The sequence below is a fragment of the Arthrobacter sp. B055-34 genome, assembly GCF_059090425.1.
Genome location: NZ_JBNHFQ010000006.1, coordinates 115,343 through 310,788, shown reverse-complemented (window position 1 = coordinate 310,788; position 195,446 = coordinate 115,343). Strand labels below are relative to the sequence as shown.

171 protein-coding genes, 7 tRNA genes, 1 pseudogene and 1 riboswitch (1 of these 180 cut by a window edge) are annotated in these 195,446 nt (G+C 64.9%); of the genes and pseudogenes, 69 read left to right on the top strand and 110 right to left on the bottom strand.

Annotation, left to right across the window (positions count from 1 at the left end):
- Positions 1–192: 192 nt before the first annotated feature.
- From AC5RWO_RS13885 to AC5RWO_RS13870, 4 genes are all read right to left on the bottom strand, one after another.
- Entirely contained in the window at positions 193–447 is a 255-nt protein-coding gene (locus tag AC5RWO_RS13885) for a type B 50S ribosomal protein L31 (protein ID WP_074702428.1), read from the bottom strand.
- 176 nt (positions 448–623) lie between these two features.
- On the bottom strand, positions 624–1,430 hold the full coding sequence (locus AC5RWO_RS13880) for a TrmH family RNA methyltransferase (RefSeq protein ID WP_498731995.1): 807 nt from the start codon (positions 1,428–1,430) through the stop codon (positions 624–626).
- Entirely contained in the window at positions 1,427–2,203 is a 777-nt protein-coding gene (locus tag AC5RWO_RS13875) for a sulfite exporter TauE/SafE family protein (RefSeq protein WP_498731993.1), read from the bottom strand. Before AC5RWO_RS13875 ends, AC5RWO_RS13880 begins: the two co-directional genes overlap by 4 nt.
- A gap of 13 nt (positions 2,204–2,216) precedes the next feature.
- Positions 2,217–3,005: an ABC transporter ATP-binding protein gene (locus tag AC5RWO_RS13870; protein WP_498731992.1), complete on the bottom strand. Its 789-nt coding sequence runs from the start codon at positions 3,003–3,005 to the stop codon at positions 2,217–2,219.
- 131 nt (positions 3,006–3,136) lie between these two features.
- On the opposite strand from AC5RWO_RS13870, the gene serB reads away from it, so the two are divergent.
- Positions 3,137–4,030 carry a phosphoserine phosphatase SerB gene (gene serB, locus AC5RWO_RS13865; protein ID WP_498731990.1) on the top strand — a complete coding sequence of 298 codons (894 nt, stop codon included), beginning with the start codon at positions 3,137–3,139 and terminating at the stop codon, positions 4,028–4,030.
- A gap of 118 nt (positions 4,031–4,148) precedes the next feature.
- On the opposite strand, the gene AC5RWO_RS13860 is transcribed toward serB, so the two are convergent.
- Both AC5RWO_RS13860 and AC5RWO_RS13855 read right to left on the bottom strand, forming a co-directional pair.
- Complete coding sequence (locus tag AC5RWO_RS13860; RefSeq protein ID WP_498731989.1) at positions 4,149–4,901, bottom strand: SDR family oxidoreductase; 753 nt, start codon at positions 4,899–4,901, stop codon at positions 4,149–4,151.
- A 153-nt stretch (positions 4,902–5,054) separates the two neighbouring features.
- A complete protein-coding gene (locus tag AC5RWO_RS13855) occupies positions 5,055–5,777 on the bottom strand; it encodes a beta-ketoacyl-ACP reductase (RefSeq protein ID WP_498731988.1) in 723 nt (240 codons plus the stop codon).
- Positions 5,778–5,931: 154 nt separating this feature from the next.
- Here AC5RWO_RS13855 and AC5RWO_RS13850 point away from each other — a divergent pair, with 154 nt between their 5' ends.
- The 3 genes from AC5RWO_RS13850 to AC5RWO_RS13840 are packed head-to-tail and all read left to right on the top strand — an operon-like array spanning position 5,932 to position 7,610.
- Complete coding sequence (locus AC5RWO_RS13850) at positions 5,932–6,468, top strand: DUF3099 domain-containing protein (RefSeq protein WP_498731987.1); 537 nt, start codon at positions 5,932–5,934, stop codon at positions 6,466–6,468.
- On the top strand, positions 6,465–6,713 hold the full coding sequence (locus tag AC5RWO_RS13845) for a hypothetical protein (RefSeq protein ID WP_498635335.1): 249 nt from the start codon (positions 6,465–6,467) through the stop codon (positions 6,711–6,713). The genes AC5RWO_RS13850 and AC5RWO_RS13845 overlap by 4 nt, the downstream gene beginning before the upstream one ends.
- 3 nt (positions 6,714–6,716) lie before the next feature.
- On the top strand, positions 6,717–7,610 hold the full coding sequence (locus tag AC5RWO_RS13840) for an SURF1 family cytochrome oxidase biogenesis protein (protein ID WP_498731986.1): 894 nt from the start codon (positions 6,717–6,719) through the stop codon (positions 7,608–7,610).
- Between the two features lie 26 nt (positions 7,611–7,636).
- On the opposite strand, the gene AC5RWO_RS13835 is transcribed toward AC5RWO_RS13840, so the two are convergent.
- The gene (locus AC5RWO_RS13835; protein ID WP_074702438.1) at positions 7,637–9,235 is read right to left on the bottom strand and encodes an ABC-F family ATP-binding cassette domain-containing protein; all 1,599 of its coding nucleotides are present in this window, start codon (positions 9,233–9,235) and stop codon (positions 7,637–7,639) included.
- Between the two features lie 184 nt (positions 9,236–9,419).
- On the opposite strand from AC5RWO_RS13835, the gene AC5RWO_RS13830 reads away from it, so the two are divergent.
- Genes AC5RWO_RS13830 through ypfJ form a run of 4 tightly spaced genes read left to right on the top strand, consistent with a single transcriptional unit; the run spans position 9,420 to position 12,354 of the window.
- Complete coding sequence (locus AC5RWO_RS13830) at positions 9,420–10,082, top strand: biotin transporter BioY (RefSeq protein ID WP_498731985.1); 663 nt, start codon at positions 9,420–9,422, stop codon at positions 10,080–10,082.
- Position 10,083: 1 nt separating this feature from the next.
- Entirely contained in the window at positions 10,084–10,791 is a 708-nt protein-coding gene (locus AC5RWO_RS13825; protein WP_498731984.1) for an energy-coupling factor ABC transporter ATP-binding protein, read from the top strand.
- Positions 10,788–11,411 carry an energy-coupling factor transporter transmembrane component T family protein gene (locus tag AC5RWO_RS13820; RefSeq protein WP_498731983.1) on the top strand — a complete coding sequence of 208 codons (624 nt, stop codon included), beginning with the start codon at positions 10,788–10,790 and terminating at the stop codon, positions 11,409–11,411. The genes AC5RWO_RS13825 and AC5RWO_RS13820 overlap by 4 nt, the downstream gene beginning before the upstream one ends.
- Before the next feature lie 37 nt (positions 11,412–11,448).
- Positions 11,449–12,354 carry a KPN_02809 family neutral zinc metallopeptidase gene (ypfJ, locus tag AC5RWO_RS13815; RefSeq protein WP_498731982.1) on the top strand — a complete coding sequence of 302 codons (906 nt, stop codon included), beginning with the start codon at positions 11,449–11,451 and terminating at the stop codon, positions 12,352–12,354.
- 5 nt (positions 12,355–12,359) lie between these two features.
- Here the strand turns inward: ypfJ and AC5RWO_RS13810 are convergent, their stop codons facing one another.
- From AC5RWO_RS13810 to AC5RWO_RS13780, 7 genes are all read right to left on the bottom strand, one after another.
- Entirely contained in the window at positions 12,360–13,148 is a 789-nt protein-coding gene (locus tag AC5RWO_RS13810) for a Pr6Pr family membrane protein (protein ID WP_498731981.1), read from the bottom strand.
- 133 nt (positions 13,149–13,281) lie between these two features.
- Positions 13,282–13,611 (bottom strand): metal-sulfur cluster assembly factor, encoded by a 330-nt coding sequence (locus AC5RWO_RS13805; RefSeq protein ID WP_074702443.1) that lies wholly within the window; start codon positions 13,609–13,611, stop codon positions 13,282–13,284.
- A 2-nt stretch (positions 13,612–13,613) separates the two neighbouring features.
- Positions 13,614–14,378 carry a Fe-S cluster assembly ATPase SufC gene (sufC, locus tag AC5RWO_RS13800; RefSeq protein WP_139003598.1) on the bottom strand — a complete coding sequence of 255 codons (765 nt, stop codon included), beginning with the start codon at positions 14,376–14,378 and terminating at the stop codon, positions 13,614–13,616.
- 60 nt (positions 14,379–14,438) lie between these two features.
- Positions 14,439–14,798, bottom strand: coding sequence for a non-heme iron oxygenase ferredoxin subunit (locus AC5RWO_RS13795; RefSeq protein ID WP_208574393.1), 360 nt, complete (start codon positions 14,796–14,798; stop codon positions 14,439–14,441).
- Positions 14,798–16,081 (bottom strand): Fe-S cluster assembly protein SufD, encoded by a 1,284-nt coding sequence (sufD, locus tag AC5RWO_RS13790; protein ID WP_498731980.1) that lies wholly within the window; start codon positions 16,079–16,081, stop codon positions 14,798–14,800. The genes AC5RWO_RS13795 and sufD overlap by 1 nt, the downstream gene beginning before the upstream one ends.
- The gene (gene sufB / locus AC5RWO_RS13785) at positions 16,081–17,565 is read right to left on the bottom strand and encodes a Fe-S cluster assembly protein SufB (RefSeq protein WP_498732008.1); all 1,485 of its coding nucleotides are present in this window, start codon (positions 17,563–17,565) and stop codon (positions 16,081–16,083) included. Before sufB ends, sufD begins: the two co-directional genes overlap by 1 nt.
- Positions 17,565–18,335 carry a helix-turn-helix transcriptional regulator gene (locus AC5RWO_RS13780; RefSeq protein WP_498731979.1) on the bottom strand — a complete coding sequence of 257 codons (771 nt, stop codon included), beginning with the start codon at positions 18,333–18,335 and terminating at the stop codon, positions 17,565–17,567. Before AC5RWO_RS13780 ends, sufB begins: the two co-directional genes overlap by 1 nt.
- A 131-nt stretch (positions 18,336–18,466) precedes the next feature.
- Here AC5RWO_RS13780 and AC5RWO_RS13775 point away from each other — a divergent pair, with 131 nt between their 5' ends.
- The 3 genes from AC5RWO_RS13775 to AC5RWO_RS13765 are packed head-to-tail and all read left to right on the top strand — an operon-like array spanning position 18,467 to position 21,131.
- Complete coding sequence (locus AC5RWO_RS13775; RefSeq protein WP_498731978.1) at positions 18,467–19,417, top strand: ABC transporter ATP-binding protein; 951 nt, start codon at positions 18,467–18,469, stop codon at positions 19,415–19,417.
- Positions 19,414–20,157 (top strand): ABC transporter permease, encoded by a 744-nt coding sequence (locus tag AC5RWO_RS13770; RefSeq protein ID WP_074702450.1) that lies wholly within the window; start codon positions 19,414–19,416, stop codon positions 20,155–20,157. The genes AC5RWO_RS13775 and AC5RWO_RS13770 overlap by 4 nt, the downstream gene beginning before the upstream one ends.
- A 5-nt stretch (positions 20,158–20,162) precedes the next feature.
- Entirely contained in the window at positions 20,163–21,131 is a 969-nt protein-coding gene (locus AC5RWO_RS13765) for a COX15/CtaA family protein (RefSeq protein ID WP_498731977.1), read from the top strand.
- Here AC5RWO_RS13765 and AC5RWO_RS13760 read toward each other — a convergent pair.
- Together AC5RWO_RS13760 and AC5RWO_RS13755 are read right to left on the bottom strand one after the other, a co-directional pair.
- Positions 21,128–22,036, bottom strand: coding sequence for a dihydrodipicolinate synthase family protein (locus tag AC5RWO_RS13760; protein ID WP_498731976.1), 909 nt, complete (start codon positions 22,034–22,036; stop codon positions 21,128–21,130). The genes AC5RWO_RS13765 and AC5RWO_RS13760 overlap by 4 nt on opposite strands.
- Positions 22,037–22,074: 38 nt before the next feature.
- A complete protein-coding gene (locus tag AC5RWO_RS13755) occupies positions 22,075–23,040 on the bottom strand; it encodes a heme o synthase (protein WP_498731974.1) in 966 nt (321 codons plus the stop codon).
- A gap of 419 nt (positions 23,041–23,459) precedes the next feature.
- Here AC5RWO_RS13755 and tkt point away from each other — a divergent pair, with 419 nt between their 5' ends.
- Genes tkt through pgl form a run of 6 tightly spaced genes read left to right on the top strand, consistent with a single transcriptional unit; the run spans position 23,460 to position 31,585 of the window.
- Positions 23,460–25,568, top strand: coding sequence for a transketolase (gene tkt, locus AC5RWO_RS13750; RefSeq protein ID WP_498731973.1), 2,109 nt, complete (start codon positions 23,460–23,462; stop codon positions 25,566–25,568).
- A gap of 11 nt (positions 25,569–25,579) precedes the next feature.
- Positions 25,580–26,695, top strand: a complete 1,116-nt coding sequence (gene tal / locus AC5RWO_RS13745; RefSeq protein WP_498731972.1) for a transaldolase — start codon at positions 25,580–25,582, stop codon at positions 26,693–26,695.
- Between the two features lie 4 nt (positions 26,696–26,699).
- The gene (locus AC5RWO_RS13740) at positions 26,700–28,322 is read left to right on the top strand and encodes a phosphoglucose isomerase-related protein (RefSeq protein ID WP_498731971.1); all 1,623 of its coding nucleotides are present in this window, start codon (positions 26,700–26,702) and stop codon (positions 28,320–28,322) included.
- Positions 28,322–29,866 carry a glucose-6-phosphate dehydrogenase gene (gene zwf, locus AC5RWO_RS13735; RefSeq protein WP_498731970.1) on the top strand — a complete coding sequence of 515 codons (1,545 nt, stop codon included), beginning with the start codon at positions 28,322–28,324 and terminating at the stop codon, positions 29,864–29,866. The genes AC5RWO_RS13740 and zwf overlap by 1 nt, the downstream gene beginning before the upstream one ends.
- Complete coding sequence (locus tag AC5RWO_RS13730) at positions 29,863–30,804, top strand: glucose-6-phosphate dehydrogenase assembly protein OpcA (protein WP_498731969.1); 942 nt, start codon at positions 29,863–29,865, stop codon at positions 30,802–30,804. Before zwf ends, AC5RWO_RS13730 begins: the two co-directional genes overlap by 4 nt.
- The gene (gene pgl / locus AC5RWO_RS13725; protein WP_498731968.1) at positions 30,794–31,585 is read left to right on the top strand and encodes a 6-phosphogluconolactonase; all 792 of its coding nucleotides are present in this window, start codon (positions 30,794–30,796) and stop codon (positions 31,583–31,585) included. The genes AC5RWO_RS13730 and pgl overlap by 11 nt, the downstream gene beginning before the upstream one ends.
- Positions 31,586–31,634: 49 nt before the next feature.
- Here the strand turns inward: pgl and AC5RWO_RS13720 are convergent, their stop codons facing one another.
- From AC5RWO_RS13720 to AC5RWO_RS13655, 14 genes are all read right to left on the bottom strand, one after another.
- On the bottom strand, positions 31,635–32,012 hold the full coding sequence (locus tag AC5RWO_RS13720; protein ID WP_498731967.1) for an RNA polymerase-binding protein RbpA: 378 nt from the start codon (positions 32,010–32,012) through the stop codon (positions 31,635–31,637).
- 76 nt (positions 32,013–32,088) lie between these two features.
- A complete protein-coding gene (gene secG, locus AC5RWO_RS13715; protein WP_074702459.1) occupies positions 32,089–32,340 on the bottom strand; it encodes a preprotein translocase subunit SecG in 252 nt (83 codons plus the stop codon).
- A gap of 14 nt (positions 32,341–32,354) precedes the next feature.
- A complete protein-coding gene (tpiA, locus tag AC5RWO_RS13710; protein ID WP_498731966.1) occupies positions 32,355–33,170 on the bottom strand; it encodes a triose-phosphate isomerase in 816 nt (271 codons plus the stop codon).
- Between the two features lie 90 nt (positions 33,171–33,260).
- Entirely contained in the window at positions 33,261–34,499 is a 1,239-nt protein-coding gene (locus AC5RWO_RS13705) for a phosphoglycerate kinase (RefSeq protein ID WP_498731965.1), read from the bottom strand.
- Between the two features lie 24 nt (positions 34,500–34,523).
- Positions 34,524–35,534, bottom strand: coding sequence for a type I glyceraldehyde-3-phosphate dehydrogenase (gene gap, locus AC5RWO_RS13700; protein WP_498635362.1), 1,011 nt, complete (start codon positions 35,532–35,534; stop codon positions 34,524–34,526).
- 205 nt (positions 35,535–35,739) lie between these two features.
- The gene (locus AC5RWO_RS13695; RefSeq protein ID WP_498731964.1) at positions 35,740–36,369 is read right to left on the bottom strand and encodes a superoxide dismutase; all 630 of its coding nucleotides are present in this window, start codon (positions 36,367–36,369) and stop codon (positions 35,740–35,742) included.
- Positions 36,370–36,511: 142 nt separating this feature from the next.
- Positions 36,512–37,492, bottom strand: coding sequence for a DNA-binding protein WhiA (gene whiA, locus AC5RWO_RS13690; RefSeq protein WP_074702464.1), 981 nt, complete (start codon positions 37,490–37,492; stop codon positions 36,512–36,514).
- A 22-nt stretch (positions 37,493–37,514) separates the two neighbouring features.
- Entirely contained in the window at positions 37,515–38,549 is a 1,035-nt protein-coding gene (locus tag AC5RWO_RS13685) for a gluconeogenesis factor YvcK family protein (RefSeq protein ID WP_498731963.1), read from the bottom strand.
- Positions 38,549–39,448: an RNase adapter RapZ gene (rapZ, locus tag AC5RWO_RS13680; RefSeq protein ID WP_074702466.1), complete on the bottom strand. Its 900-nt coding sequence runs from the start codon at positions 39,446–39,448 to the stop codon at positions 38,549–38,551. Before rapZ ends, AC5RWO_RS13685 begins: the two co-directional genes overlap by 1 nt.
- Before the next feature lie 56 nt (positions 39,449–39,504).
- The gene (gene uvrC / locus AC5RWO_RS13675) at positions 39,505–41,547 is read right to left on the bottom strand and encodes an excinuclease ABC subunit UvrC (RefSeq protein ID WP_498731962.1); all 2,043 of its coding nucleotides are present in this window, start codon (positions 41,545–41,547) and stop codon (positions 39,505–39,507) included.
- Complete coding sequence (locus tag AC5RWO_RS13670; protein ID WP_498731961.1) at positions 41,547–42,215, bottom strand: lysophospholipid acyltransferase family protein; 669 nt, start codon at positions 42,213–42,215, stop codon at positions 41,547–41,549. Before AC5RWO_RS13670 ends, uvrC begins: the two co-directional genes overlap by 1 nt.
- A gap of 4 nt (positions 42,216–42,219) precedes the next feature.
- Positions 42,220–42,924, bottom strand: a complete 705-nt coding sequence (locus AC5RWO_RS13665; protein ID WP_498731960.1) for an HAD hydrolase-like protein — start codon at positions 42,922–42,924, stop codon at positions 42,220–42,222.
- 72 nt (positions 42,925–42,996) lie between these two features.
- The gene (uvrA, locus tag AC5RWO_RS13660) at positions 42,997–45,900 is read right to left on the bottom strand and encodes an excinuclease ABC subunit UvrA (RefSeq protein ID WP_498731959.1); all 2,904 of its coding nucleotides are present in this window, start codon (positions 45,898–45,900) and stop codon (positions 42,997–42,999) included.
- 133 nt (positions 45,901–46,033) lie between these two features.
- Positions 46,034–46,405 carry a GntR family transcriptional regulator gene (locus AC5RWO_RS13655; protein ID WP_498731958.1) on the bottom strand — a complete coding sequence of 124 codons (372 nt, stop codon included), beginning with the start codon at positions 46,403–46,405 and terminating at the stop codon, positions 46,034–46,036.
- A gap of 139 nt (positions 46,406–46,544) precedes the next feature.
- On the opposite strand from AC5RWO_RS13655, the gene AC5RWO_RS13650 reads away from it, so the two are divergent.
- Complete coding sequence (locus AC5RWO_RS13650; protein ID WP_498731957.1) at positions 46,545–47,183, top strand: MBL fold metallo-hydrolase; 639 nt, start codon at positions 46,545–46,547, stop codon at positions 47,181–47,183.
- Here the strand turns inward: AC5RWO_RS13650 and AC5RWO_RS13645 are convergent, their stop codons facing one another.
- Entirely contained in the window at positions 47,184–47,957 is a 774-nt protein-coding gene (locus tag AC5RWO_RS13645; protein WP_498731956.1) for a trans-aconitate 2-methyltransferase, read from the bottom strand.
- 68 nt (positions 47,958–48,025) lie between these two features.
- Between AC5RWO_RS13645 and AC5RWO_RS13640 the strand changes: the two genes are divergently transcribed.
- The 3 genes from AC5RWO_RS13640 to AC5RWO_RS13630 are packed head-to-tail and all read left to right on the top strand — an operon-like array spanning position 48,026 to position 52,400.
- Entirely contained in the window at positions 48,026–50,566 is a 2,541-nt protein-coding gene (locus AC5RWO_RS13640) for a DEAD/DEAH box helicase (protein ID WP_498731955.1), read from the top strand.
- 14 nt (positions 50,567–50,580) lie between these two features.
- Positions 50,581–51,075 (top strand): GNAT family N-acetyltransferase, encoded by a 495-nt coding sequence (locus AC5RWO_RS13635; protein ID WP_498731954.1) that lies wholly within the window; start codon positions 50,581–50,583, stop codon positions 51,073–51,075.
- Positions 51,075–52,400, top strand: coding sequence for an alpha/beta fold hydrolase (locus AC5RWO_RS13630; protein WP_498731952.1), 1,326 nt, complete (start codon positions 51,075–51,077; stop codon positions 52,398–52,400). Before AC5RWO_RS13635 ends, AC5RWO_RS13630 begins: the two co-directional genes overlap by 1 nt.
- A 43-nt stretch (positions 52,401–52,443) precedes the next feature.
- Here the strand turns inward: AC5RWO_RS13630 and AC5RWO_RS13625 are convergent, their stop codons facing one another.
- From AC5RWO_RS13625 to uvrB, 3 genes are all read right to left on the bottom strand, one after another.
- Positions 52,444–53,823: an MFS transporter gene (locus AC5RWO_RS13625; RefSeq protein WP_498731951.1), complete on the bottom strand. Its 1,380-nt coding sequence runs from the start codon at positions 53,821–53,823 to the stop codon at positions 52,444–52,446.
- Between the two features lie 51 nt (positions 53,824–53,874).
- Positions 53,875–54,930, bottom strand: a complete 1,056-nt coding sequence (locus AC5RWO_RS13620) for a TerC family protein (RefSeq protein WP_498731950.1) — start codon at positions 54,928–54,930, stop codon at positions 53,875–53,877.
- A 167-nt stretch (positions 54,931–55,097) separates the two neighbouring features.
- The gene (gene uvrB, locus AC5RWO_RS13615) at positions 55,098–57,194 is read right to left on the bottom strand and encodes an excinuclease ABC subunit UvrB (protein WP_498731949.1); all 2,097 of its coding nucleotides are present in this window, start codon (positions 57,192–57,194) and stop codon (positions 55,098–55,100) included.
- 323 nt (positions 57,195–57,517) lie between these two features.
- Here uvrB and AC5RWO_RS13610 point away from each other — a divergent pair, with 323 nt between their 5' ends.
- Positions 57,518–58,876, top strand: coding sequence for an MFS transporter (locus AC5RWO_RS13610; protein WP_498732007.1), 1,359 nt, complete (start codon positions 57,518–57,520; stop codon positions 58,874–58,876).
- Between the two features lie 32 nt (positions 58,877–58,908).
- Here the strand turns inward: AC5RWO_RS13610 and coaE are convergent, their stop codons facing one another.
- Entirely contained in the window at positions 58,909–60,120 is a 1,212-nt protein-coding gene (gene coaE / locus AC5RWO_RS13605; protein WP_498731947.1) for a dephospho-CoA kinase, read from the bottom strand.
- Positions 60,121–60,196: 76 nt separating this feature from the next.
- Entirely contained in the window at positions 60,197–62,530 is a 2,334-nt protein-coding gene (locus AC5RWO_RS13600; protein ID WP_498731946.1) for a hypothetical protein, read from the bottom strand.
- Positions 62,531–62,649: 119 nt separating this feature from the next.
- Here AC5RWO_RS13600 and AC5RWO_RS13595 point away from each other — a divergent pair, with 119 nt between their 5' ends.
- Complete coding sequence (locus AC5RWO_RS13595) at positions 62,650–63,330, top strand: YigZ family protein (RefSeq protein WP_498731945.1); 681 nt, start codon at positions 62,650–62,652, stop codon at positions 63,328–63,330.
- Positions 63,323–64,450: a class I SAM-dependent methyltransferase gene (locus AC5RWO_RS13590; protein ID WP_498731944.1), complete on the top strand. Its 1,128-nt coding sequence runs from the start codon at positions 63,323–63,325 to the stop codon at positions 64,448–64,450. The genes AC5RWO_RS13595 and AC5RWO_RS13590 overlap by 8 nt, the downstream gene beginning before the upstream one ends.
- Positions 64,451–64,530: 80 nt before the next feature.
- Here the strand turns inward: AC5RWO_RS13590 and rpsA are convergent, their stop codons facing one another.
- The 4 genes from rpsA to polA all read right to left on the bottom strand — a co-directional run bounded on the left by rpsA (position 64,531) and on the right by polA (position 71,177).
- Positions 64,531–66,012 carry a 30S ribosomal protein S1 gene (gene rpsA / locus AC5RWO_RS13585; RefSeq protein ID WP_498731943.1) on the bottom strand — a complete coding sequence of 494 codons (1,482 nt, stop codon included), beginning with the start codon at positions 66,010–66,012 and terminating at the stop codon, positions 64,531–64,533.
- Positions 66,013–66,254: 242 nt separating this feature from the next.
- Positions 66,255–67,565 (bottom strand): GNAT family N-acetyltransferase, encoded by a 1,311-nt coding sequence (locus AC5RWO_RS13580; protein ID WP_498731942.1) that lies wholly within the window; start codon positions 67,563–67,565, stop codon positions 66,255–66,257.
- Positions 67,566–67,576: 11 nt separating this feature from the next.
- Positions 67,577–68,257, bottom strand: coding sequence for a DUF8692 domain-containing protein (locus AC5RWO_RS13575; protein ID WP_498731941.1), 681 nt, complete (start codon positions 68,255–68,257; stop codon positions 67,577–67,579).
- 148 nt (positions 68,258–68,405) lie between these two features.
- A complete protein-coding gene (polA, locus tag AC5RWO_RS13570) occupies positions 68,406–71,177 on the bottom strand; it encodes a DNA polymerase I (RefSeq protein WP_498731939.1) in 2,772 nt (923 codons plus the stop codon).
- Here polA and AC5RWO_RS13565 point away from each other — a divergent pair.
- Positions 71,176–71,658: a hotdog fold thioesterase gene (locus tag AC5RWO_RS13565; protein WP_498731937.1), complete on the top strand. Its 483-nt coding sequence runs from the start codon at positions 71,176–71,178 to the stop codon at positions 71,656–71,658. The two genes, polA and AC5RWO_RS13565, sit on opposite strands and share 2 nt — an antisense overlap.
- A 26-nt stretch (positions 71,659–71,684) precedes the next feature.
- Here AC5RWO_RS13565 and AC5RWO_RS13560 read toward each other — a convergent pair whose 3' ends face one another.
- The 3 genes and pseudogenes from AC5RWO_RS13560 to AC5RWO_RS13550 form a co-directional block, all read right to left on the bottom strand.
- Positions 71,685–72,257, bottom strand: a complete 573-nt coding sequence (locus AC5RWO_RS13560) for a dihydrofolate reductase family protein (protein ID WP_498731936.1) — start codon at positions 72,255–72,257, stop codon at positions 71,685–71,687.
- 22 nt (positions 72,258–72,279) lie between these two features.
- A complete protein-coding gene (locus AC5RWO_RS13555; protein WP_498731934.1) occupies positions 72,280–72,504 on the bottom strand; it encodes a hypothetical protein in 225 nt (74 codons plus the stop codon).
- Positions 72,501–73,276 (bottom strand): annotated as a pseudogene (locus AC5RWO_RS13550) (inorganic phosphate transporter); the annotation flags it as partial. The pseudogene AC5RWO_RS13550 and the gene AC5RWO_RS13555, both read right to left, overlap by 4 nt.
- A 144-nt stretch (positions 73,277–73,420) precedes the next feature.
- Here AC5RWO_RS13550 and AC5RWO_RS13545 point away from each other — a divergent pair.
- Positions 73,421–73,780, top strand: a complete 360-nt coding sequence (locus AC5RWO_RS13545; protein WP_498731933.1) for a nuclear transport factor 2 family protein — start codon at positions 73,421–73,423, stop codon at positions 73,778–73,780.
- A 30-nt stretch (positions 73,781–73,810) separates the two neighbouring features.
- On the opposite strand, the gene AC5RWO_RS13540 is transcribed toward AC5RWO_RS13545, so the two are convergent.
- Genes AC5RWO_RS13540 through ligD (AC5RWO_RS13530) form a run of 3 tightly spaced genes read right to left on the bottom strand, consistent with a single transcriptional unit; the run spans position 73,811 to position 77,299 of the window.
- Positions 73,811–74,971: an amidohydrolase family protein gene (locus AC5RWO_RS13540; RefSeq protein ID WP_498731931.1), complete on the bottom strand. Its 1,161-nt coding sequence runs from the start codon at positions 74,969–74,971 to the stop codon at positions 73,811–73,813.
- A complete protein-coding gene (locus AC5RWO_RS13535; protein WP_498731930.1) occupies positions 74,961–76,268 on the bottom strand; it encodes a type I glutamate--ammonia ligase in 1,308 nt (435 codons plus the stop codon). The genes AC5RWO_RS13540 and AC5RWO_RS13535 overlap by 11 nt, the downstream gene beginning before the upstream one ends.
- An 11-nt stretch (positions 76,269–76,279) precedes the next feature.
- Positions 76,280–77,299 carry a non-homologous end-joining DNA ligase gene (gene ligD / locus AC5RWO_RS13530; protein ID WP_498731929.1) on the bottom strand — a complete coding sequence of 340 codons (1,020 nt, stop codon included), beginning with the start codon at positions 77,297–77,299 and terminating at the stop codon, positions 76,280–76,282.
- 83 nt (positions 77,300–77,382) lie between these two features.
- Between ligD (AC5RWO_RS13530) and AC5RWO_RS13525 the strand changes: the two genes are divergently transcribed.
- Complete coding sequence (locus tag AC5RWO_RS13525; protein WP_498731928.1) at positions 77,383–78,003, top strand: L-threonylcarbamoyladenylate synthase; 621 nt, start codon at positions 77,383–77,385, stop codon at positions 78,001–78,003.
- Between the two features lie 5 nt (positions 78,004–78,008).
- Here the strand turns inward: AC5RWO_RS13525 and AC5RWO_RS13520 are convergent, their stop codons facing one another.
- Entirely contained in the window at positions 78,009–80,189 is a 2,181-nt protein-coding gene (locus AC5RWO_RS13520) for an elongation factor G-like protein EF-G2 (RefSeq protein WP_498731926.1), read from the bottom strand.
- Positions 80,190–80,310: 121 nt separating this feature from the next.
- On the opposite strand from AC5RWO_RS13520, the gene AC5RWO_RS13515 reads away from it, so the two are divergent.
- Positions 80,311–80,976: an alpha/beta hydrolase family protein gene (locus AC5RWO_RS13515; RefSeq protein ID WP_498731925.1), complete on the top strand. Its 666-nt coding sequence runs from the start codon at positions 80,311–80,313 to the stop codon at positions 80,974–80,976.
- Between the two features lie 80 nt (positions 80,977–81,056).
- Here the strand turns inward: AC5RWO_RS13515 and AC5RWO_RS13510 are convergent, their stop codons facing one another.
- Positions 81,057–81,182 carry a hypothetical protein gene (locus AC5RWO_RS13510; protein WP_498731924.1) on the bottom strand — a complete coding sequence of 42 codons (126 nt, stop codon included), beginning with the start codon at positions 81,180–81,182 and terminating at the stop codon, positions 81,057–81,059.
- Between the two features lie 26 nt (positions 81,183–81,208).
- Positions 81,209–81,799, bottom strand: coding sequence for a DnaJ family domain-containing protein (locus tag AC5RWO_RS13505; RefSeq protein ID WP_498731923.1), 591 nt, complete (start codon positions 81,797–81,799; stop codon positions 81,209–81,211).
- 138 nt (positions 81,800–81,937) lie between these two features.
- Between AC5RWO_RS13505 and AC5RWO_RS13500 the strand changes: the two genes are divergently transcribed.
- Entirely contained in the window at positions 81,938–82,675 is a 738-nt protein-coding gene (locus AC5RWO_RS13500; protein WP_498731922.1) for a VOC family protein, read from the top strand.
- Between the two features lie 25 nt (positions 82,676–82,700).
- Here AC5RWO_RS13500 and hrpB read toward each other — a convergent pair whose 3' ends face one another.
- A complete protein-coding gene (gene hrpB / locus AC5RWO_RS13495) occupies positions 82,701–85,397 on the bottom strand; it encodes an ATP-dependent helicase HrpB (protein WP_498731921.1) in 2,697 nt (898 codons plus the stop codon).
- 67 nt (positions 85,398–85,464) lie between these two features.
- Here hrpB and AC5RWO_RS13490 point away from each other — a divergent pair, with 67 nt between their 5' ends.
- Positions 85,465–86,937 (top strand): MFS transporter, encoded by a 1,473-nt coding sequence (locus tag AC5RWO_RS13490; protein WP_498731920.1) that lies wholly within the window; start codon positions 85,465–85,467, stop codon positions 86,935–86,937.
- Positions 86,938–87,010: 73 nt separating this feature from the next.
- Here the strand turns inward: AC5RWO_RS13490 and AC5RWO_RS13485 are convergent, their stop codons facing one another.
- Entirely contained in the window at positions 87,011–87,838 is an 828-nt protein-coding gene (locus AC5RWO_RS13485) for a VOC family protein (RefSeq protein ID WP_498731919.1), read from the bottom strand.
- Between the two features lie 162 nt (positions 87,839–88,000).
- Between AC5RWO_RS13485 and arfB the strand changes: the two genes are divergently transcribed.
- Positions 88,001–88,423, top strand: a complete 423-nt coding sequence (gene arfB, locus AC5RWO_RS13480; protein ID WP_498731918.1) for an alternative ribosome rescue aminoacyl-tRNA hydrolase ArfB — start codon at positions 88,001–88,003, stop codon at positions 88,421–88,423.
- 62 nt (positions 88,424–88,485) lie between these two features.
- Positions 88,486–89,724, top strand: coding sequence for a non-homologous end-joining DNA ligase (gene ligD / locus AC5RWO_RS13475; RefSeq protein ID WP_498731917.1), 1,239 nt, complete (start codon positions 88,486–88,488; stop codon positions 89,722–89,724).
- Here ligD (AC5RWO_RS13475) and AC5RWO_RS13470 read toward each other — a convergent pair.
- Positions 89,719–91,722 (bottom strand): vWA domain-containing protein, encoded by a 2,004-nt coding sequence (locus tag AC5RWO_RS13470; protein ID WP_498731916.1) that lies wholly within the window; start codon positions 91,720–91,722, stop codon positions 89,719–89,721. The genes ligD (AC5RWO_RS13475) and AC5RWO_RS13470 overlap by 6 nt on opposite strands.
- Before the next feature lie 27 nt (positions 91,723–91,749).
- Positions 91,750–93,138: a magnesium chelatase ATPase subunit I gene (locus tag AC5RWO_RS13465; protein ID WP_498731914.1), complete on the bottom strand. Its 1,389-nt coding sequence runs from the start codon at positions 93,136–93,138 to the stop codon at positions 91,750–91,752.
- 96 nt (positions 93,139–93,234) lie between these two features.
- On the opposite strand from AC5RWO_RS13465, the gene AC5RWO_RS13460 reads away from it, so the two are divergent.
- Both AC5RWO_RS13460 and AC5RWO_RS13455 read left to right on the top strand, forming a co-directional pair.
- The gene (locus tag AC5RWO_RS13460; protein ID WP_498731913.1) at positions 93,235–93,894 is read left to right on the top strand and encodes an MSMEG_4193 family putative phosphomutase; all 660 of its coding nucleotides are present in this window, start codon (positions 93,235–93,237) and stop codon (positions 93,892–93,894) included.
- 13 nt (positions 93,895–93,907) lie between these two features.
- Positions 93,908–94,609, top strand: coding sequence for an SCO1664 family protein (locus tag AC5RWO_RS13455; protein ID WP_498731912.1), 702 nt, complete (start codon positions 93,908–93,910; stop codon positions 94,607–94,609).
- Positions 94,610–94,682: 73 nt separating this feature from the next.
- Here AC5RWO_RS13455 and AC5RWO_RS13450 read toward each other — a convergent pair whose 3' ends face one another.
- A complete protein-coding gene (locus AC5RWO_RS13450; RefSeq protein WP_498731910.1) occupies positions 94,683–95,042 on the bottom strand; it encodes a hypothetical protein in 360 nt (119 codons plus the stop codon).
- Between the two features lie 546 nt (positions 95,043–95,588).
- Between AC5RWO_RS13450 and AC5RWO_RS13445 the strand changes: the two genes are divergently transcribed.
- The 6 genes from AC5RWO_RS13445 (at position 95,589) to AC5RWO_RS13420 (ending at position 106,547) form a co-directional block, all read left to right on the top strand.
- Positions 95,589–95,729 (top strand): hypothetical protein, encoded by a 141-nt coding sequence (locus tag AC5RWO_RS13445; RefSeq protein WP_498731909.1) that lies wholly within the window; start codon positions 95,589–95,591, stop codon positions 95,727–95,729.
- 1,014 nt (positions 95,730–96,743) lie between these two features.
- Positions 96,744–97,091 (top strand): hypothetical protein, encoded by a 348-nt coding sequence (locus tag AC5RWO_RS13440; RefSeq protein ID WP_498731908.1) that lies wholly within the window; start codon positions 96,744–96,746, stop codon positions 97,089–97,091.
- A 601-nt stretch (positions 97,092–97,692) separates the two neighbouring features.
- Complete coding sequence (locus AC5RWO_RS13435; protein ID WP_498731906.1) at positions 97,693–99,318, top strand: DUF2397 domain-containing protein; 1,626 nt, start codon at positions 97,693–97,695, stop codon at positions 99,316–99,318.
- Positions 99,315–100,739, top strand: coding sequence for a DUF2398 family protein (locus AC5RWO_RS13430; RefSeq protein ID WP_498731905.1), 1,425 nt, complete (start codon positions 99,315–99,317; stop codon positions 100,737–100,739). Before AC5RWO_RS13435 ends, AC5RWO_RS13430 begins: the two co-directional genes overlap by 4 nt.
- A complete protein-coding gene (locus tag AC5RWO_RS13425) occupies positions 100,729–105,219 on the top strand; it encodes an SbcC/MukB-like Walker B domain-containing protein (RefSeq protein ID WP_498731903.1) in 4,491 nt (1,496 codons plus the stop codon). Before AC5RWO_RS13430 ends, AC5RWO_RS13425 begins: the two co-directional genes overlap by 11 nt.
- Positions 105,210–106,547, top strand: a complete 1,338-nt coding sequence (locus AC5RWO_RS13420) for a TIGR02679 domain-containing protein (protein ID WP_498731901.1) — start codon at positions 105,210–105,212, stop codon at positions 106,545–106,547. Before AC5RWO_RS13425 ends, AC5RWO_RS13420 begins: the two co-directional genes overlap by 10 nt.
- 20 nt (positions 106,548–106,567) lie before the next feature.
- Here AC5RWO_RS13420 and AC5RWO_RS13415 read toward each other — a convergent pair whose 3' ends face one another.
- The 4 genes from AC5RWO_RS13415 to AC5RWO_RS13400 form a co-directional block, all read right to left on the bottom strand.
- Positions 106,568–107,704 (bottom strand): ATP-dependent nuclease, encoded by a 1,137-nt coding sequence (locus AC5RWO_RS13415; RefSeq protein ID WP_498731900.1) that lies wholly within the window; start codon positions 107,702–107,704, stop codon positions 106,568–106,570.
- 79 nt (positions 107,705–107,783) lie between these two features.
- The gene (locus AC5RWO_RS13410; protein WP_498732006.1) at positions 107,784–107,966 is read right to left on the bottom strand and encodes a GmrSD restriction endonuclease domain-containing protein; all 183 of its coding nucleotides are present in this window, start codon (positions 107,964–107,966) and stop codon (positions 107,784–107,786) included.
- A 662-nt stretch (positions 107,967–108,628) separates the two neighbouring features.
- Positions 108,629–108,952 carry a tyrosine-type recombinase/integrase gene (locus tag AC5RWO_RS13405; protein ID WP_498732005.1) on the bottom strand — a complete coding sequence of 108 codons (324 nt, stop codon included), beginning with the start codon at positions 108,950–108,952 and terminating at the stop codon, positions 108,629–108,631.
- Positions 108,909–108,990, bottom strand: a tRNA-Leu gene (locus AC5RWO_RS13400). The genes AC5RWO_RS13405 and AC5RWO_RS13400 overlap by 44 nt, the downstream gene beginning before the upstream one ends.
- Positions 108,991–109,140: 150 nt before the next feature.
- Here AC5RWO_RS13400 and AC5RWO_RS13395 point away from each other — a divergent pair.
- Positions 109,141–109,734, top strand: a complete 594-nt coding sequence (locus AC5RWO_RS13395) for an ANTAR domain-containing response regulator (protein ID WP_498731898.1) — start codon at positions 109,141–109,143, stop codon at positions 109,732–109,734.
- Positions 109,735–109,802: 68 nt separating this feature from the next.
- Here the strand turns inward: AC5RWO_RS13395 and pyk are convergent, their stop codons facing one another.
- The 11 genes from pyk to hisI form a co-directional block, all read right to left on the bottom strand.
- Positions 109,803–111,281 (bottom strand): pyruvate kinase, encoded by a 1,479-nt coding sequence (pyk, locus tag AC5RWO_RS13390; RefSeq protein WP_498731897.1) that lies wholly within the window; start codon positions 111,279–111,281, stop codon positions 109,803–109,805.
- 60 nt (positions 111,282–111,341) lie between these two features.
- Complete coding sequence (locus AC5RWO_RS13385) at positions 111,342–112,808, bottom strand: glutamate synthase subunit beta (RefSeq protein ID WP_498731896.1); 1,467 nt, start codon at positions 112,806–112,808, stop codon at positions 111,342–111,344.
- Complete coding sequence (gene gltB / locus AC5RWO_RS13380; protein ID WP_498731895.1) at positions 112,801–117,429, bottom strand: glutamate synthase large subunit; 4,629 nt, start codon at positions 117,427–117,429, stop codon at positions 112,801–112,803. The genes AC5RWO_RS13385 and gltB overlap by 8 nt, the downstream gene beginning before the upstream one ends.
- A 284-nt stretch (positions 117,430–117,713) precedes the next feature.
- The gene (gene lgt, locus AC5RWO_RS13375) at positions 117,714–118,814 is read right to left on the bottom strand and encodes a prolipoprotein diacylglyceryl transferase (RefSeq protein ID WP_498731894.1); all 1,101 of its coding nucleotides are present in this window, start codon (positions 118,812–118,814) and stop codon (positions 117,714–117,716) included.
- Positions 118,815–118,854: 40 nt separating this feature from the next.
- The gene (gene trpA / locus AC5RWO_RS13370; RefSeq protein WP_498731892.1) at positions 118,855–119,658 is read right to left on the bottom strand and encodes a tryptophan synthase subunit alpha; all 804 of its coding nucleotides are present in this window, start codon (positions 119,656–119,658) and stop codon (positions 118,855–118,857) included.
- A complete protein-coding gene (trpB, locus tag AC5RWO_RS13365; protein ID WP_498731891.1) occupies positions 119,655–120,980 on the bottom strand; it encodes a tryptophan synthase subunit beta in 1,326 nt (441 codons plus the stop codon). The genes trpA and trpB overlap by 4 nt, the downstream gene beginning before the upstream one ends.
- A 91-nt stretch (positions 120,981–121,071) precedes the next feature.
- Positions 121,072–121,899 carry an indole-3-glycerol phosphate synthase TrpC gene (gene trpC / locus AC5RWO_RS13360; protein ID WP_498731890.1) on the bottom strand — a complete coding sequence of 276 codons (828 nt, stop codon included), beginning with the start codon at positions 121,897–121,899 and terminating at the stop codon, positions 121,072–121,074.
- Between the two features lie 2 nt (positions 121,900–121,901).
- Positions 121,902–122,183, bottom strand: a complete 282-nt coding sequence (locus AC5RWO_RS13355) for an HGxxPAAW family protein (RefSeq protein WP_498731889.1) — start codon at positions 122,181–122,183, stop codon at positions 121,902–121,904.
- A gap of 90 nt (positions 122,184–122,273) precedes the next feature.
- The gene (locus AC5RWO_RS13350) at positions 122,274–122,888 is read right to left on the bottom strand and encodes a Trp biosynthesis-associated membrane protein (RefSeq protein ID WP_498731888.1); all 615 of its coding nucleotides are present in this window, start codon (positions 122,886–122,888) and stop codon (positions 122,274–122,276) included.
- Positions 122,888–124,459 (bottom strand): anthranilate synthase component I, encoded by a 1,572-nt coding sequence (locus AC5RWO_RS13345; protein ID WP_498731887.1) that lies wholly within the window; start codon positions 124,457–124,459, stop codon positions 122,888–122,890. Before AC5RWO_RS13345 ends, AC5RWO_RS13350 begins: the two co-directional genes overlap by 1 nt.
- Positions 124,459–124,896, bottom strand: a complete 438-nt coding sequence (gene hisI / locus AC5RWO_RS13340; protein ID WP_498731886.1) for a phosphoribosyl-AMP cyclohydrolase — start codon at positions 124,894–124,896, stop codon at positions 124,459–124,461. Before hisI ends, AC5RWO_RS13345 begins: the two co-directional genes overlap by 1 nt.
- 108 nt (positions 124,897–125,004) lie before the next feature.
- Here hisI and AC5RWO_RS13335 point away from each other — a divergent pair, with 108 nt between their 5' ends.
- On the top strand, positions 125,005–125,649 hold the full coding sequence (locus AC5RWO_RS13335; RefSeq protein WP_498731885.1) for a TIGR03085 family metal-binding protein: 645 nt from the start codon (positions 125,005–125,007) through the stop codon (positions 125,647–125,649).
- An 18-nt stretch (positions 125,650–125,667) separates the two neighbouring features.
- On the opposite strand, the gene hisF is transcribed toward AC5RWO_RS13335, so the two are convergent.
- From hisF to AC5RWO_RS13260, 15 genes are all read right to left on the bottom strand, one after another.
- Positions 125,668–126,438, bottom strand: a complete 771-nt coding sequence (hisF, locus tag AC5RWO_RS13330; RefSeq protein ID WP_498731883.1) for an imidazole glycerol phosphate synthase subunit HisF — start codon at positions 126,436–126,438, stop codon at positions 125,668–125,670.
- A gap of 14 nt (positions 126,439–126,452) precedes the next feature.
- Complete coding sequence (hisG, locus tag AC5RWO_RS13325; RefSeq protein WP_498635442.1) at positions 126,453–127,295, bottom strand: ATP phosphoribosyltransferase; 843 nt, start codon at positions 127,293–127,295, stop codon at positions 126,453–126,455.
- 99 nt (positions 127,296–127,394) lie between these two features.
- Positions 127,395–127,658, bottom strand: a complete 264-nt coding sequence (locus tag AC5RWO_RS13320) for a phosphoribosyl-ATP diphosphatase (RefSeq protein WP_074702518.1) — start codon at positions 127,656–127,658, stop codon at positions 127,395–127,397.
- Positions 127,659–127,738: 80 nt separating this feature from the next.
- The gene (ribH, locus tag AC5RWO_RS13315) at positions 127,739–128,224 is read right to left on the bottom strand and encodes a 6,7-dimethyl-8-ribityllumazine synthase (RefSeq protein ID WP_139003677.1); all 486 of its coding nucleotides are present in this window, start codon (positions 128,222–128,224) and stop codon (positions 127,739–127,741) included.
- Positions 128,225–128,311: 87 nt separating this feature from the next.
- The gene (gene ribA, locus AC5RWO_RS13310; RefSeq protein ID WP_498732004.1) at positions 128,312–128,950 is read right to left on the bottom strand and encodes a GTP cyclohydrolase II; all 639 of its coding nucleotides are present in this window, start codon (positions 128,948–128,950) and stop codon (positions 128,312–128,314) included.
- A gap of 29 nt (positions 128,951–128,979) precedes the next feature.
- Positions 128,980–129,678 carry a 3,4-dihydroxy-2-butanone-4-phosphate synthase gene (ribB, locus tag AC5RWO_RS13305; RefSeq protein WP_498731881.1) on the bottom strand — a complete coding sequence of 233 codons (699 nt, stop codon included), beginning with the start codon at positions 129,676–129,678 and terminating at the stop codon, positions 128,980–128,982.
- Positions 129,675–130,331, bottom strand: a complete 657-nt coding sequence (locus AC5RWO_RS13300) for a riboflavin synthase (RefSeq protein ID WP_498731879.1) — start codon at positions 130,329–130,331, stop codon at positions 129,675–129,677. Before AC5RWO_RS13300 ends, ribB begins: the two co-directional genes overlap by 4 nt.
- Positions 130,331–131,416 carry a bifunctional diaminohydroxyphosphoribosylaminopyrimidine deaminase/5-amino-6-(5-phosphoribosylamino)uracil reductase RibD gene (gene ribD, locus AC5RWO_RS13295; protein WP_498731877.1) on the bottom strand — a complete coding sequence of 362 codons (1,086 nt, stop codon included), beginning with the start codon at positions 131,414–131,416 and terminating at the stop codon, positions 130,331–130,333. The genes AC5RWO_RS13300 and ribD overlap by 1 nt, the downstream gene beginning before the upstream one ends.
- Complete coding sequence (gene pnuC / locus AC5RWO_RS13290) at positions 131,413–132,114, bottom strand: nicotinamide riboside transporter PnuC (protein ID WP_498731875.1); 702 nt, start codon at positions 132,112–132,114, stop codon at positions 131,413–131,415. Before pnuC ends, ribD begins: the two co-directional genes overlap by 4 nt.
- A gap of 113 nt (positions 132,115–132,227) precedes the next feature.
- A riboswitch (FMN riboswitch) is annotated at positions 132,228–132,372 on the bottom strand.
- A 75-nt stretch (positions 132,373–132,447) separates the two neighbouring features.
- On the bottom strand, positions 132,448–133,107 hold the full coding sequence (gene rpe, locus AC5RWO_RS13285; protein ID WP_498731873.1) for a ribulose-phosphate 3-epimerase: 660 nt from the start codon (positions 133,105–133,107) through the stop codon (positions 132,448–132,450).
- 8 nt (positions 133,108–133,115) lie between these two features.
- Positions 133,116–134,666 carry an RsmB/NOP family class I SAM-dependent RNA methyltransferase gene (locus AC5RWO_RS13280; protein WP_498731871.1) on the bottom strand — a complete coding sequence of 517 codons (1,551 nt, stop codon included), beginning with the start codon at positions 134,664–134,666 and terminating at the stop codon, positions 133,116–133,118.
- Positions 134,663–135,613, bottom strand: coding sequence for a methionyl-tRNA formyltransferase (gene fmt / locus AC5RWO_RS13275; RefSeq protein WP_498731869.1), 951 nt, complete (start codon positions 135,611–135,613; stop codon positions 134,663–134,665). Before fmt ends, AC5RWO_RS13280 begins: the two co-directional genes overlap by 4 nt.
- Positions 135,610–136,185, bottom strand: a complete 576-nt coding sequence (gene def / locus AC5RWO_RS13270) for a peptide deformylase (protein ID WP_498731868.1) — start codon at positions 136,183–136,185, stop codon at positions 135,610–135,612. Before def ends, fmt begins: the two co-directional genes overlap by 4 nt.
- Before the next feature lie 55 nt (positions 136,186–136,240).
- On the bottom strand, positions 136,241–137,101 hold the full coding sequence (locus tag AC5RWO_RS13265; RefSeq protein WP_498731867.1) for a cytochrome: 861 nt from the start codon (positions 137,099–137,101) through the stop codon (positions 136,241–136,243).
- 92 nt (positions 137,102–137,193) lie between these two features.
- Positions 137,194–137,265 (bottom strand) — tRNA-Val (locus AC5RWO_RS13260).
- Positions 137,266–137,568: 303 nt separating this feature from the next.
- Between AC5RWO_RS13260 and AC5RWO_RS13255 the strand changes: the two genes are divergently transcribed.
- From AC5RWO_RS13255 to AC5RWO_RS13225, 7 genes are all read left to right on the top strand, one after another.
- Positions 137,569–137,642: transfer RNA gene (locus AC5RWO_RS13255), tRNA-Gly, on the top strand.
- 54 nt (positions 137,643–137,696) lie between these two features.
- A tRNA-Cys gene (locus tag AC5RWO_RS13250) sits at positions 137,697–137,767 on the top strand.
- A gap of 61 nt (positions 137,768–137,828) precedes the next feature.
- Positions 137,829–137,900 (top strand) — tRNA-Val (locus AC5RWO_RS13245).
- A gap of 33 nt (positions 137,901–137,933) precedes the next feature.
- Positions 137,934–138,010: transfer RNA gene (locus AC5RWO_RS13240), tRNA-Gly, on the top strand.
- Between the two features lie 41 nt (positions 138,011–138,051).
- Positions 138,052–138,123: transfer RNA gene (locus AC5RWO_RS13235), tRNA-Val, on the top strand.
- A gap of 300 nt (positions 138,124–138,423) precedes the next feature.
- Positions 138,424–140,235, top strand: a complete 1,812-nt coding sequence (locus AC5RWO_RS13230; protein WP_498731865.1) for a DUF222 domain-containing protein — start codon at positions 138,424–138,426, stop codon at positions 140,233–140,235.
- 207 nt (positions 140,236–140,442) lie between these two features.
- Positions 140,443–140,694: an Rv0909 family putative TA system antitoxin gene (locus AC5RWO_RS13225; protein WP_169994687.1), complete on the top strand. Its 252-nt coding sequence runs from the start codon at positions 140,443–140,445 to the stop codon at positions 140,692–140,694.
- An 88-nt stretch (positions 140,695–140,782) separates the two neighbouring features.
- Here the strand turns inward: AC5RWO_RS13225 and zapE are convergent, their stop codons facing one another.
- Positions 140,783–141,820 carry a cell division protein ZapE gene (gene zapE, locus AC5RWO_RS13220; protein WP_498731863.1) on the bottom strand — a complete coding sequence of 346 codons (1,038 nt, stop codon included), beginning with the start codon at positions 141,818–141,820 and terminating at the stop codon, positions 140,783–140,785.
- A 245-nt stretch (positions 141,821–142,065) separates the two neighbouring features.
- Between zapE and AC5RWO_RS13215 the strand changes: the two genes are divergently transcribed.
- From AC5RWO_RS13215 to ybaK, 3 genes are read left to right on the top strand one after another with little or no spacing between them, the layout of a single operon-like run.
- Entirely contained in the window at positions 142,066–142,974 is a 909-nt protein-coding gene (locus AC5RWO_RS13215) for a sulfurtransferase (protein ID WP_498731861.1), read from the top strand.
- A gap of 30 nt (positions 142,975–143,004) precedes the next feature.
- Positions 143,005–143,454 (top strand): SufE family protein, encoded by a 450-nt coding sequence (locus AC5RWO_RS13210; protein WP_498731859.1) that lies wholly within the window; start codon positions 143,005–143,007, stop codon positions 143,452–143,454.
- Between the two features lie 17 nt (positions 143,455–143,471).
- On the top strand, positions 143,472–143,963 hold the full coding sequence (gene ybaK / locus AC5RWO_RS13205) for a Cys-tRNA(Pro) deacylase (protein ID WP_498731858.1): 492 nt from the start codon (positions 143,472–143,474) through the stop codon (positions 143,961–143,963).
- Here the strand turns inward: ybaK and AC5RWO_RS13200 are convergent, their stop codons facing one another.
- The gene (locus AC5RWO_RS13200) at positions 143,964–145,259 is read right to left on the bottom strand and encodes an alpha/beta hydrolase family protein (protein WP_498731856.1); all 1,296 of its coding nucleotides are present in this window, start codon (positions 145,257–145,259) and stop codon (positions 143,964–143,966) included. It lies immediately after the preceding gene.
- A 148-nt stretch (positions 145,260–145,407) separates the two neighbouring features.
- On the opposite strand from AC5RWO_RS13200, the gene AC5RWO_RS13195 reads away from it, so the two are divergent.
- From AC5RWO_RS13195 to AC5RWO_RS13155, 9 genes are all read left to right on the top strand, one after another.
- Positions 145,408–145,896 (top strand): hypothetical protein, encoded by a 489-nt coding sequence (locus AC5RWO_RS13195; protein ID WP_498731854.1) that lies wholly within the window; start codon positions 145,408–145,410, stop codon positions 145,894–145,896.
- 23 nt (positions 145,897–145,919) lie between these two features.
- Positions 145,920–146,351 carry a peptide-methionine (R)-S-oxide reductase MsrB gene (gene msrB / locus AC5RWO_RS13190; RefSeq protein WP_431188528.1) on the top strand — a complete coding sequence of 144 codons (432 nt, stop codon included), beginning with the start codon at positions 145,920–145,922 and terminating at the stop codon, positions 146,349–146,351.
- Positions 146,352–146,586: 235 nt separating this feature from the next.
- Positions 146,587–147,936 (top strand): DUF6421 family protein, encoded by a 1,350-nt coding sequence (locus AC5RWO_RS13185; RefSeq protein ID WP_498732003.1) that lies wholly within the window; start codon positions 146,587–146,589, stop codon positions 147,934–147,936.
- Positions 147,933–148,694, top strand: a complete 762-nt coding sequence (locus AC5RWO_RS13180) for an SDR family NAD(P)-dependent oxidoreductase (protein ID WP_498731853.1) — start codon at positions 147,933–147,935, stop codon at positions 148,692–148,694. The genes AC5RWO_RS13185 and AC5RWO_RS13180 overlap by 4 nt, the downstream gene beginning before the upstream one ends.
- 48 nt (positions 148,695–148,742) lie before the next feature.
- Positions 148,743–149,813 carry a threonine aldolase family protein gene (locus AC5RWO_RS13175; protein ID WP_498731851.1) on the top strand — a complete coding sequence of 357 codons (1,071 nt, stop codon included), beginning with the start codon at positions 148,743–148,745 and terminating at the stop codon, positions 149,811–149,813.
- A 62-nt stretch (positions 149,814–149,875) separates the two neighbouring features.
- A complete protein-coding gene (locus AC5RWO_RS13170; RefSeq protein WP_498731849.1) occupies positions 149,876–150,514 on the top strand; it encodes a DUF3000 domain-containing protein in 639 nt (212 codons plus the stop codon).
- A 23-nt stretch (positions 150,515–150,537) separates the two neighbouring features.
- Entirely contained in the window at positions 150,538–151,884 is a 1,347-nt protein-coding gene (locus AC5RWO_RS13165; protein WP_498731848.1) for an HRDC domain-containing protein, read from the top strand.
- A 121-nt stretch (positions 151,885–152,005) separates the two neighbouring features.
- On the top strand, positions 152,006–153,277 hold the full coding sequence (locus AC5RWO_RS13160) for a thiolase family protein (protein ID WP_498731847.1): 1,272 nt from the start codon (positions 152,006–152,008) through the stop codon (positions 153,275–153,277).
- Positions 153,274–155,403 (top strand): 3-hydroxyacyl-CoA dehydrogenase NAD-binding domain-containing protein, encoded by a 2,130-nt coding sequence (locus tag AC5RWO_RS13155; protein WP_498731846.1) that lies wholly within the window; start codon positions 153,274–153,276, stop codon positions 155,401–155,403. Before AC5RWO_RS13160 ends, AC5RWO_RS13155 begins: the two co-directional genes overlap by 4 nt.
- On the opposite strand, the gene AC5RWO_RS13150 is transcribed toward AC5RWO_RS13155, so the two are convergent.
- From AC5RWO_RS13150 to AC5RWO_RS13130, 5 genes are all read right to left on the bottom strand, one after another.
- Positions 155,372–157,003, bottom strand: a complete 1,632-nt coding sequence (locus AC5RWO_RS13150) for an ABC transporter ATP-binding protein (protein ID WP_498731845.1) — start codon at positions 157,001–157,003, stop codon at positions 155,372–155,374. The genes AC5RWO_RS13155 and AC5RWO_RS13150 overlap by 32 nt on opposite strands.
- Positions 157,003–157,740 carry an energy-coupling factor transporter transmembrane component T family protein gene (locus tag AC5RWO_RS13145; RefSeq protein ID WP_498731844.1) on the bottom strand — a complete coding sequence of 246 codons (738 nt, stop codon included), beginning with the start codon at positions 157,738–157,740 and terminating at the stop codon, positions 157,003–157,005. The genes AC5RWO_RS13150 and AC5RWO_RS13145 overlap by 1 nt, the downstream gene beginning before the upstream one ends.
- A 9-nt stretch (positions 157,741–157,749) precedes the next feature.
- On the bottom strand, positions 157,750–158,547 hold the full coding sequence (locus AC5RWO_RS13140) for an ECF transporter S component (protein ID WP_498731843.1): 798 nt from the start codon (positions 158,545–158,547) through the stop codon (positions 157,750–157,752).
- Between the two features lie 88 nt (positions 158,548–158,635).
- A complete protein-coding gene (locus tag AC5RWO_RS13135; protein ID WP_498731842.1) occupies positions 158,636–159,691 on the bottom strand; it encodes a nucleoside hydrolase in 1,056 nt (351 codons plus the stop codon).
- Positions 159,692–159,697: 6 nt separating this feature from the next.
- Entirely contained in the window at positions 159,698–160,675 is a 978-nt protein-coding gene (locus tag AC5RWO_RS13130) for an aldo/keto reductase (RefSeq protein WP_498731841.1), read from the bottom strand.
- Positions 160,676–160,829: 154 nt separating this feature from the next.
- On the opposite strand from AC5RWO_RS13130, the gene argG reads away from it, so the two are divergent.
- A complete protein-coding gene (argG, locus tag AC5RWO_RS13125; protein WP_498731839.1) occupies positions 160,830–162,257 on the top strand; it encodes an argininosuccinate synthase in 1,428 nt (475 codons plus the stop codon).
- A gap of 110 nt (positions 162,258–162,367) precedes the next feature.
- Complete coding sequence (locus AC5RWO_RS13120) at positions 162,368–162,952, top strand: mismatch-specific DNA-glycosylase (RefSeq protein WP_498731838.1); 585 nt, start codon at positions 162,368–162,370, stop codon at positions 162,950–162,952.
- A 15-nt stretch (positions 162,953–162,967) separates the two neighbouring features.
- Here AC5RWO_RS13120 and AC5RWO_RS13115 read toward each other — a convergent pair whose 3' ends face one another.
- The 6 genes from AC5RWO_RS13115 to AC5RWO_RS13090 form a co-directional block, all read right to left on the bottom strand.
- Positions 162,968–163,528 (bottom strand): hypothetical protein, encoded by a 561-nt coding sequence (locus tag AC5RWO_RS13115; RefSeq protein WP_498731837.1) that lies wholly within the window; start codon positions 163,526–163,528, stop codon positions 162,968–162,970.
- A complete protein-coding gene (locus tag AC5RWO_RS13110) occupies positions 163,525–164,034 on the bottom strand; it encodes a DUF402 domain-containing protein (protein ID WP_498731836.1) in 510 nt (169 codons plus the stop codon). The genes AC5RWO_RS13115 and AC5RWO_RS13110 overlap by 4 nt, the downstream gene beginning before the upstream one ends.
- An 86-nt stretch (positions 164,035–164,120) precedes the next feature.
- A complete protein-coding gene (gene dxs, locus AC5RWO_RS13105) occupies positions 164,121–166,094 on the bottom strand; it encodes a 1-deoxy-D-xylulose-5-phosphate synthase (RefSeq protein ID WP_498731834.1) in 1,974 nt (657 codons plus the stop codon).
- Positions 166,095–166,236: 142 nt separating this feature from the next.
- On the bottom strand, positions 166,237–169,026 hold the full coding sequence (gene acnA, locus AC5RWO_RS13100; RefSeq protein WP_498731833.1) for an aconitate hydratase AcnA: 2,790 nt from the start codon (positions 169,024–169,026) through the stop codon (positions 166,237–166,239).
- Between the two features lie 251 nt (positions 169,027–169,277).
- Positions 169,278–170,603 carry a class I SAM-dependent RNA methyltransferase gene (locus tag AC5RWO_RS13095; protein WP_498731831.1) on the bottom strand — a complete coding sequence of 442 codons (1,326 nt, stop codon included), beginning with the start codon at positions 170,601–170,603 and terminating at the stop codon, positions 169,278–169,280.
- Positions 170,603–172,576, bottom strand: coding sequence for an APC family permease (locus tag AC5RWO_RS13090; protein ID WP_498731830.1), 1,974 nt, complete (start codon positions 172,574–172,576; stop codon positions 170,603–170,605). The genes AC5RWO_RS13095 and AC5RWO_RS13090 overlap by 1 nt, the downstream gene beginning before the upstream one ends.
- 141 nt (positions 172,577–172,717) lie before the next feature.
- Between AC5RWO_RS13090 and AC5RWO_RS13085 the strand changes: the two genes are divergently transcribed.
- Both AC5RWO_RS13085 and AC5RWO_RS13080 read left to right on the top strand, forming a co-directional pair.
- Positions 172,718–173,392 (top strand): potassium channel family protein, encoded by a 675-nt coding sequence (locus AC5RWO_RS13085; RefSeq protein ID WP_498731828.1) that lies wholly within the window; start codon positions 172,718–172,720, stop codon positions 173,390–173,392.
- Positions 173,389–174,087, top strand: a complete 699-nt coding sequence (locus tag AC5RWO_RS13080; protein WP_139003710.1) for a potassium channel family protein — start codon at positions 173,389–173,391, stop codon at positions 174,085–174,087. The genes AC5RWO_RS13085 and AC5RWO_RS13080 overlap by 4 nt, the downstream gene beginning before the upstream one ends.
- Here AC5RWO_RS13080 and AC5RWO_RS13075 read toward each other — a convergent pair.
- From AC5RWO_RS13075 to dut, 4 genes are read right to left on the bottom strand one after another with little or no spacing between them, the layout of a single operon-like run.
- Positions 174,028–174,756: a DUF3159 domain-containing protein gene (locus AC5RWO_RS13075; protein ID WP_498731827.1), complete on the bottom strand. Its 729-nt coding sequence runs from the start codon at positions 174,754–174,756 to the stop codon at positions 174,028–174,030. The two genes, AC5RWO_RS13080 and AC5RWO_RS13075, sit on opposite strands and share 60 nt — an antisense overlap.
- A gap of 3 nt (positions 174,757–174,759) precedes the next feature.
- Positions 174,760–175,116, bottom strand: coding sequence for a hypothetical protein (locus AC5RWO_RS13070; protein ID WP_498731826.1), 357 nt, complete (start codon positions 175,114–175,116; stop codon positions 174,760–174,762).
- Positions 175,109–175,906, bottom strand: a complete 798-nt coding sequence (locus AC5RWO_RS13065; protein ID WP_498731825.1) for a DUF3710 domain-containing protein — start codon at positions 175,904–175,906, stop codon at positions 175,109–175,111. Before AC5RWO_RS13065 ends, AC5RWO_RS13070 begins: the two co-directional genes overlap by 8 nt.
- Positions 175,907–175,964: 58 nt before the next feature.
- Complete coding sequence (gene dut / locus AC5RWO_RS13060) at positions 175,965–176,432, bottom strand: dUTP diphosphatase (RefSeq protein WP_498731824.1); 468 nt, start codon at positions 176,430–176,432, stop codon at positions 175,965–175,967.
- A gap of 161 nt (positions 176,433–176,593) precedes the next feature.
- Between dut and AC5RWO_RS13055 the strand changes: the two genes are divergently transcribed.
- Complete coding sequence (locus AC5RWO_RS13055) at positions 176,594–177,094, top strand: DUF3093 domain-containing protein (protein ID WP_498731823.1); 501 nt, start codon at positions 176,594–176,596, stop codon at positions 177,092–177,094.
- Between the two features lie 115 nt (positions 177,095–177,209).
- On the opposite strand, the gene AC5RWO_RS13050 is transcribed toward AC5RWO_RS13055, so the two are convergent.
- Positions 177,210–177,509, bottom strand: a complete 300-nt coding sequence (locus AC5RWO_RS13050) for a DUF4193 domain-containing protein (protein WP_139003716.1) — start codon at positions 177,507–177,509, stop codon at positions 177,210–177,212.
- A gap of 301 nt (positions 177,510–177,810) precedes the next feature.
- Here AC5RWO_RS13050 and sepH point away from each other — a divergent pair, with 301 nt between their 5' ends.
- Entirely contained in the window at positions 177,811–179,061 is a 1,251-nt protein-coding gene (gene sepH / locus AC5RWO_RS13045; protein ID WP_498731822.1) for a septation protein SepH, read from the top strand.
- A gap of 68 nt (positions 179,062–179,129) precedes the next feature.
- Here the strand turns inward: sepH and AC5RWO_RS13040 are convergent, their stop codons facing one another.
- The 3 genes from AC5RWO_RS13040 to AC5RWO_RS13030 are packed head-to-tail and all read right to left on the bottom strand — an operon-like array spanning position 179,130 to position 183,747.
- The gene (locus tag AC5RWO_RS13040; RefSeq protein WP_498731821.1) at positions 179,130–180,323 is read right to left on the bottom strand and encodes an alkaline phosphatase family protein; all 1,194 of its coding nucleotides are present in this window, start codon (positions 180,321–180,323) and stop codon (positions 179,130–179,132) included.
- 1 nt (position 180,324) lies between these two features.
- Complete coding sequence (locus AC5RWO_RS13035; protein ID WP_498731820.1) at positions 180,325–180,990, bottom strand: DUF5998 family protein; 666 nt, start codon at positions 180,988–180,990, stop codon at positions 180,325–180,327.
- Positions 180,991–181,038: 48 nt separating this feature from the next.
- On the bottom strand, positions 181,039–183,747 hold the full coding sequence (locus AC5RWO_RS13030) for a bifunctional acetate--CoA ligase family protein/GNAT family N-acetyltransferase (protein WP_498731819.1): 2,709 nt from the start codon (positions 183,745–183,747) through the stop codon (positions 181,039–181,041).
- A 47-nt stretch (positions 183,748–183,794) separates the two neighbouring features.
- Here AC5RWO_RS13030 and AC5RWO_RS13025 point away from each other — a divergent pair, with 47 nt between their 5' ends.
- Positions 183,795–186,275, top strand: a complete 2,481-nt coding sequence (locus tag AC5RWO_RS13025; RefSeq protein ID WP_498731818.1) for a DNA gyrase/topoisomerase IV subunit A — start codon at positions 183,795–183,797, stop codon at positions 186,273–186,275.
- A 23-nt stretch (positions 186,276–186,298) separates the two neighbouring features.
- On the opposite strand, the gene AC5RWO_RS13020 is transcribed toward AC5RWO_RS13025, so the two are convergent.
- Entirely contained in the window at positions 186,299–188,041 is a 1,743-nt protein-coding gene (locus tag AC5RWO_RS13020; protein ID WP_498731817.1) for an HNH endonuclease, read from the bottom strand.
- Positions 188,042–188,231: 190 nt separating this feature from the next.
- Between AC5RWO_RS13020 and AC5RWO_RS13015 the strand changes: the two genes are divergently transcribed.
- The gene (locus AC5RWO_RS13015; RefSeq protein WP_498731816.1) at positions 188,232–188,750 is read left to right on the top strand and encodes a DinB family protein; all 519 of its coding nucleotides are present in this window, start codon (positions 188,232–188,234) and stop codon (positions 188,748–188,750) included.
- 68 nt (positions 188,751–188,818) lie between these two features.
- Here the strand turns inward: AC5RWO_RS13015 and AC5RWO_RS13010 are convergent, their stop codons facing one another.
- The 4 genes in view from AC5RWO_RS13010 to AC5RWO_RS12995 are tightly spaced (at most 58 nt apart) and all read right to left on the bottom strand, a layout consistent with a single transcriptional unit that may run on beyond the window.
- Entirely contained in the window at positions 188,819–189,751 is a 933-nt protein-coding gene (locus AC5RWO_RS13010) for a GNAT family N-acetyltransferase (protein ID WP_498731814.1), read from the bottom strand.
- A gap of 58 nt (positions 189,752–189,809) precedes the next feature.
- The gene (gene cydD, locus AC5RWO_RS13005) at positions 189,810–193,151 is read right to left on the bottom strand and encodes a thiol reductant ABC exporter subunit CydD (protein WP_498731813.1); all 3,342 of its coding nucleotides are present in this window, start codon (positions 193,149–193,151) and stop codon (positions 189,810–189,812) included.
- Positions 193,148–194,167, bottom strand: coding sequence for a cytochrome d ubiquinol oxidase subunit II (gene cydB, locus AC5RWO_RS13000; protein ID WP_498731812.1), 1,020 nt, complete (start codon positions 194,165–194,167; stop codon positions 193,148–193,150). The genes cydD and cydB overlap by 4 nt, the downstream gene beginning before the upstream one ends.
- A 46-nt stretch (positions 194,168–194,213) precedes the next feature.
- A protein-coding gene (locus AC5RWO_RS12995) for a cytochrome ubiquinol oxidase subunit I (protein ID WP_498731811.1) crosses the window boundary here: on the bottom strand, positions 194,214–195,446 show its 3' portion. The gene runs 354 nt beyond the window's last position; only the last 1,233 of its 1,587 coding nucleotides appear in the window; the start codon falls outside the window, past its right edge — the gene reads right to left on this strand; it ends in the stop codon at positions 194,214–194,216.

The window sequence follows — 195,446 nt, the reverse complement described above, 5'->3', positions numbered from 1 at the left end:
CGCCCTAGTCGCCGAAGAAGGACTCTGGATCCGCTCCGGATGGGCAGGCAGGCCATGAAACACGCCCGGGTCATACACACTTTTTTGCCTATAAGCCCGCATCCTAACCTCCCGAGGGCGTGAGGTTCCGTTAAAGCACGAATGCCCGCACCAGAACGGTACGGGCATTCGCGGAAAGCTGTGGGCGAAGAATTACTTCTTGCCGAAGCCCTTGAAGCGTGCGTTGAAGCGCTCCACACGGCCGGCGCTGTCCATGATGCGCTGCTTGCCGGTGTAGAACGGGTGCGACTCGGAGGAGATTTCAACCTCGATCAGCGGGTAGGTGTTGCCGTCTTCCCACTCAACAGTCTTGTTGGAACCAACAGTGGACTTGGTCAGGAAGGAAACGCCGGACGCCAGATCGCGGAAAACAACCGGGGCGTACTTCGGGTGAATATCAGACTTCATTGTGTAACCTTTGATCGCGCCCCTGGATTTTGCCAGCGGCTTTAAGGATTGGAAAGAGAGCAGTCCACACAGGACCAGCAATAAACACTACCGTATCCAAGCCCCCACGTCGAAACCGGAAGGCAACCCGGCTTGGCAGCGGGCCCGTCACGGCGCGCACCCATGCTCCGGACATTTCAGTCCGGGCGACAGGCCCAGAAAGCCACCGCGCTGGCGGCTGCCACGTTGAGGGAATCCACGCCCGCGCGCATGGGGATCATGACTTTCAGGTCGACGCCGGCCAGGGTCTCCGGCAGCATACCTGCTCCCTCGGTGCCCAAGACCAGGGCGAGCTTGTCGAAATCGCGTGACTCGAGTTCATCGAGGGTGATGGCGTCCTCGGTAAGTTCCAGCGCCGCCGTCGTAAATCCTTCTTGGCTCAACAGGGCGAGTTCACCCGGCCAGTCGTCCAGCCGTGCCCACGGGATCTGGAAGACCGTCCCCATACTCACCCGGATGCTTCGGCGGTAGAGCGGGTCCGCGCAGCGGGGGCTGATCAGCACCGCGTCCATGCCCATGGCGGCAGCGGAACGGAAAATGGCGCCGACATTGGTGTGGTCCACGATGTCTTCCAGCACGGCCACCCGGCGGGCGCCGGAGAGAACCGCGGCGACCGGCAGCGGGGCAGGGCGGTTCATCGCGGCCATGGCACCGCGGTGCAGGTGGAAGCCGGTGATTGCTTCGAGGACCTCGGGTGCGCCGACGAACACCGGGACATCCGGGAACTGCGTGATCACATCCTCCAGGTCCGCCAGCCATTTCTCGGCCAGGAAGAAGGACCGCGGGGTGTGGCCGGCGGCGACGGCCCGGCGCAGCACCTTGGAACTCTCCGCAATGTACATGCCTTCGGCCGGTTCGCGGCGCCGGCGCAGCGCCGTGTCGGTCAGCTGGGTGTAGTCGGCCACGCGGGGATCCTGGGCCGAGGACAGATACTGCAGGTTCATGCGATGAGGTTCGAAATCATCACGTAGAGCGCCACGAGGCCGAGGACAACGATGATGCCGCGCAGGACAATAGGCTTGAGCCGCCGGCCCACGGCGGAGCCTGCCAGGGCGCCGATGAGGGAACTGACCGCGATGATGAGCACCACCCACCAGTCGATCCGGTCGAACGCGAAAATCATGTAGGAGATGGCGGCAATGATGTTGACGCCCAGCACCAGCACGTTCTTTATGGCGTTGGCCTGCTGGATGGTGCCGTGCAGGAACACACCAAGGATCCCGACCAGCAGGACGCCCTGGGCGGCGACAAAGTAGCCGCCGTAGACCCCGGCGAAGTAGACCAGGAACAGCAGCACCCAGGGGTGGCTCTTCTCCCGGGCCTGGGCGGCCTCGCGTTCACGCACCCACTTCTGCAGCCGGGGCTGGAAGACCACGAACAGCAGGGCGATCACGATCAGGAATGGGGCGGCGTATTCAAAAACTGCTTCGGGCAGGTTCAACAGCAGGGCCGCTCCGGAGATGCCACCGAGCAACGAGGCAGGCAACAGGACCTTGAGGGTGCTGCGGAGCCCGGAAAGTTCACGACGGTAGCCGTAGACTCCCCCGACGTTCCCGGCGATCAGCCCCATGGCGTTGGAGATGGTCGCCGTCACCGGGGCGAAGCCAAGCGCCACCAAGACGGGGAAGGTGACCAGTGTTCCGGAACCGACAATGCTGTTGATCGTTCCGGCCCATAGCCCGGCCAGGGCAATGATTCCAGCCTGCAGTAAATCCATCGAGGGGCAGGGCTTAGCTGCGCCGTGCAACGGCGGTGTAGCGGCCGCCGTCTTCCCTGAGCTCAAGCGGCATATCGAAGGCCGAGCTGAGATTCTCTTCGGTCAGGACTTCGGTTATGGGGCCCTGCGCCACCACGCCGCCTTCACGCAGGAGCATGGCATGGGTGAACCCCGGCGGCACTTCTTCGAGGTGGTGGGTGACCAGGACCAGGGCCGGAGCGTCCTCGTCGGCGGCCAGTTCGCTCAGGCGCTGCACCAGGTCCTCGCGGCCGGCCAGATCCAGTCCGGCGCCCGGCTCATCCAGCAGCAGCAGTTCCGGATCCGCCATCAGCGCACGGGCGATCTGCACGCGCTTGCGTTCGCCTTCGCTCAGGGTGGCGAACGGGCGGTTCAGGAAGGTGGACATGCCCCACTGGTTCAACAGTCGGAAAGCGCGGCGTTCGTCCATCTTTTCGTACTGCTCGCGCCAGCGCCCGGTGACACCGTAGGAGGCCGTCACCACGACATTGAGGACCGTTTCATGCTCGGGTATCTGACTGGCCAGCGCCGCGGACGCCAGACCGATCCGGGGCCGCAGCTCAAAAACATCGACCGCGCCCATAGTCTCTTCCAGGATCCCGGCTTCGCCCTTGGTGGGATGGAGCCGGGCACCGGCTATCTGCAGCAGCGTCGTCTTGCCGGCACCGTTCGGACCGAGAATAACCCAGCGCTCACCATCCTTGACCTGCCAGTCGACGCTGTCAAGCAGGGTCTTGCGCCCGCGGACAACACTGACTCCGGCAAATTCAAGAACATCGCTCATAGCAGTAGACATTAGGCTAAAAGCCGTAGCATTCGCCAAACGCTACGCCGGTTACCGATAATGGTATCCGGCACATTTCCCCGTTGTTTTCGCCGTCCGGCCCCACTGTGAAGAATAAGGATCAACCGCGCATGCTCTCGCTTTTCCGCGTTGTCTCATACGGCGTCGAGCTCCCCGACGACTACCTTGCCGCCGTCCAGCAGGCCGTATCGGAAGCCGGCGGGGACATAGTGGAACTGGAAAACTTCAAGAACGACCGCTTCCAGGCCACCGTACTGACCGTGGGGTACGACGGCGATTCCGCCGGCGGCCTCTCGGCGTTTCGGGCGGCGGTCAAACCGCTGATCACCGATACGTTGGGAACGGCGGTGATGCCCGCTGAACTGGCGGGACGACACCGCAAGCTGCTGATCATGGACGTGGACTCCACGCTGATCAAGCAGGAAGTGATCGAACTGCTGGCCGAGCATGCCGGCAAGGCTGCAGAGGTCGCTGCCGTGACCGAGGCGGCAATGCGCGGCGAACTGGACTTTGCCGAGAGCCTCCATGCGCGGGTGGAGACGCTGCGGGACCTGCCCTTGGACGTAACCGACCGGGTCCGGGAGACGGTTGAGCTCTCTGACGGTGCGGCCGATCTTGTGGAGGCATTCCTGGATGCGGGCCATGTGGTCGCGGTGGTATCCGGCGGCTTCAGCCAAATCCTCGATCCGCTGGCCTCGGAGCTTAAACTCACCTACTGGCGGGCCAACCTGCTGGGCTCCGCGGAGGGTGCGCTGACCGGGCTGGTTGATGGCGCCGTCGTCGACCGGGCGGCCAAAGAAGCCTCGCTGCGCGAGTGGGCCCAGGTCGAGGACATCGACCTGGCGCACACCATCGCGATCGGTGACGGTGCCAACGACCTCGACATGCTGGCCGCTGCCGGCCTTGGCGTGGCCTTTAACGCGAAACCGGCCGTGCGTGAGGCCGCCGACGCCGCGATCGACATCCCTTATCTGGACGTCGTCAGGCTCTTCGCCGGTGTCTGACCCGCTTCGGTAGCCTTTGAGCTTCCCCGGCGGCGCTTTCTGCCCTACAGGTTAACCACCGGCGGCTGCCGCGGAAGTACTCCGCTGCAGCCGCCGGCTCGGGTCCCGGTTGAGGGGCTCAGGCCTGGGCGTTCTGGAACCAGTCGGCTCCGCCGACCAGCTCGGTGTGTCCCGAAGGAACGTCCGCCGTCGCCATCTTGGCAATCTCCACGGCAAACTCCTCGACCGAATACAGCTTTCCTGCCGCCTCACGGCGGGCCTCGATGGCCCCGGGTGCCGCGCGGTCCAGCAGGGTGGCGGTCACGGTGCCTTCGATCATGTCGCCGGAGACCACCACCAGCGAGATGCCCTTCTCTTGCAGCGCCGGCAGCTCGGCCCGCAAGGCGTCCTCGCCGGCCCGCTTGCTCCGGGCCACCGGCTCATACTCCGGCATAGTGGGGACGGTATCGATGAAGTGCGCCTGGTGGCTGGTGACGAAGACGACGCGCGAACCCGAGGGCATGACGTCCACCGCGGCCTTGAGCATGTTCACCTGGGCGTCACGGTTCAGGCGCATGGCGTAGTCCTCGCCCAGCCCGGTCTCCATGCCGCCGGACGCATTGAGGACCAGCAGGTCCAGTCCGCCGAAGTTTTCCTTGGCCGCGTCGACCAGCGCCTGAGCGCCTTCCGGTACGGTGAGGTCCGCGCCGACCGCCACCGCACGGCCGCCGGCTTCTTCGATCTGCGTCACTACCTTGTTGGCACGGGGCGCCTTCTGGCGGTAGTTGATGACCACGGACGCGCCTTCAGCGGCGAGGTTCTTCGCTACGTCTGCGCCGATCCCGCGGGATGAACCCGTCACGATGGCCGATTTGCCTTCCAGTGCGCCCATGGCTGCTCCTCAATTCTTGCGGGGGAAATTCCCCTGCGCCTCCTTGTAGGAAACGCTTAACGGTAATGGTTGTCTGCTTCCATACTGCCAGTCCGCGAAGCCGGACCTGTTGTAGGAAACCGACAAAGCGCAGCCGAGGCGGCCGGATCGGCGCTAGTGCCCCATGCCGAGGCCGCCGTCAACGGGGATGACGGCGCCGGAGATGTAGGCGGCCTCGTCGCTGGCGATCCAGCGGACCACATTGGCCACCTCCTCCGGTTCGGCGAAGCGGCCGGCGGGAATGCTGGCCAGGTAGCTCTTCTGAGTATCCTCGGGCAGCTCGGCCGTCATGTCCGTATTGACGAACCCCGGCGCCACCACATTGGCGGTGATGCCGCGCGAACCGAGCTCGCGGGTCAGCGACCGTGCCATGCCGATCAGGCCGGACTTTGACGCGGCGTAGTTGATCTGGCCGGGGGAACCATAGAGGCCGACAACGGAGGAGATCAGGACAACGCGGCCCTTGCGGAGCCGGATCATGCCCTTGGAGGCCCGCTTGATGACGCGGAAGGCGCCGCCAAGGTTCGTGTCCACGACGTCGGTGAAATCGTCTTCGCTCATCCGCAGCAGCAGCGTGTCGCGGGTGATGCCGGCATTTGCCACGACTACTTCCACCGGACCGTGGGCGGCCTCGACCTCGGTGAAGGCTGCGTCAAGGGAAGTGGCATCGGTGACGTCGGCCTTGACGCCCAGCAGACCCTCGGGAACGTCACCGCTGCGGTAGGTGATGGCTACCTTATCGCCGTTGGCCAGAAAGGACTTGGCGATGGCCAGTCCGATCCCGCGGTTGCCGCCCGTGACCAGGACGCTTCGCCCGGTCTGCTGTTCGTTGCTCACTTTTACCTCCGTTGAACGCGGTTTATTTCTAAAGAATCCTAGCCTTCTGCAGGCTGCGGACCCGCATGTGACCATGGCGATCCCGGCGATCCCGGCCACGGACTTCGTCTGGGTTCCGGCACGTGGGAGAATTGAGGTGGGTCTTTGGAGCGTGATGAATAAGCAGCCAGATGATGATCGGGAAGTCCTCAGCATTACGGATGTCCCCGAAAGCCACACGGACGAGATGCACCGTCGGATGGTCAAGTATTCCCTTGCGATGGGAATCCGCTTGGCCTGCCTTCTGCTGTTCTTTTTCATCGACGGCTGGGCCAGGTGGCTCTTTGTTGCCGGAGCAGTCTTCCTGCCCTGGATCGCGGTCGTGATTGCCAATGGCGGCAGCGACCAGAGCAATCTCAAGCACAGCGATGCGTTGCTGGACCGCGTACCCGCCGGCGAACTGGAATCTGCGGAAGCCGCTGCGAAGGCCGCTGAACCCGTGGTGGTGCCCGGCGAGATCGTGGACGAGGAACAGGAAACCGGCACGGCGGCAGGCCCGGCCGCACCCGGCGAAGACGCGGAACGGGCAACCGGCTCGGAAACAGTTCACCGGCGCGCAGGACCTGCCGCACCGGTTCATGACAGCTATGAGGTCTTCGAGGGCAATCTGAGCCCGGTGACGAAGCGCCGGAAGGACGAAAGCGCCGCGTGAGTATTTTTGACCAGCTGTCCGGAGGCGGGCAGCCAATGCCGGCTGAGACGGTGTGTTCCAGAAAGGGCTGCCGCGCTGCCGCGGCTTGGCAGGTGCGGTGGAACAACCCGAAAATCCACACGCCCGAACGGCGGAAGATCTGGCTGGCCTGTGAGGACCACCGCGGTTGGCTGGAAGACTATCTCAAGCTGCGCGGGCTGTGGCGCGATACCCAGCCGCTGGACACTCCGGTAGAGGGAAGCTAGCCGATGTACCGTTTTCTGTTCAGCGCGAAGTGGCTGGGCTGGCTCCTTCTGGTGGCGTTGCTCGCCTCTGTGTGCGTGCTGCTGGGCAACTGGCAGATGGACCGCAGGGACCAGGCCCACAACGTTATTGCGGCGATTGAATCCAATTACGACGCCGACCCTGTCGATTTTGAAACCGTGCCGGATATCTTCGCCGAAGCCGACGACGCCGATGAATGGACGCCGGTGGTGCTGCGCGGCGAGTATGACGAAGCGGGCCAGCGGGTGGTGCGCAACCGCCCGCTCAACGGCCGTCCGGGATACGAGGTCCTGGTCCCGTTGAGGCTGGACTCAGGCCCGGCGGTCGTTATCAACCGCGGTTGGCTGCCGATTGGCAATGACGTGGCCGGCCACCCGGACACGGTTCCGGCAGCCCCGGAGGGTGACGTCACCGTCGTCGCACGTGTTAAGCCCGGTGAGTCATCAGTGGACCGCGGCGCTCCGGAGGGACAGCTGGCATCGATCCAGCTCGACGAGTATGCAGCCGAGCTGGACTACCCGGTCTTCACAGGCGGCTACGGCTTGATGGCGGCCGAAAATCCCGCCCCGGCTGAGCGTCCCACCCTCATGCCCAAGCCGGCGATCGATGAAGGCCCGCACCTGTCCTACTCCATGCAGTGGTACGCCTTCGGTGTGCTGTTCTTCGTCGGCTATGGCTATGCCGCCCGGCAGCAGGCAAGAATGGACCGGCTGCAGGAGGAAGATGAAGAAGCCGGCTACCACGAGGCCAATCCCGCTCCACGGCCGGCCGCGCAGAAGCGTTCCCGCAAGCGCCCCAGCGCAGAGGAAGAAGAAGACGCTGTGCTGGACGCCCAGGGCTTCCGCACGGATGGCTCGCTGCTGAGCGAGCGGGACTAAGCCCGCCGCCAGCAGCAGCCGCAGCGCTACGCGAGCGTGACCAGGTCCAGATAGCTCTCGTTCCAGAGGTCCTCCACGCCGTCGGGCAGCAGGACAACGCGCTCCGGGTTCAGCGCTTCCACTGCCCCCTCGTCGTGGCTGACCATGACGACCGCGCCGCTGTAGTTGCGCAGCGCCCCCAGAATCTCGGCACGGCTGGCGGGATCGAGGTTGTTGGTGGGCTCGTCGAGCAGCAGTACGTTGGCCGAGGAAGCAACAATGGTGGCCAGCGCTAGACGGGTCTTCTCACCGCCGGAGAGTACGCCGGCAGGCTTGTTGACGTCGTCGCCGGAGAACAGGAACGAGCCCAGGATGTTGCGTACTTCGGCGTCCTGCAGATCCGGGGCGGCCGTGCGCATGTTTTCGAGCACGCTGCGTTCGGTATCGAGCGTTTCATGCTCCTGCGCGTAGTAGCCGATCTTCAGCCCGTGCCCGGGAATGACCTCGCCGGTGTCCGGCGAGTCCACGCCGGCGAGCATCCGCAGCAGCGTGGTCTTGCCCGCACCGTTCAATCCCAGAATCACTACCCTGGAACCGCGGTCAATGGCCAGATCCACGTCGGTGAAGATTTCCAATGAGCCGTAGGACTTGCTCAGCCCCTCGGCCGTCATCGGGGTCTTGCCGCAGGGAGATGGATCCGGGAAACGCAGCGCTGCGACCTTGTCGCTGGCACGTACGGCATCCAGTCCGCTGAGCAGCCGCTCGGCCCGCTTGGCCATGTTCTGCGCTGCCACGGCCTTGGTGGCCTTGGCGCGCATCTTGTTGGCCTGGTCCATCAGGACGCCGGCCTTCTTCTCCGCATTCGCGCGCTCACGCTTGCGGGCGCGCTCATCGGTTTCGCGCTGGAGCTGGTAGCGCTTCCAGTTCATGTTGTAGATGTCGATGGTGGCGCGGTTGGCATCGAGCAGGAAGACCTTGTTGACGGTGGCTTCGAGCAGCTCGGTGTCGTGGCTGATCACGATCAGCCCGCCGTGATGGTTCTTCAGGAACTCGCGAAGCCAGCTGATGGAATCGGCGTCCAGGTGGTTGGTGGGCTCATCCAGCAGCATGGTGTCGGCTCCCGAGTACAGGATCCGGGCCAGTTCAACACGGCGGCGCTGGCCGCCGGAAAGAGTTTTGAGCGGCTGGTTCAGGATCCGCTCCGGCAGCGCCAGGTTGGAGGAAATCGCGGCCGCTTCCGCTTCCGCAGCATAGCCGCCGCCAGCAAGGAACTCGGCTTCGAGCCGGTCGTAGCTGCGCATGGCCTTGGCCTGGACGTCCGCATTCTCGCTGGCCATGTCGGCCTGCGCGGCCCGGAGTTTGCCGGAGACGATATCCAGCCCGCGGGCGGAAAGAATCCGGTCGCGTGCCAGCTGGTCCATGTTCGGCGTCCGCGGGTCCTGCGGCAGGTAGCCAATGTCTCCGCTGCGGGTGACCTGGCCTGCGGCCGGAATGCCCTCGCCGGCGAGAACCCGGGTCAGGGTTGTTTTGCCGGCACCGTTACGGCCCACCAGCCCGATCTTGTCGCCCTTGTCCACACGGAATGACACCGCGTCCATGAGCAGACGGGCTCCAGCGCGCAGCTCAAGATCATTAACGGTAATCACAGGTGGGACCTCTCCAAAGGGAATATAAGGGAATGTGCAGTACACGATGCTGCAGAAATCAGCCTTTCCAGTCTACCGGCCCGTATGACTTCGAAGGAAACCTACAAACGATCCTTGCCGCGCAGGCGCTATTCTCGGTAGTTGGGGTAGACACGTTGTCCCCATGCCATAGAAGGAGCTTTCGATGCCGAAGCAGTCCGCCCACAATCGGAACCTTGCAGCCTCCGACGTCGTCGGCGGCTCCCCTGCCGCCGGAAACGCACCTCGCCGCCGCTCCTGGAACGGCACCGATCTGGCCCTCATCGGCGTCTTCGCCGCCCTGACCGCCGCATCGATCGCTGTTCCCCCGATCCCGGCCGGCAATATCCTCGGTGTGCCCATAACGCTCCAGACCATGGTGGTTGCCTTGGCCGGACTGGTTCTCGGCGGCGCCCGAGCGTTTGCCGCGGTGGGACTGTATGTGCTCCTTGGCCTGGTCGGCCTGCCCATTTTCGCCGGCTACCAAGGCGGTTTGGGCGTGCTGGCGATGGGTTCGGCCGGCTATCTGCTTTCCTTCCCCTTCGCGGCGGCTCTCATCGGGGTGCTGGCGCGGCCGGCGCTTCGGCGGGCCCGCAAACTGACGACGCTGACCACGCTGTGGCTGTTCGCGGCGGCCACCGCAGGCACCGTCCTGACGCATCTGTGCGGCATCGCCGGCATGATGCTCAACGGCCAGCTGGCCTTCGGTGCTGCGCTGGTTGCCGACCTGCCGTTCGTCCCCGGGGATCTGGTCAAGAACGCCGCGGCTGCTGCAATCGCCGTCGGCATCCACAAAGCCTTCCCTGATCTGCTTCGCCGGCCCCGCTGAAATGATCAAATTCCGCGACGTCCTGGTCCGTCCCGACTTCGCCGAAGACGCAGCACCGATCCTGTCCGTGCCGCATTTGGCGCTCGGGGAGCAGCGCATCAGCATCATCGGCGCCAACGGCTCCGGTAAATCCACCCTGCTTAAACTGATCAACGGCTTGGTCCTCCCCGACGTCGGTACCGTGGATGTTGACGGCCGTGATACGGCCAAGCACGGAGCCGCGGTACGGCGGAAGGTCGCATTCGTCTTCACCGACCCTCTGTCCCAGCTGGTCATGCCCACGCCGCTCGAAGACGTCGAGCTGTCGTTGCGGCGGATCCACCGAAACCGTACCGACCGCCGGAACGCGGCAATGGAAATCCTTTCCGGTTTCGGCCTCGCCGCCCTGGCCGACCAGAGCATCTACCAGCTCTCCGGCGGGGAGCGTCAGCTCGCTGCCCTGGCCAGCGTGCTGGCAGTGGATCCGGATGTGCTGGTGCTGGACGAACCCTCCACCCTGCTTGATTTGAAAAACACGCTGCTGCTGCGGGACCGGCTGGCCTCGCTGCCGCAGCAGGTCATTCTGGCTACCCATGACCTGGAACTGGCCCGGGACAGTGGACGCACGCTCGTCGTGGACTCAGGCAGAGTGGTTTACGACGGCGATCCGCCCGCCGCCGTGGACTTTTACCGCAGGCTTTGCGCCGGCATCTGGGAGTCGACGCCGTGAGAGGCCGGGCCCACCTGATCAGCGCCTACGTACCCGGGCGGAGCTGGCTGCACCGGGCGCCACTGCTGCTGAAGTTCCTGCTGCTTGCCGCAGCCGGCATCACGGTGCTGGCCCTCCCCGGCGCCCTCCCCCGCACGGCGGTTCTGGCCGTCGTCGTTGTCCTTCATGTAGCCGCGGGCCTTCCGCTCCGGAAGCTCGTGACTCCGCTGCGCGCCATGTGGCTTTTCCTGCTGGTAGTGGTCGCCTACCGCTGGTGGGTCGACTCGCCGACCGGGGCACTGGCGGTGGTGGCGGCCCTGCTGACCTGCATCTATGCGGCCAATCTGCTGACCTCCACCACCGAGACCCAGCGACTGCTTGACGGGCTCGTTGCGGCCGTGGCTCCCTTGCGGCGGTTCGGCGCCGATCCCGAGCGTTTCGCCCTGACTATCTCCTTGATGCTGCGCAGCATCCCGTACCTGCTCGGGTCCCTGCACGATGTCCGGGATGCGGCCAAGGCCCGCGGGCTTGGCTCGTCCCCGCGCGCCATCGTGCAGCCCGTCATCATCGGCGCGGTGGCCTATGCCCGGCAGACCGGGGACGCCCTGGCCGCACGCGGACTCGGGGAAAAGGAGCAATAGCGCCTCCACCGGCGGCCGGCGGCGCTATTCTAAGCCCATGAGTTTCAACCAGGGCTCCCGGCTGGACACGTCCCAGGTCCAGGACCGGCGCGGTGGCATGGGCGGCAAGATCGCCATCGGCGGCGGCGGATTGGTGGTGCTCATCGCCTCGCTGCTGGGGATTCCACCGGAGCTGCTGCAGGGGCTCGGACTCGGCTCCGGAACTTCAGTGCAGCAGGAGGCCACGGGGCCGGACAGCATTTCGGCCCAGTGCGAGACCGGCCAGGACGCCAACACGCGCCGCGACTGCCGGGTAGTGGGCACGGTCAATAGTCTCAACCGGTTCTGGGGCGAGGAACTCCCCCGCTTCAACATGACGTACCCGCGGCCGTCCGTGGTGCTTTTTGACGGCCAGGTCAGTACCGGCTGCGGCACGGCTTCCAGCGCCGTCGGACCGTTTTACTGCCCAGCCGATACCACTGCGTATTTCGACACCGGCTTCTTCGACCAGCTGACCGACCAGCTGGGTGCCGCCGAGGGCCCGCTGGCCGAAGAATATGTGGTGGCTCACGAGTTCGGACACCACATCCAGAACCTGACCGGAGCCATCAATTACTCGCAGCAGGATCCCCAAGGAGCCGCTTCCGGCGCCGTCAGGGTCGAGCTGCAGGCAGACTGCTATGCGGGTGTCTGGGCCGGCAACGCCACCGAGCAGATCGACGAGAGGACCGGCCGCCCGTTCATGCAGCCCATCGGCCGGGACGACCTGCGGGACGCGCTTTCGGCGGCAGCCGCCGTCGGCGATGACCGGATCCAGCAGGCCAGTACCGGCCAGGTCAACCCCCACACCTTTACGCACGGTTCGAGCGAGCAGCGGCAGGCGTGGTTTGTCCAGGGCTACGAGACCGGCGATCCGGCACAGTGCGATACCTTCAGCGCCACCGATCTGGACAACCCCTCGTAGCAGCTTCAGCCGGCCGACGGCCTGTCCGGCTGGATCTTCGTACTGGCGGCAACGCCGTCCACATCGGTATCGGTGCCGGAACCGTCGTCGGGACCAAAACCAGGGAGGTAGCCGTCGGGCTCCCGTCCCATCCGGGCGTCCAGGAGCAGAAAGAGGAACCCGGCTCCCAGCCAGATCAGCAGCAGCAAAAGGCCGTTAACAACGACGGCGGCAAGCGGGTTGGCCCCGGCGTCGAGCGGAGGGTAGGGGTACCAGCCGGTGGCGGCGCCGCGGACGAGACTACCGATGAGCCAAATGGCGGGATACAGCAATGACCAGACTATGGTCTGCAGGCTGATCCGTGGGCGGGGCCCGAAGATGAGCCAGCCGGTCACGGCCAGCACCGGGACGGCATAGTTCAACATCCGGTCGGACATTACCGCCGTGCCGCTGAGCGCGGTGAAGTCCGGCAGTCCCCGGAACGCCGTGAACTGGAACAGGAAAACGAGCAGGACGGCTATCAGCGAGACCGCACGCACGGCCCGCCAGACCGGACCCGCCACGCGGGCAGAGTCCATCAGCAGGCTCAGGGAGACCATGAAGACCAGCACATTTGCCTGGACACTGAAGTAGCCCAGATAGTTCCACCACAGGTGCGCCGGTTCAAGGGCATAGGCTGGCGATTCGAGCATAGCGATTACCTGAAGCACCAAGCCGAGGACGGCGGCCAGCGCCACCACCCCGTGGTACATGCGTGCCACGAAAACTTCGTCGTAGCGTCCGCTGGCGGACCTGGTCACGGCGACTTCACCCATAACCTTGATGCTAGCGCCGAAGCTTCGCCGGCGGGGGTTTAACCGACCAGAGGGCCGGGTCCCGTTTCCGGTCCCCGGCCCTCTGTCGGGGCGCACTTCTGCAGGGAAGTCCGCCCATCAGCAATAAGGCTGATTAGATATTGAAGCCGAGCGCCCGCATCTGGTCGCGGCCGTCGTCGGTAATCTTCTCCGGACCCCACGGCGGCATCCATACCCAGTTAAGCCGCCAGTCATCGACAACGCCGTCCAGCGCCTGGGCAGTCTGCTCCTCGATGACATCCGTCAGCGGGCAGGCAGCCGTGGTCAGGGTCATATCGATCAGCAGCGCGCCGTCCTCGGCGTACTTCAGTCCGTAGAGCAGGCCCAGGTCGACGATATTGACGCCGAGTTCCGGGTCAATGACGTCTTTCAGGGCCTCTTCAACATCCTCGAGAGAGGTCTGCGAAATGTTGGCTTCGGTCATGATCAGGCCTTTGCTGCAGTCGGCAGGAAACGGTCGTAGCCTTCTTCTTCCAGACGGTCGGCCAGCTCGGGGCCGCCCTCTTCGGCGATGCGTCCGTCGACGAACACGTGGACGAAGTCAGGCTTGATGTAGCGCAGGATGCGCGTGTAGTGGGTGATGAGCAGGGTGCCCATCGCTCCGGTTTCGTGGACACGGTTGTGGCCTTCGGAGACAACCTTCAGCGCGTCGACGTCCAGGCCCGAGTCGGTCTCGTCCATGATGGCGAACTTCGGCTTGAAGAGTTCGAGCTGCAGGATCTCCACGCGCTTCTTCTCGCCGCCGGAGAAGCCTTCGTTGACGTTGCGCTGGGCAAAGTCCGCGTCGATGCGCAGCTGGCTCATGGCTTCCTTGACATCCTTGGTCCAGGTGCGCAGCTTCGGAGCTTCGCCGTCCAGGGCAGTCTTGGCCGTGCGCAAGAAGTTGGTCATGGTCACGCCGGGCACCTCGACCGGGTACTGCATGGCCAAGAAGAGACCGGCGCGGGCGCGCTCGTCCACGCTCATCTCCAGCACGTCTTCGCCGTCCAGGGTGATAGAACCGGAGTCCACGGTGTAGCGCGGGTGGCCGGCGATGGTGGAGGCCAGCGTGGACTTGCCCGAACCGTTGGGGCCCATGATGGCATGGATCTCGCCGGTCTTGATCGTCAGGGACACGCCCTTGAGGATTTCCTTCTTGCCCTGCTCAGTCTCAATGCTGACGTGCAGGTCCTTGATTTCCAGAGTAGACATCTGTCTGCTTTCTCCTCTGCAGCCGTTCTGCCCGGCCGCGGTGTGAAGTTCGTAAAGTTTTTAGTGCAAATCCGGAGCGGGAGCTCCATTGGTGACCGTGGTGACGTCGACGTACACGTCGTCGCCATCCAGCTCCAACGCGAAGACCGGGACCGGCTCGAAGGCCGGCAGGCTCAGCGGTTGGCCGCTGCGCAGGTCGAACTGCGAGCCGTGGCCCCAGCATTCGATGGTGCCGTCTTCGACATCGCCCTCCGACAGGGAATAGTCCTCATGCGAACAGGTGTCACCCAGCGCATGGAGGCCGCCCTCGGAGTCCCGGACGATGGCGACCGGATAGTCGTCGACCAGGATGCGCAGCGCCGCCTTCACCTGAATGTCGGAGGCCCTGCACACCAGCTTGCCGCGTGGAGCTTCGGACATCAGAAGTTCCCTGCCGCCAGTTCCCGCTCAACAGCCTCGGTCAGGCGCTCTTCGAGCGCCGGAACCTTGATCTGCTGGATGATCTCGTTCAGGAAGCCTCGTACCACCAGGCGGCGGGCGGTCTTCTCGTCGATGCCGCGGGCCATCAGGTAGAACAGGTGCTCGTCGTCGAAGCGGCCGGTGGTGCTGGCATGGCCGGCGCCATCGATCAGGCCCGTCTCGATCTCGAGGTTCGGCACGGAGTCCGCCCGGGCGCCGTCGCTGAGGACCAGGTTGCGGTTGGCCTCGTAGCTGTCGGTTCCTTCGGCTTCCTTGCGGATCAGGACATCGCCCACCCACACGGTGTGCGCGTTCTCGCCTTGCAGGGCACCCTTGTACAGCACGCGCGACTTGCAGTTCGGCACTGCGTGGTCGACGAACAGGCGCTGTTCCAGGTGCTGGCCGGCGTCGGCGAAGTACAGGCCGAACATCTCGACGTCGGAACCGGTCTGCTTCAGCCGTGCGGACGGCGTGACCCGGATCAGGTCGCCGCCAAGGCTGACCACGACGTGCTTGAACTTCGCGTCACGGCCGACCTTGGCCTGCTGCGAGGAAGCGTGTACAGCGTCGTCGTCCCATTCCTGGACGGAAACCACGGTCAGTTCCGCGCCGTCCTGCACGTCGATCTCGACGTTCTGGGAGACGGTGGCGCTGCCCTTGTGGTCCAGCACGACAACAGCTTTGGAGAATTTCTCCGCGACGATCACGATGTGCTGCGCGGACGGGTCCTTGCTGCTGCCGGTCACCGAGATGCCTACGGCGGTCTCGATGCTGGCCTCGGCCGGGATGGTCACCACGGTGGCTTCGCTGAAGGCTTCCCAGGCCGCCGCGGAAACGCGGTCCTCCGGGATGCCGGCGCTGCCGATGCGCGCGTCGTCGCGGCCCACGGTTTCCACCGTGATGCCGGCCGGACGCTCGGCGCCTTCGGGACCGGTGACGGCAACGGAGGGCGCGGCGCCGGTCAGCGCCTGGGTGTGCAGTCCACGCAGCCGCTTGAGCGGGGTGAAGCGCCAGTCTTCTTCGCGTCCGGTCAGGACAGGAAAATCCTCGACCTTGTACGAAGTCAGCCGGCCGGCGCGCGAACTGTCCGGAACGCCTACGCCGCCGCCGTGGCTGTGGCTCTTGGCGCTGGCGCCTGCCAGTGGGGAGTTGTCCGGGTTCGCCGGCGAGAGGTTTTCGCCCTCTTCGGTGAAGCCGTCAATGGCCGGAGCACCGATCCTTGCTTTTTCAGTGATCTCAGTCATTAACCTACGGATCCTTCCATTTGCAGTTCGATCAAGCGGTTCAGCTCAAGCGCGTATTCCATCGGCAGTTCGCGGGCGATCGGCTCGATGAAGCCGCGCACGATCATGGCCATGGCTTCGTCTTCGGCCAGGCCGCGTGACATCAGGTAGAACAGCTGCTCTTCGCTGACGCGGGAAACGGTTGCCTCGTGGCCCATGGTCACGTCGTCCTCACGGACGTCGATGTACGGGTACGTATCCGAGCGCGAGATGGTGTCCACCAGCAGCGCATCGCAGACGACGCTGTTCTTCGAGTTCTTGGCACCTTCGCGGACCTGGACCAGGCCGCGGTAAGCCGAGCGGCCGCCGCCGCGGGCCACGGACTTGGCCACGATCGCGCTGGAGGTGTTCGGCGCGAGGTGGACCATCTTGGAACCGGTGTCCTGGTGCTGGCCCTCGCCGGCGAAGGCGATGGACAGAGTCTCGCCCTTGGCGTGTTCGCCGACCATGTACACGGCCGGGTACTTCATAGTGACCTTGGAGCCGATGTTGCCGTCGATCCATTCCATCGTGGCGCCCTCGTGTGCAATGGCACGCTTGGTGACCAGGTTGTACACGTTGTTGGACCAGTTCTGGATGGTCGTGTAGCGGACGCGTGCGCCCTTCTTCACGATGATTTCGACGACGGCGGAGTGCAGCGAGTCCGACGTGTAGATCGGGGCGGTGCAGCCTTCGATGTAGTGGACGTAGGAGTCCTCGTCGGCGATGATCAGCGTGCGCTCGAACTGGCCCATGTTTTCCGTGTTGATGCGGAAGTAGGCCTGCAGCGGGATTTCGACGTGGACGCCCTTGGGGACGTAGACGAAGGATCCGCCGGACCAGACGGCGGTGTTCAGCGACGCGAATTTGTTGTCGCCCACCGGGATGACGGAGCCGAAGTATTCTTCGAAAATCTCCGGGTGTTCCTTCAGACCGGTGTCAGTGTCCAGGAAGATGACGCCCTGGGCTTCCAGGTCCTCGCGGAGCTGGTGGTAGACAACCTCGGACTCGTACTGGGCGGCGACGCCGGAGACCAGGCGCTCACGCTCGGCCTCGGGAATGCCGAGCTTTTCGTACGTGTTGCGGATGTCCTCGGGAAGGTCTTCCCAGGTCTTGGCCTGCTTTTCGGTGGACCGGACAAAGTACTTGATGTTGTCGAAGTCGATGCCGGAAAGATCCGCGCCCCAGGTCGGCATGGGCTTGCGGTCGAAGTACTTCAGGCCCTTCAGTCGCAGATCGAGCATCCACTGCGGCTCGCTCTTCTTGGACGAGATGTCGCGGACAACCTCTTCATTCAGTCCGCGACGTGCGTTGGCGCCGGCGTCGTTCTTATCTGCCCAGCCATATTCATAGTTGCCGATGCCGTGCAGCTCGGGGTTCTTCTCAAGAATTTCGGAAATGGTGGTGTCCGGCACGTCGGTGCTACCGACGGCGTCCTGGACTCGCTGATCCACTTGGTCCGTCATCACGGCCTCTCTTGCAGATTGATGGATACTCTTCTGGTGCCTGCCGTCGGTCCGGAATCCCGGACCGCAGACTTTGTTCGGCCCACTGGTATATGGGTCGTACAAACATGTCCCCCGCTGGCCAGCGTGGACAGACGCCTGACGTCTACCCCCAGCAGGCGGGAGAAAACTTCGGTTTCACTGTCGCAAAAGACAGGGAAATCAGCAGCCAGCTGCTGGACGGGGCAGTGCCCCTGGCAGAGCTGGACCGCGAGCATGGTGCTGTGTGCGGCCTTGGCGCCCACCACCGTGGTGGACCCGACAAAGCCGTCCTCGTTCAGGGCCTTCGCCAAGGCCTCGGCCCGCGCCTCTACGGACTCCCCGGCGGCTTCGACCACGGGACGGTACCGCCGCTCCATGTCTTCGTAACGCTGGCGCGCAAACTCCGCTACGGCGTCGGGGCCGGCAATGCTGCCCAACGTACTGAGGGCTCCGCGTGCTATGTCAAGATAGTCATTGCCCAGTTTCGACTGGCCCTGCCGGCTGAGGACGTATTTGCGGGCCGGCCGCCCGGCGCCGGTGGCGGAATTGGCCACCATTTTGACCTCGATGAGGCCGCCGCGGGACAGGGCATCGAGGTGGCGGCGGACCGCAGCCGGCGTGAAGCCGAGGCGATCGCCGAGCTCGGCGGCACTAACGGGACCGTGTTCCAGGACTGCGCTCAGCACCCGGTCCCGGGTACGCTCCTCGGATTCCGCGGCCTGGGCGCGCGGAACAGCAGAGTTGTTCATGGAATACACAACACAATCATGACTTATTATCTTCCCGCCCTCCAGTAAGGCTGGCCTTAGCCTCCAAGCCGGAGCGCAAAGCGGCTGACGGCACCGCCCGCGGCCATCTCTACATCACGTAGAATGATCTGGTGCCTAACACCGAACCGTGCCTCGATATCCAGGGGCTCGTTAAAGATCTTGGGCCGGTATCAGCTCTAGACGGCAAGATGGTCAGGGTTATCGACGGCGTGCATCTGCGCGCCTTTCCCGGCCAGGTAACGGCCCTGCTCGGCGCCAACGGAGCCGGCAAGACCACCACCCTTGAATGCGCCCAGGGCCTGACCCGGCCGAACGGCGGAACTGTGCGCCTGCTCGGGCAGGACCCCCATGAAGCCGGCGCCCAACTGCGCAGCCGTGTGGGGGTAATGCTCCAGGAAGGCGGCCTGCCCCAGGCCATTCGCCCCATCCCGCTGCTCAGGCACGTCGCGGGCATGTACCGCAGCCCCCGCGATGTGGATGCGCTGGTCAAGCGCCTGGGCATCGACAATTTCGGGAACACACCCGTGCGGCGGCTCTCGGGTGGCCAGAAACAGCGCGTTGCCCTCGCCGCGGCACTGGTCGGAGACCCCGAAGTCCTCTTCCTCGACGAGCCCAGCGCCGGACTCGATCCGCAGTCCCGGGCGGTCGTTTTCGATCTCATCCAGGAACTGCGGACAGAGGGCCTGGGTATTATCCTCACAACCCACCTGATGGACGATGCCCAGCGGCTCGCGGACTACGTTTTCATTATCGACGCCGGCAAGACAGTTGCGCACGGCACCGTCGCCGAACTGACGAAGGCAACCGACGAAAGCAGCGGCGTCGAACGGCTGCTGACCTTCGACTCCCGCCCCGGGCTGGATCTCACCGGCCTCGCAGGCCTGTCCGTCCATGAGACGGTACCTGGCCGGTACACCGTAGCGGGCAATCTGATCCCGGCCGATCTTGCCGCGCTGGCAAGGTTCTGGGAAGAACAGGACATCATGCCTACTGCCATCCACATGGCTCCGCGATCACTCGAGGACGTGTTTCTGGACATTTCCGGGAAGGGGCTGCGGTGAACGCGCCTGCCTCCCTGGCCCGCCGGGTCCTCCTGCAGGGCCGTTACGAAACCATGACGATGCTGCGCAACGGCGAACAGTTGCTGATCGCCGTCATCCTGCCGCTCATGGCCCTGATCGGCCTGACGATCACGCCGTTGCTCGACGAGTTCACCGATAGCCGGGTCGATATGGCCGCTCCGGGTGTGCTGGCCCTGTGCGCTGTATCGACCGGGCTGACCGGCCAAGGCATCGCGACCGGTTTCGACCGGCGGTACGGGGTGCTGCGGTTCCTCTCCACTACACCGCTGGGGCAAAGCGGACTGATCCTGGGCAAGGTCATAGCCGTCCTGTCTGTGCTCGCCATCCAGGTGGTCGTCATCGGAACGGCCGCCCTGCTGCTTGGCTGGAGCCCGGAACCGGGCGGGATCCTGCCCGCGGCCGTACAGCTCATCCTAGGTGCCGGGGCCTTCACCTCGCTGGGACTTCTGATCGCCGGCACGGCCCGGCCGGAAGCAACGTTGGCCATCACGAACCTGCTCTGGGTCCTGTTGGCCGCTGCCGGCGGACTCCTGTTTCCCGCGGCAAGCTGGCCCGATGTCTACGAACCCGCCGCCCAGCTGCTGCCCTCGAGTGCTTTGGGAGATGCCCTGCGCAGTGCCCTGATGGACGCCGAGTTCAACCTCACGGCATCGATTGTCCTGCTGGCCTGGACGGTGCTCGCCGGCCTCGCCGCTATCCGCTGGTTTAAATGGAGCTGACCTAAGTGACTATTGAGCAACTGACGCGCCGACTGCCGGGCTCCCCCAACAAGACCGTCCGCGGTCTGGCCGTCGCCTCGCTCGCCTCCGAAATCCTCATCATCGTGACCGGAGGCGCGGTCCGGCTGACCTCTTCCGGCCTGGGCTGCCCCACCTGGCCGAAATGCACGCCGGAATCCCTGGTCGCCACGCCCGAGATGGGCATCAACGGCGCCATCGAATTCGGCAACCGGCTGCTGACCTTCCTGCTGGCGGCCGTCGCCTTCGCAATGCTGGTCTCCGTGTGGAAAATGGCGCAGCGTCGCAAAGACCTGTTTTACCTTTCCGTCGCACTGCTGGCCGGTATCCCGGCCCAGGCCATCATCGGCGGCATCACGGTCTGGACGCAGCTCAATCCCTGGGTGGTCGGGTGCCACTTCGTCGTGTCCATCACGATGGTTGCCGCAGCCACAGTCCTCGTCCACCGGGCCTGGCTGGACAATGACCAGGCGGGCACGGTCCAGCAACAGCGCTCGACGGCGACTGTACGCCAGCTGCTTTGGGCCAGCGCGGTCCTGACCTTGGTAGCAATCGTGCTGGGAGTCATCGTGACCGGCTCCGGCCCGCATGCGGGCGACGCAGAGGCCCCGCGGAACAACCTGGATCCTGACCTGATGACGCGCGTTCATGTGGCGCCTGTCTACCTGCTGGTTGCCACCGCCGTCGTACTTCTGGTCATGGTGCACCGGTACGCGCAGCTGGCCGAACTGCGCCGGCCGATGGTGCTTTTCGCCGTCGTTATTCTGCTGCAGGGTGCCATTGGCTACGTCCAGCACTTCACCGGGCTGCCCATCGTGCTGGTAGGCCTGCACATGCTTGGCGCCGCGCTGCTCGCCGCCGCCTGTACACATGTTGTGTACGTGGGCGTCACCCGGCAGCCGCTCTCCGCGCAAGGCTCGCACTCAACCGGTCAGAAGCAGGTTCACAGCAGCTAGACGGAGGCGGGGTCCGGCAGGGCGTCGAGCAGCCGGGCCAGCTCACGCTGGCTGCTGCCGGGCAGCGGGAGCAAAGGCCGCCGCGGATCGCCGGCGTCCACCCCCGCGGCGCGGGCCAGAGCATAGAGATTGCTCAGTTTCCGCAGACTGTTGAAGTAGTTCAGCAGCGGCGCCAGGACCTGCCGGGCCTCGACCAGTTGGTCCGTATCCGCGTTGACCACCGCATCGCGCAGGAGGCGGTAGTGATGCGGCAGCACCGAGGCCGGCCCGCTGTGCCAGGCATCCGCAGCTGCACCGGCTTCGCCGATGAGGACATCACCGCTCATCCCGTGGCTGAAGCCCTCCGGAACCATCCTCCGCAGTTGTTCATCCCGGTGCAGGAAGGTCTCGGCATCGGCAGCGGATTCCTTCACAGCCACGATATTGCGCACCCGGGCCAGCTCCGCGATGAGTTCCAGGCTGAACGTGAACTGCGTTGTCACGGGATTGCTGTAGAGACAGATGGGCAAGGCGGTGGACGCTGCCGCCGCCAGGGATTGGGTGTGCACCTCATCCTCATTGAGCGGCACGTAGGACACCGTGGAGACCAGGAGCCCGTCCACACCGGCGGCTTGCGCGTCCTCGATGTTCAGCAACAGCTCACGCGTTCCCACGGCGCTGACCCCGCCAATCACCGCAAGGTCAGGATTTGATGTCTTAATTGCTTTGACGCCGACCTCCAGGACCTGCCGCCGTTCAGCACGGTCCAGGTAGGCGAAGCTGCCGGAGCTGCCCAGGATGGCGATTGAATCAACTCCGGAGACAGCCAGCTCCGCCAAGTGGCGTTCGAGTTCGTCGAAGTTGATCGCTCCGTCCGGCCGAAACGGAGTGACGGGATACGCAATGAGGCCGCGGAAGACTGTCATTGGGCCATCCTAGAACACGGATGGCCCAATCGAGCGGGCTAGAGCGCGGCGAAGACCGGGCCGCCCACAAACGGATCCACGGCCAGGGCCAGGAACAGTACCGTCAGGTAGCTGATGGAGCCGTGGAAGACCCGCATGGCGGACTTGTTGGTGGTTTCCACCGTCTCGGTCCCGCGCTTGGCCAGGCTGTAAAGCCGGTGGGATTCGTAGACAAACCAACCGCCACCGAGCAGCGCGGCGATGGTGTATACCCAACCGGCGCCGCCCACCGGGGCAAGCAGCAGCGAGCAGGCCAGTGTGGCCCAGGCGTAGAGAACCACCTGGACGGATACCTGGCGTGCGCTGGCGATGGCGCCGAGCATCGGGACGTTGGCAGCGTTGTAGTCGTCGCTGTACTTCATCGACAGCGGCCAGTAGTGCGGCGGAGTCCAGAGGAAGATCACCATGAACAGGATCACAGCAGGCCAGGCAACGGTATTGGTCACCGCGGCCCAAGCGATTAGTACCGGGAAGCAGCCGGCCGCGCCGCCCCAGACAATGTTCTGCGCAGTGCGGCGCTTGAGGATCAGCGTGTAGATGACCACGTAGAAGAAGATGGCGCCGACCCCGAGCATGCCTGCCAGCGGATTGGCTCCGAACCACAGCAGTACCACTGCCACGATGCCAAGAATCCAGGAGAATACCAGCGCCTCGCGCGGAGTCACCTCGCCGGTCACCAGCGGCCTGTTCTCGGTCCGCTGCATGAGCTTGTCCATGTCCCGGTCGATATAGCAATTGAATGATCCGGCCGATCCGGCTGCCAGGGCTCCGCCGATCATGGTGGCCGCCATCAGCCAAATATCCGGAAAGCCGCCTTGCGCGAAGATCATCGTGGGCAGCGTCGTGACGAGCAACAGCTCCATGACACGAGGCTTGGTGAGCGATACATAGGCCTTGGCCTTGCGTCCGAAACCGGTCTTTACGGGTGCGTCAGCTACCTGTTCCGGAGCGCTCTGGATCTTCAAGGAAAAAACCACTCAGTTCTGCTGGAGATGATCTGGGTATCAGCGTAGCCAGCGCGGCCACGGCACGCGGCGCCGCCCATCCGGGCAGGCAAGGGCCAAAGTGCATCTTCATTATACGCTCTATCGCTTGTAGAAATCTCCCGGCATCCAGAACGGCCGCTGAACCGGATGCTCGCGGGCCGTGCTGTGTGTCCGACTGTTACTCATCCCACCCATGCACATCCTCTGTACGCGACCCGCTGAGACGCTAAGGTGGGACTTGATGGCCATGCGGACTGTGGCGGGCGCCATACCGGGCAAACCCCGGTGAAGCGCACGACGTCCGATGTAATGGCCACGTAGCAGTCTCATGACTGGAACTGCATGGGACCTTCATCCGGGTTCCTGCTGGCCGAACGATTAGAGAGGGGCCCGCAACGGTGCCACATACGGAAGAACTGTCCTGGACAGACCTGGACCAGCGCGCGGTAGATACCGTACGCGTACTGGCGGCAGACGCCGTGGAAAAGGTCGGCAACGGCCACCCCGGTACCGCAATGAGTCTGGCCCCGGCCGCGTATCTGATCTTCCAGAAGATGATGCGCCACGATCCGGCCGATCCGGCCTGGGTTGGCCGCGACCGCTTCATCCTCTCCCCCGGGCACACGTCGCTGACGCTCTACATCCAGCTTTTCCTCTCCGGCTACGGCCTGGAAATCGAGGACCTGCGCCGGCTCCGGACCTGGGACTCGCTGACTCCGGGACACCCCGAGTACGGCCATACTGCCGGCGTCGAAATCACCACCGGTCCGCTGGGCCAGGGCCTGGCGTCCGCGGTGGGCTTCGCGTACGCGCAGCGCCGCACCCGCGGTCTTTACGACGCAGACGCTGCCGTCGGCGAAAGCCCGTTCGACCACACCATCTGGGTCATCGCCTCCGATGGCGACCTGCAGGAAGGTGTGACGTCAGAAGCTTCTTCGCTGGCGGGGCACCAGGAACTGGGCAACCTCGTGGTGCTCTACGACGAGAACCACATCTCCATCGAGGACGACACCGACATTTCGTTCACGGAAGACGTGCTCAAGCGCTACGAGGCCTATGGCTGGCACACCCAGCGTGTGGACTGGACGAAGACGGGCGATTACAAAGAAGACATCGAGGAGCTGTACAACGCCCTCAAGGCCGCGAAGGCCGAAACCACCAAGCCTTCCATCATTTCGCTGCGGACCATCATCGGCTGGCCGGCACCGAAGAAGCAGAACACCGGCAAGATCCACGGCTCGGCCCTCGGCGCTGAAGAAGTTGCCGCGGTGAAGGAAGTCCTCGGCTTCGACCCGGAGCAGCGCTTCGAGATCGCTTCCGACGTGCTGGACCACGCGCGGCAGGTTGCTGCCCGCGGCAAGGAAGCCCGCGCCGAATGGGAGAAGAGCTACCAAGACTGGCGCCAGGCGAACGCTGACGCTGCCGCCCTTCTGGACCGGGTCCAGAAGTACGAACTTCCGCAGGGCTGGGAAGAAGCCCTGCCGGAGTTCGAGGCGGGCAAGGACGTCTCCACCCGGGCCGCCTCGGGCAAGGTGCTCAACGCCATCGGTCCGGTGCTGCCGGAACTGTGGGGAGGCTCGGCCGACCTGGCGGAGTCAAACAACACCACCATCGAGGGCTCCCCGTCATTTGTGCCGACCGGAAAGCAGACCGATGCCTGGTCCGGCAATCCGTATGGCCGGGTCCTGCACTTCGGAATCCGCGAACACGCGGCGGCGGCCATCGTCAACGGCATCGTGCTCAGTTCCAAGACGCGCGCCTTCTCCGGAACCTTCCTGATCTTCAGCGACTACCAGCGTCCGGCTATCCGGCTTGGCGCGCTGATGGGTGTGCCCTCGATCTATGTCTGGACCCACGACTCGATCGGTCTGGGTGAGGATGGCCCCACGCACCAGCCGGTGGAGCAGTTGGCGAGCCTTCGCGCGATCCCGGGTCTCGACGTCGTCCGCCCTGCTGACGCCAACGAGGTAGCGCAGGCCTGGAAGACGATTCTGGAAAACCATGAGCACCCGGCCGGCATCGTGCTGACCCGCCAGAACCTGCCGGTCTTCGACCGCGGCGAGGGCGGATTCGCTACTGCCGACAATGTTGCCAAGGGCGCCTACGTCCTGGCTGAAGCCCAGGCCGAAGGATCCGACGTGCAGCCGCAGGTCATCCTGCTGGCTACCGGTTCCGAGGTCCAGCTAGCGGTCGAGGCGCGCGAGGCGCTGCAGGCCGACGGCGTTGCCACCCGGGTAGTCTCCGTTCCCTGTGTGGAATGGTTCGACAGGCAGGACCAGGCATACCGCGAGTCCGTGCTGCCTGCCGAGGTCAAGGCACGCGTTTCCGTCGAGGCGGGAATCGCCCAGAGCTGGCACCGCCTGGTGGGCGACGCCGGACGTTCGGTCAGCCTTGAACACTACGGCGCTTCTGCCGACTACAAGACGCTGTTCCGCGAATTCGGCATCACGGCCGAGGCTGTTGTAGCCGCTGCCCGTGAGTCGCTCGCCCAAGCCACTGCCTCTTAAGGAGATCCCCCATGTCAAACAAGAACACCCAGGCCCTCTCCGACGCCGGAGTCTCTATCTGGCTTGATGACCTGTCCCGCGAACTGATCACCTCGGGCTCGCTCAAGGCTCTGATCGCGGAGAAGAACGTTGTCGGCGTGACGACCAATCCGTCCATCTTCGCCGCCGCGCTTAAGGACGGCGAGTCCTATGCTTCGCAGGTAGAGGAACTCGCTATCGAGGGTGCGGACGTCGACTCGGCGGTCTTCGCCATCACGACGGACGACGTTTCGGAAGCCTGCGATGTCTTCTCTGGGCTCTCGCGGGCCACCGGCGGCGTTGACGGCCGTGTGTCCATCGAAGTGGATCCCCGCCTTTCCCGCGATACCGCAGGAACGATTGCTGAGGCCAAGAAGCTCCATGCCAAGGTCAACCGCAGCAACGTGCACATCAAGATTCCCGCTACGGTGGAAGGTCTTGAAGCCATCACCGCCACGCTCGCGGAAGGCATCAGCGTCAACGTCACGCTGATCTTCTCCCTGGAGCGCTACCGCGAAGTCATCAACGCGTTCATGCTCGGGCTGGAGCAGGCCAAGGAAAACGGCCACAAGCTCTCGCACATCCACTCGGTTGCTTCCTTCTTCGTGTCCCGCGTGGACGCCGAGATCGACAAGCGCCTGAATGCGGTCGGCACGGACGAGGCGAAGGCACTCAAGGGCAAGGCCGGCATCGCGAATGCGCGGCTGGCCTACCAGATCTACGAAGAGCAGTTCAGCAGCGAGCGCTGGCAGGTCCTGGCCGAGGCCGGAGCAAAGCCGCAACGTCCCCTCTGGGCGTCCACTGGTGTCAAGGACCCGTCCTACCCGGACACGATGTACGTGACCGAACTCGTAGCCAAGGGCGTTGTCAACACCATGCCGGAGAAGACACTCGAAGCCATGGTTGACCACGGCGAAGTCACTGGAGACACCGTTTCCGCCACCTACGCCGATGCCAACAAGGTCCTCGATGCAGTGGATGCCCAGGGCATCTCCTATAAGGAAGTTGTTGAGCAGCTCGAGGAAGAGGGACTGGATAAGTTCGTAGTCAGCTGGAATGAGCTGCTGGGAACCGTCCGCACCGCCCTGGACGACGCGGGACAGGACTAAGCGGATGGGGTCGTTGTCATTCCAGGCATCGGGCGCCGCGCTGGCAGCCGTTGACCAGCACGTGCCCAAACTGGCCGAGAATAAAGTGGCCTCGCGGATAGCTGCCAAGGACCATACGCTTTGGGGTCCCGACGCCGAACCGGAGGCATCAATCCGTCTGGGGTGGGTCGAGGCCGTAGAGGTTTCCCGGCCGTTGATCCCTCGGATTCTGAAGCTGCGTGACGAACTGCGCACCGAGGGCGTGACGCGTATTGTGCTCGCAGGCATGGGCGGTTCCTCGCTCGCGCCCGAGGTCATCAGCAACACGGCCGGCGTCGAACTGACCGTCCTGGACAGCACCGATCCCCAGCAGGTCGCCGCCGCGTTGGCCGAACGTTTGAGCGAAACCGCGATCGTGGTGTCTTCCAAGTCCGGTTCCACCGTGGAAACGGATTCGCAGCGGCGCGTTTTTGAAAACGCGTTCAAGCAAGCAGGCATTAATGCGGCCGAGCGGATCATCGTCGTGACGGATCCCGGCTCCCCCATGGACTCCGCGTCCAGGGAAGCCGGGTACCGTGCCGTCTTCAACGCGGACCCGAACGTCGGCGGACGCTACTCTGCGCTCACCGCCTTTGGCCTGGTTCCGTCGGGTCTTGCCGGCGTGGATATCGACGCACTGCTCGCCGACGCGGAAGAGGCAGCCGAGATACTGTCCGACGACGCGGCGGAAAACATGGCGTTGGCCTTGGGCGCTGCCCTCGGTGGTACCGAGCCTCTCCGCAACAAGATCGTCATTACGGATGAAGGCTCCGGCATCGTTGGCTTCGCCGACTGGGCGGAGCAGCTGATAGCCGAATCGACGGGTAAGCAAGGAACCGGAATCCTGCCGGTAGTCGTGGAGCCCGAAGCGCCGGAGCTGTCGATGGATACGGCAGATGTGCTGGTCATCCGGCTGGTAGACACCGAGGCGGACATCGAACTGGGCGCCAACGAAGTAGCGGTTGCGGGCAGCCTCGGCAGCCAGCTCCTGCTGTGGGAGTACGCCACCGTGGTCGCCGGGCTGCTGCTGGGCATCAACCCCTTCGACCAACCGGATGTGGAAGCGGCCAAGACTGCTGCCCGAGGAATGCTGGACGAACGTCCGGAAACACCGGAACCTGCGGCCGTGGACCGTGCCGTGGAAATCCGTGCCAACGGCACATGGCTCAAGGGCGCCGGCACGGTGGCCGAAGCCCTCGAGGCGCTGCTGGCAACCCTCGACACGGACAGCTACCTCAGCGTGCAGGCGTATCTGGACCGGTTTGGCCAGGCAGAGCTGGCGCAGCTGAGGCCGCGTCTGGCGGTGCTGGCCCAACGCCCGGTCACCTTTGGCTGGGGTCCTCGTTTCCTGCATTCCACCGGGCAATTCCACAAGGGTGGCCCGGCCGTGGGCGTGTACCTGCAGATCACCGGGGCCAGCGATGAAGATGTCCGGATTCCGGACCGTCCGTTCACTTTCGGGGAGCTGATTTCCGCACAGGCAGCAGGCGATGCACAGGTCCTTATTGACCATGGCCGGCCGGTCCTTAGGCTCCATTTCACGGACCGCGAGGCAGGAACGAAACAGCTGCAGGAGGCCGTGGCCTCCCTCTCCGACGGAAAGCCCTAATGCCAGGAACTGAAAGTGCGCGGCGCGTCAATCCTCTTCGGGACCCGCGGGACAGACGGCTGAACCGGATCGCGGGTCCCTCCTCGCTGGTACTCTTCGGCGTGACCGGGGACCTGTCGCGGAAGAAGCTCATGCCCGCGGTGTATGACCTTGCGAACCGGGGGCTGCTGCCGCCGAGCTTTGCACTGGTCGGTTTCGCCCGGCGTCCCTGGACGGACGAGGACTTCGCCGCGGAGGTCAAGGCCTCCGTGCAGCAATATGCACGCACCCCCTTCAACGAGGACGTGTGGACCCAGCTGTCCGGGGGCATCCGTTTCGTCCAGGGCGAGTTCGGGGATGCCGAAGCCTTCGCCCAGTTGAAGCAGACCGTGGCGGACCTGGATGAGCAGCGAGGGACTCAGGGCAACCATGCCTTCTACCTGTCCATCCCGCCCAAGGACTTCGAGCAGGTGTGCCAGCAGTTGTCTGCCAACGGGCTGGCGCAAGCGGAGCCGGGGACCTGGCGTCGCGTCGTGATCGAAAAGCCGTTCGGCCACGACCTCGAGTCCGCACGCGAGCTGAACAATATTGTCGAGTCGGTCTTCCCGCCGGACTCGGTCTTCCGCATCGACCATTATCTGGGCAAAGAGACGGTCCAGAATATCCTGGCATTGCGCTTTGCCAACCAGATGTTCGAGCCGCTGTGGAATGCCAACTTCGTGGACCATGTCCAGATCACCATGGCCGAGGACATCGGAATCGGCGGCCGCGCGGGTTATTACGACGGCGTGGGCGCCGCCCGCGATGTCATCCAGAACCACCTGCTTCAGTTGCTGGCCCTGACCGCCATGGAAGAGCCGATCTCCTTCAACGCCGAGGACCTGCGGACCGAGAAGGAAAAGGTCCTGGCCGCGGTAAGGCTGCCCGAGGACCTGTCCACGCACTCGGCTCGGGGACAGTACACCGGCGGCTGGCAGGGCGGCGAAAAGGTCAAGGGATATCTGGAGGAGGAGGGGTTCAATCCGGATTCCACTACTGAGACGTATGCTGCCCTGCGACTGGATATCCATACCCGTCGCTGGGCCGGGGTGCCGTTCTACCTCCGGGCGGGTAAGCGCCTCGGACGTCGGGTGACGGAAATCGCCGTCGTGCTCAAACGCGCGCCTAACCTACTCTTTCGAGACCACAACGACGACGATTTCGGCCAGAATGCCGTGGTTATCCGGGTCCAGCCGGACGAAGGGGCAACCATCCGATTCGGTTCCAAAGTACCCGGGACACAGATGGAAGTCCGCGACGTCACGATGGATTTCGGCTATGGACACGCCTTTACCGAATCCAGCCCCGAGGCCTATGAACGCCTGATCCTGGACGTGCTGCTGGGAGAACCGCCGCTGTTCCCCCGGCATCAGGAGGTGGAGCTCTCCTGGAAGATTCTCGATCCATTCGAGGAATATTGGGCACGCAGCGGCACCAAGCCCGAGACCTACTCACCCGGAAGCTGGGGACCGGCCTCGGCCGATGAACTCCTCGCCCGCGACGGACGCACCTGGAGAAGGCCGTGATTGTTGACCTGCTTGATACGACCTCGTCCAAGGTCTCCAAGGAAATCGTCGCCATGCGCGAACGCGGTGGCGTTGTTGCGCTCGGCCGCGTTCTGACCTTGGTGGTGCTGACTAGTGCCGGCCACGAGGAAACCGCCATTCAGGCCGCCAACGTGGCCAGTCGTGAACACCCCTGCCGGATCATCGTCCTGGTCGATGCCGGAGCGGCCGAAGCGACGAGGCTTGACGCACAAATCCGGGTAGGCGGCGATGCGGGCGCCTCCGAGGTCGTCGTCCTGTATGGGCACGGCCAGCTGGCCACAGAGAGCGAATCCCTGGTGTCGGCCCTGCTGCTACCCGATGCCCCCATCGTCGCCTGGTGGCCGCACGGCATGCCCGAGGCTGCGTCCGCCACCTCGATCGGCAGGATTGCCCACCGCCGGATCACGGACTCGGCGAACGAGCCGGATCCCAAGACAGCGCTGGACTCGCTGCGGCGCACCTATGCAGCCGGTGATACGGACTTGGCTTGGACGCGTCTGACGAACTGGCGCATCCAACTGGCAGCGGTACTCGATCAGGTGGATCACTCCCCCGTGACCTCCGTTGCTGTGGAAGGCGCATCCGACTCCCCCAGCACGGTGCTGCTGGCAGCCTGGCTGACGCTGGCCTTAGAGGCTCCGGTGACCATCATCGAAGACCCCGCCGGCACCGGTATCCGGGGCGTGCGTCTATGTCGGCCCAAGGGCGACATCCGGATCCTCCGGCCAGGCCTTAGCGTCGCGGAGCTGATCCAACCGGGCCAGCCCGTTCAGCGCATTACCCTCCCCCGCCGATCCGTGGAAGAGTGTCTGGCAGAGGAACTGCGCAGACTCGACCCGGACGAAGTCTTCGGGGAGGTCATTACCGAAGGTCTGCCCCGCACGAATCTAAGGAGTGTACGCCGCAGTGAACGCTGAACCAGTTCTCCACGTCCATCCCGATCAGGAAATCCTTGCCGCTGCAGCAGCGCGCAGATTGGTCGGCCGGCTGGCGATTGCCCAGCGCGAACGCGGTGAAGCCACCGTGGTCCTCACGGGCGGTACCTTGGGCATTAATACGCTCAAGGCGGTCGCGGCCGAACCGTCCCGTACGGACGTGGATTGGAGCCGGGTGAACTTCTGGTGGGGCGATGAACGTTTTGTGGCCAAGAACAGCCCGGACCGCAACGAACTGCAGGCACGGCAGGCACTGCTGGATCTGATCGAGGTAGATGAGTCGCGGGTTCACCCGTTCGGCTCCGCCGACGAGCACGCCACGCCCTTCGACGCTGCCGCTGCCTACGCTGACGAGCTCCGCGAAGCCGCCCGGTTGGAAGGCGGCGACGGCGCGGCGCAAGTCCCGACGTTCGACGTTCTGTTGCTGGGCGTGGGCCCCGATGCCCACATTGCATCGCTGTTTCCCGAAATGGCGGGCATTCGCGAGGAAGAGCTCACTGTTGTCGGCGTGGAGAACTCGCCCAAACCGCCGCCGGAGCGTGTATCCCTGACCCTGCCCGCCATTAACTCCGCAACGGAAGTCTGGCTAGTAGTCGCAGGCGACGACAAGGCCGGAGCCGTCGGACTGGCACTTGCCGGAGCCGGTCCGGTGCAGGTTCCCGCGGCCGGACCAAAGGGCCGCCAAGAGACGTTGTGGATGCTGGACCAGGCCGCCGCGAGCCAGCTCCCGGAATCGCTGCTGGCTGGCGGGGAGACGTTCTAGCCGTTGTGGTGATCGCGGCGACCGCCGGACCGTACTTCGGCAAGCATGGCTAGCTTGGTGCGGTCCGGTGTCGTCGCAGTTCCGCCAAAGCGCGGTCCAAGGCCTCAGCCGCCTCCGCCGGTGTGCGGCGCTCCTTGACATACTCCAGGTGGCTTTTGAAAGGTTCATCGCCGCTGCGTTGAACCAACAGTCCGCGTTCGCGCCCTGCTGTCTGCCCACATTTGGGACAGTCCCAGGACTGGGGAATCTCTGCTTCCGTCAGGTCAGCAAAAACGGGGACGGTCTCGTGGCCCTGGGGACACCAGTAGCGGACGGGTACCTTGCGGACGAGATTGTGCGAGCGTCCGGAGTTGGCCTGCCATCCGGCGAGCCCTGCGCCTGTGACTGAGCCGACCCGGACTGCGCGCAGCCCATGCGAGGGGTGCATGACGTTCATCTCCGGTCGATTGAGTAGATCTGGAACCAGTCTACGACCGGCCGGAGACAAACGGGAGAAAACTTCCTTATGCCTCGGCGCCGAAACGCATAATGAGCCCAAGGGCAACAATGACCGCACCCCATGTCAGGCCGAGAATAACGGTGAACCGGTTGAGGTTCTTCTCGGCGACACCAGAAGAACCCAGGGAAGTGGTCATTCCGCCACCAAACATGTCGGACATGCCGCCGCCACGGCCTTTATGCAGCAGAATCAGCAAGGTTAGCAACAGACTGGTGATGCCCAGCAGGATTTGCAACGTGATCTTAAGAGCGTCCACAGTCGCCTTTCGAGTTAGTCCGTCACCAAGTGGTGTTCGAACCTGACAATATTAGCAAATTCGGCGGCGTCCAAGCTGGCGCCACCCACGAGCAGGCCGTCGACGTCCCGTTCCTTCAGGATCGAGGCGGCGTTGGCAGCCTTGACCGAGCCACCGTACAGCAACCGAACGCCGGCGGCCGTGGCGTCGTCGTACAACTTGGCGATTTCGGCGCGGATCGCGGCGCACATTTCCTGGGCGTCCTGCGGGCCGGCAACCTCGCCGGTCCCGATTGCCCACACCGGCTCATAGGCAATGACAAGTCTGGCCGCATCGTCCGCGCCAAGCCCGGCGAGATCCGCGCGTACCTGCTCCAAGGTGTGGGCAACGTGGTTGCCGGCCTGACGCACCTCGAGGCCCTCGCCGACACAGAGCACGGGCACCAGCGAGTGGCGGTAGGCGGCCTTCACCTTGGCATTGAGCAGCTCGTCGGACTCGCCATGGATGGTCCGCCGCTCGGAGTGACCCACCAGCACATAACGGCAGCCCAGCTTGGCGAGGAACTGTCCGGAAATGTCCCCGGTGTAGGCGCCAGAGTCGAACTGGGAAAGATCCTGGCCACCGTAAACGATCTTGAGGTCGTCGCCCCGGACCAGGGTCTGGGTGCCGCGCAGGTCGGTGAAGGGAGGGAAGACCGCCACTTCCGTCCGGCTGTAGTCGTGCCGGGCGTCGCTGAGCGTCCACGCCAGTTTCTGCAGCAGGGTGATGCCCTGGACATGGTCCATGTTCATCTTCCAGTTGCCGGCGATCAGCGGTGTGCGGTCAAACTTGCCGTTGGTCGAGGTGGTCACAAAGGTCTCCAGTCATGTCGGTGCATGCAGCGCGGGTTCCGCAAGCGGTTCCCACGCTGCACGGGTGCAGGTGGTTGGCGCGGTGCGCGCCTAGCGGTCCAGGGCGGTGAGTCCGGGCAGCGCCTTGCCCTCGAGGTACTCCAGGCTGGCCCCGCCGCCGGTGGAGATATGGCCGAAAGCGTTGTCGTCGAAGCCCAGGCTCCGCACTGCCGACGCCGAGTCCCCGCCGCCGACAACGGTGAATCCGTCGCTGCCTGTCAGCGCCTTGGCCACGGTCCGGGTGCCGTGGGCGAAGGCGTCGAATTCGAAGACACCCATCGGCCCGTTCCAGAACACGGTGTTGGCCGAGTGGATCTGCTGGGCGAATGCCTCGGCCGAATCGGGGCCGATGTCCAGGCCAATGCCGCTGGCACCGAACCGCGAACCTTCCATCTCGTCGGCCCGGACCACTTCGTGCGCCGCGTCGGCAGCGAACTTCTCGGCCACGACGATATCCGTCGGCAGGATGAAGTTGCAGCCGCTCTCCTTGGCCTTGGCCAGGTAGCCGCGCACGGTGTCCAGCTGGTCTTCCTCCAGCAGGCTCGCGCCGACCTTGTACCCCTGCGCCGCAAGGAAGGTGAACACCATTCCGCCGCCTACCAGGATGTAGTCCGCCCGGCCCAACAGATTGTCGATCACGGCGAGCTTGTCCGAGACCTTGGAACCGCCCAGGACGACCACGTAGGGCCGCTGCGGCGCGTCGGTCAGACGTGTGAGGACCTCGAGCTCGGTCCGGACCAGATCGCCTTGGAAGGCGGGCAGCTTGGCCGCGATGTCGAATACGCTCGCATGCTTGCGGTGCACGGCGCCGAAGGCATCGTCAACGTAGGCGCCGTTACCGTCCGTCAGAGCAGCGAGCTCTTCGGCAAACGCCTGCCGCTGCGCGTCGTCCTTGCTGGTTTCCCGCGCATCGAAACGGAGGTTCTGCAACACCAGCACCTCTCCGTCCTGCAGGTCCGCCGCCAGTGACTTCGCATTGTCGCCCACGGTATCTTCGGCAAACTTGACGGTGAACGGGGCAAGATCTTTCAGCCGTACGACGGCGGGGCGCAGCGAGTACCGCTCCTCCGGCTCACCCTTGGGGCGGCCCAGGTGGGCCATCACGATGACACGCGCCCCTGCTTCGGCCAGCTTCTGCAGGACGGGCAGGGATGCGCGGATCCGTCCGTCGTCGGCGACAGCGAGGGAATCCCCTTCGCCTTCCAGCGGAACGTTCAGATCCGAGCGGACCAGGACGTGGCGTCCGCGGACGCCTTCGGCGAGCAATTCATCAAGAGCGCGTGCAGTCATACCTACCCTTAGCGGTTAGCGAAGTCAGCTGAGTTTGGAAGAGACCAGTTCGGTCAAATCCACCAGGCGGTTGGAGTAGCCCCATTCATTGTCGTACCACGCGACTACTTTGACCTGGTTACCAATAACCTTAGTCAGTCCGGAGTCGAAGATCGAAGATGCCGGGTCTGTGACGATATCGGACGACACCAGGGGATCCTCCGAGTAGGTCAGGATGCCGGCCAGCCGTTCCTCGCCTGCGGCCGCCTTGTAAGCCGCATTGACCTCTTCGGCGGTGACTTCCCTGGACACGGTGGCGGTCAGGTCCGTCGCCGAGCCGGTAGGTACCGGAACGCGGATTGCGTAACCGTCCAGTTTGCCCTTGAGCTCGGGCAGGACCAGGCCGATGGCCTTCGCGGCTCCGGTGGAGGTGGGAACAACGTTGATTGCCGCGGCGCGGGCACGGCGGAGATCGCGGTGCGGGCCGTCCTGGAGATTCTGGTCCGCCGTATACGCGTGGATGGTGGTCATCAGGCCACGCTCGATGCCGAACTTTTCGTGCAGGACCATAGCGAGCGGACCAAGGCAATTGGTTGTACAGGAGGCGTTGGAGATGATGTGGTGCGATCCGGCGTCGTAATCCTTCTCGTTGACACCCATCACTACGGTGAAGTCCGCGCCGGAGGCCGGGGCGGAAACGATGACCTTCTTGGCGCCGGCGTCGATGTGCTTCTTGGCGTCCTCCGCTTTGGTGAAGAACCCGGTGGACTCGATCACGATATCCACGCCGAGGTCCTTCCACGGCAGCTGGGCGGGGTCCTTCTCCCCCAGCACCTTGACGATTTGTCCGGCCACGACCAGGTCGCCGTTTTTGAGTTCGATGCTTTCGGACAGGCGTCCCATGACGCTGTCGTACTTGAGCAAATGGGCCAGGGTCTTGGCGTCCGTCAGATCATTGACTGCCGCTATTTCCAGATCGGCGCCCTGAGCCAGCGCTGCCCGGAAAAAATTGCGGCCGATACGTCCGAAACCGTTGATTCCAACACGAGTTGTCACAGTTCTAGCTCCTTGATAGGCGGTAGCCGGATTTGTGCGCCGGCCCTTCCTCGGGACCCTTTGCTGGTCCTTGACGTGCCGCTGGCCTCCTTTTCCTCCCAGAGTACGGAAAAGTCCGGAAGGCAGCCGTCCCGATGCATAGCATCGTGACGGGCCTCCCGGACTTCATCTTACGCAGTTCGGACCGCGTGAGAAGCGTTCCTTGCTACTTTCCGAGGGTCACCAGGGACGAAGCACCCTTGCGTGCAGCTCCGAGGCGTTCTGCTACGTCCGCCCAGTTCACGATGTTCCAGAAGGCCTTGACATAGTCGGCCTTGACGTTGACGTAGTCCAGGTAGAACGCGTGCTCCCACATGTCCAGCATCAGCAGCGGAATGGTGCCGACCGGGACGTTGCCCTGCTGATCGTAGAGCTGCTCGATGATGATGTTGCCGCCCAGCGGCTCGTACGCCAGTACGGCCCAGCCCGATCCCTGCAGGCTCAGTGCGGCGGCATTGAAGTGTCCACGGAACGCGTCAAAGGAGCCGAAGGCGTCGTCCAGCGCTGCGGCCAGCTCGCCCTCGGGCTTGTCGCCGCCTTCCGGAGACAGGTTGTTCCAGAAGATGGAGTGGTTGGTGTGGCCGCCCAGGTGGAAGGCGAGATCCTTGGAGAGCTTCGGGATGTTGCCGAACTCACCCTTGTCACGGGCCTCGGCCAACTGCTCCAGCGCGGTGTTGGCGCCGGCAACATAGGTCGCGTGGTGCTTGCTGTGGTGCAGCTCCATGATCCGGGCGGAGATATGCGGCTCCAGCGCTGCGTAGTCGTAGTTGAGTTCGGGCAGTACGTACTTGCTCACGAATATCCTCCGTTTAGTTCGGCGGCCGGCATGCGGCCGTGATCGGATTGATCATCCGGGCAGCGGACCCGCCCGGAAAATTATCTTGTTCCCAAAGCCTCCCCGGGCCAACGCCCGGACATCCCCATCCTAAGCACACGTCCTACTCATCGAACATCTCCGGAGTCACATTCGCGTCCGTCCCCGGAATGCCCATGTCCGAAGCGCGCTTGTCCGCCATCGCCAGCAGGCGCCGGATCCGCCCGGCGATGGCATCCTTGGTCATGGGCGGGTCGGCCAGGCGACCCAGCTCATCCAGGCTGGCCTGCTTGTGCGCCACGCGCAGTTCACCGGCATACCTGAGGTGCTCGGGAACATCATCACCAAGAATCTCCAGCGCGCGGTCCACCCGTGCCCCAGCGGCGACAGCAGCCTGGGCCGAACGGCGAAGGTTCGCATCATCGAAATTCGCCAGCCGGTTGGCCGTGGCCCGAACCTCTTTGCGCATCCGCCGTTCTTCCCAGACCATGAGTGCATCGTGGGCCCCCATGCGGGTCAGCAGCGCGGCGATGGTGTCGCCGTCCCGGATAACCACGCGGTCCACACCCCTGACCTCCCGCGCCTTGGCGGTGATGTCAATGCGGCGGGCGGCGCCGACCAAGGCCAATGCGGCCTCGGGACCGGGACAGGTCACTTCGAGGGAGGATGAACGGCCCGGTTCGGTCAGTGACCCGTGCGCCAGGAACGCTCCGCGCCAAACCGCCTCGGCGTCGGCTGCGGAGCCATTTACGACTACCGAAGGCAGCCCGCGGACCGGACGTCCGCGGGCATCGAGCAGCCCCGTCTGGCGGGCCAGCGATTCCCCGTCGCGGACGACACGGACCACGTAGCGGTTGCCGCGGCGCAACCCGCCGCCGGAGACGACGATGATTTCACTGCCGTGGCCGTAGACCTCGGCAATGGCAGCACGTAGGCGCCGTGCCGTGGAGGCAAGATCAACTTCGGCCTCGATGACTATCCGGCCTGAGATGATGTGAAGCCCGCCGGCAAAGCGAAGCATCGTCGAGACTTCGGCCTTCCGCACCTGGGACTTCTTGATGTCAAGGCGTGAAAGTTCATCCTTGACTGCTGCAGTCAGCGCCATGCACCCTGTCCTAACTTATGTCTTACTGTCCCGCGAAAATGTCATGGTAGGCCGTTGCGAGCCTTAACGGGTCATGTACGGCATGACCGCCGGGAGTTCCCACTCTACCCAAGACAACGCGCGCTCCGAGCCCGGCGGCCGCGGCTTCGAACCGTGCACGGTCCCCAATGGTGTCCGGATCTGCGAGCACGACGTCAAACTTCAGCTCCGGGGCATACCGCTGCACCACGGACAGATGGTCCGCTGCGGTCATCCCGGACGTTTCCTTGGTATCCATGGCAAGATTCATGGTCAGGATCCTCCGTGCGCTGGTCCGGCACAGGGCGTCCCGCAGCTGCGGGAGCATCAAATGCGGCAGCACCGAGGTGTACCAGGAGCCCGGCCCGAGGATCACCCAGTCGGCGGTCTCAATGGCCTGGAGGGCCTCGGTACAGGCCGGCGCATCGTCCGGTATCAGCCGCACATCGTTGACATGCGTATTCCGACCGGCTTCCGCAAGCCTGGACTGGCCGGAAATCGTCACGTTGCGCAGCCGCCCGCCGGGTTCCTCCGTCAGCACGTCGCCTTCGATGGTCAGCGGGACGGTCGCCATCGGCAGCACCTGGCCGCGTGCCCCCAACAGTGCTCCGGCCCATTGCAGACCGGCAACCGGGTCCCCCAGCAGTTCCCACAAGGTGACGATCAGCAGGTTGCCGACCGCGTGGTTGTCCAGGCTGCCTTCAACGTTGTCCAGGGACTTGAACCGGTGCTGCATCACGTCCCGCCACGTCTGCCCCCATTCGGTGTCGTCGCACAACGAGGCAAGCGCCATCCGCAGGTCGCCCGGCGGGAGGACACCAAGCTCGCGGCGAAGACGGCCGGAGGACCCGCCGTCGTCCGCCACGGTCACCACTGCCGTCAGTTCCGTGGTCAGCAGCCGCAGGGCAGCCAGCGACGCCGACAGTCCATGGCCGCCGCCCAGGGCCACGACGGACGGCGGATTCTGTCCGCGGACGCTTCCCGGCCGGTCCGTCTGCGGCAGCGGTACGCGCGGAAGCGGGCCCGTCAAAAGGGCCACTATTCGCGCCCCAGATCCCGATGCTGCACCGCAACTTTCACGCGCGGCAGCTGGGCAAGCCGTTTGGCCAGCTCTACAGCCACGGCGACGGAGCGGTGTTTGCCTCCGGTGCAGCCGACGGCGATCGTCGCGTAGTGCTTGTTCTCGCGGCGGTACCCTTCGAGCACCGGTTCGAGTGCATCAACGTAGCGCTTGATGAATTCCTCCGCCCCGGATTCCTGCAGGACGAATTCACTGACCTGCCGTTCCAGCCCTGTGTGCGGGCGGAGCTCGGGAATCCAGTGCGGATTGGGGATGAAGCGCGCGTCGGCCACAAAGTTCGCGTCCACCGGAAGGCCGTACTTGAAGCCGAAGCTCATTACGTTCAACCGCAGCACGATCGGGCCGGAGTCGGAAAAGAGCTCGGTGATGTTGGTCGCAAGGGCGTGGACATTCATGTCGGTCGTGTCCAGGACCAGGTCGGAGGCGTCCTTGAGCCTGGCCAGGAGCTCGCGTTCCGCCGTGATACCGTCCGAAATCCGGCCGTCACCCTGCAGCGGATGCGGCCGCCGGCCTTGTTCGAAACGGCGGACCAGCACGTTGTCCGCGGCATCCAGGAAGATGACCCGGTAGTTGATGCCGCTGGATTTCAGCCCGTTCAGCGACTCGCGGATATCGCGGAACAGGTTTTGGCTGCGCACATCAACAACGACGGCGAGCCGCGGCATCGATTCGGGCATGCGCGAGACAAGCTCGGCCAGCGTGCCGAGCATTTGCGGCGGGAGGTTGTCCACGACATACCAGCCGTGGTCTTCGAGCGCGTGCGCGGCGGTGGTACGGCCTGCGCCCGACATACCCGTGACCACCAGCAGTTCGGATTCCACCGGTTTGATCGGCGTGAAATCCTCTTCGTCTGACATTGAGCCGTCCTGTTCTTAGATTCGTCCCGCGGCCTTGCACGGGTTTCCTAGCCTAGCTAAGATTCGATGATTTCGCCGGTCGCCATGTTGACCGCCGGTGCCTCAGCGGCAGGTTCCGCCGCCGGATGGAGCTGCCGTTTGATGGAGGCGGCCAGGGCAGGACCGACGCCGGGTACCGCCTGGAGTTCCTCGGTGCTGGCGGCCTTGAGTTTCTTGGCCGAGCCGAAGTGCTTGAGCAGCGCCTGGCGCTTGGCCGGCCCCAGCCCCTGGATCCCGTCCAGTACCGACACGGTCATCGACTTTCCGCGCTTCTGGCGGTGGTAGTTAATCGCGAAGCGGTGAGCTTCGTCCCGGATCCGCTGGAGCAGATACAGGCCGTGCGATGCACGGGGCAGGATGACGGGGAAGTCGTCGTCCGGAAGCCAGACTTCTTCCAGCCTTTTGGCCAGTCCGACCACGTAGACATCGGTGATCCCCAGATCGGCCAAGGCGCGGGAGGCGGCCGAAACCTGCGGCGGCCCGCCGTCCACCACGACCAGATTCGGTGGATAGGCGAACTTGGTGCGCGGCGCCGGCGTCGTCGTATCCGTCAATACACCGTCCCCGGCGGGAACGCCGTTGGAGTCGATGACATCGGCAGCCAAGGGTGCTTTCGTGCCTCCCGGCGCCGTGGCTGCCTCGGGTTCGGGGACCGCCGTCTTGTCCGCCAGATAGTTCCGGAACCGGCGGCTGATGACGTCGTACATCGCGGAGGTGTCGTCCCGCGCGGCATCGCCGGTAATGGAAAACCGCCGGTAGTCAGACTTCTTGGGCAAGCCGTCCTCAACGACCACCATGGAGGCCACAACGTTGGTTCCCTGGACATGCGAAATGTCGTAGCACTCGATGCGCAGCAGGGCCACGGGCAAGTCGAGCGCCTCCTGCAGCTCCTGCAGCGCGGCGGAGCGGGTGGTCAGATCTCCGGCGCGGCGGCTCTTGTGCAGTGCCAGCGCCTGGGTGGCGTTCTCCTGCACGGTGCCGAGCAGCGCGGCCTTGTCGCCGCGCTGGGGCACCCGCAGTTCGACCTTGCTGCCGCGCAGGCCGCGCAGCCACTCCTCCAGCTCGGGCCGGTTCTCCGGCTCGACGGGCAGCAGCACCTGCTTGGGGATCCTGTCCGGTCCCTCGCCGTCGCCGTAGACCTGCTGCAGCAAGTGCTCGGTCAGGTCGGCCGGGGACGCGTCCTCGACCTTTTCGACAACCCAGCCGCGCTGGCCCCGGATCCGCCCGCCGCGGACGTGGAAAACCTGGACCGCGGCCTCCAGCTCGTCTTCGGCCAGCGCGAAAATGTCCGCGTCCGTGTCCTCGCTGAGCACCACTGCATTGCGTTCGAAGACGCGCTTGAGGGCAGCAATGTCGTCGCGGTACCGTGCCGCCGATTCGTAGTCGAGCTCGGCAACGGCGGCGTTCATCTTCTGTTCCAGTGCACGGATGAAACGGTCGGCTTCACCGCCCATGAAAGCGCAGAACTCGGCGGCGAGGGCCTTGTGGTCTTCAGGGGAAATCCGCCCGACACACGGTGCGGAGCACTTGTCGATGTAGCCTAGCAGGCATGGCCGGCCGGTCCGCTGGGCACGGTTGAAGACGCCAACGCTGCAGGTGCGGACCGGGAACACGCGCAGCAGCGTGTCGACGGTTTCCCTGATCGCCTTGGCCGGATAGAACGGGCCGAAGTACTTTGTGCCCTTCCGCCGGTCCCCGCGCATGACCTGCACGCGCGGGAACTTCTCGGACATGGTGACAGCGAGGTAGGGGTAGGACTTATCGTCCCGGAACATGATGTTGAACCGGGGCGTAAACTCCTTGATCCAGGTGTACTCGAGCTGGATGGCCTCCAATTCGCTGCCGACCACGGTCCATTCGACGGACGCCGCGGTATGCACCATTGCCCGGGTGCGCGGCATGAGTCCGTCGGGATTTGCGAAGTAGCTGTTGAGGCGGGACCGGAGGTTCTTGGCCTTACCCACGTAGATGACGCGCTTGTTGTCATCCCGGAACCTGTACACCCCGGGCTGGGTAGGGATCTCCCCCGGCTTCGGCCGGTAAGACGAGGGCAGTGCCATTACTGTGCCTGTTTGGATTGGTTGTAGGTGCCGGCCCGTTCCTGCCCGCTCAGTTTGGCAATGGCGTCCATGATCTTATCTGTGGCGGCACGGCGGGCAGGCAGGGAATGCCCCGGGCCCGTCTTGTCGAAATACAGCGGCGCGCCGACCTTCAAAGTGAAATGCTGCGGCTTAATCATCTTCTTGTCCGCTGGCTGGAGCCTGTCGGTTCCGATCAGTCCCACCGGCACCACGGGAGCACCGGTGGTCAGGGCAAGCCAGCCAACCCCTGTTCTTCCACGGTACAACAGACCGTCGCGGGAGCGGGTGCCTTCGGGATAGATGCCGAACGCCTCCTTCCGCTCAAGAATTTCCACAGCTGTCTGCAGCGCCGCAACGCTGGCGGCCTGTTCCCCGCGTTCCACCGGAACGGAGCCAACGCTGTTGAAGAACCAGCGCATCGCGGAGCCCTTCGGCCCCTTCGCGGTGAAGTACTCGGCCTTCGCAAAGAACGCCACCTTGCGCGGCATCAGGGCCTGGACGATGATGCTGTCGAAAAACGACTGGTGATTCGGGGCGACGATGACCGGGCCCTCCGGCGGGAAGTTTTCCAGCCCCTCGACCGTGGGCCGGCAGGTTCCGGAGATCACGGAACGGAACGCAGCACGAGTGCCTTCGAAAAATTCCATTCCCTTACCTCTCCGTTCCTTGTGTGGCGGCCGCTTGCTGTAGTGCCAGTTCCTCCGCTAGTTCCCGGGTATTGACGACGACGGCGGCAGCACCGGCGGCTTCCAGCTCACCGTCGGCCGCAAATCCCCAGCCAACTCCAATAGCCGGGATCCCGTGGTGGACCGCGGCAATGATGTCGTAGTGCCGGTCCCCCACCATCACCACGCTGCCATAGGCCCCGGCGTACTGTCGCAAAGCCTCTGCCAGAATCGGGATTTTGCCTGCATCGGCTGCGGCACTGCTGCCCGGATCGTCAAAGCCTGCGCCATGGATGCTGTCGAAATAGGGGGTCAATCCCTGTACACGCAGTAGTTCGTCCGCGATCGGAGTGGGCTTCTGCGTAGCAACTGCCAGGATGGTGCCTTCGGTCTTCAACTGCCGCAGCAGCCCTTCCACTCCGGGATAAACATGGCTGGCTGCCATCCCGGAGAGGCGGTACTCGGTCCGGTAGAGCCTAATGACTTCAGCCAGGTCGCTCTCCGGAACACCCGCCTTCTCCCGCAGGGACTGTCCCAACGGCGGACCGACCATGGAATCGAGGACGTCCTGCTGCGGGACCGGCAGGCCGGCGAGCTGCAGGGCTCGGCTGATACCCCCGGTGATGGCCCCCGCGGGATCCACCAGAGTCCCGTCAAGGTCAAAGAGAACCAGCGCCGGCAAAGAAGTCACCTAGGCATTTTTCCATACCTTGAACGTTATGCGTTACACGCATTCCCTTCGACGTATATACCGCAGTGCCAATCAGGCCGTTTCGAGCACCTCCGCGAGGAACCGTCCGGTATGGCTGACCTCCGCCTTCGCCACCTGTTCAGGAGTGCCGGCTGCAATAATCCGGCCGCCGCCGGAACCTCCGTCCGGCCCAAGATCCACTACCCAGTCGGCACTCTTGATGACATCCAGGTTGTGTTCGATGGTGATGACGGTGTTGCCCTTGTCCACCAATGACTGGAGTACCAGCAACAGCTTGCGGATGTCCTCGAAGTGCAGCCCGGTGGTGGGTTCGTCCAATACGTAGATACTCCGGCCGTTGCTTCGCTTCTGCAGCTCGCTCGCGAGCTTCACCCGCTGCGCTTCGCCGCCGGAGAGGGTGGTAGCGGGCTGGCCGAGCCGGACGTACCCCAAACCGACGTCCACCAGGGTATTCAAGTGGCGGGCAATCGGGGTGAAAGCCGCGAAGAATTCCGCACCTTCCTCGATCGGCATGTCCAGCACATCCGCAATGGTCTTGCCCTTGTAATGGACTTCAAGGGTTTCGCGGTTGTACCGGGCGCCGTGGCAGACCTCGCAGGGCACATAGACGTCCGGCAGGAAGTTCATCTCGATCTTCAGTGTGCCGTCACCGCTGCAGGCTTCACAGCGTCCGCCCTTGACGTTGAACGAGAACCGTCCGGGTTGGTAGCCGCGCACCTTGGCCTCGTTGGTTTCGGCGAAGAGCTTACGGATATTGTCGAAGACACCGGTGTAGGTGGCCGCGTTGGACCGCGGCGTGCGGCCGATCGGACTCTGGTCGACGTGGATGACCTTGTCCAGGTGCTCGAGTCCCTCGACCCGCGTATGCCGGCCGGCGACCTGCTTGGCCCGGTTGAGCTTGTTGGCCAGTACCTTGTACAGGATGTCATTGACGAGGGTGGACTTTCCGGAGCCACTCACCCCGGTGACCGCGGTGAAGACGCCAAGCGGGAAGACCGCGTCGATGCCCTGCAGGTTGTTTTCCCGGGCAGCAACCACCTTGAGCTGCCGCTTCTTATCGATCTTGCGGCGCTTGGCGGGGATGTCGATACGGCGCCGGCCGGCCAGGTAATCACCGGTAATGGACTGCTCATTATCCAGCAGTTCCTTGAGCGAACCGGAATGGACTATCTGGCCTCCGTGCTCGCCCGCGCCCGGACCGACGTCGACAATCCAGTCGGCTTCGCTGATGGTGTCCTCGTCGTGCTCGACCACGATCAGTGTGTTGCCAAGGTCGCGCAGGCGGGTCAGGGTTTCGATCAGCCGGCGGTTGTCGCGCTGGTGCAGGCCGATGGATGGCTCGTCCAGAACGTAGAGCACGCCGACGAGGCCGGAACCGATCTGTGTGGCCAACCGGATGCGCTGCGCTTCACCACCCGACAGGGTGCCGGCAGCGCGTTCGAGGTTCAGGTATGAGAGGCCTACGTCCAGCAGGAAGCGAAGCCGGGCCTGGATCTCGATGAGCACCTGCTGGGCAATTTGTGCCTCGCGCGGCGTCAGCTCCAGTGAATCCAGGAAGTCGCGGCATTCCTGCAGCGGCATCGCAGACACTTCGGCAATGGACCTGCCGTTGATGAGCACCGACAGGGACGCCGGGTTCAGGCGCGCGCCCTTGCACTCGGGACAGGGAACCTCCCGCATGTACTGCTCGTAACGGTCCCGCGCATTGTCGGACTCGGTTTCCAGGTGCTTGCGGTGGATGTACTGCACCGCACCTTCGAAACCGGTGCTGTACTTGCGTTCGCGGCCAAACCGGTTGCGGTACTGAACCACCACCTTATGGTCCTTGCCGTAGAGCACCGCCTTGCGCGCTTCCTTGGACAGCTCATTGAAGGGAACGTCCATGGAGAATCCGAGTTCATGGGACAGACCTTCAAGCAGCCGGTTCCAGTACTGCTGCGTTGCCGTGCCCAAGGCCCAGGGCGCGATCGCGCCGTCGCCGAGGCTGAGCTCCGGGTCCGGAACGACCAAGTCTTCGTCCACCTCGAGCTTGCTGCCGATGCCGGTGCAGACCGGGCAGGCACCGAACGGATTGTTGAACGAGAAGGACCGCGGCTCGACTTCATCAATGGCCAGCGGGTGCTCATTGGGACAGGCAAGGTGCTCCGAAAAGGCCCGGGTACGTCCCGGATCACTTTCGTCCAGGTCCACAAAGTCTGCCAGCACACGGCCCTCGGCCAGGCCCAGCCCGGTCTCTATCGAGTCGGTCAGCCGCTGCTGGATGCCGTCCTTGACCACCAGCCGGTCGATGACCACTTCGATGGTGTGCTTGAACTGTTTGCCGAGCTTGGGCGGCTCCGACAGCTGGATCAGTTTGCCGTCCACCTTGGCGCGGGAGTAGCCCTTGGCGGAAAGTTCCTTGAACAGGTCCACGAACTCGCCCTTGCGCCCGCGGACTACCGGGGCGAGGATCTGGAAACGGGTACCGCTCTCAAGCTCCAGCAACTGATCCACAATCTGCTGCGGAGTCTGCCGTGTCACCGGCTGGCCGCACACCGGGCAGTGCGGGCGGCCTACACGCGCCCAAAGCAGGCGCATGTAGTCGTAGATCTCGGTGATCGTGCCCACCGTGGAACGGGGGTTCTTGCTCGTCGATTTCTGGTCGATGGAAACTGCCGGGGAAAGGCCTTCAATGAAGTCGACATCCGGTTTGTCCACCTGGCCCAGGAACATGCGTGCATAGGCCGACAGCGATTCGACATAGCGGCGCTGCCCCTCCGCGAAGATCGTATCGAAGGCCAGGGAGGACTTGCCGGAACCGGACAGCCCGGTGAATACGATCATGGAATCCCTGGGCAGGTCCAGGTCGACATTGCGCAGGTTGTGCTCCCGCGCGCCCTTCACGACCAGCCGGGATAGGTCCGTCCGGGCATCCTCGTGGGATCCGGGTCCAGTTGATTCAGTCGCTTTTAGCACGGTTTCCACTCTAATCGAAAGTCCGTTCGAAAATGTATTGCGTTCAGCACATCGGTGCGCACGCGGACGATAGTTGTCCGCGTTGCCTCAACGCTGACTGGGCTTCTTTCTCTGGCTCGGCCGGTCCGCTGGATCAGCGTTCCAGGGCTGCCTTGACCGCGGCCAAGGCAGTCTTCACCGTGGCACCCTGTGCCCGGGCCGTCTCGGCGAACGTGGCGGCGGCCTCGGCCAGCAGCCGCGAGGACTCGTCCCCGCCGGCACTGATCACGGTGCCGGCCCGGCCGCCGGTCGTCACCCGGCCGGCCGTCTCCAGTTCCCGGTAGGCGCGGGCTACGGTGTTAGGCACAATGCCGAGATGGTCCGCCAGCCGCCGCACCGGCGGCAGCTTGGTTCCGATAGCCAACTCCCCGCCGTCGGACGCCTCGATAATGCGCAGGCGCAGTTGCTCGAACAGCGGCACCGAGCTCTGCTTGTCCAGCCGCCAGTCGAATTGGTCAGCTTCCATGTACCGCTGCCTGCCCTTCTGCAATTGTCCGTTCCCGGACCCATCGAATTTACGCCAGTTTCCCCACGGTGGACAAGGACTTTCACTCTGGGCGCAGACCCGGCCCGGGCAACCGCGGGCCTGTGATTAGACTGGGCGCATGTGGGAACTCGATGACATCACCATCCGCTCGGCGTCCGTCAGCGAGATGGACAACAACGTCTATGTGATCACGGCCAAGGGCACCGGCACACAGGTGCTTATCGACGCCGCGGACGATCTGCCCGCCATCGAAAAGCTGCTGGCCGAAGGGGCGCAGGACAGCCCGGCTCCCGCCAAAGTGGCAATGATCATCACCACTCACAGCCACTGGGACCATGTGCGCGCCCTTGCCGGGACGGTGAAACTCACCGGCGCCCGCACCGCGGCCGGATCCGAAGACATCGCGCAGATCGAGGTTCCCACCGACGTCGCACTCGATCACGGCGACGTCGCGGAATTCGACGGGTTCTCGCTGGAGGCCATCAAACTGCGCGGCCACACGCCCGGCTCGGTTGCCCTCCTGTACCGCAACGCGCACGGGCCCTCGCACCTGTTCACCGGGGACTCGCTGTTCCCGGGAGGCGTTGGCAACACCCAGCAGGACCCGCAGCGCTTCGCCTCGCTGATTGACGACGTCGAACGCCGCCTTTTCGGCTACCTGCCGGACGACACGGTGGTCCACCCGGGCCACGGCAAAGGCACCACGCTCGGCGCCGAACGGCCGCATCTGGCCGAATGGCGCGAGCGGGGCTGGTAGTCAGCGCTTGCGCGCAACGCAGAAGATCCGCCTGAAGGGGAAGACCGTTCCGTGCGGCCCGGCCGGATAGGCATGGCGCAGCGCCTCGGCATATTCCGTCTCGAATTCGGAGGCCTCCTGGGGTTCCAAGGCGGCGAGCACCGGGCGTAAGCCCGTCCCCCGGACCCACTCCAGCACCGGATCCGTCCCCTGCAAGACGTGGAAGTAGGTGGTCTCCCAGGCATCGGCTTCGAATCCTGCCTCCAGCAGCAGCGCGAGGTAATCCGCGGGCTCGCTGACGGCATCTTCGTGCCGGAGTACGCCGTCGAGCCGGGAATGCCACTTGCCGGAGGCCGCCTGTCGGCGCATCAGCACGTGCGACGGCGCCGAAAAGTTGCCGGGAACTTGGAACGCCAGCCACCCGCCGGAGCCCAGCGCTGACGCCCACTCACGCAGCAGGTCCTGGTGCCTCGGAAGCCACTGGAGGGCCGCGTTGGAGACGAGCACATCCAGATCCTCCGGCGGAGTCCAGGCTGCGATGTCGCCGACCTCGAAATCCAGGTTCTGCGGTTGTGAAGCGGCACTGGCTGCGGCGATCATGACCGCGGACGAATCCAGTCCCGTCACCCGCGTCCTGGGCCAGCGGTCCGCAAGCGCCGCGGTCAGGCTGCCCGGACCGCAGCCCAGGTCCACCACCCGGCGCGGCTCCTCGGCGGCGATCCTGCCGGTCAGGTCGAAGAAGGGGCGGCTGCGGTAATCCGCAAACTCGGCGTACTTGGACGGATCCCATTTCATGTCCCCAGCCTACGGCTGCCGCTGCCCCAGTCCCCCGGCGGCGCACCGACCGATAGGCTGGAGGGGACATGAACCTACTTGAACAGCTCCCCGCAGCCGCCACCGCCAGCCCGGACGAAATCTACACCGCCTTCATCGACTGGGTAGAGGGCCGTGGCATGGCGCTGTATCCGGCCCAGGACGAGGCGGTGATGGAGCTGGTCACGGGCAACAACGTGATTCTGGCTACGCCGACCGGCTCGGGTAAGTCCATGGTGGCCATCGCCTCGCATTTCCACGCGATGGCCCACGGTAGGCGCAGTTACTACACAGCCCCGATCAAGGCCCTCGTCTCGGAAAAGTTCTTCGCCTTGTGCGATATCTTCGGTCCGGACAACGTCGGCATGGTTACCGGCGACTCGTCGGTGAACCAGGACGCTCCCATCATCTGCTGCACCGCGGAAATCCTCGCCAACATCGCCCTGCGCGAGGGCCCGGAGGCTCAGCTGGGAACCGTGGTCATGGACGAATTCCACTACTACTCGGATCCGCAGCGCGGCTGGGCATGGCAGGTGCCGCTGCTGGAGCTGCCGCAGGCGCAGTTCCTGCTGATGTCCGCCACCCTGGGCGACGTGACCCGGTTCGAGAAGGAGCTGACCCAGCGCACCGGGCGGCAGACCACCACCGTGAGCTCTGCCGAGCGCCCCATCCCGCTGCACTACTACTACGTCCAGACGCCCGTGCAGGAGTCGCTGGAGGAGCTCCTGAGCACCCGCCAGGTGCCGGTGTACGTGGTGCACTTCAGCCAGCTGGAGGCGATCGAACGCGCCCAGAACCTCATGAGCATCAACGTCTGCACCCGCGAGGAGAAGGACCGGATCGGCGAACTGATCGCCGGCTTCCGGTTCGCCCCGGGCTTCGGCAAGACCTTGAACCGGCTGGTCCGCCACGGCATCGGCGTCCACCATGCCGGCATGCTGCCCAAGTACCGGCGGCTGGTCGAACAGCTGGCCCAGGCCGGCCTGCTGAAGGTCATCTGCGGTACGGACACGCTCGGCGTGGGCATCAACGTCCCCATCCGTACCGTCCTGATGACTGCCTTAAGCAAGTACGACGGCGTCCGGACCCGGCTGCTCAACGCGCGGGAATTCCACCAGATCGCCGGCCGCGCAGGACGGGCCGGGTATGACACGGCCGGCACCGTCGTCGTCCAGGCGCCGGAGCACGTGGTGGAAAACACCAAGGCGATGGCCAAGGCGGTGGCGAAGTTCGGTGATGACCAGAAGAAGCTGCGTCAGGTGGTCAAGAAGAAGCCGCCGACCGGCTTTGTCAGCTGGGGCGAGCCGACCTACCAGAAACTGGTGGACGGCCAACCGGAGCCGCTGACGTCCAGCTTCACGGTGAGCCACTCGATGCTGCTGAACCTGCTGGAGCGGCCCGGGGATCCCTTTGCCGCCGCGAAACGGTTGCTGACCGAGAACCACGAGACCCGTGCCTCGCAGCTCAAGCTGATCAAGCGCGCGCTGGGCATCTATCGTGAACTGGTCGCCTCCGGCCTGGTGGAGCGCCTGCCGGAGCCGGACGAAGACGGCCGCCTGGTGCGGCTGAAAATCCATCTGCAGGCGAACTTCGCGCTGAACCAGCCGCTGTCCCCGTTCGCGGTTGCCAGTCTGGAACTGCTGGATCCGGAGAGCGGCAGCTACGCCCTCGACGTCGTTTCGGCCATCGAAGCGATCCTGGAGCAGCCCCGGCAGGTGCTCTCCGCACAGGAGAAGAAGGCCCGTGGGGAAGCTGTTGCCGCCATGAAGGCGGACGGCATCGAGTACGACCAGCGCATGGCCATGCTGGAGGAGGTCAAGTATCCCCAGCCGCTGGCCGAGCTGTTGTTCCAGTCCTTCGATGTGTACCGGAAGAGCGCCCCTTGGCTAGGCGACTTCGAGCTCGCGCCGAAGTCAGTAATCCGGGACATGTACGAACGGGCAATGAACTTCAGCGAGTACGTGCAGTTCTACTCGCTGGCACGCTCCGAAGGCATCCTGCTGCGCTACCTCACCGACGGATACAAGGCGTTGCGCCAGACGGTGCCGACCGAGGCGCTGCGCGAAGACCTGGAAGACATCATCGCCTGGCTCGGCGAACTGGTGCGCCAGGTGGACTCAAGCCTGCTGGACGAATGGGAAGAGCTGACCTCCGGCGCCGGAGCCGCGGATCTGGCAGCGGAACATGCCGCCGAGTCCGTCCTGACCAAGGCGCCGCCGAAGCTCACGGACAACGTCCGTGCGTTCCGGGTCATGGTCCGCAACGAGCTCTTCCGCCGGGTGGAGCTCTTCGAAGCCGAAAACGAAGAGGCCCTCGGCGAACTGGACGCGGACAACGGCTGGGATACGGACCGGTGGGCAGAGGCCATGGACGCCTACTTCGACGCACATGATGACCTCGGCATCGGGCCGGACGCCCGTGGCCCCAAGTACCTGATCATCGAAGAGGACCCCGCGGAGTGGAAGGTCCGGCAGATCTTCGACGACCCGGCCGGGGACCATGACTGGGGCATTAGCGCTGTCGTTAATCTTGCCGAATCGGACGAGCTGGGCACGGCCGCGGTGCGGATTACCGCAGTGGGCCCGCTCTGATTAGGATGCCAGTTATGACCAGTATCAGGCGTGCCCGCGAATCCGACGTTCCCGTCATCCTTGAGCTCATCCGTGAGCTTGCCGTCTACGAAAAGGAACCGGACGCGGTCAAGACCACCGAGCAGCAGCTGAGGCACGCCCTCTTCGGCGACAACCCGTCCGTGTTCGCCCACCTCGCCGAGGACGACGGCGGCGTGCAGGGTTTTGCGCTGTGGTTCCGTAATTTCTCCACCTGGGAGGGCGTCCATGGCATCTACCTGGAGGACCTGTACGTGCGCCCGGAGTCGCGCGGCGCTGGACACGGCAAGGCACTGCTGCGCACCTTGGCACAGCACGCCGTCGAGAACGGTTATGCCCGGGTGGAGTGGGCGGTGCTGAACTGGAACGAGCCGTCCATCAACTTCTACCGCAGCCTGGGCGCGCTGCCGCAGGATGAGTGGTCCACCTTCCGCCTGACCGGCACCGCGCTGCACGAATTCGGCTCAACCGTTCCTGCCCGGACGGCATAATGCACGACGGCGCAGCCCACCGGATCGCCGCCTCGCACGTCATGCACGGGGCCAGGACCGTGGAACACTGGTTCACCGTTCCGCTGGTCCACGGGGACGCGGACGGCGGCAGCATCGAGGTCTTCGCCCGGGAATACACGTCCCTGGAACACAGCGACGAGGCAGTGGAATCCCTGCCCTGGCTGCTGTTCCTGCAAGGCGGTCCCGGCGGCCGCGGCAACCGGGTGACGTCCCTGGGCAGCTGGATGAAGGAAGCCGCGCGGCACTTCCGCATCCTGATGCTGGACCAGCGGGGAACCGGGCTGTCCGCTCCCCTCTCACGCCAGAGCCTTCCGCTGAAGGGTGACGCGGCGGCGCAGGCGGCCTATCTGGCCCACTTCCGGGCGGACTCCATTGTGGCGGATGCCGAGCTCATCCGGCAGGAGCTGGCCGGCGCGCCCTGGAGCATCTTTGGCCAGAGCTACGGCGGTTTCTGCGCCCTGAGCTACCTTTCCTTTGCACCGGAAGGACTGCGCGAGGTCCTGATCACCGGCGGCTTGCCGCCGCTGGCCGGCCACCCGGACCGGGTGTATCAGGCCACCTTCAAGCGGGTCGAGGCACGCAACGCCGAATACTTCGCCCGCTACCCGGAGGACCGCCTGCGAGTCACCCAGATAGCGCGGCACCTGGAACAGGTGCCGGAATTCCTGCCCACCGGCGAGAGACTGAGCGTGCGCCGCTTCCAGATGCTCGGCTCCTTCCTGGGCGGCAATACGCGGGTGGACGCCCTGCACTACCTGCTGGAAGACGCGTTCACCGACACGCTGGACGGCCCGCGGCTGACCGATAGCTTCCTCGAACAGGTAGGCCATCAAGTCAGCCGGGCCGCGAATCCGCTCTACGCGCTCCTGCACGAATCCATCTACGCCCAGCACGAAGCCACCGCTTGGTCCGCCTGGCGCGTCCTTGAGCAGTATCCGCAGTTCAGTCCGGAAGCGGAGCCCCCTTTGCTCACCGGCGAAATGGTCTACCCGTGGTACTTCGAGGAGGACCCGGCGCTGGTGCCGCTGCAGGAGGTGGCCGGGCTGCTGGCTGCCAAGGACGACTGGCCCGCGCTCTACGACCTCGAACAGCTGGCCGCCAACACCGTGCCCGCCGCAGCTGAGGTGTATGCCGAGGACATCTACGTGGACCGCGACCTGTCGCTGGAAACTGCCGACCGGGTCAAGCGACTGCAAGTCTGGGAGACGGCCGATTTCCATCATGACGGTATTTCGGACGACGGCGAGTCTATTTTCCGCCGCCTGCTCACCCTGTGCCGCAGCCAGGGTGGCGCCGTCGAATAATCCGGGTGCCGGGCGCCCTGCAGGAAAACAGCGGGTGCGCGCCCTACGTCTGCCGTTGGCTCCCGCGGTTCCGGGCGGCCTCCACGACAGCGAAGACCAGGACGACGGCAGCCGCCAGCGCCGCTGCCAGGTTCAGCCCGGCGAAGCCAAAGAACGCAAGCGCCACGCCGGAGAGCGCGGCACCCAACGCGCCGGCGGCGCCCATGCAGGTATCGGAGACGCCCTGCACCAGAACCCGGTCCGCGTCGGAGACCGATTCCGACAGCAAGGTGGAGCCGGCGATCGTCGCAGCCGACCAGCCGACGCCGAGGACCGCCAGTCCGGCGCCTACCGACAACTGGTTCCCGTGCCCGATCCCGGCCAGCCCGACGGCGGCCAGCAGCACCAGCTGGGCAGCCATGATCATCCGAGGCCTGCCCAGCCTGTCGGTGAGCAGGCCGATCACTGGCGACAGCGCGTACATGCCGGCGATGTGCAGGGAGATGGTGAATCCGATGAACGCGAGTGTGTCGGCCTCGCTGTGGTGCAGGCCGGACGCATGATCGAGCGCCTGCAGATGGACGGGTGTCATGGACATTACGGCAACCATGACCAAGTGGGCCCCGACAATCGTGACCAGGCCCAATTGGGCCATCGGCGACCGGCGGACCGCAGCCAGGCCGGCGGCCAGTGAACCGCCGCGCAGCTTTCGCGGCAAGGCGGAGTCCGGTGCGGCCGCAGTCGCCGGTGCGGCACGGTGAGCGGCCGGAGGTGCAGGGACCGAGACCGGGCCGGCGGCCACGCTCCGGGCCACGAGCAGCGGATCCGGACGCAGCCCAACGAACAGCAGAATCGCTCCAATCGCCAGCCCTGCCATGGAAAACAGGAACGGGCCGGACGTCTCCGGCAGGGACAGCGCTAAGGCCAGTTCGGCCCCAGGCTTGATCAGGTTTGGTCCTGCTACCGCTCCGATGGTGATGGACCAGACCACGAAGGACAGGTCGCGCCCACGGTGCTCCGGGCGCGCCAGATCGACGGCTGCGAACCGGGCCTGAAGGTTGACTGCAGCGCCGACGCCGAGCAAGGCGGATCCAGCCAGCACCAGCAGGTAGGAACGCAGAATCGGCGCCAACACCATGAGTGCGGCGCCCAGCAGCGCCAGCAGCAGGCCGGAGATCAGCGCCTGCCGCCGGCCTCGCCGAGCCGCCAGACCGGCCAGCGGCAGGGCGACCAGGGCGCCGGCCAGAGACAGAGCCATGGTGGATGTGCCGGCTAGTTCTTCGTTGCCGGAAAGCTCCACGGCAAGAAGCGAACCGATCGCCAGCGCGGCACCGTTGCCCACGCCGCTGAACAGTTGGGCGAGGGCGAGGGTTAAAACAGTACGGCGCTGGATGCGTCCAAGCCGTGCTTGGGCATCCAGCGCCGCGTCGACAGGAAAACTCACACTGCGAGCATAACGCCGCTGCGCGTCGCGCGCTTCCTGTTGTTCAGCTGGTTACTGCTCGTTGAGCTTGTCTTCCTCGCGCTCCTCGCGGCGGCTGGCCTCCAGGTCCGCAGCGAGTTCGGCGTCGAGCTTTGCGGCCTTGGCAGCAGGGCTCAGCAGGCTCGCCACGGTGGCGACGACAATCGTTCCAACGATGACCGCCAGGGAGACGAAGGTCGGAATCTCGGGTGCCCATTCGATGGGCTGGCCGCCGTTGAGGAAGGGCAGTTCATTCACGTGCATGGCGTGGAAGATCAGCTTGACGCCAATGAAGACGAGAATGAAGGCCAGGCCGTGCTTGAGGTAGACCAGGCGCGTCATGAGACCGCCCAGCAGGAAGTACAGCTGGCGAAGGCCCATCAGCGCGAAGATGTTGGCGGTGAAAACAATGAAGGCGCTCTGCGTCAGACCGAAGATTGCCGGGATGGAGTCGACGGCGAAGAGCAGGTCGGTCAGGCCGATGGTCACGAACACGATGAGCATCGGGGTGAAGACCTTTTTCCCGTTCACCACGGTGCGGAGCTTGTTGCCGTCGTACTTGTCGCTCATCGGCACCACGGTGCGCAGCTTGGCGATCAGCGGGTTCTCTGCGCCCTCTTCTTCGTCTTCGCCGTCGTCCTTGGCCTGCTTGTAGCCGGTCCAGAGCAGGAAGGCACCGAAGATGTAGAAGATCCAGCTGAAGTTCTCCACCAACTCTGCGCCCAGCAGGATGAAGATTCCGCGCAGGACCAGCGCGATGATGATGCCCACCATCAGCACTTCCTGCTGGTACTTACGCGGCACGGAGAAGCGCGCCATGATGATGATGAAGACGAACAAGTTGTCGATGCTGAGGCTGTATTCCGTCACCCAACCGGCCAGGAACTGCCCGCCGAACTCAGGCCCGGTGAACGCGAACATCATGGCGCCGAAGATCAGGGCAAGCGTCACGTAGAACGCAACCCAGAGCCCGGCTTCCTTCATGGAGGGCTCATGCGGGCGTTTTACCACATAGAGAAGGTCGAACAACAGGACAAGTCCGAGCACCACAAAGGTGCCGACTTCAAACCAAACGGGTAATTCGAGCACGAAAAAGGCCTTTCGAGGGTACGAGTGGTTGCCGCAAGTCTCTCCGCCGGCAACCAGAGGCCGGCCGCTGTGCCCGGCCCGGCTACTTCGCCGGGCGTGTTGACGTTCACAGCACTTGGGATACTCCCCTACGCCTCAACGAGTGTACCCGATTGGCCGCTGTGGGGTCAGGCGTGACCGGCTGCACGCATCTGCCGGAGGTCCTTCTTTAGATCTGCTATTTCGTCCCGCAACCGGCCGGCCAACTCGAACTGCAGTTCCGCCGCTGCCGCATGCATCTGTGCGGTCATCTCTTCGATCAGGGAGGTAAGGTCTTCGGCTGGTACCGCAGCAAGACCGTCCTTACGGATCTTTTCCTTCGGCTTAGCGGCCGAGTATCCGCGCTTGCCCTTGCCGTAATCAAACTCACCTAGCAGCTCGGCGGTATCGGCGTCCTCGCGGGCCAACTGGTCGGTAATGTCCGCAATCCGTTTGCGCAGCGGCTGCGGGTCCACCCCGTGTTTCTTGTTGTAGGCCTGCTGGATTTCGCGGCGCCGGTTGGTCTCTTCGATGGCGTTCGCCATGGAATCGGTGATCCGGTCCGCATACATGTGGACCTCGCCCGACACGTTACGTGCCGCGCGGCCAATGGTCTGGATCAGCGACGTGCTGCTGCGCAGGAACCCTTCCTTGTCTGCATCGAGGATGCTGACCAGGGAGACTTCGGGCAGGTCCAGGCCTTCACGCAGCAGGTTGATCCCGACCAGTACGTCGAAGATGCCCATCCGCAGTTCCCGCAGGAGCTCCACCCGGCGCAGGGTATCGACGTCCGAGTGCAGGTATTGGACTTTGACGCCGTGGTCCATGAGGTATTCGGTCAGGTCCTCGGCCATCCGTTTGGTCAGCGTGGTGACCAGGACGCGCTCGTTCTTCTCCACCCGGGTGTTGATCTCGCCCAGCAGGTCATCGATCTGGCCCTTGGTCGGCTTCACCACGACTTCCGGGTCGATCAGGCCGGTGGGCCGGATGATCTGCTGCACGTACCCGTCGGCCTTGCCCAGTTCGTATTTGCCGGGCGTGGCCGAGAGGTACACGGTCTGGCCGATCCGCTCGAGGAATTCATCCCATTTCAGCGGCCGGTTGTCCATTGCCGAGGGCAGCCGGAAACCGTGGTCCACGAGCGTGCGCTTGCGTGACATATCGCCTTCGTACATGGCGCCGATCTGGGGAACCGTCACGTGCGATTCGTCGATTACCAGCAGGAAATCGTCGGGAAAGTAGTCCAACAGGCAGTGCGGTGCGGTGCCGGAACCGCGGCCGTCGATGTGCCGGGAGTAGTTCTCAATGCCATTGCAGAAGCCCATCTGCTGCATCATTTCGAGGTCATAGGTGGTGCGCATGCGCAGCCGCTGGGCCTCCACGAGTTTGTTCTGGGATTCCAGGACCTGCAGCCGGGCCGCCAGCTCATCCTCGATCTCCTTGATCGCCCGGCTCATCCGTTCCGGCCCGGCCACGTAGTGCGAGGCAGGAAAAACATACATCTCGGTTTCCTCGCGGATAACCTCGCCGGTCAGGGGATGCAGGGTAAAGATGTTCTCTATTTCGTCCCCGAAAAATTCGATGCGCAGGGCCTGTTCCTCATACATCGGAATGATTTCCACCGTATCTCCGCGAACCCGGAAGGTCCCCCGGTGGAAGTCCATGTCATTACGCGCGTACTGCATCGACACGAATCTGCGCAGCAGCTCATCACGGTTCATCTCCTCGCCCTGGCGAAGCGTGACCATGCCTGCCACGTATTCCTCGGGCGTACCCAGACCATAGATACAGGAGACCGTAGCAACTACGACGACGTCGCGCCGGGTCAGCAAGGCGTTCGTCGCCGAATGCCGGAGCCGTTCGACCTCCTCGTTGACGGAGGAGTCCTTTTCGATGAAGGTGTCCGTCTGGGGCACGTACGCTTCCGGCTGGTAATAGTCGTAGTACGAGACGAAGTACTCCACTGCATTGTTCGGCAGCAGTTCCCGGAACTCGTTCGCCAGCTGGGCTGCCAGCGTCTTGTTCTGGACCATAACCAGCGTGGGCCGCTGCACCTGTTCGATCAGCCATGCCGTCGTGGCGCTCTTACCTGTACCCGTAGCACCCAGTAGGACGATGTCCTTCTCCCCCGCCTGGATCCGCTCGGTGAGTTCCTTAATGGCTCCCGGCTGGTCACCCGCTGGTTTGTAATCACTGATTACTTCGAAAGGAGCTACAACCCTGTTGATGTCCTGCGCAAGACTCATGGCATTAACGGTAGCCCCAATTGCGGCCAGCGCGCGTCCGCGATTGCTCCCGGCTGAACATCAGGGCAGAACTGGTGTTGTCCGCCGCCGGCGCTGATCCAGCAAGGAGAATTTGCCAAAGTGGTTGGCCTCGGCGCTCTGCCGGTGGATACTGTGAGCTAATAGCGACGTCAATCGACCCGAACAGAAGATGAGGATCTGCAAAGATCACTGATCTGGATGGAGAGACAGTGCCAACCGATGAACGATCGCCTGAGCCGGAGCCGGGTCAGAGGCCCGGCCAGGACGACGCAAACCCCCAGCAGAACGCTGAGTCTAAGCCCGTGGAGGAAAAATACGCGGCGCCCACAACTGATACCCCTGAGGGCAGGAAAACCATCCGGAAAGCCATCGGAGCGTCGGCGATGGGTAACGCCACGGAGTGGTTCGACTATGGCATCTATGCCGTTGCGATCACGTACATCACCGCCAACTTCTTCCCCACGGAGGGCGGCCTTGGCACCGCCCTCGCGCTGGCCACGTTCGCCATCTCATTCCTGGTCCGTCCGTTGGGCGGGCTGGTATGGGGACCGCTCGGCGACCGGCTGGGCCGCAAGGCCATTCTCGCTCTGACCATTATTTTGATGGCCGGTGCCACCTTTGCCATCGGCCTGCTGCCTAATTATGAAACGATCGGCGTCTGGGCCCCGATCCTGCTGATCCTTCTCCGCATGGTGCAAGGGTTTTCCACCGGCGGCGAATACGGCGGTGCAGCCACCTTCATGGCCGAATATTCGCCGGATAAGAAGCGCGGTTTCTTCGGAAGCTTCCTGGAATTCGGCACCTTGTTCGGCTTCATCCTCGGCACGGCCCTGGTGTTGTTCTTCCAGATAGTGCTGGGCGAGCAGGCGATGACCGATTGGGGCTGGCGTCTGCCCTTCCTGGTGGCGGGTCCCATGGGGCTGATCGGCCTCTATCTGCGTACCAAGCTCGAAGATACGCCGGTCTTCCGTGATCTGGAGGACCATCATCTGGAAGAGCCGGATGCGAAGACCGAGCTGCGCGACCTGGTCGTGAAGTATTGGAAGCCGCTGCTGACCATGGGCGGGCTGGTCGTAGCGCTGAACGTCACGAACTACACCCTGCTGAGCTACATGCCCACCTACCTGCAGACTGAAATCAATCTGCCCGCCAACAACGCCCTGACGCTGCTGCTGCTGGGCCAGCTGGCCATGATGATTGTCATCCCCTTTGCCGGGAAGCTCTCCGACAGGATCGGCCGAAAACCCATGTGGTGGGCCTCGCTGCTGGGCCTGTTTGTGGCCGCCATACCGATGTACCTGCTCATGCGGATCAACTTCGGCACGGCCCTGATCGGCTTTGCCGTGCTGGGTCTGTTGTACGTACTTCAGCTGGCAACTATTTCCGCAACATTCCCGGCCATGTTCCCCACGCAGGTGCGGTATGCCGGTTTCGCCATTACCTACAACGTGTCAACGGCGCTCTTCGGCGGCACGGCGCCGCTGGTGAACGATCTGCTGATTCAAGCTACCGGCGACACGCTGGTTCCCGCCTACTACATGATGGTGGCCTGCGTCGTCGGCGCCGTTGCGCTGAAGTTCATCCCGGAAACAGCGGGTTGCTCCATCCGTGGGACGGAAATTCCCAGCGTCGAACGGGACCGGGCAGAAGCGGCCCGCTGACGGATCACGGTTGGGTAGCGCGCCGGGCGGCGCTACCCAACCGCGCTCTCCGGCTGCCAGTGGACACGGCGCATCCAGTCCTGCATCCCTGGTTCCGCTACCTCCGTGAACCACCGTTCCTTATCTTTCGCGTAGCGGCCGGTTGAGCTGTCCTTTGCATGCAGGTCGGCCAGCCGTTCCTTTTCCGCCAAGTACTCCTGCGCCATCCGCGGGTTGTCGCGCAGCCAGTCACGGAAACCGAGGGCGAACCGCCAGCCAGGGGATCCTGTCACCCGGACATGGACGTTTGCGCTCCGCCCCGGGTCGGCATTGCCGTGCAGCCGCTTCTCCCAGTCGGCGGGGTCCGGGTGCGACGGCTTGGGGATGTCCCGCCACAGCCCCCGACGACGGGGGAAGCCAGCCGACGCCAAGCTGCCTGCAACGGCGTCGGCTTCAGCCAACGAACGCACGCTGACCTGCAGATCGATGACGTCCTTCGCCGGCAACCCCGGAACAGCGGTGGAACCGATGTGGTCCACCGCCAGAATCCGTTCATCCGCCGACCTGATCCGGCCCGCCAGCCGGTTCGCCTGCTGCGGCCAGTCCAGGCGGGGTTCGGCCAGGACGGGCCCGCCACGGGGGGTGGCCACCCGGGCCGCCGCAAGATTCGCCGCGAAGGGTTTCAGGCGCTCCTCCCACAGGCGGTCTACCCGCGCAAGGATGGCTTCCTGCGATTCCACGTTTTCCAGTACGACGTCGGCCGCGGCCAGCCGTTCGGCATGCGTCGCCTGCGCGGCAATGCGTGCCCGGGCATCGGCCTCAGCCATGCCGCGGTCAGTGACCATGCGCCGGATCCGGACATCCTCGGGCGCGTCCACCACAAGGACCAGGTGGAACCGCGACCCCTGCCCGGTTTCCACCAGCAGCGGGATGTCCTGAACGACGATTCGTTCCGGCTCGGCCTGTGCAACCAGCTGCGCCGAACGTGCACGGACCAGCGGGTGGATGATGGCGTTGAGCTGTTCGCGTTTCGCATGATCACCGAAAACCGCAGCGCCGAGCGCCGGACGGTCCAGTCCGCCGTCGTCGGTCAGAATCTCCTTCCCGAACGCCGCCACCACGGCCTGCAGTCCGGGAGTCCCCGGTTCGACGACTTCGCGAGCGAGCACGTCGGCATCGATGAGCAGCGCGCCACGTTCACGCAGCCGCCGCGCCACCAGAGATTTACCCGCGGCAATGCCGCCTGTGAGACCGACCTTAAGCACAGCATCAGTCTAGCCAGACGGCAGCCCGCCCCGGACGTCTGGCTAAACGCCGCCAGGCTGAATGCACTGCCACAGATCAGTCCGCTTGCTCCCCCAAGTAGCGCAGCAGTTCCGGTCTCCTAACGATGGCGGTTGGCCCTGCAGGGTTGAAGCAAACAGATGTGATGTCCGGACATGCCAAGATATGCTGCCAGATCGAGGCAGCCGGACGGCACTCGGACCGTAGGATGGGCGCCGCTGCCGCGATTTCGAACCGGGAGGTAAACAGGAGCAACTGCCGGGGGTCGGCGACCGCCGTCAGCGGAGCCTGCGCTTCCGCCTCGAAGGCAAGCCACAGGTAGGTCTCCCCCTGGTCGCCGCGCGGATCCGGTGCAAGGCAGAGCGCTTCGAACAGCAGCTGATCCGTCGCGCTGCCTGTACTGCCACCGGCCAGCGCGGTCTTGATCTCCACAGCCTCATAGCCCGCCTCTGCCAAGGCAATATCAGCGGCGTCGACCATACAACCCAACTCCGCCGGATCGACCTGGATCCAGCGGCAGTCCTGCCAGCGCCCGTCGATAAGGCGCCCTTGCCTGCTGCGGGCGGCGGTGGTTGCGGGATGCAGCCAGGCGTCCCGGTCCCCCAGAACGCGTTGTTCCGTTCGGAAATGTCGTTCGAGTTCGTCCACGCCGGTATAGACAGCGATGGATAGCCCGTAGCCGGGAACATCGTAGTAACGGAATTCCAGCGACCCACCATGGCCCCGGTCCAGAGTAGACGGGGAGCTGTCCTGCCAAACCCAACCGCCGCGCAGCTGGCGGAGTAGGTTCGTATAGGACGCAGCGGTTCCTTCCCGCCGATGCAGTTGCGCCGCTTCCCGCAGGTCCGCATTGACGTAGCCGGATTTCCCCTGGAGGCCCCAGTCCGGGCGCAGCTGGTCCACTTCGGTGCCGCGGTACCGCAGCCGGACCACGCCGTCCTCATCCCGTAAGGCGCCGACAGCAGACGTCGGAGCGCCGGAGACAAAGGGCAGTACAGGCTGTGCCGTCACTGCGGCCGGCGTGCCCCGGAGCTGCCCAGCCTCATGGCCAAAGGAGTCGACCAGCCATTCACCGGATCCATCGGGGAACACGATAGGCGGACCCAGCCGCTGGACGGCCAGGCCTACCGGAAGCCCGGCGGCAACCATCGTCCGTTCCACTTCTGTTCGGCCGCCGATGGCAGGCCGGATAAGCTCCACCGGCACCAGGCCGCTACTGTCCGGCTCCAACCGATACTGTTCGTTGCCCTTCACGGCGCAGATGCCGTCAGTCAGGGCGGCAGGATCCTGTTCCTCCAGCGGCATGGCCGGCGTACCCGGTTGCAGATGATGCCATGCACGGTAGGACTCCCCGGCCGCCATAACGAGACTCGCAACGCCAGCCCGTCGCGGCTCCGCGTCACGCGGACCCGATGCCGAGACTGCTGGCCATGGCACGGTGTGCTCATGTCCGGCTATGTCCATCACGGTGACTGTGCCGGCGCTCCAGCGGGCGGCCCGGACCTGCAGCCGCTCCAGCAGAGGTCCTAGCTGCAGCGGGCCGAGCTGCGGCTGTTGCTGGTCCACCGGCGCCCGCCGAGTTCTGTATCCCGTTGGGGTGTGCGCAGGAATGGCGGCGCCGGCGGCTCCCGGAACCGCCGCTGCCAAGGCTCTTTCAACTATGCCTGCCGGCTGCACGAAGGCGGTGGACATGAAAAGCAGGGCATCCTCCACAGAGGCGAACTGCGCAGGACCGTGGTCTTCGCTATGACGGTCGAGCCGCCAGGCCAGCGGCCCAGGCCGATAGGACAGCCCGGCCCCGGCAGGAAGGCGTCTGCCGGGAAGCTCGTGCAGGGCGGGCAGACCCAACTGCTCCAGCCGATGGTCCGCAGCGATCCGCAGCTGGTAGCGTGCGGCATCCGCCAACGAGGAGAATCGGGCCAGCGGCGGCCCGCTCTCCGGTTCCGCCAGATATTCCACGCCGCCGTCGGTTGGCCTGATGATGCCCGGTGTGCCGCCGTTGAGCCGGTGCAGCAGCCGCGGCACTATCCCGCCGGTACTGAACCAGAGGTCGAAGCCGGGTTGCTGATCGGAGCCGGCCGGGTTCGAGAAGCCGAAGGACGCATCGGCCCCATCCTCATGCACCAGTAAGTTCAGAGACCGCAGGGGCGGACCTGTGTTGGCAAAGCTGTCCTGGAGCCGTTTGAGTTCGCCACTGAGTTCACGCGGCGGAGGTTCCGTCGTCTCGACGCCGTTCCGGTAGACAAACATGGTTCCCGGGGACGGCCGGAGACCGAAGTCAGTTGCAAAAACCATGAGCTGCCATCCGGATTTGGTACAGCTGGCCAGAGTCCTGGCAATTCCGTCCAACAGCCTGCGCTGCTCGGCCGCCAGCGTGCACTCCGCAATCATGCATACCCTTCTGTATGGTCCGGGGATAGTCTATCCGGGCAGCAGTGCAACCGGACGGGCCCGCTTACCCCCGCCTGCGCTAAACAGCAGGATGGCGTTAGCCGTACTAGGCTGGTTGGGTGCATCCAGCCTCCCAGTCCACGGTTACCCGCTACACGACCATTGCTGGCGAACACCGGCACGAAATCGAGATCAAGCGCTCCCGCTTCATCACGGTACTTCGCCGGGTCGAGACGGAGGAAGCCGCGCGTGATCTTGTTGCCGGCCTGCGTAAGGAATTCCACGACGCCCGGCACCATTGTTCGGCCTTCGTCCTGGGCCCGGACCGCAGGGTGCAACGTTCCAACGACGACGGCGAACCCTCCGGTACCGCCGGACTCCCGATGCTGGAAGCTCTGACCAGGCGCGAGACAGCGCCCGGGGTGACGGACCTTAGCGACGTTGCGGCCGTCGTCGTACGCTATTTCGGCGGTATCCTGCTGGGCGCCGGCGGCCTGGTGCGCGCTTACTCGGAGTCGGTATCGCAGGCCGTCGCCTCGGCCCGATTGGTAAAGCGGCGGCGCATGCAGCTGTACGCAGTCGCTGCGGAACACGCCCAAGCCGGCCGGCTCGAGAACGAGCTGCGCGCGGCAGGCGTCACCGTGCTCGGCAGCGACTATGGCGCGGCCGGGGTCGATATCAACGTGGCCCTCACGGATGAACCCGAGGTTCTGGCCCGCTTCCATGAACAGCTCGCTTCGCTCACCGCGGGCGGAGAACCAGCCGTGCGGCGCGGCACCGATTGGGTGGATCTTGCCTGAACTGGACTTGGCTCTCTTGCGCCGCTGGCCCGATGTGGAGGCGGAGAACCTCTACGCGGCAGATGCGGCGGACCGGCTGCTGCTCGACACGGCGGCCCCGCTGCTGGCCGGATTGCAGGGCAACGAAATCGCCGTGGTCAACGACCATTACGGCGCGCTGACTCTGTCCCTGGCCACCGCAGGTTTCACCGGGCTGCGGGTCCATCAGGATCCGCTCTCTGCCGAACAGGCGCTGGAGAACAATGCCCGTGCGCTCGGACTCGGCGGCTTTACCCACCACTCCATGGGCCCGGAGCTGTTTAGGGGCACCCGGCTGGTGCTGATGCAGCTGCCCCGGTCACTGGACGCCCTTGAAGAAGCGGCAGCTTTCATCGCCGCCGCGGCGGCGCCCGATGTGACCGTGCTCGCCGGCGGGCGCGACAAACACATGTCCCCCGCCATGAACCAGGTGCTGGAAACGGCATTCACCTCGGTGAGCGCTGGGCGTGGCCGGCAGAAGGCCCGGGTACTGACAGCAACCGAGCCCCGCGACAAGGTCAGCACGCGTTTTCCGCTCCAGGAAGAGCACGACGTCGGGCTGCCGGCTCCGCTGCGGATCGTCGCCTTCGGCGCTACTTTCGGCGGCGCCAAGCTCGATATGGGCACGCGGTTCCTGCTACCGGCGCTTGCCGGTGCCCGCGCTGCCGGGCGGGCCGTAGATCTGGGCTGCGGCAACGGGACGATTGCCGCGTACCTCGCCCTCTCGTGCCCGGACCTGGCTGTCCTGGCCACAGACCAGTCCGCGTCCGCCGTCGCCTCGGCGCGGGCAACCGCGGAGGCAAACGGTGTCAGCGAGCGGGTGACCGTCCAACGGGACGATGCGCTGTCCGCACTTCCAGACTCCACCGAGGAACTCATTGTGCTCAATCCCCCCTTCCATATCGGGAACGCGGTGCATGCCGGCATCGCCCTGAAGCTGTTCGCCGATGCCGGCCGCGTGCTCGCGCCCAGGGGCGAGCTGTGGACGGTGTGGAACAGCCATCTCGCGTATAAGCCGGCACTCAACCGGCTGGTTGGGCCGACCCGCGAGGTCTCCCGCAACCCGAAATTCACCGTTACGGTCAGTACGCGCCGGCCCTAGAGAAAGTTCCCGGCAGCCAAAAGAACCCCTGTCCGAGGACAGGGGTTCTTTTGGCTGCTTACCCGTTAGGGCCGGCGGAATTAGTTGCCGGTGAGCTTCTCGCGCAGTGCGGCGAGGGCCTCATCCGAAGCGAGCGTTCCGCCACCGGTGCTGGGGGTCTCCGTCTGAACGGGCTCAGAGGAGTAGCTGGTTGCAGCGGATTCGCCGGTCTCGGAAGTAGCCTGGGTGTCTTCCTGCAGGTGCTGGGCAACCTGCTTCTTGTGGGATTCCCAGCGGGCCTGGGCGTCAGCGTACTGCTGCTCCCAAGCGGCACGCTGGGTCTCGTAACCCTCAAGCCACTCGTTGGACTCCGGATCGAAGCCCTCCGGGTACTTGTAGTTGCCTTCTTCGTCGTACTCGGCAGCCATACCGTACAGGGCCGGGTCGAACTCGGTACCCTCCGGGTCAACGCCCTCGTTGGCCTGCTTGAGGCTGAGGGAGATGCGGCGACGCTCGAGGTCGATGTCGATGACCTTGACGAACAGTTCGTCGCCAACGGAGACAACCTGCTCGGCCAGCTCAACGTGGCGGACGGCCAGCTCGGAGATGTGAACCAGACCTTCAATGCCGTCTTCAACGCGGACGAAAGCACCGAACGGAACCAGCTTGGTGACCTTACCCGGAACAACCTGCCCAAGGGCGTGGGTGCGGGCGAAGGTCTGCCACGGATCTTCCTGGGTGGCCTTCAGCGACAGGGAGACACGCTCGCGGTCCAGATCGACTTCCAGAACCTCAACGGTGACTTCCTGACCAACTTCGACAACCTCGGACGGGTGGTCGATGTGCTTCCAGGACAGCTCGGAGACGTGAACCAGACCGTCGACGCCGCCCAGGTCCACGAATGCACCGAAGTTGACGATGGAGGAAACGACGCCCGGACGGACCTGGCCCTTTTCCAGCTTGTTGAGGAAGGTGGAGCGGACCTCGGACTGGGTCTGCTCGAGCCATGCACGGCGGGAGAGCACAACGTTGTTGCGGTTCTTGTCCAGCTCGATGATTTTGGCTTCGATCTTCTGGCCGATGTACGGAGCCAGGTCGCGCACACGGCGCATCTCGACGAGGGAGGCGGGCAGGAAGCCGCGCAGGCCGATGTCGAGGATAAGACCACCCTTGACGACCTCGATGACGGTACCGGTGACGACACCGTCCTCTTCCTTGACCTTCTCGATGTCGCCCCAGGCACGCTCGTACTGAGCACGCTTCTTGGAGAGAATGAGGCGGCCTTCCTTGTCTTCCTTGGTAAGGACAAGGGCCTCGACCTGATCGCCTACGGCGACAACTTCGCCGGGATCAACGTCGTGCTTGATGGAAAGCTCGCGGGACGGGATGACACCTTCGGTCTTGTAACCGATGTCGAGCAGAACTTCATCGCGGTCAACCTTGACGACGGTACCTTCGACGAGATCACCGTCATTGAAGTACTTGATGGTGGCGTCGACGGCAGCGAGGAAGTCTTCGGCGGTACCAATGTCGTTGATGGCGACCTGAGGGGTACCGGGCTTCTCGGTGGAGGTGATGGTCATGTAGTAGGGGCTCCGATGTGGATAGATTTCTTAGTTCCGGACGGTTTGACTCCACGTGCGGCACCAGCACAAAATAGCTGCAGCCTTGCGGTTACTGACCGTCCGGAGGTGGACTTTAATAAAAAGGGTAGTGCGTACGCATTACGCGCCCGATAAGTCTAGCCGCATGAGCCAACTGCGGTCAAAGCGTTGCAGCCCGTGGCGTCGGTTACCTTCAGGGCTCCCGGCCGGGCAGGCGCTGCTCAGAAGTGCGTGATGCAGTACGGCTGTGCCGTGGTGGCGAAAATCCGCTCAAGCTTTCCTACGGCGTCCTCGGTTGCACCGGGCAGCCTGCCGGCCGCTGCGAGCGTTCCGGCCCTGACGCCGCCCAGATAAAGCGAGCCCAGCACATCGACGTCCACGCTCAGGTCCAACGCGTCGTCCGGTGCCAGCGGTTGCACGCGTGCGTTTCCGCCGGCGGCCTCCAGCAAGAACCGGCCTGCAGCCAACCCGAACGGATCAACAATCTCCAGCGCGAGCCGGCCCTCGCCGTCGTAATGACGCGCTTGGAGCGCATTGACCGGATCCAGAATACGCAGCCAGAGCACGTCTTCGGCTGCTTTCGTTGTGTGGCCCCGGCCGTCCTGCAGCGCCCACGGCAACGGATCTTCGACCGGGGCAAGGGACCAGCTGATCCGCTGCACCAGGTCGATGGAGCCCAGGTACCGCCACAGTTCCCGGTAGCTTTCCGTGGTGGCGGCCACCAGATCCACGACCTTCATCGTGTACGGTTCCTTGGACCAACCGGCGAACCTGTAGCTCACGTATCCCTGTGGCATCCCGCTGCTGTCGTAGTGGACGGCCGCCCGGATCGACCTGTCCGGCTCCGGTTTGTCATGCCCCCATCGGCCGGAGATTCTCTTCGCGTAGGAATACTGCCGGGCCACCGAGCCCGGAGTCCTGGCGTGGAACCGGGCAAAGATCTCCGGCCCGAGCTGCTGCAGGGCTGCCGGGTCCGCCATCTCGACTGTTCCGGCCGACGGCGTGCGGAGGCCGAAACGCTCCTGGACGTCCACCTCCACCTCGTGGGTGAAAGTTGCTGCTCCGAAGCCAAAGCGCCCGTAGATCGTCGCCTCGGATGCGGTCAGCGCCGCGATGCCCAGACCGGAGCGTGCGGCCTGCTCGAGATCGCTGGTGATCAAGCGCCGCAGCAGTCCTCGCCGGCGATGGGTGGGCCGGACGGTAACGGCGGTGATCTGGTGGGCATCGAGCAGGCGGCCGCCGCCAACATTCATGCTGTTCACCATGGTGGCGTAGGTGGCTACCGGAATATCGGCACTCCACACGCCTGGACGGGGCTCGTCGTCGTAAACTCCCCACAACACGCGGTTGTCCGCGGCGTAGCCCTTTGCATATTCGGCTACGTGCGCTGCCTCGAGAGAACTTTCATGGAAACCTGCATCGACGGCCTCGAACCAGCCCCGGAACCGGGCCGAGGGAATGCCACCCTCAACATCAGCAGGAAATTGTTCAATCCGCAGGGTCGAGGATGCGGTTGCCGCGTTGGTGTCCACGGTTTACGAGCCTAGTGGGCATTTTCCGCTTCCACCAGATCCCGGGACCGCTGCAGCCGCCGCGCGAGGTAATCAGCGATGGCGCCGGCAGCGATGATGCAGCCGAGCATCTCCAGGCCTTCCTCCAGGATCAAGCCCGCGGAGAAGACGTAATCGGGGCCATTCTGACGCATCCAGCCGTTGAACGCTTCGACACCCAGCGCGCCAGCACCGTAGCAGACCAGCCCCAGGGCGAGGCGCCGTCCCGTTTCCCGGGGCAGCGACCGCCCGGCGAAGATCAGCACAGTGGCACCGGCAATCCCGACGACCGCACCCAGCGCGAGCCAGGGGTAGGTCGGGGTGTCTAGTCCTGTCGCCAGGAGCGGCCGGGCGAGCCGCTCGTGCAGCCGGGCTGCTTCGTCGAGGCTCAAGTACGCGGCTGCCGCCGCTATAACCGTCCAGGAGAAGCGTGTCCTGCCGTGGGCAGTCAGCGCGGATGTTGCGGCCAGCGCCGCCACCAGGGACAGCAGCGCGGAGTTCCACCAGGTAGGCAGATTGGCCTCCGCCCCGATGTCCATGAATTCCTTCGCTTCGTCCAACGGGATCACGTAGTGGAGGGCGAACACGGCTATGAACAGCGCCATGATGAGGCCTGTAACCAGCAGAAGGAAGCGGACGGCCGCGCGGGCAGGCGGCTGTTGGCCGAAAAGCAATTCAATTCTCCTGGCGTAGCCGGCTTCAACGATCAGGGAAACCATACCGGCAGTAAATTGGACAAAAATGAGAGCCGCAGCCCCTAATCCGCCCGGTGCTGACAGCACCGCTGAAGCCGGCCCAAGCGGCCGGCTTCAGTTATCCGGATTAGTGGCCGGCTTCGTTCCAGTTGCTGCCGACACCGACCGACACGTCCAACGGAACAGTCAGCTCGGCCGCTGCCGCCATCTGCTCCCGCACCAGCTTCTCCACAGTCTCGCGCTCCCCCGGGGCGACCTCGAGTACCAGTTCGTCATGCACCTGCAGCAGCATCCTCGAGGACAGTTTTTGGGCCCTGAGCCCGGCATCGACCCCGAGCATTGCCTTCTTGATGATGTCCGCGGCCGAACCCTGGATAGGCGCGTTCAGCGCAGCGCGCTCCGACATCTCGCGAAGCTGGCGGTTATCGCTGTTCAGGTCCGGCAGGTAGCGGCGGCGGCCTTCAATCGTGGAGGTGAAACCGTCCTTGCGTGCCTGCTCGACGATGCCGCGCAGGTAATCCCGTACTGCCCCGAACCGCGCGAAGTAGTCCTTCATCAGCGTCCGGGCCTCGTCGACCGAAATCTTCAGCTGTTTGGACAGTCCGAAGGAACTCAGGCCGTATACCAGGCCGTAGGACATCGCCTTCACCTTGGCGCGCATCTCGCTGGTGACCTCTTCCGGGGCCACGCCGAAGATGTGGGCGCCGACGAACCTGTGCAGGTCCTCGCCTTGGCGGAAGGCCTGGATCAGTCCCTCGTCGCCGGAGAGGTGCGCCATGATGCGCATTTCGATCTGCGAGTAATCCGCCGTGAGCAGCGTTTCGTAGCCCTCCCCCACGATGAAGACTTCGCGGATGCGGCGGCCTTCTTCGGAACGGACGGGGATGTTCTGCAGGTTCGGGTTGTTCGACGACAGGCGCCCAGTCGCCGCCACGGTCTGCGCGTACGTGGTGTGGATGCGGCCGTCCTCGGCCACGGACTTTTTCAGCCCTTCAACCGTCTGCTTGAGTTTGCTGGCATCCCGGTAGGCCAGCAGCTGCACCAGGAACGGATGCTGCGTTTTGGCGATTAGATCATTCAGCGCGTCCGCATCCGTGGAATAGCCTGTCTTGATCTTCTTCGTCTTGGGCAGTTCCAGCTCGTCGAACAGGACGGTCTGGAGCTGCTTCGGCGACCCGAGATTAATCTCCTTGCCGATAATGCGGAAAGCTTCCGAACTGGCGGCATTGATGGTGGAGCTGAAGCCGTCCAGCAGGCCGTCCAGCTTGTCCACAGCGACGGCGATACCGTCCAATTCCATCCGGGCAAGCACCCAGGACAGCGGCAGGTCCAGCCCCGCCAACAACTGGTTCGCGCCGCGTTCGATGAGCTGGCCGGCAAAGTGTTCGCTCAGTTCCAGCGAGGCAAAGGCTTTTGCAACGGCGGGAGCCGCCACGTCGTCTTCGCCCAGGCTCAGCTCCAACTGGCCGCCACCGGACGACACCGCCGATGCTACCGACAGCTTCAAGTGGTACTGCGCCAAGTCGGCCAGATCGTAGTTTCGGCGGTCCGGCTGGATCAGGTACGCGGAGATCGCCGTGTCATCAACGACGCCCGCCAGCTCGAGGCCCCGGACGGAGAGCAACTTGTAGGCCGATTTGAAATCGTGGATGACCTTGGGCGCATCCAGATCCTCCAGCCACTCGGCGAGCCGGCGCTCGGCGTCAGCGTCGAGGCCCTCAAAGGCAACGTAAGCGGCAGCCGAGGGACTTACCAGGGCCAGCCCCACGGCGTCGTCCCCTGCTGTGGTTTGCTCGGTGACCAGCTGCACGGCAACCGGGAGCTGGTTCGTGCTGTCGAGCCAGTCGTCCAGTTCCTTCTCGTTTGTCAGAACCACGTGCTGCGGTGCGTGGACCTCGGTGTCCTCGACCCGCTCTTCGCCGCCAAAGGTGTCGATCAGCCGCTTGCGCAGTGTGTTGAACTGGAGCGCATCGAAGAGTTCCTCGATGGCATCCCGGTCCGGCTGCTGCAGGAGCATGGTTTCCAAGTTGACCGGCAGGTCCATGTCCCTGAGCAGGTGATTGAGCCGGCGGTTGCGCTTGACGTCATCGACACTGGCCCGGAGGGCGTCACCGACCTTGCCACCGATGGAATCCAGATTCTCCAGGATGCCGTCCAGACCGCCATACTGGTTGATCCACTTGGCGGCCGTCTTCGGCCCCACGCCCGGCACGCCGGGAAGATTGTCCGCGGTCTCGCCAACGAGCGCCGCCAGATCCGAGTAGCGGGCCGGGGACACAAAGTACTTGGCCTCCACAGCTGCGGCGTCCATGGGCGGGATGTCGCTGATGCCCTTCTTCGGGTAGAGCACCGTCACGTTGTCCGTGATGAGCTGGAACGCATCCCGGTCACCTGAGACCACCAGCACATCCCAGCCGGCAGCTTCGCCCTGGGTGGCAAGGGTGGCGATGATGTCATCGGCCTCGAACCCGTCCATGGAGATGGTGGGGATCCGCATTGCCTCCATGAGCTTGATGATCAGGTCCACCTGGCCATGGAATTCCTGCGGCGTCTTGCTCCGGCCGCCCTTGTATTCGCTGTATTCCTGGTCCCGGAACGTCGGTGTGTCAAGGTCGAAGGCCACCGCCACGTGCGTCGGCTTGTGCTCGCGGATCATGACCAGCAGCATGGAAGTGAAACCGTACACAGCATTGGTGTGCTGCCCGGTATCCGTGGAGAACTTGTCCGCCGGCAGGGCGTAGAACGCCCGGAATGCCATGGAATGGCCGTCGATGACCAGCAGCCGCTTTCGTTCCTGGCTGGAATTTTCTTCAGGGGCTGCGGCCGAGGCCGTCAGCGTATCGCCGGTTGGGGACACCGGTTTGTTAGTTTCACTCACAGGTGCCAGCCTAGTTCCCATGAGCGACAATTTCACACCGGAAGCGGTTCCGGCGGCAGCACCGGATTTGACTGACGAGCTTGTTTCCGCAGGGGTACCCGTGGAGCTGCGTCCGTGGCTGCGGCATATGGGCGTCGGTGCCTTGGTGGTGAAAATGGGCATCGTTTTTTCGCACATGAGCGCGGAGCGGATGGTTGCCACCATGCCGGTCGAGGGCAATACGCAGGTGGCCGGGATCCTGCACGGCGGTGCGCACACGGTGATGGCCGAAACCCTGGGATCCTTCGCCGCTGCCATCCATGCCGGACCTGACCGGCACGCGCTGGGCATCGAAGTCGGTGCTACCCATCACCGTGCCGCGGCCGCGGGGCTGGTGACCGGTACGGCTACCGCCATCCACCTGGGCCGGACCCTGACCGTCCACGAAGTGGTCATGACGGATGACCAGGGGCGCCGGCTTTCCACCGCCCGCATCACCAACATGATCAGGGACAACGCGTAAAGCAGGAACAACGATTAAATCCGCGTCTACTGGTCCGCTTCGGTCGCGGGACCGGCTGCGGTGAAGCGGTAGCTAAGTTCCACCATGCCGGCGCCCAGTGTCCGCGAGCCAAGCAGCTGGGCAGGTTCCGTCGCCGAGCCCACGGGCAGCAGGCTCTTTCCCCGGCCGATGGCGACCGGCACGTATGTGACAATCAACTCGTCCAGCAGCCCGGCGTCCAGGTACTGCGCGGCCAGGGAACCACCGCCGACCACCCAGACGTCCTTGTCCCCGGCGTCGGCAACAATGTTCGCGTGGAACAGCGAGATGTCCCCGCGGACAAAGGTGATGTCCGCGCCGGCAATGCCCGGCAGTTCGTGGTGCGTAAAGACCCAGGTAGGCATCTCTCCGTACTCCCAGGCCTCGGCGCCGCCCTGGTCCAGAATGAACTTGTACGTCTGGGAGCCCATGACAATGGCGCCGATACCGGCGATGAATGACCTGTAGGTGTCCGCCACGCCTTCGGCGTCGTTAAACCGGAACAACCAGTCCAGCTTGTCGTTTTCGTCGGCGATGTACCCGTCCAGCGAGCTTGCAACGTAGTAGAGCGTGCGTGCCATGGGCTCATGCTAGCCCGGTTCGTCAGTGAAAAGCAGGCACGATCAGATAGATGCCGTACAGCACGGCGGCAACGCACACCGCAAAGCAGGCATATGCGCCCAGCCGAACCACGGGCTGCCGCGTTGGAACGGCGTCCGTGGCTACCGCCAGCAGTCGCACGCCCAGCCCGTAAAACCCGACCACGATCATGGAAGCCACCAGCGTGGCGACGGCGACAATAACAAAAGCAAACCAGTCGATACTCATTGTCCTGCCTCCAGCCGGTCCTTCTTTTTCTTGCGTTTGCGCTTGATCTTGACTACCTCGCCTGCCTGGTCCACGTCGCTGATGGCGTTGTCATGGCCGACCTTGGACCGTCGGGAAACGACGTACATTCCGAGGATGATCAGGATTCCCGCGACTGCGTCGATGATGATGCCCGCCACGCCGAGGTGGGCCACCCACGCAGCCAGTGCACCGACGCCGCCGGCGGCAGGAAGGGTCAGCAGCCAGCCGATACCGATCCGGCCCGCGGTGTTCCAGCGGACCTTGGCCCCTTTGCGGCCCAGCCCGGAGCCGATCACGGAGCCGGACGCGACCTGCGTGGTGGAGAGGGTAAACCCAAGTGCGACGACGCCAGAATGGCATACGCGGTGGAGGTCTCGGTGGTGAAACCCTGCGCCGGCTTCACCTCGGTCAGCCCCGAGCCCATGGTGCGCCGGCAGCAGAAGTTTGGAGACAACGACGCCGTAGTCCACCGCGGCGAGTCCGGCACCGACGATGGCGGCGCCGATCAGGCCGCCGAACAAGGCGTGCGAGGAGCTCGACGGCAGCCCCAGCAGCCACATGATCATGTTCCACACGATGGCCCCGATCAGGCCGGCAAAGATCATGACTGGGCTGATCTGGATTCCGCCCTCGCCTCCCTGATCAGCCCGCCGGAGATGGTCTGGGCCACCTCGGTGGACAGGAAGGCGCCCACCAGGTTCAGGATGGCCGCCAGCAGGACCGCAGCCTTGGGTTTGATGGCACCGGTGGCAGCGATTGGTTCAGTTGCGGGTGCGGCGCTTACCGATTGTAGATGCCGCCGGAGCGGCGACAAACACGGTCCGGCCACCATAGGCCAGGGAAGCGGCGGATCCTTGGGCTTGTGGCGCGACGCCGCGGGCAGTACAACTGGTCCATGAATGGCAATCTTGAGGCATGGATCACGGGATATAGGCAGGCATGGGGATCGAATGAGCCGGATAATATCCGCGCGCTCTTTACCGAGGACGCCGAGTACCGGACCGATCCGTGGGCGGCGCCCTGGCGGGGACGCGAGGAGATCGTGGCCAATTGGCTGGGCAAGAAAGATGAACCCGGAAGCGCCGCCTTTGAATGGTCCGAACTGGTCTCCACCCCGGACGTGTCGATTATCCAGGGCACCACGGTCTACCGGGACGGGCCGACCTACAGCAACCTGTGGGTGATCAAGCTAACGGCCGAGGGCAGGGCTCGATCCTTCACCGAGTGGTGGATGGACCAGAGCAACCCTTCCTAACCAGCTGCTCCGCGGCCCCGACACGCATTTCTACGGCTCGGTTCCGTAGACACGTGCGGCGTTCTCATGGCCGATCATCCGGGCGACGCGTTCACCATCGCGGCGGGACCAATCGCCGTCGTTAATCCACTGAGCGATTGTCCGTGCCAAACCGCGTCGGAACAGGCCGGCACCCAGGTAGTAGAGTTCCGCGAGACCCAGCGCGTCGGTGGAGAACAATGCCTTGTGGAAGGGGGTCAGCTCGAGGGATTCGGCGATGACCGCTGCCGAGCGGGAACCTGTGTGGTTCACCGCCAGACCGACGTCCACGTAGACGTGCGGAAAAATCTGCGCCAGATAGCCGGCCTCGCGCTGGTACGGGTAGCAGTGCAGCAGCATCATCGGCACGCCGGATTCCCGCGTGGCCCTGAGCCACCCTGTCAGCTGCAGCGGATTGCAGCGAAGCAAGTCCACATCGGCATCACCGTAGCCCACATGGAACTGGATCGGTTTGCCCAGCTTTAGACCGGCCCAAAGGACGTGACGCAACAGGACGTGCTCATCCAGCCTCATCCCGCCGGCTTCCGGATTCTGCCTGCCCAGCCACCTGCCCACCGCCTCCCGGACCTCGTGCTCTGAAGGCGCGGCGGGTTCAAAATCCAAGCCGTAACGGTATGCGGCAATGGACTTGAGCCCTGCGGCATCCTTGGCCGCTGTTTCCAGGGCCAGCTCAAAATCGGCAATGAACGACGACGGAGTGGTGCCCTGCTTGGTGATCTGTTCGGCAAGGCGTTCCAGCCGGACTATCTCCCCTGAGTTGCCGCCGCCCAAACCCGCGGTTTGCTCCGGCGAGGTCAGCGAGTCTTCTCGAATCCCGGCGTCGACGAGGAAGGTGCTGATGCCGGAGGCGCTGAGCAGGAGCCGGTTCACGTTGCCGGCGCCCAACCGCGAGCGCTGCTCGAGGTAAGCCTCCGGGCTGGCGTGCGGCTCAAGGTCCAGCACGGGCGCGCACCAGCGGCGGATGGCGAAGCCGAGCTGCGAGTCGAAGGTAGTTGTGCCCTTAGGGGCGGGCCAGTTCGATTCGGTCGCCAGGGCTTCGAAAGATGCCCGGTCCAGGTCAGCGCTGACAACGCCATGACAGTGGTGGTCGATGAGCGGTACGCCGTCCATCAGGGCACCGCCGTCCAGCCCATCCCCAGGATCAATAGACATCGGCGTATAGCTTGCACTTTGCTGCAGGGTCCAGGCCGTCGAGCAGGCGGAGTTCATCCTCCCGGACGGCTTGGAATACCTTCAGGAAGTCGGCGGAAAACCACTTTCGGACAACCTGGTCCGAGCCGAGGTGCCGCAGTGCGTCCGGCAATGACGCCGGCAGCCGCGCGATACCTGCGGCCGTTAGCTGCTTGTCGCTGAACTCTTCCACGGGGCGGTCCAGAATGGCCGGTGCTTCCAACCGTTGCCGGATTCCCTCCAATCCGGCCCGGATCAGCAGCCCCATGACCAGCCAGGGGTTGCCGGTTGCGTCTCCGGCCCGGAACTCGAGGTTCAGCTGGGACGCCGGCGTCCGGCCACCCGTCTGCATAGTGGGGCACACCCGCATCATGGCTTCGCGGTTGTGGTTGCCCAAAAACGCGTGCGTGGCAGACCATCGGTGGGGTGCCAGCCGCAGGTAGGAGACTTCGCTGGCGGCGGTGAAGGCGACGATGGCCGGGGCATGGCGGATGATTCCGGCGGCGAAGGACCCGGCGGCTGCTGATATACCGCCTCGCCGGGTGATGTCATGCATCACGGGCCTGCCGTCCAGGCCCCTCAGGCTGAAATGGACATGGACGCCGTTTCCAACACTGTCCGGATCCAGCAGCGGCGCAAAGCTGGCATGCTTACCAACCGCATGGAAAAGATTCCGAACGATGTCACGCAGCAGCACCGCGCGGTCGGCGGCGGTCAAGGCATCGGTGGCCTTGACGGTGATCTCGTACTGGTGGGCGCCGTACTCCGCGAGCCAGTTCTCAGGCTGCAGCCCGGCAGCCGCGAGGATTCCCACCAGTTCGCTCCCCAACGGTTCGGCCCGGAGCATGGCCTGAAGGGACATCGGCGGTTCCGGCGCTTCGTCGGTCACCAGCATGAATTCGTGCTCGAACGCGCCAAAAACGCTCAGTCCGGTTTCCTCCCTGAGATCCCTGATGGCGCGTCGCAGGAAGGTGCGCGGGCAACAGGGCCACTCGGAGCCGTCCATATGGGTGATATCCGCAAGAACCACAGTGATGGGCGGTCTGCCGGGTAGCCCGGCGATCCGTGTGAGCGAGCGCTCGTCCGGAATCAACCGCAGATCACCGGTGGCATCAAACGGACTGTCCCGGGCTATTTGCCCGAAAGCGTGCACGCCCAGATTTGCCGGAACCCAGCCACAGCCTGTTTCCATATCCAGTTCCGGCAACGGCATTGAACGGCCCCGGGTGGTCGCGCACAGATCGTTGGTGGCAATGAACGCCAGCTCGTTCGCAGCCATCCCGGATGCCGCTAGCTTTTCTTCGCCCGGCTCGGCTGCACCCGCGGCGGCTCACCCGGCATCTTCGGGTAATCGGGCGGGAACGGCATCTCACCGAGCCCTGCCGCCAGGTCTCGCTCCCACCATTTCAAGAGCACGTCGATGGTGCCGGGACTGGCGTGCATGTCCGCCCACGGGTCGCCGGTGGTCCTGAGCCGGTCAGGAACCGTGGCGATAGTGAATTGCTTCGGGTCCGCCGTTTCCAGCTCGTCCCACTTGAGCGGACAGGAAACGGGAGCGTGGGCCAAGGCCCGCGGACTATAGGCACCGGCCATGGTCCGGTCCCGGTTGGCCTGGTTGAAATCCACAAACACCCGTTCTCCGCGTTCTTCCTTCCACCAATTGGTGGTGATCTGCTGCGGCATGCGGCGTTCCAGTTCGCGGGCGGCGGCGATCACCGCGTGGCGTACATCCAGGAACTCGCGGGTGGGTTCGATCGGTGCGAACACGTGCAGCCCGCGGTTGCCCGACGTCTTGATGAAGGCAGTCAGCCCGGCCTCGGCGAGTACCGATCGAAGTTCCAGGGCGGCGGGAACGGCGTCATCAAAGTCGGTCCCGGGTTGCGGGTCGAGGTCGATGCGCAGCTGGTCCGGATTGTCCGAGTTCCCGGCGCGCGAGGGCCAGGGGTGGAAGACGATCGTGTTCATCTGCACTGCCCAGACGGCGGCGGCAGGTTCATCGATAACAAGCTGGGGGTGCGATCTTGCGCTGGGGTACACCACCTTCACGGACCGCACGAATTCGGGCACACCCTTGGGCGGGTTCTTCGAAAAGAACATTTCGCCGTCGATCCCCTCGGGAAACCGCTGGAGGGAGACGGGCCTGTCCCCGTTCGCGGCGACGAAGGCCTCGCCCACGTCGGCGATGTACCGGGCGAGATCCAGCTTCGTCAGGCCGAGTTCGGGCCATAACACTCTGCTGGGACTGGAAATGCGCATTTCCCGCTCGCCGTGGGGTCCCTCAACCGTGAGCGTCGTTGCTTCGCTGGCCATGGGAACAACATACCGACAACCACGGCGGCCGTCACCCACTTCCGGCGAGTGCATCTGACGCCCTTGGTCCGTAAGCTCGTTCCATGGCGAGATACTTTGATGTTCATCCTGAGGACCCACAACCGCGCACCGTCGGGCAGATCGTCGACCTGGTGCAGTCGGGCGGGCTGATCGCATACCCCACGGATTCCTGTTACGCGCTGGGCGCGCAATTGGGCAACAAGGAGGCGCTGGAGCGGATCCGCACCATCCGCCAGCTCGATGACAAGCACCATTTCACCCTGGTCTGCAAGGATTTTTCCCAGCTCGGTCAATTCGTCCTGATCGACAATGACGTCTTCCGCAGCATCAAGTCGGTCACGCCTGGCAGCTATACCTTCATCCTGCCGGCGACAAAGGAAGTTCCGCGCCGGCTGCTGCATCCGAAGAAGAAAACCGTGGGAGTCCGCATTCCCGACAACAAAGTAGTCCATGCGATCCTGGCCGAGCTCAACGAACCGTTGCTCTCCAGCACTTTGCTGCTTCCCGGCCAGGAGGAGCCGTTGACGCAGGGGTGGGAAATCAAGGAACGTCTTGAACACGTTGTCGACGGCGTGGTGGACTCCGGGGACTGCGGTGCCGAGCCGACCACCGTGATCGACTTCTCGGGCGGGGGCGCCGAGGTTGTCCGGCGCGGCATGGGCGATCCCTCCCGGTTCGAGTAGGGGTCTTAGGCGCCGACAGCTGCCGGCGTCACAGTGGAAGGCACCGGCTCGTGCCGCAGGTAGTCGCGCCGGAAGGTGCCGGTGCCTGCGGTCAGCGAGCGCAGTTGGATGGCGTACCGCAGTAATTCCTCGTCCGGCACTTCGGCGCTGATTTCAGTACGGTCGCCGCCCACCGACGTCGTTCCTGTCACCCGACCGCGGCGGGACGACAAGTCGCTGAGCACAGCGCCGACGTATTCGTCCGGCACCATGACGGTCACGGCGGACACCGGTTCCAGCAGCTGTATGCGCGCCGCCGCCGCAGCCTCACGCAAAGCCAGCGCCCCGGCGGACTGGAAGGCGGCATCCGAGGAGTCGACGCTATGCGCCTTGCCGCCGACCAGCGTCACGCGGATGTCCACAACCGGGAACCCCGCGGAAACGCCCTTGAGCAGCTGTGCTCTCAGGCCTTTCTCCACCGACCCGATGAACTGCCCGGGGATCGCGCCCCCGACGATCCTGTCGACAAATTCGAACCCTGCCCCGCGTCCAAGGGGTTCAACTTCTATGTCGCAGATGGCGAACTGGCCGTGGCCGCCGGACTGCTTGACGTACCGCCCATGCCCCTTGGCCGGCTCGGCGAAGGTCTCCCGCAGCGGTGTGATGACGTTGACCGTCTGCAGCTGGACGCCCTGGTCGGCCAGCCTCCACAGCACCACGTCCGCGTGGGCTTCACCCATGCACCACAGCACCAGTTGGCCGGTCTCGGCGTTGCGCTCCACCCGCAGCGTCGGATCCCCCGATGCCACCTTTGCCAGGCTGCGGCCAAAGGCGTCTTCATCAGCGTGCGACGCTGCCTCGACCGCCACCGGCAGCAGCGGTTCCGGCATGGACCACGGTTCGATCAGCAAAGGCGTGTCCTTGGCCGAGATCGTGTCGCTGGTTTCGGCGTTTCCAACCTTGGTCAGCGCGCAGATATCCCCCGCCACGGCGAACGGTACGGCCTGCAGTGCCGACCCGACCGGAGCATGCAGATGCGTGACCCGCTCGTCGCTGTCATGGTCCTGGTGGCCCCGCTCGGCCAGACCGTGCCCGCTCACGTGGATAGCAGTGTCCTCCCGTAGTGTGCCGGAGAACAAGCGCACCAGGCAGACCCGGCCCAGAAACGGATCACTGCTGGTCCGCACCACCTCGCCGGCGAGCGGACCGGCAGGGTCGCAGTTCAGCGCACGGGCCGGCTTCCCGTAGAGGTTCATCACCGCCGGCAGGTCTCGTTCAACCGGCGAGGGGAAAGCCTGTACGAGCACCCGGAGCAGCTCGGCTGTGCCCACGCCTGTTTCAGCGGAGGTCGGAATGACAGGAAAGAAGGAACCACGGACGACGGCGGTCTCCAGGTCCGCGATCAGGGTCTCCTCGGCGATCTGCTCACCACCGAGATAGCGGTCCATCAGCGTCTCATCCTCGCTTTCGGCGATGATCCCCTCGATCAGCGCACCTCGGGCGGATTCCGCCGCGGCAATTTCGTCCTCGGTCGCGGCACGTTGGATATGCTGCAGCTCCCCGGCCGGGTATTCCGACACCGTGCCAGAGAGCAGCCCGTGCAATCCCGTGAACGTTCCGGCGGCCCCCACCGGGAGGTAGAGCGGCAGGACGGCCTCGCCGAATGCCTGCTGGGCAGCTGCGAGCGCCCGGGCGTAATCGGCCCGGGGATGATCCAGCCGGCTGATCGCCACGGCCCGGGGCATTGCGGCTTCTTCGCACTCGTTCCATAGTGCAACGGTGGCCGCATCGATATCGTCCACGGCCGACACCACGAACAGCACAGCATCCGCGGCGCGCAGTCCGGCCCGCAGTTCGCCGATGAAATCCGCGTAGCCGGGCGTGTCGAGCAGGTTCACTTTGACGTCGCTGAAAACCACCGGAACCACGGACAGCGACACTGACCGCTGCTGGTGGATCTCCGCGGGGTCCGAGTCACTAATTGTCGTCCCGTCCGCAATGGAACCCATCCTGGCAATGGCTCCGGTGGCAGCCAGCAATGCCTCGGCCAGCATCGTCTTCCCTGCCCCCGAATGCCCCACCAGCGCGACATTGCGGATCTCCTCCGGCCGCTCGGCGTGCATAGCGGTGGACCCGTCGGCCCGTCGCAGTGCGGTCCCGGCGCGCGCAGGCCCCTTGCCTGAACCGTTTGTGCCTTTTACCGCCATGACATTTTCCCCTAGCCCTCACCTAGCCGCAGCCACCTGTGCCCATTTCCTCTGATTAGATTCGACACCCGCGGCAGCGGAAACGGCAAGGGTCGGGCGGCGCATCCAGCATGATGGATACATGGCCACATCCGAATCACCTATCAGCATCTCCGTCGGCGAGACACCGGTCTCGGGTGTCTATGCCCGGCCCGATAACCCGCTGGCCACAATGGTCGTGGCCCACGGCGCGGGCGCCGGCATGGAGCATCCGTTCCTGCAGGGCTTCACCCGGGCACTGAACGACGACGGCGTAGCCACCTTGCGCTTCAACTTCCCCTACCGCGAGGCAGGCAGGAAGTTTCCGGACCGCCCGCCGGCCGCAATCGCCGCCTGGCGGGCGGCCATGGACTTCGCCGCCTCGGAATCCAACGGCGAACCGCTGTGGGCGGCCGGCAAATCCTTCGGCGGGCGCATGGCCTCGATGGCCGTCGCCGAAGGTATGCCTGCTGCGGGACTGGTCTACCTTGGCTACCCGCTGCATCCGCCGGGTAAGCCGGAGAAGCTCCGCGATGAGCACCTCTACGGACTGACGCTGCCGATGCTTTTCCTCCAAGGGACGCGCGATCCGTTCGCCACGCCTGAACTCCTGGAGAATGTTGTTTCCCGCATCGGGGCGGCCGCTGTGCTGCAGTGGCTGGAGGGCGGCGGCCATTCCTTCGAGGTCGCGGGCTTGAAGCGCACCGCGGGCCAGGTAGGCGCGTCCCTGGCGGAACCCGCCGCGGCGTTCCTGGCCGCGCACCGTTAGGCGTTGGGCCGCGCGTAGCTCTTGTCAGCCCACAAAGGGGACCAGCAGTGCGGTCACGAACAGGACCAAGAAGTGGAATTTCACCAGCCAGCCGAGAAAGCCGAGGACAGCGTGGCGACGATGACCGTGGCGATGGTCAGCACGAGGGACACCGGGTTGCTCATCGGGGCGAGGACCTCGTCGATCTTGAATGTAGGTAAGACCATCAAGAAGTAGCTTCAGACGTCTATGGTCAGTGGCGGCGGCTCCAGAGCCGCCGCCACCAGGGACGCTTGATTTCAAGTGCCGGGCTGGCCGGCGCAGCGGCCGCACGGGCCGCCTTGCGTTCGCGCCATCGGGCTACTTCGCCGTCGACATCCCTGGTCTTGGTAATGACGGGCGGTCCGCCGAGCAGCTGGCGCCGGGCTTCGATCACGCGGGCATTGAAGTCCTCGACGATCTCGCGGACCTGCTTCTCCGTGTGCTGCTTGTCGAGCGCCTGGTCCAGCTCGGCGTCCTCGGTGCGCAGCATGATGGCTGCCGGTCCCAGCCCGGTGATGTGTTCGCGCTGGATCAGGCCCTTGATCCACCAGTCGGGGTCGTAGCGCTCCCCGAGCCCGGGGATCGGTTTTCCGGCGTACTGCAGATTGTCGAATTCACCGCGCGCCATTGCATCGCGGATGAGGTAGTCGGCCTTGGCCGCATCGCTGATCTTGTTGCGCTTGCGGCCGCCTTCCTCGTCCGCGTCCGCTTCGCCGGCCTGTCCGCCGGAGTTGCGTGCGGCACGCAGCTCGGCCGCGCGGGCCAGCCTTCGCTCATGCTCGCCGGAGGTCATGCCGCCCATGATTTGCCACCGCCTTGTTTACCTGCGCCACGCCGATTTTCTGATGCCACTATCGTCCCAGCACCGTGCGGCACCGGCAACGGACAGCCGGGTGCGCCTCTTTATCTCGGGTGTTGCCTGGGTATAGGGTCGGGCGGTATGGCGCTGCGACTCGTTCAGGTAAATTTCAAGGCTCGGGATGACTCAGCGCTCGGGCGGTTTTGGGCGGAGGCGCTCCGCTGGGGCGTTTCCAGCGAAGGACCCGGTGTGACCAATGTTGAACCCCTGGGCTTCGACTGGCCGGACCCCGTCGCCGTTTGCGTCGATGTGGTCACCGTGCCGGACCCCGAGACCGTGAGGTACCGCGCGCACCTCGATCTCAACACCACCTCTGCTGCCCATCAGAGAGAGCTGGTCACACGCTTGCAGGAGCTCGGTGCGACGCCCGCGGATGTGGGCCAGGGTGATGTGCCTTGGACAGCTCTTGCCGACCCGGAGGGTAACCTGTTCCGCGTGCTGGAGCCGCGATCGGTTTACCGGGACACCGGGCCGATCGCTGCGGTGGTGGTCAACTGTGCGGATCCGCGTGCCATGGCCCGGTTCTGGAGCGAGGCGATGGACTGGACCGCGCACGAGGTGACCGACGATCATGCGAGGCTGCGTTCGTTCAAGGGCGTCGGTCCGTATCTGGAGTTCCTTCGCACCCCCGTCCTGAAGACCGAGTGCGGCCGTGTCCATCTCGATCTGATGCCGTACCCCAATGATGATCAGGCGGCAGAGGTGGCCCGGCTCCGGGCTCTGGGGGCCACTGACGCAGACGTCGGCCAGGGCGAGGTGCCATGGGTGTGCCTCGCCGACTCGGAGGGCAATGAGTTCTGCGTCCTCACCTCGGGCTGAGCCGTCTATGCCGGTACCGCAAGCGTCAGGCTTTCCTCGTCACCCGTGCCGTCGCCCTCGCCGTCCAGGGATCCTCGGGCCAGGGGTGCTTCGGATAGCGACCGCGCATTTCCGCCCGTACCTGTGCGTAGGGTCCGGACCAGAAGGAGGCAAGATCGTCCGTTACGGCCAAGGGGCGTTTGGCGGGCGAGAGCAGGTGGAACAACACCGGCACCCGCTCATCCACCAGCCGGGGCGTCCGCGCCCAGCCGAAACACTCCTGCAGCTTGACCGCCACCACCGGGCGGCCGTCGCCCTCCCCTGGCTCGGGGTAATCGATCCGCACCCGCGAACCGCTTGGTACTTCCAGCGACTCGGGTGCCAGTTCGCCGAGCCGAGCCGCCTCCGGCCAGGGCAGCAGCCGCCGCAAGGGGTCGGCCAGATTGACCGCATTCGCCGGGGTGCCGCCGGCCAGGGTATCGATCTCCGGCGCCAGCCACTCATCCAGCCGCGCGAGCAGCGCGTCCTCGGAAACGTCCGGCCAGGGTTCGCCCAGTTCGCGGTGCAGCAGGGCGAGCCGGCGGCGCAGTGCGTCCGCCGTCGTCGACCATCCGATTATCGACAGTCCGTCCTGCTCCAAAGCGCGCACGACAGCGGCACGCCCCTCGGCCAACGGGGGCCGGATCGGAGTCGAGGACAGCACAATGGAGCCTAGCCTGCGTTGCCGCCGGGCCGTCACCCTGCCGTTTGCGAAGGAGGCTGCCACGGTGTCGGCCAGCAAGTGCCGGGCTGCCGCCTCCGCGGTCTCCGCCGACAGCGGTGCGGCCGATCGGATCACGGCGCCGGTTCCGGCCGCAGCGCGCCCCTGCGCCCGCGATACCTCCGCGACGGCCAGCCATTCGTGTCCGGCCAGCGGGCTGCCGGTGGGCAGGCCGGCCCGGGTACCGGAGGCGAGCAGATACTGTTCCGGTCCGCCGCCCGGAACACGGCGGGCCACCCGGTCGGGGAACGCCAGCGCGATGACGAACCCCACCGCATCACTCTCCGGCACAGGCTCCGATGGTTCCCCGGGAAGTACGACGTCGGAAACCTCCTCGCGCACGATTCCCTCCATCCGCCGCACCTCCTCTACCCAGCGCGCGGCTCCGGGATCCTGGCCCGAACGCAGGGCGGACAGCAGCCTCGTCAGGTCTGCGCCCGGCGCTCGCAGATCCCCGGAGACCATGGCAACGCTCTCCGCCGCGGTAGTTCGTTTGGCTGTGGCGGCACCTCGCAGCAAAGCCGAGCCATCCAGCAAGGCGCGCCCCAACCGCGGATCTGCCGGAATCCGGGCGAGAGTTCTGCCCAGCTCCGTGGCATGCCCGGAGGGCTCCACGGCGCCGAGATCGCGCAGCACTTCGACGGCCTCGTCCATCGCATTCGGGGGAGGATCGTCCGGCAGGGCGAGTCCCTGGCCGCCGGGCGCGCCCCAGCAGGCTAGGACCAGCGCCGCACCGGTCAGGTCCGCGGCCATGATCTCGGGCGTCCGGTGGGCCGGCGCAGCCCCGAAAGTCTTCTGGTCGTAACAACGCACCACTGTGCCGGGGCCCTGCCGCGCGGCGCGGCCGGCGCGCTGCTCGGCGGACGCGCGGGAGCAGGAGACGGTGACCAGCCCGGTCATGCCCCGGGCGGCATCCCGCCGGGGTTCGCGCGACAGTCCCGCGTCGACCACCAGCCGGACACCCGGAACCGTCAGCGAGGATTCGGCGAGCGCCGTGGACACGATGATCCGCGGCGGTCCGCCCTGCTCACGGCCGGAGACCGCCCGGTCCTGGGCCGCCGGACCGGCCTGCCCGTGCAGCTCCAAGACCTCGGTCCCCGCTCCCCGCTCACGCAGCCGGTTCCGGATCCGCGTGGCGACGAGGGAAACTTCCCAGGCACCGGGCACGAAGACCAGCGCATCGATCCCCGGATCGGCGGCGAGCGCTTTCTGGTGTGACGTCGCCGCCGTATCCGCGACGTGGTCCAGGAAGGCGCGGGTGACGCCGCGTCCGTCCAGCCGCGCCGCTGCTGCCGGCGCCCAGATTGTTTCCAACGGATGGAGTGCGGAAGGACAATCGACAACGGTAGCCGGCCCCTCGCCGTCGTACTTGCCGATCAAAGCGGCGAACCGCGGGGCGTCGAGGGTGGCGGACATGGCCACGAACGTCAGATCGCCGCGCAGTTCGCGGACTTCGGCGAGCATGCCCAGCAGCAGGTCCGTCTCGAGCCCGCGTTCGTGGACCTCGTCCAGGATCACCGCGTCCGTGCCTTCCAGCCCCGGATCCGCGAGCAGGCGGCGCAGCAGGATGCCCGGGGTCACGAACTCGACCAGGGTTGCAGGCCCGGTGCGGCGTTCACCTCGGACCGTGTACCCGACGCGGTCGCCGAGCCGGGTGCCGTCCAGTGCGGCGAGGCGACGGGCAGCCGAGCGTGCGGCAACGCGACGCGGCTGGGTGACCACAACGCGGGGAAGGGCGCCCTTGTCCCGCGCTCCGTGTCTGGCCCTGTTCCAAGCCAGGTTCGCCAGTAGCGGCGGCACCAGGGTGGTCTTGCCGGTACCGGGCGGAGCCTGCACCACGGCGGATCCGGCCGGGCCTCCCGCACTAATCGCCTCGGCCAGCTCCCCCAGCGACTCCGCAAAGACCAGACCCGCACCTATGGTTGCCAGGTCAAAGGGACCGGGGCTGCTTGCGGGGCCGGAGGAGAGGTACGCAGAAGTCACGCCTCCATTGTGCCTTGGTCCTGCTGCAGGGGCGCCGCTCTTCCGTTAGCCGGAGCAAAGGAGCATCATGAGTGGCACAACCGCTGGCGAAGACCGTTGCGACGACGATAAGGACGGAACCTTGAATACAACGCCTCCCTCCGATCCCGGGCGGTCGGGCCATCTGCACCATCGGCGCATCCATATTCCCGGAGAAACCGACGACGCCGCACCCTTGGCCCCCGTCCAGACCGACCCCAAAAAAGCGCGCAGAGCACTCTGGGGCTCCTACGTCGGGACCTCCCTGGAGTGGTACGACTTCTTCCTGTTCGGTACTACCGCGGCCATCGTCTTCGCCCCGCTGTTCTTCGGCGGCGACGACCCGGCGCTGCGGACCATCCAGGCCTTCCTGACTTTCGGCGTCGGCTTCATCGGCCGGCCGCTCGGCGCCCTGGTCTTCGGCCACTTCGGCGATAGGCTGGGCCGCAAGGGCATCCTCGTCATTACGATCGTGGTCATGGGCGTGGCCTCTGCCCTCATCGGGGTGCTGCCGACGTTCGAGACGGCGGGCATCGTGGCCCCGATCCTGCTGGCCGCGCTGCGCTTCGTCCAGGGACTGGCAACCGGCGGCGAATGGGGCGGGGCCACCCTGATGGCCGTCGAGTCGGCGCCGCCGGAGAAGCGCGGGTTCTACGGCGCCGTCGTCCAGCTCGGCTCCCCCACCGGCACACTGCTGTCCAGCCTGATTGTGGCCGGCGTAGTGGCCTGGACCGGGGACCAGTTCCTTGAGTGGGGCTGGCGGATCCCCTACCTGATTTCGATCGTGCTCGTGGCGGTCGGTGTCTGGCTGCGCCTGGCCGTGGACGAAACCCCCGATTACCGTGCCGCCGCCGACGCCGCACCGGCCGCGCACAAGACCATCCCGGTGGTCGAGATCTTCCGGCACATTCCCGGCCGTCTGGTGGTGGGCATCTGCACCTATCTGTTCGGCAACGCCGGTTTCTTCCTGCTCACCACGTTCATGATCAGCTACGTCAGCAGGGTCCTTGAGCTGGATCCCACGGTCATCCTTACAGCCATCTCCTGGGGCGCCGTCGCGCAGATCATCTCGATGACCATCGCCGGCAAGGTGGCAGACCGGATCACCCCGGCCAAAATGGTGGTGATCGGCTACGTGATCGCCGTCGTCGTTGCCTTCCCGATCTTCTGGCTGGTGGACACGCGCAGCTCGCTGCTGATCACCGTGGCCATGATCCTGGGGCTGGGTTTCGCGTCCATTCCGTATGCACCCGTGGGAACAACGCTCACCCAGCTCTTCCCGATCCGGCTGCGCTATTCCGCCATCGCCCTGTCCGCGAACATCTCCGGCATCATTGCCGGGTTCATGCCGGCGCTCGCCGCCTGGATCCTCACCATGACGGGCGGCAGTTCGCTGGGTCCGGCTATCCTGCTGTTTGCCATCGCGCTGACCTCGCTGATCGGCTCCATCATCGCCCGGCGGATAATAGTCGCCGACCACCACGCCGGCCTGCAGGGCGGTGAGCCCCTCCCCACCCGCTGATTAAGGAATTACGACGACGGCGCCTCGCTCCCTCGGCGGACACGGGTCTTTTCCTCAGACTCCCATTGGCCCTTCAGAAGCCCGTCGGCGCGAATTGGCTGGCGGTGAACTCCGCGCCCTGCGGATCGCGGATCAATGCGCTGCGGGTCCATTCGTTGTCGTCCTGCCCGAGAACCTGCGCCCCAAGCTGCTCAGCGTCAAGCACGGTCTGGTCGCGATCGGCCACTGTGAAAGTGACATGCCAGTGCGGCGCCTCGCCAGTGGTAACCGGAGCGAGCCAACCAACCGCATCCTCGAACCCTACCGGGGTGGCTATCTCCGACTGCCGGGCTCTGATGCCCGGGTCGATGGTCCGTTCCAGATGGTCGCCATACCCGGGCCGGCGGATCATCCTGCCGAAGCCGATGTCGTCTATTTGCCAGCCGAACGCCTGCCCGTAGAAGGCAGTGGCGGCGTCGACATTGGCCGTATGGAGATCGCTGAAATTCCATGCGCCCGGTTGATTGGCCAGCTGAGCGCCCGGGCGCCGCCTGGCTTCCCAAAGGCGGAACTCGACGCCCTCCGGATCGATCAGTGCTGCCCCGCGGCCGCCCTCACCCGCATCGGCCGGCGCAGATCGGATGGCGGCGCCGGCGGCAACCAGACGCTTTGCCGCAGCGTCCGCGCTGTTAACGGACACGTAGGTGTTCCACACAGCCGCGCCCCTGTGGGGACCGGCGATGGCGCCGACATCCTGTCCGTCGAGCTTGGCAATCACATAGCGGTCCGGTGATCCCGGAGGCATCACATCTTCAAACGTCCAGCCGAAAATGCCACCGTAGAAATCAATAGCCGCCTGGACATCGGGCTGCTCCGTGTCGATCCAGCATGGGACACCCGGCGGATACGTGCGCTTGGTCATGACTGACTCCATTCCACCCGCACAGCCTAGCCACTCATGGCACGGCAGGGAACTCCTAAAGCGTCGGTCAAAACGTAGCCAGGTCACTTTCACGCGCCGGTTGCGTTGGCCGCCATGAGGGTGGGCGCCTTGACCGTTCCGATATTGTGCAAGGCTGGTTACATGGATCTGGAGGTATCGCGCACGCTCACTATTCCCGCGTCGGAACTGAGCTGGCGGTTCTCGCGGTCGTCCGGGCCAGGGGGCCAGCACGTCAACACATCGGACAGCCGGGTCGAGCTGTCATGGAACGTCGCCGACTCGGCTGCGCTTTCGGACGAGCAACGGCTGATGCTGGTCGAGCGTCTCGGACGACGTCTCATCGCCGGAGCGATCACGGTGACCGCCTCGGAGCAGCGCTCCCAGCTGCGCAATCGCGAAATCGCGCTGGCCAAGCTCGCCGACCTGGTGGCAGAAGGTCTTGCTCCCGAAGCTGCTCGGCGCCGGGCGACCAAACCCACCCGGGCGTCGAACCGGCGTCGCCTCGCCGCAAAGCAACAGCGTGCGGCGACGAAACAGCAACGCAAGCGACCGTCTGCCGAGTAGCACCGGCCAGCCGACATCACCAAGCTGTGGCTGGGACAGCCGATCGTTGCTAGCGTGGTGGAATGACGCCGTCGAAGACCCCGGCCGAGATCCTCACCATCGCCGGCTCCGAGGTCCGTATCTCGAGTCCGGACAAGGTGGTTTTCCCCGAGCCCGGGCTGACGAAACTTGACCTGGTTCGTTATTACCTCGCCGTCGCAGAGGGTGCGCTGCGCGGCGCCGGCGGCCGCCCGATGGTGCTCAAGCGCTTCCCGAAGGGCATCGACGCTGAGCCGTTCTTTCAGAAGCGCGTGCCAGAAAACCACCCCGATTTCATCGACACAACCACGCTGCATTATGCATCGGGGACATCAGCCGAAGAAACCGTCATCCGGGATGCCGCGGGCTTGGCGTGGGTGGTGAATCTTGGGTGCCTGGACCTCAATCCGCACCCTGTGCGGGCCGAGGACCTTGAGCACCCCGACGAGCTCCGGGTCGACCTCGATCCGATGCCGGGTGTCGACTGGTCACAGATCGTCGACGTCGCGTATGTAGCCCGCGAGGTGCTCGACGAGGTGGGACTGGTGGGTTGGCCGAAGACGAGCGGGTCACGCGGACTCCACATTCTGGTGCGCATTGCGCCGAAGTGGTCGTACCGCGACGTGCGGCTCGCCGCCGAGACCCTCGCCCGTGAGGTCGAGAACCGCGCTCCCGGCCTCGCCACCGCTCGGTGGTGGAAGGAGGAGCGCGGCGAGAGCGTGTTCGTCGACTTCAATCAGAACGCCAAGGACCGCACCGTGGCGTCGGCGTACTCGGTCCGACCCCTGCCAGATGCCCGCGTCTCGACGCCCCTCGCATGGGACGAGGTCCGCTCCACCCGGCCCGAACAATTCACCGTGCGCACGGTGCCCGAGCGGTTCGCCGAGCTGGGAGATTCACACGCCGGTATCGACGACGCCGTGGGCACGCTTGACGGCCTCCTCGCCTTGGCAGCCGAGCTCGGCCCCGCCGAGAAGCCGCCACGCGGCGGCGACGGCTCCGGCCGCCGCCAGTCGATGATGCCGCTCATCGAGGTGGCACGCACCAAAACCAAGCCCGAGGCACTCGCTGCGCTCGACGAGTGGAAAACCCGACATGCCGACGTTGTCACGGCGTTGCACCCGGCAGATGTGCTCGTCGACGGAATGCGCGGATCGAGCTCGCTCTGGTACAGGGTGCGGGTCAACCTGCAGCACGTCCCCGAAGCGGAGCGTCCACCGCAGGAGGAGCTCATCGCTGATTATGACCCATGGGCAAGCAAGGAGTGGCCGGGGCGGCTATAAACCCCAATCAGTATCGTCGTAGGTGCCATGGAAATGGGCGCGGAGGTACTCCCCCACAACGGCTGCACCGAGATCCCCGGGCTCTGGAGCGACGACCCGACCGTCGATTCGCCGGACAATTTTTTGGACGAACCGCGCGAGGCCTGGGTCGTCGCCGAGCCGAAAGAACGTGGCTTGCGTGCCGGCACGTCCAAGACGGTCGAGTTCGGCGACTGTTACGCGGATTGTCTCCGGGTCGGGCGGCCAGGAAAACCATGCCTCGCCCTCCGCCAACAGATGCGCAGTAGGCTCGCCGTCGGTCACCACAAGGAGGACAGGCTGCATTGAAGGGTGCCGCCGGAAGAAGCGATTTGCCAGCAGCAGGCCGTGATGCAGGTTTGTTCCCTGCTCCCGCAGCGCCGGCAGGGCCGTGAGGTCGCTGATGTCCATCGACTGCGCGTAACGGCCGAAAGTGATCAGCTGCAGCCGGTCCCCACGAAAACGGGTTGAGACGAGTTGGTGCAAGGCGAGCGCGGTGCGTTTCATCGGCACCCAGCGTCCCTCGGCGGCCATCGAGAACGACACATCGACGAGCAGGACGACGGCGGCCTGCGTACGGGCCTCCGTTTCGGCCACCTCGATGTCGGCCGCTCCGAGGTGTACGCCCCGGCTCGGATCGCCGCCGTCGGCCATCGTCCGGCGGATCGCGTTTGTCATGGTGCGAGTGACGTCCCACGGCTCGGCGTCCCCGAACTGCCACTCACGGCTGGCACCGGTCTGATCGCCCGCGGCCCCGGCGACACGTGTATCCCGGCGTCCTTGGCGGCCGGAGAGCTGCTTGGCGGTGTCCCGCAACAGCGACTTCCCCAGCCGCCGCATAGCCTGAGGCGACAACCGGAGGTCGCCGTCGGGACCGCGCCGCAGATAACCGCCGTCCTGCATCGCCCGTTCGATGTCCGCGAGGGCGTGGGCCGACACGGCCGCATTCTGACCAAGTTGGCGTGCGAGGGCGTCCAAATCCAGATCATCGAGGCGTGATCCGTTGTAGGACTGGGAGAGCTGTTCGGCAAGCTCGTCGAGTTCGGCGATGTCCTGGAGCACTCCCGTTCCGTCGCCCAGCCCGAGCCCTTCCTGCCCCTCGAAGCGTTCCGAGCCGGTCCAGTCCTCGCCGGGGCGCAGGGCACGCAGGCTCGCGTCGAGCTGATCGAGCTGCGCCATCAGTTCGGGCGAGCCGAACGCTTGGGCCGACAGACGCATCAGCTCATCGCGCTGCTCCTGGGACATGGATTGCAGGAGCCGCTGGGCCGCGGCCGCCCGCTGGGCCAGAGCATCAATCAGCTCCTCGACCGATTCCGGATTCTCCGGAAAGAAGCTGCCGTGCTGAGACATGAACGTCTGGAAGTCTTCGTCGGTGTCCTCGCCGCGCCGGTGTTTGTCGAGCAGCTCGTTGAGATCGCGCAGCATGCCGCGCACGGCTTCGCGGTCTTCGTCGGTGGCATTCTCGAGTGCCTGTTTCATGCCGGCGAACCGCTGGTCAAGAACCTCTCGGCCCAGCAGGTCCTTGATCCGTTCGTAGGCCTCCCGGGCCGTGCTCGACTGCCAGTCATAGGAGGCGAGCTCATTGACGGCTGCGGCGGTGGACGAGGGCAAGTTCTGCAGCTGCATCTCACGGAATGCGCGGTCGGTGTTGTCCATCATGGCGTCGCGGGCCAACTGCTTGCGTTCCGCCAGCACGGCGGTGTCGAGCAGCTTCCGGACTTCGTTGAGGGTGCCGTCCAGCCGGTGGCGGCTCAGCAGGTCCCGTCGGCGTTGCTGGACACGGCCGGCGAGGTCGTCCAGCCCTTCCCGGTCCCGGCCGCCGCGGCGCAGAAACTCCTGCAGGGCGTGCCGGGGCGAGTAGCCTGCCATGACGTCTTCGGCGACCGCGTCAAGCGCCTCGGCCAGATCAACCGGCGGGGCGAGCGGATCGGGTCCGCCCGTGTACCGGCCGTACCGGGAGGACCGGTGGTGAGCGCTCATGATGCTGCCTATCCCTAGTCCTGATTCCTAGCCGTAGATCGTCTCCCCGTCGTCGGACTCCTTGGAAATCCGGCGGGCGAGGAAAAGACCCTCCAGTGCAAGTTCGATGGCGGCGGCGCGCTGCCCCTCGTTTTTCGCGCCCAGACGCGCGCCGATCTGGTCGTACAGGTCGGATCCGTCAAGAGCCGGGAGGTTTGCGAGGAACTCCCGCGCGGTGACTTCTTCCCCGGTGGTTACGGTCGTGTGTCCGTCGAGTGCAGCAACGAGCGGTCCGAAATCGATGCCGCGGTAGTGCATCCGCACGGCCTCGGCAGTGGCCGTGCGCACGAGGTGATCGAGGACGGCACGTTCCCGCCCCTCTTCACCCGATTCGAACTCAATCTTGCCGGATAAGACATCGACTGCACTCTCCAGGTCGACGATCCGGGCGACTGCCTCGTCTTCCCCGCGCACGGCAGCCCGGCGAAGCGCTGCCGCGGCGACCGTCTCGGCGCCAGCGATGCCGAACCGCGCGGAGACTCCGGAGCTTTGGTTAACCGCCGGGGATTGGCGGAGGGCACGCGTGTAGCGGGCGAGGATCTCGAGGATGACGGGCGAAACGTCGGCGACAAGTCGGCCCTCCTGCGCAATGACTGCAACCTCGTCTTCCAGCTCGATCGGGTAATGGGTGCGGATCTCGGCACCGAAGCGGTCCTTCAGTGGAGTGATAATCCGGCCGCGGTTGGTGTAGTCCTCCGGATTCGCCGACGCGACGACAAGCACATCGAGAGGCAGCCGCAGTACGTAGCCGCGGATCTGGATGTCGCGCTCCTCCATCACGTTGAGCATCGCGACCTGGATGCGCTCGGCAAGGTCGGGAAGTTCATTGATGCCGATGATGCCGCGGTTGGAGCGCGGGACGAGACCATAGTGGATGGTATCCGGGTCCCCGAGCCTTCGGCCCTCGGCTACCCGCATTGGGTCGACGTCGCCGATAAGGTCGGCGACAGAGGTGTCCGGCGTGGCGAGCTTCTCGACGTAGCGTTCCGAACGGTGCCGCCAGCCCACACGCAGCCGGTCCCCTTCGGCGAGGGCACGGGTGCGGGACTGCTCCGTAATCGGTTCGTACGGGTGTTCGTTCAGTTCCGATCCCTCGATCACCGGAGACCACTCGTCGAGAAGTCCGACCAACGTGCGAAGGAGCCGCGTCTTCCCTTGTCCCCGCTCGCCGAGCAGGACAACGTCGTGGCCGGCGATCAAGGCACGCTCGAGCTGGGGAAGAACTGTGCGGCTGAAACCGAACATGCCGGGCCACGGATCGCGGTCTGCGGCGAGCGCGGCGAGCAGGTTGTCGCGGATCTCGTGGCGCAGGTCCTTGTGAACATGGCCGGCTGCACGTAGTTCACCGACAGTAAAGATTTCGGGACGATCACTCACACCTCAAAGGTAGTCCTCGAACTGCCGTGAATCGAGCATCCAACTTTCTCATGATTCCAACGCGTCAGCCCCTGGAACGGCATACGCTGGATTTTGATGACTGCAACAACACCGTCGGCGCCAGCGAAACCGCCGAGTACCCTGCTCCTTCTGGTGCGTCATGGGCAGACGCCCACGACGGGCTCGGTGCTGCCCGGGCTTGCCCCCGGGCTACACCTCTCCGACGGGGGCCGCGTCCAGGCCCAACGGGTCGCGGAGCGGCTCGCAGCGCTTCCGATCGACGGCATCTACTCCTCTCCACTGGAGCGCGCTTGCGAGACTGCCGAGGCGACGGCAGCCAGCACTGGGCTAAAGGTGAACGAGCACGCCGGACTGATCGAGTGTGACTTCGGCGCGTGGACCGGAGCCGCGCTCACCGAGCTGGCGCGTTTGCCGCAGTGGCAGACCGTACAGCACACTCCGTCCGCCTTCCGGTTCCCGGACGGGGAAAGCTTCGCGCAGATGCAAGCACGGATGGTCGGCACCCTCGAGGCGCTGTACACCGCTCACGCCGGCGGCGTCGTCGTTTGCTTCTCCCACGCCGATCCGATCAAGGCCGCCGTTGCCCACGCCCTGGGCACCCACCTGGACCTCTTCCAGAGGATCGTTATCAGCCCGTGCTCGGTCTCGGTCATCTCGTATGCGGAGGGCCAGGCGCCTGCCGTGCTCATGGTGAACTCGACTCTGGAATCACTGAACGGGCTGAGGGCGTCGTGAAAAGGGACAAACTGTGTCCGGACAGCAGCTGACACTGCTCGCCGAGGGCCGTATCGAGATGCTCGGACGTATCCTGCGCAGCAGCAACGCAACGTTCCTCGTCCAGGTCTCCTGCCGGGAGGAGTCGGCGTGGGCAATTTACAAGCCGGAGGCCGGGGAACGGCCGCTGTCCGACTTTGAGCCTGGGCTCTACCGGCGGGAACGTGCGGCTTATCTGCTGAGCGAGTATCTGGATTGGGGCCTAGTACCGCCGACGGTGATCCGCGAGGACCCTCCCTTGGGCATCGGGTCGCTGCAGTGGTTCGTCGAGAACGACCAGCGTGAGCATTACTTCACGCTGTATGCGGAATCAGCCGAAACCCATGACTGCTTGGCGCAGATCGCCCTGTTCGATTGCATCGCCAACAACACTGATCGCAAAAGCGGGCACGTGCTGCGCGGCTACGACGGACGGGTATGGGGCATCGACCACGGGTTGTGCTTCGCAGCCCACTTCAAACTGCGCACAGTGATTTGGGATTTCGCCGGTGAACCTATCCCGGGCGCTCTGCTGGATGACATCGCCCCGCTCGCACAAGCTGTGCCTCCCGACGTAGCCGAACTCCTCGACGACATGGAGGTTGCCGCCCTGCGGCTCCGGGTGAAGCGCCTGCTGCGTGAGAGGGTGCTGCCGGTCGACGACACCGGCATGCGTTACCCATGGCCCCTGGTGTAGCGGAGTTAGGATTCCGGTCCGAGAGAACCGGACCGCAAGCCTCCGCCTGCTCGTGATACATCGTCCTGGGGTACTACCGGTCAGCTGGAGTGCCTTCCGCCAAGAAAGCACGCACTGCATTCCTCACATCATCGAACCGGCCGTCGTGGATAGCCACCACCGGAGACTCATGACCGAGCGTCGGGTTGTCTCCGATAAACCAGGCCCGGGCACGGTCAGCTCCCTGTGCAGCCAGCAGCTGCCACTGGTCGTAGGCGAACCGGAGACGTTCTGCCTCCTTTTCGTCTGGCTCCGGGCCGTCTTCCATGACCCAGTCATCGGCGGTTAGTCGGACGCGGTCGCCGGTCAGGGCAGAGACGATGGTCGGTCCCAGATCATCCGTCAGTTCCCTCACAACCTCGCGGATCCCCGGAATTGCTGGTTCATGTTTCATCTGCACACTCCTGTCATCGTTGGTCCCTGACCCAGCCTATGCCTGCCGCAGTCGGCTGCCGGTCGCAAGGCTTACATCTACCGTAGCGATTCGCCGCCGGTCATCCGCAGCCGGATTCGCCCCCCGACGTTCTCGTGGCTGTTCCTCCGCCGTGACGCCGATCTGGTCGAGTTCTTTGACGAACGATGGGCATCCACGCTTTTCTAGCCATGTCAGGAATGCGTATAAAAAGCGTGTACCTTTTCGCATGCTTGATGACTCTCCGGCGCTGGCGCAAGGAACAAAACGTTCAATGGGTTTCGTGACCCGTCCGGCCATGCAAGCTCGCCCCTCCATTCATGCCGGAACAGCGTCTTTTTAGGGAAGCCGCCATCTGGCATCCAAAGGCTGCTGGCAGGTCTCGGCCACATAAATTCAGGTTATCGACGACGGTGACCGAGGCAACTGGGGCGATCGGAAGGACCTGGAGAATGACTAACGTGCCTCTACAGCAGCTTCACAGTTTGGTCACAGGTGGGCTTATGGCTGAGCCCATACCGTGGAGATGTGGATGAGAAGGGAGCGTTTAAGCCCCGCCGCTGGCCCTTGGTGATCTTCGTCGTCGTGGTGACGGCCTTGCTCCTCGCCGGCTGCATTACCACGTTCTTCTCCGTCGGCCTGCCGCTGTTGACGGAGATTTTTGAGTAATTCCAGGCCAACGGCAGCCGGGCGTTTTGATGCACAGTGCGGGGTTCTCGGAAACCTCATCCCAGCCGGCCGGGCTCATCGCGCTCTGAGGAACCGCTGCTCGGACCCGTCTGTCATGCTCCGACCTTAGCCAAGGACTGGCGCGGATTCGGCGCCGCCCCGCCACGGGGGGACGGCAGGACGGCGCCGAAAGACCACACTATTTCCGGCGCCCCGGCAGGGAAGACAGGACGCGCGTCTTGAGCCAAACTTGATCCGGGCCTGCGGAAATCTTGAGGTCGTCGGCCACGCTTGGAGCAGCAGATGGCGGGTACTAAAGCCGGAGTCCGGGTTATTGGGGAGTGCACGGACTGTCAGCGGCCGGCTCGCCTCTCGGCTCATCGGGTGCGGGGCACCGGCAGGACTTTGGGGAGAGCCTGCTGGCCCCGGCACCTGTTCCAACTCACTCTTAGAGTTGCCTTGGGCTCGACGGCGGAAAGCCCGGACGTGCGAAATGGCCTGAAGTCAGGCCTCCCCAAGCCAACTCACTTCAAGCCATCTCGCTGTTGCCGCGGATTCTCGGGTGTTCCCACCCCGGCCGATGGACGGCCGCCTCCAAGGAATACGCAACTGCCGGAACAGGACGTCAACGACCGTTCCGACATCCACTATTTTGCGCCCGACTGCGCTCATGAAAACGTTCAGGCCACCCCAGTCCTCAATCTCTGGGGTGCGTCAACCTGGCCTTTCGTGCCCCGATACCTGTCATTGGGATCGGCGGTCGCCCATCAGAAGATCGAATGACGCGCCTGTAACAGACGCCGGTCACAATCATAGGAATGGCAGCGGGCACGGCGACGACGCAGCCTGCTCATAAGCCCTTCCGGGTTTGCATCTATGCCAGAGCAGCGTCCAGCCACGCCGGAGCCCTCCATGACCGTTCGGCAAGCATCAAGTCCGTCACAGCCCGCTGCTGCCTCAGCAGACACTTTGCCCCTTTACCGTCTCCATCTGATGCGGGCAGGCTATTTCTACATGACGATTGGCCTCGCCATCTTCAAGGTGCCGGAGCTTTTCAGCATCGGCGCTTCCAGGCCCCTGATGGAAGGCGTTGTCACCTGCATCCTGACCGCCATGTGCATCCTCGCCTTCGTCGGATTGCGGTATCCGGTCAGGATGCTGCCGGTGCTGCTGTTCGAGTCGATCTGGAAGCTCATCTGGCTCATTGCCATGGCCTTGCCCGCCATCATGGACAACGCCGTTGATCCGGCCATGTCCGAACTGATATTCAATTGCTCGATGGTCGTCATCATCCTGGCCGTGATTCCGTGGCGCTATGTGTTGCGGCACTATGTCACGGCGAAGGGCGACAGGTGGCGATGAGCGCAACACCTCCAAACCTCACCTCAGTCTGTCGGGCGCTGCATCCGGCCCTACCGTGGGACGGCACGTGTCGTTTCGGGACGGTTTTCGTGCACCCGCATAGCGCCAACGAGCCGTCATTGGAACGTCGCGGTGCCAAAATACACAAGGCCCCTTTTCTTGGAGTACAAGAGAAGGGGCCTGCTGGTGCCCGAGGTGGGACTCGAACTATATTCCAGCCCTTGGAAACACAGGGAACTCCAGAAAACATAAGCAGTCCGGCCCAGGCCGGCCGATGTACGAGCCAGTCCGAGTCGAAATGCGTGTACTTTGTACACACCATTTCTTGCCCCCTTCCGCCCATCAGAGCGACCGCCGCACCTTCAAAGAGGCGCGGCAGTTTTGTCGGTGCAGGTTCGAGCTGATGGCGATCCATCGGCCACTAATCCGGACAAGCGGAGCCGCTCTTGCCTGGAGGAATCGGGGGGTTCGCTAGTTCACTGTCAGTGGGTCAGCCTAGGCTATGCACGAAAGGAGGTAACAAATGCCGATTCACGACCCCAACACAGCGTCAGGTGGTCCGCATGAGGAATTATGGAAGGCCATCGGCCTTCCTGGCGTCATGCGCGTCGCGAGCTACCTCACCGAAAGCTTGGCGCCGATCTACCGACTAATCGTCGACGTAATGCTCGAGCACCAGCCGCAGTACCTAAGTGGGATCCCGCACGACCAGCTCGAAATGCTGATCCGAGAGCGCCTCGCAGGGCATCTGGCCGGCGATGACCAGACCCTCGCCGCCGCCCTCGCCCCGGACACTCTCAACCTCGACAACCGCCTGGCGCAACTCGCCGGTTGGGGCGTCATCGTCATGTGGGAGGACAAGGTTCGGTCCGACGAGGACTTCACCCGGCACCGCGGTCGCTACCAGCTCTCCGAAGAAGCCGCTCATTTGCACCGAGCGGTTCGCTCTCTCGGTGCCGAGAGCAGCTCCGCAATCGCCGCGACGCTGGCGCCGCCGGTCATCGCGGCCCAGCTTACCCAGCTGCGCGCGACCATCGAGAGCGACCCTGCGGCCGCCGCTGCCGCGTGGGGCGTGATCACCCCGACGATGCGGAATATGTCTGACGCCGCTAACGGCTGGCAGGCGCGCCTTGCGGCCGCCTTGTCTGGAAGCCCGGACGCGGACAAGATTGCCGCGCTCAACGACACGCTGTCCAGCTACGTGTCGATGTGGGGCGCTGGCATCGATATTTACTCTGCCGACATCAGTCGCGATGCCCGGGCAGTTCTTGCGGTCCCCGAAACCGCGCTCCGGCACATCGCGCTCCACATGGCGGGGCCTGACGTTTCCGAGGACATTCTCGGACGGGTCGTCTTTGAGATCGTGGCCGTATTGGGACGCGTTCTGTCCTGGTTCGACGGCGAGACCAGCCAAGCCGGGTTGTTACGCCGGCAGATGCGCGACACCATCGTGCCGATGGTGCGCGGCAAACGCGCGCTCGCCGCGGTCGGCGGACATGTGTCGAGGCGCAACCAGTTGCTCAACCTTGCCGAACGTCTCGACTGCACCACCGACGATGACGCAGCGTGGCATGTGTGGACCACGTACACGGGCTTATTCTCAGCACGCCATCTGGGCCAGACCGCACCTCATCCGGGTCACGGGTCGGACGCTCTATCGTTCTGGACGGCTGACCCGGCGCCGGTCGAGGCCCGGTTACGTCGGCAGGGACCCCGGTCCGGACGCAGCCGCCCCTCGCGGATGTACGACCGCACCGCCGGCAAGCAGGCCGCCCGTCAGGCGGCCACCGAAGCCGCGCGTGAAGAAACGAGGACTTGGGAGCGACTGCTCGCCTTGTCTGGGAACCCGCTGTCGCAGTGGAACGACATAAGCGGCAAGGTCGCGGAGCACCTGACCGAGTTCGTGATGGTCCTCGATTCCACGATCGCCGAGATACGGCGCAGCTGCGGTCATTACCCCAGGCCCGGGACGGTGGTCCGCGCTTGCACCGGTGACGGGCTGTGGGACCTCACTGCGACCGTCCCGCCGACCGGTACGCCCGATGCAGTCGTCAGGCTGCCCGAGGGCCGGTTGGTCTACCGGGACCTGACGATCAGCGTCTCCCGGGCGGTCGACGCACTCTCCCTCGCGGGCAGCGTCGCTACCACAACCATCAGCAGAGGCGACAGTGTCGGCGGCACAGCTGCCCATGAGCTTGTGGTCGTCGAAGATGCGAGAAGGCAATGACGAAGGCGACCCATCCGGCGCCTCTGGTCCCGGAATACGCGCCAGCCCAGGCGATATCAACGAGCGAGGAGGTACAGGCGCGGCAGACTTTCCTGCGGCTGCTCTGCCGACCGTTGGTGACCGCACATGTCGACACACAGCTTTACCGTGATGTCATGCGCTACGCCAAACAGATCGATGGGTACTGCAAGCGACTGGACTACCGGCGAGCGCATCTGGGCGGAGCCATCCGGCTCGTCCGAAATCCCATCCTCGGAACAGTGATCGCCCCGCCCCGGCCGCTAGAGCTGCCCCCGAAGCGAGTGCTCACACTCACCGCCCTGCTCGCGGCCGCGTGTGAGGAGGTAGAAGGCGGAGTCACGCTCGTGAAACTCTCCGAGCTCGTCGCCGAGCTCTCCTCCAGCGCCGACCGGCAGCTGACTCCGTATGACCCAGACCTGCTTGCTGAACGTCGTGCGCTGGTGAAGGCGGCTGCAATCCTGGAGTTCTGGGGCGTATTGCGCAAACGGACGACTCTGGTAAGTGATGTCCAGGAGTGGACCGAGACGCGCCACGGGATCGGTGCCGGCTATGACGTTGACCGCGAAGCCCTCCTGCTGTTCGTCACCCCGGACACCATCGCGCTCGCCGCACATCAGCATGCCCAGTTCGCGCAGCTCGACCGACCTGACCAGGTCGACGGGGACGAGCCCGCGACACATTCCCCAATGATCGGCCCCTCCGCCGCAGAGGAATCCCCGGATGCCATTTGGGAGTCGCAGCGGCAGGCGAGCCGTGTTGTCCGCCACCTGCGCACTCTGGTCGAGACCCCTACCTTGCTGTATGCCGACCTTCCTCCGGACGAGGCCGAGCTCGCACGAGGGCAGCGTGGCCTGCGAGCCGCCGAGTCGATCGGACTGATCGGAGGATCCATCGAAGCACGCGCCGAGGGGCTCGTGTGGATCAGCCGCGAGGACGAGTGTCCTGCGACTGTCGTGTGGCCAACCGCAAGAACCGAATCCTGGGCGGCGTTGATGGTGGCCGATAAGGCTGGCCGCGATGGGCACCACGACGACGACGGGTTCGTTCACCTCTCCAGTTCCGAGGTCGAAGACGTTCTCGAAGACCTCACTGAGTGGAAGGGGCACTTGTTCCGAGTCGACCTCCGCAACGACCCAACAAAGCTTCGCATCGCAGTCGAGGACACCCTGCGATGGCTTGACCTGCTTCGTACGGACGATGACGGATCCTGGCACCTGTCCCCGGTCACCGGCCGCTACCGGGACCCCGAACTCGTCGAGCCCATGCCTGGACCCGAGCAGGCAGACTTGTTCCCCGACCCCACCAGCGACTCAATTTACTTCGCATCCGGCCAGACCGACCGTACCGATCGGGCAACCCAAACCGCAGTTGACCTTCCGGAGGACACACGTGACCAGTGAAACCGCCAACACCGTGGATAATCCCTCCAACGGGGGAACGGTTGGCCGCGACGAGCCGCCGACCGTAACAGCGCTCGATGGCGCATCCATCACGCTCGATCTGACAGACGACGAGACCCTGCGCGCGTGGCGGCAGGCGGCCATCAGCGGGGGTCTGCCCGAGCCAGGCCGGGACCGGTGGCAGCAGCTGCGCGCCGGAGTGGTGAACATGTGGGAGTTCGATGCCGCGGAGTACTGGACTGCGGACGGACGCGCCCAGTTCGTCGGCGGAAACGAGCAGGGCAAGTCGACAATGATGACGATGACGACCCTGACCATGCTCACCGGCGACCTGTCTCCAAGGTATGTCGACACGTTCGGGGAGTCCCACCGCACCTTTCGCTACTACCTCGAGCCGACCGACGACCCGAAGGACCGACGCCCGACCAAGGACCAGCTGAACCGCGGCTGGACCTGGGTCGAGTACGGCCGCCGCGGCGAGAATGGCCCCGAGTACTTCACCACGCTGCTGTTCGTGCAGACACGACGTACGTCCCCAACCGTCGCGAAGTACTGGATCACCCACCGCGGATCCGAACGGATCCGGGCTGGCCTGACGCTGTTGCGGGAGCAGGCCACTGTCCCTGCCGCCGACCTACCTACCCTGCCCGGGTTGACCCGGCACCCGAACGGCCAAGAGTACGTCAAGACGGTCGCCTCCGTCCTGTTCGGATTCACCAACCCGCAGCGCCTGCGCACGGTTGTGGAGCTGCTGAAGACCCTGCGCACTCCGAAGCTCGGGAACCGGCTGAACCCTTCATGGGTCGTCGACCGGATCCGGGAGGCGCTCCCTCCGCTGGACACCTCCGAAATCAACGAGCTCGCCGACGGGTGGGACCAGCTTGGTCAGCTCGCCCAAGACCGTGACGACGCTCGCGAGGCACAGGAGGCGGTCACTGCCTACCTGCGGTCGACGTGGAACCCTTGGGCCGACGCGCTCCTCCGCCGCGCCGCCGACGACTTGGTCTCCGCAGTCACCGTCCTAGACGGCGTCACCCGCGAACGCAGCCGCGCAGAACAGCAGGAGAAGAAGGCCCGCGAGGAATGCGAGGCCGCCGAGGCCGCCGAACGGGAGAACGAAGCCGACCGCAGGATCACGACCAGTCGCCGCAACACCCTCATCGCATCCCGGGCCTACCACGCCGCCGCCGCGGCCGGCCGTCAGGTCGTTGATCTGACCGAGCAGGTGAAGCGTGCCCGCGAGGACGAGCGAGAACGCGCCAAGACCGCTAACGACGCCCGGGCAACGGCCCACCAGGCCGACGGCGACTTCGAGCGCGCGCTGGGCGACCTCGAGCAGACCCAGCAGGAGCTCGCCGCCCAGGTCGAGCTAGCCGCGACCGCAGGCACCGGCGCCGGCCTCCCGGACGCGGCAGCGTGGGCGGCGGCACACGACAGCCAGCGACTGTTGACCGCCATCCGACACCGGTCCGAGCACGTCGAGCACGCCCGCCGCCGCGCCGACAAGGTCAAGGAGGCGACCAAACGGCACGAGCACGCGCTTGCCCTGCTCTCCGACGCGGAGAGCCGGGAGCACCAGCGCCGGATGGCGTACGAGGCCGCCGAGGGCGGCTACGAGAGCGCCGCCCAGGCGCTCTCCGACGACCTCGAGGCCTGGGCCGCAGCCGTCGGCCAGCTCGAGCAGGTGGCGCCCCCGGAAGCACCGTTCCGTGAACGGTGGCTGGCCATGGTCATCTCCGCGTGCGAGCAGCCGAGGCCAGCGCAGACACTCGCGCGCCTGATTCGTGACGAGTGGCTGACCCCAGAGGTCGAGCCAGTCACCGCCGCTGCAATCACGTCCCACAACGCCGCCGCCGCGGCCATCGACCGGGCGGAGAAACTGAACGCCGAGGCGTCGCAGGTCGAAGCCGAGCCGGTCCCCGTTCCCGCCAACCCACACCTGTGGGAGCGACGCACCCGGCCCGCGTCGGGGCCAGCCGGTGCACCACTGTGGGAACTGCTCGACCCGCTCCCCCACCTCACCGACGCACAGATCGCCGGCCTCGAGGCAGCACTCGCCGGCGCGGGCCTCCTCGACGTCTGGGTGACCCCCGACGGACTCTGGGCCGCTGACCGCGACGGGCACGAACAAGTCCTCACCCTCGCCGCCCCATCCGATCACACCGACGAGGACCGGCTTCGGGCGGTCCTGGCGTTCGCCGAGAAGGTCCAAGACGGACAGCCGCTTGCCGCGCTTGCCGAGACCGCAGGATGGGTGCTCGAGTCGGTAATTTGGCACGAAGACACCATCGAGACGGCTGATACCCGGGCTCGTGGTACTAATCATGACGGAGTTCGAGGAGCGTGCGTTCACGTTGCCAGCGATGGTTCCTGGATGACGCCGACCACGACCGGACGTGCAGTCCCTTCCGCCAACGGAGCCAGCCTGCTCGGTGCGTCTGCCCGGGAAGCAGCCCGCGCTCGCCGGGTCACCGCGCTACGAGAACAGGCGCACCAGGAGCGCGAGGACGCGGAGGAGCACACCCGGAACGCCGAACGGAACCGGGAACTTGCGGAGCGGCTGCACTCGCTCGCGCAAGCTGCACCTGACGACATGGCGCTTATCGACGCCGCGCGGGCGCTGGCCTCCGCAGCCACCGAGCTCGAGGCTGCACAGCGCGACCGGCACGACAGGAACCAGACCGCCGAGGCGGCCGAGGGCGCGAAGGACCAAGCGCAGACCGACCTCGTCGCGTACGCCGCCGAGCACAACCTAATCGTGGCCCGACTCCCAGAGACTGAGACCGCACTCCACCAAGCGCGCCTCGAGGCCGAGCGGCTCGGGTTCCGCGTCTCCGAGCTGGCTCGCGAGCAGCGCAACGCCAACGGGAAACAGTTGCTTGCCAACCAGGTCCGTGCCGCCGCTGACGAAGCCGAACACCTCGCCCTTGACTCCAAGTCACGACGGGAGAACCTTGACGTCGCACTACAAGCAGCCGAGGACGCGCTGGAGTCCACGGACCAAGAACTGCTTGCGAACGCTGAACGGCTCGGCGCCCGAATCGAGGAGCTCGAGGAGGAGCGTAAGAAGCTCAACATCCGTATTCGGGACCTGGGCAGGGAAGTCGTCAAGGCCGCCAGCGTCCTCGAGACCATCGAGGACAAGCGGCGCGAGGCCGAGGAATCCCGGATCGAAAAGCTCGCCGCCTGGTGGGTCCCGGTAGACGCAGGTTTCGCCGCCGCCCGAGGCATCGACACGGGAGATGCGACCCGGACGCTGAGTGCGGCCGTGAACCAGGCCCGCGCGCTGCGCGCCGATCGGCGTCCGCCGCGCGGCTGGCCCGACACAACCGCCGGCACCGCTGGCGACAAGGAACGAGACCAGATCCTCAACCGGCTCCGCGACCGGCTCTCCGGGCAGGACCTCGTGGCCCTGAACAACACGCTGCACCGGACCGGCGGGCGGACAGCTTTCATCGAGCACGACGAGGACACCGGCCTGCCGCAAGTTCGAGTCATGGTCGACTCCTCCGGCACAACGCTCGAGCCAGCTGCAGCGGTCCGGGCGCTGGAAGCAAAGGCCGCGGAGCTCGGCGAGCTCCACGACGAGCAGATGCACGAGGTGATGCAGGAACTGCTCTCCTCGACGTTCGTCGATCACCTGCGTGCGAAGGTGAAGGAGACCGAGAAACTGATCAACGACATCAACGTCGTTCTCTCCAAACACCCGACCGGCACGACCCGCACCGTAGTCCGGCTGCAGCGCAAGGCGGTCCCCGAGCACGTCGGCGGCTACCATGTCCTCCAGCGCCTCCTGACCGATGGCATCGACTCCCCCGCGGTCCAGGAGCAGGTTCAGACCTTCCTCGCAGGACAGATCCGCGCGGCACAGGACGAGGGGCACGCGACCGGGCGGGACTGGAAGGAGCTACTGGTAGACAACCTCGACTACCGCAACTGGTTCGCAGTCGTCACGGAGTGGCGGGTTTTGGCGAGTGCAAAGGAGGGCGCGTCGCAGAAGTGGACCGAGCTCACCACCGCCCGGCACGGACAGGACTCCGGTGGCGGGAAAGTGATGACGATGGTGCAGCCGCTGCTGGCCACGCTCGCGACCCTGTACCAGACATCGCAGACCTCTCCGCGGCCGCTCTGGCTCGATGAGGCATTCGACGGTCTCGACCCGGGCAACATCTCCAGCCTACTTGGCATGCTGGTCGAGTTCGACTTCGACTTCCTCCTCGCCGGCCCGAAGACCCTAGTCGCGTCCCGGCACGTGCCCTGCGCGGCCGTGTGGATGGTCAACCGGGCGCCAGCGCCGCTGCCCGGTGTAGACCTAGGCCTATGGCTGTTCGCTGGCGGCACCCAAGAGCGCGTGCCAATGGCCGCACACACCTGGGCTCCCGTCGTCAGCACCATGGCCGTGCTTGCCTCGGACGATGAGAACAGCGACGGCGTCGGCTCCGCTAACGCCCATCGCCAGCATCAGGGGCTGTGGGAGTGACCGTCAGCCCCAACCAGAACAGCGCGGTGCCGGAGGCGGTGCTGCGATGGGCTCGCCGTCCCGGTTCCGCGACGCTGCTGGCCGAGGTGCGGGAGAAGGTCGAAGCAGGCAAGACCGGTGACCGGGTGCAGGTGGCGGTCGTCGAGGATCAACGTGACGACGTGGGACGGATGCTCGGCGTTGCGTGGGAGCTCTCGCGAAAGCCCGTCACGCTGCGGCTCCTACGAGATGCACTCACCAAGGCGGGAGCGGACCTGACCGGGCTGCTGACTGAAGTCGGTGGGCCGCTGCGGGACAGGCCGACCGAGCGACGGCTGGTGGCCCACGCGAAAGAGCAGATGCGCTCCGATGTCGTCGATTTGCTGGCCGACGCCGGGGTCCTTCGACCCATTGCGGGGCTGGCCGTCGTGCGTCGTTGGCTCGGCGCCGACCCGCAGGCGGTCGCAGGCATCGTTGCTGCCGTCTGGTCCGCACTGCCGATCCAGCCCGGAGGCTCGCACAGCCAGCACGACACGGTTGGGCTGGCGGAGTTTGCCGGACAGACGCTCCTCGACCCACATGCGCTCGACCGGGACCAGCCCGCAGGTCGCGCGGTCGCCCGCCTCCTCGCCGCGACGTTCGCCTGGCTCGACCAAAGCGAGGCCCCCGGCGGGGGTGTCGAAGCAGTTATGAAAAAAGTGCCTGAGGACGCACTGGCAGTCGCCGCCGTCGACGCTGCGGGGTCAGTGCTTCAGGCTAGGTCGTGGCGCGGAACGTGGACGCGCGCCGGGATCACGTGCGACCAGGTGTCATCTACGGTCCTCGTGCTCAATTTGCCGCTGAATGGCGCCAATCCTGCGCTCGCAGCGGTAACGGCTGTGGCTGGGGAGCCTATCTGGCTGACCGCACGAATGACCGTTGAGCCATGCCATACGGCGATGAACTGGACCAGCAATACTGGTCTCCGGCGCTGCCGGTCCAACGGTAGGGAGCCCGACCAGCTGGTCGTGCGGGTGTGCGAGAACCCGTCAGTGATCGAGGCGGCGGCCAATCGGCTCGGAGCCTCCTGCCCGCCCCTCGTGTGCCTGTACGGGCGCCCATCATCTGCGGCGTGGTCGGTGTTGTCCGCCGTCGCGGCCGCGGGAGCTCAAATCCTTCTAAGTACCGATCGGGACGTTGCCGGTGACCAAATCGAGACGGAGGTGGAAGCAGTAATTGGACGGAGGTACGGACCACTCGTACATCCTTGGTTACCCTCAGAGGACGGCATTTTCGAGGAGGAGCGATTGACGGCGTTGCTAACCGACCTGACGAACAATGCTGCAGCTCACACTCCTAGGAGCTGCTAAGAAAGCCGCGCCAACGAGAATTATCGGAGCGGTGAGCGCTCGTGATCCTTCATGATCGCGCGAAGCCAGTCATCGAGCGGCTTGACCGTCTGAGGAACGGTCTTCCGTGTGGCAAGGTGCTCTCTCAGGAGAGCCGACGGCAAGTGAGGCTTGACCTTCCCCGACTTCTTGCCGGTGGAGTTCCATCCCTTCGAGCCAAGCCAAGCCGCCAACTCCTCTTTGCCTGTGGCGCCTGACGCATATCTATCCGACGCCGCCTGGTCAACCTCGTTCTCGCCCGCAGATTCGAGCATCTCATCGAGCTTCTTCTGACCGATCGTGTCGAGCAGCAGTCCTTCAAGATCGGATGCCAGAACGAACGCATCCCACCTTGCAAGGCCGCGATTGAGACTCGCTTGCTGCTCAAGTGCGGCCTTCAAGTTCGATACCGTTGCATCCGCCAAGCCGTGCAACGCCTGAAGCTCACTCTGAGACGGTGCGGGAACTCTGGCTTTTAGGATCTCCAGCAACACGCGCTTGCCTTGGCCGCCGGGCTTGTGCACGCCGTCTTTGTCAGTGATCACGTAGGCGCGAACGCCGAAATACTGCGCCAGACCCACGAGATGCTTGATGGTGTCGATGCCCGACGCTTCAATGACGGCGACACCCATTGCGTAGTGGCCGCCCGCCCCGCCGGTGATGCGAGCGAGGAGATGGTCGATTAGGAGCTTGTCACCATGGCCTTCTACCAGAACAACCGAGTTCGCGAAGACGAGCTCACTGTTTGTTGCGTCGCAGTATCTGGTGAGCCGGCCCTCTTCAGCCTCTGTCAGCTCCTGACGACGCGCGGTGTAGTTGGTGCCACCGGAACTGAGCGGAAGCCGTACGATGCGGCGAACCGAGAATGAATCCACCAAGACGGGGCTATGGATAGTCACAAGGAGCTGCGCCCCTGCTGAGATCTCCCGCAGGATCTTTGCCATTGCCCGCTGCGTCTGCGGATGGAGGAAGGCTTCAGGCTCCTCTATCGCGAACACTACGTTTCCACCCGCCTGCTGGCTTTGAGAGGCAACGTACCGAAGGATCCCGAGCACCATCGCGGACTGGAAGCCGGTACCGCGTTCAGCGATCGACACCTCGACCTCATTACGGCTGGTAATCACGGCTTCCTGGAGCATCCCTCGAAGAGCATGCTTAGAGTTAGGCAAATTAATACCAAGCTCTCGCTCCCTAAACGGAAGCTCGGTCGCTACGGCATCAACCCACACACTGTCTATCGGACAGTCCCGGCAACCAACTGGCGGCGTCACTGTCGCCCTTGGCGATGTTGGTGGGTCCGTCTGTGGCCATGAGGTTCACCGGGTCGTTGGCCAGTTCCGTGCGTTGCTCCCCCGTGAGTTGCTGCGCGCCCTTCTGCCAAGCGTCACTGAGCGCGACGATGTGGTCGATCTGGACGGCGGTGCTGGTGTCCTGGCCCCGGACGAAGCGGATTGTGGTGCCGGTGTACTTCTCGGCAAGGGTGCCCCGGTTGTGACCACGCAGTTGTTGGTGTCGGTCTTGAAGGGCTCGTCCGTGAGATCCCTAGCCAGGATGTCGTTGCGGGTGTCGCAGCCGTGGTCCGTGTCTGCCCAAGCCGGCCCGAACTCGTCGCGGGAGTAGCCGGTCTTTGGTGCCCGGCCTTTCACTGGGATGCCCTCCAATTGGGCCAGAGCCTTGGCCGCGTCGCCGGAGGAGTACCCTTTATCGGCAGCGCCCTCGGAAGCGGCTTCCATTGCGGACTTTGGCCCGTGTACCGAGCAACCTCTCCTGGGACGCCTGTCGCCGCACTGGGAGTGACGGACCTGCGCAACCGGGGAGAATCTCACTCAGCTTCGCGATCTCCAGGATGTGCTCGGAGGTAAAGATGATCTTTCCCTTCCCCCAACACGCATGGGGAAATCGACCGCTGGTCGCGCCGTCACGCAGCCACGACTCCGTGCAGCGCATGAGGGCGGCAGCTTCGGCCGGTTCAAAAAATTCGATGTCCATGGAATCTCCATTCGGGAAGGAACTGGTTTCCACTTTCATGCCCGGCTGCAGCCCTGCCGACATGACCCGCAGTATCAGCGCATGAAGCCAGTCACCGAGCGCTCCGTCGCATCAGCACCGGTCTGAAGTGCCTCGGGCATCAGATGTCCATAGACCTGTTCAGTGGTCCTAGTGGAGGTATGACCCAAGCGGCGCGAAATGGTGAACAGAGGCACGCCGTCCTGGATGAGCCAGGAGGCATGCGTGTGGCGGAGGTCGTGGATCCGCGGGTTCTTTGCCAGCCCAATGGCCTGTGCCGTGCGAACAGCCGGGACCCAGTAATGGTGCCCAGGCCTCTGACCTGCGGAAACACTGTGCCCGAGGTGGGACTCGAACCCACACACCTTTCGATACTGCATTTTGAGTGCAGCGCGTCTGCCAATTCCGCCACTCGGGCATGGAACACGCCGCCGTTACTTAACCGGCGACCGACAGTCCTTTGTGAAGACTGTCATGCTCCTTGAGTGCGCGAATCTACTCTACATGCCGATAGGCTATTTCCGAGAACCGCAGCAAAAGGGTTACAAAAACTCATCGAGGAGTACCAGTGTCTGAGCAAAACGAGTCCATCCCCACACGCCGCGTTATCGTCGCCGAAGACGAAACTCTGATCCGCTTGGACATTGTCGAGATCCTTCGCGGCGAAGGATTCGACGTCGTTGCCGAGGCCGACAACGGGGAGAAGGCCGTCGAGCTTGCCACCGAGCTCAAGCCGGATCTGGTCCTGATGGACGTCAAAATGCCTGTCATGGACGGAATTACCGCGGCAGAGCAGATTGTGAAGGCCCGCATCGCCCCCGTGGTGCTGCTGACTGCTTTCAGCCAGAAGGAACTGGTTGAGCGGGCACGTGACGCCGGCGCCATGGCCTACGTGGTCAAGCCGTTCACCCCCGCCGATTTGGTGCCGGCCATCGAGATTGCGCTCTCCCGCCACCAGGAGATCAAGGCTCTGGAGTCCGAGGTCTCCGACCTGCAGGAGCAGTTCGCCACCCGCAAGCTGGTGGAGCGGGCCAAGAGCCTGCTCATCACCAAGATGGGCCTGACCGAGCCCGAGGCTTTCCGCTGGATCCAGAAGACCTCCATGGACCGCCGCTTGAGCATGCGCGAAGTCGCCGAAACCATCATCAACCAGGTCAACTAGCCCCGCGAACGCCAGTGGCCGGTCCTGATCAGGACCGGCCACTGGCGTTTAGTGATGCTGCACGTGCCCTAACTGGGCCAGGGGCCCACCTTCTCGTGCCGGGGGTTCGAGCCGTTCAGCAATTCACCGGCGTCTGCGAGGTCACCGACACGGTGAACCTTCAGCGAGTTGGTCGATCCGGCTTTTCCGGGAGGGGAACCGGCGGCGATGACGACCAGGTCGTCAACGTCCACCAGTCCTTTCTCGTAAAGCACGCGGTCAACCTGGGCTGTCATCTTGTCCGTATGCTCGACGAACTCCACCAGCAGCGGCTGGATGCCCCAGATCAGTGACATGACGTTCAGGGTGGACTGCAGCGGGGTGAAGGCGAAGATCGGCCGGCCCGGACGCAAGCGCGAGAGGCGGCGTGCCGAGTCCCCGGACTGGGTGAAGGTACAGAGATACTTGGCGTCCAACTGGTTCGCAATTTCGACGGCGGCACGCGTGATGGCGCCGCCGCGGGTCTTGGGTTTGCTGCCCAGCGGCGGGACACGGTCCAGACCGTGCTGCTCTGTGGACTCGATGATCCGGGCCATCGTGTTGACCGTCTCCAGCGGGTACGCGCCCACGCTGGTTTCACCGGAAAGCATCACCGCATCCGCTCCGTCCAGCACGGCATTGGCACAGTCGGATGCCTCGGCGCGGGTAGGCCGAGGGTTCTCGATCATGGACTCCAGCACCTGGGTGGCCACGATCACCGGCTTCGCCCAGCGTCGGGCCAGTTCGATGGCACGCTTCTGCACCACGGGGACATCCTCGAGCGGCAGTTCGACGCCGAGGTCGCCGCGGGCCACCATGATCGCGTCGAAGGCGTCAATGATCTCTTCCAGCGCGTCCACGGCCTGGGGCTTTTCGATCTTGGCGATGACGGGCGTGCGACGGCCTTCTTCGTCCATGATCTCGTGCACCCGGCGCACGTCGGCAGCATTGCGCACGAAGGAAAGGGCCACCATGTCCACGCCCGTGCGGATGGACCAGCGCAGGTCCGCCTCGTCCTTCTCGCTCAGCGCCGGCACGTTGACCGCGACACCGGGGAGGTTGATGCCCTTGTTGTTGGAGACGGCGCCTGCCACGGTCACTTCGGTGACAACTTCAGTGTCGGTGACCTTAACGGCACGCAGGGCAACTTTGCCGTCGTCGATCAGCAGCGGATCCCCCGCGTTGACGTCCTGCGGCAGGCCCTTGAAGGTGGTCGAACACCGCTCGGCCGTGCCTTCGATGTCTTCGGTGGTGATGGTGAAGGTGTCCCCCACCTTCAGGTCATGCGGGCCGTCCGCGAAGCGGCCGAGCCGGATTTTGGGTCCCTGGAGGTCGGCGAAGATGCCAACAGGTTTGCCCAGCTCGGCCGCGGCGCGGCGCACATTCTCGTAAGTTCCCTGGTGCACGCTGTAGTCGCCATGGCTCATGTTCATGCGGGCAACATCAACGCCCGCTTTGAGGACTTCCAAGGTGCTTTCGTAGCTGGAAATAGCAGGACCAAAAGTTGCAACTATTTTCGCTCGTCTCATAAACCTAGCCTAGTTCTCTCATGCAGTTATGGGCGTATCCACGGCGTGCAGCCGGGTTCATTACGTCGGCAGTGCGGCTATCGGCCTGTCGGTCGGAGCCACCGGCGCGGGCAGACGCGTCTGCCCGGTCAGCCACTTGTCGACGGCGGCAGCGCACGCACGGCCTTCGGCGATGGCCCAGACGATCAGCGACTGGCCGCGGCCGGCGTCACCGGCCACGAAGATGCCGTCCGTGTTGGTCATGTAGTAACCGTCCCGGACCACGTTGCCGCGGCTGTCGAACTCTGCCTTCACCTGTTCGGCGATACCTGCCGGTTCCGGACCGGTGAAGCCGAGGGAGAGCAAGACCAGGTCCGCCGGAATTTCACGTTCCGTGCCCGCTTTGGGCACGCGCTTGCCGTCCACGAATTCGGTCTCCGCGACCTTCAGCGCGCGCAGCTTGCCTTCACCGTCGCCCAGGTATTCAACGGTGGAGGCAAGGTAGGTACGCTCGCCGCCTTCCTCGTGGGCGCTGGCCACTTCGAACAGTGTCGGGAACGTCGGCCAAGGCTGGTGGGCGGCCCGCTCGGCCGGCGGCTGCTTGCCAATGGCCAGTGTGGTGACCGATGCAGCCTGCTGGCGGTGCGCCGTACCGAGGCAGTCAGCTCCGGTATCGCCGCCGCCGAGGATCACCACGTGCTTGCCGCGCGCGTCGATCTGGTTCTCCACCTTCTCGCCGGCCACCACCCGGTTGGCCTGGACCAGGTACTCCATGGCGAAGTGGACGCCGTCCAGCTCGCGGCCGGGGATGGCCAGGTCGCGCGGCACGGTAGCGCCGGTAGCGATCACCACGGCGTCGTACCGGCGGCGCAGCTGCTCCCAACTGACATCCTTGCCGATCTCGATGCCGGTGCGGAACCGGGTGCCCTCGGCACTCATCTGCTCCAGACGCCGCTCCAGATGGTCTTTCTCCATCTTGAAGTCCGGGATACCGTAGCGCAGCAGGCCGCCGACCTTGTCATCACGCTCGTACACCGCGACAGTGTGTCCGGCGCGGGTCAGCTGCTGCGCAACCGCCAGGCCGGCGGGGCCGGAACCGACGACGGCGATAGTCTGTCCAGTCAGCCGCTCCGGCGCGAGCGGCGTGACCCACCCGTTGTCGAAGGCCTCGTCGATGATGGAAACCTCCACCTGCTTGATGGTCACGGCGGGCTGGTTGATCCCCAGGACGCAGGACGACTCGCACGGGGCCGGGCACAGCCGCCCGGTGAATTCCGGAAAGTTGTTCGTGGCGTGCAGGCGCTCGATCGCTTCCTGTCCCTTGCCGCGCCAGGTGAGGTCATTCCATTCCGGAATCAGGTTTCCCAGCGGGCAGCCCTGATGGCAGAACGGGATGCCGCAGTCCATGCAGCGTCCGGCCTGCGCCTTCAGCACGCCCTTTTCCTGCGCCTCGTACACTTCCTTCCAGTCCATGATACGGACCGGGACCGGCCGCCTCGGCTGGGTCTGGCGTTCGCGTACCTTCATGAATCCGCGTGGATCAGCCACCGGTTACCTCCAAAATTCGTGACCAGACAACATCGCCGTCGGGATCGAGTCCCTCGGATTCAGCGGTAGCCCGGGTTTCCAGCACGGCCGAGTAGTTCCGCGGCAGCACCTTGGTCATGCGTGAAATGGTTGCGTCAAGATCCTGCAGCAGCTGCTCGGCCAACCGGGAACCGGTCTCCTCCGCATGCTGCTTGATCAGCGCACCGACAGTCTCGCGGTCTTCGGCATCCAGCGGGAGCAGCAGCAACTCCTTGTTGTCCATGCTCTGCTTGTTCAGCCGTGCCCGGTCCAGCTCCAGCACGTACGCCACGCCGCCGGACATACCCGCACCGAAGTTCCGGCCGGTCCGGCCCAGGATCAGTGCCGTTCCACCGGTCATGTACTCGCAGCCATGGTCGCCAATGCCCTCGACGACGGCGGTGGCACCCGAGTTCCGAACGAGGAACCGTTCGCCCACCTGGCCGCGGAGGAACATCTCGCCGCTGGTGGCACCGTAGCCGATCACGTTTCCGGCGATCACGTTGCGTTCGGCGGCGAACACGTTGCCCCGGTCCGGACGGACGATGATGCGTCCGCCGGAGAGGCCCTTGCCCACATAGTCGTTGGAATCGCCCAGCAGCCGCAGCGTGATGCCGGCGGGCAGGAAGGCCCCCAGCGACTGGCCTGCCTGGCCAATCAGGGTTACGTCGATCGTGTCCTGGGCCAGGGTGTCGATGCCGAAACGCTTGGTGACTTCGTGGCCGAGCATGGTCCCCACCGAACGGTCGGTGTTGACGATGTCCAGGCTGATCCGCACCGGCGCCCGGTTGGTCAGCGCCTCGGCGCTCATTGCAATCAGCTGGTTGTCGAAATGCTTGTCCAACTCGTGGTTCTGCTGCGTCGTGTTGCGCAGCGGCGAGTGGGCATCAAAACGGTAGCCGCGGAGGATCGGATCCAAGTCCAGCCCGTCGGCCTTCCAGTGGTCAATGGCCTTGCCGGCATCAAGCAGCTCGGAATGGCCGATGACCTCGTCCAGGCTGCGGTAGCCCAGTTCGGCCAGGATCTCGCGGACCTCCTCGGCGATGAACTCGAAGAAGTTCACAACGAATTCCGGCTTCCCCGTGAACCTGGAGCGCAGCTCCGGGTTCTGGGTCGCCACGCCCACCGGACAGGTATCGAGGTGGCAGACCCGCATCATGATGCAGCCCGAAACCACCAAGGGCGCGGTGGCGAAGCCGAATTCCTCGCCGCCGAGCAGCGCCGCGATCACCACATCACGGCCGGTCTTGAGCTGCCCGTCCACCTGGACAACCACGCGGTCACGCAGGCCGTTGATCATCAGCGTCTGCTGCGTCTCGGCCAATCCAAGCTCCCAGGGAACACCAGCATGCTTGAGCGAGTTCAGCGGACTGGCGCCAGTGCCGCCGTCGTGCCCTGAAATCAGCACGACGTCGGCCTTCGCCTTGGTGACGCCAGCGGCCACGGTGCCGATCCCGACCTCCGACACCAGCTTCACATGCACGCGGGCCGACGGGTTGGACCGTTTCAGGTCGTAGATCAGCTGCGCCAGATCCTCGATGGAGTAAATATCGTGGTGCGGGGGCGGCGAAATAAGCCCGACGCCGGGGGTCGAGTGCCGTGTCCGGGCTACCCAGGGGTAGACCTTCTGGCTCATCAACTGTCCGCCTTCGCCGGGCTTGGCGCCCTGGGCCATCTTGATCTGGATGTCGTCGGCGTTGGTCAGGTACAGGCTGGTGACGCCGAACCTGCCGGAAGCCACCTGCTTGATGGCGGAGCGGCGCTCCGGATCCAGCAGCCGGTCCTCGTCTTCGCCGCCCTCGCCGGTGTTCGACTTGGCACCGAGCCGGTTCATGGCAATGGCCAGCGTCTCGTGGGCCTCCTTGGAGATGGACCCGTAGCTCATCGCGCCGGTGGAGAACCGCTTGACGATGCTGGCTACCGGTTCGACTTCTTCGAGCGGCACGGCCGGACGGTTACCGGTCTTGAACTTGAGCAGCCCGCGCAAGGTCATCAGCTCTTTGGACTGGTCATCCACACCCTGGGTGTAGGCCTTGAAGATGTCGTAACGGCGCTCACGTGTGGAGTGCTGCAGCCGGAAAACCGTCTCCGGGTTGAACAGGTGCGGCGGTCCTTCACGGCGCCACTGGTACTCGCCGCCAACCTCCAGTGAACGGTGGGGATCTTCGATTCCGTCGCTCGGGTAGGCCTGTGCATGCCGCGCCGCGGTTTCGGCCGCGATGACATCAAGGCCAACCCCGCCGAGCTGGGACTGGGTGCCGGCAAAATACTGGTCCACCATGCCCTGTGCCAGGCCAAGGGCTTCGAAGGTCTGCGCGCCACAGTAGGACGCGACGGTGGAAATGCCCATCTTGGACATGATTTTCAGGACGCCCTTGCCCAAGCCCTTGATCAGGTTGTAGACGGCCTCGGTTTCAGTCACCCCCTGGATGTCGCCGTTGCGGACCAGCTCTTCGCAGCTTTCCATCGCCAGATACGGGTTAACCGCAGAGGCGCCGTAGCCGATCAGAACGGCAACGTGATGCACCTCCCGGACGTCGCCCGCCTCAACCAGCAGGGAAATCTTGGTGCGGTTGGCGCTCTTGAGGAGGTGGTGGTGGACCGCGCTGGTCAGCAGCAGCGACGGGATCGGTGCCCACTGGGCATTCGAGTCGCGGTCGGAAAGGATGATGAATTTGACGCCGCGGTTGACGGCAGCCGAGACCTTTTCGCAGATCTCCTGCAGCCGGGCGCGCAACTCCGACTCGCCGCCGTCGGGACGGTAGAGGCCGCGGACTTTCAGTGTGGCCTTGGCACCCTCATCGGTTTCGAGCGCAGTAATCTTGGCCAGCTCATCATTGTTGATGACCGGGAATTTCAGCGCTACTTGCTTGGCGCGGACCTGGCCGGTAGCCAGCAGGTTGCCATCCGGGCCGATGGAACCTCGCATGCTCGTGACGAGCTCTTCGCGGATGGCATCCAGCGGCGGATTGGTGACCTGGGCAAAGGACTGCACGAAGTAGTCGAACAGTAGCCGCGGCCGCTTGGAGAGCACGGCTATCGGCGTGTCGGTTCCCATGGCGCCCAGCGGTTCCGCGCCCGTACGGGCCATCGGGCCCAGCAGGATCCGCAGCTCTTCGTGGGTGTAGCCGAAGGTGCGCTGGCGGCGGTTGATTGACGCCGGGGTGTGGACCACGTGCTCGCGCTCGGGCAGGTCCTCGAGGCGGATCATGTTGTCCTTGACCCATTCGCCCCACGGGTTCGCCGCGGCGATCTCGGACTTGATCTCCTGATCCTCGATCAGGCGGCCGGCTTCGGTGTCGACGAGGAACATTTTGCCGGGCGAAACCCGGCCCTTCCTGACTACCCGCTCCGGCTCGATGTTGACCACGCCGACTTCGGAAGCGAGCACCACGAGGCCGTCCTCCGTCACCCAGTAACGGGCCGGCCGAAGACCGTTGCGGTCGAGCACCGCGCCTACCAGCTTGCCGTCAGTGAACGACACTGCTGCCGGACCGTCCCACGGCTCCATCAGCATCGAGTGGTACTGGTAGAACGCCCGACGCTCAGGATCCATGGTGGCGTGGTTCTCCCAGGCCTCCGGGATCATCATCATGATGGCCTGGGTGATCGGCTTGCCGGAAAGCATCAGCAGCTCGGCGACTTCGTCGAAGGAAGCCGAATCCGAGGCCCCGGGGGTGCAGATCGGGAACAGTTCTTCCGGAATCTCACCAAGCACAGGGTTGCTCAACTGCGACTGACGGGCACGCATCCAGTTCCGGTTGCCCTTGACGGTATTGATCTCCCCGTTGTGCGCAATGGTGCGGAACGGCTGGGCCAGCGGCCACGATGGGAACGTGTTGGTGGAAAAGCGGGAGTGGACAATCCCCAGCTTGGTCTTGAAGCGGCTGTCCGAGAGGTCCGGATAGAACGGCTCCAGCTGCGCGGTGGTCAACATGCCCTTGTACACAATGGTCTTGGACGACAAGGACGGGAAGTAGACACCGAACTTGTTCTGCGCACGCTTCCGGACGCGGAAGACCTTGGCGTCGAGTTCCGACACGTCCGTGCCGCCGCGGGGATCCATCCCCAGGAAAAGCTGCACGAAGTGCGGCATGCAGGCCCGTGCCATGGCGCCGACAAGGTCCGAGACAATCGGGACTTCGCGCCAGCCCAGGACCACGAGGCCTTCTTCTTCGGCCAGCGATCCCAGTCCTGCCTGGGCTACCTCGGCTTCGGCCTCTTCGTTCGGGAGGAAGGCAGTTCCGACGGCGTACTCGCCGGCGCTCGGGAGCTCAAATCCGGTCACGGCACGGAAGAACTCGTCCGGGATCTGCGTGAGCAATCCTGCTCCGTCCCCGGTACCTTCATCCGCGCCCACCGCACCGCGGTGTTCGAGGTTGCGCAGGGCGGTCAGGGCTGCGTCGACGATGTCGTGGCCGGGTTCGCCGCGCAGGGTGGCAATAACTGCCAGTCCACAGGCATCTTTCTCATTGGCGGGGTCGTAGAGCCCCGCGCGTTCAGGATAGGCGGCGAAACGGGTAAACGGCGAAGCGACCTGCGCGCTGCCATTCCCGCCGCCGAAGTTGCGTGGTGTACTGGATCCGTTGAACGGAGGAGTCATAACGGTTTTCCTTCTCCCGTAAGTGGAACTCGAGAAGGGGACGCCGTTGGCCCCGCAGCACGGCAGCTTGCACGAGGCCGTACTTTAGTACTGGAAATTGTATGACCTCGCCCACGTTATGCAGCACGATTGGTGCATAACAATTTTGCTGATTCCGGAAAAACCGGACAGAAGCGCAGTCATACCCGCTGCACCCGCACTGGTTGACGGATATCTAACGGAGATTCCACATCAGTGTGGTCGGCACAGATGCTGCAACTCACCGGGCGGTGGCCCGGGGGGCGCTATTTGCCTTCGGAGTCCGCGGGCCCAGTCGTGCCGCTGGTGCCGGACGCGGAGGATTTTCCTGTCTCCGAAGGATTCTCAGAGACACTAACACGCCCGGTGGCCCCGGACACGTTTTTGTCCATTTTTTTCTTTCCGGTTTCTGTTGTGTTAACACCGCCGGTGCCCGCGTCACGGGAGGCGGCGGAAGCGCCGCCGTCGTTCTTAAGGTCTATTTCTGCCTCCGGCTCGCGGCCGGACAGGTAGACGGAGTCAGTCTCGGGAGTCCGCGGTTTCCGGGACAGCAGGACAAATATGACGAGCGCGGCCACCAACAGCAGCAGCGAGGTCCAGACATTCAAACGCTGCGTCACGCCGAAGAGCGTGATCATTTCCGCATCGTCGATGCGCATCATTTCGATCCAAACGCGGCCCAGCGTGTAGTAGGCGACGTATAGCCAGAAGAGCATCCCGCGGCGGAGTTTGAAGCGCTTGTCGATCAGCAGCAGCAGGGCAACGCCGGCCAGGTTCCAGAGCGATTCGTAAAGGAACGTCGGGTGGAACAGCGTGCCCGGTTCGGCGCCGGACGGGAAATTGGCATGGTCGGCATCGATTTCCAAGCCCCAGGGCAGGTCGGTGGGGCTGCCGAACAGTTCCTGGTTGAACCAGTTTCCCCAGCGGCCGATGGCTTGGGCCAGCAGCACGCCTGGAGCGGCGGCGTCCATAAACGCGGTCAGTTTGACGCCTGCCCGGCGGCAGCCGATCCATGCGCCGAGCAGGCCCAGTGCCACGGCTCCCCAAATACCAAGGCCGCCCAACCAGATCTGCGGGATCAGGCTCAGGTCACCATTCGGACCGAAGTAGGCGTCCGGCGACGAGAAGACGTGGTAGAGCCGCCCGCCGATGATGCCGAAGGGAATTGCCCAAATGGCAATGTCCCAGACCACCCCTTCAGGTCCCTGCCTGACCTTCCAGCGTCGGTCCGTCAGCCACAAAGCCGCGACAATGCCGGCGAGGATGCACAAGGCATACGCGTGGATGGTCAGCGGGCCGATGCTGAACCCGGACCAGTCCGGACTCGGAATCGACGCCGGGATCACAAGGGAAGTAGTCGTCTGCACCGGTAGCGGTCCTTTGTTCGGCTTTGGTGGCGGCGGAGGATCAGTTTTTGGCGGTACCGCTGTGCAGTTCCGCCGCGAGTTTGCCCACGGCTTCCACGCCCTCGGCGCCCAGTGTGGCGACCAGTGCGGTTCCGACGATGGCGCCCTCGGCGTAGGCGCCGATTTCGCGGACGTGTTCGGCCTTCGAAACGCCCAGGCCGACGCAGACGCGCTCGGCGCCGGCCGCGTGGGCAGCCTCGACGACCTGCTGCGCAGCGCTGCTGACACTGTCACGTGCGCCCGTCACGCCCATGATGGACACGGCGTAGACGAATCCGCGGCTGGCCTTGACGGTCATGGCCATGCGTTCCGGCGTCGACGAGGGGGCCACCAGGAAGACCCGGTCCAGTCCGTACTTGTCCGACGCTTCGAACCATTCGGCTGCTTCGTCCGGGATCAGATCTGGGGTGATCAGGCCTGCTCCCCCGGCCTCCGCCAGGCGCCGGGAAAACTCGTCTACTCCCATGCGCATGACCGGGTTCCAATAGGTCATGACGAGGACGGCAGCCTCGCAGCGGGCGGTAATGCCGGCCACGATGTCGAACACCTGGTGGACACGGAATCCGTTTGCGAGGGCCTGCACGGTGGCGGCCTGGATGACCTGGCCGTCCATGACGGGATCCGAGTACGGGATCCCGATCTCGATCACATCGGCACCGTTTTCGGCCAGTGTCACGGCGGCGTCAATGGTGCCCTGCACATCGGGGTAGCCGGCGGGCAGGTAGCCGACCAGCGCGGTACGGCCCTCCGAGCGTGCCTTCTCGATGGCGGCAGCTGATTTGCTGGTGATGGCGGCAGAATTCACAGTTGTTCTCCTTCAGCGCCGATTTCGGCTTCCGGCGAGTTTCCGTCCAGCAAGTCGAACCATTCCGCTGCGGTAGCCACGTCTTTGTCTCCACGGCCGGAGAGGTTGACGACGATGATGACGTCCTGCGGGTTCTCCTTGCCGGAAGTGAGCTTCTTGCCGACCCGGAGGGCACCGGCGAGTGCATGCGAGGATTCGATGGCCGGAATGATGCCTTCGGTGCGGCAAAGCAGCCGGAAGGCGTCCATGGCTTCGCTGTCGGTCACGGGTTCGTACTTAGCACGTCCGATGTCCGAGAGGTAGGAGTGTTCCGGACCGACGCCCGGGTAGTCCAGGCCCGCCGAGATGGAGTGGGACTCGATGGTCTGGCCGTCTTCATCCTGCATGAGATAGGACCGGGCGCCGTGGAGAACCCCGGGACGGCCGAGTGTAATGGTGGCTGCATGGCGGTCAGTGTCGACGCCCTCGCCGCCTGCTTCAAAGCCGTAAAGTTCCACCGAAGGATCGTCCAGGAACCCGTGGAAAATGCCGATGGCGTTCGATCCGCCGCCGATACATGCGCAGACTGCGTCCGGAAGCCGGCCGGTCTGGGCGAGGATCTGCTCGCGTGCCTCGTCGCCGATCACCTCGTGGAAGTAGCGCACCAACGCGGGGAACGGATGGGCTCCGGCGGCAGTGCCCAGCAGATAGTGCGTGGTGTGAACGTTGGCAACCCAGTCACGCAGCGCCTCGTTGATGGCGTCCTTCAGGGTTTGGGAGCCGGCGGTGACAGGGACAACCGTGGCGCCGAGCAGTTCCATCCGGGCGACGTTCAGTGCCTGGCGCCGCGTGTCCTCGGCACCCATGTAAACAACGCACTCGAGCCCGAGGAGTGCCGCCGCCGTCGCGCTTGCCACGCCGTGCTGTCCTGCGCCGGTTTCGGCGATGATGCGGGTCTTGCCCATCCGCTTGGCCAGCAGGGCCTGACCCAAGACGTTGTTGATCTTATGGGAACCGGTGTGGTTCAGGTCTTCGCGCTTCAGGAAGATCCGGGCACCGCCGGCGTGGGCCGAAAACCGCTTGGCCTCCGTCAACAGCGACGGCCTGCCTGAATAGTTCCGGTTCAGCTCCGCCACCTGGGCGATGAACTCCGGATCGGCCTTGGCCTTGTCGAACGTGTCCTGCAGTTCATCAAGTGCGGCGATCAGGGATTCGGGCATCCAGCGCCCGCCGTAGTTGCCGAAGTAGGGACCGGGGGCATGGCGGAGGCTTCCGCCGGAAAGGAATGCATCCGCCGCGTCCGGCTTTTCGCCGGCGTCGGGCGTCTCGGGGCTCTGCGTCATGGCCTGGGCCGTCCTGTCTGTTTCGAACCTCTCGGCGGGCAGGCCCGGAACCGCGAGAACCGGGCCTGCCGCCGAGACGGTATTGCTTGTGTTAGTTGCCCCGGCCGCGGTCCGCGATTGCCTGGGCACCGGCTGCAGCGAAATCGGCGACGGCTTGCTCCGGTGCGTTGCCGATCACCAGTGCTTCGCCGACCAGCACCGCGTTGGCGCCATTCGCTGCATAGTCGGCAACGTCGTCGGCGTTGCGTACACCGGATTCGGCCACGATGACCGCCTCCGACGGAATCTTTTCGGCCAGCAAGGAGAAGATGGAACGGTCCACGTCCAGCGTCTTGAGATTGCGCACGTTGACCCCGATGATCCGGGCACCGACGGCAACGGCGCGTTCAATCTCCTCGGCTGTATGTGTTTCCACCAGAGCGTTCATGCCCAAACGGTGCGTCAGGTCCAGGAACGCGCGCAGCTGGGAATCTTCCAACGCAGCGACGATGAGCAGGACGAGGTCCGCACCATGCGCCCGCGCTTCCCAGATCTGGTATTCGTCGACCGTGAAGTCCTTGCGCAGGACCGGAATGTTGACGGCGTCGCGCACGGCATCCAGATCCGCGAGCGACCCGCCGAAGCGGCGTTGCTCCGTCAACACGCTGATAACTGCCGCTCCGCCTTTTTCATAGCGGCGTGCCAGCTCGGCTGGGTCTGTGATCTGCGCCAGCTCGCCCTTGGACGGACTCTTGCGCTTGACCTCGGAAATCACCTTGAGTTCAATTCGAGGGCTGGCCGGGCCGCCGAGGGCGGCATAGGCGTCACGCGGCGCAGCCGCGGCGGAAACGCGTTCCGTCAGCTGCTCCAGCGGAAGTTCCGCCCGACGGGCTTCAAGATCTTCCCTGACCCCAACGATGATGTCGTCGAGAACAGTCACTCTCAGTGACCGCTGTTCATGAGCTTGTCGCCGTCCACGCCGTAGCCGGCCTTCTTCATGATCCAGCCAACGATCAAGCCGATGAACATGACAACAACGCCGCTCCAGAAAACCAGGTGCGAAGCCATGACGAAACCGATACCGGAGACAATGCTGCCTACGATCATGATCAGGACACAGGTCCAGGCCGCCGGGCTGTTTCCGTGGCCAATGACTTCGTCGTGGATGCTGGCAACGGCCTGCTCATTGGATGATTTCTCGGTGACGGTGGCGTGATTGCCCATTATCTAACTCCCTGAAGAAACGGTACTGACTATATTCTGCCATTGATTTTCGGCGGACCGGCCAGTATGACTTTAGGCCCGCCCTGTCCCCTAGTCTGTGGGATCCGTGCCGCGGCTGAGCTGGTCCCAGCTGTCGATCTCGTCCACAGGACCGCCCCGGTCGGACGGCGAACCGTCCGCCTGCCGAGCGGTCGCGCTGGTGTACTTCCTGCTGGCCTGCCAGCGGCGGCCGGCGAGCACCAGCCATACCGCGCAAGCGGCCATCAGGAGACCCGCCACCAGCGCCAGTACGGGAAACATCGTGGAAGTGGTTTCGGCGGCCTGCCCGACCTGTCCGGTGGCCTCCCCAATGGCGGTTGAGGCCGCACCGGCCGGATCGGCGATGACCTGGTAGCTGGAGAGTGCGATGCCGACGCCGGCCAACGCCAGCAGCACGGCAATGACAATTCTGGCAATCCGCCCGGCGATGGACGCCGCCAGTGCCGCGGCCAGTCCTACCAACGCCAGCGCCGTGACCGCGATGGCGGCCTCGCTGCCGGCCACGCTAAGGTCCGGCGTCTGCACCGTGCTCTGCGGCAGCCTCACATTGAGCCAGGTCTGGGTAGTGGCGCCGAAGGCAGCCAGCGAGGCCAGAATGGAAGCCATCACTACGGTGCTCTTGCGCTGCCACCGCGACGGTGGCTTCACTTCGGTCCGCTCAGCCATCAGTTGCCTTCACCGGTGACGATAGCTGCCGGATCGGCGGCATGCAGCCGAGTGGCCAAGGTCACAGCGCGCAGCGGAGCCGCGGCCTTGTTCACAGATTCGATGGCTTCCGTGGCGGGATCCGAGTCCGCCACGATTCCGCCGCCTGACTGAACATAGGCGCGGCCATCGCGCAGCAGGGCGGAACGGATGGCAATAGCCATGTCCATGTCACCGGCAAAGTCCAGATAGCCCACTACGCCGCCGTAGATACCGCGTCGGTGCGGTTCGAGTTCGTCCAGCAGACGCAGGGCCCGCGGTTTCGGTGCACCGGAGAGCGTGCCTGCCGGAAAAGTAGCGGCCAGCACGTCGTAGGCGGACTTATCGTCCGAGAGCCTGCCGACCACGGTGGAAACGAGGTGCATGATGTGGCTGAACTTTTCCACCTCCATGAACTGGCTGACATCCACGGTGCCCGGATCGCAGACCTTCGAGATATCGTTCCGCGCCAGGTCCACGAGCATCAGATGCTCGGCGCGCTCCTTCAGGTCGGCGAGCAGCTCTTCTGCGAGCTCGCGATCCTGTTCCACGGTTTTGCCGCGCGGGCGGGATCCTGCGATCGGGTGCGTAATGACTTCGTCCCCGGTCACCGTGACCAGCGCCTCGGGCGAAGACCCGACGATGGAGTAGGCGTTGCCCTCGGCGTCTTCCAGGCTGAACAGGTACATGTAGGGGCTCGGATTAAGGTTGCGCAGCACCCGATAGACGTCCAGCGCCGAGGCCGAACACTCCGTTTCGAACCGGCGCGAAATCACCACCTGGAAGACTTCGCCGTCGACAATCGCTTCCTTGCCCCGATCCACAGCCGCCAGGTATTGCTCTTCGGCCCAGCTGTGCGTGACGGAGTCCATCAGCTCATCGGTCGACAGCGCACTGTTCTCCAGTACGGAAATCTGCTGGACCAGCGGCTCATTGAGCTGGGCCAGCATCCGGCGGACGCGCTCAACCGCGTCGCGCCAGGCATCGTCAGCCCGCTCGTCGCTGCCATCGAAATTGATGGCGTTGGCGATCAGGGTAACGGTCCCTTCGGCGTTGTCGTGGACGGCCATATCCGTGACCAGGCACATGGCCAGCTCCGGCAGCGGCAGGTCTTCTTCGGGCGGGCTGGTCAGCTTTTCCCAACGGCGCACCGCTTCCCAACCCACAAAGCCCACGAGTCCGGACGTCAGCGGCGGAAGCCCGTCAAAACGTTCGGTGCGCAGCGCCTCCACCGTCTGGCGCAGCGCCTCCACCGGATTGCCGTCCAGCGGTACGCCGGCCGGCGGCTCCCCCAGCCAGTGCGCCTGGCCGTCCTTGCTGGTCAGCGTGGCCTTGGAATGGGTTCCGATGAACGAGTAGCGGGACCAAACCCCGCCCACTGCAGCGGACTCAAGCAGGAATGTTCCCGACTGCCCGCCGCCGAGCTTCCGGTAGAGGGAGATGGGTGTCTGGTCATCAGCGAGCACCTTGAGGGAGACCGGGATAACCCGCCGGTCGCGGGCAAGGGAGCGGAACTCCTCCAGCGTGGGGCTGATGACACCAAGGTCCTGCATTACTTGTTTTCTTTCGCTAGCGGTTCTTCTTCGGCACGGTTTCCAACAACGACGTCGACACTGCGGCCATCGAAGCAGGTCCTGGTGCCGGTGTGGCAGGCTGCGCCGACCTGGTCGACCTGGATCAGGAGGGCATCGCCGTCGCAGTCGAGCGCAACGGATTTTACCCACTGCACGTGCCCGGACGTATCGCCCTTGCGCCAATACTCCTGGCGTGACCGCGAATAGAACGTCACTCTCCCGGAGGAGAGCGTCCGGCGGAGCGCCTCGTCATCCATCCAGCCCAGCATGAGCACTTCGGAGGTGTCATGCTGCTGGATGATCGCGGCGACGAGGCCGGCTGCATCACGCTTGAGCAGGTCTGCAACGGCGGAGGGCAGGGCTTCGCTGCCGGCGCCGGCCAAGGATACGTTCTGGGTTTCAGGCTGGGAGGACATCCCTTCAAGTCTAGTGCTTCGGCAGTGGGCCGCTTGCCGCGCGCCAACGAGGCCACACAACGATATGGGCGGCCCAAAAATGGCCGCTTCATGCTAGGTTCAGGATTGATGCATTTCGTTGACCCGTCCCGTGAAGTTCTGGCCGAGACTCTGCTAGCAGCCGGCCCGGACTCCGCCACGCTCTGTGAAGGCTGGCGGACTGCCGAACTGGCGGCGCATCTGTATCTGCGCGAACACCGGTTGACGGCCCAACTGGGCATGGCCTTCAAGCCCTTGTCGAAGGTTTCGGACGAAGCGACCAAAAAGCTGGCGGACAAGTCCCGGGGAACAGCGGGCTACAGCAAATTGGTCAAGGCCTTCCGCGCCGGCCCGCCCCGCCTCTCGCCGCTGAAGTTCAAGTCGGTGGATGCCGCCGCGAATCTTATTGAATACTTTGTGCATACCGAAGACGTCCGGCGTGCCACCACCCGGTGGGCACCGCGCGCTTTGGATGAGGAATACTCCAACGCCTTGTGGGACGACCTGATCAAGCGGGCCGCCCTCCTGTACCGCGGGGTGGATCTGGGCATCGTGCTGGTGCGCCCCGATGGCCCCCGGCACGTTGCGAAGCGTGCCCCGGTGTCGGTAGCGATCGTCGGAGAGCCCGGAGAACTGCTCATGCACGCGCATGGACGTACCCAGCACGCCCTCGTAACTTTCGAAGGCCAGCCGGACGCCGTCGCATTGCTGCAGAGCGCCGAAATCGGTCTCTGACTCCGAACACGTCCGGTCTCAGCGCACCGGGTAGCCTGCGGCGCGAATAGCGTTCTTCACCTGGGCGATGGCATCATCGGGTCCGAAATGGAACACGGACGCGGCCAAGACGGCATCGGCACCGGCCGCCACCGCTGGCGGGAAATGCTCGGGCTTGCCAGCGCCGCCGGAGGCGATCAGCGGAACCTGCACCGCGGCACGCACGGTCCGGATCATCTCCAGGTCGAAGCCTTCTTTGGTGCCGTCGGCGTCGATGGAGTTCAGCAGAATTTCTCCTACCCCGCGGTCGGCGGCGTCCTTGGCCCACTGCACCGCGTCAATGCCGGTGCCTTGCCTGCCGCCGTGCGTCGTGACCTCGAAGCCGGATGGCACTGAGGAATCAGCCGTCCGCCGGGCATCCAGCGACAACACCAGGACCTGCGAGCCGAAGTGGTTGGTAATCTCGTCGATGACCTCCGGGCGGACCACGGCCGCGGTGTTGATCGACGCCTTGTCGGCACCGAAGCGCAGCAGCCTGTCGACGTCGGCGACGCTGCGGACACCCCCGCCGACCGTCAGCGGGATGAAGACTTCCTCCGCGGTGCGCGCAACGACGTCGAACGTCGTCTCGCGGTTGCCGGAAGAGGCGGTCACATCCAGAAAGGTCAGTTCGTCGGCCCCGGCACGGTCATAGCGGTGTGCCAATTCAACCGGATCCCCGGCGTCGCGCAGGCCTTCGAAGTTGACGCCCTTGACTACCCGGCCGGCGTCGACATCAAGGCAGGGAATGACGCGGATTGCTACAGACACTTGTACTTCCCCGATCAGATGCGGCAGGCGTGGATGGTGCTGACCAGGATGGCGCGTGCGCCCAGGTCGTACAGCTCATCCATGATCCGGTTGGTCTGCGTGCGACTGACCATGGAGCGTACCGCGACCCACTCGGAGTCGCGCAGCGGCGATACGGTGGGCGACTCCAGACCGGGTGTCAGGGCGGCAGCCTGCTCGACCAGTTCCTTGCGGATGTCGTAGTCCATCATCACGAACTCGCGGGCGACAATGACGCCGCGGAGCCTGCGGATCAGGACCTCCAGGCCCGCGGGTACCTCGCCCCTGCGACCGATGAGGACGGCCTCGGACCGGAGGATGGGTTCGCCGAAGATCTCCATGCCGGCGGCCTTGAGCGTGCTTCCGGTTTCCACCACATCCGCGATGGCGTCGGCGACCCCCAGGCGCACGGAGGACTCCACGGCTCCGTCCAGCCGGACCACCTTGGCATCCACCCCGCGCTCGGTCAGGTAGCTTTGCAGCAGACCGTCGTAGCTGGTGGCAAGGCGCCTGCCCTGCAACTGCTGCACGTCGGAGAATTCACCAACCGGGCCGGCGAACCGGAACGTTGAGACGGCGAAGCCAAGGCTCAGGAGCTCTTCGGCCTCCACCTGGGCATCGAGGAAAAGGTCGCGGCCGGTGATGCCGACGTCCAGCGTGCCCTTGCCAACGTAGACGGCAATATCGCGCGGGCGGAGGAAGAAGAATTCGACGTCGTTGTCCGGATCCATCATGACCAGCTCACGGCTGTCACGACGCTGCCGGTATCCGGCCTCGGTAAGCATTTCGGACGCGGCTTCGGACAGGGAACCTTTGTTGGGGACGGCTACGCGTAGCATGAAGATGACTTTCTGCAGAGGATCGGTTGGCCGTAAGACGGCCGGTTTTGGGGAAACTGCTCCGGGCAGGCTTGGCGGAACACCTCTGGCGGCGTCCCGCTACAGATGCTTGTATACGTCTGCCAGGGTCAGGCCTTTGGCGATCATCAGGACCTGCAGGTGGTAGAGCAACTGGGAAATTTCTTCCGCCGCCGCTTCATCCGACTCGTACTCCGCAGCCATCCATACTTCGGCCGCCTCTTCCACAACCTTCTTTCCGATGCCATGGATACCTGAGTCCAGTTCGGCTACGGTACCCGAGCCCTCCGGGCGCGTCTGCGCTTTCTCGCTCAGCTCGGCAAAAAGGGATTCGAAGGATTTCACGCTCTCAAGATTACGCCAGCACATGGCCCGGGCCGCAAACCGGCCCGGGCTATGTGACGAATCCCCTTGTCCGGAGGCGTTTAGACTCCGAGCTGGCGGAGGGTGGCGGCCGTGGCCAGTGCGGCCGTGACGGCCTCGTGGCCCTTATCCTCGTTTGAGCCCTCGAGCCCGGCCCGGTCAAGCCCCTGCTGCTCCGTATCGCACGTCAGGACCCCGAATCCTACGGGTGTCCCGGTATTGACACTGACGTCGGTCAGCCCCTCGGTGGCTGCCTGGCAGACGTACTCGAAGTGCGGGGTTCCACCACGAATAACGACGCCGAGGGCCACCACCGCGTCATAGTGCGGTGCCAGCCGCGCAGCTGCCACCGGCAACTCGAAGCTGCCGGGAACCCTAACCAGCGCGGGCTCAGCGATGCCGGCTTCCTTGGCGGCCCGCAGGGCGCCGTCGATCAGGCCGTCCATGATCTGCGTATGCCAGCTGGCTGCGACGATGGCCAGTTTCAGTTCGCCCGCATTGCCGTTCAGTTCGGCGACGTCGATAACCGGTGCTCCGTGTCCGCTCATGTTTTACTCTCTGCTTTCTGTGAATGTTCGTACCCAGCCGGGATTGGCGGCGGGTTCATCTTCAGTACTGGGAAGGTGCCGCTGTTATCAGCTTTGGTGGACCGGGTGGTCTTCAAGCAAGGCCAGCCGATGGTCCATTCGATCCCGCTTGGTCTGCAGATACCGCAAGTTCTGCTCCCGGGATGGCACCTCGGAGGAGATCATTTCCACGACGCTGATGCCATAACCCGAGAGCGTACTGCTCTTGGCCGGGTTATTGCTCAGGAGCCGGATCGTGTCCAGCCCCATGCTGTGCAGGATCGACGCCGCGGCCGAATAGTCGCGCGCATCCACCGGCAGACCCAGCTGTTCATTGGCCTCAACTGTGTCCGCGCCGTCCTCCTGCAGGGCGTACGCACGGATCTTGTTCGCCAGTCCGATACCGCGCCCCTCCTGGCCGCGCAGGTACAGCACGGTGCCGCCCTGTTCGGCGATCAAAGCCAGGGCCTGGTCCAGCTGCTCACCGCAGTCGCAGCGGAAGGAAGCAAACACATCCCCTGTCAGGCATTCCGAATGCAGCCGAACCAGCGGAGCCGTGTCGGGGCGCACCGGCGAAGTGATGCTCAGATGCTCCACCCCAGTGGCACTGTCCGTCCATGCCCGCGCCGTGAAATAGCCGAAAGCCGTGGGCAACTGCACGGCCGGACCGCCGGTCACCTGCGCAAGGGTGGCCGGCGGAACAGACACCTGAGCCGGCGATGGGTCGTTTCTGGTGGTCACTGGTGCGCCTCCTGCCCGGCGGGTTCACGTGTCTGGAACGACTGCCTAGTTTGTGTGCCCGTTCCTTCGGCCGCGATGAACTGGACAAGGTCCTCGATGGATACGAGCGGGCAACCGTGCTCATTGGCAAAGTCGCGCAGCGCGGGCAGCCGCATCATTTCCCCGTCGTCGTGCACGAGCTCCGCGATCACGCCGACCGGAGACCGGCCGCCGAGCCGGCAGAGATCGACGGCAGCTTCGGTATGCCCGCGGCGCGCCAGGACGCCGCCGTCGACAGCCCGGAGCGGGAAGATATGACCAGGCCTGTTCAGCTGGCTGGCAGTACTCAGCTCAGACGCCAGCACCTGCGCCGTTCGTGCACGGTCGGTGGAGCTGATGCCGGTGGTAACTCCGGTGGCCGCATCGCAGGAAACCGTGTAGGCGGTGCCCTTCGCGTCCTGGTTGACTTCAACCATCGGCGGAAGGCCAAGCTCATCAGCGCGGCTGCCCGGCATCGGGACACAGATCACTCCGGACGTGTACCGGACCGTCCAGCCCATCAAGGCAGGCGTGGAGGCGTCGGCCGCGAAAATGATGTCGCCTTCGTTCTCCCGGTCTTCGTCGTCGACTACCACAACCGGCTGGCCGGCGGCGATGGCGCTGATGGCTTGCTCGATGGCGTCGAGCCGAATCCGAGGTTCAACTGCCGCGCTCATGAGTGCGCCCCTGCTACGTGGCGGGCTGCTGCCTTGTCCGTTTGCGAGAAGGCCAGCAACCGCTCGGCGTACTTGGCGAGCACATCTACCTCGAGGTTGACCTTGTCGCCGGTGGCGTTGGCACCCAGATTCGTTTCGGCCAGGGTGGTGGGAATCAGCCCCACCTCAAAATAGGCGTCCTCTGCGTCGACCGGGCTGACCGTCGTTACGGTCAAGGAGACACCGTCAATCGCAATGGAACCCTTTTCGGCAATGTAGCGGGCGAGCTGAAGGGGGACGCTGAAACGCAGCCGCTCCCAGTCGCCCATATTTTCGCGTTCGAGCAGTGCGCCGACACCGTCCACGTGTCCCTGGACCACATGTCCATCCATACGCCCTCCGGCTGGAACGCACCGCTCGAGGTTTACGCTGGCGCCTGCTTTGAGCTCACCGGTGGTGGTCCGGGTCAGCGTCTCCCCCATAACGTCTACGCTGACAACGCCCGGCTTAGATTCCACGGCGGTCAGGCAAACGCCGTTGACGGCCAGGGACCCGCCCAGTTCAAGGTCCGCGATCGCTTCCCCTGCCTTGATGGTCAGGACAGCACTGTCCTTCGCCGGGTTCAGGACCAGCGATTCCACGCTGCCCTGCTCAGTGATGATTCCGGTAAACATTAGAGGCCTTTCCTGCCGCTTGGGATGCCGAGTGGCATCGGTTCCAGATGAAGGCGCAGATCTGCGCCAAGATTTGAGGTGCGGCCGCCGCCGCTGTTGTCCCAACGCCACTGAGAGGCATCAGCTAACGTCCGGATGCCCAAGTCGCCGGTGGACCGGGTCCCATCACCCAGGAGCATGGGCGCCAGATAGAGGACCAGTTCGTCGACGAGGTCCGCCTGCAGGAAGGCTCCCGCCACCGCTGCACCGCCTTCGACCATGGCATGCGCGACTCCGCGCTCCGCCAGTTCGCCCAGCACCTCGGCCGGATCATGCGTTCGCAGTTGCAGGAACCGGCCATCGTCCCCACGGATGGCGGAGTCTTCGGGAACATCGCGCAGCCCCATGACCACTCGCAGCGGCTGGGACTCCGTTGCCGCGCCCGATTCGTCCCTGGCAGTCAGCCGCGGGTTGTCTGCCAGAACTGTTCCGGTGCCGGCGATGATCGCGCCCACGCGGCTGCGGATGCCGTGGCTGTCCTGCCGCGACTCCGCGGAAGTGATCCATTGGCTTGTTCCGTCCTGCGCTGCGATCAGCCCATCGAGCGTCTGGGCAATGTGCATGGTGGTGAACGGACGGTTTTCCGATTTGGCCCGGAACCACCTGTGGTTCAGCTCAAGCGCCCGTTCCTGAAGCAGAGTGCTGCGTACGCCGAGGCCTGCGTTGCGGAGGACATCTCCCCCTCCCGTGGCCTCCGGCGTGGGGTCCGCAGCTGCATAGATGACGTTGCCGATGCCTGCATCGACGATGGCTGCCGCGCACGGTCCCGTGCGACCCTGATGATTGCAGGGTTCAAGGGTCACCACCATGGTGCAATCGGAAAGATCCTGCTGCTGGGATATCCGGTGGCGCAGATTGGCCAGCGCGTCGATTTCCGCATGCGGCGAGCCGGCACCGCTGTGGTACCCGATACTGAGCACTTCACCGGTGGCGTCCAGAACTGCCGCGCCGACCAAAGGATTCGCGCCGCGGTATCCAAGCTTGGCGGTGTCCAGCGCCAGCTCCATCGCCCGGTTTTCCGCAGGCGAGAACCCCTGACTGCTCATGATCGACCCCCCGCGCTGACGCGGACATCCGGCAGAAGGGTTTCGACCTCGGGCTTGGACCGTTCCTTGGCCCGCCACCAGACAAAGAATCCGATCAGGGTGAACACGCCGTAGAAGAGGTACATGAAGGCGGACGCGTAATAGCCGGCGCTGAACAGCAGCGGGACTCCCACAATGTCGACCGCAACCCAGATCAGCCAGAACTCCACCCAGCCGCGTGCCATGCCGTAGGTGGCAAGCAACGATCCCATAAACGTCCAAGCGTCAGCCCAGACAGGTTCATACGAACCGAGTGCGGCGAAGAGCGGCGTCAGAGCGACGGTGCCCAGGATCAGGCCCGCCACCAAGCCGATCCGGGCTTTGCCAGATGCCCACTGGGGGGTTACCGCATGGCCCGCGCCGTCTTGCTTGCTCTGGCGCCAGCGCTGCCATCCGTAGACCGCCACTGCGATAAACATGATTTGGCGGCCGGCCTGGCCGAGCAGATTCGCAGTATTGGCTGAGCCGAAAAGCGACCCCAGAAAAACCGTAAGCAGCAGGGCGTTGCCGATGATGCCGACGGGCCACGCCCATACCTTGCGGCGCATGCCGCCAAGGGCGCTGAGGAGGCCGAAGATGTTCCCTAAGACTTCGCGCAGCAGCAGTGAACTGCCGGCGACAGGAATCTGAGCTTCAAAGAGCCACCGCAGAAAATCCATGTCGTTCCTTTCCGAAAGCCGCGGCGGCTCCGGGGTAACGACAGTGCGGTAGGTTCAGGCAGTGGACGTGGTTCCGCACGGAACCTACGCACCGCTGGCTGTTCTGCCAACTGTACGTGCTTCTCCCATCCAGACTTTAACTGTCGGTACCGGAATTTCACCGGCTCAACCGTTGCCCTGAATTCCTTGCGGAATCCGTGGCGACGGGTCGCGGACTATAACCGCCGGTTCGGACTTACACCGACCCCGGAGCACGTTGTTTGTGGTTGTTATTGTGCCACAACCTGCATCGCAGGACTCATATTCCTGTCATGTCGTGTAATACATGACACATCAAGCTGTTTCGGCGGATTTGCGCAAGGCGGAGATGGCCGCATCCGGATCGTCGGCACCGTATACGGCCGACCCTGCGACGAAGACGTTGGCTCCCGCTTCCGCTGCCCGCTGGATGGTTTCTTCGGTCACGCCGCCGTCCACTTGAATCGCCACGGGCAGGCCCGAACCGGCTATTGCCGAGGCTGCTCGGCGGATCTTGGGAAGTGTTACATCAAGGAAGGCTTGCCCACCGAATCCGGGTTCTACGGTCATGATCAGCAGCATGTCCATTTCGGGAAGCAGATCAAGGTAGGGCTCGACGGCGGTGCCGGGCTTCAGCGCCATGCCTGCCTTGGCTCCGCGCTTCCGCAGCTCACGGGCCAGGCGGACGGGTGCGGATGCGGCCTCGACATGGAAGGTCACCGAGTCAAGCCCTGCGTCCGCATAGGCCGGCGCCCAGCGGTCCGGGTCCGCAATCATGAGGTGCGCATCCAACGGAAGCCGGCTGATCTCCTGGATCCGCTCTACCACGGGCAGTCCGATGGTCAGGTTCGGCACGAAGTGATTGTCCATGACGTCAACATGCACGGCGTCGGCCGACCCGATCCTCCCCAGCTCGGCCTCCAGATTGACGAAATCGGCGGACAAAATACTTGGGTGTATGCAACACTGTGCCATCTGGATCCTTACTTTGCGTTTCCGGCTGAATCGTCTGAGGTCTTCTTACGCAGCAAGCCCAGAAACATTGCGTCTGTTCCGTGGATATGCGGCCACAGCTGGGCCGTCGTTCCTTCCGCCAGTGCGTGGCCAGCCTGGAGATGTCCCGACAGACTGACTGCATCCAGCGCCGACGCCGAATCCAGCAGTTCAATGTCAGGATGGCGGCGCAGTGCGTCGGTGACCACGGCGGTGGTTTCCGCTGGGTGCGGCGAACAGGTGACGTACGCTACCAGCCCGCCAGGCTTCACCGCAGCCAGCGCTGAATCAAGCAGTTCGCGCTGCAAAGGCGCCAGTTGGGCAACGTCGGACGGCTTGCGCCGCCAGCGCGACTCGGGTCGGCGCCGCAGAGCACCCAGGCCGGTGCAGGGAGCGTCTACGAGGATCCGGTCGAACCCTTCAGGCTGTAACTGGCCAAGGTCGCGGCCGTCCCCGGTCCGGACTTCCCAGACCTCACGGTCGACGGGCCGAAGAGACTGCCGTACCAGCTCGGCCCGGTGCTCGGCCGGTTCGTTGGCCAGCAGGGTCGCGGACTTCTTGGCGGCCAGGGCAGCCAGCAGTGCGGCTTTGCCCCCGGGTCCGGCACAAAGATCCAGCCAGCGCTCCGGACCTGAGGTCAGAGTCTGCGCTTCGGCCAGGGCGCGGGCGACCAGTTGGGAGCCGGCATCCTGAACTCTCGTTGTTCCCGTCCGGACGGATTCCAGCCGTCCCACGTCGCCTCCGGAGAACAGCGCCGAATCCGGTACCAGGGAGCCCTGTTCCGCGCCTGCCTGAATAGCTTCGTCCAGTGTGCCGAGCCCGGGCAGGGCCACGAGGTTCACCACCGGTGCAGCATTGTCCGCCGCCAGTAGGTCCTCGATTTCCCCGACGCTGCGGCCGTGCCCGACGAGGGACTGTCGCATCGCCCTGACTATCCATTCCGGATGGCTGTGCACCAAAGCTGCAGCGGCGACGGGGTCCTGCTGGCCGGCAGTCAGTTCCTCGGTCCAGCCAGCGAGTTCCTTGGCGGAAACCTTCCGCAGTACGGCATTGACCAGCGCGCCCGGGCCAGCTCCGATGACAGCGCGGGCCAGTCCGACCGTCTGGTCCAGGGCTGCGTGCGCGGGCACCCGCATCGCCAGCAGTTGGTGGACCCCGAGGCGGAGCGCGTCGAGCACGGCCGGATCGAGTTCGGCCAGCGGGCGGTCAACGCAACGGGCCAGAATCGCATCATAGGTGCCCAGGCCACGCAGCGCTCCGTACGTCAGCTCGGTAGCGAACCCTGCGTCACGTTTGTCGAGCCGGTGCTGCCGGATCTTCACCGGCAGCACCAGGTTGGCATAGGCATCGTCGGCGTCAACAGCACGCAGCACTTCGAACGCCACCAGCCGCGCCGGATCCGCCTTGCGTGTTCGCTGCGCCGGCGAGGACTGGGAGAAGGAACGCTCTCCCCCGCGGTTGCGTTCGCGCCCGGCGGCATTGCGGCGTCGTTCGGGGCCCTGCCCCCTTCGGTTGCCCTGCGGCCTATCCTGTCCGCTCACTCGAAGTGCACATCCTCACGTTGTCCAAGACCGCGCGCCCAGTCGGCCGCCGCCATCATTTTCTTTCCCGCCGGTTGAACCTGTTGCAACTGCACGGCGCAGGATCCCGTACCCACCAAGGCAGAGGCCGCGCCTCCCCCGGCCAGTTCCACCTGGCCGGGCCGCAGGTCCCGCCGGTCCTGCCGAAGGACAACCGGACCTAACTTGAACCGCTGCCCCTGCAGCATCGTCCAGGCACCGGGTTCCGGCGTCACGCCGTTGATCCTGCGGCGCAGGGCCAGAGCCGGCTGGTTCCAGTCGATATGGCCGTCTGCAAGACCTAGTTTGGGAGCCAGAGTCACATCCCCTGACTGGGGCACGGCTACTGCTCTGTCCGCCGAAATGGCCGAGAGGGTTTGGGCGAGCAGGACCGCACCACTGTTCGAAAGACGGGTCAGCAGCTCGCCGCTGGTGTCCTCCGGCCGGATGGTTTCCGTCAACGTCCCGTACACGGGACCGGTATCCAGGCCTTTTTCGAGCAGGAAGGTCGATGCGCCGGTTACGTCGTCGCCGTTGATGACGGCATGCTGGACAGGAGCCGCACCACGCCAGGCCGGCAACAAGGAAAAGTGCAGGTTGATCCAGCCGTGCCGCAGCATCTGCAAAGCCGGCTCCGGAACCAAGCCTCCGTAGGCGACGATAGCCGCTACGTCCGCGTCGGTCTTGGCGATCGCGGCCATAGCCTGGTCATCAATCCGGTTAGCCCGGATGACAGGCAGGCCCATTTCCTGGGCCCGGGCAGCTACCGGTGAGGGCGTGAGCGTCTTCTTACGGCCGACCGGCGCATCTTCACGCGTCAGTACCGCGGCTACCTCGAATCCCGATTCAACGAGTTTCTCCAAAGAGGGAACGGCCACCTGCGGCGTTCCCGCAAAGAGTACGCGGAAGGGTCTGGGAGTTGCCGTCATGCGGACGGCTGCCCGAAGGTTCCCCGCGCAAATCCGGAACCAACGCTGGAGGAGCGCTTAGCCTCTGTTTCCTTGGCCACGGAGTTGTAGGAGGCATCGCGGATAGAGCGGAGAGCATTTTTGCGATCATCGCCGGAGAGGTGGTCGATGTAGAGGACACCGTCCAGATGGTCCGTTTCATGCTGGAAGCAGCGTGCGAGCATGCCTTCGCCTTCCAGCGAAACAGGGTCGCCGTTGACGTCCACGCCGGTGACCCGGGACCAACGCCGCCGCTGCACCGGGTAACCGAGGCCGGGAATCGAGAGGCAGCCTTCCACCCGGTCTTCCTGAAAATCATCACTGTTCTCCAGGACAGGGTTGATGACGTGACCCCGCTGCCCGTCGATCAGGTAGGTAAAGACCCGCAGGCTCACTCCCACTTGCGGTGCTGCGAGGCCAGCGCCCTCCACACTTTCCATCGTCTCGTCCATGTCGGCCACCAGCTTGGCCAGTTCCGGGCCGAAGTCGCGAACAGGCTCTGCCTTGGTGCGCAGCACCGGGTCCCCGATAATCCGAATACTCAGGACGGTCATGCGTGAATCTTCCTTACTCTCGCTCAGCCGGGTGTCCGTTCCAGTCTAAGTGGCCTTATCCGACCGGCCGCAGCACAGCAGAGGGCGGACCGATGGGCAGCAGCGCACGGCCGGCGTCGGTCACCTGCAGCTGGAGGTCCCAGACCCGGCGCAAGGCGCAGAACTTGTACCAGTGGTACTTGAGCACTTCCGGGTTGGCCCGCATGGGCCGTACTTCGGTCTCACCAATAGCAACGCCCAGCAGCAATGGGGAGTCACCGTGCGCCCACGGCTCCCACGTACCGGCCTGGGCGTCCACCAGGCTTTCCTGCGCTTTCATTCCCGCCACCAACTGCATAACTACTTTTTCGTCCATGAGCTTGACCTGGCCGTTGCGGTCCGTGCCTTTGGTCTTGAAATCGATCAGGCACAGCCGGCCCCCGATGCGGGCCACGAGATCGAGCGTGCCGGCGTACCCGACCTCGGCGTTCCACACGGTGATTTCGGGCGCTACCGGTTCTACTTGGTAGAGCTCCCACCACTCGTCAAAACGCGCGGCGAAGGCCTCTTCCCCGTTGGCCCTCAGTTCCTCGCGGGCCTCTGCCATGCGGTGCGGACGGCCGAGGGCGCGCAGCGAGACCTGCTCGCAATAGCTATGCACCCGGTCGCCGCGGAGTGCTGCGGCATCTCGGAAGCGTTCCGCCGCCGTCGATGCCTCCTTCGCCAGTGCCCGGAGTTTCGCCGGATTGCCCGCCGCCTCTGTCAGCCGGTGGTCCTGTGCCATGGCGGTGGCCGCCATATGGGAAAACCAGCCACCCAGATCCACGGGTGCCTGGGAGATGACAGTGGTTATGGACGGCACACTGGGCAGTTCTGTGATTGAGCGTGAATACATCCGCCCGAAGTCGGTTTTGTGGGCCAGTGCCGGATCAGTCATACCAAGAATCATGTCAGAGACGGCTGACGGTTTCCTGTCGGAAAGAAAACGGCCCTTTGCCTGTGGATAGGCAAGGGGCCGGCTTTTGACGGTGGGCGATACTGGGTTCGAACCAGTGACCTCTTCGGTGTGAACGAAGCGCGCTACCACTGCGCCAATCGCCCGTCTTTGATGCCTGCCCGGCTAACCGGACCTGCATCGTTTATGAATGTTAGCCGACGTTCGCCCCGACGCAAAAACGGCGCATCTTGTCGTACCGGCGCGCCAGATCCTCGGCCTCCCCGTCCGGATTCACCTCACCTCTAACCGTGTCTGCACAAGCCTTCTCGACCCCTGCAAATGAGCCACAAAACCGGCTCTCGGAACCCCGATTGGACGAAGCGGAAAACGTCCTATAGAGTCTTTACTCGTTGGAAATCGAGAAAACGTTCCGGTCAAACCGGAGGTGAACTTGATGAAATCCACATGCGGACGTAGCTCAGCTGGCTAGAGCACCACCTTGCCAAGGTGGATGTCGCGGGTTCGAATCCCGTCGTCCGCTCGCAAGTCACTGTTAGTGCCAGTTCTACTGGCCGGTCCTGAATCTGCAGGCCACGGTGGGGTGGCCGAGAGGCGAGGCAGCGGCCTGCAAAGCCGTATACGCGGGTTCGAATCCCGTCCCCACCTCGGTAACGGTACTTCAGAGTTCTTGCCGTTGTCTTGCTTGGCAAGGCAACAAACCCTTTATGGGCGATTGGCGCAGCGGTAGCGCGCTTCCCTGACACGGAAGAGGTCACTGGTTCGATCCCAGTATCGCCCACGGAAATGGTCCGGTTTACCGGCATCATTCCACGCGGACGTAGCTCAGCTGGCTAGAGCACCACCTTGCCAAGGTGGATGTCGCGGGTTCGAATCCCGTCGTCCGCTCCAATCCGATCATTGCGCTTGCGACGCCGATGCTGAAGGATCCAGGGCGATTGGCGCAGCGGTAGCGCGCTTCCCTGACACGGAAGAGGTCACTGGTTCGATCCCAGTATCGCCCACAAAGAACGGCTCACCCGCGGAGCCGTTTTTGCATTTAACCCGTGATGTCCTCAAGCCAGGAATTCCGGGCTACTGCCAGCCTCGTCGCCCGCTTCTCCCTGCCCCTTCTCTTCCGGACCATTTCTAGCCTGATTTGGCTGACGTCAGACAGACCGGCCAAGAGGCTTAATAGGCCAAGGCCCCGCTCCACGCCCCATCCACAGGCGGCCGGACCCGCGCTTCCTTCCTACACAGGCCACTAGTCCTCCACATTGCCGCTTTTCCGTGCTATTCGAAGATGTGTTCTATAGCGTGGAGGTATGGCAATCGCACCGTTCGAAGCGCATCAGGGGCCCGAGGGCTTCCTCGCTTCCGTGCAGGCCGCCCTCCAGGACTTCTCCGCCATGTTCCGGCAGGAATGCCTCCTGCAATCCCCCAAGGAACTCGCAGCCACCGTCGCCGGCATCGAAGAGATCTCCAAATCCGTCGAGCAACTCCAGGTCATCGGCGCCCACGCCGTCGACCAGCAGAACATCGCCCAAACAGGGGAAACAGACCAGCGGATCCCCTGGGCCGACCCGGTCCAGGGAACCGGCCAGGACGGCAAACCGAAAAAACCCGAATACAAGGACGCCGCCGAATACCTCCGCCAGAAACTCAAAATCAGCCGCAGCGAAGCCAAACGCCGGCTCCGCGTCGGTTCCAGCACCATGCCCTCGACCCTGATCACCGGAGAACAGGCACCACCGAAACTCGAACGCCTCGGCGCCGCACTGACCTCCTCACAGATCAGCGGCCAGGCCGCGACCCTCATCCGCGACGCCCTCGAACGCGTCCGCCCCACCGCAACCCCCGCGCACCTGGCCGCGATGGAAAACCAGCTCACCCAGCAGGCCACCGAATCCGACATCGACGGCCTGCGCGAAATCATCAAACGCTGGGAAGCAGTCCTGGACCCGGACGGACTCGAACCCACCGACGAACTCCTCCGCGCCAAACAAGGCGTGTTCCTCCGCGGCAAACGCCAAGGCCTCCACCGGCTGGAAATCGCCGCCACCCCGGAACAATTCGAATTCCTCATCACCGTCATGAACGCAGCGACCAATCCGCGCGTCAAAACCACCTTCGCCCCCGACGACAGCACACCGGCACACCCCGCAATAGCCGGCGGCCCCCCGCCCAACCCCGCCGAGGCGGCCGGGGAAGCGCCGGATCCGGAATCGCAGGGACCCACGCGTCCGCAGAAACTCCTGCAAGGCCTCGTCGGCGCCTGCCAGATCGCCCTGTCCACGGACAAGCTCCCCTCCAGCGGCGGCCACCGCCCCCAGATCATGATCAACCTGGACTACCAGGACCTGGTGGACCAGCTCGGCGCCTCCGCCGACGCGGTATTCGGCGGACTGATCAGCCCCAAAACCGTCCGCAAAATCGCCTGCGACGCCGACCTCATCCCCCTCGTCCTCGGCGGCAAAGGCGAAATCCTCGACATCGGACGCGCCCAAAGACTGTTCACCCCCGCCCAACGCCGCGCCCTCGTCGCCCGCGACAAAGGCTGCGCCTTCCCCGACTGCACCATGCCCGCCCCCTGGACCGAAGCACACCACATCAAATTCTGGGAAAAACACAACGGCCCAACATCAGTCCACAACGGTTGCCTTTTGTGCAGCTACCACCACCACCTGCTGCACGACGAAAACTGGAAAATCGAAGTCCGGGACGGAATCCCCTGGTTCATCCCGCCCCGCTACATCGACCCCGACCAAAAACCCCGCCGCAACCGATACCGACTCGCCGCCACACCCCTGCCCCGCGCCCCAGCCCCGATTGTCGAGAACGGCACCGCCGCGGAACCCCCACCACAACCGGCAGAACTCTCACTGATACCTGGCTCCGGTCCACCCGGCCAACAAGTAGAAACATTGCTGCCACTCATCGCGGCTGACAGCGCCACGACACCCGGCCATCCCAAGTCACCGTACGTTCCTACGCCGCCCGAATCGCCCCAGGTTCCTGCCTTGTCCGAAGCGGCTAGAAAGTCCAGCCTGTCGGACGAGCCGCAGCATGACCCAACGGAAGACTGGAACCGGCCATTCGACGATTGGCCGCTGCAACCCAACGAGCCGCCTTGGTGACCTACATGGCCAAGCTACATAGCCTCGAGTTCCTTGCCCTTGGTCTCGGGCACAAATTTCCAGACGAACACCAACACGTCTCTCCTTGGCGGCTACCAGTACCGGGCCTGCCCGGCCTACGTGGCCTATCTATTGACGCGGCATGCCTCGGGCCTACGATAGAAGTAGACGGGAGCATGCGGCTCCCAGGAGCGAAGGGAGGTGTCTGTGTCTGTATTTGACGAGCTCAAGGGCAAGGCCGGACAGCTTAAGGACAAGGCCGCTCATCTGGTCGGCGACAATGCCGACAAGCTCAAGGACGGCGTCGGCAAGGCTGGAGATTTCATCGACAGCAAGACCGGCGGCAAGTACTCCGGGCAGGTAGATGGTCTGCAGGCCAAAGCCGCGAACCTCATCGACAGGGCAGATGGTGGAAATACCCCTGGTGCCGCAACCGATGAGAGCAGCCCTTCGGCATAACTTCTCTTAGAGCACGCCAAAAAGGCGCTGGTCCTACCGGGAGGTAGCACCAGCGCCTTTGTGCTGTGTGGCCGGGCTGTTGGAGGCCTCAGGACTCCTCGCCAGTCAACCCTTCACGTGCCAGGGCTGTCAGCCTGGATACGGCCCGGTAGTACTTCTTCATGTAGCCGCCGGACATCATCTCAGGGGTGAAAAGCTCATCGAACGGACGGCCGCTGGCAATAATGGGCACGTCCTTGTCATAGAGCCGGTCCGCCAGCACAACAAAGCGCAGGGCTACTGATTGCTCGGTGATCGTCGCGACGTTGTGCCACGCTACCGCGTCGATACCGTCGATGAACTGCCGGTAGCGGCTCGGATGCACGCCTTCGAGATGACTGACCAGATCCGAGAATTCATCGGCCGCGACTACCTGGCCCTTGAAATCACTGTAGACCCGCCGTTTGAGTTCAAGATCAGTCAAAGGATCCGGAGCGGCCGGCAGTCCCCGATGGCGGTAGTCTTCGCCGTCGATACGCTGTACGTTGAACTGGTCTGAAAGGACCTGGATTTCGCGTTGGAAATCGACAGCGGCAAAGCGTCCCTCGCCGAGGGAACCGGGCAGCGTGTTGGAGGTAGCTGCGAGCTTGACACCGGCGTCGGCCAGCTCGCGCATCAGCCGGGACATCAGCACGGTGTCCCCCGGGTCGTCCAGTTCGAATTCATCGATACAGACCAACCGGTAGCTGCTCAGCGCATCCACCGTCTTGCGGAAGGACAGCGCCCCCACCAGATTTGTATATTCGACGAAAGTGCCGAAGGCCTTTGGACCGTCCACCGCGTGCCAGAGGGAAGCCAGCAGGTGGGTTTTTCCCACACCGAAGCCGCCGTCGAGATAGATACCTGCCTTGCCGGCCTGCTTCTTGGCGGCGAAAAGTTTCTTCAGTCCTTTGGGTTCCCGGTGGTCCACCTCGGCGGCAAAATCCCGCAACGCTTTGACGGCGGCGGACTGCGAGGGCTGGGACGGGTCGGGACGGTAACTGTCAAAGGAGACTTCGCCGAAGCGCGGCGAAGGATGGAATCCCTCCAACAAATCATCGACCGACACCTTGGGGGTCCGGCGCGAAAGCTGTTCAATCTGGGGCACGTTTAACCGACCGTAGCCTTCCTGAAAATCTGCGTGGCGGTGAATTGCCGCCAGAAAAACGATACGCTACCGACGACGCCGCGGCAGATTCGTGACCGAGGCCACTGCCAGGAAACAGGCGGATGCAGCCACACGGCATCGGACTCCCCTCATTGTGGCGGATGATGACTGGCGCGGAGACTGTTTCTTCGCCCTTATGGTTAGGCTGGGCAGAGACCACCCCTTACGAATGGAAAGGTTTTGCTATGCCTGTTGTTGCCCCAGAACAGAACGAGAAGTTTGCCGCCTATGCCCACCCGGAACGGCTCGTTTCGACCGATTGGCTGGCAGCCAACCTGGACGCGGATTCCCTGGTTGTCGTCGAATCGGACGAGGACATCCTCCTCTACGAGACCGGCCATATTCCGCGTGCAGTAAAAATCGACTGGCATACGGATCTGAATGACGCGTTGACCCGCGACTACATCGACGGCGGCGCGTTCGCTGCGCTGCTCGGCTCCAAGGGCATCACCCGCGAGACCACCGTTGTGATTTACGGAGACAAGAGCAACTGGTGGGCTGCCTATGCACTCTGGGTGTTCACGCTTTTCGGCCACGAGGATGTACGGCTGCTTGACGGCGGGCGCGACAAGTGGATTGCCGAAGGGCGCGAGCTCACTACGGAGACGCCGAAGCCTGCAGCGGTGGAGTACCCCGTCGTCGAACGTCGCGACGAGGCCATCCGCGCATTCCTGCCCGACGTCTTCGAGCACTTCGGCAAGCCCTTGATCGATGTCCGCTCGGCCGAAGAATACTCCGGCGAACGCACCACGATGCCCGCTTACCCTGAAGAGGGAACGCTGCGCGGTGGCCACATTCCCAGCGCGGCCTCCGTCCCCTGGGCCCGCGCCGCCGCTGCTGACGGCACGTTCCGTGACCGCCAAGAGCTGGAAGCGATCTACAAGGGCGAGGCTGGGTTGAACGACGGCGATGAAGTGGTGGCCTACTGCCGCATCGGTGAGCGTTCAAGCCACACCTGGTTTGTCCTCAAATACCTGCTCGGATTCGAGAACGTCCGCAACTATGACGGTTCGTGGACCGAATGGGGCAACGCAGTCCGCGTGCCGATCGTCAAGGGTGCCGAGCCCGGCGAGGTGCCCGCTGCCCGCCGTTAAGCGCAACGTGCACGAGTAGAATAGGTGATTGTGAGCGCACAAAACATCCCCGCACCGCTGGCAGAAATCATCGATGACTTCCAATCGATGGAGGAGCCTGAGCGGCTGCAGTTGCTGCTGGAATTCTCCCGATCACTTCCGGACCTACCGGAGCACCTGGCCGGCCAGCCGGAGCTGCTGGAACAGGTTGTCGAGTGCCAGTCCCCGCTGTTCTTGACCTTGGAGATCGGCGACGGCCCGGAGGAACCGGTGGAGATCTACTTCTCGGCGCCCCCGGAAGCCCCAACCACACGCGGTTTCGCCGGTGTCCTGCATGAAGGGCTCAACGGCCTGCCGGCTGCGGAGATTCTCGCCGTGCCGGACGATGTGCCGGAACAGCTCGGTTTGACGCGTGCCATTACGCCGCTGCGGCTGCGTGGCATGTCCGCCATGCTCGCCAGGATCAAGCGTCAGATTACGGACGCCCGCGCAGCCGTCTGACCTCGCCGAATCCGCCAATGGCAAAGCGCAGCGCGTCGACCGGAACCCCCGCCACACTGCTGTTGCAGCAGGCGGGGGTTCCGCACACTCTGCACAAGTATGCCCATGATCCGGCTGTGACCGACTTTGGGCTTGAGGCAGCACGCGAGCTCGGTCTGCCCCCCGAAAGGATTTTCAAGACCCTCATGTTGGCGGTAGACGGCAATCTCGCTGTCGCCGTGGTCCCAGTCTCCGGAAACCTCAATCTGAAATCCTTCGCAGCCTCCTTGGGAGCAAAGAAGTCCGTGTTGGCAGATCCGCTGGCTGCCCAGCGCCGCACCGGCTACGTGCTCGGCGGCATTTCCCCGCTGGGCCAGCGGCGGCCCAGCCCGACAGTCCTTGACTCCAGCGCGGTGGACTATCCCACCATCCTGGTTTCCGGCGGCCGCCGCGGACTGGACATCGAATTAGCTGCACAGGACCTGATCCGCCTGACCAGCGCGCGGCTGGCAGCCATCGGTACGGGTTGATCAGTCCGGCTGCACGCCGTTCATACCAGGCCCTTTGACGCCGGGAACGGGGGCGCTGAGGACATGGGTCAGCCATCCGGTGACCACCCGCTCCCAGCGCTCGGGATCGACGTTCCATTCCTTTGTGTGGCTGGCACCAGAGAAGGGCTCGAAAGTCACCAGCCGCGGATTCTTGTCCGCCAGTTCCGCGGACGGCCCGTAGGGCACGAATTCGTCGTCCTGGCTGTGCAGGATCAGTGTCGGCACGCAGAGCTGATCGTACCGGGCTACCCAGTTCATCTTTTTCAGATCCAGTGGAGCCGCCAATCCTGTCAGCAATCTGCCCGCGCGATTCGAAATGAGCCATTGCGAAAAACGTCCCACAGCTTCGGGGATCCGGTTCAGCCTGGCCTGGTATGCCAGCACATCGATCCAATTGATCACCGGGCCGTCCAGAACCAGTGCCTTGATCCGGTTGCGGTGCACGGACTGGTCCGCCGCCTGCAGACTTATAGCGCCGCCCATGGACCAGCCGAACAGCACAATCTCCTCGGCCCCGTGTTCCAGGGCGTAAGTCATCGCGGCTTCAACGTCCCGCCACTCGGTCAGTCCAAGTCCGTAACGACCGTCCGGTGCGGCGGGGGCTTCGCCGTCGTTCCGATAGGAAATAAGCAGCGAGGTCATCCCTAGTCCGCGGGCGGTGCGGGCGGCACGAAGCCCTTCCTGCCGGGTGGCGCCCCGGCCGTGCACCATGATGGCCCAGGTCCGGGCGTTCTCCACTCCCCTGATCAGCCACGCTGGTGCCTGGCCGCCCTCGACCGCGATGCGGACTTCCTCGTTGGCAAGTCCCGCGGCCGCAGGATCGGGGTAGACCGCGCCTCCCCACCAACCGCGGCGGGCCGCGGCCAGATCGCCGCTATAAACACGCTCCACAGCGCGCTGTACTGTTCCGTCTTTCGGCGAGTAAGAAGTGATGGCGCCGATCCGCGCCTGACCGCGTCCGCCGTCGAAATAAATGCTGTAGAGGCCGGGCGCCGTAGTGTCCGGTGTGGCCGGCAGAATGACCTCTTGGTGCTGGCTGCTGCCGACCACGGCGTAGATCGCAAGGTTCTGGTCATGCTCGCGCACCGGCGTGAGCACCTGGCGGGCGAAATACGAGGCGAGCCCGGAGGTGGCTCCGGCCAGCAGCGAGCCAAGACCTGCGCCGGCGATCGCACCGACGCCCATCCAGCGCAGCCACGGCAGCTGCCGCCGAATTTCCTCGGCCGGTGGCGCGGCGGCGGAGATTGTAGTCTTCCGACGGTCGAACAAAGCCATGGCACTATTCTTACTCACCCTGCCGCGCGCGACGTAACGCCCTGCCGAGCAGGCGCCGAAGGCAGTTGGGAAGGCGGTTGTCGGGTGCGAAGAAGTCCGGGGAAGGCCTGTTATTGTTTGCCGCGCGCCTGCTGGTTACGCTGGGGCCATGAGCGAAACGATTGTAGTACTCACCGAAGAGCCGCTCAATGATGCGGATCTTCGGAATCTGGAATTACTGGCAACCGAGGGTACTGAATTCAGCGTACTGATTCCCGAGGACACCAAACGGAATCTGGTGCTGGATTTTCTGGACAATCTGAGTCTGCTCGACGTCGCCCAGGCCTTCCGCGAGCTGCTGCATGGCCAGCCCTCGCCCGACGAGGCCAAAACCGAAGCCGAAGAAGCCAAGCGCCTCTCCGTCCAAGCGCTCCAGGGCAGAGGGCTGCAGGGAACGGTGGAAATCGTCGACGACGACGGCGTTTCGGCGCTGGTTGATTACGTCGAGCGCCATCCGGCTGACCGCGCTGTGGTGATCACCACCCCGCACGCCGTTGCCGATACGTTCCATACCGACTGGGCGAACCGCGCCCAGGACAAACTCGGAATACCCGTGCTCCATCTGTATTCCGGTTCGGGATACATTGGGGACTCGTGAGCGTTGAAAAGGATATGAGTGAAGTGAACAGCACGCCAGAAACGTTTCCCGTGGCTAAGTCCGAGGACGAATGGCGCCGCGAACTGACGCCGGAGGAATACCAGGTGCTGCGGCAGGCCGGCACGGAACGGCCCTATACCGGCGAGTACTGGGACACGCACACAGCCGGCGTCTACCGCTGCCGCGCCTGCGGGGACGAGCTATTTACCAGCCAGGAGAAATTCGACTCCCACTGCGGCTGGCCCTCCTTCTGGGCTCCGCTGGCGGAGGGCAAGGTCCGCTATCTGCGGGACTCGGCGCTGGGGATGGAACGAATCGAAGTGCGCTGCGCGAACTGCAACTCCCACCTGGGCCATGTTTTTGAAGGCGAGGGCTACAGCACACCGACCGACCAGCGCTACTGCATCAACTCCGTCTCCCTAAAGCTGGAGCCCAAACAGGACGAGGCTCCCTAGTTCCTCGAACTCTCCCGCTCGAAGCCCGGCCAGCATGAGCCGGGCTTCGTCATTTCTACCGCCGCCTGTCGACGAGCACAACAGTTTCTTATCTGTCGAGGGATACGGCATTAGTGACTCTGTTTGGTTGTTACGCTCTTGGAAACAGCAAGAAGTCCACCTCCAACGGTTCCGCTGCGGAACCGCTGCCGGAAGGAAGGCATCCATGAGCATCACCACCAGCGCCACCGACAGCATGCACTCACACGACATGCGGCCCGAGCTGCACCCGGCTTGGCTGCGGCTGAAGGCAGCTGCCAGCGGGCTCCGTCCGCTGCAGGTGCATGACGGTTCCATCCCGGATGCCGCGCACCATGCCGCAGCGGCCATGCACACCGAGACCATTGTGGCAGCCATCGCCGAACTGGCGCCGATTTTCGACCACGACGACGAATACCTGCGCCTGCTCCAGCAGGACTTCCGCCGCTGGTCCGCAGCCGGCTTCGGCGTCCCGGACTTCCTGGACTCGCTGCTGGCGTTCCAGCCGCAGCAGCAGCGCCGCAACGGACTGGTCCATCTTGTGGTCTTCCCCATGTACACCCAAAACGGCAGCCCCGACCGGCTGGTGGAGGCCGTTCTCCTTGAAGTCATTTGGCCGGACTTCATCGCCGACCTCGAGGCCGGCGACTACTCCAACAAGCTCTTCGTGCCCATCCGCTTCCTGGACTTCACGGCCGGCTACGACACGAACTCGGCCGTCCTGTTTCCGGAAACGGTGGCAGTGCGGGAAACCCCGGCCTTCACGTGGGGCGCCATCTTCGCCGACCGTGAGGCCGCCCGCTTCCGCAAGGTCGTCGGCGCCGCTGCGGATATCACGTCGCTCCAGCTGCCCGAGGAGGCTGCCGATCTGCTTGCGGACCAGCGGCTGGCCGAAGAAACATTTGTGATGTGGGATCTGATCCACGACCGGACGCACATGCGCGGGGATCTGCCGTTCGATCCGTTCATGATCAAACAGCGCATGCCGTACTTCCTCTATTCGCTGGAGGAGCTGCGCTGCGATCTGACCGCTTTCCGGGAGTCGGTGCGGTTGCAGAATGACCGGCATGCGTCGGAGGACATCCGCCGGCACGCCCGCCTGGTCCAGTATGCTGTGATCTTCGACCGGATCTTCCGCTTCGCCATTACCGGCAACCGAGTGCGCAACTACGACGGCCTCGGCGGCCAGCTGCTCTTCGCCTGGCTGCACCAGCACCACGTGCTGCACTGGACCGACGGCAAGCTGAGCATCGACTGGGACAATGTGGCGGACGTCGTTGTCGCGCTGGGACAGCAGATCGAGGAGCTGTACTGGCGTTCGATCGACCGCCCCAAGACGGCGCACTGGCTGGCCGCGTACGACATGCTGACCAAGACGCTGACACCGCACCCGGCTTCGGTCTGGGCCAAGGGGCCGGACGCCCTGCCATTGTCCGGGCTGCCCCGCGAGCTGACGGACCAGGTGCTGGACGATGAATTCCCGCTGTCCATGTTCTACGAGGCGCTGACCCGTAAGATGAAAACCGTGATCGAATCGACCTCCGGCATTACGGGCGCCGCGGCATGAGCGAACTTCCCAGCACAGGTTCCGGCATGCCGTCCGGGCTGCGCATCCTGGTGGCGGGCGCGTCCGGCGCCTCGGGGCAGGCTGTTTCCGCCGCCTTGCGGGCAGCCGGCGCGCAGGTGATCGCCGTCGGCAGCAATCCCGAACATCTGCAAAGCGCCTATGCGAACGACGACGGCGTGCTCACCTTTGCGTGCGACCTCGCCGACGCGGGGGCCGTCCGGGATCTGGCGGAGCGGGTTGGCAACGAGGCCGGCAGCATCGACGGGCTGGTGCATTTGGTGGGCGGGTGGCGCGGCGGCAAGGGTATCGCCGGGCAGACCGACGAGGACTGGGACTTCCTGCACCGGAACCTGATCACCACCCTGCGCAACACCACCCGCACGTTCTATGACGACCTGGCCGCTTCGCACCACGGCAGGGCGGTCATCGTCTCGGCCACCGCGGTGGGCTCCCCCACCGCCGGCGGCGCCAACTACGCCGCGGCCAAGGCCGCCGCCGAAAGCTGGATGTTTTCCGTGGCCGACGGGTTCCGCCGCGACCAGGCAGCCGGCTCCGGCGCGAAGGAGACGTCCGAAGCTGAGCATTCAGCCGCCGTCGTACTTGTGATTAAGGCGCTGGTGGATGACCGGATGCGCGCCGGGAACCCGGAAAAGCCGTTCACGGGGTTCACCGACGTTGCGGACCTGGCCACGGCAGTGAAGAATTTGTTCGGCAGGCCGGCGGCCGAAATCAATGGCCGGCGCATCCCGCTCGTCTAAACACCGCCGACTGCAACTTCCTCCCACCGGAAAAGGAATATACCTACTGTGAATGACTCCTCGCTGCTGTCCGCTTCCCTGCACGACCAGTCCGTGCGCGGCTTCGCGTCGGATAACTACTCGGGCGTCCACCCGGAAGTACTCACCGCGCTTGCCCATGCCAACGGCGGACATCAGGTGGCGTATGGCGATGACGGCTACACGGCCAGGCTGCAGGAAGTCATGGCCTCCCACTTTGGCGAGCAGGCCCAGGCGTTTCCGGTCTTCAACGGCACCGGCGCCAATGTTCTCAGCCTGCAGTCCCTGCTGCCGCGCTGGGGGGCTGTGGTCTGCGCCTCGACCGCGCATATCAACGTGGACGAAAACGGTGCGCCGGAACGAGTGGGCGGCATCAAGCTGCTCCCTGTGCCCACGAGCGACGGCAAGCTCACGCCGGAACTGATCGACAAGGAGGCCTGGGGCTGGGGCGACGAGCACCGGGCGCAGCCGCTGGCCGTCTCGATCACCCAAAGCACCGAACTCGGCACGCTGTACTCCGTTGACGAAATCCGTGCCATCGCCGAACATGCCCAAGGCCACGGTATGAAGGTGCACATGGACGGGGCGCGGCTGGCGAATGCCGCCGCCGCGCTGGGAACGGATCTGCGCACCTTCACCACCGACGCCGGCGTCGACATTCTCTCCTTCGGCGGCACCAAGAACGGGCTGCTCTTCGGTGAATGCGTGGTGGTCCTGAACCCCGAGGCATCCCACGGCATGACGTACCTGCGGAAAATGAACATGCAGCTCGCCTCCAAGATGCGCTTCATCTCCGCCCAGTTCCTGGCCCTGCTCGACGGCGACCTGTGGCTGCGCTCGGCGGCCCATGCCAACGCCATGGCCGCGCGGCTCCGTTCCGCAGTGGAAGGCATCGATGGCGTGACGCCCACCCAGCCGACCCAGGCCAACGCCGTTTTCGCTGCCTTGCCCGCCGGAGCGGCAAACCGGCTGCGGCAGCAATTCCGGTTCTACGACTGGGACGAGTCCCGCGGCGAGGTCCGCTGGATGTGTTCCTTCGATACCACGGAGGAAGATATCGATACTTTCGCCGCGGCCATCCGGAGCGAGCTGGGCGGATAACGATCCGGCACCAACGGCGCGCCTAGCGTTCCGGGCAGCCCTCACGGTTTTAATCTGGGAGGGTGAGTGCGATTGGCGATCTCTCCGCGGCACCCGCGGACTTCCTGACTGCCCTGGCCGCGTTGCGCCGGGCCAACTGCCGCAATGAACTCAAGCTGGCGGAGCTGCCTGCTCCGTCGAGACTGGCCCCGTATGCCGTGGCACTGGGTGCCGAGGTCATCCAGCCGTCGGCGGCAGGCCCGCGTCCCGCGCACGGTCCGGTCATCGCCGCCCTCCGGGAGAGCGAAGACGTGGAACTCGCAACCGGCCGTTTCATCCTGCTGCATGACCCGGATGGCTCCGCGGTTTGGGACGGAACCTTCCGCATCGTGACGTACATCCGCGCCGAACTCGACGCCGACATGGGCAACGACGCTTTGCTTGGCTCCGTGGCGTGGACCTGGCTGGTGGATGCCTTGCACGACCACGGCGCCCGGTACCGAAATGCCGGCGGCACGGCCACCAGGATCCTCTCGGAAAGCTTCGGTTCGCTTTCGGATAACCAGGACGCGATCGACATCGAGCTCAGGGCCTCGTGGACTCCGGACTCCGCGGACCTCCAGTCCCACCTGGAGGCATGGTCCGATATGGTCTGCACCTTCGCCGGTTTGCCGCCCCTGCCCGAGGGTGTCGCTTCGCTGCCTAACCGGCGCCGGAACTGACCTGCCCTTAGACTGGTATAACCATGACGTTTTTGACTTCGGATTCGTCTGCCGCGGCTTCCCGCCGTGCAGACAGCACAGCAACCGCCTCAGACGAACCGGAGCAGGACGCTCCTGAGCTGATCGAACTGACCGCTCCGCGCGAAGGGGTTCCGCTCGTCATTTCCACCCAATCAGGACTGCAGCGTGCCGCCGCGGCTCTCGCGGCAGGTTCCGGTCCGGCGGCGGTCGATGCCGAACGCGCGTCGGGCTTCCGGTACGGCCAGCGCGCTTTCTTGGTGCAGCTGCGCCGTGAAGGTGCCGGCACTTGGCTGATCGACCCGGAACCCTTCGATGATCTCGAGGTCATTAACGACGCGCTGCGCGGGGTGGAATGGATCCTGCATGCCGCCACTCAAGATCTGCCGTGCCTGGCGGCCCTGGGCATGTGGCCGGACAAGCTCTTCGACACTGAGCTCGCGGCCCGGCTGGCCGGCCTGCCCCGCGTCGGGCTCGCCGCCGTGATCGAGAACCTGCTGGGATTCACGCTGGCCAAAGAACATTCGGCAGCGGACTGGTCTACCCGGCCGTTGCCGGAGCCGTGGCTGCGCTATGCCGCCCTGGATGTTGAAGTGCTCGTTGAGCTCCGTGAAGCCCTCGTCGAAGTCCTGGCAGAGTCGGGGAAACTGCCCTTTGCCGAAGAGGAATTCGAGGCATTGCTGGCAGCTCCTCCCGCTGCGCCGAGGACCGATCCGTGGCGACGCACGTCCGGGCTGCACCAGATCCGCGACCGCCGCCAGCTGGCCGCGGTGCGCGAACTCTGGATGGAACGCGAGCAGCTGGCCGAAAAACGCGACGTTGCCCCCGGCCGGCTGATTCCGGATTCGGCGATGGTCGCCGCGGCCAGGGCAATGCCGGCAACGGTACCGCAGCTGCTGGCAGTCAACGGATTCCATGGCCGTGCAGCCCAGCGCGAGGCTCCCCGCTGGCTCCGTTGCATCGATGCCGCCCGGCGCCTCGAGAAACTGCCGGACCTGCACATGCCCACCAACGCTCCGCCGCCTCCCCGTGTGTGGGCGGACAAGGATCCGTCCGCCGCAGCCCGGCTGCAGACCGCCAAGCCCCGGCTGGCCGCCTTGGCAGAAGAATTGCAGATGCCGGTGGAAAATCTGCTGACGCCGGACTATTTGCGCCGGATAGCCTGGCGCCCGCCGACACCGGTTACCGCCGGCTCCATTGCCGAAGCCCTGCGGGAACTGGGCGCACGAAACTGGCAACGCGAGCTGGCCGTGCCGGTGATAACCGAAGCTTTCCTGCACCCCGAGCCCTTAATCGAACGCAAGCCGAAGGCCGACGAAGCGGACCCGAAGACGAGCTCCCGGAATCGCTAGGAGCCCGGCGCCGCACCCTAGCGAGAACGAAGGATATTTCCCGGCTTGCCGCTTATGTTACCCACAAGTAACATAATGTTGGCAGCTGTTTGTGTCCCACATCTCAAAGAGGAGTTCCTTGGTGAGCGCTACGAATCCAGCCCGGCAGTTGAGGGAGGTCGTCTTCGTCGACGGCGTCCGAACGCCCTTCGGCAAGGCAGGCGAGAAGGGAATCTACGCAGAAACCCGCGCCGATGACCTGGTGGTCAAATGCATCCGCGAACTGCTGCGCCGCAATCCGTCCCTGCCTGCCGCCCGGATCGACGACGTGGCCATCGCCGCCACAACCCAGACCGGGGACCAGGGCCTGACCATCGGCCGCACAGCGGCGCTCCTCGCGGGCCTGCCCAAGAGCGTCCCGGGCTTCGCCATCGACCGGATGTGCGCCGGGGCCATGACCGCCGTGACCACTACGGCCAGCGGCATCGCCTTCGGGGCTTACGACGTCGTTATCGCCGGCGGTGTCGAACACATGGGCAACCACCCGATGGGCCAGGGCGCCGATCCTAACCCACGGTTCCTGTCCGAACGGCTGGTGGATCCCGCCGCTCTGAACATGGGAAACACGGCGGAAAACCTGCACGATCGCTTCCCCTCGATCACCAAGGAGCGCTCCGACAGCTACGCAGCGGCGAGCCAGCGGAAGCTGGCGGACGCCTATGCGGGCAACAGGATCCAGCCGGACCTGGTGCCGGTGGCTGCCAAAAAGCCGGGACAGGGCTGGGACCTGCACACCGCGGACCAGCCGCCGCGGCCCGAAACGACCGTCGAGGAGTTGGCCGCATTGCGCACGCCGTTCCGTGCCCATGGCCGGGTGACCGCCGGTAATGCGGCGGGGTTGAACGACGGCGCCACGGCAGCGCTGTTGGCATCGGCCGAAACGGCCGCCGAACTTGGGCTGCCGGTCAGGATGCGGCTGGTCTCCTTCGCCTTCGCCGGCGTCGAGCCCGAAGTGATGGGCATTGGTCCGGTTCCCGCCACCGAAAAGGCGCTCAAGCAAGCGGGGCTGGATATTGCCGACATCGGTCTGTTCGAGATCAACGAAGCCTTCGCCGTGCAGGTGCTCTCCTTCCTGGATCACTTCGGCATCGCCGAGAACGATGACCGCGTCAACCGGTACGGCGGCGCCATCGCCGTCGGCCACCCGCTGGCCTCCTCCGGCGTGCGGCTCATGACCCAGTTGGCCAGGCAGTTCGAAGAAGATCCCGGCGTGCGCTACGGGCTGACCACCATGTGCATCGGCCTGGGCATGGGCGCAGCGGTCATCTGGGAGAATCCGCACCATCAGGACTACAGCTTGCACGGCAGCACAACAGCGGCCGTTTCCGGCACCGCAGGAAAGGACCTCGCATGAGCACTGCCGATTTCCACTCCCTGGCCCGACGCTTCCCGGACGAGACGGTCACCCACTCCTACGTCCGCGACGTGCACCTGCCCGGCGGAGCTACCCTGGCCCTGCTCACGCTGGACAATGACCTTGACCATTCAAAACCCACCACCCTCGGCCCCAATACCCTGGTCGAACTTGGCCTCGCGCTGGAAGAGCTGCGCGAACGCGCCGGCCGAGGCGAGATCGACGCCGTCGCGGTCACGGGCAAACCGTATTATCTGGTGGCCGGCGCGGATCTGTCCGCCGTCGGCTCCCTGCAGGACGCCGAGTCCGGCCGCCGGATGGCACAGCTCGGCCATGAGGTCTATGGTGTCCTGAACGGTATGGACGTTCCCACTTTTGCGTTCATCAACGGTGCGGCGATGGGCGGCGGCCTCGAAATTGCCCTCGCGGCCCACTACCGGACGGTGTCCACCGGTGCCAACGGAATCAGCCTGCCGGAAGCGTTTCTGGGCCTGGTGCCGGGCTGGGGCGGTGTGTACAGGTTGCCGCGGCTGATCGGCCCGCAGAATGCCGTGAAGGTCATGATCGAAAATGCGCTGAGCAACAACAAGATGCTCAACGGTACGGCCGCATACGAGCTGGGCGTCGCGGACGCCCTGTTCGAACCCGCGGATTTCCTTGAGCAGTCGCTGGCCTGGGCCGGGAGGATCATTTCCGGCGACACCCAGGCCCTCCAAGCGGTGAAGGAACGTCGAGCCGACAAAGCCAATTACGACGACGCCGACTGGGACGCCGCGGTTGCCAAGGGGCGCATCTTTGTGGAGGCCAAGACCTCCAGCGCAGCCCCCGCGCCCGGGAAGCTGCTGGAGCTGCTGGAACAAGGACGGGACTGGACCCAGCAGGAATCGGCCGCCGCCGAAGTGGAATCCCTGACCGAACTGATGCAGACTCCGCATTTCCGCAATACCGTCTACGCCTTCCTCGAGCTTATCCAGCGGCGGTCAAAGCGGCCGGCCGGCGCCCCGGACAAGAAGCTCGCCCGGCCGGTAACCAAGGTCGGCGTCGTGGGTGCCGGGCTGATGGCGAGCCAGCTGGCCCTGCTCTTCGCCCGACAGCTCAAGGTGCCGGTGGTGCTGACGGACATCGACCAGGCCAGGGTGGACAAAGGAGTGGCGTATGTCCACGCCGAGGTGGACAAGCTGCACGCCAGGAAGCGCCTGTCCGCCGACGCCGCCAACCGTACCAAGGCCCTGGTCACGGGTTCCGTCAGCAAGGACGCCTTCGCCGACGCCGACTTCGTTATTGAAGCAGTATTCGAAGAACTCTCGGTGAAAAAGCAGGTGTTCGCGGAAGTAGAAGCCGTCGTCTCCCCGGACTGCATCCTGGCAACCAATACCTCGTCCCTGTCCGTGACGGAGATGGCCGCGGACCTGAAGCGTCCGGAGCGGCTGGTCGGGTTCCATTTCTTCAATCCCGTGGCGCTCATGCCGCTGCTGGAGATTGTCCGCGCGCCAAAGACTGAGGAACCGGTCCTGGCAATCGCTTTCGCGCTGGCCAAAGAGCTGAAGAAGACGGCGGTCCTGGTCCAGGATGCCGCGGCGTTCGTGGTCAACCGTGTGCTGCTGCGGCTCATGGGTGAAGTCAGCAGGGCTTTCGACGCCGGAACGGACGCCAAGACCGCCGACGAGGCGCTGCGGCCTATGGGCCTGCCGATGACCCCGTTCACGCTCCTGGCCATGGTTGGCCTCCCGGTGGCCCAGCACGTGCAGGAATCACTGCACGCGGCTTTCGGGGAGCGTTTCCATGTCTCGGCCAACCAGCAGCGCCTGATCGATGCCGGCAAAACGTCCCTGTGGGAGACAGCCGAGGACGGCAGCAAGTACATCCCACAGGACACCGTGGAGCTGCTGCAGTTCGGCAATAGTCCGGTCACCGGCGAGGAACTGCTGCGCGCCACCCAGGATGCTTTGGCCGAAGAGATCGGCCTCATGCTCGAAGAAGGTGTGGTGGCCGGCCCCGAGGACATCGACCTGTGCATGATCACCGGTGCCGGCTGGCCGATGCATCTGGGCGGCATCACGCCCTACCTCGATCAGGTGGGAGCAGCGGAGCGGGTCAACGGACGGAAGTTCCATCCGGGGCGCTGATGCCCTCCGGGGCGGTGGCTTCGGGCAGAGCCGCATGCTGCCGCCCCAGCTCCACTACCCGCTGGCAATGTTCGCCTGCGAACTCCTTGTCGTGCGTGGACAGCAGGACGGCTCCCCCGCCGGCCGTTGCCGCCGCCAGGATTCCGCCCAGCAGTTTCCGGCCGTGCCCGTCCAGGGAAACCGTCGGCTCGTCCAGCACCAGCAGGGCGGGCCGGCGGGCCAGCACCGTCGCCAGTGCGACCAGCCGCCGCCGGGAGACCGGCAGCTCGTACGGGTGCTCGTCCTCGAGCCCGGCCAGGCTGCAGGCTTCCAGCGCCTGCCGGACGGCTTCCGGAATCGGCCGCGAACCCGGTGGGCCAAAAGCGACTTCATGATAGACAGACCGCTCGAACAGCTGGTCCGCCGGGTTCTGGAACAGCAACCCCGCTGTCTTCGCGAGCTGCCCCACCGAGGCTTCCGCCGTGTCCCGGCCGGCCACCGAAACACTTCCGGCATCGGGGACGATCAGCCCCAGGGCCATCTTCAGCAGCGTCGTCTTGCCGGTCCCGTTCGGCCCGGTCAACGCAACGCATTCCCCCCGATGCACCTCAAAGCTGACGGCGTCCAGCAACCCACCCTTGGCCGCCCTGCCTGCTTCGCCGGGAACCTCGCGGCGGCGTCGGCGGAACAGCTTGACCCGCGGTGCATTGCGGGCCGGGTCGGGGTAGCTGAATTCGACGTTCCGGTAGCGCAGTACGGCGCCGCCTGTGCTTCTCGGCTCCGCCGGACTGCCTCCCGCCGGGACCACCACGGCTCCTGGTGCCGTAGGTTCCGTCGACAAGCTGCAAGCGCTGCCGCGTCCGAACGCAGGTTCGCCGGGAACCACAACTCCGGCCGCTTCCGCACGTTCCCGGACGGCAGACATGCCTTCCGCACCACTCTGGCCGTTCTCCAGCAGCAGTGCCTGGCCGGCGTCCGAGAACCGCGTGTCCAGGACAGAGGTCAGGATAACGACGGCGGTGCCAGCGTCCCGCAGCGACCTCACCGCGGCTGCCACCCGGGCCGTGGCAGGCTCGTCCAGCCCGGCAAGCGGTTCATCCAGCACCAGCAGATCGGCGTCGGTAACGGCCGCTGCGGCAATGGCCACCAGCCGCTCCTGCCCGCCGGACAGCCGGGCGGGATCACGCTGCAGCAGCGGGCCAAGGTCAAACCGCCCGGCGATGGACTGGATCCGTGCCGCCATCTCGGCTCTGGGCACGCCCGCATTCTCCAGGCCGAAGGCCAACTCCTCCTCCACAGTGGAACGCACCATGGACAGATAGGACCGGGCGTCCTGGGGTACGTACGCTACATGCCGTACCCACTGCCGCAGGTCGACGACGTGAGGCTGCGCGCCGCCGTCGTACTTAAGGGTTTGGCCTGCAAGGCTGATGGACCCGGTCAGCTGCCCGCCGGTCCGGCCGGGCAGATACCCCGCCATGATCCCTGCCAGCGTGCTCTTGCCGCTGCCGGATCCACCGGCGACCAGGGTCAGAGAGGCGGGTGCCACCGACAGCCGCACCCCGGAGAGCGCCGGTGCCTCGTGGGCCGGATACCGGTATTCCAGGATCTCGAGCTCCATCAGCGGCCGCCTTGGCTCGCCAGGAGCACTGCCGCTGCCGCGGCCAGGCACAGCACCACGAGCGCGAAGGGTTTCTCCCAGCTCCTCGCCGGGAGGTGGAGCTGCGTCCGGCCGGGACCGCCGCCAAAACCCCTCAGCTGCAGTTGCATGGAGCGCTCGGCGGCATCCTGAATGCTGGACAGCACCAAGGGAACCGCGAGCAGCCTTTTCCTGCGCAGCCAGCCCGCCGGGCCCCTGCCCTCGCCGGCGCCGCGCACGGCCTGCGCCTGGGCGATGGCTCGGGCTCTTTCGGCCGTGGCCGGGACCAGTGCCAGCGTCGCCGCGACGATGTAGCCCAGCTGCGCAGGGACGCGGGCCGCGTCGATCGCGCGGACCAGCTCGACGCGGTCAACGGTCAGCGAATACAGCAGGAACACCGTGACGAAGGCCGCCGCCCGCAGACCCAGGCTGCCCGCCGTCGTTAGTCCTTCGAGCGTCAGCCGGACGGGACCTCCGGCGAAGAGCACCTCGCTGCCGGCGGGATCGAACAACGCGTGGACAATCAGCTGCGAAAGCCACAGCGGGGCCAGCACCGCCCCTGCCGTGAGCATCAGCCGGGCGGCCGTCCCCGCGAGGGCAGCCAGGCAGACGGCCGCCCCGGTGACGGCCAGGCTCACCCACCAACGGTCCGCGGCCAGCGTGAGCAGCGCGGCAGCGGCGGCCAGGGCGAGCCCAGTGAAGGGATGAAGCCGGATCATGCCGCGGCGCTATTCGCCGGGCCGGGACGCCTGACGCCGCACCTGCGGGAACTGCAGGCGGATCCGTCGTGGCAGGGCCGCCACCAGCAGCGCCGCCACGAGGAATGCCAGTGCCTTGTCTGCCGGATCGGAAATCAGTGCCTGTTTGGTGATGGAAGCCAGGAGTCCGTCGCCCATGGCGCGGAAGATGGCTACGATGGCGCCGGTCGCGGCGCCGGAGGTGCCGCCGTAGACGAAGGCGGCCACGGGCGCGGACAGAACCGCGGCCACGACCCCGGTCAGGAAACCGGCCACCGGTGCCCAGTAGACGCGCCGCAGCACACCGAGCCGGCCGGCGGTCCCGGCGAGGTAGCCGATGGCCGCGGCGCCAGCGGCGAAGGGCAGCACCGTGGGGTTGAAGAGGGACCAGACGAGCGACCCCAGCACACCGGTGGCGGCGCCGGCGGACCGGCCGGCCAGCAGACCCACCAGGACGGTGCCGATGGAATCCAGGTAGAGCGGCACCAGCGTGCTGCCCACGAATTGGCCCAGCACGATGTTCAGGGCCAGGCCTACCGGAATGATGGCCACCGCCGAGGGCGGCAGCTGCGGCAGGACGCCCACCAACAGCAGGATGGCACCGGCAAGATAGCCTGCGAAGGCGGTGACGGCGGGCCAGCTGGACAGGCCGGCGGCAGCTTCCACCGGCTGGAGCAGGACCAGCATCAAGTAGGTGGCGGCGATAACGGCCGCGCCGACCAGCGGCAGGATTCGGGAGCGCAGCGATGTGCTGCCGGCGTTCGAGGGCAGAGTCAGGGACGTGGACATAGAGATTCCTCGGTGCTGGAAAAAACTGATGGGATTGGGCCTATGTCACCTCGGTCCGGTCATCCATTCTAGCGAGTCCAGCGGGCAACTACCCGCCGGCTGGATCCAGCCGCCGGGCCAGCGCCCCAATGGAGCCGAGCACCTCCCGGAAAGTAGCCTCCGGATCGTTCCACGAAACAATCCGGGCGTTGGGCTTCCTGCCCCAGAGTCCGCGGTAGTCCGCGACAGTCGTCCCGGCCAGCAGACCGGATCCCGTCTCCACGTGGACGGTGGCCGGGCGGGTGCGGTAGTCGACCGTACCGGCCGCGATGGCGGCGGCAAAGACATCGTGCACATGCGCCAGGTAGCCCTGGTCGTAGTGGCGGTGGAACTCGAAGTAGAACCGCAGGGCGTCGGAGAGGCAGCGCAGCAACGGATTCGCGGCCGCGCTGCGCTGGCCTTCCGGATCTCCGGGCAGCACCAGTTCGGCCTCGGCGCTGCCGGCTAGCCGCCCCAGTTCCGCCACATGTTCGGGGCGCAGCTCGATGCGTTCGGTCATCTCCAGCGCGCACACAATCGGCAGCCGGTCTTCGGGCTCGCCCTCGAACGCCGCGAAGACCTCGGCGGCGGCGTGCGGGTCCACGTGCGTGTTCCACTCCGCCGTCGGCGTGGTGTTGCCCTGGTAGTAGTAGCTGCCGCCCATGATGACCACGCGTTTGAGCAGCTTCGGCAGCCGGGGTTCTTTCCGCAGGGCGAGCGCGAAGTTTGTCAGCGGGGCGGTCAGCAGGGCGGTCAGCTCCCCCGGGTGTTGCCGCGCGGCCTCTACCCAGAGGTCAACGGCATGATGCGGCGAAACCCCGCCCTCCGGTGCCGGCAGCTCGGCGTAACCGATGCCCTGCGGCCCGTGCGTTTCCGGCGTCGTCGTCAAGGGGATCTCCAACGGCGCGGTCGCCCCGACGGCGACCTCCACGCCGGTCCGTCCGCACAGTTCCAGCAGAGCCAGATTGTTCCGGGCCACCTGCTCAACCGCGACGTTGCCCGGCGTGCTGGTGAGCACCTCAATCTCAACCTGGGACAGGCTGAGCAGATAGACCAGGGCCAGGGCATCATCGATGCCGGTGTCGTTGTCCACCAGCAGCCGGACTGCTGCTCCCGATTCAGTCATGGCGGGCTAGAAGAGGGCGACTTTGGGCGCGGCGGGGAAGATCCCGTCCAGTTCGGCCAGGTCATCGTCCGTGGGCTGCCAGGAGGCGGCTTCGGCGTTTTGCCGGATCTGTTCGGGCTTGGTGGCGCCGGCGATGACCGACGCGACGGCCGGCTGGGCCGCCAGCCAGGAGAAGGCCACCTGGATTTCCGACAGGCCGCGACCGGCGGCGAAGCGGGAAAACGCGCCGAGCTGTTCCCAGTCCGCGTCCTTCAGCAGGTTGGTGCGCGAATGGGTCAGGCGGCTGCCTTCCGGCGCCTTGCCGTCCTTGTATTTGCCGGTCAGCAGCCCGTTGGCCAGCGGGAAGTACGGCAGGACGCCGAGCCCGTAGGCCTGCGCCGCCGGAAGAACTTCCAATTCGGCCCGGCGGTCCAGCAGGTTGTAATGGTTCTGCGAGGAGATGAACCGGGTGTAACCGCGCATCCGTGCCGTGAACTCGGCCTCCGCGATCTGCCAGCCGGCACGGTTGGAATGCCCGATGTAGCGGACCTTGCCGCTGCTGACCAGATCGTCCAGCGCGGCGAGAGTCTCCTCGATCGGCGTCAGCGCGTCAGGCGTGTGGAACTGGTAGAGATCGATCCACTCGGTGCCCAGCCTGCGCAGCGACGCCTCGGCGGCCTTGACGATGTACCGCCGCGAGCCGCGGGCGTTGAAATCGTTCCCGTTGGCTCCGTGGGTGTCCATCCCGAACTTCGTGGCGACAATGACATCCTCGCGCTTCCGCCCCAGCGCCTTGCCCAGGAATTCCTCGCTCAGGCCGGCGGTCTTTCCATAGGTGTCTGCGACGTCGAAAAGCGTGACGCCGGCGTCGACCGCGGCATTGACGACGGCGGTGGATCCGTCCTGCGTCTGGGTGGGGGTTCCGCTGCGGCCCAGATTATTGCAGCCGAGTCCTACTGCCGAGACGGTCAGTCCTGAAGCGCCCAGTCGGCGGTATTCCATCACTACATCCTTTTCGCTTGGCTTGTGTGGCCCGTCTCGAATCCTACCCGGCAAGACTTTGCGGCCGCGGTGGGCCGGTGATTTCCGGCACGTCACGTAGGCGTCAGCGGCGCGGTCGCTTCTGTCTTTGGGGGTCACTGCACATACCATCGAAGTCATGGCTAAAGTTTTGACTTCCCTTCCCGTCGGCGAACGTGTCGGCATCGCTTTTTCAGGCGGACTCGACACCTCCGTTGCCGTTGCCTGGATGCGCGACGGCGGCGCTGTTCCCTACACCTACACTGCCGATCTCGGCCAGTACGACGAGCCGGACATTGACGCGGTTCCCGGACGCGCCACCGAATACGGTGCCGAACTGTCCCGGCTGATCGATTGCAAGCCCGCCCTGGTGGAGGAAGGCCTGGCCGCGCTGGCGTGCGGCGCTTTCCACATCCGCAGCGCCGGCCGCGCGTACTTCAACACCACGCCGCTCGGCCGCGCCGTCACCGGCACCCTGCTGGTACGCGCCATGCGCGAGGACGGCGTGGACATCTGGGGCGACGGCTCCACCTACAAGGGCAACGACATCGAGCGCTTCTACCGCTACGGACTGCTGGCCCACCCGCGGCTGCGCATCTACAAGCCGTGGCTGGACCCGCGGTTCGTCTCGGAACTGGGCGGGCGCCAGGAAATGTCCGAGTGGCTGACCGCGCACAACTTCCCCTACCGCGACTCGGCCGAAAAGGCTTACAGCACGGACGCGAACATCTGGGGCGCCACCCATGAGGCCAAGACCCTGGAGCACCTGGACACCAGCCTTGAAGCGGTGCAGCCGATCATGGGCGTGGCGTTCTGGCGCGACGACGTGGAGATTGCCACCGAGGATGTCACCATCCGGTTCGAGGCGGGCCGTCCGATCGCCATCAACGGCACCGAATACTCCGACGCCGTGGCCCTGGTCAACGAAGCCAATGCGATCGGCGGCCGTCACGGCCTGGGCATGTCCGACCAGATCGAGAACCGCATCATCGAGGCCAAGTCCCGCGGCATCTACGAAGCACCGGCCATGGCGCTGCTGCACATCGCCTACGAGCGGCTGCTCAACGCCATCCACAACGAGGACACCGTGGCCAGCTACCACGCGCAGGGCCGCCGCCTGGGCCGCCTGATGTATGAAGGCCGCTGGCTGGACCCGCAGGCGCTGATGCTGCGCGAATCGCTGCAGAAGTGGGTCGGCTCGGCGGTTACCGGCGAGGTCACCCTCCGGCTGCGTCGCGGCGAGGACTATACAATCCTCGACACCAGCGGCCCGTCCCTGAGCTACCACCCGGACAAGCTTTCGATGGAGCGCGTGGGCGACGCCGCCTTTGGTCCGCTGGACCGGATCGGCCAGCTGACCATGCGCAACCTCGACATTGCCGATTCCCGCTCGCGGCTGGAGCAGTACGCTGCCCAGGGTCTGGTGGGCGGCCCGACCGCCGAACTGGTTGGCGCACTGGAGGCCGGCGGCGCCGATGAGATCGCCGATACCGCCGAGCTCGACGACGCCGGCCGTGCCGCCGACGAGGCGCTGGACCGCGCAGCGTTCGACGCCGGTACCGACTGACACGTCCGTCCCGCCCCTGTGGGTGGCCCGGAGGCCCGGCGCACCGTCTCTACGACGGAGCGCCGGGCTTTTGGCTTTGCCGCACTGGACCGCCGTGGAAGAGTTGAGCTGTGGTTTTCACACGTTCTGAACTGCTCGGTTACCAAAATGCCGAGGTTGCCGACTTCCTGGGTCCGGGTCTGCGACTGCTTTTCGTCGGCATCAATCCGGGCCTGTGGTCGGCCGCGACCGGAACGCACTTCGCGCGCCCCGGCAACCGTTTCTATCCGGCACTTGCGGCCGCCGGCATCACGGACCGCCTCATCCGCGCCTGCGATGGAATGACGGAGGACGACCGCAGCCACCTCATTGCACGTGGTGTCGGCATCACCAACGTTGTGTCCCGGGCTTCTGCCCGGGCCGACGAGCTGGACAGGGAAGAGCTGCAAGAGGGAGCGCTTCGGCTCGCTGACAAAGTCGCCGTGCTTGGTCCACGTGTAGTGGCGGTGGCCGGGATTACTGCCTACCGTGTCGGCTTCGGACGTCCCAAGGCACAACTCGGTCGCCAGCCGGAGACGATCGGCGGGGCCGAGCTGTGGGCGGTGCCTAACCCCAGTGGACTGAACGCCCACCAGACCGTGGCCACGCTCGCCGCCGCGTACCGCCAGCCGGCGCTGGCCGCCGGCCTGGTACTGCCCGAGAACGTGCAGCGGTAAAGCGCTGGAAGGGGCTCAGTCCAGGCTGAACGGTGCTTTGGCAGGCAGCGGATGCTTTTGCTTAGCGGCACGGGGATCACCGTAGGGTGCCACGCCGATGCTGAGCTTGGTGAAGTCCAGCTTCGCTTCGCGCAGGCACGTTTTCAGGCCGGCGACCGCTTTGCCCGCGTCCGGTGCCAGCGTGAAGATGTTCAATTTTCCCGGTGCGAACTCGGACCGGTCCACCACCCCCAACCCACGCCAGGCGAAGAATTCGGTGATCGTCCGCGTGGCTTTGTCTTCCAGGTACTGGTCCCGTTCGGTGCCCGTGCTGGTCTTGAGCGCATACTGCGCGATCACCCAGAACTGGTCCTCCCTGGCGATCTCGGCAAAGCCGTCCTCCGCGCACTGGCCTGCGAACGCCTCCAGCAGGGCCGCGGCAGCATCCTCGGCGACGCCGTTCGTTTCCCGGGTGATGCTCTGGTGCCCCACGGTGCCGTGATTGACCACGAACTGGCCGAAGTCCTCGTCGTACCAGGCCTCGCGGAACTGCAGGACTCCTTTGTCATCGTGCTTGTATAACCGGAGAAAGCTCATGGGCGGGCCTTTCTAAACCAGTCGTCGGCAGTGCCGTCAAAGGGCGGTATGCGGTCTCTAACCGCCGAATAGATTCTGTTGCATTCCGCCTGGGTCGCAGAGATGGCCCAGGCGGGGTAATTCATGGCGACCTGGTGCTCCGCGAACTCGTCTTCGTCGTCGATCCAGGTTCTGCGCTCGTCGAAGGTACGGATGACATCCAGATCCATGTCGATCAGCGTGACCTCGTACCCGATGCCGGCAGCCAGCTCCTGCCACCGGATGTCCGACACGATGTCGACGTAGATCTCCACCTTTTTCGGGTGGAGTTCATCGAAGAACGTGACCACATGGTGCCCGTCGTGCGGGATCATCACCAACGCGTCGGAGGCAGCGTAAAAGGCAACGGCAGGTTTTGCCACGAAGGAGCCGGTGGGCTGGGAGATCCAGTGCCCGAAGCGGTCCTCGCCCAGATAGTCTCCCGGCACCACCCAGTGGGGTTCGCCGTTCCACTTCCTGTTCCGCATCACGACCAGCTCGCCTGGTCCGATACGTTCCGGGCCGCGAGATGGGGACGCGGCGGCAGCGCCCGGCGAAGCGGGGTCCGGCGCGCTCACTGGATCTTGGGAATCTGGCCCGTTGGCATTTCCTGGCCGGGCAGCGGCCGGGCGAAAGGCACTTTGGTTCCGAGGACCTGGGCAACGACGTCGTGAGTAACCTGGCGCGCGGTCAGGCCGACGCGTTCCATCACCTGGGACCGTGTTCCGTGTGACAGGAACTCCACCGGCAGCCCTACCTCGTTCAACGCGGTGTCCACGCCTTCGGCCCGCATTTCCTGCCGGATTCGGGAGCCAACCCCGCCGGCACGGACGCCGTCTTCGATCACAATCACGATCCGGTGCTGCGCTGCCATCGCAATGATGGACCGGGCCACGGGCAGCACCCAGCGTGGATCCACCACGGTGGAGCTGATGCCCTGGGCGCCGAGCCGGTTGGAGACCTCCAGCGCGAGTTCGCTCATGGCGCCGATGCTGACGATGAGCACGTCGTTTTCGGTGGAGCCGGACGGGCGGCGGGCGAGCACGTCGACGCCGTCCTTGAGCCGCTCGATGGCTTCGACCTCCGAGCCGACCGAGCCTTTGGAAAAGCGGATGACGGTGGGCGCGTCATGGACGGCGACCGCTTCCCGCAGCTCTTCCTTCAACCGGGAGGCATCGCGCGGCGCCGCCAGATGCAGCCCGGGTACGATCTGCAGCATGGCCATGTCCCACATGCCGTGATGGCTCGGGCCGTCCGGGCCGGTCACACCGGCCCGGTCCAGGACCACGGTGACGCCGGCCTTGTGCAGGGCAACGTCCATCAGCAACTGGTCGAACGCCCGGTTCAGGAAGGTGGCATAGAGCGCAACCACCGGATGCAGTCCGCCGTAGGCCATGCCCGCGGCGCTCGTGAGTGCGTGCTGCTCGGCGATGCCGACGTCGATAACCCGGTCCGGGTGGTTCGCGGCAAACTTGTGCAGGCCCACCGGGATAAGCATGGCGCCGGTTATGCCGACGATGTCCTGGCGCTCATCGGCGATATCGGCGATTTCGTTGGCGAAGACCGAGGTCCAGGACTGCACTCCCCCGGCGTCAACCGGCTCACCGGTCTCCGGATCGATTACGCCGACGGCGTGGAACTGGTCGGCTTCATGGGCCCGCGCCGGAGCGTAGCCGCGGCCTTTCTCGGTCATCGCGTGGACAATGACCGGGCCGGCGTACTTGCGGGCCTGCGTCAGCGCCTCCTCGACCGCAGCCATGTCATGGCCGTCGATGGGCCCGATGTACTTCATGCCCAGGTCTTCGAAAAGTCCCTGCGGCGCCCACCAGTCCTTGATGCCCTTCTTCGCGGCGTGCAGGCTCTTGTAGGCCAGCTGGGAGAACACGCCGCCGTCCTCCAGCCGGTCCTTCCACCAGTCCAGCGTGCCTTCGTACGCCTTGTGCGTGCGGACCTTGTCGATGGTGGAGCGCAGTGCGGCCAGCTGGTCTGCCAGACCTCCGATCGTGGGCGCGTAGGAGCGGCCATTGTCGTTGACGACGATGACGACGCGGCGGTCCTTGTCGGCCGCGATATTGTTCACGGCTTCCCATGCCATACCGCCGGTCAGGGCGCCGTCGCCGACCATGGCGACGACGTAGCGCTCACCTTCGCCGTTCAGCTTCCGGGCGCGGGAGATTCCGTCGGCCCAGGACAACGACGACGACGCGTGGGAAGACTCGACGATGTCGTGCACGGATTCGGAACGCTCCGGGTAGCCGGACAGGCCGCCCTCCTGCCGCAGCGTGGAGAAGTCCTGCCGGCCGGTGACCAGTTTGTGCACGTAGGACTGGTGGCCGGTATCGAAGACAATGCTGTCCCGCGGCGAATCGAACACCCGGTGGATTCCCAGGGTCAGTTCGACAACCCCAAGGTTGGGACCGAGATGCCCGCCGGTCTGGGCCACGTTCGTGATGAGGAACTGGCGGATTTCCCCAGCGAGGCTTTCCAGCTGCCTCGTGCTGAGTTTGCTGAGGTCCTGCGGATTACGGATTGTCTCCAGTAGACCCATGGAAGCCTCCCTTACTGATGAATAGCATTGCCCGCCAGACGCCTCTGCTTCGGGCCGCGGTCGACACTTAACCATAACGCGCAGAAGGCCCCCGGCCCGCCCTGGGGGCGGAGTCCGGGAGCCTTCCGTGGGTCCTGAACCGTTACGCTGCGGTCAGCTGGCGCAGTACATACTGCAGGATTCCGCCGTTACGGTAGTAGTCCGCTTCGCCCGGTGTGTCGATGCGCACAACGGCGTCGAAGCTGATGCTCTTGCCGTCCTCGTCCGTGGCGGTAACCTTCACCGTCTTCGGCGTGGAACCGTTGTTGAGCTCGGTCACACCTTCGAAGGCAAAGGTCTCCGTACCGGAGAGTCCCAGCGAGGCAGCGTTCTCGCCCGCGGCGTACTGCAGCGGCAGCACGCCCATGCCAATGAGGTTGGAGCGGTGGATGCGCTCGAAGCTCTCGGCAATGACGGCCTTGACGCCCAGCAGCGCGGTGCCCTTGGCTGCCCAGTCGCGGGACGAACCAGAACCGTATTCCTTGCCGGCCAGCACCACCAGCGGGGTGCCGGCGACCTGGTAGTTCATCGCGGCGTCGTAGATGTAGGCCTGCGGGCCGCCGGTCTGCGTGAAGTCGCGGGTGAAGCCGCCTTCGACGCCGTCCAGCAGCAGGTTACGCAGCCGGATGTTGGCGAACGTACCGCGGATCATGACTTCGTGGTTGCCACGGCGCGAGCCGTAGGAGTTGAAGTCCTTGCGCTCCACACCGTGCTCGAGCAGGTACCGTCCCGCCGGGCTGTCCGACTTGAAGGAACCGGCCGGGGAGATGTGGTCCGTGGTCACCGAGTCGCCGAGCTTGGCCAGGACACGCGCGCCGGTAATGTCCTGCACCGGTGCGGGAGTGGCCTGCATGCCCTCGAAGTACGGTGGCTTCCGCACGTAGGTGGAGTCCTGGTCCCAGGCAAAGGTGTCGCCTGCGGGAGTGTCCAGCGCCTTCCAGCGGTCGTCGCCGTCGAAGACACCCGCGTAGCCCTTGACGAACATCTCCTCGTCGATGGAGGTGTCCATAATGGACTGCACTTCGGTCGGGCTCGGCCAGATGTCCTTCAGGAAGACATCGTTACCGGCCTCGTCCTGGCCCAGCGGGTCATTCTCGAAGTCGAAGTCCATGGATCCGGCCAGGGCGTAGGCAATGACCAGCGGCGGCGAGGCCAGGTAGTTCATCTTCACGTCCGGGTTGATCCGGCCTTCGAAGTTGCGGTTACCGGACAGGACCGCCGTGACGGACAGGTCGTGGGCCTGGATGGCGTCGGAGATCTCGGTTTCCAGCGGGCCGGAGTTGCCGATGCAGGTGGCGCAGCCGTAGCCCACCGTGAAGAAGCCCAGCTTCTCCAGGTACGGGACCAGGCCGGACTTCTCGTAGTAGTCGGTGACAACCTTCGAACCCGGCGCCACGGAGGTCTTCACCCACGGCTTGGAGGTCAGACCCTTGTCGACGGCGTTGCGAGCCAGCACGGCTGCGGCCAGCATGACCGAGGGGTTGGACGTGTTGGTGCAGGAGGTGATGGACGCAATGGTCACCGCTCCGTGGTCCAGCACGAACTCACGGCCGTCGTCCATCTTGACGGTGACCGGCTTGGTCGGCCGCCCGTTCGAATTGGCGGCCGCGGAGTGGCGCACGGTGGAGGTCATGGCGGGCGAGTCCGAGGCGGGGAAGGATTCCTCGAGGGCCTCGTCCAGCGCATCCTCATTGGCTGCCGCTACGTAGTTGTGCAGGTCCTTGCGGAACTGTTCCTTCGATGCGGAGAGCTCAATGCGGTCCTGCGGACGCTTTGGTCCGGCGATGGACGGCACCACGGTGGACAGATCCAGTTCCAGGTACTCCGAGAACTTCAGCTCGCGGGACGGGTCATGCCACAGGCCCTGTTCCTTGGCGTAGGCCTCGACCAAGGCAACGTTCTCGTCGGAACGTCCGGTCAGGCGCAGGTAGTCCAGCGTAACGTCGTCGATCGGGAACATGGCTGCAGTCGAGCCGAATTCCGGGCTCATGTTGCCGATGGTGGCGCGGTTGGCCAGCGGAACTGCGGCGACGCCTTCGCCGTAGAATTCGACGAACTTGCCCACAACACCGTGCTTGCGCAGCATTTCGGTGATGGTCAGGACGACGTCGGTAGCCGTTGCGCCCGCGGGGATGGAGCCGCTGAGCTTGAAGCCGACCACGCGCGGGATCAGCATCGAGACGGGCTGGCCGAGCATGGCTGCCTCTGCTTCAATGCCGCCAACGCCCCAGCCCAGTACGCCCAGGCCGTTGACCATGGTGGTGTGGGAGTCGGTGCCGACGCAGGTGTCGGGGTAAGCGCGCAGCTTGCCCTCGACTTCGCGGGTCATGACCGTGCGCGCCAGGTATTCGATATTGACCTGGTGGACAATGCCCGTTCCCGGCGGGACAACCTTGAAGTCGTCGAACGCAGTCTGGCCCCAACGCAGGAACTGGTAACGCTCGCCGTTGCGCTGGTACTCGATCTCCATGTTGCGCTCAAGGGCGCCGGCGTTGCCGAAGGCATCGATCTGCACTGAGTGGTCGATGACCATCTCGGCCGGGGCAAGCGGGTTAACCCGGGAGGCATCGCCGCCGAGTTCCTTGACTGCCTCGCGCATGGTCGCCAGGTCCACAACACAGGGAACACCGGTGAAGTCCTGCATGATGACGCGGGCGGGGGTGAACTGGATTTCCGTGTCCGGCTGGGCGTTCGGGTCCCAGTTGGCCAGTGCGCGGACGTGGTCCGCGGTGATGTTTGCGCCGTCCTCGGTCCGGAGCAGATTCTCCAACAGGACCTTGAGGCTGAACGGAAGGCTCTCGGCGCCTTCGACGGAATTCAGCCGGAAAATTTCATATTCGGACCCGGCAACGTCTAGTACGCCTTTGGATCCGAAGCTGTCCACATTACTCATAACAGGACTCCTCTCGCCACACTTTATCTTTGTCCGGGCAGCAGTCCCCCGCTAGTTAGGCTTCCCTAATTCACGCACACCGCTGATCGTGGCAGACGCTGATGGAACCAGCAGTCTGCATTCGCCGGAATTGGCTTTCACGGTTCCGGCCGCATCGGCAGCAGTGCCGTGCGCGGCCCCGGACATCCTTTTCCCATCCTAGCCCTCCGCCCGGAATGCGACGCAGTGATGACAGGCACTTCCAACGCGGCTCAGGCCCGCGGCGGCACCAGCTCCGCGAAGGACTCCATATGGTGCGTGTTCGGATACAGATCAAACACCCTCAGTGTCTTGAGCTCCCAGCCAAGGGCCATAAAGTAGCCCAGATCGCGGGCGAAGGAGGCCGGATCGCAGGAAACGTAGCCCACTACGCGCGGCCGCTGGTCGTGCAGCAGGTGCACCACGGTCCTGCCCGCACCGGCGCGCGGCGGATCGAGGACGACGGCGTCCAGGCCGTTCTGCGACCGCAGTGCCTTCTCCACCTTGCCCTGGACAATGGTCACCTGCGGCGCGTCGTGCAGGTTCTTGCGGGCGTCGCGGCTGGTGCCCGGGGACCCTTCGACCGAAAGCACCGTACCGGTGACGCCTACCGCTTCCGCCAGGGGAGCCGTAAACAGGCCGGCGCCGGCGTACAGGTCCGCCACCCGCTCCCCCGGCTGCGGCCGCACACCTGCCATGACTGCTTCCGTCAGCACCTGGGGTGCCGAGCGGTGGATCTGCCAGAAGCCGTCACCGGTCACCCGGTACTGATGGTTCCCGCAGGTTTCGGCCACCCAGGTCCTGCCCTTCAGCCGGGTGAGTTTGCGTTCCTCTGGCTCCCAGACTGCAACGGATGCGGACGGGTCAATGGCGGCGGCCACGGCCGCCATGCGCCGCGGCGACGCGTTGGGCTCGGGTACCAGCAGCACCAGCGGCGCGGAACCGTTCGCCGGCGCCGCCACCTCGACGCGGGACACCTGGTTCAGGTCCGCTTCCCACAGGCGCAGATCGTTGATGGCAGCCACCGCCAGCGGCATTTCGGTTACCGGAACCAGCTCATCGGAGCGGTGCGCGTGCATGGCCAGATGCCCGCTCTTGTCCACGGCAAAAGCCGCCCGGGTCCGCCAGCCCAGCCCGCCGTCGTCGTTCTCATCCGCAGCTTCCACAACGACCTGCCGTTCGACGCGGGCCAGCCGCTGCAGCTGCTCTTCGAACACCGCCGCTTTGAGCCGCCGCTGCTCGGCGAGTTCAATGTGGCCGAACTCGGCGCCGCCCACCGCCGGTCGGTGGCGCTTGGCTGCCAGCAAGGCGTCCGCGCGGTCCCAAGGGTGCGCCACGCGGTGGGGCGAAGCCTCGAGCACCTCGACCGTGTCGGCGCGCCAGAAACCGGAGTCCGCACCGCCGTCGGTAACCCGCACGCGGACAAGTTCACCGGGCAGCGCGTGCCGGACGAAGACCACGCGGCCCTCGTGCCGGGCGACAAAGTGCCCGCCATGCGCCGGGGCGCCGATCCTCAGTTCGAGTTCAACGGGGTCAGTGGGGTCAGCGGCCTGCGCCATTAGGGAAACTCCTGGTATTTGCGGACGGCATCGGAGGAAGCCAGCTGCCAGGGAACGCTGGCAACCATGACTCCCGGTTCGAAATGCAGTCGGGTTTTGATCCGCAGGGCGGTCTGGTTGTGCACTAGCTGCTCCCACCACCGGCCCACGACGTACTCCGGAATGTACACGACCACCAGATCGCGGGGTGAATCGCGCCGGATGTTCTTGATGTACTCGATGATCGGGACGGTGGTGTCGCGGTACGGGGACGCCAGGACGGTGATCGGCACGGGAATCTTGTAGCGTTCCCAGTCTGCCAGCGTCGCTTTCGTCTCTTCCTCGTCGATGTCCACGATGACCGCATCGAGTTTCGACGGGCGGGAGGCGCGGGCAAAGGCCAGCGCGCGCAGCACGGGTTTGCGCACGTGCGAGACCAGGATCACCGCGTGGACCCGGGACGGGAGCGCGGTGGCGGGTTGGTTCTCGTCCACGGCCAGTTCCTGCGCCACCTGCTCGTAGTGCCGGTGAATGCTGTACATGATCAGCGCCAGGATGACAATGCCGGCCACTGCGATCCACGCGCCGAACACAAACTTGCTCACGAGCACCACCACCAGCACCGTGGCGGTCATGATGAACCCGATGAGGTTGATGACGCGCGAGCGGGCCATCCGCCGTCGTACTGGTTTGTGCGGCGTGGACCGGATCTGCCGGGAAAAGTGCTTGATCATGCCGAGCTGGCTGAAGGTGAAGGAGACGAACACGCCCACCACGTACAGCTGGATGAGTTCGGTGACATCGGCCTCGAAAATCAGGATCAGCACCAGGGCAGCGCCGGCCAGCGCCATGACGCCGTTGCTGTAGCTCAGCCGGTCGCCGCGGGTGCGCAGCTGCCGGGGCAGGAAACCGTCCGTGGCCAGGATGGAGGCCAGCGACGGGAAGGCGGTGAAGGCAGAGTGGCTGGCCAGGACCAGGATCAGGCCGGTGGCCGCCAGGACCAGATAGAACAGCACATTGCCGCGGTCGAAGACGGTCGCCGCGAGCTGGCTGATGACCGGCGTCTGCAGGTAGTCCGCCGGTAGCGGACCGCCGTTGAGCCGCAGCTGCTCGGCGGGAACCTGGACCACGTGGACCCGGGTGGCGCGGGCCAGATACAGCACCGCCATGGTCATCACCGTGGCAGCGACGCCGAGGACCAGCAGCGCCGTCGCAGCATTCCTGGCCCGCGGCGGCTGGAACGCCTGGACGTTGCCCGCCGGGGTTTCCACACCGGTCAGCGCAGCCGCGCCGGTAGAGAACGCGCGCAGCACCAGCAGCGCTCCGGCCAGGCCGGTCAGCCCGGCCTGGAACTCCGCGGCCGGCACAATGTCCAGCCCGGCGCTGGGCGCCAGCTCGAGCTGGCCGGTCACGTCCTGGATGAAGCCCACCAGGCACATCAGCAGGATCAGCCCCACGAAGGCGTACGTCGGGATGGCCACCGACCTACCACCGCGCCGCAGCCCGCGCAGGTGCAGCAAAGCAAGAATTACGACGCCGGCAACGGCCGCCGTCGTTTGCCATCCCCTGAGCGCGGGGAACGCTGCGATGACGTAGTGCGCGGCAGAGGACATGGAGACCGCCACGGTGAGCACGTAGTCGAACATGAGCGCTGAACCGACGGTGATGCCGGCGTTCTTGCCCAGGTTCTCGCTGGCGATCTGGTAGTCCCCGCCGGAGGGGTACGCGTGCACGCTTTGGCGGTAGGAAGCGACGATGACCAGCAGCACCACCATGACCGCCAGGCCGACCAGCGGCGACAGCGCGACGGCGGCCACTCCCGCCAGCGCCAGGGTCAGCAGGATCTCATCCGGAGAGTACGCCACGGAGGAGAGCGCGTTGGCTGAAAACACCGGCAGCGCCAGCCGTTGCGGCAGCGGCTGGGCTTTGGCACGTTCGGTCCGGAACGGCCTGCCCACCAGGATGCGCTTGAGCGCGTTAAGGGAGGTCAGCATGTTCCGCCGTTCCACGCACGCACAGGTACGGACACAGTCATCACGCATGAAAGCTTACTGCCGCGGGCGCCACCGCGCTGTTGCGGCCCTCTTGCCGATAAGCTTGCTGCTGGACAACATGCTTCAAGGGAAGGGAATCCGGTGGCGCATTTCGTGATCATGGGGTGCGGACGCGTTGGCGTGACACTGGCGCATACGCTGGATGAATCGGGGCACAGCGTGGCGGTGATCGACCAGGACGACAGCGCCTTCCGCCGGTTGCGCAGCGACTTTTCCGGGCGCAAAATCACCGGCGTCGGTTTCGACCGCGACACCCTGCGTCACGCGGATATCGAAAATGCCTATGCCTTCGCCGCGGTCTCCAGTGGCGACAACTCGAACATCCTGGCCACCCGGGTAGCGCGCGAGACCTTCCATGTTCCCCACGTCGTCGCCCGTATCTACGATCCTGGGCGGGCCGAAATCTACCAGCGGCTGGGCATTCCCACCGTGGCCGCCGTGCGCTGGAGCGCGGACCAGGTGCTGCGGCGGATCCTGCCCGAGCAAAGCATCAAGGGCGACTATCGGGAAGCTTCCGGGCGACTGATTCTCGGCGAGGTGTCCCTGCACGACGGCTGGGTCGGGCACGGCTTCGCGGAGATCGAGGCCGCTTCCGGTGCCCGGGTAGCGTATCTGACGCGGTTCGGCGAGGGCATGCTGCCCGGCCCCGAAACCCGTTACCAGCAAGGCGACATCGTCCACGCCATGATGAACGTGGCCGCCACCCATGAGATCGCCGGCATCCTGTCCAAGCCGCCGGTTAAGGAGTCCGAATGAAGGTAGTTATCGCCGGGGCAGGCAGCGTCGGCTCCTCCATCGCACGGGAGCTCCTCTCCAACAACCACGACATCCTGCTGATCGACCAGAAGCCCGAAGCAATCGGCCGCAGCGGCCTCAAGGGTGCCCGCTGGTTGATCGGGGACGCGTGCGAAATCACCACGCTGCGCGACGCCAACCTGGACGAAGCCGACGTGGTGGTTTCCGCCACGGGCGACGACAAGGTGAACCTGGTGGTCTCGCTGCTGGCCAAGAGCGAATTCGGTGTCGCCCGGACCGTCGGCCGGGTGAACAACCCCAAAAACGACTGGATGTTTGACGACTCGTGGGGCGTGGACGTAGCCGTCAACACGCCGCGCCTGATGACCGCGCTGGTGGAAGAGGCGGTGGAAATCGGCGATCTGGTCCGCCTGCTGACGCTGCAGACCGGCGTGGCCTCCATGGTCGAATTCACCGTGCCCCACGATTCGCCGCTGGTCGGCAGGACGCTGGGCTCCATCGACTGGCCGCAGGACGCCACGGTCGTGGCCATTCTGCGCGACGATGCGCCCATCACGCCCAGCATGGACGACGTTATCGAGGACAGCGACGAGCTGTTCTTCGTGACGACCATCGCCGCCGAAGACCAGCTGCGGTCAGTGCTGACTGCCCGGAGCAGCAGTGCCGCCGACGACGGCGCCGCCGACCGGGCGTGAGACCATCCACGCCAGCCAGAGGCCGAGCGCGTACAGCGGCACGCCCATGACCAGCCGCGCGGTACCCAGCGCCACCAGGGCATCCGGGCCCATGAAGTACAGCGGCACCTGGACGGCCAGGCGCAGAGCCAGCACGGCGATGACAATCCAGGTCGCCAGCACATAGGCCCGCAAGCGGCGCGGTTCCTTCCGCCAGTCCGTCCCTTCGCCCCGGATGAAGCCGAACAGCAGTCCGGCCAACGGCCATTTGACCGCAATCGAAATGACCATGCCCACAATGTAGGCAGCGTTGGTGAAGAAGCCCGGAATGTAGAAGGTCTCGGCCCGGCCGGTCGTGTTGGCGACAAAGGCACAGATGGCAACGCCGATCAGTCCGGAAAACGCCTGGACCACGGTGCCGCGCTGGATCAGCCGCAGGATGGTAAACACTGCCGCGATGCCCAGCGCCCCGATCAGGGCCGGTGCCAGATCGCGGACAGCGGTGAAGACTACGAGGAAGACCAGACCGGGCAGAATGCTTTCGGTCAGACCGCGGACGCCGCCCACGGATTTGAGCACGTCGATCTGGCCGTCTTCGCGGCGCTCCACTCCCGCCCGCGCCGCGTAGGCACCGGCGAGCTCGCTGACGGATTTCTCCTGCTCATCGCGAGGTTCGGGTTTTTCAGTCATGGCTCAATTCTCCAACAGGCTTTGGATTTCATAGCGCGGGTTGTACATCGTCGGCAGCCCGTCGACTTCGAACACGGTTCCTTCGAAACCCAGCCGGATACCGGCGTCGATGCCCGGTACCCGCCGCTGGCCCAGCCAGATCAGGCGGATCCTCGCCGGCCGCTGCTTCACGCCGGCCTCGGTTGCCCCGGCTCCGGGCCCCGTCGAGGTCAGCACGGCCGAGAAACTTGGCGCCTGGCCCACGGGAAGAATCGTGATCGACTCCACGTATCCCATGGAACGCACGCGCCCACGCTTCGGCAGTCCTTCCAACGGAATAACGACGGCGGACCCGGCATCGGGACGCCGGTCCTTAGCCAATGTGGGTGATCTCGGGTCCGCGCTCGGGTGCGCTCAAGCCGGGCGCAGGTTGGCCGGGCGCAGGCTGACCGTCCTGCGTGCGCAGGCTCGCATCCTTGGGCAACCGCAGCGTCAGCAGATCCCGTGGCGGCAGCGGTTGGTCGCCCCGGACCACAACGGTCTGGCGGAAGAGCTCTTCCAGCTCCGCTGCCTTGGCCCGGTCCAATGCAGCCGCACCACCGATGACTCCGCGCAGGAACCAACGCGGACCGTCGACGCCGATGAACCGCGCTACCCTGAAGCCACGCTTCCCGTCCGACGTCTGGGCGGGCAGTTTGGCCACAACTTCTGTCCCCAGCGGCCCGCTGACCTCCTCAACTGTCCCGCCCTGGGAACCGATGGATGAAGCCAGCTGTTCGCGGATTTCCTCCCACAGGCCCTCGGACTTAGGCGCCGCGAAGGCCTGCAGCTGCAAACTGGAACCGGACAGGTCCAGCGTTACGGCGATGACCCGCTGGGTTTTCTCCTCTACTTCCAGCCGTAGCTGAAGTCCGTCACGGGGCCGGATTTTCAGCGCGCCGAGATCGAGGTATCCCTCATCGGTCTCTTTTTCGGCGCTATCGAACGGACCGCTGCTGCGCAGTTCCGCATCGGTCTTGGCAGCCTTCGGCAAAGTCTGGGCTGCTTCTGCCTGTTCCGGGTCGGCTGCGGGATCGGAGGCTTCGCCCGGAGTCTGCACTTCGTCGCTCTCCGCTGCGGTCTCCGGCAGATCGCTCGTCTCGTTCTTGTTCTTGCGGCGCCCAAAGATCATCGTCGGGTCCTTTCTGAAGCCGCTGGCTGGCCAGCGGCAGTTGTACTCGGTCGGCGCTTCATTGGGCTGCCGTAAAGCCGCCGGTCGATCCGAACCCGCCGGCGCCTCGAATGGAGCCGGGCAGCTCGTCGACATGTTCAAAGGCAGCGTGCTCTACGCGCTGGATGACCATTTGCGCAATGCGGTCCCCGCGCTTGAAGGTCAGGGTCTCGGCGGCATCCGTATTCAGCAGCGTGACGGCGATTTCGCCGCGGTAACCGGCATCAACCGTGCCCGGTGCATTAACGATGGTCAAGCCGTGTTTGGTCGCCAGTCCCGAGCGCGGATGAATCAACGCCACATACCCTTGCGGCAGCGCGATGGCCACACCGGTGGGGACAAGGATCCGCTCCCCCGGCCCGATCCTGAAGTCAATGCGGCTGCGAAGATCAGCCCCAGCGTCGCCAGGATGGGCGTAGCCCGGTGCCTCCAGACCGTCGTCGAGCATTTTCAGCTGAACGTTCAGCGTGGGTTGAATATCCTGCACTCGCTACCATTTCCTTGCCGATGGCGGCCCTGCCGCCGCGAGAGTTTCCGCACATCACTCTAACGCTTTTGGCGCAGAACAACTACGTCATGCGCTGCAGGCCCCGCGGCTCCGCCGGCCTCCGAGGTGAAAAGCCACGGGAAAGGTGAAAAGCTGGAATTATGAGCACAAACGCCACTCCCGCCGGTAACACCGGCTCCGCTTCCGGGACACCCGGAGCCGTCATTTACCAGGAACGCCTGTGGCCGAACTTCTGGATCTGGCTGATCGCGGCAGGCACGGCAGGAGCGGTGATTTTCGTGTTGGCACCGATCAGCCTGACCACCGCCTACATCGCAGCAGCGGTCGCCGCGGTCATTCTGGCGGTCCTGCTGATTGTTTCGGCACCGCGGATCACCGTGACCCAAAAAACGCTTCAGGTGGGCCGGGCGCAGATCGAGCGGGAATTCATTGGCCGGGTCGAGGCCTTCACGGGCGACGACGCCACGGCCCAGCGCGGAACGGAACTGAACGGCACCGCCTACATGTGTTTCCGCGGCTGGATCCAGCCGGTGGTCAAGATCGAGATCACCGACGAGGCAGACCGGACACCCTACTGGATCACCTCCACACGACGCCCGAAACAGCTCGTCGCGGCACTCTCGACCCCGCAAGACCAGTAACCAGCGGACCGCCGGCGGCCATCATTTGGCCGCCGGCGTATCCAGATCGTCCGACGGTGCCTGTACTCAGGCAACCGCTACCGCAGCAACCCCTGCCGCCGGTAAGTTTGGCCGCTCAGCCCTCGCAGTCCTTGCAGTACAGGAGCCCGTCCTTTTCCCTGGCGACCTGGGACCGATGACGGACCAGGAAACAAGACGCACAGGTGAATTCATCTGCCTGTGCAGGCATGATGCGCACCGTCAGCTCTTCGCTGGACAGATCCGCCCCAGGCAACTCGAATCCTTCGGCCGCTTCGGCTTCGTCCTCGTCAACGACGGCGGACTGCTTGGTCGTGCGGTGGGTCTTCAGCTCCGCAATGGATTCCTCGCTAGTCTCGTCATCGGTCTTGCGAGGGGCATCGTAATCAGTCGCCATAATTGTGTCTTCACGCTCCGGTGTTGCAGTTGTAAGCCGGTCTTCCGGGCCGGCAAGCCCATCACGCCCGATGATGTGTCAGATCACAACGTCCGCGGCGGGGATTTTGTGCCCATAACGCGAAGATTGTGGCCTATTCGAAGCCCGAATATCAAACCATTCCTTCACCGGGCGCCGGATAAGCACCCCCACGGCGAAACTTCGGCCACGAACTGCACGCCACACCCGACCAAACAGTAGGTATTAGGCGCCATCGGTGGCAAAGTTTCAGGGAGGAATTGTCGTCTGGTGGAGGGTTTTCATGCAGGATCTACGGCTGGTGGGTGTCCATGAGGATGGCGAACATCTGCTGTTGAGCGGCGACGGCGGGGAAAGTTACCGCCTGGCGATTGATGAAGCACTCCGTTCCGCAGCAGCGCGCCCGTCAGTGCGGGTTCCCGCTGCTGATTCGGACAGCGGAGGCGCCGCGATGTCCCCCCGCGAGATTCAAGCCCGGATCCGGGCCGGAGCCTCTGCGGAACAGGTCGCCGCTGAATCGGGCCTCGACATGGCACGCATCCTGCGCTATGAAGGACCGGTCCGTGCCGAACGGGACTACATGGTCCAGCAGGCACAGCGCGTCGAGGTCGCTTCCGCGCTGCCGTCGCACGACAGCTACCGCTCTGCATTCGGAGACGCTCCCGCCACCCTTGGCGAGATGGTCGCCCACCGGGTTAATGCGTTCGGTATCGACGCGGCCTCATTGGAATGGGACTCCTGGCGGCGCCAGGACGGCGCATGGGTGATCGTCGCCCGTTTCGAGCCGCCCGCCGTTGCCAGCGGTTCAATCGGTGAGGAGCCTCCCGCCAAGTGGCTGTACAGCCCCACCAGCAAAACTGTGCAGAACAGTAACCGCTGGGCGCAGCAGCTCAGCGAACTTGAGCCCTTGGACGGCCCCGTCCCGGCGCGCCGACTCACGGCCGTGGCTGACCGGGTCTTCGACTTCGAGGCAGACACCGAAGCTGGTCCCGAAACTGACTCGGCCACCGGGGACGAAGACGCCACGGACTCGGACAATCTGTTGGAAGTGCTTCGGTCCCGCCGTGGCCAGCGCCTCGGTGTTGACGAAGAAGCCGACGACGCACTGGCGCTCCTGCTGACCCAGGGCGGTATCCCCGCTGCTCATCCGCGTGAGGGGATCCTGACCGGGGATGATACGGATGCAGACGGCAACGGCGGGCGGCCGAGCAGTCCGTTCACGCTGAGCCTCGCCTCATCTGGCCACGGAGCCGATTCTTCGCTCGATCTTCATCCGGGTGTCAGCATGGAGACCAGGGAAATAACGGTCTCCGGTGCTCCCTTGCCGGAGGAAAATGCGGATGCTGCACCGAACGCTGACTCCGAACCGGCCTCGGCCGATCAGAGCCAAAGCGCGGAGCCGGCAGAACCTGCAGAAGCGGCGTCGGCAGATGCGGCCGCGGCCGAAGAACAGCAGCGCAAGCGGTCTATGAAACCTAAACGCTCCAGCGTCCCGAGCTGGGACGAGATCGTTTTCGGCACCAAGCACGAGTAAGCCGGGCGGCCGCCTCCGGCAGTCCCCGGAACAGCAGGCGGCCTGAGCCGATCAGGACCGTTCTGCTGTTACTTTCCCTTGGCGGTGTTCTTCTTGCCGGGTGAACGGACCGTTGAGCCCAGCGTAAGCAACGGCACTTCGCGTTCGGCGCGGGTCAATGACCCGTGCTGGCCTACCACGTCCATGGCACGCTCCGCCACCCTGCGCGTATCGTACAGGGCGATCGGTTCCCGAGCCGCGATCATCAGATCCCCGATCCGAGGCAGAACAGAAGCATCCACGCGGCCGAAAAGTCCGTGAGCGACAGCTTCGTCCCGATCAAGAATCCAGGCATGCTTGCCGAACGACTCACGCCATGCTGTGGCGAGCTTGTCACGTTGCCGCGCACCGGCGTCGGGCTCTAGATACAAATGCACCAGCCGCGGTTCACCGCCCGTGTGGCGGACCCCCTCGACCAGTTCCGGCTGCAGGGAATAGTCGTGCCGGTGTTCACGGGAGACATCCAGCATGCCGTGATCCGCAGTCAGCAGGAGCAGCGTGTCCGCAGGCAACTGGCCGGCCAGCCGGCGCATGTCCGAATCCAGCTCCTCCAGGGCATTGCCCCATTCCACCGACGAACTGCCATACCGGTGCCCCGCCTTGTCCAGCTCGTTGAAGTACAGATAGACCAGCGCCTGGTCCTGCCCGGCCAGGGCCTCGACCGTGGCCTGGGTCCGTGCATGGCCCGTCGTCGCCGGGATGAAGGATCCGCCGCGCAGCGCCGCCTGCGTCATGCCGGAGTCGGCAAACTTGGGCAAACTGACGGTCGCAACCGAGACGTATTCAGCAGCGCGTTCAAACACGGTGGCATGCGGCTGCCACTTGCGCGGATCCACTTCCGCGTCCCAGCCGCCCAGCTGGTTGACCACCTTGTCCTGCGCCGGGTCCAGCACGTCGTAGCCGACCATGCCGTGCAGGCCGGGCTCAAGTCCTGTCCCTAAACTGGCGAGTGACGACGCCGTCGTTGACGGGAAGGCGCTGCGCAGCGTGCGCGAGTTTTCGAGGCATTTACGCAGGAACGGGGCATGCCCGCCGCGCTGTTTGAGCAGGGCTTTGCCCAGCCCGTCCACCATGACTACACAGATGCGCCTGGCTCCGGGCAGACCCAGGACATTCTCAAAACCCGGTACGTCAAGGGCTGCTGCCGCGCTGCTGAAGACGTCGGCTACGGTGTCCCGGCCGAAGTCTGGTGCCGGGGGCAGCGGTTCGTGATGCAACGGCATGCTAGCGCTGGTGGTGTCCGCGGGCCAGCCTGGTCCCCAGGCGTTGGCGCGGCTGCACCGTTTCCGCGGTCCGGACCGGGACCGGGGTGGACGTATTGACCTTCCGCAGTGCGCGGGCAAAGCTCTTGGCATTCTGGACGGCCTGCGACCCATCCGCTTCGGCGCTGACCCGCAGGACGATGTCTTCCTGCACAATGTTGCCGGTGTAGCCATGGTCCGCGTCACACTGGGGATCGGCACATCCTGCCGGGCCCATATCCAGGCGCTGCCCGCCGGACCAGGCGATAGCCAGCGTGAGCTCCCGGGCCTGATCCGATGGCTTGTAGTCCTGGGGCTGGGCGTAGATGTAGCTGAGTACAACGGAACGGATCTGGCTGACCGGAACCGATTCCGTGGAGATCTGCGCAACCATCTGCTGCCCGGCATCGTCGAGCTGTTGGTCGTCGACATGGGTGATCACCAGCATGTCCTCGGTCAGTACCAGGACGGTGATGTGGCGGTGCACTTCGTTGCGGTCAAAATGGGTTTCCAAGTGCACCACGTGGGACAGCGGCTCGCGCTCGTCGAGAGCGTCATGAACCACATCGGCCACCATAACGGGGTAGAAACCTGCCCTGTTCAGGTCCTCGTCGAGGCTGCGTCGTTCGGTGGTTGAAGAATGGCTCATGAGTCCATTTTTGCGCAGCCGGTCAGCTAAAGCGAACTGCGCGCCGTCTCAGTCCCGCATCGCGCGGCGCGCACTGTCCGTGCGCTGGGCGTGGTTGGCCAACCGCAAGTCCGCGCTGAGCACCGTCAGACCCTGCGGCGACACTAGAACGGGGTTGAATTCGAGCAAAGCGATTTCCGGATGGTCGTCCTTCATCAGGGCCACACGGTTGATGAGGTCTTCGAGCGAGGCGACGTCCACCGCCGGCAGGCCTTGGTATCCAAACAGCTTTGTTGCCGCCCGTGGGCCGCGTACCAGGTCGGCCACGTCCACCGAGGTCAGGGGCGGGATCCGGTGGGACCAGTCCCCCAGCAGGTTCACCGCGTCGCCCGCCAGCCCGAAGGACACGACCGGCCCCAGCAGCGGATCTTCGATCGCCCGCACCGTGCAGGACTGGCCGGACGGCGCCATTGCCTGGATCTCCAATCCGATGTCACCAAACGGCTTGAGGGTCTGGCGCATGTGTTCGATGTTGTGCCGAAGCGACTCAGCATTCACGATATTGAGCCGCACGCCACCCAGATCCAGCCGCTGGCGCAGCCGCTCATCAGTGGCTTTCAGCGCCACCGGCCAGCCCAAAGAGTCGGCAGCCGCTACCGCTTCGTCCGTCGTAGTGAAACCCGCCGACGGCAGCACCGATATCCCGTAGCACGCGAGCAGCTCGCCGGCTTGCTCCGCCGTCGTGGTGACTAGCCGCGCCCCGGAGACGCCTTCGATGAGGCCGTCAATCAGCGCGACAGCCTCGTCACGGCGCAACCCGGTCGGCGCGACAACTTCGCCTTGGTCCCTGGCCAGCCATTCGGTGTAACGGACTACCGCCGACAGCGCAGCGATTGCGGCACCGGGACTTGAGTAGCTGGGGACGGCAGGCTGACGCGCACCGGCTTGCCCCGCAGAATCGGCGGCGAGCAGGCCTTCAACCCGCACCGCCGGGTCAAGAATCCCGGTAAAGGCCGCTACCACCGGTTTGCCTGCGTCCGCCGAGCACTCCTGCAGGACTCTTGCTACATCATCGGTACCCAGTCCGACCGCGGGCAGGAGAGTGACGACGGCGGAATGCACATCGGGTGAGCGCAGTGCCTCCATCAGCTTCCTTCGCAGCAGGTCCAGGGCAACAGACTGGCCGGTGTTCAGGTCCAGGCCCGTTTCCAGGCGGGCGACCTTCAGTTCGTGGGTAGCGGCCGCGTCCGCCACAACCTTGCCCAGTGCCAGCGAATTGCTGAAAACCGCCAGTCCGGGCCCTTGTGGCTGCGCCTGGCTCACGAGGATCTGGGCAATGTCCATCAGTTCTTCATTGGTTCCGACCCGGATGACTCCGGACTGGCGCAGCATCGCGTCCAGGGCGCCCTGTGGAGCCTGCGTCGTCCGCACATGGTGTCCGGGCGGCAGCTGCAGGCCCATGAGGTCTGATTTTGCCACAATGACCGGTTTGCTCCGGGAGAGCCTCCGGGCGATGCGCGAGAACTTTCTGGGGTTGCCGAAGGACTCCAGGTACAAGCCGACGGCGCTGGTAGCCGGATCATCTTCCCAGAACTGCATGACGTCGTTGCCGGAAACGTCTGCCCGGTTTCCGGCCGAAAGCGTGGAAGATAGTCCCAGCCCGCGCCTTGCAGCTGCGGCATAAAGCATCACGCCGATCGCGGCGGACTGGCTGAAAAGTCCCAACGGCCCGAGCTTCGGCAGTTTCGGCGCTATCGACGCGTTGAGCGACACTTTAGGATCCGTGTTGATGACGCCCAACGATGCCGGTCCGATCACCCGCATGCCGTTGGCGCGGGCGTTGCGGACCAACTCCCGCTGGCGGGACAGGCCCTCAACGCGGTCATCGGCAAATCCGCCGGTGGCAACGATGAGACCCTTCACGCCGGCATCAGCGCATTCCTGCACTACTTTGAGAACCTGCTCATAGGGAACGGCGATGATGGCCAACTGCACCTCGTGGGGCACCTCGGCGATTGTGGCGTATGAAACCAGACCACCGAGCTCGAAGGCCTGGGGGTTAATGGCATAAACGGTCCCTTGGAAACCGCCCTCCACGATGTGTTCCAGCAGCGAATAACCCACACTGCCCCACTCGCGGCTGGCCCCGATAACTGCGATTGACGACGGCGCCAGCAGCGCGGCGACACTTCGCGCCTCTGCACGGTGTTCGCGCGATTCCATCACAGCTCTGGAGCGCTCTGTGGGGTCGATGTCGAACTCAAGCATCACCACCCCGTCGTCAAAACGACGCCGGACCTCGTATCCGGCGTCGTTAAAAACGGTGATCATCTTGCGGTTCTCGGGCAGCACTTCGGCCGAGAACTTGCGGATTCCGTTTTCCCGGGCGGCGGCGGCCAGGTGCTCCAGCAGGATAGATCCAAGACCACGACTCTGATGGGTATCAGCTATGTTGAAAGCAACCTCGGCTTCCGCCGGATCATCCAGCCGGTCGTACCGGCCGATTCCGATTATTTCGCTGGCAATGGTGATGACAAAGGCCACGCGGTTGCTATAGTCCACGTTGGTGAATCGCGCCAGCTCACGTGAACTGAGCTTGGATTTGTAAGTGAAGAAACGCAGGTAAATCGAGCTCTCCGACTGACCCACGTGGAAGGCCTGAAGAGCGTCTGCATCCTCCGGGACGATGGGGCGTAAATGCGCTGTACCGCCGTCTCGAAGGACGACATCAGCTTCCCAGTATTCTGGATAGTCCGGGGTTTGCGCCTCTTCCACCATAGACTCACTGTAACCGTTAATAAGCAGTAAGGACCCGAGCTTTTCACATGGCCCGTCGACAGAAGACCGTTCAGGACGAACCGGACTACACCGAGAACATCGTTGACATAGATGTCACGGCCGAGATGGAAGGCTCGTTCCTGGAGTACGCCTATTCGGTGATTTATTCACGGGCGTTGCCTGACGCCCGCGACGGCCTGAAACCAGTGCAGCGGCGCATTCTGTACATGATGAGCGAGATGGGCCTTCGCCCGGACCGCGGGCACGTTAAGTCGGCACGTGTGGTCGGTGAAGTCATGGGTAAGCTGCACCCTCACGGCGACACAGCCATCTACGACGCAATGGTGCGCATGGCCCAGGCGTTTGCGCTACGTATGCCGCTGATCGACGGCCACGGCAACTTCGGATCGCTCGACGACGGACCTGCGGCACCCCGGTATACCGAGGCCAGGCTCGCCGCTTCGGCGCTGTCGCTGACGGACCATCTTGACGAAGATGTCGTCGACTTCGTGCCCAACTACGACAACCAGATCATGCAGCCGGAAGTCCTCCCGGCGGCATTTCCCAATCTGTTGGTCAACGGCTCCTCCGGCATCGCCGTCGGTATGGCCACCAACATGGCCCCGCACAACCTCGGCGAGGTTATTGGCGCAGCACAGCACCTGATCCAGAATCCGGACGCGCAGCTAGACGACATCATGCGCTTCGTGCCGGGACCCGATCTCCCCACAGGCGGCAAGATCGTCGGCCTCGACGGTATCCGTGACGCCTACGCCACGGGCCGGGGCTCCTTCAAGACCCGGGCCACCGTCCAGGTCGAACAACTCACCGCCCGACGGACCGGCCTCGTCGTGACCGAACTGCCCTACATGGTTGGTCCGGAGAAGGTCATCGAAAAGATCAAAGACGCGGTGACGTCCAAGAAACTTCAAGGCATCAGCGACATCGTTGACCTCACCGACCGCAACCATGGCCTGCGCTTGGTCATTGAACTCAAGAACGGCTTCAACCCGAACGCCGTCCTGCAGCAGCTGTACCGCTATTCGCCGATGGAAGATTCCTTCGGCATCAACAACGTCACGCTGGTAGAGGGCCAGCCCCGGACACTGGGGCTCCTCGAGTTGCTGCAGGTGTACGTGGATCACCGCATCGATGTGGTCCGCAGGCGCACCGCCTTCCGGTTAGGCAAGAAGAAGGACCGCCTGCATCTGGTTGAGGGCCTCCTCATTGCAATCGTCGATATCGACGAAGTCATCCAGATCATCCGTGCCTCGGAAGAAACTGCCGAAGCACGGCAGCGCCTCATCGCGGTCTTCGACCTCACGGAAATCCAGGCCAACCACATCCTCGAACTGAGGCTGCGGCAGCTGACCAAGTTCTCCCGGATTGAGCTGGAGAAGGAGCAAGAGCAGCTGCGCCAGGAGATTGAGGCGCTGGAAGAAATACTGAACTCCGAGTCCAAACTGCGCCAGCTGGTTTCGGATGAACTCGGCGAAGTCGCGGCGAAACACGCCACTCCCCGCCGAACAATCCTGCTTGAATCGGAAGCCACGGGCGCTCTTACCAGTGCCACCGTGGCACCTGCAGGCAAAAAAGGAACCAAAGTACCCGTCCAGCTGGAAATCGCCGACGATCCCTGCTGGGCGATCCTCTCAGCCTCGGGACAATTAGCACGAACTGCTAACCAGGATGAATTGCTCGACGGCGGCCAACGTGTCAAGCACGATGTGTTCACGTCAGTGGTCAAAACCTCGGCGCGGGCCGAGATTGCCGCCGTCACGTCCTTGGGACGTATGCTCCGGCTGCAGGTAGTGGATATGCCGGCCCTCGCTCCATCCGCGGGAATTCCGAATTTGACCGGCGGTGTCCCTGCCCGCGAATTCATCACGCTGGCCAAGGGGGAAACCTTGGTGGCCTTAGCGCCGCTGAATGCTGTTCTCGCCATTGGCACGGCTCGGGGCATAGTCAAACGGGTCAGCCCGGACTATCCACTCAACCGTGAGGATTGGGACATCATTTCGCTCAAGCCCAAGGACTATATCTTGGGCGTAACAGCAGCTGCCGAAGGCGATGACTTGGTCTTCATGACCAGGCAGGCACGGTTCTTGCGCTTCCCGGCCGCCACAGTCCGACCTCAGGGTCGCACGGCTGGCGGCATGGCTGGCATCAAACTTACTGAAGACGACGAGGTAGTGTTCTTCGGTGCCGTGGATCCTAACGATGACGCCGCCGTCGTCGTCACTATTGCTACGACGGCGCAAGCCTTGCCCGGGACATCTCCGGGATCTGTGAAGGTCACCGCACTCGAGGAGTTCCCGGCCAAGGGCAGGGCCACGGCCGGAGTGAGGGCGCATCGCTTCCTCAAGGGCGAAGACCAGCTCAGCTTGGGCTGGGCAGGCCACGGTCCGGCTAAGGCCTCCGCGGCCAGCGGTGTGACTCGTTCCCTCCCCACGGAACATGGACGCCGGGACGGCTCCGGCATTCCGTTGTCACAGACGGTCGAAGCTGTTGGCCCGAGCCTGTCCTAACGGGACAAGCGACCCTTTGTCGGTCACGCCGCGCGGTAGTAAATGAAATCAACGGGACCGGTAATAGCTCGATGTACCGGGGGTTGGAGCAGTCCCTCTGCGGCCGGCTCTTCCACGGCCTCGAGGGGCGGCGCTTCCTGGGGCACAGGCACGCATTCTTCTTCGGGCGACAGCGCCCTCAAGTGTGGATTGAGGGCCGGCTCCGGTATCTCGTCCGGTTGTTCTGTTGCCGGTGGTGTGCCGGGCAGTGCTGGTGCGGTGGATTGGTAGGTGTGTCCGGTCGGGGTGGTGGTTTCCACGGTGTGCCGTGGTCCGGGGATTGTTCGGGCGTGCCAGCCGTCGGCTTCTTTCGCGAGGTTGCACGCTTCGCACAGGCCTTGCCCGTTGATCTCGCTGGTCTCTCCGGCGTCGCGCCAGGGCACGACGTGGTCGTGGTGGCGGATGGGTGCGTCGCACCACGGGGTGCGGCAGAGCTGGTCCCGTGCCTGGATGACCCGCTGCATCCCGGCGGGCATCAGCCGCGCACGCGAATCCATCCCGAGCAACTGCCCGGTACCCGGCGCGGTGTAAAGCCGGCGTACCCACACTTCCACCTCTTCCGAATCGCCGGGGGCGTTTCGTTTGAAGCCAGGGGGCCCGGTCGCCGTGCCGACTTCTCCTGTCTTGCCGGCGTCGCTGTCTCCTGCCTTTCCGGTGTCTCCGGTTCCTGCACCGGCACCGTTGGCCGGTACTGGTTCGTCTGTCGCTTTGAGCTTCCTTGCGTTGCCGTTAGTGGGGCCGCCGTCGATGCCGGTCCCGTCCGCGTTGCCGCCCGTTCCCTCGTTCTCGGTGTCGGTGTCGCCGGTGCGGAGCAGGTTCCGGGCCCATTGGGCGGGGACGATGCCGTACCCGCTCAGGTGGGCCGGTTCGGAGTCGCCCTGGAACAGGGTGCGGTCGGTCATGACCAGCTGCACTTCGATTTTCGCGGGGCTCTCCGCGGGCTGGCCGGTGACGCGTTCCACGAAGATGTCGGCCATGAGCTGTCCCCGGGAGCGTTCATCGCCCTGCGCCTTCAACCGGTCGGCTTCCTTCGCCAGGGCGGCGAGGACGGCCACGCCCTGCCCCGCCGGCAGCAGGCAGGACACCTGGGCCATGGTGTCCGGCGCCGGACGGCAGGAGACATGGCGTTCGGTTTCGGCTTTCGCCGCCCTCCGGACCACCGACAGGGGATCCAGCCGCAGCGCGGCCTGCTTCGCCAGCGCCCCGATCCGTTTATCCCCGCACCCGTGCAGCGTCTTCGGATCCGCACACAGTTCCTTATCGATGCGGGCGCGGTCTTCCACGCTCAGGCAGGCGGTTTCGCGGACCAGGATGGTCGCCCGCCACTCGTTCAGCCGGCCTTCTGCCAGCGCCCTATAGGTGTGCGGCATTTCCCTGATCAGCGTGGTCGCCAAGCCCAGGTGCTTCCCGCCCCGGTTCGGGGAGTCCTTCCTAGCCAACCCGATCTCCTTCGCCAGGCCCCGGCCCCGCCTCTCCGCCGGGACCCCGGCCGCGGCCCGGGCCTCCCGGCGGGAGGCAACAAACGCTTCGGTCTCCCGCGCCTGCGCAGCAGCGAGGGCGCCCTTGAGTTCCTCCAGCGCGGTGATCCGGTCGATCCGCACCCCCTCCGAAACATGCTGGTCCAGACCTGCAAGTTCGGCGGCCCAGCCGCGGACCAGCACAGCACCCGGATCGCCGGGAACCGGCTTCACCGGGTCCATCTCTGCTGGAACGATTGACTCGAACATACATTCGATTCTACCGTGGACGTGATGGAGGGCACAAGCGTTTAGTCCGGCGGTGGACTAACCAGAAAGGTGGTGCTGGATAAGAGGAAAAGCTCGCCCGATTCCAGCGCGAAGCAGGAGTCATGCCCGTCGTCGCCGGCTCGTCCCCACGGGCCTCCGCCACGATAGTCCTGCTGGATAGACTGGCCGCATGGCGATCATTCCTGACACAAAAGACTGGACCTGGGTTACCGAGCGGGCATGCCGGGACTGTGGTTTTGACCCCACGGGCGTTACACCGGATCAGGTAGGTCCTGCTGTCCGGGAAACCATCCCTCGTTGGCAATCCGTCCTCGCCCGTCCGCAAGTCGCTGAGCGGGGAAACGAGTCGGTATGGTCCGGCTTGGAGTACGGCGCCCATGTCCGCGATGTCTGCAGGGTCTTCGAAAATCGCTTGGCCTTGATGCTGTCGCGCAACAATCCAAGCTTCGCTGACTGGGACCAGGATGCCGCGGCCGTTGAGGACGGCTACGGCATGCAGGATCCGAGCGAGGTGTCACAAGAGCTTGAAGACGCCGCGCTGTCCGTTTCGGCTGCCTTCGACGCCGTCGTAGTCGATCAGTGGGAACGCCAGGGCGTGCGCAGTAACGGCTCGATCTTCACCGTAACCAGTCTTGGCGCGTATTTTCTGCACGATGTGCTCCATCACCTGCACGACGTCAACGGCTGACTCCGGGCCGACGCTTCCATCAGGCAATTCCTACCAAGGCAACTCACACCTAGCCAGCCCATATCGGGTCAGGTGAGCTGCTTGTCGTAGGCCAGGTCCCTCTTGGTCGGCACGTAACCCATCCGGCTGTAAAGACCCAGGGCGCCGCTCGGATTTTCGGTGTCTACGCCCAACCCGGCGTTCTCCATGCCGCCGGCTTTGAAACGGCGCATGGCCTCAGCCAGCAGAGCCGGCGCGATTTTCCGGCCGCGCCAGGCCCGCCGGACGCCGAGCAGGTCGGTGAATCCTTCGTCATGCCCGGCCTGCAGGCGGTAGTCCGGATCAAAACTGGCCAACTGGTACGCGACTGTTTCGCCGGTAGCAGTCTCGATGATGGACATGCTCCATTCAGGCTTGAGCTGCGGGTGGCTCACCACAAACTTCCATTTCTGCTCGTCCTTTGGCTCGCTGCCCCAGTGGTCGGCAAAGGCCTCATTATGGGCGGATCGTACCGCTTCGCTCTGGTCCGGATCGAGAGTGGCGAAGACATAGCCGTCCGGCAGCGGCAGATCCGGTATCGGATCGGCAAGCGAGCGGGTCATCTCCGTGAAATAGCGGACAACCTTCGCGCCAACGGCCCCCATCAGCGCATTGTGCGCCAAATCCCGTTCCTCTGTATACGTGCGCAGGACACCGCCGCTGATACCGGCGTCCAGGAACCGTTGGCGCTGGCATTCTTCCTGCCAGCGGTAGACCGCCCGCCCGATCCCGCGTCGGCGCCACCGCGGATCTACGCCGCCCCACGCGTATGCCGTGGCCGAGCCGGCGTTTGCCCTGACGTTGCCGACAGCGCGGGCAGTCCCGTCGGCGTCGGTCCCCATCAGGGTGGTCGCGGCCGGGTCATTCGCAGCGGATTCAAAAGCCTCTTCAAGGTCCGCGCGCGTTTCGACCCATACCGGTTTATCTACTTCGGCCATGCGCCGGATCAGGGCATGCCAGTTGTCGATGTCCGGGGTTGTCATGGGCCGCCAGTCCAGACGGACGTCGAGGTAATCAGGAAGCGCCGGGCTGTTCATGCCTTTAGGCTAAGGCAGGCAGCGGCGCGGGGGAACCCAGTTCCAGCCGCAGCTCGCAGGACTTCGCCTCGGAGGGCCGGTGCGTGACCATGACTACCGCCTTGCCTGCAAGCGCCCGGCGGAGGTCGGCCAGCAGCGCCTCCGCAGCTTCGCGGTCCAGATGTGCCGTCGGCTCGTCCAGCAGGAGCACCTCCGCGTGGGTCAGCAGCGCACGGGCCACCGCGACACGCTGGCGCTGGCCACCGGAGAGGAAATGTCCGTTCGGCCCAATACGGGTATCAAGTCCGTCCGGCAGACCTGCCACGAAACTGCCAAGGCCGACGTCGTCAATCGCCTTGAGCAGCTCGGCCTCCGATGGAGGATCGGCTTTACTCCGCGCCAGCATCAGGTTGGCGCGCAAAGTCGAGTTGAACAGGTGCGACTCCTGCGGCGTCCAGGCAATGCCTCTGCCGGCGCCCGGTGTAGCGGAGTCCACCGGCTGGCCGTTCACCAGATACCGGCCCTGCTGCGGCTCAAGGAACCCGAGCAGCACGCCCAGCAGGGTCGACTTCCCGCTGCCAGACCGGCCAGTCACCGCCAGCCACTGCCCCGGCCGCAGCTCCAGGTCCAGTCCGCTGAATACGGGACGGGGCTGTCCGGGATAGGCGTAAGCGACCTGCTCAAGGCGTAGCGAGGAGAACTCCCCGCGCGCCCGGGAATCCTCGGTGCTGCTGGAGGGGATGTCCTCGGTTCCCAGTTCCGGCAGCACGCGCTCCCCCAGCCCGCGCCAGGCGCCCCATTGCTGCACTGCGGTATTGACTGCGGCGTAGGGCTCGACCAGCGCCAACTGCATCAAAATCACGACGGCGGCAGCTCCGGGCACTGTTCCAGCAGACTGGGTGATCATCACCACGGCGCTGACCGAACAGGCCAGGACGGTCACGCCGTGGCCGAATCCCTGCGCCCACGCACTATGCTGCAGCGCCGCCGTCGTTCTGGAATCCAGGTTCTGGGTCCGTTTCAACAGCGGGGCATCCGCGCCATTGGCCCGCAGATCCGCGGCGGCGCCCAGCAGCCGTGCAAAAGCGTTCAGCGACTGCCCTTTCAAGCCCACCGTCGCGGCTTGCGCCGAACGGTCGGCCAGGCGGGTCAGGGCGGGCGCCACCAGGATCCCGACGATGGCGAGCAGAATCTGCCACACCAGGCCTGACGGCATCAGCAGTGCGGTAGCCACGCACGAGGCCAGGGCGGTCAAGACTCCCACCAACGGCGCGAACACTGCGCGCGGGGCGATGTCGCGCAGTTCATCGACGTCGCCGATCAGCCGTTCCAGGGCTCCCCCGCCCCGGGCAAGTTTCCGCCAGCCCGCCGGACGCTGCAGCAGCCCGTTCCACAAGCGCGTCCGCAGCCGGTCCGTACTTTCGAAGACGGCATCATGCAGGCGCAGACGCTCGTGATAGCGCAGCACGGAACGGCCCAGACCGAAGAACCGCACCCCGACAATGGAGGTCATCAGGTACAGGATCGGCGGCTGCTCACTGGCGTAGACGATGAGCCAGCCGGACAGGCCGCTGAGCGAGACCGCGAACAGCGTAGCGCCGAGTCCGAAGAACAGGGCGGCCACAAACTGCCTGCTCCAGGGCCGGAGCATGGCGAGGTTCCGCCACAGGGACGGCCGCTGGGCAGGCTGGCCCTCATCGACGGCGTCACGGACAGCGACAGCCGCTTCGGTTTCCGGTCCGGATGCCGGGGTCGGATGCGTTACTCCGCTCACCGGACTCGTGCCGGTACCGATCTCGATCAACTGGTCCGCAAGTCTTGCGGTTGCAGGATCGTGTGCCACCAGGACTACGGTGATGCGTCCGCGCAGCCGCTTCAGGGCGTCTTCGATGGCACGGGCACTGGCCGCGTCGACATGGGCGGTCGGTTCGTCTGCCAGCAGCATCCGAACTCCAGGTACGTTTTCTACCCGTGCCAGGGCGCGGGCCACGGCGACCCGCCGCAGTTCGCCCGGGCTGAGGTCGCCGGTGGCCGCGTCGATCAGAGCGGTCCCGTTGACCTCTGACAGCGCACGCTCAGCAGCCCGTCGCCCCGCCGAAGACGCCGGCAGGCCGGCATACAGTGCGATCTCGTCCGCTACCGTCAGCTCCGCCGGCACCGGATGCTGCGGAATCCAGGCAATCTGGTTCCTGCCGACTCCTGCCACGGAGCCGGCGACCGCGGCGCCCGCCCCGTCCCGCCGCACACCGGCGAGGACTTCCAGGACAGAGGTTTTGCCGCAGCCGCTGGGGCCGGCCAACGCCGCAATTCCGCCGGCAGGCACGGTGAAGTCCAGCCCATCGACCACCGCCTTCGCACGCCCCGGGTAGCGGATGCTCAAGTTTGACACCGCAATGGCCCCCTTTTGTGCATCGGCGGAAACCAGCGGCCGGCTCGCAGGCGAGTCGAGCACCGCGTTGCTGCGTTTGAGCGCTTCGAGTCCGTCCTCGCTGGAATGGTGCGCGCTGCCCAGATCTCGAAGCGGCTGGTAGCAGTCGGGAGCCAGAATCAGCGCGAGCAAACCGGCTTCGAGCGGCATCTCGCCGTGCACCAGCCGCACGCCGATGAACACGGCGACCACGGCCACCGAGATCGTGGCAATCAGTTCCAGGGCCAGCGAAGACAGGAAGGCGACGCGCAGGGTGGCCAGGGTGCGGCCGCGGTATTCGGCGGCAACGTCGCTCAGCGCGCGCGTCTGGGCAGCGGCACGGCCGAGCCCCACGAGTACCGGCAGCCCGCGGGCCAGTTCCAGCAGGTGGTCCGAGAGCCGGTCCAGCGCCGCGGCGGCTTCCTGGGCCTTGTCCTCGGTGTGCTGGCCGATCAGAATCATGAAGACCGTCACCAGCGGGATAGTCAGCACCACTACCAGCGCGCTGACCCAGTCCGCACCAAGAATGCGCAGGCCAACCAGCAGAGGCACGACGGCGCAGGTCACCAGGGCGGGAAGGTACTTGCTGTAGTAGTTATCCAGCGAATCCAGGCCGCGCGTCACCAGGACGGTCAGGGCGCCGCTCCCGGCGACGGCGCTGGCCCCGCCGTCGTCGATTATCCGCCGGGTCAGGTCCGCGCGCAACTCCTGCTTGACGCCGGCAGCGGCGCGTTGGGCCACAGTTTCCTGAGCCCAGACAGCCAGCGCGCGCAGCACGGTGCCGGCCGCTCCCAGCACCATAACGTGCTGCCAGGCGAGGCTACCGGCCGCCAATCCGGCAATACCGGCGGCAACGGCCTCGGCCAGCAAAATGAGACCGAGCGCCTTGCATCCGGCCAGCAGGCCCAGCAGATAGAGCGCCCGCCTGCTCGTGGCGCTGACCGGAAGCAGCGGCTTCACTGCGGGACGACGGCGTGGGCGGCCGGGATCGAGGAGGCACTGACTCGTCTCCGGAAGACCCAGTAGGTGTAGCCCTGGTACACCAGTACTGCGGGAATCCCGAAGGCGGCAATAACGCTCATCACGCCCAACGTGTAATCCGACGAGGACGCAGAGGTGACAGTCAGGTTGTAGGCGGTGTCGATGGTGGACGGCAGCACGTTCGGGAACGCCGCAGTGAAAATGGTTGCGGTGCCCGCCAGCAGGAAGATGCCCAGGCCCCCGAAACTCCAGCCGTCCCGTTCCCGCCGGGCCATCATCCACGCGAACACGGCACCGAGGACGGCCAGCAGCAAGGTCACATAGGTCACGGATTTGCCGCCGGCCGCCACCACGGCGACGGCCCACAACGCCAGCGGCAGCAGGGCCACGGGCAGCCAGCGAAGCAACAGTTTGCGGGCGCGGACCCGGATGTCGCCGTCGGTCTTGAGCGCCAGGAACGCTGCCGCGTGCACGATGCAGAAAAAGACGACGGCCAGACCGCCGAGGACCGCATAGCCGTTGAACCAGGCAAAGGGTCCACCCACCCGGTCCCCGTTCTCGTTCAGCGGCAGCCCTGTGGTGGTCAGTGCCAGCATGGCTCCGACGCCGAAGGCGGCCACGACGGAGCCCAGGACTATGGCCCAGTCCCAGACGCTGCGCCAGCGGTCGGAGTCCATCTTGCCGCGGTACTCGAAGGCAACCGCGCGGAAGATCAAGGCGAGCAGCACGAAAACCAGCGGCAGGTACAGGGCCGAGAACAGTGAGGCGTACCAGTGCGGGAAGGCCGCGAAGGTGGCGGCACCGGCGGTGACCAGCCAGACCTCGTTGCCGTCCCAGACCGGTCCCACGGTGTTCAGCAGCACCCGGCGCTCGGTGTTGTTACGGGCGAAGCCGCGCATAAGCATGCCGACGCCCAGATCAAAACCCTCCAAGAACAGGTAACCGGTCCAGAAGAAGGCGATGATGATGAACCAAAGAGTAGGCAGGGTTTCCATTCAGATCTCCAGACTTTCCGGATCGGATACGGCCGGGCGGTTGTCCTCAGTAAGCAAAGGCGAGCACATCGTCGTCGTCCTTGCGCTTGCCGCTGCCTTCGCCGCCGTCGTCATCTTTGTCCTCGTGCAGCAGCTCGGGCATGGCGGACGGCACCCCGCCGCGGCAGTAGGCGAAGAGCAGCTTCACTTCCACCACCAGCAGCACGCCGTACACCAGGGCGAAAGCCGTAAGCGAGAAAACGAGCTCGGCCAGCGAGACGCCCGGCGAGACCGCGGCGGCCGTGAACATGAAGACGTTGTCGATGCCGTCCGGATCAGGATTGGGCGCGACGACGAACGGCTGGCGACCCATTTCCGTGAAGATCCAGCCAGCCGAGTTGGCGCCGAACGGGGCCAGGATCCCGAACACAGCCAGCCGCATCAGCCACTTGGATTCCGGCACGGTGCCACGGCGGACAATCCACAGCGCAACCAGGGCGGCGCCAGCGGCCAGCATGCCGAAGGTAATCATCATCCGGAAACCCCAGTAGGTGACCTCCATGACCGGGACATAGTCGATTTCGGCTCCGGCGCGCTCGCCGTAGATCGGGTTGTCCGGCAAATGTGTGCCGAATTTCTCCTTGTACTCGGGCAGCAGGGAATTGATCCCGCGGATTTCGGTAGTGAAATCACCGTTGGCCAGGAAGGACAGCAGCCCCGGCAGTTCGACGACTGCAACCAGGTCATCGCAGCTGTTGGAGCCCAGGTCGCCCACGGAGAGGATCGAGAAACCCGTCCCGTCGTGGCACGCCGCCTCGGCAGCAGCCATCTTCATTGGCTGCTGCTCGAACATGAGCTTAGACTGCAGGTCGCCGGTCAGGGCAACCCCGCCGAACGAGACCATAGCGACGACGGCGCCGATCCGCAGGGAGCGCAACCAGACTTTATGGTCCGCGGCGTCGCGGCCGATGGCAGGCCTTGAACCGACGATGACCTTGCCGTCGGCGCCAACGGTATCGATCCCGTCACGGCGGCGCTTCCACAGGTGGTACCAGCTGATGCCGAGCAAGAAGCCGCCCGCCACGGAGAACGCTCCGAAAAGGGTGTGCGGGTAGGCCACCAGCAGCGTGTTGTTGGTCAGGACGGCCCAAATATCGACCATCACTGGACGTCCATCGATCATTTCGACGCCGACTGGGTGCTGCATCCAGGAGTTGGCAGCGAGTATGAAGTAGGCCGAGCCCATGGTGGCAAGCGATGCAGCCCAGATGCTCAGCAGGTGGATGGCTTTAGGCAGCCG

Coding starts and splice junctions, on each gene's coding strand:
- AC5RWO_RS13885 (WP_074702428.1), bottom strand. CDS start 447: ATGAAGTCTGATATTCACCCGAAGTACGCCCCGGTTGTTTTCCGCGAT.
- AC5RWO_RS13880 (WP_498731995.1), bottom strand. CDS start 1,430: ATGAACCTGCAGTATCTGTCCTCGGCCCAGGATCCCCGCGTGGCCGAC.
- AC5RWO_RS13875 (WP_498731993.1), bottom strand. CDS start 2,203: ATGGATTTACTGCAGGCTGGAATCATTGCCCTGGCCGGGCTATGGGCC.
- AC5RWO_RS13870 (WP_498731992.1), bottom strand. CDS start 3,005: ATGAGCGATGTTCTTGAATTTGCCGGAGTCAGTGTTGTCCGCGGGCGC.
- serB (WP_498731990.1), top strand. CDS start 3,137: ATGCTCTCGCTTTTCCGCGTTGTCTCATACGGCGTCGAGCTCCCCGAC.
- AC5RWO_RS13860 (WP_498731989.1), bottom strand. CDS start 4,901: ATGGGCGCACTGGAAGGCAAATCGGCCATCGTGACGGGTTCATCCCGC.
- AC5RWO_RS13850 (WP_498731987.1), top strand. CDS start 5,932: ATGAATAAGCAGCCAGATGATGATCGGGAAGTCCTCAGCATTACGGAT.
- AC5RWO_RS13840 (WP_498731986.1), top strand. CDS start 6,717: ATGTACCGTTTTCTGTTCAGCGCGAAGTGGCTGGGCTGGCTCCTTCTG.
- AC5RWO_RS13830 (WP_498731985.1), top strand. CDS start 9,420: ATGCCGAAGCAGTCCGCCCACAATCGGAACCTTGCAGCCTCCGACGTC.
- AC5RWO_RS13825 (WP_498731984.1), top strand. CDS start 10,084: ATGATCAAATTCCGCGACGTCCTGGTCCGTCCCGACTTCGCCGAAGAC.
- ypfJ (WP_498731982.1), top strand. CDS start 11,449: ATGAGTTTCAACCAGGGCTCCCGGCTGGACACGTCCCAGGTCCAGGAC.
- AC5RWO_RS13810 (WP_498731981.1), bottom strand. CDS start 13,148: ATGGGTGAAGTCGCCGTGACCAGGTCCGCCAGCGGACGCTACGACGAA.
- AC5RWO_RS13805 (WP_074702443.1), bottom strand. CDS start 13,611: ATGACCGAAGCCAACATTTCGCAGACCTCTCTCGAGGATGTTGAAGAG.
- sufC (WP_139003598.1), bottom strand. CDS start 14,378: ATGTCTACTCTGGAAATCAAGGACCTGCACGTCAGCATTGAGACTGAG.
- AC5RWO_RS13795 (WP_208574393.1), bottom strand. CDS start 14,798: ATGTCCGAAGCTCCACGCGGCAAGCTGGTGTGCAGGGCCTCCGACATT.
- sufD (WP_498731980.1), bottom strand. CDS start 16,081: ATGACTGAGATCACTGAAAAAGCAAGGATCGGTGCTCCGGCCATTGAC.
- sufB (WP_498732008.1), bottom strand. CDS start 17,565: ATGACGGACCAAGTGGATCAGCGAGTCCAGGACGCCGTCGGTAGCACC.
- AC5RWO_RS13780 (WP_498731979.1), bottom strand. CDS start 18,335: ATGAACAACTCTGCTGTTCCGCGCGCCCAGGCCGCGGAATCCGAGGAG.
- AC5RWO_RS13760 (WP_498731976.1), bottom strand. CDS start 22,036: ATGACAGTCTTCCGCGGCCTCATTGCGTATCCCGTCACTCCGTTTCGG.
- tal (WP_498731972.1), top strand. CDS start 25,580: ATGTCAAACAAGAACACCCAGGCCCTCTCCGACGCCGGAGTCTCTATC.
- AC5RWO_RS13740 (WP_498731971.1), top strand. CDS start 26,700: ATGGGGTCGTTGTCATTCCAGGCATCGGGCGCCGCGCTGGCAGCCGTT.
- zwf (WP_498731970.1), top strand. CDS start 28,322: ATGCCAGGAACTGAAAGTGCGCGGCGCGTCAATCCTCTTCGGGACCCG.
- AC5RWO_RS13720 (WP_498731967.1), bottom strand. CDS start 32,012: ATGCACCCCTCGCATGGGCTGCGCGCAGTCCGGGTCGGCTCAGTCACA.
- AC5RWO_RS13705 (WP_498731965.1), bottom strand. CDS start 34,499: ATGACTGCACGCGCTCTTGATGAATTGCTCGCCGAAGGCGTCCGCGGA.
- whiA (WP_074702464.1), bottom strand. CDS start 37,492: ATGGCGCTGACTGCAGCAGTCAAGGATGAACTTTCACGCCTTGACATC.
- rapZ (WP_074702466.1), bottom strand. CDS start 39,448: ATGTCAGACGAAGAGGATTTCACGCCGATCAAACCGGTGGAATCCGAA.
- uvrC (WP_498731962.1), bottom strand. CDS start 41,547: ATGGCACTGCCCTCGTCTTACCGGCCGAAGCCGGGGGAGATCCCTACC.
- AC5RWO_RS13670 (WP_498731961.1), bottom strand. CDS start 42,215: ATGGAATTTTTCGAAGGCACTCGTGCTGCGTTCCGTTCCGTGATCTCC.
- AC5RWO_RS13655 (WP_498731958.1), bottom strand. CDS start 46,405: ATGGAAGCTGACCAATTCGACTGGCGGCTGGACAAGCAGAGCTCGGTG.
- AC5RWO_RS13650 (WP_498731957.1), top strand. CDS start 46,545: ATGTGGGAACTCGATGACATCACCATCCGCTCGGCGTCCGTCAGCGAG.
- AC5RWO_RS13645 (WP_498731956.1), bottom strand. CDS start 47,957: ATGAAATGGGATCCGTCCAAGTACGCCGAGTTTGCGGATTACCGCAGC.
- AC5RWO_RS13640 (WP_498731955.1), top strand. CDS start 48,026: ATGAACCTACTTGAACAGCTCCCCGCAGCCGCCACCGCCAGCCCGGAC.
- AC5RWO_RS13635 (WP_498731954.1), top strand. CDS start 50,581: ATGACCAGTATCAGGCGTGCCCGCGAATCCGACGTTCCCGTCATCCTT.
- AC5RWO_RS13630 (WP_498731952.1), top strand. CDS start 51,075: ATGCACGACGGCGCAGCCCACCGGATCGCCGCCTCGCACGTCATGCAC.
- uvrB (WP_498731949.1), bottom strand. CDS start 57,194: ATGAGTCTTGCGCAGGACATCAACAGGGTTGTAGCTCCTTTCGAAGTA.
- AC5RWO_RS13600 (WP_498731946.1), bottom strand. CDS start 62,530: ATGATTGCGGAGTGCACGCTGGCGGCCGAGCAGCGCAGGCTGTTGGAC.
- rpsA (WP_498731943.1), bottom strand. CDS start 66,012: ATGACCATCACCTCCACCGAGAAGCCCGGTACCCCTCAGGTCGCCATC.
- AC5RWO_RS13565 (WP_498731937.1), top strand. CDS start 71,176: ATGAGCGACAATTTCACACCGGAAGCGGTTCCGGCGGCAGCACCGGAT.
- polA (WP_498731939.1), bottom strand. CDS start 71,177: ATGGGAACTAGGCTGGCACCTGTGAGTGAAACTAACAAACCGGTGTCC.
- AC5RWO_RS13560 (WP_498731936.1), bottom strand. CDS start 72,257: ATGGCACGCACGCTCTACTACGTTGCAAGCTCGCTGGACGGGTACATC.
- AC5RWO_RS13555 (WP_498731934.1), bottom strand. CDS start 72,504: ATGAGTATCGACTGGTTTGCTTTTGTTATTGTCGCCGTCGCCACGCTG.
- AC5RWO_RS13545 (WP_498731933.1), top strand. CDS start 73,421: ATGAATGGCAATCTTGAGGCATGGATCACGGGATATAGGCAGGCATGG.
- AC5RWO_RS13540 (WP_498731931.1), bottom strand. CDS start 74,971: ATGTCTATTGATCCTGGGGATGGGCTGGACGGCGGTGCCCTGATGGAC.
- AC5RWO_RS13535 (WP_498731930.1), bottom strand. CDS start 76,268: ATGGCTGCGAACGAGCTGGCGTTCATTGCCACCAACGATCTGTGCGCG.
- ligD (WP_498731929.1), bottom strand. CDS start 77,299: ATGGCCAGCGAAGCAACGACGCTCACGGTTGAGGGACCCCACGGCGAG.
- AC5RWO_RS13525 (WP_498731928.1), top strand. CDS start 77,383: ATGGCGAGATACTTTGATGTTCATCCTGAGGACCCACAACCGCGCACC.
- AC5RWO_RS13520 (WP_498731926.1), bottom strand. CDS start 80,189: ATGGCGGTAAAAGGCACAAACGGTTCAGGCAAGGGGCCTGCGCGCGCC.
- AC5RWO_RS13515 (WP_498731925.1), top strand. CDS start 80,311: ATGGCCACATCCGAATCACCTATCAGCATCTCCGTCGGCGAGACACCG.
- AC5RWO_RS13510 (WP_498731924.1), bottom strand. CDS start 81,182: ATGGTCTTACCTACATTCAAGATCGACGAGGTCCTCGCCCCGATGAGC.
- AC5RWO_RS13505 (WP_498731923.1), bottom strand. CDS start 81,799: ATGGGCGGCATGACCTCCGGCGAGCATGAGCGAAGGCTGGCCCGCGCG.
- AC5RWO_RS13500 (WP_498731922.1), top strand. CDS start 81,938: ATGGCGCTGCGACTCGTTCAGGTAAATTTCAAGGCTCGGGATGACTCA.
- AC5RWO_RS13490 (WP_498731920.1), top strand. CDS start 85,465: ATGAGTGGCACAACCGCTGGCGAAGACCGTTGCGACGACGATAAGGAC.
- AC5RWO_RS13485 (WP_498731919.1), bottom strand. CDS start 87,838: ATGACCAAGCGCACGTATCCGCCGGGTGTCCCATGCTGGATCGACACG.
- arfB (WP_498731918.1), top strand. CDS start 88,001: ATGGATCTGGAGGTATCGCGCACGCTCACTATTCCCGCGTCGGAACTG.
- ligD (WP_498731917.1), top strand. CDS start 88,486: ATGACGCCGTCGAAGACCCCGGCCGAGATCCTCACCATCGCCGGCTCC.
- AC5RWO_RS13470 (WP_498731916.1), bottom strand. CDS start 91,722: ATGAGCGCTCACCACCGGTCCTCCCGGTACGGCCGGTACACGGGCGGA.
- AC5RWO_RS13460 (WP_498731913.1), top strand. CDS start 93,235: ATGACTGCAACAACACCGTCGGCGCCAGCGAAACCGCCGAGTACCCTG.
- AC5RWO_RS13450 (WP_498731910.1), bottom strand. CDS start 95,042: ATGAAACATGAACCAGCAATTCCGGGGATCCGCGAGGTTGTGAGGGAA.
- AC5RWO_RS13440 (WP_498731908.1), top strand. CDS start 96,744: ATGACGATTGGCCTCGCCATCTTCAAGGTGCCGGAGCTTTTCAGCATC.
- AC5RWO_RS13435 (WP_498731906.1), top strand. CDS start 97,693: ATGCGCGTCGCGAGCTACCTCACCGAAAGCTTGGCGCCGATCTACCGA.
- AC5RWO_RS13430 (WP_498731905.1), top strand. CDS start 99,315: ATGACGAAGGCGACCCATCCGGCGCCTCTGGTCCCGGAATACGCGCCA.
- AC5RWO_RS13415 (WP_498731900.1), bottom strand. CDS start 107,704: ATGCTCCAGGAAGCCGTGATTACCAGCCGTAATGAGGTCGAGGTGTCG.
- AC5RWO_RS13405 (WP_498732005.1), bottom strand. CDS start 108,952: ATGCAGTATCGAAAGGTGTGTGGGTTCGAGTCCCACCTCGGGCACAGT.
- pyk (WP_498731897.1), bottom strand. CDS start 111,281: ATGAGACGAGCGAAAATAGTTGCAACTTTTGGTCCTGCTATTTCCAGC.
- gltB (WP_498731895.1), bottom strand. CDS start 117,429: ATGACTCCTCCGTTCAACGGATCCAGTACACCACGCAACTTCGGCGGC.
- trpB (WP_498731891.1), bottom strand. CDS start 120,980: ATGACGCAGAGCCCCGAGACGCCCGACGCCGGCGAAAAGCCGGACGCG.
- AC5RWO_RS13355 (WP_498731889.1), bottom strand. CDS start 122,183: ATGGGCAATCACGCCACCGTCACCGAGAAATCATCCAATGAGCAGGCC.
- AC5RWO_RS13350 (WP_498731888.1), bottom strand. CDS start 122,888: ATGGCTGAGCGGACCGAAGTGAAGCCACCGTCGCGGTGGCAGCGCAAG.
- AC5RWO_RS13345 (WP_498731887.1), bottom strand. CDS start 124,459: ATGCAGGACCTTGGTGTCATCAGCCCCACGCTGGAGGAGTTCCGCTCC.
- hisI (WP_498731886.1), bottom strand. CDS start 124,896: ATGTCCTCCCAGCCTGAAACCCAGAACGTATCCTTGGCCGGCGCCGGC.
- AC5RWO_RS13335 (WP_498731885.1), top strand. CDS start 125,005: ATGCATTTCGTTGACCCGTCCCGTGAAGTTCTGGCCGAGACTCTGCTA.
- hisG (WP_498635442.1), bottom strand. CDS start 127,295: ATGCTACGCGTAGCCGTCCCCAACAAAGGTTCCCTGTCCGAAGCCGCG.
- ribH (WP_139003677.1), bottom strand. CDS start 128,224: ATGAGCGGACACGGAGCACCGGTTATCGACGTCGCCGAACTGAACGGC.
- ribB (WP_498731881.1), bottom strand. CDS start 129,678: ATGAGCGCGGCAGTTGAACCTCGGATTCGGCTCGACGCCATCGAGCAA.
- AC5RWO_RS13300 (WP_498731879.1), bottom strand. CDS start 130,331: ATGTTTACCGGAATCATCACTGAGCAGGGCAGCGTGGAATCGCTGGTC.
- ribD (WP_498731877.1), bottom strand. CDS start 131,416: ATGAGCAGTCAGGGGTTCTCGCCTGCGGAAAACCGGGCGATGGAGCTG.
- pnuC (WP_498731875.1), bottom strand. CDS start 132,114: ATGGATTTTCTGCGGTGGCTCTTTGAAGCTCAGATTCCTGTCGCCGGC.
- rpe (WP_498731873.1), bottom strand. CDS start 133,107: ATGGCACAGTGTTGCATACACCCAAGTATTTTGTCCGCCGATTTCGTC.
- fmt (WP_498731869.1), bottom strand. CDS start 135,613: ATGACGGCAACTCCCAGACCCTTCCGCGTACTCTTTGCGGGAACGCCG.
- def (WP_498731868.1), bottom strand. CDS start 136,185: ATGACCGTCCTGAGTATTCGGATTATCGGGGACCCGGTGCTGCGCACC.
- AC5RWO_RS13265 (WP_498731867.1), bottom strand. CDS start 137,101: ATGACTGATCCGGCACTGGCCCACAAAACCGACTTCGGGCGGATGTAT.
- AC5RWO_RS13230 (WP_498731865.1), top strand. CDS start 138,424: ATGGCAATCGCACCGTTCGAAGCGCATCAGGGGCCCGAGGGCTTCCTC.
- AC5RWO_RS13215 (WP_498731861.1), top strand. CDS start 142,066: ATGCCTGTTGTTGCCCCAGAACAGAACGAGAAGTTTGCCGCCTATGCC.
- ybaK (WP_498731858.1), top strand. CDS start 143,472: ATGGCAAAGCGCAGCGCGTCGACCGGAACCCCCGCCACACTGCTGTTG.
- AC5RWO_RS13200 (WP_498731856.1), bottom strand. CDS start 145,259: ATGGCTTTGTTCGACCGTCGGAAGACTACAATCTCCGCCGCCGCGCCA.
- AC5RWO_RS13195 (WP_498731854.1), top strand. CDS start 145,408: ATGAGCGAAACGATTGTAGTACTCACCGAAGAGCCGCTCAATGATGCG.
- AC5RWO_RS13185 (WP_498732003.1), top strand. CDS start 146,587: ATGCACTCACACGACATGCGGCCCGAGCTGCACCCGGCTTGGCTGCGG.
- AC5RWO_RS13180 (WP_498731853.1), top strand. CDS start 147,933: ATGAGCGAACTTCCCAGCACAGGTTCCGGCATGCCGTCCGGGCTGCGC.
- AC5RWO_RS13165 (WP_498731848.1), top strand. CDS start 150,538: ATGACGTTTTTGACTTCGGATTCGTCTGCCGCGGCTTCCCGCCGTGCA.
- AC5RWO_RS13155 (WP_498731846.1), top strand. CDS start 153,274: ATGAGCACTGCCGATTTCCACTCCCTGGCCCGACGCTTCCCGGACGAG.
- AC5RWO_RS13150 (WP_498731845.1), bottom strand. CDS start 157,003: ATGGAGCTCGAGATCCTGGAATACCGGTATCCGGCCCACGAGGCACCG.
- AC5RWO_RS13145 (WP_498731844.1), bottom strand. CDS start 157,740: ATGATCCGGCTTCATCCCTTCACTGGGCTCGCCCTGGCCGCCGCTGCC.
- AC5RWO_RS13140 (WP_498731843.1), bottom strand. CDS start 158,547: ATGTCCACGTCCCTGACTCTGCCCTCGAACGCCGGCAGCACATCGCTG.
- AC5RWO_RS13135 (WP_498731842.1), bottom strand. CDS start 159,691: ATGACTGAATCGGGAGCAGCAGTCCGGCTGCTGGTGGACAACGACACC.
- argG (WP_498731839.1), top strand. CDS start 160,830: ATGGCTAAAGTTTTGACTTCCCTTCCCGTCGGCGAACGTGTCGGCATC.
- AC5RWO_RS13115 (WP_498731837.1), bottom strand. CDS start 163,528: ATGAGCTTTCTCCGGTTATACAAGCACGATGACAAAGGAGTCCTGCAG.
- AC5RWO_RS13110 (WP_498731836.1), bottom strand. CDS start 164,034: ATGCGGAACAGGAAGTGGAACGGCGAACCCCACTGGGTGGTGCCGGGA.
- dxs (WP_498731834.1), bottom strand. CDS start 166,094: ATGGGTCTACTGGAGACAATCCGTAATCCGCAGGACCTCAGCAAACTC.
- acnA (WP_498731833.1), bottom strand. CDS start 169,026: ATGAGTAATGTGGACAGCTTCGGATCCAAAGGCGTACTAGACGTTGCC.
- AC5RWO_RS13095 (WP_498731831.1), bottom strand. CDS start 170,603: ATGGCGCAGGCCGCTGACCCCACTGACCCCGTTGAACTCGAACTGAGG.
- AC5RWO_RS13090 (WP_498731830.1), bottom strand. CDS start 172,576: ATGCTGACCTCCCTTAACGCGCTCAAGCGCATCCTGGTGGGCAGGCCG.
- AC5RWO_RS13080 (WP_139003710.1), top strand. CDS start 173,389: ATGAAGGTAGTTATCGCCGGGGCAGGCAGCGTCGGCTCCTCCATCGCA.
- AC5RWO_RS13075 (WP_498731827.1), bottom strand. CDS start 174,756: ATGACTGAAAAACCCGAACCTCGCGATGAGCAGGAGAAATCCGTCAGC.
- AC5RWO_RS13065 (WP_498731825.1), bottom strand. CDS start 175,906: ATGATCTTTGGGCGCCGCAAGAACAAGAACGAGACGAGCGATCTGCCG.
- AC5RWO_RS13055 (WP_498731823.1), top strand. CDS start 176,594: ATGAGCACAAACGCCACTCCCGCCGGTAACACCGGCTCCGCTTCCGGG.
- AC5RWO_RS13050 (WP_139003716.1), bottom strand. CDS start 177,509: ATGGCGACTGATTACGATGCCCCTCGCAAGACCGATGACGAGACTAGC.
- sepH (WP_498731822.1), top strand. CDS start 177,811: ATGCAGGATCTACGGCTGGTGGGTGTCCATGAGGATGGCGAACATCTG.
- AC5RWO_RS13040 (WP_498731821.1), bottom strand. CDS start 180,323: ATGCCGTTGCATCACGAACCGCTGCCCCCGGCACCAGACTTCGGCCGG.
- AC5RWO_RS13035 (WP_498731820.1), bottom strand. CDS start 180,990: ATGAGCCATTCTTCAACCACCGAACGACGCAGCCTCGACGAGGACCTG.
- AC5RWO_RS13030 (WP_498731819.1), bottom strand. CDS start 183,747: ATGGTGGAAGAGGCGCAAACCCCGGACTATCCAGAATACTGGGAAGCT.
- AC5RWO_RS13025 (WP_498731818.1), top strand. CDS start 183,795: ATGGCCCGTCGACAGAAGACCGTTCAGGACGAACCGGACTACACCGAG.
- AC5RWO_RS13020 (WP_498731817.1), bottom strand. CDS start 188,041: ATGTTCGAGTCAATCGTTCCAGCAGAGATGGACCCGGTGAAGCCGGTT.
- AC5RWO_RS13015 (WP_498731816.1), top strand. CDS start 188,232: ATGGCGATCATTCCTGACACAAAAGACTGGACCTGGGTTACCGAGCGG.
- AC5RWO_RS13010 (WP_498731814.1), bottom strand. CDS start 189,751: ATGACAACCCCGGACATCGACAACTGGCATGCCCTGATCCGGCGCATG.
- cydB (WP_498731812.1), bottom strand. CDS start 194,167: ATGGAAACCCTGCCTACTCTTTGGTTCATCATCATCGCCTTCTTCTGG.